The organism is Pseudomonas citronellolis (assembly GCF_001586155.1).
Lineage (GTDB): Bacteria > Pseudomonadota > Gammaproteobacteria > Pseudomonadales > Pseudomonadaceae > Pseudomonas > Pseudomonas citronellolis.
Genome location: NZ_CP014158.1, coordinates 5739298 through 5966589 on the forward strand (window position 1 = coordinate 5739298; position 227292 = coordinate 5966589).

Annotated in this window: 208 protein-coding genes, 2 tRNA genes, 3 rRNA genes, 4 pseudogenes and 1 riboswitch (1 of these 218 only partly in view); of the genes and pseudogenes, 95 read left to right on the plus strand and 122 right to left on the minus strand. The window is 65.9% G+C overall.

Going from position 1 to position 227292, the window contains the following annotated elements; all coding sequences use genetic code 11:
* The first annotated feature begins 111 nt into the window (after window positions 1-111).
* Window positions 112-1299, plus strand: coding sequence for a 2-methylaconitate cis-trans isomerase PrpF (gene prpF / locus PcP3B5_RS25130; RefSeq protein ID WP_061562698.1), 1188 nt, complete (start codon window positions 112-114; stop codon window positions 1297-1299).
* Window positions 1300-1625: 326 nt separating this feature from the next.
* Window positions 1626-3110 (plus strand): 2-methylcitrate dehydratase, encoded by a 1485-nt coding sequence (prpD, locus tag PcP3B5_RS25135; protein ID WP_043273206.1) that lies wholly within the window; start codon window positions 1626-1628, stop codon window positions 3108-3110.
* Window positions 3111-3351: 241 nt separating this feature from the next.
* Here the strand turns inward: prpD and PcP3B5_RS25140 are convergent, their stop codons facing one another.
* From PcP3B5_RS25140 to PcP3B5_RS25150, 3 genes are read right to left on the minus strand one after another with little or no spacing between them, the layout of a single operon-like run.
* Complete coding sequence (locus PcP3B5_RS25140; protein ID WP_043273207.1) at window positions 3352-3942, minus strand: LON peptidase substrate-binding domain-containing protein; 591 nt, start codon at window positions 3940-3942, stop codon at window positions 3352-3354.
* A 15-nt stretch (window positions 3943-3957) separates the two neighbouring features.
* Entirely contained in the window at window positions 3958-4671 is a 714-nt protein-coding gene (locus tag PcP3B5_RS25145) for an LrgB family protein (protein WP_061562699.1), read from the minus strand.
* Window positions 4664-5032, minus strand: a complete 369-nt coding sequence (locus PcP3B5_RS25150) for a CidA/LrgA family protein (RefSeq protein WP_009615981.1) — start codon at window positions 5030-5032, stop codon at window positions 4664-4666. Before PcP3B5_RS25150 ends, PcP3B5_RS25145 begins: the two co-directional genes overlap by 8 nt.
* Window positions 5033-5184: 152 nt before the next feature.
* Here PcP3B5_RS25150 and PcP3B5_RS25155 point away from each other — a divergent pair, with 152 nt between their 5' ends.
* The 3 genes from PcP3B5_RS25155 (at window position 5185) to PcP3B5_RS25165 (ending at window position 7928) form a co-directional block, all read left to right on the plus strand.
* Window positions 5185-5640, plus strand: coding sequence for a MaoC family dehydratase (locus PcP3B5_RS25155; protein WP_009615980.1), 456 nt, complete (start codon window positions 5185-5187; stop codon window positions 5638-5640).
* Between the two features lie 89 nt (window positions 5641-5729).
* Entirely contained in the window at window positions 5730-7244 is a 1515-nt protein-coding gene (locus tag PcP3B5_RS25160) for a C13 family peptidase (protein WP_061562700.1), read from the plus strand.
* A 42-nt stretch (window positions 7245-7286) separates the two neighbouring features.
* Complete coding sequence (locus PcP3B5_RS25165) at window positions 7287-7928, plus strand: oxidoreductase (protein ID WP_009615978.1); 642 nt, start codon at window positions 7287-7289, stop codon at window positions 7926-7928.
* 924 nt (window positions 7929-8852) lie between these two features.
* On the opposite strand, the gene PcP3B5_RS25170 is transcribed toward PcP3B5_RS25165, so the two are convergent.
* From PcP3B5_RS25170 to PcP3B5_RS25185, 4 genes are all read right to left on the minus strand, one after another.
* A complete protein-coding gene (locus PcP3B5_RS25170) occupies window positions 8853-9113 on the minus strand; it encodes a YceK/YidQ family lipoprotein (protein ID WP_009615977.1) in 261 nt (86 codons plus the stop codon).
* Window positions 9114-9129: 16 nt separating this feature from the next.
* Window positions 9130-9759 (minus strand): flavin prenyltransferase UbiX, encoded by a 630-nt coding sequence (ubiX, locus tag PcP3B5_RS25175; RefSeq protein ID WP_009615976.1) that lies wholly within the window; start codon window positions 9757-9759, stop codon window positions 9130-9132.
* A 1-nt stretch (window position 9760) separates the two neighbouring features.
* Window positions 9761-11113 carry a UDP-N-acetylmuramate:L-alanyl-gamma-D-glutamyl-meso-diaminopimelate ligase gene (gene mpl / locus PcP3B5_RS25180; protein ID WP_061562701.1) on the minus strand — a complete coding sequence of 451 codons (1353 nt, stop codon included), beginning with the start codon at window positions 11111-11113 and terminating at the stop codon, window positions 9761-9763.
* A 310-nt stretch (window positions 11114-11423) separates the two neighbouring features.
* Entirely contained in the window at window positions 11424-13334 is a 1911-nt protein-coding gene (locus PcP3B5_RS25185; RefSeq protein ID WP_061562702.1) for a sigma-54-dependent Fis family transcriptional regulator, read from the minus strand.
* Between the two features lie 304 nt (window positions 13335-13638).
* On the opposite strand from PcP3B5_RS25185, the gene exaC reads away from it, so the two are divergent.
* Complete coding sequence (gene exaC / locus PcP3B5_RS25190; RefSeq protein WP_043314043.1) at window positions 13639-15159, plus strand: acetaldehyde dehydrogenase ExaC; 1521 nt, start codon at window positions 13639-13641, stop codon at window positions 15157-15159.
* Window positions 15160-15435: 276 nt separating this feature from the next.
* Here exaC and qhpR read toward each other — a convergent pair whose 3' ends face one another.
* The gene (gene qhpR / locus PcP3B5_RS25195) at window positions 15436-16485 is read right to left on the minus strand and encodes an AraC-like transcriptional regulator QhpR (protein ID WP_009615970.1); all 1050 of its coding nucleotides are present in this window, start codon (window positions 16483-16485) and stop codon (window positions 15436-15438) included.
* A gap of 296 nt (window positions 16486-16781) precedes the next feature.
* Here qhpR and eat point away from each other — a divergent pair, with 296 nt between their 5' ends.
* From eat to ppa, 8 genes are all read left to right on the plus strand, one after another.
* On the plus strand, window positions 16782-18146 hold the full coding sequence (gene eat / locus PcP3B5_RS25200; RefSeq protein WP_043273217.1) for an ethanolamine permease: 1365 nt from the start codon (window positions 16782-16784) through the stop codon (window positions 18144-18146).
* Window positions 18147-18198: 52 nt separating this feature from the next.
* Window positions 18199-19593, plus strand: a complete 1395-nt coding sequence (locus tag PcP3B5_RS25205; protein WP_061562703.1) for an ethanolamine ammonia-lyase subunit EutB — start codon at window positions 18199-18201, stop codon at window positions 19591-19593.
* 10 nt (window positions 19594-19603) lie between these two features.
* Entirely contained in the window at window positions 19604-20416 is an 813-nt protein-coding gene (gene eutC / locus PcP3B5_RS25210; protein WP_061562704.1) for an ethanolamine ammonia-lyase subunit EutC, read from the plus strand.
* A 270-nt stretch (window positions 20417-20686) separates the two neighbouring features.
* Window positions 20687-21151, plus strand: coding sequence for a GNAT family N-acetyltransferase (locus PcP3B5_RS25215; protein WP_009615966.1), 465 nt, complete (start codon window positions 20687-20689; stop codon window positions 21149-21151).
* Between the two features lie 92 nt (window positions 21152-21243).
* Complete coding sequence (locus tag PcP3B5_RS25220) at window positions 21244-22134, plus strand: substrate-binding periplasmic protein (RefSeq protein WP_061562705.1); 891 nt, start codon at window positions 21244-21246, stop codon at window positions 22132-22134.
* A 247-nt stretch (window positions 22135-22381) separates the two neighbouring features.
* Window positions 22382-23041 (plus strand): DedA family protein, encoded by a 660-nt coding sequence (locus PcP3B5_RS25225; protein WP_009615964.1) that lies wholly within the window; start codon window positions 22382-22384, stop codon window positions 23039-23041.
* Window positions 23042-23048: 7 nt separating this feature from the next.
* Window positions 23049-23867, plus strand: coding sequence for a M90 family metallopeptidase (locus PcP3B5_RS25230; protein WP_061562706.1), 819 nt, complete (start codon window positions 23049-23051; stop codon window positions 23865-23867).
* 82 nt (window positions 23868-23949) lie between these two features.
* Window positions 23950-24480, plus strand: coding sequence for an inorganic diphosphatase (ppa, locus tag PcP3B5_RS25235; RefSeq protein ID WP_009615962.1), 531 nt, complete (start codon window positions 23950-23952; stop codon window positions 24478-24480).
* A 618-nt stretch (window positions 24481-25098) separates the two neighbouring features.
* Here ppa and PcP3B5_RS32670 read toward each other — a convergent pair.
* The 13 genes and pseudogenes from PcP3B5_RS32670 to PcP3B5_RS25285 all read right to left on the minus strand — a co-directional run bounded on the left by PcP3B5_RS32670 (window position 25099) and on the right by PcP3B5_RS25285 (window position 40482).
* Window positions 25099-25380, minus strand: a complete 282-nt coding sequence (locus PcP3B5_RS32670) for a DUF6966 domain-containing protein (protein WP_418323297.1) — start codon at window positions 25378-25380, stop codon at window positions 25099-25101.
* 222 nt (window positions 25381-25602) lie between these two features.
* Window positions 25603-25866, minus strand: coding sequence for a hypothetical protein (locus PcP3B5_RS25240; RefSeq protein WP_061562707.1), 264 nt, complete (start codon window positions 25864-25866; stop codon window positions 25603-25605).
* Between the two features lie 506 nt (window positions 25867-26372).
* Window positions 26373-26743, minus strand: a pseudogene (locus PcP3B5_RS32395) (RHS repeat-associated core domain-containing protein); the annotation flags it as partial.
* A 413-nt stretch (window positions 26744-27156) separates the two neighbouring features.
* Window positions 27157-27468 carry a hypothetical protein gene (locus PcP3B5_RS31655; protein WP_145923946.1) on the minus strand — a complete coding sequence of 104 codons (312 nt, stop codon included), beginning with the start codon at window positions 27466-27468 and terminating at the stop codon, window positions 27157-27159.
* 401 nt (window positions 27469-27869) lie between these two features.
* Window positions 27870-28199: a hypothetical protein gene (locus PcP3B5_RS25250; RefSeq protein WP_061562708.1), complete on the minus strand. Its 330-nt coding sequence runs from the start codon at window positions 28197-28199 to the stop codon at window positions 27870-27872.
* Window positions 28200-28592: 393 nt separating this feature from the next.
* On the minus strand, window positions 28593-29030 hold the full coding sequence (locus PcP3B5_RS30420) for an SMI1/KNR4 family protein (RefSeq protein WP_070065514.1): 438 nt from the start codon (window positions 29028-29030) through the stop codon (window positions 28593-28595).
* Between the two features lie 421 nt (window positions 29031-29451).
* Window positions 29452-29815 (minus strand): annotated as a pseudogene (locus tag PcP3B5_RS32270) (RHS repeat-associated core domain-containing protein); the annotation flags it as partial.
* Window positions 29816-30839: 1024 nt separating this feature from the next.
* Window positions 30840-31727: pseudogene (locus PcP3B5_RS31165) on the minus strand (polymorphic toxin type 46 domain-containing protein); the annotation flags it as partial.
* Between the two features lie 321 nt (window positions 31728-32048).
* Window positions 32049-32270, minus strand: coding sequence for a hypothetical protein (locus PcP3B5_RS25265; protein WP_061562711.1), 222 nt, complete (start codon window positions 32268-32270; stop codon window positions 32049-32051).
* Between the two features lie 2 nt (window positions 32271-32272).
* Window positions 32273-37078, minus strand: coding sequence for an RHS repeat-associated core domain-containing protein (locus PcP3B5_RS31170; protein ID WP_082816416.1), 4806 nt, complete (start codon window positions 37076-37078; stop codon window positions 32273-32275).
* Window positions 37078-37815, minus strand: coding sequence for a DUF4123 domain-containing protein (locus PcP3B5_RS25275; protein WP_043273225.1), 738 nt, complete (start codon window positions 37813-37815; stop codon window positions 37078-37080). The genes PcP3B5_RS31170 and PcP3B5_RS25275 overlap by 1 nt, the downstream gene beginning before the upstream one ends.
* Window positions 37805-39847: a type VI secretion system Vgr family protein gene (locus PcP3B5_RS25280; RefSeq protein WP_061562712.1), complete on the minus strand. Its 2043-nt coding sequence runs from the start codon at window positions 39845-39847 to the stop codon at window positions 37805-37807. Before PcP3B5_RS25280 ends, PcP3B5_RS25275 begins: the two co-directional genes overlap by 11 nt.
* A 116-nt stretch (window positions 39848-39963) precedes the next feature.
* Complete coding sequence (locus tag PcP3B5_RS25285) at window positions 39964-40482, minus strand: Hcp family type VI secretion system effector (RefSeq protein ID WP_043269424.1); 519 nt, start codon at window positions 40480-40482, stop codon at window positions 39964-39966.
* 694 nt (window positions 40483-41176) lie between these two features.
* On the opposite strand from PcP3B5_RS25285, the gene tssA reads away from it, so the two are divergent.
* The 29 genes from tssA (at window position 41177) to PcP3B5_RS25395 (ending at window position 75940) form a co-directional block, all read left to right on the plus strand.
* On the plus strand, window positions 41177-42733 hold the full coding sequence (gene tssA / locus PcP3B5_RS25290) for a type VI secretion system protein TssA (protein ID WP_043273228.1): 1557 nt from the start codon (window positions 41177-41179) through the stop codon (window positions 42731-42733).
* A gap of 32 nt (window positions 42734-42765) precedes the next feature.
* Window positions 42766-43269, plus strand: coding sequence for a type VI secretion system contractile sheath small subunit (gene tssB, locus PcP3B5_RS25295; protein WP_043273230.1), 504 nt, complete (start codon window positions 42766-42768; stop codon window positions 43267-43269).
* A gap of 27 nt (window positions 43270-43296) precedes the next feature.
* On the plus strand, window positions 43297-44772 hold the full coding sequence (gene tssC / locus PcP3B5_RS25300) for a type VI secretion system contractile sheath large subunit (RefSeq protein ID WP_043273232.1): 1476 nt from the start codon (window positions 43297-43299) through the stop codon (window positions 44770-44772).
* Between the two features lie 14 nt (window positions 44773-44786).
* Window positions 44787-45194 carry a type VI secretion system baseplate subunit TssE gene (tssE, locus tag PcP3B5_RS25305; protein WP_043273235.1) on the plus strand — a complete coding sequence of 136 codons (408 nt, stop codon included), beginning with the start codon at window positions 44787-44789 and terminating at the stop codon, window positions 45192-45194.
* Window positions 45195-45204: 10 nt separating this feature from the next.
* Entirely contained in the window at window positions 45205-45729 is a 525-nt protein-coding gene (locus PcP3B5_RS31175) for a PAAR domain-containing protein (protein WP_081884740.1), read from the plus strand.
* Between the two features lie 11 nt (window positions 45730-45740).
* Window positions 45741-46712, plus strand: a complete 972-nt coding sequence (locus PcP3B5_RS31660) for a DUF6402 family protein (protein ID WP_070065515.1) — start codon at window positions 45741-45743, stop codon at window positions 46710-46712.
* Window positions 46713-46715: 3 nt separating this feature from the next.
* On the plus strand, window positions 46716-47102 hold the full coding sequence (locus tag PcP3B5_RS31185; protein ID WP_081884741.1) for a hypothetical protein: 387 nt from the start codon (window positions 46716-46718) through the stop codon (window positions 47100-47102).
* Between the two features lie 478 nt (window positions 47103-47580).
* A complete protein-coding gene (locus PcP3B5_RS31665) occupies window positions 47581-48141 on the plus strand; it encodes a hypothetical protein (RefSeq protein ID WP_134163373.1) in 561 nt (186 codons plus the stop codon).
* A 215-nt stretch (window positions 48142-48356) separates the two neighbouring features.
* Window positions 48357-50135, plus strand: a complete 1779-nt coding sequence (gene tssF, locus PcP3B5_RS25315) for a type VI secretion system baseplate subunit TssF (protein ID WP_061562713.1) — start codon at window positions 48357-48359, stop codon at window positions 50133-50135.
* On the plus strand, window positions 50099-51115 hold the full coding sequence (gene tssG, locus PcP3B5_RS25320) for a type VI secretion system baseplate subunit TssG (RefSeq protein ID WP_058487482.1): 1017 nt from the start codon (window positions 50099-50101) through the stop codon (window positions 51113-51115). Before tssF ends, tssG begins: the two co-directional genes overlap by 37 nt.
* A 13-nt stretch (window positions 51116-51128) precedes the next feature.
* Window positions 51129-53705 (plus strand): type VI secretion system ATPase TssH, encoded by a 2577-nt coding sequence (gene tssH / locus PcP3B5_RS25325; protein WP_061562714.1) that lies wholly within the window; start codon window positions 51129-51131, stop codon window positions 53703-53705.
* A 10-nt stretch (window positions 53706-53715) separates the two neighbouring features.
* A complete protein-coding gene (locus PcP3B5_RS25330) occupies window positions 53716-55230 on the plus strand; it encodes a sigma-54 interaction domain-containing protein (protein WP_058072777.1) in 1515 nt (504 codons plus the stop codon).
* Between the two features lie 54 nt (window positions 55231-55284).
* Entirely contained in the window at window positions 55285-55425 is a 141-nt protein-coding gene (locus PcP3B5_RS25335; RefSeq protein WP_043273242.1) for a hypothetical protein, read from the plus strand.
* A gap of 19 nt (window positions 55426-55444) precedes the next feature.
* Entirely contained in the window at window positions 55445-56644 is a 1200-nt protein-coding gene (gene tagH / locus PcP3B5_RS25340) for a type VI secretion system-associated FHA domain protein TagH (RefSeq protein ID WP_043273243.1), read from the plus strand.
* Between the two features lie 5 nt (window positions 56645-56649).
* Complete coding sequence (gene tssJ / locus PcP3B5_RS25345) at window positions 56650-57135, plus strand: type VI secretion system lipoprotein TssJ (RefSeq protein ID WP_043273244.1); 486 nt, start codon at window positions 56650-56652, stop codon at window positions 57133-57135.
* A gap of 2 nt (window positions 57136-57137) precedes the next feature.
* Window positions 57138-58469 (plus strand): type VI secretion system baseplate subunit TssK, encoded by a 1332-nt coding sequence (gene tssK / locus PcP3B5_RS25350; RefSeq protein WP_043273245.1) that lies wholly within the window; start codon window positions 57138-57140, stop codon window positions 58467-58469.
* A 4-nt stretch (window positions 58470-58473) separates the two neighbouring features.
* Window positions 58474-59343 (plus strand): type IVB secretion system protein IcmH/DotU, encoded by an 870-nt coding sequence (icmH, locus tag PcP3B5_RS25355; RefSeq protein WP_043273246.1) that lies wholly within the window; start codon window positions 58474-58476, stop codon window positions 59341-59343.
* A gap of 16 nt (window positions 59344-59359) precedes the next feature.
* Window positions 59360-62896: a type VI secretion system membrane subunit TssM gene (gene tssM, locus PcP3B5_RS25360; RefSeq protein ID WP_043273247.1), complete on the plus strand. Its 3537-nt coding sequence runs from the start codon at window positions 59360-59362 to the stop codon at window positions 62894-62896.
* On the plus strand, window positions 62896-63624 hold the full coding sequence (locus PcP3B5_RS25365; protein WP_043273249.1) for a PP2C family protein-serine/threonine phosphatase: 729 nt from the start codon (window positions 62896-62898) through the stop codon (window positions 63622-63624). Before tssM ends, PcP3B5_RS25365 begins: the two co-directional genes overlap by 1 nt.
* Window positions 63621-64640 carry a serine/threonine-protein kinase gene (locus PcP3B5_RS25370; protein WP_232245033.1) on the plus strand — a complete coding sequence of 340 codons (1020 nt, stop codon included), beginning with the start codon at window positions 63621-63623 and terminating at the stop codon, window positions 64638-64640. Before PcP3B5_RS25365 ends, PcP3B5_RS25370 begins: the two co-directional genes overlap by 4 nt.
* A gap of 22 nt (window positions 64641-64662) precedes the next feature.
* Window positions 64663-66705, plus strand: coding sequence for a type VI secretion system Vgr family protein (locus tag PcP3B5_RS25375; protein WP_061562715.1), 2043 nt, complete (start codon window positions 64663-64665; stop codon window positions 66703-66705).
* A gap of 61 nt (window positions 66706-66766) precedes the next feature.
* On the plus strand, window positions 66767-69391 hold the full coding sequence (locus PcP3B5_RS25380; RefSeq protein WP_051879286.1) for a lysozyme family protein: 2625 nt from the start codon (window positions 66767-66769) through the stop codon (window positions 69389-69391).
* A gap of 1 nt (window position 69392) precedes the next feature.
* Window positions 69393-69905, plus strand: a complete 513-nt coding sequence (locus PcP3B5_RS31670) for a hypothetical protein (protein WP_141766295.1) — start codon at window positions 69393-69395, stop codon at window positions 69903-69905.
* Between the two features lie 67 nt (window positions 69906-69972).
* Complete coding sequence (locus PcP3B5_RS31675; RefSeq protein WP_160336946.1) at window positions 69973-71016, plus strand: tetratricopeptide repeat protein; 1044 nt, start codon at window positions 69973-69975, stop codon at window positions 71014-71016.
* A gap of 81 nt (window positions 71017-71097) precedes the next feature.
* Window positions 71098-71808, plus strand: a complete 711-nt coding sequence (locus PcP3B5_RS31680; RefSeq protein ID WP_141766293.1) for a hypothetical protein — start codon at window positions 71098-71100, stop codon at window positions 71806-71808.
* Window positions 71809-72066: 258 nt separating this feature from the next.
* Window positions 72067-72840 carry a tetratricopeptide repeat protein gene (locus PcP3B5_RS31685; protein ID WP_141766292.1) on the plus strand — a complete coding sequence of 258 codons (774 nt, stop codon included), beginning with the start codon at window positions 72067-72069 and terminating at the stop codon, window positions 72838-72840.
* A gap of 470 nt (window positions 72841-73310) precedes the next feature.
* On the plus strand, window positions 73311-73622 hold the full coding sequence (locus PcP3B5_RS25385) for an ArsR/SmtB family transcription factor (protein WP_043273253.1): 312 nt from the start codon (window positions 73311-73313) through the stop codon (window positions 73620-73622).
* Between the two features lie 47 nt (window positions 73623-73669).
* Window positions 73670-74833 (plus strand): MFS transporter, encoded by a 1164-nt coding sequence (locus PcP3B5_RS25390; RefSeq protein ID WP_043273254.1) that lies wholly within the window; start codon window positions 73670-73672, stop codon window positions 74831-74833.
* Window positions 74834-74890: 57 nt separating this feature from the next.
* The gene (locus PcP3B5_RS25395; RefSeq protein ID WP_043273255.1) at window positions 74891-75940 is read left to right on the plus strand and encodes an alkene reductase; all 1050 of its coding nucleotides are present in this window, start codon (window positions 74891-74893) and stop codon (window positions 75938-75940) included.
* Between the two features lie 430 nt (window positions 75941-76370).
* Here PcP3B5_RS25395 and PcP3B5_RS25400 read toward each other — a convergent pair whose 3' ends face one another.
* The 3 genes from PcP3B5_RS25400 to PcP3B5_RS25410 all read right to left on the minus strand — a co-directional run bounded on the left by PcP3B5_RS25400 (window position 76371) and on the right by PcP3B5_RS25410 (window position 78200).
* Window positions 76371-76616 (minus strand): hypothetical protein, encoded by a 246-nt coding sequence (locus PcP3B5_RS25400; RefSeq protein ID WP_009615887.1) that lies wholly within the window; start codon window positions 76614-76616, stop codon window positions 76371-76373.
* A complete protein-coding gene (locus PcP3B5_RS25405) occupies window positions 76613-77098 on the minus strand; it encodes a hypothetical protein (protein WP_043273256.1) in 486 nt (161 codons plus the stop codon). Before PcP3B5_RS25405 ends, PcP3B5_RS25400 begins: the two co-directional genes overlap by 4 nt.
* Before the next feature lie 262 nt (window positions 77099-77360).
* The gene (locus tag PcP3B5_RS25410; RefSeq protein WP_043273258.1) at window positions 77361-78200 is read right to left on the minus strand and encodes a kinetochore Spc7 family protein; all 840 of its coding nucleotides are present in this window, start codon (window positions 78198-78200) and stop codon (window positions 77361-77363) included.
* 263 nt (window positions 78201-78463) lie between these two features.
* On the opposite strand from PcP3B5_RS25410, the gene PcP3B5_RS25415 reads away from it, so the two are divergent.
* Window positions 78464-78733, plus strand: coding sequence for a hypothetical protein (locus PcP3B5_RS25415; RefSeq protein WP_024128440.1), 270 nt, complete (start codon window positions 78464-78466; stop codon window positions 78731-78733).
* A gap of 81 nt (window positions 78734-78814) precedes the next feature.
* Here the strand turns inward: PcP3B5_RS25415 and PcP3B5_RS25420 are convergent, their stop codons facing one another.
* The gene (locus tag PcP3B5_RS25420; RefSeq protein WP_043273260.1) at window positions 78815-79804 is read right to left on the minus strand and encodes an NAD-dependent epimerase/dehydratase family protein; all 990 of its coding nucleotides are present in this window, start codon (window positions 79802-79804) and stop codon (window positions 78815-78817) included.
* A gap of 178 nt (window positions 79805-79982) precedes the next feature.
* Between PcP3B5_RS25420 and PcP3B5_RS25425 the strand changes: the two genes are divergently transcribed.
* Complete coding sequence (locus tag PcP3B5_RS25425) at window positions 79983-81035, plus strand: saccharopine dehydrogenase family protein (protein ID WP_043273261.1); 1053 nt, start codon at window positions 79983-79985, stop codon at window positions 81033-81035.
* Here the strand turns inward: PcP3B5_RS25425 and PcP3B5_RS25430 are convergent.
* The gene (locus PcP3B5_RS25430; protein WP_009615882.1) at window positions 81022-81921 is read right to left on the minus strand and encodes a LysR family transcriptional regulator ArgP; all 900 of its coding nucleotides are present in this window, start codon (window positions 81919-81921) and stop codon (window positions 81022-81024) included. The two genes, PcP3B5_RS25425 and PcP3B5_RS25430, sit on opposite strands and share 14 nt — an antisense overlap.
* A 175-nt stretch (window positions 81922-82096) precedes the next feature.
* On the opposite strand from PcP3B5_RS25430, the gene PcP3B5_RS25435 reads away from it, so the two are divergent.
* From PcP3B5_RS25435 to PcP3B5_RS25475, 9 genes are all read left to right on the plus strand, one after another.
* Window positions 82097-82699, plus strand: a complete 603-nt coding sequence (locus PcP3B5_RS25435; RefSeq protein WP_009615881.1) for a LysE/ArgO family amino acid transporter — start codon at window positions 82097-82099, stop codon at window positions 82697-82699.
* 309 nt (window positions 82700-83008) lie between these two features.
* Window positions 83009-83590 (plus strand): superoxide dismutase [Fe], encoded by a 582-nt coding sequence (sodB, locus tag PcP3B5_RS25440; RefSeq protein ID WP_009615879.1) that lies wholly within the window; start codon window positions 83009-83011, stop codon window positions 83588-83590.
* 192 nt (window positions 83591-83782) lie between these two features.
* Window positions 83783-85855 (plus strand): putative bifunctional diguanylate cyclase/phosphodiesterase, encoded by a 2073-nt coding sequence (locus PcP3B5_RS25445; RefSeq protein WP_043273262.1) that lies wholly within the window; start codon window positions 83783-83785, stop codon window positions 85853-85855.
* A 128-nt stretch (window positions 85856-85983) separates the two neighbouring features.
* Window positions 85984-87330, plus strand: a complete 1347-nt coding sequence (locus PcP3B5_RS25450; protein ID WP_043273263.1) for an imelysin family protein — start codon at window positions 85984-85986, stop codon at window positions 87328-87330.
* A gap of 174 nt (window positions 87331-87504) precedes the next feature.
* Window positions 87505-88923, plus strand: a complete 1419-nt coding sequence (locus PcP3B5_RS25455) for a di-heme oxidoreductase family protein (protein ID WP_043273265.1) — start codon at window positions 87505-87507, stop codon at window positions 88921-88923.
* 10 nt (window positions 88924-88933) lie between these two features.
* A complete protein-coding gene (locus PcP3B5_RS25460) occupies window positions 88934-89995 on the plus strand; it encodes an imelysin family protein (RefSeq protein ID WP_009615871.1) in 1062 nt (353 codons plus the stop codon).
* A gap of 139 nt (window positions 89996-90134) precedes the next feature.
* Window positions 90135-91232 (plus strand): DUF1513 domain-containing protein, encoded by a 1098-nt coding sequence (locus PcP3B5_RS25465; RefSeq protein WP_061562717.1) that lies wholly within the window; start codon window positions 90135-90137, stop codon window positions 91230-91232.
* 223 nt (window positions 91233-91455) lie between these two features.
* Window positions 91456-92568 (plus strand): efflux RND transporter periplasmic adaptor subunit, encoded by a 1113-nt coding sequence (locus PcP3B5_RS25470; RefSeq protein WP_043273267.1) that lies wholly within the window; start codon window positions 91456-91458, stop codon window positions 92566-92568.
* An 88-nt stretch (window positions 92569-92656) separates the two neighbouring features.
* On the plus strand, window positions 92657-95710 hold the full coding sequence (locus PcP3B5_RS25475; RefSeq protein WP_043273268.1) for a multidrug efflux RND transporter permease subunit: 3054 nt from the start codon (window positions 92657-92659) through the stop codon (window positions 95708-95710).
* Between the two features lie 277 nt (window positions 95711-95987).
* Here the strand turns inward: PcP3B5_RS25475 and PcP3B5_RS25480 are convergent, their stop codons facing one another.
* The 4 genes from PcP3B5_RS25480 to PcP3B5_RS25495 form a co-directional block, all read right to left on the minus strand.
* Window positions 95988-97358 carry a spinster family MFS transporter gene (locus tag PcP3B5_RS25480; RefSeq protein WP_043273269.1) on the minus strand — a complete coding sequence of 457 codons (1371 nt, stop codon included), beginning with the start codon at window positions 97356-97358 and terminating at the stop codon, window positions 95988-95990.
* A gap of 456 nt (window positions 97359-97814) precedes the next feature.
* Window positions 97815-98432, minus strand: coding sequence for an SOS response-associated peptidase (locus tag PcP3B5_RS25485; RefSeq protein ID WP_061562718.1), 618 nt, complete (start codon window positions 98430-98432; stop codon window positions 97815-97817).
* An 18-nt stretch (window positions 98433-98450) separates the two neighbouring features.
* Window positions 98451-98717, minus strand: a complete 267-nt coding sequence (locus PcP3B5_RS25490; protein ID WP_058487500.1) for a putative signal transducing protein — start codon at window positions 98715-98717, stop codon at window positions 98451-98453.
* The gene (locus PcP3B5_RS25495) at window positions 98717-98899 is read right to left on the minus strand and encodes a CPXCG motif-containing cysteine-rich protein (protein WP_009615856.1); all 183 of its coding nucleotides are present in this window, start codon (window positions 98897-98899) and stop codon (window positions 98717-98719) included. Before PcP3B5_RS25495 ends, PcP3B5_RS25490 begins: the two co-directional genes overlap by 1 nt.
* 136 nt (window positions 98900-99035) lie before the next feature.
* On the opposite strand from PcP3B5_RS25495, the gene PcP3B5_RS25500 reads away from it, so the two are divergent.
* Complete coding sequence (locus PcP3B5_RS25500; protein ID WP_061562719.1) at window positions 99036-100193, plus strand: 1-acyl-sn-glycerol-3-phosphate acyltransferase; 1158 nt, start codon at window positions 99036-99038, stop codon at window positions 100191-100193.
* Between the two features lie 60 nt (window positions 100194-100253).
* On the opposite strand, the gene PcP3B5_RS25505 is transcribed toward PcP3B5_RS25500, so the two are convergent.
* Window positions 100254-100541 carry a hypothetical protein gene (locus tag PcP3B5_RS25505; protein WP_061562720.1) on the minus strand — a complete coding sequence of 96 codons (288 nt, stop codon included), beginning with the start codon at window positions 100539-100541 and terminating at the stop codon, window positions 100254-100256.
* 271 nt (window positions 100542-100812) lie between these two features.
* On the opposite strand from PcP3B5_RS25505, the gene PcP3B5_RS25510 reads away from it, so the two are divergent.
* Window positions 100813-101022, plus strand: a complete 210-nt coding sequence (locus tag PcP3B5_RS25510) for a hypothetical protein (protein ID WP_009615850.1) — start codon at window positions 100813-100815, stop codon at window positions 101020-101022.
* A 64-nt stretch (window positions 101023-101086) separates the two neighbouring features.
* Here the strand turns inward: PcP3B5_RS25510 and PcP3B5_RS25515 are convergent, their stop codons facing one another.
* Window positions 101087-101674 (minus strand): YajG family lipoprotein, encoded by a 588-nt coding sequence (locus tag PcP3B5_RS25515; RefSeq protein ID WP_009615848.1) that lies wholly within the window; start codon window positions 101672-101674, stop codon window positions 101087-101089.
* Between the two features lie 513 nt (window positions 101675-102187).
* On the opposite strand from PcP3B5_RS25515, the gene mqo reads away from it, so the two are divergent.
* Window positions 102188-103672 (plus strand): malate dehydrogenase (quinone), encoded by a 1485-nt coding sequence (mqo, locus tag PcP3B5_RS25520; RefSeq protein WP_061562721.1) that lies wholly within the window; start codon window positions 102188-102190, stop codon window positions 103670-103672.
* A gap of 61 nt (window positions 103673-103733) precedes the next feature.
* Here mqo and PcP3B5_RS25525 read toward each other — a convergent pair whose 3' ends face one another.
* The 3 genes from PcP3B5_RS25525 to PcP3B5_RS25535 form a co-directional block, all read right to left on the minus strand.
* Window positions 103734-104135 carry a VOC family protein gene (locus PcP3B5_RS25525; protein ID WP_009615843.1) on the minus strand — a complete coding sequence of 134 codons (402 nt, stop codon included), beginning with the start codon at window positions 104133-104135 and terminating at the stop codon, window positions 103734-103736.
* Between the two features lie 209 nt (window positions 104136-104344).
* On the minus strand, window positions 104345-104632 hold the full coding sequence (locus PcP3B5_RS25530; protein WP_009615841.1) for a PA4642 family protein: 288 nt from the start codon (window positions 104630-104632) through the stop codon (window positions 104345-104347).
* 81 nt (window positions 104633-104713) lie between these two features.
* On the minus strand, window positions 104714-105199 hold the full coding sequence (locus PcP3B5_RS25535) for a hypothetical protein (protein WP_009615837.1): 486 nt from the start codon (window positions 105197-105199) through the stop codon (window positions 104714-104716).
* Between the two features lie 143 nt (window positions 105200-105342).
* On the opposite strand from PcP3B5_RS25535, the gene PcP3B5_RS31885 reads away from it, so the two are divergent.
* Window positions 105343-105507 (plus strand): hypothetical protein, encoded by a 165-nt coding sequence (locus PcP3B5_RS31885; protein ID WP_160336947.1) that lies wholly within the window; start codon window positions 105343-105345, stop codon window positions 105505-105507.
* Window positions 105508-105726: 219 nt separating this feature from the next.
* On the opposite strand, the gene PcP3B5_RS31890 is transcribed toward PcP3B5_RS31885, so the two are convergent.
* From PcP3B5_RS31890 to PcP3B5_RS25545, 3 genes are read right to left on the minus strand one after another with little or no spacing between them, the layout of a single operon-like run.
* Window positions 105727-105864, minus strand: a complete 138-nt coding sequence (locus tag PcP3B5_RS31890) for a hypothetical protein (protein WP_160336948.1) — start codon at window positions 105862-105864, stop codon at window positions 105727-105729.
* Window positions 105865-106341 (minus strand): WbuC family cupin fold metalloprotein, encoded by a 477-nt coding sequence (locus tag PcP3B5_RS25540; protein WP_061562722.1) that lies wholly within the window; start codon window positions 106339-106341, stop codon window positions 105865-105867. It lies immediately after the preceding gene.
* 3 nt (window positions 106342-106344) lie between these two features.
* Window positions 106345-106902 carry a hypoxanthine-guanine phosphoribosyltransferase gene (locus PcP3B5_RS25545; protein ID WP_061562723.1) on the minus strand — a complete coding sequence of 186 codons (558 nt, stop codon included), beginning with the start codon at window positions 106900-106902 and terminating at the stop codon, window positions 106345-106347.
* A 215-nt stretch (window positions 106903-107117) separates the two neighbouring features.
* On the opposite strand from PcP3B5_RS25545, the gene upp reads away from it, so the two are divergent.
* The 3 genes from upp (at window position 107118) to PcP3B5_RS25560 (ending at window position 110261) form a co-directional block, all read left to right on the plus strand.
* Window positions 107118-107756, plus strand: a complete 639-nt coding sequence (gene upp, locus PcP3B5_RS25550; RefSeq protein WP_009615833.1) for a uracil phosphoribosyltransferase — start codon at window positions 107118-107120, stop codon at window positions 107754-107756.
* Between the two features lie 3 nt (window positions 107757-107759).
* Window positions 107760-109049, plus strand: a complete 1290-nt coding sequence (locus PcP3B5_RS25555; RefSeq protein ID WP_061562724.1) for a uracil-xanthine permease family protein — start codon at window positions 107760-107762, stop codon at window positions 109047-109049.
* Between the two features lie 210 nt (window positions 109050-109259).
* Window positions 109260-110261: a glucosaminyl phosphatidylglycerol flippase gene (locus tag PcP3B5_RS25560; RefSeq protein ID WP_043273284.1), complete on the plus strand. Its 1002-nt coding sequence runs from the start codon at window positions 109260-109262 to the stop codon at window positions 110259-110261.
* 291 nt (window positions 110262-110552) lie between these two features.
* On the opposite strand, the gene PcP3B5_RS25565 is transcribed toward PcP3B5_RS25560, so the two are convergent.
* From PcP3B5_RS25565 to purU, 3 genes are all read right to left on the minus strand, one after another.
* Window positions 110553-111536, minus strand: a complete 984-nt coding sequence (locus tag PcP3B5_RS25565; protein WP_061562725.1) for a zinc-dependent alcohol dehydrogenase family protein — start codon at window positions 111534-111536, stop codon at window positions 110553-110555.
* 26 nt (window positions 111537-111562) lie between these two features.
* A complete protein-coding gene (locus PcP3B5_RS25570; protein WP_061562726.1) occupies window positions 111563-111748 on the minus strand; it encodes a hypothetical protein in 186 nt (61 codons plus the stop codon).
* Window positions 111749-111933: 185 nt separating this feature from the next.
* Entirely contained in the window at window positions 111934-112785 is an 852-nt protein-coding gene (purU, locus tag PcP3B5_RS25575) for a formyltetrahydrofolate deformylase (RefSeq protein WP_009615828.1), read from the minus strand.
* A gap of 251 nt (window positions 112786-113036) precedes the next feature.
* On the opposite strand from purU, the gene mvaT reads away from it, so the two are divergent.
* Window positions 113037-113411 carry a histone-like nucleoid-structuring protein MvaT gene (mvaT, locus tag PcP3B5_RS25580; RefSeq protein ID WP_009615827.1) on the plus strand — a complete coding sequence of 125 codons (375 nt, stop codon included), beginning with the start codon at window positions 113037-113039 and terminating at the stop codon, window positions 113409-113411.
* An 83-nt stretch (window positions 113412-113494) separates the two neighbouring features.
* Here mvaT and sbcB read toward each other — a convergent pair whose 3' ends face one another.
* The gene (sbcB, locus tag PcP3B5_RS25585) at window positions 113495-114928 is read right to left on the minus strand and encodes an exodeoxyribonuclease I (protein ID WP_061562727.1); all 1434 of its coding nucleotides are present in this window, start codon (window positions 114926-114928) and stop codon (window positions 113495-113497) included.
* Between the two features lie 116 nt (window positions 114929-115044).
* Between sbcB and PcP3B5_RS25590 the strand changes: the two genes are divergently transcribed.
* From PcP3B5_RS25590 to PcP3B5_RS25635, 11 genes and pseudogenes are all read left to right on the plus strand, one after another.
* On the plus strand, window positions 115045-115800 hold the full coding sequence (locus PcP3B5_RS25590; RefSeq protein WP_061562728.1) for a hypothetical protein: 756 nt from the start codon (window positions 115045-115047) through the stop codon (window positions 115798-115800).
* Between the two features lie 90 nt (window positions 115801-115890).
* The gene (locus tag PcP3B5_RS25595; protein ID WP_043273289.1) at window positions 115891-116616 is read left to right on the plus strand and encodes an RDD family protein; all 726 of its coding nucleotides are present in this window, start codon (window positions 115891-115893) and stop codon (window positions 116614-116616) included.
* A complete protein-coding gene (locus PcP3B5_RS25600; RefSeq protein WP_009615817.1) occupies window positions 116613-117596 on the plus strand; it encodes a stage II sporulation protein M in 984 nt (327 codons plus the stop codon). Before PcP3B5_RS25595 ends, PcP3B5_RS25600 begins: the two co-directional genes overlap by 4 nt.
* Window positions 117583-119154, plus strand: a complete 1572-nt coding sequence (locus tag PcP3B5_RS25605) for a DUF4129 domain-containing protein (protein ID WP_061562729.1) — start codon at window positions 117583-117585, stop codon at window positions 119152-119154. The genes PcP3B5_RS25600 and PcP3B5_RS25605 overlap by 14 nt, the downstream gene beginning before the upstream one ends.
* A complete protein-coding gene (locus PcP3B5_RS25610) occupies window positions 119151-120425 on the plus strand; it encodes a DUF4350 domain-containing protein (RefSeq protein WP_061562730.1) in 1275 nt (424 codons plus the stop codon). Before PcP3B5_RS25605 ends, PcP3B5_RS25610 begins: the two co-directional genes overlap by 4 nt.
* A gap of 64 nt (window positions 120426-120489) precedes the next feature.
* Window positions 120490-120861, plus strand: coding sequence for a site-specific integrase (locus tag PcP3B5_RS25615; RefSeq protein ID WP_061562731.1), 372 nt, complete (start codon window positions 120490-120492; stop codon window positions 120859-120861).
* 51 nt (window positions 120862-120912) lie between these two features.
* The gene (locus PcP3B5_RS25620) at window positions 120913-122085 is read left to right on the plus strand and encodes an IS4 family transposase (RefSeq protein ID WP_061560270.1); all 1173 of its coding nucleotides are present in this window, start codon (window positions 120913-120915) and stop codon (window positions 122083-122085) included.
* Between the two features lie 28 nt (window positions 122086-122113).
* Window positions 122114-122506, plus strand: a pseudogene (locus PcP3B5_RS31190) (site-specific integrase); the annotation flags it as partial.
* A 37-nt stretch (window positions 122507-122543) separates the two neighbouring features.
* Window positions 122544-122939, plus strand: a complete 396-nt coding sequence (locus tag PcP3B5_RS25625; protein ID WP_061562732.1) for a TetR/AcrR family transcriptional regulator — start codon at window positions 122544-122546, stop codon at window positions 122937-122939.
* Window positions 122926-123189: a hypothetical protein gene (locus tag PcP3B5_RS25630; protein ID WP_061562733.1), complete on the plus strand. Its 264-nt coding sequence runs from the start codon at window positions 122926-122928 to the stop codon at window positions 123187-123189. Before PcP3B5_RS25625 ends, PcP3B5_RS25630 begins: the two co-directional genes overlap by 14 nt.
* Before the next feature lie 268 nt (window positions 123190-123457).
* A complete protein-coding gene (locus PcP3B5_RS25635) occupies window positions 123458-125224 on the plus strand; it encodes a hypothetical protein (protein WP_061562734.1) in 1767 nt (588 codons plus the stop codon).
* A 264-nt stretch (window positions 125225-125488) separates the two neighbouring features.
* On the opposite strand, the gene PcP3B5_RS31195 is transcribed toward PcP3B5_RS25635, so the two are convergent.
* The 5 genes from PcP3B5_RS31195 to PcP3B5_RS25655 all read right to left on the minus strand — a co-directional run bounded on the left by PcP3B5_RS31195 (window position 125489) and on the right by PcP3B5_RS25655 (window position 129276).
* Complete coding sequence (locus tag PcP3B5_RS31195; protein ID WP_082816417.1) at window positions 125489-126139, minus strand: HhH-GDP family DNA glycosylase; 651 nt, start codon at window positions 126137-126139, stop codon at window positions 125489-125491.
* Window positions 126136-126756 carry a 7-cyano-7-deazaguanine synthase gene (locus PcP3B5_RS25645; RefSeq protein ID WP_061562736.1) on the minus strand — a complete coding sequence of 207 codons (621 nt, stop codon included), beginning with the start codon at window positions 126754-126756 and terminating at the stop codon, window positions 126136-126138. Before PcP3B5_RS25645 ends, PcP3B5_RS31195 begins: the two co-directional genes overlap by 4 nt.
* A complete protein-coding gene (locus tag PcP3B5_RS25650) occupies window positions 126753-128084 on the minus strand; it encodes a nucleoside 2-deoxyribosyltransferase (RefSeq protein ID WP_061562737.1) in 1332 nt (443 codons plus the stop codon). Before PcP3B5_RS25650 ends, PcP3B5_RS25645 begins: the two co-directional genes overlap by 4 nt.
* A 2-nt stretch (window positions 128085-128086) precedes the next feature.
* Entirely contained in the window at window positions 128087-128473 is a 387-nt protein-coding gene (locus PcP3B5_RS31200) for a hypothetical protein (protein ID WP_203228529.1), read from the minus strand.
* A 242-nt stretch (window positions 128474-128715) separates the two neighbouring features.
* Window positions 128716-129276 carry a toll/interleukin-1 receptor domain-containing protein gene (locus tag PcP3B5_RS25655; RefSeq protein ID WP_237143063.1) on the minus strand — a complete coding sequence of 187 codons (561 nt, stop codon included), beginning with the start codon at window positions 129274-129276 and terminating at the stop codon, window positions 128716-128718.
* Between the two features lie 726 nt (window positions 129277-130002).
* On the opposite strand from PcP3B5_RS25655, the gene PcP3B5_RS25660 reads away from it, so the two are divergent.
* Entirely contained in the window at window positions 130003-131013 is a 1011-nt protein-coding gene (locus PcP3B5_RS25660; RefSeq protein WP_009615810.1) for an AAA family ATPase, read from the plus strand.
* Window positions 131010-132341, plus strand: a complete 1332-nt coding sequence (locus PcP3B5_RS25665; protein ID WP_061562739.1) for a DUF58 domain-containing protein — start codon at window positions 131010-131012, stop codon at window positions 132339-132341. Before PcP3B5_RS25660 ends, PcP3B5_RS25665 begins: the two co-directional genes overlap by 4 nt.
* 558 nt (window positions 132342-132899) lie before the next feature.
* Here PcP3B5_RS25665 and PcP3B5_RS25670 read toward each other — a convergent pair.
* The 4 genes from PcP3B5_RS25670 to PcP3B5_RS25685 all read right to left on the minus strand — a co-directional run bounded on the left by PcP3B5_RS25670 (window position 132900) and on the right by PcP3B5_RS25685 (window position 135453).
* Window positions 132900-134003, minus strand: coding sequence for an IS110 family RNA-guided transposase (locus PcP3B5_RS25670; protein ID WP_061562740.1), 1104 nt, complete (start codon window positions 134001-134003; stop codon window positions 132900-132902).
* A gap of 157 nt (window positions 134004-134160) precedes the next feature.
* Complete coding sequence (locus tag PcP3B5_RS25675; RefSeq protein ID WP_009615807.1) at window positions 134161-134520, minus strand: PilZ domain-containing protein; 360 nt, start codon at window positions 134518-134520, stop codon at window positions 134161-134163.
* 59 nt (window positions 134521-134579) lie between these two features.
* Window positions 134580-135005 carry a DUF4124 domain-containing protein gene (locus PcP3B5_RS25680; protein ID WP_009615806.1) on the minus strand — a complete coding sequence of 142 codons (426 nt, stop codon included), beginning with the start codon at window positions 135003-135005 and terminating at the stop codon, window positions 134580-134582.
* A gap of 76 nt (window positions 135006-135081) precedes the next feature.
* The gene (locus PcP3B5_RS25685) at window positions 135082-135453 is read right to left on the minus strand and encodes a tol-pal system YbgF family protein (protein ID WP_061562741.1); all 372 of its coding nucleotides are present in this window, start codon (window positions 135451-135453) and stop codon (window positions 135082-135084) included.
* A 101-nt stretch (window positions 135454-135554) separates the two neighbouring features.
* On the opposite strand from PcP3B5_RS25685, the gene PcP3B5_RS25690 reads away from it, so the two are divergent.
* From PcP3B5_RS25690 to pyk, 3 genes are all read left to right on the plus strand, one after another.
* Window positions 135555-136361, plus strand: a complete 807-nt coding sequence (locus tag PcP3B5_RS25690) for a tetratricopeptide repeat protein (RefSeq protein WP_043273300.1) — start codon at window positions 135555-135557, stop codon at window positions 136359-136361.
* A 64-nt stretch (window positions 136362-136425) separates the two neighbouring features.
* Complete coding sequence (locus PcP3B5_RS25695; RefSeq protein ID WP_061562742.1) at window positions 136426-137355, plus strand: universal stress protein; 930 nt, start codon at window positions 136426-136428, stop codon at window positions 137353-137355.
* Between the two features lie 65 nt (window positions 137356-137420).
* Complete coding sequence (gene pyk / locus PcP3B5_RS25700) at window positions 137421-138872, plus strand: pyruvate kinase (RefSeq protein WP_043273302.1); 1452 nt, start codon at window positions 137421-137423, stop codon at window positions 138870-138872.
* Between the two features lie 868 nt (window positions 138873-139740).
* Here the strand turns inward: pyk and PcP3B5_RS25710 are convergent.
* Genes PcP3B5_RS25710 through PcP3B5_RS25720 form a run of 3 tightly spaced genes read right to left on the minus strand, consistent with a single transcriptional unit; the run spans window position 139741 to window position 142618 of the window.
* Window positions 139741-140514, minus strand: coding sequence for an enoyl-CoA hydratase (locus PcP3B5_RS25710; protein WP_061562744.1), 774 nt, complete (start codon window positions 140512-140514; stop codon window positions 139741-139743).
* 48 nt (window positions 140515-140562) lie between these two features.
* Window positions 140563-141498 (minus strand): iron-sulfur-binding ferredoxin reductase, encoded by a 936-nt coding sequence (locus PcP3B5_RS25715; protein WP_061562745.1) that lies wholly within the window; start codon window positions 141496-141498, stop codon window positions 140563-140565.
* Window positions 141491-142618, minus strand: a complete 1128-nt coding sequence (locus PcP3B5_RS25720) for a GGDEF domain-containing protein (RefSeq protein WP_009615788.1) — start codon at window positions 142616-142618, stop codon at window positions 141491-141493. The genes PcP3B5_RS25715 and PcP3B5_RS25720 overlap by 8 nt, the downstream gene beginning before the upstream one ends.
* Window positions 142619-142872: 254 nt before the next feature.
* Here PcP3B5_RS25720 and PcP3B5_RS25725 point away from each other — a divergent pair, with 254 nt between their 5' ends.
* Window positions 142873-144396: a fumarate hydratase gene (locus PcP3B5_RS25725; RefSeq protein ID WP_043273308.1), complete on the plus strand. Its 1524-nt coding sequence runs from the start codon at window positions 142873-142875 to the stop codon at window positions 144394-144396.
* Window positions 144397-144539: 143 nt separating this feature from the next.
* Here the strand turns inward: PcP3B5_RS25725 and PcP3B5_RS25730 are convergent, their stop codons facing one another.
* The 10 genes from PcP3B5_RS25730 to PcP3B5_RS25770 all read right to left on the minus strand — a co-directional run bounded on the left by PcP3B5_RS25730 (window position 144540) and on the right by PcP3B5_RS25770 (window position 154843).
* Window positions 144540-145136, minus strand: coding sequence for a putative adenosine monophosphate-protein transferase Fic (locus PcP3B5_RS25730; protein WP_058070320.1), 597 nt, complete (start codon window positions 145134-145136; stop codon window positions 144540-144542).
* Window positions 145137-145138: 2 nt separating this feature from the next.
* Window positions 145139-145306: a YhfG family protein gene (locus PcP3B5_RS31690; protein ID WP_145923947.1), complete on the minus strand. Its 168-nt coding sequence runs from the start codon at window positions 145304-145306 to the stop codon at window positions 145139-145141.
* Between the two features lie 222 nt (window positions 145307-145528).
* Complete coding sequence (locus PcP3B5_RS25735) at window positions 145529-145831, minus strand: ribbon-helix-helix domain-containing protein (protein WP_009615780.1); 303 nt, start codon at window positions 145829-145831, stop codon at window positions 145529-145531.
* Between the two features lie 33 nt (window positions 145832-145864).
* Complete coding sequence (locus PcP3B5_RS25740; protein ID WP_061562746.1) at window positions 145865-146446, minus strand: DJ-1/PfpI family protein; 582 nt, start codon at window positions 146444-146446, stop codon at window positions 145865-145867.
* Window positions 146447-146539: 93 nt separating this feature from the next.
* Window positions 146540-148189, minus strand: coding sequence for a GMC family oxidoreductase (locus PcP3B5_RS25745; RefSeq protein ID WP_061562747.1), 1650 nt, complete (start codon window positions 148187-148189; stop codon window positions 146540-146542).
* A gap of 53 nt (window positions 148190-148242) precedes the next feature.
* On the minus strand, window positions 148243-149460 hold the full coding sequence (locus PcP3B5_RS25750; protein ID WP_061562748.1) for a mandelate racemase/muconate lactonizing enzyme family protein: 1218 nt from the start codon (window positions 149458-149460) through the stop codon (window positions 148243-148245).
* Window positions 149457-150755: an MFS transporter gene (locus PcP3B5_RS25755; protein ID WP_420820147.1), complete on the minus strand. Its 1299-nt coding sequence runs from the start codon at window positions 150753-150755 to the stop codon at window positions 149457-149459. Before PcP3B5_RS25755 ends, PcP3B5_RS25750 begins: the two co-directional genes overlap by 4 nt.
* Before the next feature lie 88 nt (window positions 150756-150843).
* The gene (gene aldA, locus PcP3B5_RS25760) at window positions 150844-152268 is read right to left on the minus strand and encodes an aldehyde dehydrogenase (RefSeq protein WP_061562750.1); all 1425 of its coding nucleotides are present in this window, start codon (window positions 152266-152268) and stop codon (window positions 150844-150846) included.
* Between the two features lie 212 nt (window positions 152269-152480).
* Complete coding sequence (locus tag PcP3B5_RS25765) at window positions 152481-153425, minus strand: LysR substrate-binding domain-containing protein (RefSeq protein ID WP_043273317.1); 945 nt, start codon at window positions 153423-153425, stop codon at window positions 152481-152483.
* A 236-nt stretch (window positions 153426-153661) separates the two neighbouring features.
* On the minus strand, window positions 153662-154843 hold the full coding sequence (locus PcP3B5_RS25770; protein WP_061562751.1) for a porin: 1182 nt from the start codon (window positions 154841-154843) through the stop codon (window positions 153662-153664).
* Window positions 154844-155076: 233 nt separating this feature from the next.
* Here PcP3B5_RS25770 and PcP3B5_RS25775 point away from each other — a divergent pair, with 233 nt between their 5' ends.
* Window positions 155077-155952, plus strand: a complete 876-nt coding sequence (locus tag PcP3B5_RS25775) for a LysR substrate-binding domain-containing protein (RefSeq protein ID WP_009615764.1) — start codon at window positions 155077-155079, stop codon at window positions 155950-155952.
* 174 nt (window positions 155953-156126) lie between these two features.
* The gene (locus tag PcP3B5_RS25780) at window positions 156127-156387 is read left to right on the plus strand and encodes a hypothetical protein (RefSeq protein WP_009615762.1); all 261 of its coding nucleotides are present in this window, start codon (window positions 156127-156129) and stop codon (window positions 156385-156387) included.
* Window positions 156388-156560: 173 nt separating this feature from the next.
* Here PcP3B5_RS25780 and PcP3B5_RS25785 read toward each other — a convergent pair whose 3' ends face one another.
* The 14 genes from PcP3B5_RS25785 to PcP3B5_RS25850 all read right to left on the minus strand — a co-directional run bounded on the left by PcP3B5_RS25785 (window position 156561) and on the right by PcP3B5_RS25850 (window position 169751).
* Window positions 156561-157103, minus strand: a complete 543-nt coding sequence (locus PcP3B5_RS25785; RefSeq protein WP_024128431.1) for a GNAT family N-acetyltransferase — start codon at window positions 157101-157103, stop codon at window positions 156561-156563.
* Window positions 157104-157125: 22 nt separating this feature from the next.
* Window positions 157126-157578, minus strand: coding sequence for a hypothetical protein (locus tag PcP3B5_RS25790; protein WP_009615760.1), 453 nt, complete (start codon window positions 157576-157578; stop codon window positions 157126-157128).
* A gap of 158 nt (window positions 157579-157736) precedes the next feature.
* Window positions 157737-159098, minus strand: coding sequence for an MFS transporter (locus PcP3B5_RS25795; protein ID WP_061562752.1), 1362 nt, complete (start codon window positions 159096-159098; stop codon window positions 157737-157739).
* Between the two features lie 118 nt (window positions 159099-159216).
* The gene (locus PcP3B5_RS25800; protein WP_061562753.1) at window positions 159217-160656 is read right to left on the minus strand and encodes an NAD-dependent succinate-semialdehyde dehydrogenase; all 1440 of its coding nucleotides are present in this window, start codon (window positions 160654-160656) and stop codon (window positions 159217-159219) included.
* Window positions 160653-161687 carry an aldo/keto reductase gene (locus tag PcP3B5_RS25805; protein ID WP_009615753.1) on the minus strand — a complete coding sequence of 345 codons (1035 nt, stop codon included), beginning with the start codon at window positions 161685-161687 and terminating at the stop codon, window positions 160653-160655. The genes PcP3B5_RS25800 and PcP3B5_RS25805 overlap by 4 nt, the downstream gene beginning before the upstream one ends.
* Before the next feature lie 10 nt (window positions 161688-161697).
* Window positions 161698-162210, minus strand: a complete 513-nt coding sequence (gene fae, locus PcP3B5_RS25810; protein WP_009615752.1) for a formaldehyde-activating enzyme — start codon at window positions 162208-162210, stop codon at window positions 161698-161700.
* A gap of 275 nt (window positions 162211-162485) precedes the next feature.
* The gene (locus PcP3B5_RS25815; protein WP_058070332.1) at window positions 162486-163085 is read right to left on the minus strand and encodes a DUF2846 domain-containing protein; all 600 of its coding nucleotides are present in this window, start codon (window positions 163083-163085) and stop codon (window positions 162486-162488) included.
* An 85-nt stretch (window positions 163086-163170) separates the two neighbouring features.
* Window positions 163171-164448 (minus strand): acyltransferase family protein, encoded by a 1278-nt coding sequence (locus PcP3B5_RS25820; RefSeq protein ID WP_061562754.1) that lies wholly within the window; start codon window positions 164446-164448, stop codon window positions 163171-163173.
* Window positions 164449-164493: 45 nt separating this feature from the next.
* Window positions 164494-165573 carry a phospholipase D-like domain-containing protein gene (locus tag PcP3B5_RS25825; protein WP_099049138.1) on the minus strand — a complete coding sequence of 360 codons (1080 nt, stop codon included), beginning with the start codon at window positions 165571-165573 and terminating at the stop codon, window positions 164494-164496.
* A gap of 74 nt (window positions 165574-165647) precedes the next feature.
* A complete protein-coding gene (locus PcP3B5_RS25830) occupies window positions 165648-166223 on the minus strand; it encodes a YceI family protein (RefSeq protein WP_043314099.1) in 576 nt (191 codons plus the stop codon).
* A gap of 239 nt (window positions 166224-166462) precedes the next feature.
* The gene (locus PcP3B5_RS25835) at window positions 166463-166783 is read right to left on the minus strand and encodes a hypothetical protein (protein WP_061562755.1); all 321 of its coding nucleotides are present in this window, start codon (window positions 166781-166783) and stop codon (window positions 166463-166465) included.
* Entirely contained in the window at window positions 166780-167907 is a 1128-nt protein-coding gene (locus tag PcP3B5_RS25840) for a serine hydrolase domain-containing protein (RefSeq protein ID WP_061562756.1), read from the minus strand. The genes PcP3B5_RS25835 and PcP3B5_RS25840 overlap by 4 nt, the downstream gene beginning before the upstream one ends.
* Before the next feature lie 90 nt (window positions 167908-167997).
* Window positions 167998-168783, minus strand: coding sequence for an oxygen-binding di-iron domain-containing protein (locus PcP3B5_RS25845; protein ID WP_061562757.1), 786 nt, complete (start codon window positions 168781-168783; stop codon window positions 167998-168000).
* Window positions 168784-168854: 71 nt separating this feature from the next.
* The gene (locus PcP3B5_RS25850; protein ID WP_061562758.1) at window positions 168855-169751 is read right to left on the minus strand and encodes an acyl-CoA dehydrogenase middle domain-containing protein; all 897 of its coding nucleotides are present in this window, start codon (window positions 169749-169751) and stop codon (window positions 168855-168857) included.
* A 143-nt stretch (window positions 169752-169894) separates the two neighbouring features.
* Here PcP3B5_RS25850 and olsB point away from each other — a divergent pair, with 143 nt between their 5' ends.
* Window positions 169895-170653: an L-ornithine N(alpha)-acyltransferase gene (gene olsB / locus PcP3B5_RS25855; RefSeq protein ID WP_058487564.1), complete on the plus strand. Its 759-nt coding sequence runs from the start codon at window positions 169895-169897 to the stop codon at window positions 170651-170653.
* Complete coding sequence (locus PcP3B5_RS25860; RefSeq protein ID WP_061562759.1) at window positions 170653-171417, plus strand: lysophospholipid acyltransferase family protein; 765 nt, start codon at window positions 170653-170655, stop codon at window positions 171415-171417. Before olsB ends, PcP3B5_RS25860 begins: the two co-directional genes overlap by 1 nt.
* Before the next feature lie 156 nt (window positions 171418-171573).
* Here PcP3B5_RS25860 and PcP3B5_RS25865 read toward each other — a convergent pair whose 3' ends face one another.
* Together PcP3B5_RS25865 and PcP3B5_RS25870 are read right to left on the minus strand one after the other, a co-directional pair.
* Window positions 171574-172440 carry a universal stress protein gene (locus PcP3B5_RS25865; RefSeq protein WP_009615728.1) on the minus strand — a complete coding sequence of 289 codons (867 nt, stop codon included), beginning with the start codon at window positions 172438-172440 and terminating at the stop codon, window positions 171574-171576.
* A gap of 67 nt (window positions 172441-172507) precedes the next feature.
* On the minus strand, window positions 172508-173107 hold the full coding sequence (locus PcP3B5_RS25870; protein ID WP_043316628.1) for an acyl carrier protein phosphodiesterase: 600 nt from the start codon (window positions 173105-173107) through the stop codon (window positions 172508-172510).
* A gap of 119 nt (window positions 173108-173226) precedes the next feature.
* Between PcP3B5_RS25870 and PcP3B5_RS25875 the strand changes: the two genes are divergently transcribed.
* The 3 genes from PcP3B5_RS25875 (at window position 173227) to dxs (ending at window position 176847) form a co-directional block, all read left to right on the plus strand.
* Window positions 173227-173469, plus strand: coding sequence for an exodeoxyribonuclease VII small subunit (locus tag PcP3B5_RS25875; protein WP_009615726.1), 243 nt, complete (start codon window positions 173227-173229; stop codon window positions 173467-173469).
* Window positions 173466-174353: a (2E,6E)-farnesyl diphosphate synthase gene (gene ispA, locus PcP3B5_RS25880; RefSeq protein WP_061562760.1), complete on the plus strand. Its 888-nt coding sequence runs from the start codon at window positions 173466-173468 to the stop codon at window positions 174351-174353. The genes PcP3B5_RS25875 and ispA overlap by 4 nt, the downstream gene beginning before the upstream one ends.
* Before the next feature lie 583 nt (window positions 174354-174936).
* Window positions 174937-176847: a 1-deoxy-D-xylulose-5-phosphate synthase gene (gene dxs, locus PcP3B5_RS25885; RefSeq protein ID WP_061562761.1), complete on the plus strand. Its 1911-nt coding sequence runs from the start codon at window positions 174937-174939 to the stop codon at window positions 176845-176847.
* A 16-nt stretch (window positions 176848-176863) separates the two neighbouring features.
* On the opposite strand, the gene PcP3B5_RS25890 is transcribed toward dxs, so the two are convergent.
* From PcP3B5_RS25890 to eutS, 20 genes are all read right to left on the minus strand, one after another.
* Window positions 176864-178048: an acetate/propionate family kinase gene (locus PcP3B5_RS25890; RefSeq protein WP_061562762.1), complete on the minus strand. Its 1185-nt coding sequence runs from the start codon at window positions 178046-178048 to the stop codon at window positions 176864-176866.
* Window positions 178049-178146: 98 nt separating this feature from the next.
* Entirely contained in the window at window positions 178147-179205 is a 1059-nt protein-coding gene (gene eutR / locus PcP3B5_RS25895; protein ID WP_064987577.1) for an HTH-type transcriptional regulator EutR, read from the minus strand.
* A gap of 108 nt (window positions 179206-179313) precedes the next feature.
* Window positions 179314-179862, minus strand: coding sequence for a BMC domain-containing protein (locus PcP3B5_RS32675; protein WP_009615720.1), 549 nt, complete (start codon window positions 179860-179862; stop codon window positions 179314-179316).
* Window positions 179862-181217, minus strand: a complete 1356-nt coding sequence (locus PcP3B5_RS25905) for a 4Fe-4S dicluster domain-containing protein (RefSeq protein ID WP_061562763.1) — start codon at window positions 181215-181217, stop codon at window positions 179862-179864. The genes PcP3B5_RS32675 and PcP3B5_RS25905 overlap by 1 nt, the downstream gene beginning before the upstream one ends.
* On the minus strand, window positions 181214-181702 hold the full coding sequence (locus PcP3B5_RS25910; RefSeq protein WP_061562764.1) for a BMC domain-containing protein: 489 nt from the start codon (window positions 181700-181702) through the stop codon (window positions 181214-181216). Before PcP3B5_RS25910 ends, PcP3B5_RS25905 begins: the two co-directional genes overlap by 4 nt.
* Before the next feature lie 13 nt (window positions 181703-181715).
* The gene (gene eutL / locus PcP3B5_RS25915; protein WP_061562765.1) at window positions 181716-182375 is read right to left on the minus strand and encodes an ethanolamine utilization microcompartment protein EutL; all 660 of its coding nucleotides are present in this window, start codon (window positions 182373-182375) and stop codon (window positions 181716-181718) included.
* Window positions 182376-182400: 25 nt separating this feature from the next.
* Window positions 182401-183282, minus strand: a complete 882-nt coding sequence (eutC, locus tag PcP3B5_RS25920; protein ID WP_061562766.1) for an ethanolamine ammonia-lyase subunit EutC — start codon at window positions 183280-183282, stop codon at window positions 182401-182403.
* A 10-nt stretch (window positions 183283-183292) separates the two neighbouring features.
* On the minus strand, window positions 183293-184654 hold the full coding sequence (locus PcP3B5_RS25925; protein WP_009615710.1) for an ethanolamine ammonia-lyase subunit EutB: 1362 nt from the start codon (window positions 184652-184654) through the stop codon (window positions 183293-183295).
* Window positions 184655-184663: 9 nt separating this feature from the next.
* Entirely contained in the window at window positions 184664-186082 is a 1419-nt protein-coding gene (locus tag PcP3B5_RS25930; protein WP_061562767.1) for an ethanolamine ammonia-lyase reactivating factor EutA, read from the minus strand.
* A gap of 9 nt (window positions 186083-186091) precedes the next feature.
* Window positions 186092-187348, minus strand: coding sequence for an ethanolamine utilization protein EutH (gene eutH / locus PcP3B5_RS25935; protein WP_058487577.1), 1257 nt, complete (start codon window positions 187346-187348; stop codon window positions 186092-186094).
* Window positions 187345-188592 carry an iron-containing alcohol dehydrogenase family protein gene (locus tag PcP3B5_RS25940; RefSeq protein ID WP_061562768.1) on the minus strand — a complete coding sequence of 416 codons (1248 nt, stop codon included), beginning with the start codon at window positions 188590-188592 and terminating at the stop codon, window positions 187345-187347. Before PcP3B5_RS25940 ends, eutH begins: the two co-directional genes overlap by 4 nt.
* 1 nt (window position 188593) lies before the next feature.
* A complete protein-coding gene (gene eutJ / locus PcP3B5_RS25945) occupies window positions 188594-189430 on the minus strand; it encodes an ethanolamine utilization protein EutJ (protein WP_009615705.1) in 837 nt (278 codons plus the stop codon).
* Between the two features lie 7 nt (window positions 189431-189437).
* Complete coding sequence (locus PcP3B5_RS25950) at window positions 189438-190859, minus strand: aldehyde dehydrogenase family protein (RefSeq protein ID WP_009615704.1); 1422 nt, start codon at window positions 190857-190859, stop codon at window positions 189438-189440.
* Between the two features lie 94 nt (window positions 190860-190953).
* The gene (gene eutN, locus PcP3B5_RS25955; RefSeq protein WP_009615703.1) at window positions 190954-191241 is read right to left on the minus strand and encodes an ethanolamine utilization microcompartment protein EutN; all 288 of its coding nucleotides are present in this window, start codon (window positions 191239-191241) and stop codon (window positions 190954-190956) included.
* Window positions 191242-191356: 115 nt separating this feature from the next.
* A complete protein-coding gene (gene eutM, locus PcP3B5_RS25960) occupies window positions 191357-191650 on the minus strand; it encodes an ethanolamine utilization microcompartment protein EutM (protein ID WP_009615702.1) in 294 nt (97 codons plus the stop codon).
* 96 nt (window positions 191651-191746) lie between these two features.
* A complete protein-coding gene (locus PcP3B5_RS25965) occupies window positions 191747-192748 on the minus strand; it encodes a phosphate acetyltransferase (RefSeq protein WP_058487579.1) in 1002 nt (333 codons plus the stop codon).
* Complete coding sequence (gene eutT, locus PcP3B5_RS25970) at window positions 192745-193587, minus strand: ethanolamine utilization cob(I)yrinic acid a,c-diamide adenosyltransferase EutT (protein WP_061562769.1); 843 nt, start codon at window positions 193585-193587, stop codon at window positions 192745-192747. The genes PcP3B5_RS25965 and eutT overlap by 4 nt, the downstream gene beginning before the upstream one ends.
* Window positions 193588-193594: 7 nt before the next feature.
* Window positions 193595-194290 (minus strand): ethanolamine utilization acetate kinase EutQ, encoded by a 696-nt coding sequence (gene eutQ, locus PcP3B5_RS25975; protein ID WP_061562770.1) that lies wholly within the window; start codon window positions 194288-194290, stop codon window positions 193595-193597.
* A complete protein-coding gene (locus PcP3B5_RS25980; RefSeq protein WP_058487580.1) occupies window positions 194287-194754 on the minus strand; it encodes a EutP/PduV family microcompartment system protein in 468 nt (155 codons plus the stop codon). Before PcP3B5_RS25980 ends, eutQ begins: the two co-directional genes overlap by 4 nt.
* 2 nt (window positions 194755-194756) lie before the next feature.
* Complete coding sequence (gene eutS / locus PcP3B5_RS25985) at window positions 194757-195092, minus strand: ethanolamine utilization microcompartment protein EutS (RefSeq protein ID WP_009615694.1); 336 nt, start codon at window positions 195090-195092, stop codon at window positions 194757-194759.
* 310 nt (window positions 195093-195402) lie between these two features.
* Window positions 195403-195602: riboswitch (cobalamin riboswitch) on the plus strand.
* An 86-nt stretch (window positions 195603-195688) separates the two neighbouring features.
* Between eutS and PcP3B5_RS25990 the strand changes: the two genes are divergently transcribed.
* Window positions 195689-197554 carry a TonB-dependent receptor domain-containing protein gene (locus tag PcP3B5_RS25990; RefSeq protein WP_061562771.1) on the plus strand — a complete coding sequence of 622 codons (1866 nt, stop codon included), beginning with the start codon at window positions 195689-195691 and terminating at the stop codon, window positions 197552-197554.
* Window positions 197555-198322: 768 nt separating this feature from the next.
* On the opposite strand, the gene PcP3B5_RS25995 is transcribed toward PcP3B5_RS25990, so the two are convergent.
* Genes PcP3B5_RS25995 through PcP3B5_RS26010 form a run of 4 tightly spaced genes read right to left on the minus strand, consistent with a single transcriptional unit; the run spans window position 198323 to window position 201961 of the window.
* A complete protein-coding gene (locus PcP3B5_RS25995) occupies window positions 198323-198922 on the minus strand; it encodes an HAD family hydrolase (RefSeq protein WP_061562772.1) in 600 nt (199 codons plus the stop codon).
* The gene (gene tesB / locus PcP3B5_RS26000; RefSeq protein WP_009615691.1) at window positions 198919-199788 is read right to left on the minus strand and encodes an acyl-CoA thioesterase II; all 870 of its coding nucleotides are present in this window, start codon (window positions 199786-199788) and stop codon (window positions 198919-198921) included. The genes PcP3B5_RS25995 and tesB overlap by 4 nt, the downstream gene beginning before the upstream one ends.
* The gene (locus tag PcP3B5_RS26005) at window positions 199785-201401 is read right to left on the minus strand and encodes a nitroreductase family protein (RefSeq protein WP_061562773.1); all 1617 of its coding nucleotides are present in this window, start codon (window positions 201399-201401) and stop codon (window positions 199785-199787) included. Before PcP3B5_RS26005 ends, tesB begins: the two co-directional genes overlap by 4 nt.
* Window positions 201398-201961: a GNAT family N-acetyltransferase gene (locus PcP3B5_RS26010; RefSeq protein ID WP_061562774.1), complete on the minus strand. Its 564-nt coding sequence runs from the start codon at window positions 201959-201961 to the stop codon at window positions 201398-201400. The genes PcP3B5_RS26005 and PcP3B5_RS26010 overlap by 4 nt, the downstream gene beginning before the upstream one ends.
* 110 nt (window positions 201962-202071) lie before the next feature.
* On the opposite strand from PcP3B5_RS26010, the gene PcP3B5_RS26015 reads away from it, so the two are divergent.
* From PcP3B5_RS26015 to PcP3B5_RS26030, 4 genes are all read left to right on the plus strand, one after another.
* Window positions 202072-202992: a histone deacetylase family protein gene (locus PcP3B5_RS26015; RefSeq protein WP_061562775.1), complete on the plus strand. Its 921-nt coding sequence runs from the start codon at window positions 202072-202074 to the stop codon at window positions 202990-202992.
* A 545-nt stretch (window positions 202993-203537) separates the two neighbouring features.
* Window positions 203538-204713, plus strand: a complete 1176-nt coding sequence (locus PcP3B5_RS26020) for a TIGR03862 family flavoprotein (protein ID WP_061563338.1) — start codon at window positions 203538-203540, stop codon at window positions 204711-204713.
* Between the two features lie 37 nt (window positions 204714-204750).
* A complete protein-coding gene (locus PcP3B5_RS26025; RefSeq protein ID WP_061562776.1) occupies window positions 204751-205356 on the plus strand; it encodes a GNAT family N-acetyltransferase in 606 nt (201 codons plus the stop codon).
* A gap of 61 nt (window positions 205357-205417) precedes the next feature.
* Window positions 205418-205789, plus strand: coding sequence for a VOC family protein (locus tag PcP3B5_RS26030; protein WP_061562777.1), 372 nt, complete (start codon window positions 205418-205420; stop codon window positions 205787-205789).
* 34 nt (window positions 205790-205823) lie between these two features.
* Here the strand turns inward: PcP3B5_RS26030 and PcP3B5_RS26035 are convergent, their stop codons facing one another.
* From PcP3B5_RS26035 to PcP3B5_RS26045, 3 genes are all read right to left on the minus strand, one after another.
* Window positions 205824-207155 (minus strand): RNA helicase RhlE1, encoded by a 1332-nt coding sequence (locus tag PcP3B5_RS26035; protein WP_061562778.1) that lies wholly within the window; start codon window positions 207153-207155, stop codon window positions 205824-205826.
* 45 nt (window positions 207156-207200) lie between these two features.
* Entirely contained in the window at window positions 207201-207677 is a 477-nt protein-coding gene (locus PcP3B5_RS26040) for a LabA-like NYN domain-containing protein (RefSeq protein ID WP_043273362.1), read from the minus strand.
* 87 nt (window positions 207678-207764) lie between these two features.
* Window positions 207765-208499: a DUF2076 domain-containing protein gene (locus PcP3B5_RS26045; RefSeq protein ID WP_061562779.1), complete on the minus strand. Its 735-nt coding sequence runs from the start codon at window positions 208497-208499 to the stop codon at window positions 207765-207767.
* Between the two features lie 172 nt (window positions 208500-208671).
* Between PcP3B5_RS26045 and PcP3B5_RS26050 the strand changes: the two genes are divergently transcribed.
* Entirely contained in the window at window positions 208672-209325 is a 654-nt protein-coding gene (locus PcP3B5_RS26050) for a YciC family protein (RefSeq protein ID WP_043273363.1), read from the plus strand.
* Between the two features lie 27 nt (window positions 209326-209352).
* Here the strand turns inward: PcP3B5_RS26050 and PcP3B5_RS26055 are convergent, their stop codons facing one another.
* Window positions 209353-210192, minus strand: coding sequence for an SDR family oxidoreductase (locus PcP3B5_RS26055; protein ID WP_009615679.1), 840 nt, complete (start codon window positions 210190-210192; stop codon window positions 209353-209355).
* Window positions 210193-210400: 208 nt separating this feature from the next.
* On the opposite strand from PcP3B5_RS26055, the gene PcP3B5_RS26060 reads away from it, so the two are divergent.
* A complete protein-coding gene (locus PcP3B5_RS26060; RefSeq protein ID WP_061562780.1) occupies window positions 210401-211150 on the plus strand; it encodes a substrate-binding periplasmic protein in 750 nt (249 codons plus the stop codon).
* A gap of 293 nt (window positions 211151-211443) precedes the next feature.
* On the opposite strand, the gene rrf is transcribed toward PcP3B5_RS26060, so the two are convergent.
* From rrf to PcP3B5_RS26085, 5 genes are all read right to left on the minus strand, one after another.
* Window positions 211444-211559: ribosomal RNA gene (gene rrf, locus PcP3B5_RS26065) — 5S ribosomal RNA — on the minus strand.
* A gap of 134 nt (window positions 211560-211693) precedes the next feature.
* Window positions 211694-214583, minus strand: a 23S ribosomal RNA gene (locus PcP3B5_RS26070).
* Window positions 214584-214817: 234 nt separating this feature from the next.
* Window positions 214818-214893, minus strand: a tRNA-Ala gene (locus tag PcP3B5_RS26075).
* A 15-nt stretch (window positions 214894-214908) separates the two neighbouring features.
* A tRNA-Ile gene (locus tag PcP3B5_RS26080) sits at window positions 214909-214985 on the minus strand.
* A gap of 80 nt (window positions 214986-215065) precedes the next feature.
* Window positions 215066-216602: ribosomal RNA gene (locus PcP3B5_RS26085) — 16S ribosomal RNA — on the minus strand.
* Together the 16S, 23S and 5S rRNA genes with 2 tRNA genes alongside form the textbook arrangement of a ribosomal RNA operon.
* Before the next feature lie 136 nt (window positions 216603-216738).
* On the opposite strand from PcP3B5_RS26085, the gene PcP3B5_RS31700 reads away from it, so the two are divergent.
* Window positions 216739-217011 carry a hypothetical protein gene (locus tag PcP3B5_RS31700; protein WP_145923948.1) on the plus strand — a complete coding sequence of 91 codons (273 nt, stop codon included), beginning with the start codon at window positions 216739-216741 and terminating at the stop codon, window positions 217009-217011.
* A gap of 126 nt (window positions 217012-217137) precedes the next feature.
* Here PcP3B5_RS31700 and msrQ read toward each other — a convergent pair whose 3' ends face one another.
* From msrQ to PcP3B5_RS26115, 6 genes are all read right to left on the minus strand, one after another.
* On the minus strand, window positions 217138-217746 hold the full coding sequence (gene msrQ / locus PcP3B5_RS26090) for a protein-methionine-sulfoxide reductase heme-binding subunit MsrQ (RefSeq protein WP_024128092.1): 609 nt from the start codon (window positions 217744-217746) through the stop codon (window positions 217138-217140).
* A 5-nt stretch (window positions 217747-217751) separates the two neighbouring features.
* Entirely contained in the window at window positions 217752-218765 is a 1014-nt protein-coding gene (gene msrP / locus PcP3B5_RS26095; protein WP_061562781.1) for a protein-methionine-sulfoxide reductase catalytic subunit MsrP, read from the minus strand.
* Between the two features lie 62 nt (window positions 218766-218827).
* A complete protein-coding gene (pssA, locus tag PcP3B5_RS26100; protein WP_009612935.1) occupies window positions 218828-219646 on the minus strand; it encodes a CDP-diacylglycerol--serine O-phosphatidyltransferase in 819 nt (272 codons plus the stop codon).
* A 140-nt stretch (window positions 219647-219786) separates the two neighbouring features.
* Window positions 219787-220803: a ketol-acid reductoisomerase gene (gene ilvC, locus PcP3B5_RS26105; protein ID WP_009612937.1), complete on the minus strand. Its 1017-nt coding sequence runs from the start codon at window positions 220801-220803 to the stop codon at window positions 219787-219789.
* Between the two features lie 46 nt (window positions 220804-220849).
* The gene (ilvN, locus tag PcP3B5_RS26110) at window positions 220850-221341 is read right to left on the minus strand and encodes an acetolactate synthase small subunit (protein WP_009612939.1); all 492 of its coding nucleotides are present in this window, start codon (window positions 221339-221341) and stop codon (window positions 220850-220852) included.
* Between the two features lie 2 nt (window positions 221342-221343).
* Window positions 221344-223074 carry an acetolactate synthase 3 large subunit gene (locus tag PcP3B5_RS26115; protein WP_043269074.1) on the minus strand — a complete coding sequence of 577 codons (1731 nt, stop codon included), beginning with the start codon at window positions 223072-223074 and terminating at the stop codon, window positions 221344-221346.
* Window positions 223075-223476: 402 nt separating this feature from the next.
* On the opposite strand from PcP3B5_RS26115, the gene PcP3B5_RS26120 reads away from it, so the two are divergent.
* Window positions 223477-223923, plus strand: coding sequence for a DUF4124 domain-containing protein (locus PcP3B5_RS26120; RefSeq protein WP_009612942.1), 447 nt, complete (start codon window positions 223477-223479; stop codon window positions 223921-223923).
* A gap of 10 nt (window positions 223924-223933) precedes the next feature.
* Here PcP3B5_RS26120 and PcP3B5_RS26125 read toward each other — a convergent pair whose 3' ends face one another.
* The 3 genes in view from PcP3B5_RS26125 to mrcB are tightly spaced (at most 16 nt apart) and all read right to left on the minus strand, a layout consistent with a single transcriptional unit that may run on beyond the window.
* Complete coding sequence (locus PcP3B5_RS26125) at window positions 223934-224263, minus strand: YqcC family protein (RefSeq protein WP_009612949.1); 330 nt, start codon at window positions 224261-224263, stop codon at window positions 223934-223936.
* Window positions 224263-225093, minus strand: a complete 831-nt coding sequence (locus tag PcP3B5_RS26130) for a hypothetical protein (protein ID WP_061562782.1) — start codon at window positions 225091-225093, stop codon at window positions 224263-224265. Before PcP3B5_RS26130 ends, PcP3B5_RS26125 begins: the two co-directional genes overlap by 1 nt.
* A gap of 16 nt (window positions 225094-225109) precedes the next feature.
* Window positions 225110-227292: the 3' portion of a penicillin-binding protein 1B gene (gene mrcB / locus PcP3B5_RS26135; protein ID WP_009612951.1), read on the minus strand. Its footprint extends 139 nt past the window's final position; the window shows 2183 of its 2322 coding nt (coding positions 140-2322); the start codon falls outside the window, past its right edge; it ends in the stop codon at window positions 225110-225112.

Sequence of the window (227292 nt, forward strand, 5' to 3'; positions counted from 1 at the left end):
GTTCGAGAAAAGCGCTGGAGGCTGGAGGCTGAAAGCTGAACGAGAAGCCGCTCCCTCGTTCAGCCTCCAGCGCCTTTTTCGGTTTTTCATCCCCTCAGCCAGGACGAAATCATGGCTCAGCAACCCCAGATCAAGATTCCTGCCACCTACATCCGCGGCGGCACCAGCAAGGGCGTGTTCTTCCGCCTGCAGGACCTGCCCGAGCGCTGCCAGGTGCCGGGCGCGGCGCGCGACAAGCTGTTCATGCGCGTGATCGGCAGCCCCGATCCGTACAGCGCGCACATCGACGGCATGGGCGGCGCCACCTCCAGCACCAGCAAGTGCGTGATCCTGTCGAAAAGCAGCCAGCCCGGCCACGACGTCGACTACCTCTACGGGCAGATTTCCATCGACAAGGCCTTCGTCGACTGGAGCGGCAACTGCGGCAACCTCTCCACCGCCGCCGGCGCCTTCGCCATCCACGCCGGCCTGGTCGACCCCGAGCGCATCCCGGACAACGGCACCTGCGTGGTGCGCATCTGGCAGGCCAACATCAACAAGACCATCATCGCCCACGTGCCGGTGACCAACGGCCAGGTCCAGGAAACCGGCGACTTCGAACTGGACGGGGTGACCTTCCCCGCCGCCGAGATCGTGCTGGAGTTCCTCGACCCGTCCGACGACGGCGAGGAAGGCGGCTCCATGTTCCCCACCGGCAACCTGGTGGACGACCTGGAAGTGCCCGGCGTCGGCACCTTCAAGGCGACCATGATCAGCGCCGGCATCCCCACGGTGTTCGTCAACGCCGCGGACATCGGCTACCAGGGCACCGAGTTGCGCGAAGACATCAACTCCGACCCCGAGCAACTGGCGCGCTTCGAAAAGATCCGCATCGCCGGCGCCCTGCGCATGGGCCTGATCAAGACTCCCGAAGAAGCGGCCACCCGCCAGCACACGCCGAAGATCGCCTTCGTCTCGCCGCCCAAGGACTACCGCACCTCCAGCGGCAAGCAGGTGCAGGCCGGCGACGTCGACCTGCTGGTGCGCGCGCTGTCCATGGGCAAGCTGCACCACGCCATGATGGGCACCGCCGCCGTGGCCATCGGCACCGCCGCGGCCGTGCCGGGCACCCTGGTCAACCTCGCGGCCGGTGGCGGCGAACGCAGCGCCGTGCGCTTCGGCCACCCCTCCGGCACCCTGCGCGTGGGCGCCGAGGCCAGGCAGGTGGACGGCGAATGGACCGTGACCAAGGCCATCATGAGCCGCAGCGCGCGCATCCTCATGGAAGGCTGGGTGCGGGTGCCAGGCGACGCCTTCTGAGCGCCGCCGCGTAGGAGCGGATTCCGTCCGCGATGGCCCTGGCCGGCGCAATCGCGGATGAATCCTACGGTTCCAGGAAGCACGGCTTTTCGTAGGATGGCGTTGAGCGAAGCGATACCCATCAGCGCAACCGCATGGGTTTCGCAAGCTCAACCCATCCTACGAAGAGCACCTCGGCGCAAGACAGTTCCTACGTTGCAGGCGAGCACCTCGGCAGCTGCTCGCCGTAGGATGGGTCGAGCGAAGCGATACCCATCGCCATCGTTCGCGAAAGCTTTGCGCCCCCAGCGTCTAGACTCTCCCGGATTACCGCGCAGGAGCACGCCATGAGCACCAACGCCGATCCGAACACCCGCCCCGACTACGACGGCGTCCTGCAGCAGATCGCCGACTACGTCCTGACCTACCGCGTCGACTCCGCCGAGGCCCGCGACACCGCGCGCCTGTGCCTGATGGACAGCCTGGCCTGCGCCCTGCTGGCCCTGCGCTTCCCCGAATGCACCAAGCTACTCGGCCCGCAGGTGGAAGGCACCGTGGTGCCCCACGGCTCGCGGGTGCCGGGCACGCGCTTCTGCCTCGATCCGGTCAAGGCCGCCTGGGACATTGGCGCGCTGGTGCGCTGGCTGGACTACAACGACACCTGGCTGGCCGCCGAATGGGGCCACCCGTCGGATAACCTCGGCGCCATCCTCGGCCTCGCCGACCACCTGGCGCAACGCGCCCAGGCCAACGGCGAGCCGCCGCTGAGCATGGGCGACGTGCTGGAATCCATGGTCCTGGCCCACGAGATCCAGGGCGTGTTCGCCCTGGAGAACGCCTTCAACCGCGTCGGCCTGGACCACGTGTTCCTGGTCAAGCTCGCCTCCACGGCCGTGAGCGCACGGCTGCTCGGCGCCGACCGCGAGCAGTTGCTCTCCGCCCTCTCCCACGCCTGCGTCGACGGCCAGGCGCTGCGCACCTACCGCCACGCGCCCAACGCCGGCTCGCGCAAGTCCTGGGCCGCCGGCGACGCCAGCAGCCGCGGCCTGCGCCTGGCGGACATCGCCCGGCGCGGCGAGATGGGCATCCCCGGCGTGCTGAGCGCGCCGCAATGGGGCTTCTACGACGTATTGTTCAGCCACACCAACAAGGACCTGGCGCTCAAGCCCGACGACCAGCGCCGCTTCCGCCTGCCGCAGCCCTTCGCCAGCTACGTGATGGAGAACGTGCTGTTCAAGATCAGCTTCCCCGCCGAGTTCCACGCGCAGACCGCCGTGGAAGCCGCGGTGCAGCTGCACCCGCTGGTGCGCAACCGCATCAGCGAGATCACCCGCATCGTCATCGACACCCAGGAATCGGCGATCCGCATCATCTCCAAGACCGGCCCCCTGGCCAACGCCGCCGACCGCGACCACTGCATCCAGTACATGGTCGCCGTGCCGCTGATCTACGGCACCCTGGAAGCCGAGCACTACGAAGACGCCTTCCACGCCGCGCACCCGCTGATCGACCGCCTGCGCGACAAGATGGAAGTGGTGGAGGACCCGCGCTACAGCCGCGAATACCTGGAGCCGGGCAAGCGCAGCATCGCCAACGCCGTGCAGGTGTTCTTCAGCGACGGCAGCAGCACGCCGAAGATCGAGGTGGAATACCCGGTGGGCCATCGCCGCCGCCGCGCCGAGGGCATCCCGCTGCTGGAGGCGAAGTTCCGCAACGCCCTGGCCACCCGCTTCGCCCCGCAGCGCTGCGCGCAGATAACCGCGCTGTGCGACGACCCCGCGCAGCTGGAAGCCACGCCGGTGCACCGCTTCATGGATTTGCTGGTGATCTGAAGCGCTTTTGCAGGATGGGTTGAGCCCTGGCGAAACCCATGCGGTCATGGCGATGGGTATCGCTGCGCTACGCCATTCCCTTGTAGGAGCGCGCCCTGCGCGCGAATCGCGGGCAGGGCCCGCTCCTACAGGTTGCCGTGAGGCATGGCATTCTCTCCCCGTAGGAGCGGACCTTGTCCGCGATAGCCGGAACCAACGGCGCGATTCGCGGATGAGATCCGCTACAGGGCGGCCACAACGCTCAGGCCAACAGATCCCCCTGCAACTGCTCCAGCAGCACCTGGATGCGCGCCAGGCGCACCGTGGGGTCGTCCATCTCCAGCAGCACCTGCTTCTGCTCCGGCTCGAAGGGCAGCAGGTAGGCCAGTTGGCAGGCCAGCTCCTGCTGGCCGTGGACCTCGCCGCCCATCTCCAGGGTGGCGACCATCGGGTGCAGCGACAGCGCGCCGAGCAGCGCCGCCAGGTCGTCGTGTTCCTCGGTCAGCGGCTGGTCGGGCTGTTCCTCCAGCCAGGCCACGTCGGCTTCCAGCAGTTGGTCCGGCTGCACCTGCGTATCCAGTACGCGGAAACGCCGGCCGCCCTCGACGCGGATGCCCAGCAGGCCGTTGGGCAACTGCTGCCAGTCGCGGATCAGCGCCTCGCAGCCGACCTGGCTGAACGCCTGCGGCGCCTCGCCCACTTCGCGGCCTTCGACGATGGACACCACGCCGAAGCCGCCGCCCTGCTTCATGCAGCGGCCGATCATGTCCAGGTAGCGCGCCTCGAAGATCTGCAGGTCCAGGCGGCAACCGGGGAACAGCACGGTGTTGAGGGGGAAGAGCGGCAACTTCATGTGAATCTTCCTGCTTCAGGCGATCAACGCTACCGCCAACGGTAGCAGCACTGCGGTGGCCACGCCCATCAGGCTCATCGCCAGGGCGGCGAAGGCGCCGCATTCCTCGCCCTCCTGCAGGGCTCGGGAGGTGCCCACGGCGTGGGCGGTCATGCCCAGCGCCATGCCCTGGGCAGCCGGGTGGCGCACGCCGATGCGGCGCAGCAGCTCCGGGCCGAGGATGGCGCCGAGCACCCCGGTGATCAGCACGAACACCGCCGCCAGCGCCGCCACGCCGCCGATCTGGCTGGCCACCAGCATGGCGATGGGCGAGGTCACCGACTTCGGCGCCAGGCTCATCAGCAGCTCGCCGCGCAGGCCGAACAGCCAACCCAGGCCGATGCCGGCCACGGTGGCCAGCACGCCGGCCACCAGCAGGGTGACCAGGGTCGGCCAGAACAGCTGGCGGATGCGCTTGAGGTTGAGGAACAGCGGCACCGCCAGAGCCACGGTGGCCGGGCCGAGCAGCACGGTCAGCACGCTGACCCCGGCGCTGTAGGCCTGGTAATCGATACCGGTGCCCAGCAGCACCAGGATCACCATGGCCATGGACACCAGCACCGGCTGCAGGAACACCCAGCGCGTGCGCTCGTACGCCGCCAGGGCCAGCTGGTAGGTCGCCAGGGTGATGCCGATGCAGAACAGCGGGTGATGGGTGACCGCCTGCCAGGCGCCGTGCCAGTCAAGCATCGCGGGCCTCCTTGCGGCCGCGCTGGCGGTCGATCAGCTTCTGCATCAGCCAGCCGGCGAACAGGAAGGAGCCCAGCAGCGACAGCGCCAGGGCCCCGGCCAGCGGCCAGAAGTCCGCCAGCAGCTGGCGGCCGTAGACCATCACCCCCACCGCCGGCGGCACCAGCAGCAGCGGCAGGTAGCGCAGCAGCGAGGAGGCCGCGAGCGTGATCGGCTCGCCCACTTCCCCGCGCGCCAGCAGGAACGCCAGCAGCAGCACCAGCCCAATGATGGGGCCGGGGATCATCGGCAGGATGAGAACATTCAGACCGGTGCCCAGCAGTTGGAACAGCACCAGCCAGGTCAGGCCGCGGAGCAGCATGGCAACCTCCTGTGAAAAAGCCCGACATTATGCCCAAGTACGCCCGGCCTATGGCATGGCATTCGCTTCAAGCATAGGTGCGCAGCCGTCATCGACCTGTGCCATGCTGCATCGCACGCAAAAAACAACAACACGCGTTCGCGGAGGAAAACATGCCGTTCGTTCCCGTCAGCACCCTCAAGGACTACATTGGCAAGGACCTGGGCCATTCCGAATGGCTCACCATCGACCAGAACCGCATCAACCAGTTCGCCGAGTGCACCGAGGACCACCAGTTCATCCACGTAGACCCGGAGAAGGCGAAGAAGACCCCGTTCGGCGGCACCATCGCCCACGGTTTCCTCTCCCTGTCGCTGATTCCCAAGCTCTGCGAAGGCCTGCTGGTGCTTCCGGAGAACCCGAAGATGGTGGTCAACTACGGCCTCGACAGCGTGCGCTTCATCCAGCCGGTGCCGGTGGATTCGCGGGTGCGCCTGCAGGTGACCATCCTCGACGTCAGCGAGAAGAACCCCGGCCAGTGGCTGATCAAGGCGCGCTGCACCCTGGAGATCGAGGGCCTGCCCAAGCCGGCCTACATCGCCGAATCGCTGAGCCTGGCCTTCGTCTGACGCCGGCGCCCGGCCCCCTGCAAAAAAGCCCGCGCCCGCGGGCTTTTTTGCGTCACACTGGTGCAAAACCGCCGTGACCGACCTGCCGCATGCGCCTGCACCTTCCCCTCCTCGCCCTGATCCTGGCCCTGGCGGCCTGCGACGAGGGCCCCGCCCAGCCCTCGGCCGACCTGGTGCTGCCCGACGGCGCGCGCTACCACGGCGCCCTCGTCGATGGCCGCCTGCATGGCGAGGGGCGCCTGGAGCACGGCAACGGCGCCTGGTACCGGGGCCGCTTCGCCAAGGGCCTGTTCGACGGCCCGGGCGAATGGCACGGCGCCGACGGCAGCCACTACCAGGGCGGCTTCCGCGCCGGCCTCTACCACGGCCAGGGCCAATTGGACGACGGCCAGGGCAACGAATACGCCGGCACCTTCGAGAACGGCCAGCTACGCGGCAAGGGCAGCTTCAGCGACGCCGACGGCGACCGCTACGAGGGCGGCTTCGAGAACACCGAATTCAGCGGCCAGGGGCGCTTCGTCAACGCCGACGGCGACGTGTGGAGCGGCCAGTTCAGCCAGGGCGCGCTGAACGGCCAGGGCAAGTACGAAGGCCGCGACGGCAGCCGCTACGAAGGCGGCTTCAAGGACTGGCGCTTCGCCGGCGAAGGCGTGCTGACCCAGGCCGACGGCCAGGTCTACCGTGGCCAGTTCGCCGACGGCAAGTTCGCCGGCAAGGGCAGCCTGCGCGGCGCCGACGGGCGCCTGCAGGCCGGCACCTGGAGCAACGGCCTGCTGCGCCGCGACGAACAGGGCCGGCGCCTGCCCAACCCGGTGGAGGTCGGCCTGCTGGAACAGGGCCGCCTGCTCGACCGCGCCCTGGCCGCGCTGCCGCCTTCCACGCCGCAGGTGGAGCTGTACGCCCTGAGCGTGGGCGGCGACGGCAAGCAGAGCGTGTTCCTGCGCGAGGCCGACTACGTCGCCCGCCTGCTCGGCCAGCGCTTCGGCGCGCGCGGCGTGGTCACCCTGGTGAACAACCGCAACCATGCCGACGACCGCCCCATGGCCACCCGCGAGAGCCTGGCGCGGGCGATCCGCGCCCTGGCGCGCAGCAGCGGCCCGGAAGACCTGGTGTTCATCTACCTGACCAGCCACGGCAGCCACGACCACCAGCTGATCCTCGACATGCCCGGCATCCGCCTGGACAACCTGCCCGCCGCCGACCTGGCCGAACTCCTCGCGCCGCTGAAGGAGCGCTACAAGGTGCTGGTGATCTCGGCCTGCTACAGCGGCGGCTTCATCGAACCTCTGAAGGACGACAGGACTCTGATCATGACCGCGGCGCGCAGCGACCGGGTGTCCTTCGGCTGTTCCGAGGAAGCCGACTTCACCTACTTCGGCCAGGCCCTGTTCGCCAACGCCCTGAACGCCACCGACGACCTGCAGCAGGCCTTCCAGCTGGCCAGCAGCGAGGTCGCCCGGCGCGAGGCGGCGGACGGCTTCGACGCTTCCGAGCCGCAGCTGTGGGCGCCAGCGGCCGTGCTGCAGCGCTGGAACACCTTGCGTGCGGGCCAGGCCAGCCGGGCCCTGAGCGCCGATGCGGGGCACGTGCAGGAAAAACGATAGCCCGGCAACTACGCTTGTAACTGTGTCAGCGGAGAAACCAGGATGTATTCAACACCGACGCATGTCATTCTCGCCGGCGCCACCGGCCTCACCGGCGAACACCTGCTCGACCGCATGCTCAGCGAGCCGACGGTCAAGCGCGTGCTGGCGCCTACGCGCCGGCCACTGGCCGCCCACCCGCGCCTGGAGAACCCCATCGGCCCGCTGGCCGAACTCATCCCCAACCTGGCCGGGCCGGTGGACACGGTATTCTGCTGCCTGGGCACCACGCTCAAGGAGGCCGGCTCGGAGGCGGCCTTCAAGGCGGTGGACTACGACCTGCCGCTGGCCCTGGGCGAGCACGCGCTCAAGCTCGGCGCGCGGCACTACGTGGTGGTCAGCGCGCTGGGCGCGGACAGCAAGTCCTCGCTGTTCTACAACCGCGTCAAGGGCGAGCTGGAAGAGGCCCTGCAGAAACAGGGCTGGGCGCAACTGACCATCGCCCGCCCGTCCCTGCTGCTGGGCCAGCGCGAGGAAATCCGCCTGGCCGAACTGCTCGCCGCGCCCTTCGCCCGCATCCTCCCCGGCAAGTTGCACGGCATCGAAGCCTGCGCCCTGGCCCGCGCCCTCTGGCGCCTGGCCCTGGAGACGGGCAAGGGTGTGCGGTTCGTGGAGTCGGATGAGCTGCGCAGGCTGGGGAAATAGTCCCGACAGCGCCAAGGCGCTCTTCGTAGGATGGGTTGAGCCTTGGCGAAACCCATGCGGCCGTGGCGATGGGTATCGCTTCGCTCAACACCATCCTACGACGGTGTTTCCTGTTGCGCCCTGCGCGCGATTTCGCGGGCAGGGCCCGCTCCTACAGTTCGGCATGAGGCATGGCATTCCCCTGTAGCGGACCTTGTCCGCGATAGCCGGGGGTTCCGGCGCAGTTCGCGGATGAGATCCGCTCCTACGCGACGCCCACCTGTAGGAACGCGCCCTGCGCGCGATTTCGCGGGCAGGGCCCGCTCCTACAGTTCGGCATGAGGCATGGCATTTCCCCTGTAGGAGCGGACCTTGTCCGCGATAGCCGGAGGCTCCGGCGCGGTTCGCGGATAGAATCCGCTCCTACGCGACGCCCACCTGCAGGAACGCGCCCTGCGCGCGATTTCGCGGGCAGGGCCCGCTCCTACAGTTCGGCATGAGGCATGGCACTCCCCTGTAGCGGACCTTGTCCGCGATAGCCGGAGGTTCCGGCGCGGTTCGCGGATAGGATCCGCTCCTACGCGACGCCCACCTGCAGGAACGCGCCCTGCGCGCGATTTCGCGGGCAGGGCCCGCTTACAGTTCGGCATGAGGCATGGCATTCCCCTGTAGGAGCGGACCTTGTCCGCGATAGCCGGAGGTTCCGGCGCAGTTCGCGGATAAGATCCGCTCTACGCGACACCCACCTGTAGGAGCGCGCCCTGCGCGCGATTTCGCGGGCAGGGCCCGCTCCTACAGTTCGGCATGAGGTATGGTATTCCCCTGTAGGACCTTGTCCGCGATAGCCGGGGGCTCCGGCGCGGTTCGCGGATAGGATCCGCTCCTACGCAACGCCCACCTGTAGGAGCGCGCCCTGCGCGCGAATCGCGGGCAAGGCCCGCGGCGTCAATTCCCGCCCCACACCTGCAGGCCGATGCCCAACTCCGCGGCAATCGACAGCGGCAGCAGCACAGTGTCCAGCAACGCACTCCCCGGCAGGTCCAGCCGCGGGTATTTCGGCGCCTCGGTGCCGTAATGATCCTGCGGGCAACAACCGCCGTTGATGGAATACCAGTCCAGCCGCGTGCCGGCGTAGATCAGCGGGGCGCCGGGCTTGTTGGCGTTGAGGGTCTTCACGGTGGCGCAGCCGCCCAGTTGCAGCAGCATCAGGGCGGCGAGGAGCTTATTCGTCACTGACAAGGTGGTGTTCGCCCCAGCGCGGCAGCATGTCCTGGGGGATGCCCAGTTGGTTGAGGATGCGCGCGACCACGAAGTCGATCAGGTCGTCGATGGTCTGCGGCTGATGGTAGAAACCCGGCGCCGCCGGCAGGATCACCGCGCCCAGGTTGGACAGCTTGAGCATGTTCTCCAGGTGGATGCTGGAGAGCGGCGCCTCGCGCGGCACCAGGATCAGCTGGCGGCGCTCCTTCAGGGCGACGTCGGCGGCGCGCTCGATCAGGTTGTTGCAGGCGCCGCTGGCGATCGCCGACAGCGTGCCGGTGGAGCAAGGCACCACCACCATGGCGCCGGGCGCGCCGGAGCCGGAGGCCACCGGGGCCATCCAGTCTTCCTTGCCATACACGCGGATCTGCCCCGGCGCGGCGCCGGTGTATTCGCTGAGGAAGGCCTGCATCGCCTGGGGCTTGCCCGGTAGGGTCACGTCGGTCTCGGTGGCCACCACCAGTTGCGCGGCCTTGGAGATCAGGAAGTGCACCTCGCGGTCTTCCTGCACCAGGCAGTCGAGCAGGCGCAGGCCGTACTGCGCGCCGGAGGCGCCGGTCATCGCCAGGGTGACGCGTTCGGCTCCCGCCATCTCAGTCCTCCAGGGCCTTGGCCAGCTTGCCGTGCAGGCCGCCGAAGCCGCCGTTGCTCATGATCACCACCTGGGTGCCCGGCGTGGCCACGGCCTTCACGCCCTCGATGATGGCTTCCAGGGAGTCGCACACCTGGGTCGGCACGGTCGAGCCGGCCACAGTGGCGGCCAGGTCCCAGCCCAGGTTCGGCGGCGCGTACCAGAACACCCGGTCGGCCTGGGTGACACTGTCCGCCAGGCCGTCGCGGTGGGCGCCCAGCTTCATGGAGTTGGAGCGCGGCTCGACCACGGCGATCACCGGGGCGTCGCCGACGCGCTTGCGCAGGCCGTCGAGGGTGGTGGCGATGGCGGTCGGATGGTGGGCGAAGTCGTCGTAGAGGGTCACGCCCTTCACTTCGGCGACCTTCTCCATGCGCCGCTTGACGCTCTTGAACGCCGACAGCGCGGCGCAGCCCAGCTCCGGCACCACGCCGACGTGGCGCGCCGCGGCCAGGCAGGCCAGGGCGTTGGCGACGTTGTGCTGGCCGGTCAGTTCCCATTCCACCGTGCCCTGGGCGGCGCCGTCGAACAGCACCTCGAAGCGCGAGCCGTCGGCGCTGAGCAGGCGCGCCTGCCACTGGCCGCCCTCGCCGGTGGTCTGCACCGGCGTCCAGCAGCCCATGCCGATCACGCGCTTGAGCGCGCTTTCGTTTTCAGGATGGATGATCAGGCCTTCCCCGGGGATGGTCCGCACCAGGTGGTGGAACTGCCGCTCGATGGCCGCCAGGTCCGGGAAGATGTCCGCGTGATCGAATTCCAGGTTGTTCAGGATGGCGGTGCGCGGGCGGTAGTGGACGAACTTCGAGCGCTTGTCGAAGAAGGCGCTGTCGTACTCGTCGGCCTCCACCACGAAGAACGGCGTGCCGCCCAGGCGCGCGGAGACGCCGAAGTTCTGCGGCACGCCGCCGATCAGGAAGCCCGGGCTCATGCCGGCGTGCTCCAGAACCCAGGCCAGCATGCTGCTGGTGGTGGTCTTGCCGTGGGTGCCGGCGGCGGCCAGCACCCAGCGGCCCTGCAGCACGTGGTCGGCCAGCCACTGCGGGCCGGAAACGTAGGGCAGGCCCTTGTTCAGCACATACTCTACCGCCGGGTTGCCGCGCGACAGGGCGTTGCCGATCACCACCAGGTCCGGCGCCGGCTCCAGGTGGGCGGGCTCGTAGCCCTGCATCAGCTCGATGCCCTGGGCCTGCAGCTGGGTGCTCATGGGCGGGTAGACGTTGGCGTCGGAACCGGTGACGCGGTGCCCCAGTTCCTTGGCCAGCACGGCCAGCGAGCCCATGAAGGTGCCGCAGATGCCGAGGATGTGGATATGCATGCAGACTCCTGCAATCAAGCCTGGGAAGGCGCTTCGAATGGGCGGCAGATTAGCACAGCGCCGGGTGCCGGCGGGGTGGCTGGATGTATCAGACGGCGCCATTGGGCGGGGGTTCCACGCAAGCCATTGGTGGGCCTGGCGTAGGGCGTATAACCGTTCGCGGTTATACGCCGATACACCCAATCTTCACCCAAAGCCAAGGTCGAACCTGAAGCCGTCCATCTACACAGCCGCCCCCACCGCCAAGGTCGAACCCGGAGCCGCCTGGGGCCTGGGTCAAACGGCGTACAACCGCGAACGGTTGTACGCCCTACGGTACGGAGCGGCTCAAACCGTGGCGGCGCAGCTTGCGGTAGAGGGTGTTGCGGCTGATGCCCAGCTGCTGCGCGGTGCGGCTCATGTGCCAGCGCTGCGCCTCCAGCACCGCCAGCAGCGCGCCGCGCTCGGCGTCGAGCAGGCAGTCGGCGGGCGCCTCCGCTTCGGGCGCGGGCTTGGGTTGCGCGGCGCGGCGGATGTCCACCGGCAGGTCGGCCAGGTGCACGCGGCCGCCCTCGCTCAGCGCCACCAGGGTACGCAGCACATTGCGCAGCTGGCGCACGTTGCCCGGCCAGGGATGGTCGAGCAGGACCTGGCGCACGTCCTCGTCGAGCACGATGGACCGGCCCCGGGATTCCTCGGCGAGCAGTTGCGCCAGCAGCTGCGGCCGGTCCTCGCGCTCGCGCAGGGCCGGCAGTTGCAGCACCAGGCCGTTGAGGCGGTAGTAGAGGTCTTCGCGGAAGGTGCCGGCGGCCACCAGCTCTTCCAGGTTGCGGTGGGTGGCGCTGATCAGGCGCAGGTCCACCGGCTGCGCCACGCCGTCGCCCAGGGGCACCACCTGGCGCTCTTCCAGCACCCGTAGCAGGCGCGTCTGCAGGGCCAGGGGCATGTCGCCGATCTCGTCGAGGAACAGGGTGCCGCCGTCGGCCTGCAGCAGCTTGCCGCGCATGCCTTCCTTGCGCGCGCCGGTGAAGCTGCCGCCGCGGTAGCCGAACAGCTCGCTCTCGATCAGGCTTTCCGGAATGGCCGCGCAGTTCAGCGCGACGAAAGCCTTGCCGGCGCGCTCGCCGGACTGGTGCACGGCCTTGGCGAAGGCTTCCTTGCCCGAGCCGGTCTCGCCGTGCAGCAGCAGCGGCACGTCGTGGGCATAGACCTTGAGGGCGCGGCGGAAGTCCGCGGCCAGGTGTTCGTCGCCCAGGCACAGCCCCGGGGCGACAGGCGCCGGCCGCGCCACGGGCACCACCAGCGGCCGCGGCTCGCCCCGCAGCTGGGCGTGGAACTGGCGCCCGGCATGGCTGCGCAGCGGCCAGCTGAGGCTGGCCTGGGTGCTGGCGCGGCCGAGCAGCTCGTCCAGGCGGATGTCGAAGCAGTCTTCCACGCTGCGGCCGAGCAGGCCGTCGCGCGGGCGGTCGAGCAGGTTCAGCGCGCCCTGGTTGGCGGCGAGGATGCGCCCGGCGCCGTCGAAGGCCACCAGGCCCTCGCTGAACAGCCCGACGTACTCGGCCTGCAGATGGAAGCGCAGCAGCCACTGGCCTTCGAAGCGGCGCAGGAAGTAACAGCTCTCGATCATCTTCGCCGAGAGGTTGACCAGGGCCATGGTGTGGAACTGGCTCTGCCGCGACAGGTCGCGGCGCGCCGAGGACACGTCGAGCACCGCCAGCAGTTCGCCGTGGGGGTCGAACACCGGGCTCGCCGAGCAGGTCAGGCCGGTATGCAGGCTGCGGAAATGTTCGTCGCGGTGGATGGTCAGCGCCTGGCGCTCGATGAGGCAGGTGCCGATGCCGTTGGTGCCCTCGCGGGCCTCGCTCCAGTCGGCGCCCAGCCACAGCCCGGCGTGCTCGAAGGTGGCGCGCTCGGCCTCGTCGCAAACGCGGTTGAGGATCACCCCGCGGGCGTCGGTGAGCAGCACCGCGTGGCCGGCGCCGGCGAGCTGCTGGCGCAGGCTGGTCATCTCGCCGCTGGCGATCTCCAGCACCTGCTGCAGGCCTTCGCGGCGCTCCAGCATGCGCCGGTGCTCCAGCACCGTGGGCGGCAGCGTCTGCGCCGGGTCGAGGTGGTATTCCTCCAGGCAGCGCAGCCAGGAACGGGCGATCGACGGATCGGCGGCGGGGCCGCTGGCCGGTTGCTGCCCGCGGGCCACCGTCATGACCTGGCGGGCGTGGCGACTCATGGCGTTCGCACTCATTGTTATGGTTCTCCACGGAAGGGACGGCAGGCAGTCCCGGGGCGACCGTTCCCGCAGCATCGTCCAGCGCGCCGCGCAATGCAATGCCCGCGTGACCTGGCGGTCAGCCGCTGTACCGGATGCGGGACAAACTGTCACCCCGGCCTGTGCCAGCGCTGCCACACCGCCCGTCGGCGCGCGCCCGCCAGCCGACCGCCGGCCCAGCAACCACGCGGTTCGCGCTGGCATGGCCCGGCCCTTGCTCTACGCTTGTCAGACCGCAAACGCGTCCTCCCCAACAAGCACAAGAGCCAGGAGATCCACCATGCGTTACGCCCAACCCGGTAGCCAAGGTGCTGTCGTTTCCTTCAAGTCCCGCTACGGCAACTACATCGGTGGCGAGTTCGTACCGCCGGTCAACGGCCAGTACTTCGTCAACACCTCGCCGGTGAACGGCCAGCCCATCGCCGAGTTCCCCCGCTCCGACGCCGCCGACATCGACAAGGCCCTGGACGCCGCCCATGCCGCGGCCGACGCCTGGGGTCGTACTTCGGTGCAGGAGCGCTCGCTGGTCCTGCTGAAGATCGCCGACCGCATCGAACAGAACCTGGAAGTGCTCGCCGTCACCGAGACCTGGGACAACGGCAAGCCGGTGCGCGAAACCCTCAACGCCGACATCCCGCTGGCCGCCGACCACTTCCGCTACTTCGCCGGCTGCATCCGCGCCCAGGAAGGCTCGGCCGCGGAGATCAACGACACTACCGTGGCCTACCACATCCACGAGCCGCTGGGCGTGGTGGGGCAGATCATCCCGTGGAACTTCCCGCTGCTGATGGCCGCCTGGAAACTCGCCCCGGCCCTGGCCGCCGGCAACTGCGTGGTGCTCAAGCCGGCCGAGCAGACGCCGCTGGGCATCTGCGTGCTGATGGAGATCATCGGCGACCTGCTGCCGCCGGGCGTGCTCAACGTCGTCCAAGGCTTCGGCAAGGAAGCCGGCGAGGCGCTGGCCACCAGCAAGCGCATCGCCAAGATCGCCTTCACCGGCTCCACCCCGGTGGGCTCGCACATCCTCGAATGCGCGGCGAAGAACATCATCCCCAGCACCGTGGAACTGGGCGGCAAGAGCCCGAACATCTACTTCGAAGACATCATGCAGGCCGAGCCGACCTTCATCGAGAAGGCCGCCGAGGGCCTGGTGCTGGCCTTCTTCAACCAGGGCGAGGTGTGCACCTGCCCGTCCCGCGCCCTCGTGCAGGAATCCATCTACCCGCAGTTCATGGAAGTGGTGATGAAGAAGGTCAAGGCGATCAAGCGCGGCGACCCGCTGGACACCGACACCATGGTTGGCGCCCAGGCCTCGCAGCAGCAGTTCGACAAGATCCTCTCCTACCTCGACATCGCCCAGCAGGAAGGCGCCGAGGTGCTGGTCGGCGGCCAGGTCGAGAAGCTCGAAGGCAGCTTGGCCACCGGTTACTACATCCAGCCGACGCTGCTCAAGGGCAGCAACAAGATGCGCGTGTTCCAGGAAGAAATCTTCGGCCCGGTGGTGGGCGTCACCACCTTCAAGGACGAAGCCGAGGCCCTGGCTATCGCCAACGACACCGAATACGGCCTGGGCGCCGGCGTCTGGACCCGCGACATCAACCGCGCCTACCGCATGGGCCGCGGCATCAAGGCCGGCCGCGTGTGGACCAACTGCTACCACCTGTACCCGGCGCACGCCGCGTTCGGCGGCTACAAGAAATCCGGCGTGGGCCGCGAGACCCACAAGATGATGCTCGACCACTACCAGCAGACCAAGAACCTGCTGGTCAGCTACGACATCAACCCGCTGGGCTTCTTCTGATCCGACCGAGCTTCCGACTCTCTTCCTGCGCGGCCTTCGGGCCGCGCTTTTTTTCGTCTCGAAGAAGTAAGCATTCGCGGTTATCCGCCGTTATCTCCCGGCATGGATGGGAAATTCGCAGTCAACCTGTAGGAGCGGGCCCTGCCCGCGATTCGCGCGCAGGGCGCGCTCCTACATGGGGATGACGCGGGTGGCGCAGCATAATCCGCGCCGGAATCTCCGGTTATCGCGGTCAAGATCCTACGTTGCAGGCGTGCGCCGGCGCGGCCGGGAAGATCAGGCTTCGTCGCTGCGCCATTGCCGCGGGCTCACGCCGAACCAGCGGCGGAAGGCGCGGGAGAAGGCGCTGGTCTCGGAGTAGCCCAACAGCGGCGCCAGTTCGGAGATCGGCCGCTGGCGCTGGCGCAGGTAGTGCACCGCCAGTTCGCGGCGGGTGTTTTCCACCAGTTGGCTGAAGCTCAGCCCGGCCTCGCGCAGGCGCCGTTGCAGGCCGGCGGTGGTCAGCTCCAGGCGCTCGGCGATCAGTTCCAGCACCGGTTCGCCCTCGCTCAGGGCCAGGCGGATCTGGGTGCCGGCGTCTTCCAGCAGGTCCGGCCCGCGGCCCTGCTCGCCCAGGCGGCGGATCACGTCCTGCACCAGGAACAGCAGGTTGGCGTCGCGCTCGGGCATCAGCCGGCCCTTGATGTCGGCCTTGGGCACCAGCAGCGAATTGCAGCCGCGCTGGAAATGCACCGGCGCGCCGAACACCCGCGCGTGCTCCTGCCAGTCCTCCGGACGGGCATGCTCGAAGCCCACCGCGCGCGGCGACCAGTCCTGGCCGAGGGCGTGGCGCAGCAGGTTCAGCGCCATGCCCATGGTCAGTTCGGCATCCTGGCGGCGGTCGAGGATGGCGCCGTGCTGCACCTGGTAGTCGAAGCGGAAGCACTCGCCGCAATCCACCAGGCGGATCAGGGTGCTGTGCTGGTGGAAGGGAAAGGCCGCGGCGAAGTTGCGCAGGGCGTCTTCCAGGGTTTCCGAACAGAGCCCCACGTAGCCCAGCAGGCCGAGGGCGCGGGGCTGGAACTGCTGGCCGTAGCGCAGGCCGAAGTTGTCGCAGCCGGACTGCCGCGCCGCCTCCTCCAGCACCTGGCAGTAGTTGGTCAGGGCCAGGCTCAGGGTGGGGTGGCGCAGGCGCTCGGGGTCGATGCCGGCGCGGCCGAAGACGCGGTCGATATCGCCGCCCTGGGCGGTGATGAAGCCATCCAGGCCGCTGGCGGCGGCGGACAGCACGCCCAGGTTGCTCGCCGAGGGCGTGGCGACGGCACAGGAAAACAGGGACGGGTTCATGGGCACGCTCGTTGTTATTGATCGCTTATCCGACAAAACTACTTAGCAATTACCGTTAGCAATTACCGTGCCTCGCCCCGGAACCCCGAAATACCCCATGACAGCCGCCGCATCGGCCCCTGGACGCGACATTCCCGTGCAGGCCGCGCGCCATCCTGGGGCGATGGGTAACACCTCGTTGCAACTTGACCGCAGAGGCCGCACGGCGGGCTCCAGGGTCAAGTCCTGGGCCCCCGCCGTCGCTACCATCGAAGCCAGGCAACCCGTCCACGCCCCGAGGGGCAGAGGAGTCCGCAATGAGCGCATCACAACTAAAACCGACGCTGGGAACCTTGCACCTCTGGGGCCTGGCCGTGGGCCTGGTGATTTCCGGCGAGTACTTCGGCTGGAGCTACGGCTGGGGCACCGCCGGCACCCTGGGCTTCCTGGTCACCACCCTGATGGTGGCCCTGATGTACACCTGCTTCATCTTCAGCTACACCGAGCTGACCACCGCCATCCCCCACGCCGGCGGCCCCTTTGCCTACAGCCTGCGGGCCTTCGGCAAGACCGGCGCGACCATCGCCGGCATCGCCACCCTGATCGAGTTCGTCTTCGCCCCGCCGGCCATCGCCATGGCCATCGGCGCCTACCTCAACGTGCAGTTCCCGGCGCTGGACCCGAAATGGGCGGCCACCGGCGCCTACGCCATCTTCATGACACTGAACATCCTCGGCGTGAGCATCGCCGCCACCTTCGAGCTGGTGGTCACCGTGCTCGCGGTGGCCGAGCTGCTGGTGTTCATGGGCGTGGTGGCGCCGGGCTTCAGCTTCAGCAACTTCGTGCTCAACGGCTGGGCCGGCTCCAGCACCTTCAGCAGCGCGGCCATCGGCGGCATCTTCGCGGCCATTCCCTTCGCCATCTGGTTCTTCCTCGCCATCGAGGGCGCGGCCATGGCCGCCGAGGAAGCCAAGGACCCGAAACGCACCATCCCGCGCGCCTACATCGCCGGCATCCTCACCCTGGTGACCCTGGCCATCGGCGTGATGATCTTCGCCGGCGGCGTCGGCGACTGGCGCGAGCTGTCGAACATCAACGACCCGCTGCCGCAGGCCATGAAAGCGGTGGTCGGCAACAACTCCACCTGGATGCACATGCTGGTGTGGATCGGCCTGTTCGGCCTGGTGGCCAGCTTCCACGGCATCATCCTCGGCTACTCGCGGCAGTTCTTCGCCCTGGCCCGCGCCGGCTTCCTGCCCGCAAGCCTTGCGAAGCTGTCGCGCTTCCAGACCCCGCACCGGGCCATCCTCGCCGGCGGCGTGGTGGGCATCGCGGCGATCTTCAGCGACAACCTGATCAGCCTGCAGGGCATGACCCTGACCGCCGCGATGATCACCATGAGCGTGTTCGGCGCCATCGTCATGTACATCATGAGCATGCTCAGCCTGTTCAAGCTGCGCCGCAGCGAGCCGCACCTGGAGCGCACCTTCCGCGCGCCCGGCTACCCGATCGTGCCGGGCATCGCCCTGGCCCTGGCGCTGGTCTGCCTGGCGGCCATGCTGTGGTACAACCAGGTGATCGCCCTGGTGTTCCTGGCACTGATGCTCGCCGGCTTCATCTGCTGCAACCTGGTGATCGCCGCGCGCCGTGGCGTACCGGCCAGCTTCGCCAGCGAAGGTTGATCCACCCGCGCCGGGCCGCGAGGCCTGGCGCCGTTGAGCACAAGGAGTTCCCATGCCCGGATACGCCCACAGCGTCGGTGGCCAGACCTGGCGCTTCGACAGCCTCAGGCAACTGATGGCCAAGGCCAGCCCGGCGCGCTCCGGCGACTGCCTGGCCGACGTCGCCGCCAGCAGCGACGCCGAGCGCGTGGCCGCGCAGATGGCCCTGGCCGAGGTGCCGCTCAAGCGCTTCCTCGACGAGGCGCTGATCCCCTACGAAGCCGACGAAGTCACCCGCCTGATCATCGACGGCCACGACCGCGCCGCCTTCGCCCCGGTCAGCCACCTGACGGTGGGCGACTTCCGCGACTGGCTGCTCGGCGACGCCGCCGACGAGGCCAGCCTGCGCGCCCTGGCGCCGGGGCTGACGCCGGAGATGGCGGCCGCGGTATCGAAGATCATGCGCGTGCAGGACCTGGTGCTGGTGGCGCAGAAAATCCGCGTGGTCACCCGCTTCCGTAATACCCAGGGGCTGCGCGGCCGGCTGTCCACCCGGCTGCAGCCCAACCACCCCACCGACGATCCGGCCGGCATCGCCGCCAGCGTCCTCGATGGCCTGCTCTACGGCAACGGCGACGCCATGCTGGGGATCAACCCGGCCACCGACAGCCTGCAATCCATCTGCACCCTGCTGGAAATGCTCGACGCCATCATCCAGCGCTACGAAATCCCCACCCAGTCCTGCGTGCTCACCCACGTCACCAGCTCCATCGAGGCGATCAACCGCGGCGCGCCGCTGGACCTGGTGTTCCAGTCCATCGCCGGCACCGAGGCGGCCAACGCCAGCTTCGGCGTGAGCCTGGCGGTGCTGCAGGAAGGCTACGAGGCCGGCCTGTCGCTCAAGCGCGGGACACTGGGCGACAACCTCATGTACTTCGAGACCGGCCAGGGCAGCGCGCTCTCGGCCAACGCCCACCACGGCGTCGACCAGCAGACCTGCGAGGCCCGCGCCTACGCCGTGGCGCGGCACTTCAAGCCGTTCCTGGTGAACACCGTGGTCGGCTTCATCGGCCCGGAATACCTGTACAACGGCAAGCAGATCATCCGCGCCGGCCTGGAAGACCACTTCTGCGGCAAGCTGCTGGGCGTGCCCATGGGCTGCGACATCTGCTACACCAACCATGCCGAGGCCGACCAGGACGACATGGACATGCTGCTGACCCTGCTGGGCGTGGCCGGCATCAACTTCATCATGGGCATCCCCGGCTCCGACGACGTGATGCTCAATTACCAGACCACCTCCTTCCATGACGCCCTCTACGCCCGCCAGAGCCTGGGCCTGCGCCCGGCGCCGGAGTTCGAGGAGTGGCTGGAACGCATGCACATCCTGCAGCAGCGCGAAGGCAAGGTGCGCCTGGCCGAGCAACTGCCGCCGGCGTTCCGCCCGGCCCTGGCGCAACTGAACTGAGGACGCGCGGATGAGCGAAAAGAAGTCCACCGCCACCCCCAACCCCTGGCAGGAACTGCGCCGCCTGACCCCCGCGCGCATCGCCCTGGGCCGCGCCGGCACCAGCCTGCCGACCAGGGCGCAACTGGACTTCCAGTTCGCCCATGCCCAGGCCCGCGACGCCGTGCACCTGAGCTTCGACCATGCCGGCCTGAGCGCCGCCCTGGCCGAACGCGGGCGCGCCAGCCTGCTGCTGCACAGCGCCGCCGCCGACCGCCACACCTACCTGCAGCGCCCCGACCTGGGCCGCCGCCTGAATGAAGACTCGGCGGCGCTGCTGCGCCAGCACGGCGAGGCCAACCCCGCGGGCTACGACCTGGCCGTGGTGGTGGCCGACGGTCTCTCTGCGCTGGCCGTGCAGCGTCATGCCCTGCCCTTCCTGGAACGCCTGGAGGACATGGCCGCGGCCGAGAACTGGAGCCTGTCGCCGGTGGCCCTGGTGCAACAGGGGCGCGTGGCGGTGGCGGACGAGGTGGGCGAACTGCTGCGGGCGAAGATGGTGGTCATCCTCATCGGCGAACGCCCCGGCCTCAGCTCGCCGGACAGCCTCGGCCTGTACTTCACCTGGGCGCCGAAGGTCGGCCTGAACGACGCCTACCGCAACTGCATCTCCAACGTGCGCCTGGAAGGCCTGAGCTACGGCATGGCCGCCCACCGCCTGCTGTACCTGATGCGCGAAGCCTGCCGCCGCCAGCTCTCGGGGGTGAACCTGAAGGACGAGGCGGAACTGCCGACACTGGAAGGCCAGGGGCCGGGGGCCAACTTCCTGCTGGCCGGGCGCTAGGGCACGCTCCTGCTTCGTAGGATGGGTTGAGCAAAGCGATACCCATCACCCTGACCGCACGGGTTTCGCAGGCTCAACCCATCCTACGAAAAGCGCCTCGGCGCAGCCGGCAAGACAATTGCCCTGCGTCCGGCCGAAACACCACTGTCGATCAAACGCTCGCTTGGATTGCGCTTTCAACGATTTCTGGTGCAGCATCCGGGCAGTGCTGTGCTGGCACAGCACCTGCATCGTGACAGCAGCCCATTCACCGAACGCAGAGATCCGCCCATGCGCATCGTGCAAGCCACCCTCGATCACCTCGACCTGCTCGCCCCGCTGTTCGTCAAGTACCGTGAGTTCTACGGGATGCTGCCCTACCCCGAATCCTCGCGGAAATTCCTCGAGAAGCGCCTCAAGCGCAAGGAGTCGGTGATCTACCTGGCGCTGCCGGACGACAGCGACGACAAGCTGCTGGGCTTTTGCCAGCTCTACCCGAGCTTCTCCTCGCTGTCGCTCAAGCGCGTGTGGATACTCAACGACATCTACGTCGCCGAGGACGCCCGCCGCCAGCTGGTGGCCGACCACCTGCTGCAGCACGCCCGGCAGATGGCGCGGGAAACCAACGCCGTGCGCATGCGCGTGTCCACCAGCACCAACAACGAGGTGGCGCAGAAGGTCTACGAGTCCATCGGCTTCCGCGAGGACACCGAGTTCAAGAACTACATCCTGCCCATCAGTGACGATCTCGTCTAAGCCGAGGGCGCATTACGCTGGCAATGGCTTAACGCCAGCATTACAGTGAAGCATCGCACGTGCCGCCCGGCGTTCGGCGGCTAAGGGGCTCCATGGGCATTCCCCAGCGTCTACTGCGTCACTTCTCCCTGCTCCTGCTGTTAGGCCTGGGCACCGTCCAGGCCGATACCCTGCGCGTGGCCACCCTCGACTGGGAGCCCTACGTCGGCGCCGACCTGCCCGGCCAGGGCCTGGCCAGCCGTATCCTCGACGAGGCCCTGGCGCTCAACGGCGACCGCGCCGAGCGGGTGTTCCTGCCCTGGCAGCGGGCCCTCAACGAAACCCGCGAAGGCCACTACGACGCCCTGATGCCGGCCTACCTGTCGGCCGACCGCAGCCGCGACTTCTACACCTCGATGCCGCTGCTGGACTCGCAACTGGGCTTCTTCCACCGCCGCGACCGCGCCATCGCCTACCGCGCCGGCGACCTCGACAGCCTGCGCCCCTACCGCATCGGCGTGGTGCGCGGCTACGTCAACCAGGCGGACTTCGACAAGGCCGACTTCCTCACCAAGGAAGTGGTCAACAACGACTGGCAGAACCTGGAAAAACTCTTGCGCGGGCGCCTCGACCTGGCAGTGGTGGACCGCTACACCGGCTACCACCTGCTGGCGCGCAACGCCCCGGCGCTGCGCGAGCAGCTGGAATTCATCGAGCCGCCGCTGGAGGTCAAGCCCCTCTACGTGCTGATTCCCAAGACCCGCACCGGCGGCGAGGCGCTGGCCGCCAACCTCGACCGCGGCCTGCGCACGCTGCGCCAGAGCGGGCGCCTGCAACAGCTGATCGCCGACGCCCACCTGGAAACCGCCCAGGGCATCCGCGCCGTGGCCGAACACCCGCTAGCCGAGCAGGTACCAGGCGCCGCCGGCAACGACCGCGCCCGCGAAGGCGCCGACAACCGCCCAGCGGCGCCAACCCTGGACTGGCAGGCGAGCCTGCGCTAGCCCGGCCCCGCTTCGACAGCCGCACCGGCGCCAAAAGCGCCCCCGGACAGGGACATCGGGCGAGGTTCTGACAGAGATTTCCACTGCGGAACTGCAGCCTTCATGCCGACAGTCTTTTCACTCGCGCGCTGTAATATCCTGCAACCTGTCGTGGGCAGACGCCTGCGACAAAGCGCGCCCCACGGCAACGCGGGGGTGCCTATAATGCCGGGCTCGGCAGTTCACCACGCGGTTTTCAAGGCGCCTCATGGATTTCAACCCGATCGACCTCGTTCTGCATCTCGACACCTATCTCTCGCTGCTGGTCAACAACTACGGGGCCTGGATCTACGCCATCCTGTTCCTGGTGATCTTCTGCGAAACCGGCCTGGTGGTAACCCCCTTCCTTCCCGGCGACTCCCTGCTGTTCATCGCCGGCGCCATCTGCGCCACCGGCGGCATGGACCCGTGGGTGCTGGGCAGCCTGCTGCTGTTCGCGGCCATCAGCGGCGACAGCACCAACTACGTGATCGGCCGAACCCTGGGCAAGCGCCTGTTCAGCAACCCGGACTCCAAGGTGTTCCGCCGCGACTACCTGGACCAGACCCACGCCTTCTACGAGCGCCACGGCGGCAAGACCGTGACCCTCGCGCGCTTCCTGCCCATCGTGCGCACCTTCGCCCCCTTCGTCGCCGGCATGGCCTACATGCCCTACCTGCGCTTCCTGTTCTTCAGCGTCGCCGGCAGCATCGCCTGGGTCGGCGGCCTGGTCACCCTGGGCTACTTCTTCGGCAACGTGCCCTTCATCAAGCAGAACCTGTCGGTGATGATCATCGCCATCATCGCCTTCTCCCTGGTGCCCATGCTGATCGGCGTGGTCCGCCACAAGCTGGCGCGCAACGGCAAGCCGCAGGCCTCGGAGCGCTGATACCGCGATGTGGTCGTTCAGCGCCTGGCGCCGCCGGCGCTTCCTCGCCCGCCACCCGCTGGACGCCCAGCTGTGGGCCGAGGTGCTGCGCCACCTGCCGATCCTCGACGGCCTGAGCGAAGAGGAACTGCGCCTGCTCGGCGAGCGGGCGCTGCTGTTCCTGCGCGACAAGCGCCTCACCGCCCTGCCCGGCGTCGAGCTGGACGACTTCCGCTGCCTGCTGCTGGCGGCCCAGGCCCAGTTGCCGCTGCTGCACCTGCCGGAGCTGAACTGGTACGGCGGCTTCCACGAGCTGGTGCTCTACCCGGACGACTTCCTCAGCCCGCAGAAGCACCGCGATCCGGCCGGGGTGATCCACGAGTTCGACGACGAGCGCAGCGGCGAAACCTCGCTGCAGGGCCCGGTGGTGCTGGCCTGGCCCGGAGTGGAAAGCGGCGGCGGCTGGGACGCCTACAACCTGGTGATCCACGAGCTGGCGCACAAGCTGGACATGCTCGACGGCGACGCCAACGGCCTGCCGCCGCTGCACCGCGACATGCGCATCGGCGACTGGTCGGCGGCCATGAAATCGGCCTACGACGAGATGAACCGCAAGCTCGATCGCCATCCCGAGGCGCACACCGCCATCGATCCCTATGCGGCGGAAAACCCGGCGGAATTCTTCGCCGTCACCAGCGAATACTTCTTCACCGCCCCGGACCTGCTGCACCAGGCCTATCCGAAGGTCTACGAGCAACTGGGGCTGTTCTACCGGCAAGATCCGCTTGCGCGCCTGCAGCGACTGCAGCGCGAGCACCCCGACTATCAGGAAACTCCGGCGCACTGAGCGATGTCTGTGGCTTGGCCACGGCAATCTGCCTATAATCCGCCGCACTTTTTCGGCCCGACCAACCCCCTTGGAGTCGTCCATGAGCTACAGCAGCATCCCGGCTGGCAAAGACCTGCCGAACGACATCTACGTCGCCATCGAGATCCCGGCCAACCACGCGCCGATCAAGTACGAGATCGACAAGGACACCGACTGCCTGTTCGTCGACCGTTTCATGGCCACCCCGATGTTCTACCCGGCCAACTACGGCTTCATCCCCAACACCCTGGCCGACGACGGCGACCCCCTGGACGTGCTGGTCGTGACCCCCTACCCGGTGGCCCCGGGTTCGGTGATCCGCGCCCGTCCGGTCGGCGTGCTGAACATGAGCGACGAAGCCGGCGGCGACGCCAAGCTGATCGCCGTACCGCACGACAAGCTGAGCGTGCTGTACCACGACGTGAAGGAATACACCGACCTGCCGGCCCTGCTGCTGGAGCAGATCAAGCACTTCTTCGAGAACTACAAGGACCTCGAAAAGGGCAAGTGGGTCAAGGTCGAAGGTTGGGGCAACGCCGAAGAAGCGCGCTCCTACATCACCAAAGCCGTCGCCGCCTTCCAGGCCAAGTAATGGTCGCGGGGTGACCCGCCACGAAGAAGCCCCGCCCCGCGCGGGGCTTTTTTCTGCGCGCGACGGGCACGCTCGTCGCAACGACGGCGCCTGGCGGAAAAGCCATTAGGCAAGCCCGGCCGAATTTGCTAAAGTGCGCGCCCAAGACGCCGGTCCCAGAGCCGCGTCCACAGCATTCAAAGGCGGTCGCTGCTTACCAGAAGTAAGGACGGGCCACCCCCTGAAGAGCCGGCCACAAGCCGGCTTTTTTAATGCCCGCGGGAAACGCCGGCCTTGCGCCAATTCAACTCTGGCCGCCCTGCCACCTCGGCCCAAGGTTACCGAACGCACCGGTGACGGCGTTCACTCGTCCCTGAAGACTGCGCTCCATCCCTCCCTCCACCTCACTCAGCCTCAACATAGGCCACCAAAGTAGCCATATGGATGACGAGAATCCTGATGCATGGCGACAGTGGATGCGGCGAATAGCGCCAGGAACGAGCAGACCTCAGGTAGAGAGCGATCAGTGACGGAAGGATAGTCGCACGACTCAGTAGTGGCTGGTCTCTTTCCTACCACAGCATGAACAGCACGTATTTAAATTTGAAAACAAATTAATCAACGCCCCAAGAGCAATGCTCATAGGCACAGCTGATACAGTCTTTCTCGCAGATCATCCAAGTTATCATTCTCTTTCTTTAAAATCTTTCCATCCTTAGACAAAACAACATCGTTAAGGGAGCCCATCCCTGAATACATAGACAAAATGTTACTCGCAACCGACTCTGGGTCAGAGTCAAGATTACGAACCTGAAGCACTAAGGTTCTCCCCCATTCACCCGCCCCTCCGTCAATCAAAAGTATAATCATCTGAGACGCTACATCTCTGATTGCCCGGGAATTTTCCACATCAAACGTCATTGTTTAATTATCTCTACGCCTATAGCCACGGCCTTAAATTAATTACCTGTGGAGTGCCGCCTACGTAGAGTCCACCTTGTCACCCAACCTGACCGACATATACCTCACTTCCTGCTGGGCTTGTGCCTCTTCACTCTGAGCGACAGACTTACCCGAAGCTCTGGTGTAATGCTCTCGGGCTTGTATGTTACGGTGCCTACACAGTGCTTTCTATATTAAAGCCTAGGTTGCAACTCCACGATCTCTCCCAGGTTGAATAACTAATAAATTATCTACCTCTCTATTTCTGCAGCGTATGACAAATGGTAAAGCTAAACCGGGGTTTTTTATATAACTTTCAAAAGTATTCTTGTCAATCTCAAAATACTCCTCATAATCAACCATTCCATTGCTTACTGGTATTGAGATATAAAACTTTCCTGAGCTTTCTTCTATTCCTATAGAAAATCGCTCATCCTTGTTGAAATAAGAATCATTAAACCTCATGCGTGTCTAACCTATAAGTCGACTGGAGAAATTTTTAACTTCGGCATGTGGGTTCCCCCAACATCAATTATTGCCTCGCTATTCCCAGTTGGCAGTTTTCCACCCGGAATCCAGAATTCATTAGCCCCTGCCTAATTCCCTGATGGAATTCTAAGATTAAGTTCTTGAGGGTTAGAAATATCAACACGGACCATCTTGTTACTTTCTAGGAAACCTGATGGCAGCCCAAGAGCAGTTTCTAATGCGGGCGCATTTCCTTGGGTAGACTCTAGTAGTTTATCGGCCTCTGTCTTAGGCATGACGAAAGATGTTCCATCACGCTGACCAATGCCATATTTATCCAGATTTTTCTGGGTCATAAATCTAGATGCACCGTTATCAAACTGACTCAGATGATTTTTTATGTATTCTGATGAAAGATACTCACTTGGATCTGGTCGAGCTCCTTTAGGAATTGTCGTAATTTCTTCAATTTTCGCCGTTGTCAACGGAGGAGAGGCGTTAAGACAGTCTCCATGTGTACTAGCCAACCCCAACGGATCCACCCACCCCGTCGGGTTAGGCACGTACTGGTAGTGGTTCAACCCACCTGCCAGCTTGATCGGGTCCGGGGTCAGGAAACGGCCGGTGTTGGGATTGTAGTAACGATGCCGGTTGTAGTGCAGGCCGGTTTCCGCGTCGTAGTACTGCCCCTGGAAGCGTAGCGGGTTGTCGATTTCCGCTACTTCCAGGCGGGCGACGTTGCCGTAGGCGCGGTAGCGGGCCGACCAGAGGATTTCGCCGCCGTAGCTGGTCAGTTCCTGCGGCGTACCCAGGTGGTCGAGTGGTAGTAGAAGGGCTCGGCCTTCAGTGGTCTTTCGCCGTCCAGCATGACCAACGACCCGACTCGTTGCCTCTTCACTCTGAAACAAGCTCACCCGAGGTTTTGTGCAATAGCCTCTCCGGCTTGTACGTCACGCTATCTACAACTGTGTTTTCCATATAAATCCCAGGTTGCAACTCCGCGATCCCTCCCAGGCTGAACCATTAACAAATCATTTACTTCTCGATTGCGACAACGCCTGACAAATGGCAAAGCCAAACTTTGGTTGCTCATATATAAACCAAAAGCAGCCTTATCTGCCTCAAAACACTCCTCATAATCAACCATACCATTACTTATTGGCATTGAAATATAGACCTTCCTGAGCCTTCTTCTCCCCCTATAGAAAATCGCTCATACTTACAAAAAAATCATTAAACCTCATACATTTCAACCCCACACCCACCAAACAATAAGAGCCCATAAAGCTAATAATTAATAACTTCCAACCTACCAAGCTTTTCTTCTAGCGCTCTCAACAGCTCCTCAGAATCAAGACCATCATTATCCTTCAAAAAACTCAGTATCCACTCAGCCCTCAGCTCTTTAAATATAACCCTCCACTTGTCTTGACCAGCAGTTTCTTCGCGGAGCACTCCTCCCATAAGACTGTGCCCAGAGCCTTCCAGAAATAAAAAACGTCTCAAAAAGGGAGAATAGGCAATTATTTTTGGCCATTCAGGATCATTCCCTCTTCTACCTGGAACATCCTTACTTATCAGCACGAAATACTTTTCCATCAGTTTCCCGGGAGAACATCGACCTTACCGAACTCTAGCACGCCGCCATACAGATACACTTTCACAACATCACCGCCCCATACTAACGATACACCTCAACGAGCAACTCAAGCTTTTCTTCTTCAGCACTGAATACTGACCTATAAAACTCCGAACCTGTACAACTTTTGATCATTAAACTACATGCCAATTAGTAGCTCAACCTACTCGCCAGCTTGATTTGGTCTGGAACCAAGAAAAAGCTGTTGCTGGGTTACAGTAACAATGCTGGCTTCCGGGCTATAGTACTGTCTTGGAAGTACAAAGGATTCTAGGCGGGAAATATTTCCGACATGTACAGCTTACCTCCACTACACTTTTATGCTAGAGCACTCTGCCTCGATCGCCATAGGAGCAATCGACTATTTAAACCTATGCACCTCAAGCTCGCTCTCAAGCTGATAACCAATAACATACTCAGAAAGCCCGGAATTTATAATATCTTCCCAGGCAGCAGGAACCATTCCAACTGCCTCACTATAAGGAACCCAGTTCACTTTGGAATATTTCTCGTCAGCCTCATCAAAATTTCCGCCGATCGACACAGAAGCCATTGCTATATCAGCAGTACAGTCTTCAAATTCACATGAAACACCGAAGAGCACCCCAGAAGGGGACTTAACAATTACAAGATATGCACCCTGCTGATAAGAACTAGCGTAAGCATCGGTAACGTAAAATATCTTTTCCATACAATTTTAAGTTTCGCAAGGACCTGACTCTAGTTAAGCTTCCCACAACTCGAACAGAATAAAGGCCTGGCCTCCCAGACTTCTAAATATAGAAATTTACTCCATTACTATTACTAATCGCTCAGACACACTCTGCAGCCAAGCTTGGATTGACTGAAAACACACTATGAGCCATAAAATCAAGTGGGTTAATCTCTGTGTAATTGCATATGGCTTACTCAATTTTACCGCCACTTCAACCTTAATCATCATCGAGAAAATTTAGAGTTAACGATGAGCTTTACCTGATACCACCCAGCCCACTAGCCAAAGTCCAAAAAATCCATCTACACATCGAATAAATGGTCTTCTTTATATTTAGCAAGAGCCTCGAAAACCTAGCCAAACTACAACTCAATTTGAAAGTGCAAACCTCGCCAAGAAATCAAATAAATTTCCACTACCAGCACTTCCCCAGGAAGCATCTTCGTGATCATAGAAGAACACTTCAGAACGACATTCCCCAGAGACAACAGGAAAACCATAATAGTCACCAGCCCCATTCTCGGAAAAGATCAGATACCCTGACCTCAAGACTGACTCACATGTATTCTTATTAAGAACATAAAACTCACTCTCACAATCTAACGAGAAAACTACCCCCAAAGCAAAATACCCCCCCCCATAGCTCTTCAGGAACTCCACATACTCTACAGGAAACTTCACACACAGTTGTTTCTCGGCAGCATTCACTGCATCAGAGTTCGCTAGCTTATCGGAGGGCAGCCCAAACCAAACAGGGTATTCACGAACCCGCTCAACGACCAGAGATTTGAAATCATTAAAATCCATTAATTCCCACCTCTATTATCATATATCCATTCTGGAAGCCTTTGATCAGCTCCTTGTTCTCTAGCTCTATACCACCAGTGGAGCTTCCGATCACTATCTCGCATCTCAAGAGTAACACCCTGATTATATCTATTGGGATGCAAAAGCTTATTCCCTCGATGCTCCGCTGGGATTATTTCATGTATAGCAGAACCAGGCATTTGATCCGCATGATGTAAATCCGGGCTGCCAAGCCCTCTCGGAGGATGTCCTAATAGTGCTTGTTTAAGATCACTTTCTGACCAATCTCCTTGAATTCGGACTGGCGGGTCATTAGGGCCATATCCAATTGATGCAGGTGTGGCTGGCTCCCCTAAATCTACCTTTACTCCTGCTGTGGAATCTCCAATCTTGCCAAGATCCTGCGCCTCCCTGCCCAGACAAGTATTCAACCCCAACGGATCCACCCACCCCGTCGGGTTAGGCACGTACTGGTAGTGGTTCAACCCTCCCGCCAGCTTGATCGGGTCCGGGGTAAGGAAACGGCCGGTGTTGGGATTGTAGTAACGATGCCGGTTGTAGTGCAGGCCGGTTTCCGCGTCGTGGTACTGCCCCTGGAAGCGCAGCGGGTTGTCGATTTCCGCCACTTCCAGGCGGGCGACGTTGCCGTAGGCGCGGGAGCGGGCCGACCAGAGGATTTCGCCGCCGTAGCTGGTCAGTTCCTGCGGAGTGCCCAGGTGGTCGAGCTGGTAGTAGAAGGGCTCGGCCTTCAGCGGGCCTTCGCCGTCCAGCATGATCAGCGGACGAAGCTGCCAAACTTACAAGGTGGCAGTGATATAAGCCGTCACTAATTTCGATCAGTTTGTTGCTTTCTAGAAAAGCTAATGGTAGCTCAAGAGAGGCATCTAATATGAGCGTATTTCCCTGTCCGGGCTTCAGTAACTTATCAATCTCTGCCTTAAACATGACGAAAAATTACCCATCACGCCAATCAAACCATACTTAGTCTTTCTTCATGAACTCAGCCAAATTTCTTCTTTACAAAACCAAAGAGAGAATTCGCAACACCACAGACAGGTAGAAAAACTCAAATTTATATTTATTCTTTCAAGAGCATCAAACATAAGCTCCTCCGAATCGCCCCTTGTTCTCCAACAGCACTGATATCCTCTACATAGAAGTTATCGTATTCAACAAGACTTAGCCGTGACAAATCCTCCCCTTAAATCTTTTCAAAAACGCATACGTAGTCGAACCATATTCAACTGATGAAATCGCATATATGGCTACCCATCGTCTTCTCTCAGGAGTCTCAGCAGGAGGCTCTTGGGCTATCTCAGCATACGCCCCCAATCAGCCCCATATATCTTGCGCCATATTATTCTTCAGTTCAGCCTCCAATCTCTCCGAACCAATACAGCCTAATGATTTAGATCTTTTTAGAGTGCATTAAAAAATGAGGACGAGTGGCGTGAAGATCATGGAAACATGGTTTGTAATTTATAATTCATTTAGAATCCAAATATGAGAAAAATAATAAACCTTATGACAAACCTGACAACCATGCCTCACACTGGCATAGAATCTCTGACTCACTTAAAGATTGCGAGATCAGCCGCTCTTTCTCCTGGAGCCTCCCCTCCCCTAACTCTATATAAAAAAACATCCAACCATCCCGCCCATCATTCTCAATCAGATAATTCTTCCCATTTTTTAAGACTCTAATTGACCAAGATGAAAAAAAATCCGGGTGATCCGAAAATAAAATCACCTTTGCACCACATTTTCTCACAACTTCATATAGAGCTTTTTGATCCATAACGGCTCCAGCTAATCAATTTTCTCAAAGTTTTCTTTCATCCCTGTAAACACCTGAGTACCGCCACCGCTAGATGGTTGGGAGATACCTCTAACAGACCATGTATCGTCGATTTCCTTCGCGGTCGACTTCAAGACTTTTGTTTTTTCATTCGTCAGATAAACCCCTTTTAATTTAAGTTCTACTGTACGAGCAGCACGATTTTCACCCAACGCACCTATCCCCAACTCCGATGGAGTTGTACTAGAACTTATTGAGTAATAGTTTCCCTGAGGCGCCCCCGGAGACTGGTATTGATAAACTCGTTTACCTCTATTTAAAGTCTCTACGTTTACCGACTGGGTAAAATCGATACCATTCAAGTGGCCCGGGATACTAGCCTCATCAAATCCTTGAGATAGATAAAACTCAGTTGCAACCTCACGTCTACCACGCTGAGTAATATCAGCTTGAAGATCGCCTGTCCGCTCATATTTTTCATTTAGTTCTACCCGTCTCTGTAGAGGGCAGTCGTTGGAAACTTGAGCCAACCCCAACGGATCCACCCACCCCGTCGGGTTAGGCACGTACTGGTAGTGGTTCAACCCACCCGCCAGCTTGATCGGGTCCGGGGTCAGGAAACGGCCGGTGTTGGGATTGTAGTAACGATGCCGGTTGTAGTGCAGGCCGGTTTCCGCGTCGTAGTACTGCCCCTGGAAGCGCAGCGGGTTGTCGATTTCCGCTACTTCCAGGCGGGCGACGTTGCCGTAGGCGCGGTAGCGGGCCGACCAGAGGATTTCGCCGCCGTAGCTGGTCAGTTCCTGCGAAGTGCCCAGGTGGTCGAGCTGGTAGTAGAAGGGCTCGGCCTTCAGCGGGCCTTCGCCGTCCAGCATGGCCAGCGGGCGGAAGCTGCCGGGCTGACAAGATAGTGGCAATATCAGTTGCCATTAATTTCGAAGAGATAATCCTAATTACCTCCTACCTCTCTCCTCCATAACCCCCACATTTATAGTAATTAATTTTACTCTACCACACTCAAAACATAATAATAGACCATTTTATAAAACCGGTCTCGAACCACGGAGCCAACTAAAAAGCAAGCCACCATATTCCGTCGCATTCAAGCAGTCAATTAAAAACCTACCTCCACTTAAAAGACAACCGATTTACCACACAAAAAAAGCTCCAGAAACCACACAGACATCCAGCTATAAAACTATAAAATCCCGCTCCAAAGCCCCTCATCCATACATATAAATAAGCTCCTCTATAACGCTCAATTCATCCTTTGTGAAGTTACCATCCCCTTCACTTCCAATGTATTCCAAGACACCTCTAATAGGAACCTGCCTGCTGGAGTCCTCGATAATTTCAACCAAAGACTCAAAGCTTGGCTTTGACTTATCAACATGGTCAGCGAGCAGCTTCTTTAGAGCCGCCCTAGACTGAGAGTCTGACATCATAACTATTTCTCCGGAAGAATATCCACACGATCAGCCTTAATATCTATAATCTCATCCGACTTGGGTATTAGTTGTCGAGCACCACCTTTCCCATACTTAGGATACGCCTCAGTAAACGGCTCCAACTCGCGCCCCTCGCCGCCATGACTATAAGGAACAGATACTTTTGGCTCACCCCTCTCATATAATTGAAGAGTATTAAATTCCAATCTTACTCTACCATCACTCCACGCTGGAAGGGGGTCAATTTCCGTTACGTGCTTAGGTGCTCTAATCTGGAAGGCATCCGTTACCGCATCTCCACTTTCAAATTTCTCAAAGCCGAAGTAGGAAAGACGAGCAGTTCCTGTATCTAGAGCTTGTTGAGCATACTTATTTACTGATCCATCAGCGTTTTGGTATCCCATATAACGATATCCTGTTGCAGGAAGAGTCGAGTCAGGACCAGAAGGACCAACGTAGAAGTCTGGACGAGGACTCGATGGAACTCCTTCGCTCCCCCCAATCTTAACCGTCGGGCTATCTACTTTTCCAAGCTTACTAGCATCGCTGCCCGAACAAATACTCAACCCTAAAGGATCCACCCACCCCGTCGGGTTAGGCACGTACTGGTAGTGGTTCAACCCACCCGCCAGCTTGATCGGGTCCGGGGTCAGGAAACGGCCGGTGTTGGGATTGTAGTAACGATGCCGGTTGTAGTGCAGGCCGGTTTCCGCGTCGTAGTACTGCCCCTGGAAGCGTAGCGGGTTGTCGATTTCCGCTACTTCCAGGCGGGCGACGTTGCCGTAGGCGCGGTAGCGGGCCGACCAGAGGATTTCGCCGCCGTAGCTGGTCAGTTCCTGCGGAGTGCCCAGGTGGTCGAGCTGGTAGTAGAAGGGCTCGGCCTTCAGCGGGCCTTCGCCGTCCAGCATGGCCAGCGGGCGGAAGCTGCCGGGTTCGTAGACGTAGCTGCGGTAGCGGCCTGCGCCGCTTTCGGCGACCAGGCGGTCGCCCTGCCAGATGAATTCGGTGGTCTTGCCGTCCACTTCCTTGGCGATGCGCCGGCCGAAGGCGTCGTATCGGTAGCTGACCTGGCGGCCATCGGGCAGTTGCACGCCCACCAGGCGGTGCTGGCTGTCGTAGCGGTACTGGGTGACCAGCTTCTGCCCGGCGCCGCGGCGTTCGCGGAGCAGGTTGCCGTAGGCGTCGTAGTCGTAGTGGCAGTCCCCCTGCATCAGCAGGCGGTTGCCCTGTACGTTGACCTGTCGTGGGTCGCCCTGCTGGGCATTCTGGGTCAGCAGGTTGCCCGCCGGGTCGTGGGCGAAGCTTTCCGGCAGGTCGCCGCGCACGGCGACCAGGCGGTCCAGCGGGTCGTAGTGGTAGCTGCGCGCGCCCTTGCGGCTGTCTTCGACGCTGGCGAGGTTGCCGCCGGCATCGTAGCTGTAGCGCCGCTGGTACAGCGCGCGCTCGCGCTGGCTGACCTGGTGGGCGAGAAGCCGGCCCTGTTCGTCGTACTGGTACTGGCTGAGCAGTTGGCCTTGCTGGCGCTGTCGTTCCCGGCCGAAGCTGAACTGGTGGCTGGTCAGGCGCTGGCCGTTCAGGTCGATGGCGCTGAGTTCGCCGCCCGCCCGGTGGCGGTAGTCGAGGGTGCTGCCATCCGGGAGCCGGCAATGGCTCAGCCGCCCCAGGGCGTCATAGCCGTATTGCAGGGTCGCCCAGCCCTGGTGTTCGCGGGTCAGGCGGTTCTGCAGGTCGTACTCGTAGGCCAGCGGCCATTCGCCGTCGTCCACGCCCACCAGGCGGCCCAGGGCATCGTAGCTGTAGTGGACCTCGCTGCCGTCGGGCTGCGTTCTGACCAGCAGGCGGCCCGAGGCGTCGCGCTGGTAGCGGGTGACGAGTTCGCTGCCGTCCTCGCCATACTCGGTCTTCTCCAGCAGGTGCCCGTTGAGGTCGTAGGCATAGGCGCAAGTGCGCCCGTCGAAACCGGTTTCCCGGCTGATAAGGCCACTGGGGTGGTAGTCGAGGCGGTACAGCTCGCCACGCTCGTTCTCGATCTCGCTGAGCAGCAGCCGGGCGTTGTCATAGCGGTAGCGCAGCTGGCTGCCGTCGGGGTTGATGCGCCGGGTGACGAGGTGCAGGCCACCGTCGTATTCGTAACGGGTCACCCGGCCGAGCTCATCGCGCTCCGCCGTCACCTTGCCGTAGGCGTTGTATTCGTAGGCGCGGCTGGCGCCCCCCGGCAGGGTGACCTGGCGCAGGCGGCCCAGGGCATCCCACTCGAACTGGGTGACGGCGCCCTGTTCGTCCTGGCGGGTGATCTGGCGGCCGAATACGTCATAGCGATAGCGGCGCACGCCGCCATCCGGCAGGCGTTCCTCGATCAGTTGGCCCAGGCCGTTCCATAGCAGTTGATGGCTGCTGCCGTCGGGATGCTGGATTTGCAGCAGGCGGCCGCGTTCGTCGTAGCGGAAGAAGGTGGAATGGCCGTCCGGATCGGTTTGCTGGATGACGTCGCCCTGGGCATTGCGGCGGTAGCGCCAGCTCGCCTTGCCGCGCTCCACGGCGCTGACGAAGCCGTCGCGGTACTCGAAGCTGGTGGGCTCTTCCTCCGGCGGCACCAGGGCCACCAGGTGGCCGGCCTCGTCGTAGTGGTACTCGGTCACGGCTCCAAGGGGGTCGCGCTCGGCCACCAGTTGCCCCTGCGGGTTGTAGGCTTTCTCGTGTACCGCGCCGTCGGGATCGACCTGGCGTACCAGGCGTGCGTTGCCGTCGTGGACGAAGACCTGGCGGCCGCCATCGCTCTGGAGCAGGGTCGCGGTACCCGCTTCGTCGTCCCATTCGAACTGGAAGTCCAGGGGCTCGATGCTCGACCACTGACGCACGCAGCGAGCCTGCTTGCCGGCGCCCTCCCAGGCCCAGTAGAAGCTGGCGCCGCCGGCCAGGTGGCGTTCGAGGATCACATGCTGTTCGTCGTAGCGGTAGCGCTCGATTTCGCCAAGCGCATTGTGCGCCTCCAGCAGTTGGCCTGCGGTGTTGTAGACGTAGCTGGCCAGTGTCTGCACGCTGCGCCAGGAGGCCTCCTCGGTGTCCGCCGGGACCTGCTGCTGATATTCCACGGCCTGGATGCGGCCTTGCTCATAGCGGAACGCCAGGGCCCGACCGGCGCCGTTGCTCAGGCGGCTGATGCGGCCGGCGAGGTCGCGGCCGACGTGAAGGCGGTTGCCGTAGGCATCGCTGATGGCGATCAGGTCGCCGCCCTTGCCGTCGTGGCGGAAGTGGTAGAAGCGCGGCTTGTCGCCCGCCTGGGCCAGGACGAGTTCGGCTGGGTCGGCGCCGATGAAGATGGCGGCCTTCGACAGTCGGTTGTTGATGGCGGGCCGCTGCCGGTCCGGCAGCGGGAAGCTGGTGCGGCGGTTTTCATGATCGATCCAGGTCACCTGCCCGTCTTCGATCAGCAGGCGATGAGCCAGTCCGTGGCTCCAGCCGTACCCCAGGCCGTGGTCGACCTCCACCGCGCTGGTGCGGTACAGGCGACTCCAGACGAAAGGCAGCAGGCCATCGAGGCTGGCATCGTCGAGCGTCAGCAGTTCCTCGCCGGTGACCATGGAGACCGGTTCGCCACCGGTGCAGGTTTCCTTGCACGCCAGGGCCGGCCGCTCGTTGGGCGTCGTGGCCTGGCGGTCGACGTTGGGCCGGGCATCGACTTCGCGCAGCGTGCTGTTCTTGCGCGCATCCCAGATCAGTTCCGCCTTGCCACGCTGGACACCGCTGGCGATGCCGCGGGCGGCCACCACACGGTATTTCTCGATGTAGTCGAGCACGCCTTCGAGGATGCCGAACACCGATTTGACGAAACCGATGACGGCATCGACCAGACGCTTGCCGTACTTGGCCAGGCGCACCGCCAGGTAGGCAATCCCCGTCCCCTCGACCGCGACGGTCAGGACGATGGCGATGAGGATGTCGATCAGCACGGAGACCAGGATGCGGGAAATTTCCTTGGCAGCCGTACCGGCTATCTGGCTCGGCGGCAATGCGGAAAGCCAGAGGGTCGCACTGCGCAGCAGCAGGTAGAGCACCGCCTCGTCGCTGGCCAGGAGCATCACCCGGGCCATCTTCTGCGGCGCGCTCTTGGCCAGGGCGGCCAGTTCGCTGGCCTTGTCGCCCAGCATGTGGGCGTACTTCATCGGGTCCTGGAGGATCTCGAAGATCAGCTTGATGCCTTCCCAGACATCCTTCACCGCCTGCCAGCTGCCTTCGAGGATGCCGGTGCCGGCGGCCGACAGCACCGACGATGCGCCATGGGCCTGCCATTGCGGCCTGAAACCGGCCCACTGCCCACGCAGCCAGGTCTCCAGTTGGTTCGCCAGGCCATCGTAGCGGCTGAACAGTTCGTCGACCTGTTGCGCACTGACCGCGGAGTTCACCTGGATGGAGTACCACTTGCCGGGCTGCCCCTTGAAGCTGGCCTTGCCGTCGTCGCCCAGGGTCAGGGTCTGCTGCAGGCTATTGTCGTCCCGGGAGCGGACGTCTACCTGTATGCGCCCCAGCGGCACCTCGTAGGCCGACTCGAACTTGCTCTCGATTTCCAGGATGCCGCTGAGCGGGCACTGCGCGACCAGACCGAAGTCGCTATCGCCCAGGCTCACCGACTTGCTGCTGGAACCCGCCCGGATGCTGCGCTCCATACCCAGCAGGGATGGCAGGTCCGTCGCGCGGCTACCGGCATCGGCCGTCCGGGCGTACCAGCTCTCGGTCATCTCGCGGTACCGGGTCAGGCTGTTCCTGAAGTCATTCAACTCCTGTTCGATTACGGCAATCTGGTCCATCAGTTGAGCTCCAGCGCCAGCTGTTCCAGCAGGGCGTTCTTGAGAGTGGCGACGTCACTGCCGCGACGGGCGAGATGGGCGATCTTCAACCGCAGGTTCGCTTCGGGCAGGCAGTCACAGAGGTCGGGATGTTCTTCCTGCAGCCATTGCAGGAGGTTGGCGGACAAGGTGCTGTTGTCCTCGCGCGCCAGGCTGTCCAGCAGCGCCTGTGGCGGCGTCCACCAGGGGAAGGGCCGCTCGGGCGGCAGCACCGCCTCGGCTGCCTGAAGGGCGCGGCCGTTTATCAGGTAGCGATCGAACATCGGCAGCAGGGTCGCGGCATCGGTACCGAGGAAAGTCAGGATCGGCAGGAGATGCCGTCCATCCCAGAAGCGGAAGAACACTTCGTTGCCTTCCGGCATCCGTACCTGGGTCAGGCTGCGCAGGTGCCCGAAGATGCGCTCGGGGTCGCCGCTGGAAACGGCCAGCCACCCCCAATCCTCGGCGTCGGTCTCGCCGACCCAATCGAGGAAACTGCCGTCGATTTCTGGTTCGACGAGATAGGGCATCACCTCGTGCCAATCGGCGTAGGGCGTTCCCTGCCAGAGCGGCTGCAGCGCCCGATGCATGCCTTGGCGGTTCCAGGCGCTCAGCGGGACGGCCGCGCTGACGCTGCTGAACACGCCGTACAGCCGCTCGCCTTCGGCCAGCGGCTTCGCGGCCAGCCATTCACGTGGGGTGAGGCGTTCAGAAGACACAATGGCCCTCCTTGCACTTCTCGCATTCCTCGCAGAAGGGCGCGCTGCGCTTGAAGGTATTGATCTGCGCCGGGGTCAGGAGGAACCCGGGCCGGTCGGCGTCAGCCTGTTGGAGCAGGCCCGGCAGCAAAGGAGCCGCCACGGTGCCCGTGCCGGGGCTGCCTCCACTGTTGAGCTTGACGTCGGCGCCGCTGAGGGTGACGCCAGCACCGTCCAGCTTGACGAAGCTGCCGCCGGCCTTGAGGGTCAGTTCGCTGCCGGCTTCCAGCACCACCTTGAGCCCGGCGGAGAGGTGGATTTCCTGACCGGCCTCGATGAACTGGCCACTGCCGAGCTTCAGGTGCTGGTCGTTGCCCACCGTCAGGTGGTCGTCGGCGCGTACCTCGACCTTGCGGTCGCCATGGGTGGTGCGGTGTTCCTCGGCTTTGAGCTCGCTGTAGGCGTTGGCCTCCACCGTGTCGTGGCGTTCGTGGCCGACGCGGATCTTCTGGTCGTGCTCGATGTTCTCGTCCCAGTCGCGCTGGGCATGCAGGTAGATCTGTTCCTGGCCCTTGCGGTCCTCGATGCGCAGTTCGTTGTAGCCACCGCCGCCGGGGCTGGAGAGCGTCTTGAACAGGCTGCGGGTCTTGTTCGCCGGCAGCTCGTAGGCCGGCAGGTGCTCGGCGTGGTACAGGCAGCCGCTGATCAGCGGCTGGTCCGGGTCGCCTTCGAGGAAGGTCACCAGCACTTCCATGCCGATGCGCGGGATGGCGATGGCGCCGTACTGCTTGCCGGCCCAGCTGGAGGCCACGCGCAGCCAGCAGCTGGTCTTGTCGTCGGCCTGGCCCTCGCGGTCCCAGTGGAACTGCACCTTGACCCTGCCGTAGCGGTCGCAGTGGATTTCCTCGCCCTTTGGCCCCGTCACCACGGCGGTCTGGCTGCCCAGCACGCGCGGCTTGGGATGCGCCAGCGGCGGGCGGTAGGGCACGTCCCAGGGTGTGGCGAGGAAGCGGTTGCGGTAGCCCTGCTGGAAGTCGTCCTTGCCGTCGCGGGCGTCGCTGGTGACCGACTCTTCCAGCACCTGCGGCTGCTTGCCTTCGTGCCGCACTTCGGTGAGCAGCCAGAGGTCGTTCCACTCGCCGCGCGGGTGCTCGCGCAGGGGCAGGAAATGGCCGCTGCGCAGGCTCGGCTGGTCGCTGCGGCCTTCGGCCTGGCGGTAGTCGGCGCGGTGCCTTTCCAGGCTGCGCTGGCTCAGCAGCTTGCCGCGCTCGCGGTCGGTGAAGCGGCCGGGGTAATCGTAGTCCTCGAGGTCCGGGCGACTGTCGCTGCGCGCCGTGCTTTCCAGTTGCAGCCTGGGCTTCTCGAAGTCGTAGTCGCGGCGGCTGACGCGGGCGGTACGGGTATCCAGACGCTGACCGAAGCGCTTGATCACCGGCAGGTCGGCGACCAGGCCGGAGTCCTGCTGGTAGGCCACCGGCGCCAGCTTGGGAAAGGCCGTCTGATCGTCGCCGAACACCAGCAGGTGCCCGTCGGGGCTGTGCTCGAAGTGGTAGTGGAGACCTTCCTCTTCGCACAGGCGCTGGACGAAGTGCAGGTCGCTCTCGTCGTACTGGGTGCAGTAGTCGCGCGGCGGGTAGACGGTGGGGCCGAGCTGGAAGCGGTAGGCGTCGGCGAGGATGCCGTGCTCCTCCAGTACCCGGGTGATGATCTGCGGCACCGTCAGCTGCTGGAAAATGCGCTGGTTATGCCGATGCGCGAGGTAGGCCAGGCGCGGCACCAGGCTCACCTGGTAGCGGGTCAGGCGCTTGCCGGATTCGCCCTGGGCCACCCGGTGCAACTGGCCATGGATGCCGTGGCCCTGCCCCAGGTCCAGGTAGGCGCCCTTGTGCAGCAGGCTTTCCAGGTCCAGGTCGGGACGTTCGCTGACCAGTTCGATGTCGAAGCGGTAGGGCTGGTTCAGGGCTTCGCGGCCATGGAATTCGAGCACCTGCAGGTCGCTGTCGAGGCCGTCGATATTCAGGCTGAAATGGGGCTGGTTGGCCGGGGCGAACATCCTATGTTCCTCTGCGCGGAGGGCCTGCCCGGCAGTTGCCGCAGCGCCGGCTCAGGCCTGGAAAAGACACATCGGCCGGAAACCCGGCCGATGTGAACAGCACGTGTCGCGACCGATCAGGAAGCGATCGGGGTGCGCCAGTCGTCGGAGCCGGAGGTGCCGGAAACCTCATGGGTCCAGACGATCTTGCGGTAGGTGAAGTAGACGTCTTCCAGGTGGGTGAAATGCGCCATGTTCGGGTCCTGGCAGTTCGGCATGCGCGACTGCACGTCGACGATCACCGCGTCTTCCAGTTCGATGGTGAAGTAGTGCTCCTGGGTGCCGGTGGAGGAGGTGCGGTACCACTCCAGGCGGCACTTGTTCAGGCGCTCGCCGGAGGTCAGGGCGTTGAAGATCAGCGGCGAGGACTTGTCGAAGACCTTGGTGATCATCAGCGGCTTGTGCACGCGCTGGCCGGTCGGCTGGCCGGACTGCGGGTCGCGCGGGATGATGACCTGGTGGTTGAACGCCTGGACCAGGACCTGGTCTTCGTGGCCTTCCTGGAAGATGTTGCCGACCGAGTCCTCGGTGAAGGTGCCGGCGGTGATCAGGCCCTGTTTGGTGCCTTCGAGGGACAGGTATGCGGGTGTTGGCATGAAAGCTCTCCTTGCCGTGTGAGTTGATGGCCCCGGGGTTCAAAACCCTGTGGGTGGCCGGGCTATAACAATTTGCGTGCCAATCACTTCTCAGCGCCCGGAATACAAGGCTTTCGATAAAACATCCATTGTTCTTGAACAACTCATGCCGCGATTACTGCGCAACTTCTTGCACACCACTGCGCAACTTCTTTCACACCAGGCATCCATCCCTACTCCCATCTGTTCGGAAGCAGCTCAACCCTTGCTTTCTCGATGAAAATCTCGGCAAGAATTTGCACACCTGGAATATCGCACCCCAACACACCAAGGCTGTAAAAAGTTCCCGGGAAAATGATATCAAACCGATATCAATCGACACGAATCGGAGATTAAGAAATTTCTTAGCAATGCCATAAGAGTGCGACAAAGCGCCTGGAAAACCGCTGAAAACCATCGTTCTAGAGCCATCCACGAGGAATGAAGATTGTGTGCGCCAACTCACACGACCTCATTTGGGCTTGAAAATCCTACAAATAAAATAGCCAATGTCCTACAAGACATCCCTGGCCAATACATGCACTATTGCCCGCCACTTGAGTGGCAGTTTTTTGCCACCCAGGAACGTCCCGTCGCTTGCCCGGGTATCTCATACCGGAACTTTTAGTACGGCGTCATATAGATAGTTCAGCCTAATCACGGAACGATTGCAGGGATGAGCCACACCAGAAAACTTGCATCGCATTATCTCGAACTGGCCGATACGCCTGCCTCGCGGGAGAGCTACGCCGGTGAGGATGTCCGTTATTCGGTGGAATTCGAAGCGCTGGAAACCGAGCTGGGCAAGGCCACTTCCCTGCATGGCAGCGGCCCGATCGACTGGCAGAAGATCCTGGAGGGCAGCGAGCGCCTGCTGCGGGAGCAATCCAAGGATCTACGCGTCGCTGCCTGGCTGACCTGGGCCCTGCAGCAACGCGAATCCTTTTCCGGCCTGCTGGCCGGCCTGGGGATGCTCCTGCGGCTCTGCGAGCAGCACTGGGATGATCTCCACCCGCGCAAGCCGCGGACTCGCGCGGCAGCCCTGGAATGGCTGGCGACACGTCTGGAGCCCCTGTTCGCCGACGACGTTGCGGTAAAGGAGCAACTGCCGCTGTTCCGCCAGTTGGCCGACACCCTCAAGAAGCTGGAAGAGTTCCTCCACGAGAAGCTGGGCGATGATGTCCCCAGGTTGCTTCCGCCGCAGAGGGCCCTGGAGGCGATGGTCGAGCGGGCCTCCCAGGCGCAGCCCGAACAGGGGCCGGTCGGCGCGGTCATGGCCCAGATGAAGCAGGCCGCCACTCAGTTGCTGGCGCCTGTCAGCAGCATCGAGAACGAGAAGGATGCCCACAAGGCCCTGCGCGCCCAGCAGGATGGGGCCCGCCCGCTCTGCGCCTGGTGGCTGAAGCAGAAGGCCACCGACCTGCGCGCACTACGCCTGAACCGCACCCTGCTGTGGCTGCCGATCGACAACCTGCCAGAGCGCAATGCCGAACAGCTCACGGCGCTGCGCGGCCTGCCCCAGGACAAGCTGAACAACTACCGCGAGCGTTTCGAGAAAGGCCACTACGCCGACCTGCTGGTCGACCTGGAAGGCAGCCTCGCGCGTTCGCCCTTCTGGTTCGACGGCCAGCGCCTGGCCTGGGAGTGCCTGCAGGCGCTGGACGCCGAACACGCCATGCGTGAAGTGGAAATCCAGCTGGCGCTGTTCCTGCAGCGGCTGCCCGGGGTGGTCGAGTTGCGCTTCCACGATGGTAGCCCTTTCGCCGACCCAGCCACTCGCGCCTGGATCAGCGCCTATGTCCTGCCCCATCTGCAGGCGCCGGCCAGCGTCCGCGAAGTGCCGGTGAGCCAGGAACTCCCGGCCTGGGAACAGGCCCTGCAGGAAGCCTTGCCGGTGTTGCGCAAGGACGGCCTGAAACCCGCGGTACAGCAGCTCAAGCAGGGGCTGCAGAGCGCCTATGGCGGCCGCCAGCGCTTCTTCTGGCAACTGAGCATGGCGCGCCTGTGCTACCAGGCCAAGAAATACGAACTGGCTCGCACCCAACTGGAATCCCTCGACCAGGAACTGCAGGACACCGGCCTGCACGACTGGGAACCCGACCTCGCCCTGGAGGTGCTGCACCTGTTGCACAGCTGCTGCGAACTGCTACCGCAGAACCATGCCGTGCGCGAGCGCAAGGACGAGGTCTATCGCAGGCTGTGCCATCTCGACCTCGAGATGGTGCTCGACTAGGCCTTCGGGCCCTAACGCAAAGGAGACATGCCATGGCCAAAGAAGGCTCGGTAGCCCCCAAGGAACGCATCAACATCACTTTCAAGCCGGCTACCGGCGGCGCTCAGGAAGAAATCGAGCTGCCGCTGAAGGTACTGGTACTCGGTGACTTCACCCAGCGCGCGGACGAACGCAAGGTCGAGGATCGCAAGCCGATCGGCATCGACAAGAACAACTTCGACGAAGTGCTCGCCAAGCAGGAACTGGGCCTCACCCTGAGCGTGCCGAACCGACTGCAGGACGAAGGCGGCAGCGACGAGTTGGCCATCGCCCTGAAGATCAATTCGATGAAGGACTTCAACCCCGCCAACCTGGTCGACCAGGTACCGGAGCTGAAGAAACTGATGGAGCTGCGCGAAGCCCTGGTCGCCCTGAAGGGCCCGCTGGGCAATGCCCCGGCCTTCCGCAAGGCCATCGAAGGCGTGCTCGCCGACGAGGAATCGCGTGGCCGCGTACTCAACGAGCTCGGCCTCGACGGCAACGAGCAGGACGCCTGAGCCAAGGACTGAAAAGGAAGCCAACACATGAGCACCAGCGCAGTACAGCAAAACGGCGGCGCCAGCGCCGAATACGGCATTCTCGACCGCATCATCGCCGAAACCCGCCTGAGCCCGGACGACGACGCCTACGGCATCGCCAAACGCGGCGTGTCGGCCTTCATCGAGGAGCTGCTGAAGCCGCAGAACCAGGGCGAACCGGTGAAGAAGGCCCTGGTCGACCGGATGATCGCCGAGATCGACGCCAAGCTCAGCCAGCAGATGGACGAAATCCTCCACCACGCCGAGTTCCAGGCGCTGGAGTCGTCCTGGCGCGGCCTGAAGCTGCTGATCGACCGCACCAACTTCCGCGAGAACATCAAGGTCGAGCTGCTCAACGTCTCCAAGCAGGACCTGCTGGATGATTTCGAGGACTCCCCGGAAGTGGTCCAGTCCGGCCTCTACAAGCACATCTACACCGCCGAGTACGGCCAGTTCGGCGGCCAGCCGGTGGGCGCCATCGTCGCCAACTACTACTTCGACCCGAGCGCGCCCGACGTCAAGACCATGCAGTACGTGGCCAGCGTCGCCAGCATGTCCCACGCACCCTTCATCGCCGCCGCCGGCCCGAAGTTCTTCGGCCTGGAAAGCTTCACCGGGCTGCCGGACCTGAAGGACCTGCGCGATCACTTCGAAGGCCCGCAGTTCACCAAGTGGCAGAGTTTCCGTGAGCAGGAGGACGCGCGCTACGTCGGCCTGACCGTCCCGCGCTTCCTGCTGCGCAACCCGTACGACCCGGAAGACAACCCGGTGAAGACCTTCGTCTACAAGGAAAACGTCGCCAACAACCACGAGCACTACCTGTGGGGCAACACGGCCTATACCTTCGCCAGCCGGCTGACCGACAGCTTCGCCAAGTTCCGCTGGTGCCCGAACATCATCGGCCCGCAGAGCGGCGGCGCGGTGGAGGACCTGCCGCTGCACCACTTCGAGAGCATGGGCGAGATCGAGACCAAGATCCCCACCGAGGTGCTGGTATCCGACCGCCGCGAGTACGAGCTGGCCGAGGAAGGCTTCATCGCCCTGACCATGCGCAAAGGCAGCGACAACGCGGCGTTCTTCTCCGCCAACTCGGTGCAGAAGGCCAAGAACTTCGGCATCAGCGAGGAAGGCAAGATCGCCGAGCTCAACTACAAGCTCGGCACCCAGCTGCCCTACCTGTTCATCGTCAACCGCCTGGCGCATTACCTGAAGGTGCTGCAACGCGAGCAGATCGGCGCCTGGAAGGAGCGCACCGACCTGGAGCTGGAGCTCAACAAGTGGATTCGCCAGTACGTCGCCGACCAGGAGAACCCCAGCGCCGAAGTCCGTAGCCGCCGTCCGCTGCGCGCCGCGCAGGTGGTGGTCAGCGATGTCGACGGCGAGCCGGGCTGGTACCGCGTCAGCCTGAGCGTGCGTCCGCACTTCAAGTACATGGGGGCGGACTTCACCCTGTCGCTGGTCGGCAAGCTCGACAAGGAATGAGCAGGAGCTGAGCGATGAGCGGATACGGCAGCCTTTTCGAACGCCTCGGCGGCGAAGCCGGCCAACGCGCCGGCTGGAGCCGGGAGGTCGCCGCCATGGCGTCGGTGGCTGCCCATCTGGCCAAGATGCTCAGCACCCGTGCGGGCAGCGTGCAAACGCTGCCCGACTACGGGCTGCCCGACCTCAACGACATGCGCCTGAGCCTGCACGACGCCCTGAACCAGGCCCGCAATGCCATCGAGCGCTTCATCGAAGCCTATGAGCCGCGCCTGTCGAATGTCCGTGTGAGCCCCCTGCCCCGCGAACGCGACCCGCTGCACCTCGCCTTCTCCATCGAAGGCGTGCTCGAGGTCGACGGCCTCAAGCGTCCGGTCAGCTTCGCCGCGAGCCTGAATGGCAGCGGCCAGGTCCAGGTCAGCTAAGGAGAACCCCATGTCCGGAAAACCCGCCGCCCGCGTCACCGACCCGACCGCCTGCCCCGTCCCGGGCCACGGCGTGAACCCGATCGCCGCCGGCTCCCCCGACGTGCTTTTCGACGGCCTGCCCGCCGCCCGACAAGGCGACCCGTCCGCTTGCGGCGGCGCCATGGTCGACAATGTGATCCCGAACGTGCTGATCAACGGCAAGCCGGCCGTCGTGGTCGGCAGCGTGGGTAGCCATGGCAATGTGGTAGTTGGTGGGTCGGGGACGGTGGTGATTGGAACCAGTCATTCGGCAGCCGCCTTTATACCACCGACTCCGCTCGCTCTTTCTGGTCAATTCGATGAGTACTTCATCCTCAGTCACTCTGTGACAGGCGAACCTTTAGCAGAGCATCCCTATCGTATTGAAACCGAATCGGGGAAGGTGCTTACAGGCGTCACCGATGCGAATGGCAAGACTCAAAGAGTTACGTCTTCAAAGGCTGAAAGTGTATCGCTGAGACTCATGCCTCAAACTTCGCTCGTCATTGGTTGAGGAAATAACCGATGCCTACCGATTTCATCCTCTCCAAGACGACACCTAGCAATCAGACAGCCGGCAAAAGCGCCGTGGTGGACGTATTCAAAATTACCGAAATCCCCACATCCATGGATCGATTGGGGTGGACGCAAGGTGCTCGCTTGATGCGCAAGTGGTTCGACAATCCAGCCTACGAACTACCAATGGATGTGAAAACCGGTAAAGCATCGGCCTCCATGCTGAGTCCACAGCAATTGCTGACGGACCTTCCATTCGAGTGGCTGTTTAGCACATCGACACGTGTAAAAGCCCCCATCGACGAACTAATAAATAATCTTCGAAATGTAGAAGAATTCAACGAATTCATCGGCCGATTGAGAAATCCACTGACTCAACTCTCCACAGGACTTCTTGTGTTCCTGATGCGGCTCAAGCGTATCGGGCACATCGATACAACTAATGGCTTACTTCAAAACGCTGATGAAGATTTCAGCGGACTTTCGGCTATGCAACTTGAGGAGACCTCGCAGTTCAATTTTATCCGTATCGGAGCGAGCCTCTGGGAGAAAGCAACAGACGATTTAGATGACGTTTACGGAGCCTTGGGTAGCTTCGCCATAAAAGTGGCTGCAACCAGGTTCCGTACTCGGACCAACGATAATGGCTGGCCTGCAATATTCATCGATGAGATCGGCCTATACATTCGTGACAGCTATGATTTCCTAAATGTCGGAGACGACCAACTACTCGGCTATTGGAATCGAGAGAAAGTCATTCGGCCCGGCCCGATCGACTACTTCGTGGAGCCCGATTACCTCGAAAAAGGTGGCTCTCGCCACTTCAAAGTCTCCAACGAATCCTTCAACCAGTATCGCAATAAGAAGAAAAAAGGGGGTGACTTTATGGTTTTTTCTACAGTGAAGCACTACCCGGTATCGATCCGCTTACATCTGAGTAATGTAGACTTTCAGGAGTTTGCGGATCGGAGTGCGGACTGAAAAATGTTAAAGACCAACTCCATTCTTTCCGTGGCATTCATTCTCATCCTAGTGGCAACGCCAGGTATCTGTTGGCTCTATGTGAAACTCAGTCTAGCCAAGGAGACAGAGCCGTTCATGACGTACTGGAACGACTCTCGCAGTTGCTATATCAACGCCTATGTCCCTCGATTCTCCTCTTATGGGGTCGCAGGGAAACTCGTGAAGCTTTTCAGCAGCGATGCATTTTTTCGCGTGTATAGCAAAGATGGCGCTCTTCTCAAAAGCTCCGAGTGGCGACTCTGGCAACGTGAGTTTGCCGAGTCCGAAAAGGCCATCTGGGTCGGCAATCGCGCTGTCTATCCAACAAACAATGGGTATGAAGGATGGGCACTTGATGAGTGTCATTAAGTCTTACCCAACGAAGGAGGAGCAGTCTCTTCCGGGAAGAAGTTACCCGAGACTGCTATTGACTGCCTGCCTGTGCCACCTGACTCCATGCGTTGCTTTCGTGATGGTTAACGACGTCGGCCTAAGCATTCATCAGAACCTCCTGACAGATACCGGCTCACGCGGAATCGCCCCCGGAGCAGTAACACGGCTCGCACTACTGCAGTTCGTCATCAGCGGTGCCCTCATTGCACTTGTCCCAGCACACAGACTCAAGCTGGCCGTGATTGCGGTGGCCATGGCGGTACTCGCTTGGTGCCTGCTCCCGCTGTATCCGATAAGAACGATCTTCTATTGCACCTTGAGCGGCGTACTTACCGCAGCAGCAGTCATGGCCACACGCTGGAGTGCGCAAAGGCTGGACGCTTATTGGCCCGCGAGATAGGCGACCAGCGAAACCCTGGGCGTCGACGAAGTTTAGCGAATCGGTGAACTATAGATGAAAGCAATGAATTCTCCGTTAGAAAAAGTCCGCCAACAGTGGCCTAGCTCCCATTTCCCTTATCTGCCAGAAAATCCAGAGATCACCAAGGGTAGTGAGAAATTTCATACCTACCCACCCAAGTGGTTCCTGGGGAGCCAAGGTAATTACGCGTACTATGTGGAAATGGCTCTCGAAAATGAAGAGCTGCCCATACTGCTAGCTCTCATCAAATCCCACTTCCCAACCACCGAACCAATAAACCAATCGATGTTCAGTAATGAAAATCAGGAATCGCTAGCCCTTTCCTATCGAGATGAATTCGGCGGAATACTCGTGGAGGCAACAACCAACTCCATATCATTATTACAGTCATTTGATGAGCGATTCAGGTGTCCGCCAGCACCATGGATCGCTTTCCCGGACATGGCCCCCATAGAAGCAAGCCTCCCCAAACAAGGTAGCCTTGAGTACTGGTGGGATCACATCTGGACGCCATTCTGGACGAGTCAATCTGCGAGCGAGAAAGAACAGTATCTACACAACGCTACCGAAGAATGGCGGGAGGTTCTCTCTTGAGCGCCTTTCTCAAAAAACCCTGCATCTATTGGATCAATTTCGACAAAGAGAAATAAGGCATTAGAGATGGGTGAGCCGGACCGGCAAAACATCGGATTAAGCATCTTCATCAGCAATACGCCATACCGGAGCAATGAGAACTGACGCCTCGGCGTCAACAAGTGCATCGCAGGGCGGGACGCCCGGCAGACAGAGAAATCCTCAGGGACTGCAGCATGTCATTCAACCACTACTACCAAAGCGAACTGAGCGCCCTGCGCCAGCTGGGCCGGCGTTTCGCCGAGCGCAGCCCGGCGTTGGCGCCGTTCCTTGCGCAGAGCGGGCGCGACCCGGACGTCGAGCGCCTGCTGGAGGGTTTCGCCTTCCTCACCGGGCGCCTGCGGCAGAAGCTCGACGATGAACTGCCGGAGCTGACCCATTCGCTGATGCACCTGCTGTGGCCGAACTACATGCGGCCACTGCCGGCGTTCAGCATCCTGCAGTTCGATCCGCTGCCGCATCCCGGCCCGGCGCTGCTGGTTCCGCGCGATACGCCCGTGGAAAGCCAGCCCATCGCCGACGTGCGCTGCCGCTTCCGTACCTGCTACCCGACCGAGGTCGTGGCGCTGCGTACCAGCGGCCTGAACTACTCGGTGAAGGGCGATGGCGCGCTGCTCAGCCTGCGCCTGGAAATGACCTGCGACGGCCACCTCGGCGAACTGCAGCTGAACCGTCTGCGCTTCTACCTGGCCGGCGAGCGCTACATCAGCCAGATGCTCTACCTGGGGCTGGTGCACGACCTCGACAACGTCGAGCTGGTACCGCTGGACGGCGACCACAAGCCCCTCGTCGAAGGCGAGCAGCCGATGCGCCTGCCGGGCGACCGGGTGCAGCCGGTCGGCTTCGCCGAAGACGAGGCGCTGATCCCCTACCCGCTCAATACCTTCCGCGGCTATCGCTTCCTGCAGGAATACTTCGCCTTCCAGGACAAGTTCCTGTTCGTCGACCTGCTGGGCCTGGACCGCCTGCGCACCCTCCCCGAGGACAAGCTCAAGCAGGTACGCGGCCTGGAGCTGCGTTTCGACATCCGCCGCAGCGGCATCCAGCGCCTGCGGCCAACCCTGGACAACCTCAAGCTGCACTGCACGCCAATCGCCAATCTGTTCAGCCACGACGCACTGCCGATCCGCCTGGATGGCAAGCAGGACGAATACCTGCTGCTGCCCGCCGAGTACGACGTGCAGAACTGCGGCGTCTTCGCCGTGGAGAACGTCACCGGCTGGCGTCCCGGCGGCCTGGGCCACCAGGAGTACGTGCTGTTCGAGTCCTTCGAGCACGACGCCAGTTTCGACGTGCCCAGCAGCCGCCCGCACTACAGCGTGCGCCAGCGTTCCTCGCTGCTGCACGACGGCCTGGACACCTACCTGAGCTTCGGCGTGCGCGACTACGAAGAGCACGAGACCCTGTCCATCGAGCTGACCTGCACCAACCAGAACCTGCCGCGCCGCCTGAAGCTGGGCGACATCAACCTGGCCAGCGAGAAAACCCCGGAGTTCCTCAGTTTCCGCAATATCACCCCGGTGACGTCCAGCTACGCGCCGCCGCTGAATCGCGACTTCCTCTGGAAGCTCATCAGCAACATGTCGCTGAACTACCTGTCGCTGGCCAACATCGAGGCGCTCAAGGTGATCCTCGAGACCTACGACCTGCCGCGCTACTACGACCAGCAGGCCGAGAAGGTCAGCAAGAACCTGCTCAACGGCCTGCGCTCGGTCCGTCACGAACCGGTCGACCGCCTGCACCGCGGCCTGCCGGTACGCGGCCTGCGCACCGAACTGACGATCGACCCGCAAGGCTACATCGGCGAAGGCGACATGTTCGTCTTCGCTTCCGTGCTCAATGAATTCTTCGCGCTCTACGCCAGCCTCAACTCGTACCACGAGCTGCAGGTGAAAAGCACACAGGGAGAGGTGTACCAATGGACACCGCGCATGGGACAGCAGCCCCTGCTCTGAGCCGGCTCAGCCGGGACATTCGCGAGTACTCGCTGTTCCAGGCCGTGCTCCTGGTCATCGAGCGCCTGCGCCAGGCGACCCCGGAAGGCCTGCCGTGCAGCGACGAAGCGCTCTACGAGCGCCTGGAGTTCCAGGCCAACCCGAGCCTGGGTTTTCCCGGCAGCGATATCCACAGCGTGCAGTTCTTCGAGGAGAACGGCGAGCCGCGCGCGCGCCTGCGCCTGAACCTGGTCGGCCTGTGCGGCTCCGGCTCACCGCTGCCGGCCTTCTATGGCGAGCAGGCGCTGGGCGACAGCGAGGACGGCAACCCGACCCGCGATTTCCTCGACCTCTTCCATCACCGCCTGCACCGGTTATTGCTGCCGATCTGGCGCAAGTACCGCTATTACGCCCGCTTCGAAACGGGCGCGCTGGACGCCTTTTCCGAGCGCCTGTTCGCCCTCATCGGCCTGGGCGGCGAGCAGTTGCGCCGCGCCGAGGAGCTGAACTGGAAGCGCCTGCTGCCGTACCTGGGCCTGCTCAGCCTGCGAGCCCATTCCGCAGCGCTGATCGAGGCGGTGCTGCGTTACTACTTCAAGCACGCCGCGCTTTTCATCGAGCAGTGCATCGAGCGCAGCGTGTGCATCCAGGCGGACCAGCGCAACCGCCTCGGCCTGGCCAACAGCCGCCTGGGCGAGGACCTGGTGCTGGGGGAACAGGTACGCGACCGCAGCGGCAAGTTCCGCATCCACATCCGCGAACTCGACTGGGAGCGCTTCCACGACTTCCTGCCGATCGGCAACGGCTATCAACCGCTCTGCGCCCTGGTGCGCTTCACCCTGCGCGACCCGCTGGACTACGACCTGCGCCTGGAACTGCACCACGAGGCCATCCGCGAGCTACGCATAGGCGCCGACAACCCTTGCCGCCTGGGCTGGACCAGTTGGCTGGGACGGGAGCATGCCGACGGCATCGTCACCCTGGGCAGCCGCATTCATTAAGGACCGATGACCCATGATCAACCTCGACCTGCAACAACTCGTCCAGGCCCTGGACACCGAGACTCGCCGCGACCTGGAAGGCGCCGCCGAGCGCTGCGTGGCCCGCAACGGCAGCAAGATCCTCGTCGAGGATCTGCTGCTGGCGCTGCTGGAACGCCCCCAGGGCCTGTTGCAACGCGCCCTGCAGGATGCCGGGGTGGACGCCGGCGAGCTGGCGGCGGCGCTGCAGCCGCGCGCCGAGAACAGCGCCTCGCGCAACCCGGTGTTCGCCGTGGAGCTGATGCAGTGGCTGCAGGACGCCCTGCTGGTGGCCAACCTGGAACTGCGCCAGAGCCTGATCGACCAGGCCGCGCTGATCCTCGCCCTGCTGCGCAATCCCCTGCGCTATGCCGGCAGCCACTACCAGGAGCTGCTGGCCAGACTGAACGCGGAGCGCCTGCGCGAATACGCCCTGGCCCAGCAGGAGCGGCAGCCCGCCACTGGCGGCGCCAATTCCGGCGAGTCGATGCTCGAGCGCTTCACCCACAACCTCACCCGCCAGGCCCGCGAAGGCCGGCTGGACCCGGTGCTGTGCCGCGACGACGCGATCCGCCAGATGATCGACATCCTCGCGCGGCGGCGGAAGAACAACCCCATCGTGGTCGGCGAGGCCGGGGTGGGCAAGACCGCCGTGGTCGAGGGGCTGGCCGCGCGCATCGTCGCCGGCGAGGTGCCCGAGGCGTTGCAGGGCGTCGAACTGCTGTCCCTGGACATGGGCCTGCTGCAGGCCGGCGCCAGCGTCAAGGGCGAGTTCGAGCGCCGCCTGAAGGGTGTCATCGAAGAAGTGAAGGGCGCGGCCCAGCCGACCATCCTGTTCATCGACGAAGCCCATACCCTGATCGGCGCCGGCGGCCAGGCGGGCGGCTCGGACGCGGCCAACCTGCTCAAGCCGGCCCTGGCGCGCGGCGAGCTGCGCACCATAGCCGCGACCACCTGGGCCGAATACAAGAAGTACTTCGAGAAGGACCCGGCGCTGGCGCGGCGCTTCCAACCGGTGCAACTGCACGAACCCAGCGTGGCCGAGGCGGTGACCATCCTGCGTGGCCTGGCCAAGGTCTACGAGGCCAGCCACGGCATCTACCTGCGCGACGACGCCGTGGTCGCCGCGGCCGAGCTCTCGGCGCGCTACCTGGCCGGCCGCCAGTTGCCGGACAAGGCCGTGGACGTGCTCGACACCGCCTGCGCCCGTGTGCGCATCAGCCTGGCCGCCGCTCCGGAAAGCCTGGAGCGGCTGCGCGGCGAACTGGCCGAAGGCGAGCGCCAGCGCCAGGCCCTGCGCCGCGACCGCGAGGCCGGCCTGGCGGTCGACGAGCAGGCCCTGGAGGCATTGCAGCAACGCCTGGAACAGGCCGCTGTGGAACAAACCGAGCTGGAACAGCGCTGGCAACGTCAGCGTGAGCTGGCCAACGAACTGCTCGACCTGCGCCAGCGCCTGGCCAAGGCCCGCGAGGACGCGGAAGAAGATTCGGAAGGCCTGGAAGAACGCCTGCACCAGACCCACGCTGCCCTGCGCGACGCCCAGCAGGACGAGCGCCTGGTCAGCTTCGAGGTCTGCCCGCGGCTGGTCGCCGAGGTCATCAGCCACTGGACCGGCGTGCCCCTGTCGCAACTGGCCCGCGAGCACAACGCCAAGGTCGCCAGCTTCGCCGCCGACCTGCGCCAGCGCGTGCGCGGCCAGGAACAGGCGGTGCAGGCGCTGGACCGGGCCATGCGCGCCACCGCCGCCGGCCTGAACAAACCCGATGCGCCGGTAGGTGTGTTCCTGCTGGTCGGCCCCAGCGGCGTCGGCAAGACCGAGACCGCCCTGGCCCTGGCCGACCTGCTGTATGGCGGCGAGCGCTTCCTCACCACCATCAACATGTCCGAGTTCCAGGAGAAGCACACCGTGTCCCGGCTGATCGGCGCGCCCCCCGGCTACGTCGGCTACGGCGAAGGCGGCATGCTCACCGAGGCCGTGCGCCAGAAGCCCTACTCGGTGGTGCTGCTGGACGAGGTGGAGAAGGCCGACCCGGACGTGCTCAACCTGTTCTACCAGATCTTCGACAAAGGCATCGCCAACGACGGCGAAGGCCGCGAGATCGATTTCCGCAACACGCTGATCCTGATGACCTCGAACCTCGCCAGCGAGCGCATCGCCGCACTCTGCGCCGATGGCCAGCGGCCCACCGCCCAGGCGCTCGAGGAAGCCATCCGCCCGGCGCTCAGCCGTCACTTCAAGCCAGCCCTGCTGGCCCGCATGCGCGTGGTGCCCTACTACCCGGTGGAGGGTGAAGTGCTGCATGAGCTGGTGCGCCTCAAGCTGGCCCGCCTGGGCGATCGCCTGCAGCGCCGCCAGCTGCAGTTCAGCCATTGCGATGCCCTGGTCGAACATCTCGCCGCTCGCTGCACCCAGGGCGACAGCGGCGCCCGCCTGATCGACCAGTTGCTCGACCAGCACCTGCTACCACAGATCGCCGACCGCCTGCTGCAGGCTATGGCCATGGGCGAAACGCTGAACCGCGTGCACGCCACCCTCGAGGGTGGCGTGGCCGTTACCTGCGAGTTCGCCTGAGGTGCCGGTCATGTTCAAGCGCATCTCCCAGCCGCTGCGCTATGCCGAAAGCCTGCTCGGCCACTACAACGAGCTGGCCCGGGCAGCGGACGCCCAGGGCCTGCTGGGCGGGTTCGTCCGCGCGGCCGGAGCGCTCAGCGGCTGCGAACTGGTCCAGCTGTACCTGCTGGATGCCACCCACACCAGCCTGGGGCTGCATGCGGAGTGCCTGGAGGGGCGCCTGCAACCGCGGGAGGCAACCAGCCTGCCGGCCGACTACAAGGACCAGCAACTGCTGCAATACAGCCTCTGCCAGAACCGTGTGCTGAGCCTCGCCGAGCTCAACCCCAGCCTGCACGAAACCGCCTTCCTGCCGAACGGCGGGCAACCGTGGCGTGCCCTGCTCTGCGTACCCCTGCGGAATGGCCAACAGGCGGTGCAGGGCCTGCTGCTGTGCGTCGGCCGCCAGGCCCATGAACTGGGGGGCTTCGCCGCCTCGCTGGAACAACTGGGCACTTTCGCCCTCTCGCAGTTGCAACTGCTGCAACGCCTGCGCCTGCGCCGGGGCGAAGCCACTCCGCCATCCACCCCGGCGAGCCCTTGCGCCAGCGGCTACGGCCTGATCGGCGACAGCCCGGCCATGCGCCAGACATACCAGATGATCGGCAAGGTGCTGCACAGCCCCTACACCATCCTGCTGCAGGGCGAGACCGGCACCGGCAAGGAACTGGTGGCACGCGCCATCCACGACTGCGGTCCGCGCCGCAGCAATGCCTTCATCGTGCAGAACTGCTCGGCGCTGCCGGAGCATCTGCTGGAAAGCGAGCTGTTCGGCTACCGCAAGGGGGCGTTCACCGGCGCCGACCGCGACCACCGGGGCCTGTTCGACGCCGCTGACGGCGGCACCCTGTTCCTCGACGAGATCGGCGACATGCCCCTGCCGCTGCAAGCCAAGCTGCTGCGGGTGCTGCAGGAGGGCGAAGTGCGGCCGCTGGGCAGTACCCGCACCCACCGCATCGACGTGCGGATCATCGCCGCAACCCACCGCGACCTGAATGCGATGGTCGCCACCGGGGAATTCCGCGAAGACCTCTACTACCGGCTGGCGCAGTTCCCCATCGAATTGCCGCCGCTGCGCCAGCGCGGCGAAGACATCCCGCGCCTGGCCCGGCACTTCGCCGACAAGGCCTGCGCCTTTCTCCAGCGCGACCTCTGCCACTGGTCCGACGCCGCGCTGGACTGCCTGTCCGCCTATGCCTTCCCCGGCAACGTGCGCGAGCTCAAGGGCATGGTCGAACGCGCCGTGCTGCTTTGCGAAAGCGGCGAACTGCAACCCTCGCACTTCGTCCTGCGCGAAGAGCCAGTGGACCCCGACCGCAGCCTCAACCTGCGCGAACGCCTGGAACAGGTGGAACGCGCCCTGCTGCTCGACTGCCTGCGCAAGAACGGCGGCAACCGCACCCTGGCCGCCCGCGAGCTGGGCCTGCCCCGACGCACCCTGCTGTATCGCCTGGGGCGCCTGAACATCCATTCGACGGAGGCCTGAGCCGCCATGTCGAGCCCATCCACCACCGCTCTGCCATCAACCGGAGGTCGTCCGATGTCCCCTCTTTCCTGGCGCGCCGCGCTGCTCACCCTGGCCGTTCTGCTCGGCCTGGCCGGATGCAGCGGCAACTACAAGTTCAACGACAAGGACTACCGCCCGCTGGGCGACCCGCAGACGCTCAACCGCGGCAACTGACCGCAAGGAGTCCATGACCATGGAACTGGTTTTCGAAATGGTGAGCGCCCAGCAATTCGTGCCCGGGCTACTGACCAACAAGACCTTCAAGCAGGCCGGCGGAGTGATCGGCCGTGCCGAGGACTGCGATTGGGTGATTCCCGATCGCCGCCGGCACCTGTCCGGCCACCACGCCGAAATCAGCTACCGCGATGGCGCCTTCTACCTGACCGACACCAGCAGCAACGGCATCCAGCTCAAGGAGAGCGGGGCCCGCCTGCGCAAGGGCGAGGCCCTGCGCATCGAGCACGGCTGCGTGTACTGCCTGGGCGACTTCGAGATCCGCGCGCGTCTGGTCCAGGACCCGGCGCAGTTCCTCGACCAGGTCGGCCGCCCGAGCGCGGCCGGCAGCATCATCCCGGACGACGCCTTCCTCGACCTCGACCCGCTGACCGCCCTCAACCAACAGGAGCGGGCCTACGTGCAGAGCGACGATTTCGGCCTGCTCGGCGCCCACCAACAGACGGCGCGCCAGCAGGCCGACTATGCGCGCATCGACATGGAAAGCCTGCCCCTGCCGGAACTGGTGCCCGCCCCGCAGCCGGCGCCGGCCGCCGAACCGCCTGCCGAGCCGCAACGTCAGCCGGACGGCTTCTGGCAGCGCTTCGCCGGCGCGCTGGGGGTAACCCTCGACGACCTCGACCAGGATGCCCGCGAAGCCCTGGCAGTGGACGCCGCGCGCCTGCTGCGCCAGTGCGTGGGCGGCCTGCAACAGAGCCTGCGCACACGCACCGAGCTGAAGAACGAATTGCGCCTGGCCCTGACCACCGTGCAAGGCGCTGGCAACAACCCGCTCAAGCACAGCGCCGACAGCCACGATGCGCTCAACGCCCTGCTGCGCCCCGGCAAGCCCGGCCAACTGCCCGCCGAACAGGCCGTGGCCCGCGCCTTCCGCGACCTGCAGGCGCACCAGGTGGCGTTGCTCAGCGCCAGCCGCGCCGCCGTGCGCGAGGCCCTCGAACACTTCGCCCCGGAACAGCTGGCGCTGCGCTTCGAACGCGACGGCCAGGTCTCGCGCTTCGCCGGCGCCGCCGGCCGCTGGCGCGCCTATGGCCGCTACCACCAGAGCCTGCGCCAGGACGACGAGTGGAGCGAACGCCTGCTCGCCCGCGATTTCGCCCAGACCTACGAAGAACAGGTCCGGCTGATCGCCACCCTCAACAGCGACTCCCAAGGATGATCTCCATGCCCCGCATGAAACCCTTCGCCGTGCTGGCCCTGCTGCTCCTGTGCAGCGCCTGCTCGAGCCTTTCGCCCTATTCCCGGCTGACCAAGCTCGACCTCGAGCTCAGCGCCAGCGAGCAGCTCAACCCCGATCTCAACGGCCGTCCCTCGCCGATCGTGGTGCGCCTGTTCGAACTCAAGCATCCCGTGGCTTTCGAGAACGCCGACTTCTTCAGCCTCTACGAGCGCGCCAAGGAATCCCTCGCCCCCGACCTGGTGGCGAGCGAGGAACTGGAACTGCGCCCCGGCGACAAGCGCGAACTGAAGCTCAGCGTCAACGACGGCAGCCGCTACGTCGGCGTGCTCGCTGCCTACCGCGACCTGCCGGAAAGCCAGTGGCGCTACGTGGTGCAACTCGCCCCGACACGGCAGACCCGTGCCCAGCTGCGCCTGGAACAGGACGGCATCCACGATCTGGGCGCCAGCCTGGCGAAGAAGGGTGACTGAGCATGACGGCACACAAGGTCATCTGGCGCGAAGGCATGCTCCTGCGCCCGCAGCACTTCCAGCAGAACGATCGCTACTACGATCACCAGCTCAAGGCCCGCACACGCCTGTTGAACCGCTACAGCTGGGGCTTCTTCGAACAGGAAGTGGACACCCAGGGCCTGGCCATCGGCAAGCTGGTGCTCAACCGCGCCTCCGGCGTACTGCCCGACGGCACCCTGTTCGACCTGGGCAAGCTCGCCCAACCGCTTGCGGTGGACGTTCCGTCGAACACCAGCAACACCCCGGTGTACCTGGCTCTGCCGCTGGTCACCGGCAACCACATCGAGGCCCGGCGCCCGGAACAGCTGGACTTCCTCGCGCGCTATACCTGCCGCGAGCAGGAAGTGGCCGACTCCAACGCCGGTGACGACAGCAGCAGCCAGGTCACCTGCGCCCACCCCGACTTCCAGCTGCTGCTGGGCGAGCAGCGCAACGACCAGGCCTACGTGCGTCTGAAACTCTGCGACATCCTCGACACCTCGCTGGAAGGCGGCATCACCCTCGACCCCGAGTTCATTCCCACGCACCTGCACTTCCACGCCAGCGGCTACCTGCTGTCGTGCCTGAAGGAAGTGGTCAGCATGCTCGGCCACCGCGGCGAAACCCTGGCCGAACGCATCCGCTCCACCGGCACCGTGGGCGGCGCCGAGGTCGGCGACTTCCTCATGCTGCAACTCATCAACCGCACCGAACTGGTCCTGCGGCATTGCATGGACCTGGAGCAGGTGCACCCCGAGGAGGTCTACCGCACCCTGCTGGCGATGCTCGGCGAACTGGCCACCTTCGCCAGCGACAGCAAGCGCCCGCGCCTGGATGGGCGCTACCAGCACAGCGACCAGGGCGCCAGCTTCCGCAAGCTGATGGAAGCGATCCGCCAGGTGCTGTCGATGGTGCTGGAACAGCACGCCATCGAGCTGGTCCTGCAACAGCGCCAGTACGGCATCCTGGTCTCGCCGCTGCATGACCACAAACTGCTCGGCAGCGCCTCCTTCGTCCTCGCCGCCAGCGCCCAGTGCGACGCCGAGACACTGCGCCAGCGCCTGCCAGCGCACCTCAAGGCCGGCCCGGTGGAGCGCATCCGCCAACTGGTCAACCTGCACCTGCCGGGTGTCCGCATCAAGCCGCTGCCAGTGGCTCCGCGGCAGATCCCGTTCCACGCCAACAAGACCTACTTCGTTCTCGAACTCAGCCCGGAAGAACAGGCGCAACTGGAACGCTCCGGCGGCTTCGCCTTCCACGTCACCGACGAATTCCCGGGACTCGAGCTGAAGTTCTGGGCCATCAGGAACTGAGCGCATGATCAAGGAAATGGACTATTCGCAGGACGACAAGACCGTCCTGCTCGACCGTCGCACCGAGGAGCCGGCCCGCGGCCCGCTGACCGACCTCGAGGAGCCGCCACGCTTCGAGCACCTGGAGCAGCGGATGATCTACGCCGCGCGCCTGCGCCCGGCGGAAGCCATCAACATCGGCCTCAATCCGCTGGTCAGCGCCGCCGCCGAACTGCTGTCGGAAGTGGTGCGGCTGAAGCACAGCCCGGCCGGCGAGGAGTTGCAGGGCCTCAACCAGCACCTGTCCGATGGCGTTCGCCAGTTCGAGCTGCTCGCCCTGCAGGACGGCGCCGACAACGGCCAGGTCATGGCTGCCCGCTACGTGCTCTGCACCGTGCTCGACGAGGCGGTGGTCACCACGGCCTGGGGCAACGAGAGCGAGTGGGCGCAGATGAGCCTGCTGAGCAACTTCCACAACGAGACCTTCGGCGGCGAGAAGTTCTTCCAGCTGCTCGAACAGGTCACCCGCAACCCGGTCAAGCACCTGCACATGCTCGAACTGATGTACCTGTGCCTGGCGCTGGGCTTCGAGGGCAAATACCGGGTGCTGCCACGCGGCCTGCTCGAACTGGAGGCGATCCGCGACAGCCTCTACCGGCAGATCCGCCAACTGCGCGGCGACGTGCCGCGCGAACTGTCCCCCCACTGGGAAGGTCTGCGCGACCAGCGCCGCGGCCTGGTGCGCATCGTGCCCTGGTGGCTGGTGGCGCTGTTCACCCTGGTCTGCCTCGGAGTGATCTATTCAGGCTTCGCCTGGGTCCTCGGCGAACAGCGCGAAAGCGTCCTGCAACCCTATCAGCAGCTCGACCCGGCGACGGTCGAGCCCACGTCGTAACACAGGGATTGGTGCAATGAAGAACTTCCTCAAGAAGACCGGCGCCTTCCTGCGCCGGACCTGGGTCTGGAGCCTGCTGCTGGTGCTCCTGCTGGCCCTGCTGGTGTGGTTCGCCGGCCCGCTGCTGGCGGTGGACGACCACAAGTTCTGGGCCGGCGCCAGCGCGCGGCTGCTGAGCATCGCCGTGCTCTTCCTGGCCTGGGGCCTGTTCATGGTCTTCGTCAGTTGGCGCAGCACGCGCCGGCGCAAGCAGGAACAGGAGAGCGAAGATGGCCAGCAGCGCCTGCGCCGCGAAGAGATGATGGACGAGGAGCAGCGCGAGCTGCGCAGCCGTTTCAAGGACGCCCTGCACACCCTCAAGGTCTCCAGCCTCTACCGCGGCCGCAGCGAGCGCTGGCGCCAGGAACTGCCCTGGTACCTGCTGCTCGGCCCGCAGGGCAGCGGCAAGACCAGCCTGCTGGACTTCTCCGGCCTGGAGTTCCCGATCAACCGTATCGACCGCAAGCTGACCCGCGACACCAGCGGCACCCGCTACTGCGACTGGTACTTCGCCGAGCACGGCGTGCTGATCGACAGCGCCGGGCGCTACCTCACGCAGCCGGCCAGCGAGGTCGACAGCAGCGCCTGGCACACTCTCCTCGACCTGCTGCGCAAGCGTCGTCGCGCACGCCCGCTCAACGGCGTGCTGGTGAACCTGCCGGTGGACCTGCTGCAGCGCGGCAACGAGGAGGAACTGACCCTCCTGGCGCACCAGGTGCGCGCGCGCCTGCTGGAAATCCACCAGCGCCTGCACGTCGAGGTACCGGTGTACGTGGTGCTGAGCAAGGCCGACAAACTGGCCGGCTTCGAGGAATTCTTCGACCAGCTGTCCCGCGAGGAAAGCGACCAGGTGCTCGGCACCAGCTTCCGCAAGGAACAGAACGGCACCGATATCACTGTGTTGCGCCAGGAGTTCGAGGAACTGCTGCGCCGCCTGCACAGCCAGATCATCATGCGCATGCACCAGGAGCGCGATACCCAGCGCCGCGGCCGCATCCTCGACTTCCCGCACCAGCTCGGGCAGATCGGCGAGCTGTTGTGCCTGTTCGTCGACACCGCCTTCACCGGCAACCGCTACCAGCGCGCCACCCAGTTGCGCGGCTTCTACCTGACCAGCGCGCCGCACCTGACCGCCAAGGTGGACAACAGCACCGCCCAGGTCGGCGCCAACGCCGGGCTCGCCAGCAAGGCCCTGCCGACCTTGCGCAATGGCCGCTCGCGCTTCATCCAGCACCTGTTCAGCCGGGTGATCTTCCCCGAAGCCGACCTCGCCGGGCTCGACCACAAGGAGCGGCGTCGCATCAACTGGGGACAACGTGCGGTCTACGCCACCGCCCTGGTCGTCCTCGGCCTGTTCGGCCTGCTCTGGGCCAACAGCTTCTCCAGCAACCACGGGCGCCTGGAGCAGGTGCGCGACATCGACCGCCAACTGCAGGAGCAGCACGCCGCGCTGGCCCCGCAGGACGACGCCCGGGCCGCGCTCAAGGCGCTGGACAGCGCCTATGCCGCCAGCCAGGTATTCCCGCCCAAGGGCGATGTCTCGCTGCTCGAACGCAGCGGCCTGTACCAGGGCGAGAAAAGCACCCCGGTACTGCAGGCGGCCTACCAGCGCGAACTGCAAAGCCAGCTGCTGCCGCGCGTCGCCCGCACCCTCGAAGGGCAGATCCGCGCCAACCTCGGCGACCGCGAGCGCCTGCTCGGCAGCCTGCGCGCCTACCTGATGCTCAACCTGCCGGAACGCCGCGACCCGGCCTTCCTCAAGGATTGGCTGGCGGCCGACTGGTCGCTGCGCTACAGCGGCGACGCCGTGGTGCAGAACGGCCTGGGCAGCCACTTCGCACGCCTGCTCGAACTGCCCTTCGTCCACCCGCTAAACGACCAGTTGGTGGCCCAGGCACGCCAGGTGCTGCGCGCCGAATCCCTGGCCAGCGTGGTCTACCGCGTGCTCCGCGAACAGGCCCGCGACCTGCCGCAGTACCGCCTCAGCCAGCATCTGGGTCCGCAGGGCGCGCTGTTCTCCGGCACCGACTACGTGATTCCCGGTCTGTACACCCGCAACGGCTACCAGCAGTACTTCATCGCCCAGGGCACGCCCATGGTCCGCGAGATCCTCCGCGACAACTGGGTGCTCGGCGAAGGCAGCAGCCTCAGCGGCCAGGACCTCAGCCGCCTGATGGTCGAACTGCAGCAGCTGTACTTCCGCGACTACGCCAACCACTGGAGCGAAGCGGTCAACCAGGTGCGCCTGCAACCGGTGGTCGACGCCGGCCGCGGCGCCGACGAAGTGGCCGGGCTCACCGCGGCCAACTCGCCGCTGCTGCAACTGCTCCAGGAAGTGCGCGACAACACCCGTATCCCGGGCCTGGCGGACAACGCTGGGGACGTCGCCGCGGCGGCCGGCGCGGCCAGCGATGCCGGCGGCAAGCTGGGCAAGGTCGGCAAGATGGCGGCGGCCGCCGCCGAACAGGCCCAGGACGCCCTCGCCAAGAACCTGCCGGATACCGCGCGGCAAGCCATGCAGCGGCGCTTCGAGCCACTGCACCGCCTGCTCGACGACAACGGCGGCCCCACCGCCGACCTGGCGCCGGTGATGCAGGCGCTCAACGACCTGCAACTGCAACTGGCCGCCCTGGCCCGCGCCAGCCAACCACAGCAGGCCGCCTTCGAACTGGCGCGCAACCGCATGGGCGGTCAGCTCGACGCCCTGGCCAACCTGCGCAACGCCGCCACGCGCCTGCCGCAGCCGGTCAGCGGCTGGCTGGCCCTGCTCGCCGAGGACAGCTGGACGCTGGTGCTGGGCGACGCCTACATCTACCTCAACCAGCGCTACCAGAGCGAGCTGTACAGCTTCTACTTCAAGGCCATCAACAAGCGCTATCCGTTCAACCCGCAGAGCAGCAGCGACGTGGCCATCGCCGACTTCCGCGAGTTCTTCAAGGCCCAGGGCGTCGCCGACCGCTTCTTCGAAAGCTACCTGCAGCCCTTCGTCAGCGGCGATCCGGGCAACTACCGGCTGCGCAGCGTCGACGGCCACAGCCTGCCGATGTCGCGCGCCTTCCTCGAGCAGATGGGCTACGCCCAGGCGATCCGCCGCAGCTTCTTCGCCGACAACCCGGCCGAGCCCCAGGTGCAGTTCAAGCTGGAGCCCTACTCCATCGACTCCAGCCTGAGCCGCGCCGACTTCCGCTTCGGCGACCAACAGCTGGAATACCGCCACGGCCCCATCGTGCCGGTGGCCTTCAAATGGCCCACCGACGCCGACGACGGCCGCACCAGCCTGGTTCTCGAGGAACTCGGCGGGCGCCGCGTGAGCCTGGAGAAGAACACCGGCCCCTGGTCGCTGTTCCGCCTCTTCGACCAGATGCGCACCGAGTACCACAGCGGGCGCGACGTGCTGATGCTCAAGGCCGACCTGAGTGGCCTGCGCGCCAACTACCTGGTGCTGGCGCAGCGCTCGCCGAACCCGTTCGACCTCGGCACCCTGCGCAGCTTCCGCCTGCCGGTGTCGCTCTGATGCCGTCTGCCAGGCCCTGGCGCAGCGCCGCGCGCACCGACCCCGGCAAGGTCCGTGCGCGCAACGAGGACGCCTTCCTCGACTGCCCGGAGCGCGGCCTCTGGGTGGTCGCCGACGGCATGGGCGGCCACCATGGCGGCGACCGCGCCAGCCGGCTGATCGTCGAAAGCATCGCCGCGCTGCCGGGCGATTGCGGTTTCGAGGCTCGCCTGCAGCAGTTGCGCCAGTGCCTGCACTGGCTCAACCGCCGCTTCGGCCAGGAACTCACGGTCACCGCCGACCAGCCCTCGCGCATCATGGGCAGCACCGTCGCCGCCCTGCTGCTCGACGGCCAGCGCGCCGCCTGCGTCTGGGCCGGCGACAGCCGCTGCTACCTATGGCGCGGCGGGCGCCTGTACCAACTGACCCGCGACCACTCGCTGCAACAGCAACTGATCGACGAACAGGGCCTGAGCCCGGAGGACGCCCGCCAGCACCCTTCGGCCCACGCCCTGACCCGCGCCATTGGCGCCAGCGACGACCTGACGCTCGATATTCTCGAGCTACAGGTCTACCCCGACGACGCCTTCCTGCTGTGCAGCGACGGCCTCTACCAGTACGTCAGCCAGGAAGCCCTGGGCTACGCCCTCAGCCTGGCCTCGCCCACTGCCGCGCTGGAACGCCTGTTCGACCACGCGCTGCTGGGCATGGCCCGCGACAACCTCACCGCCGTGGTGGTTCGCCGATGAGCAAGCAGAGCATGGCCACGGACCAGGCCGAAGCCGGCAACCTCACCTACTTCGCCTTCATCGACCCGGAGCGCGCCGTGCCGCTGGCCGGCAGCGAACCGCCGCCGGCCCCGGCCACGCCGACCTTCAGCCCCCAGGCGCTCCCCGAAGTGCTGGGCGGCCGCTACCGCCTGGAACGCCTGCTGGGCGTCGGTGGCATGGGCGCCGTGTACCGCGCCCGCGACCTGCTGCGCGAGCAGTTCGGCGATCCCGATCCCTACGTGGCGCTCAAGGTGCTGAGCGAAGAGTTCGCCGAATACCCCGACGCCAGCGCCCTGCTCTACAGCGAATACGCCCTGACCATGCGCCTGCGCCACCCGCACGTGGTGCGCCTGCACAGCTTCGAAGTGGACACCGCCTGCCAGCGCGCCTTCATCACCCTGGAACTGATGCGTGGCCTGACCCTCGACCAGCTGCTCAGCGAGCGCCCGCAAGGGCTGCCCTGGGACGAGTTCCGGGAAGTGGCCGGCGCGCTGCTCGACGCCCTGGCCTATTCCCACGAACGCGGCGTGCTGCACGGCGACCTCAAGCCCAGCAACGTGATGCTCGGCGAAGACGGGCTGCGCCTGTTCGACTATGGCCTGGGCCAGGCCCGCGATGGCCTGCTCGACGGCCTGCCGAAACTCTGCCGCGCCCGCATCGCCGCCTGGACGCCACGCTATGCAGCCCTCGAACTGCTCGAAGGCGCGCCACTGTCACCGGCCAGCGACCTCTACGCGGTGGCCTGCGTGCTCTACGAACTGCTGTGCGGCACCCACCCGTACCGGCGCCTGAACGCCAAGCAGGCCAAGGCCATGCAACTGGAGCAACAGCTGGCGCCTCCCGCGCAGCTGCCGCGCCCGGCCTGGCAGGCCCTGCGCTGTGCACTCGCACTGAATGAAGCGGACCGCCAGATCAGCGTCGCGCAGCTGCGCGATGCGTTCCACACACTGCCACCCCAGGGGCTGCGCCGCTGGTTCCGGTGGCGCAACGGATGACTTTCGAACAGGGAGCCCGAGCATGTTCAACCCGGCCAACCAGACCCACTTCAGCCTGACCCTCGACGGCCTGGAGCACGACTTCCAGGTCCTGCGCTTCCACGGTCGCGAAGCCATCAGCCAGCCCTACCGCTTCGAGCTGGAACTGGTCAGCGAACGCCCCAGCCTCGACCTGGAAGCCCTGCTGCACAAGCCCGCGTTCCTCGCCTTCAGCCCCGCCGGGCCGGGCGTCCACGGGCTGATCCAGCAGGCTGGGCAAGGCGACGCCGGCCAGCGCCTGACCCGCTACCGGGTGGTCCTGGCGCCGCAGCTGGCCTACCTCGCGCTGCGCAGCAACCAGCGCATCTTCCAGCAGCTGACGGTGCCGCAGATCATCGCCCGGGTGCTGGAGGAGCACGGCATCCTCGCCGATGCCTACCGCTTCCAGCTCGGCCCCACCGTCTACCCGCCGCGCGACTACTGCACCCAGTACGACGAGAGCGACCTGCACTTCGTCCAGCGCCTGTGCGAAGAGGAAGGCCTCCATTACCACTTCGAGCACAGCCCCGACGGGCACCTGCTGGTGTTCGGCGACGACCAGACCGCCTTCCCGCGCCTGGGCCAGCCCACGCCCTACATCGCCGACACCGGCCTAGTGGCCGACGAGCCGGTGATCAAGGGCTTCGTCCTGCGCCTGGAAGGCCGCACCAGCCGCGTGACCCGCCGCGACTACGACTTCCAGAAGCCGCGCCTGCGCATGGAAGCGGCCTACCGGCCGCAGCAGAAACAGGACCAGCCGGACCTGGAAGACTACGACTACCCCGGCCGCTTCACCGACCGCGAGCGCGGCAAGCTGCTGAGCCAGCGCAGCCTGGAAAGGCACCGCGCCGACTACCGCCAGGCCGAGGGCCGCAGCGACCAGCCGAACCTGTGCAGCGGCCACTTCCTGGAAATGTCCGAGCACCCGCGCGGCGAATGGAACGACCTCTGGCTGCTCACCGAGGTGCGGCACGAAGGCAGGCAGCCGCAGGTGCTGGAAGAGTCCATCACCAGCGACACCGCCGACAGCCAGGACGACTTCCACCAGGGCTACCGCAACCGCTTCCTCGCCACCCCCTGGGACGTGCACTACCGCCCGCCACTGGCCCACCCCAAGCCGCGGGTGCTGGGTACCCAGACCGCCGTGGTGACCGGCCCGGCGGGCGAGGAAATCCACTGCGACAAGTACGGGCGGGTCAAGGTGCAGTTCCACTGGGACCGCGAGGGCCAGGCCGACGACAAGACCAGTTGCTGGCTGCGCGTGGCCGGCGGCTGGGCCGGCAACGCCCTGGGCGCCGTGGCCATCCCGCGCGTCGGCATGGAAGTGCTGGTGGACTTCCTCGAAGGCGACCCGGACCAGCCACTGGTCAGCGGTTGCCTGTACCACGCCGAGCACCTGCCGCCCTACGAATTGCCGGCCCACAAGACCCGCACCCTGTTCAAGAGCAACAGCTCGCCGGGCGGCAGCGGCTACAACGAACTGCGCATCGAGGACCGCAAGGGCCAGGAACAGATCTTCATCCATGCCCAGCGCGACTGGGACGAAAACATCGAGCACGACCAGAAGATCCGCGTCGGCCACGAACGCCACGACACCGTGGAAGCCAACGCCTACGGCGAGTTCAAGGCCGAGGAGCACCAGACCATCCACCTCGACCGCAAGGTGGAGGCCAGGCTCGACGACCACCTGGCGGTGGCCAACAACCAGCACATCCGCCTGGGCAATGCCCAGCTGACCCGCGCCGGCCGGGAAATCCACCTCAAGGCCGGGCAGAAACTGGTGATCGAGGCCGGCCAGGAACTGACCCTCAAGGCCGGCGGCAGCTTCATCAAGCTCGACGCCAGCGGCGTCACCGTGTTCGGTCCGCTGGCGAAGATCAACGCCGGCGGCTCGCCGGGCAGCGGTTCGGGCATCGCCCTCAAGTCCCCCCTGCAACCGGGCGCCGCGGATGCGGACAAGGCCGGCGGGCCGATGGACGAGGCGCTGGCCAATCAACCGCTGGAGCGGACGATCGACAGGCCCCGAATGGTCAATTTCTCCTTCTGAACACCAGGCAAGGTCGCGCGCTGGTGCGCCGTCCCAACGGAACTGAAAACGGAACATCACCATGGAAAAGCAGAAGAAAGTCGAGCGCTGGTCCTACCCCTTCAAGGCCAAGGGCAGTAACGGCGGCGCAAGCAGCGAAATCACCGATCCGCAGGTCTACTACGACGCGCTGGCGAAGGCCGGAAGCGGCTTCTACCCGGTCTCCAGCAACGGCCTGTGGCACGGTGGCGTGCACTTCGACCAGAACACCGGCGCACAGCTGGACCAATCGTCCGTCCGCTGCATCGCCGACGGTGAAGTGGTCGCCTATCGCATCGACGGGAAGTACAAGACGCTCACCTATGGCGAAGGCGCGAGCGCTCACGAGACGATCTACTCCACCGGCTTCGTGCTGGTGAGGCATCGACTGGAATTGCCACCGGCTCCCGCCCCGGCCACTCCAGCTGCCGGCGGCACCCAGCCCGCCGCGACGCCCCCGGCCGTGGAACCGGACCTGACGTTCTACAGCCTGTACATGCACCTGATGGACTGGCAGGGCTACCAGGACAAGCCCGAGCTGGAACGGCCGGCCTTCTGGGCAGGCGACACCCGTACCGTCAAGCAGAGCGCTCCCGACAAGCTCCAGGGCCTGCGGGTCCGCGCAACGCCGAACGGCACCGTACTGGGTGTGCTGCCCCGCGGCACCCTGGTCGAGGCGGAAGCCGCCGGGCCGGGCATCAACCCGAACTGGTTGAAGTTCATCCGCGCCACCCCCGCCGTGGCGGGGCTCGCGGAAAACACCGGATACCTGCACAAGGGCCCTGCCGACGGTTCGGTGCTGAAAGCACTGGGTGAAGGCCGCTATATCGTCAACCACAAGGCCAAGGACCCCATCGAGCCCGCTCAGAAAGGCGCGAACATCCGCTTGGCCGCCAACGGGAACTCTCCCATCCTTGGCCTTCTCCCTGCGGGAACCCAGGTACGCGTCTCCCCCACCGCCACCACCAAGAGCTACCACAAGCTCCTCGCGATCACCCAAGGCAGCGCCACGCCCGCGGTGAGCGCCGAGCAACTGGCAAGCGAAGGCTACGTGTGGGTGAAGGACCTGGAAGCAGTCAAGGAACCACAAGCGCGCGACAGCGTGTTCCTCGTCGAGCCGCCCGTCCCCATCCAGGCCGGCGCGCTGATCGGCCACCTCGGCAAGTACCAGGCCGCGACGCAAGGCGCCCCGCAGGATCTCCTGCATCTGGAAGTCTTCACCTGCGACGACATGGAGTCCTTCGTTACCCAGAGCCGCGCCAGGGCGAAGCAACTCAAGCCGGAACAGAAGACCCTGCTGAAGATCCCCTCCGAAACCAAGCTCATCACCCGGGAAGACGCCACCCAAGAGAACCCGCCGCAGGTCTCCGACCCCGGCCAGCCCACCGCCTACGACATGATCCTGCCCCTGGCCGTACTCGAAGCCCTGCCAGCGGAAAGGAAAATCACCCTCACCACGACCACGGGCGGCACCACCACCACCGAACGATGGTGGAAGCTGGAAAACATGCCCGGCAAGGATGGCCAACCGATCGGAGGCTGGGTGAAGGAAGACGAACTCATCACCCCCCGCCTGCATCCCTGGGACTGGGAAGGCTTCGACTTCATCAAGGAAACCAGCACCCTGAGCGACCAGTACGCGTGCAAGCTCAGCAGCGATGGCGTACTGGACGATGGCGAGAAGACCAACTACCAGGCCCAGATCAACCAAGGCGACAGCGGCCCCATCAAGGAACGGCTGTACGACATCATCGACACCAACCACGATGAAAAACTCACCCCCGAGGAGATCAGGAACGCCCTCGGCAAACCCTGGCACGCACAGTCGATCAGCCGGCTGATTGTTCAATATGAGAGTGAGTGGTATGCCGACCCTGGTTTAAGTAAGTGGGAGGCGTTGAATTGCTATATGACCAAGGAAGGTGAGAAGGATTGGGCAAAGGAAAAAGAAAGAATAAAGTCACTTATCTGGTGGACCGGTTCGATGGTTAGCAACGAGCAATCTGATACAGGAATAGCATCCCACCTCCATCCTTTAGGTTTATTATCGCACTTTTCCAAAGTAGCGAAGCGAAGTGACTTGCTTGTTCGGAGAGGCCAGGTGACCTTTGATGCAGAAGGCAATGACATTCCCGGAAATCTTTACTTCAGCCGACGACTCCATTGGCCTGGTGGTGCTTCAGGCGTAACTTTAGGGCGAGGCTATGACATGAAGCAACGTACACCTACCACAGTTTATGCAGATTTAATTGCTGCAGGTGTTGAACCCAGTGCTGCTCAAAATTTTTCACAAGGAGCTCAACTCTCGGGCCATGCGGCCAGAGATTTTGTCAATAATAATAGAGAGACATACGGAGTAATATCCAGGAAAGCTCAACGCATACTTTTCGAAGACATAACCTATCCAAGATACGAGACAGCTGCAAAGACTAGATATACAAATGGGACAGCTGGAGAAACAGATGCAACACCATGGGAGAGCCTAAACGACCGGATAAGAGATATTGCTGTTGACCTAACCTATCAACAGGGGAGCATATGGGACAGACAGCTCCCACATATATCATCTAATGACCCAGAAGCACTTGCTGAATACATTCGCAATACACCAGAACTGTCTCAATATGAAGGCGGCCGACAAAGGGCCAGATACTTAACTGGAAACTAAGATGAACAAAGCAATCCTAGCGATAACTTTACTACTAACCACCAGCTCATGCTTTTCCACTGAGGATCAAAAAAATAACCATGATAACAAAGTAGACACTGCTTCAATGCATAAAATATCTTGGACTGGATGCTATAAGCAAAAAAGCTATCTCTGCACATCACCACAAGATGGCAGCAACTGTGAAGACAAATTCAATGACACACTAAAAATAACTTACACCCCCCCTAGGTATGCCGTTCAACTAAATAGTACGCAAGCCAATCAAAATATTTGCTCCTTCAACTTTGAGATGACAGAAAGCAACGGCCAATTAGTACATGAAACAGAGTTTGGTCGAATTCTAATTTTCCTCAAAGGAAATACCATAGAGATATCATCAAAAGGTATCGACCCAACCGCTCTCGGTTTGGGAGTTTGCGGTAATCATGCAGACATAAATGAATTGACATACAGTCTCGCAAACAAATCTGATAATGACTCAGATTGCGCCAAAATGGAGAGCGACCAATAAGAACGTGAATAAACCAAACCTCGTAGAGAAAAATTACAATCCTATTTAAAGCATGCATAAACATAAAATGAGACTTCTTTATGCCATACCAACTTTACTCATGGCATCATCGGCCACATTTGCAAGCTCTCCAACCGAAAAGCTATCTAATCCTTCTGGTGCCACGCAGAAATACATAATATCAATTCATGCTCCAGAGGCCGATGGCACACAACGCTTAGTTATTCGCACATCGGATAGTGATCATGTACTCATTGACTCCACCACTATACTCTCCCTAATTCCAAGCAAGAGTCCATTTGGCGGCCATGATGGCTTCATGCTCAGAACAAGCAGTAATCAGAAGGGTTCCTTGTTTTTAATAGACAACCAGTCAGAAACTCTCGAAATACCTCAGGCTACCAAAGACCCAATCGACAGAATCGTCCTAATTACTGAGGAGGAGGAGAACACTCAAAATAATTTCAACTTAGTTTATGACTACAAGGATGACACAAAGGACTTCGTGCTCAATGCGTTATATTCTGTACAGAATAACAGCCAGTGTGATCAGTCCGCCACAGCCATTTACAAGATAGCAAGCCCTTCAATAGAGAAAACTCTCAGTAAATTTGACGGAACTGAGACCTTCGGGCGCTTAAAAGCCATCAGAAAACAGTTGAACTCAAATGAGTCCTATGGAGAAAAGATCCTAACCAACCAAACATTATCGATCTATGAAAACGCCATAAAAGAATACAAATTGCGAAACAAAGGCAAACTAAAAGAAATAATTACCTCCCTGATTGAATCAGGCGGCGACTCCGAAACATGCCCACCAGAAAGCTATATCATCTCAAAATATTACCTTCCACAAGATCTTACTTTCAGCAACAACCTAGGGTTCCTCTTTGAGCAGACCGGCCACTATGCTGAAGCAATTACGCTACTACGAAAGGTAATCCAGGATAACCCACAGCGAACAGTTGCATACCTCAACCTTGCTGACAGTTATTGGGGAGCAGGGAATCACGCTTCAGCCAAGGAGAATTATCTTCACTATGTGAAACTAATGAGATCTGCAGACAAAGGTGGAAAAATTCCATCACGAATTTTGGAGCGCACACAGTAATACTGACACAGGCCAACTTAATATAATGAAAATACAGAAGCATAGTATTTCCATAGACTTTGAAGGAAAAGTCGAATGTGCATGAGATATAAGGACCTATATCTATACATAGGAGCGTTACTATCTGCATTTTCAAGCATGGTAAACGCCAGCACTAATGCCGAGTGCCCTAAAGAAGCTGGCTACGTAAAATATAGCGAAGTAAGATTTGAAAACTCAGTAGCTTGCATAACAAGCAACAACAGGTTAGCAAAATTAATAATAAAAAATGCGAATCCCGCCCAAACAGCAACGGAAAACACCACATTAATAGAACCATCTGACATACAAGAGAGAACAGTTCACCTTGAGAAAATCAATAACCAGGCAAACCTATACTTTGAATACCCAAACAATATATATCTTATAGCTATAAATACGAACAATACAAAATTAATTTATGCCACTCATTCAATAAAGGTCCCAGCATCAAGCGAAAATCTAGCCAACTCAGAGCTCACTCTAAAAACAAAAAATCAATTCTTAGAGTCAGCCAATATAAAAAGTATCACAAAAGATTTCCTGTTCAACAGCAGCAAGTTAGAGCTTTCATCTGAAACAAGATTAAAAATCACATCCAAAAAAGCTCTGCTTTGGGACTCACCGACTGCTGAAACCCCGACAAAAATGTATTTGATAAAAGGAGATATAGTCAGAACCACAGAATATAAGGATGGAAAACTAAAAATAAAATACATAACAGCCAAAGGAAAAGAAATCGAGAAGTGGATAAAAATCTCCGCCATCCTGTAATACAAGGCACCGTATTTCATGGCTAAAAAATAATACATATAAAACTAATTCCTTATCCAAGCACACCGTCCGCCAACTCAGATCAGAAGCAATTCTTCTTTATCTGTCTAGTAGAGTGATGTGACACGGTTGAGAACAATGATTAACATGTCAAAACCTATAGTTACGTCTATCACCTTAGTTCTCTCGGTTTACACTTGTGAATCCAAGGGAATGACAGGCGCACCGGAGTTACTCAAAGGAGTGGATACCCAAGTCATGCTGGATAACTGGAGCGATCATGCAAAAGCATGGCAAAAGATAACATTTAAAGACCAACAAAAGCAGTTCCAGATATACCAGAAAGAGCAACCCGCAGGACATAGCAGTATAGATAATACAAAAGAGTTCTTCTCTATATTTGGCGAATCACTCTCTCCAAGTAAAAAATTCCTTATTCTCCAGCGCGGAGAAACTGGGACACTTTATCTTGAAGATGGATCAACGAAAGAAACTGAATTATCGCATTGCGAAGTTATCAACATGAGCAATGGCTGCGTAATGCAGTCAAGATCTGCAGCGTACTGTACTGGACAATGGACATCCGATGATGAATGGATAAACCAAATCTCAGGAGGTGGTCAACAACCTCCAGTACTGGAGACTCCATCCCCTGTACAGCTAAAAGAAAAGATAGCAAAATTTTCTAGCCTAGATGAAAAAGCGTCAATAATCCAAGACCAGATGTACATGGGCTCCGCATCCTATCTGGCTTGTTTTCCTCCGTCTAAAAGGAACATTACCGATCTAAATGATATCGCTTACTTCTTAGCTGAGTCAGGAAAAAACCAGGAAGCATTAGAAATATACAAAGCACTAGAGATTGCTATCCCATCTAGGATGGTACTGAAACTGAATATGGCAGACTCTCTTTGGGCTGAAAACCAAAAACCAGAGGCCAAATCATACTACTCCGACTATAAGGAGTTAATGACAAAGTCCGGATTGACAAAAAAGATTCCTGCCAGGGTTTTTGAGCGAATATCAGATTAAGCAAAAGAAGTTCATGCGAATGAAGGCGTACCTCACCATCATACTTGCCACGCAAGTACCTTTGCTTGTCTCGGCCAATGCAGCTGAAATAACAAAAGAACAAGACGGAAGCATAATCTTAGAACATTCTTAAGACATGTAGAACAACATTCAGAAAATATGAGTAAATGGATTTTTATGCAACCGCCTCATTTCTGAGAGATTTACAGTTTTCGCATAGCGGGAGAAGATTTATTCTCTCTCCCTTACTAACCAGACCGAACCAACACAGTAAAAGTACATCATCCCCTTCTGCCCACGATCTCCCCTGCCCCTTGGCCGGCCCCACGCCAATCGGCCTAGTGACATCCCCTCTCTCCCACCACCCGCCTACTATCAACCCCATCGATCATCATCATCAGCTCAAACGAATTCATATCGCTTTTCACCGATATATAGTTCGTTCCCAAGCGATACACACAAAGGCAGCGATGAGCGAAGCACTGAACCTCGACGAGATCTTCAAGGCCCTGGCCCACCCCGTGCGGCGCGACATGCTGCGCTGGCTGAAGGAGCCGGAGCGCTATTTCGACGAGCAGGAGCACCAGCCTTTCGCCATCGGCGTCTGCGCCGGGAAGTTCGACCAGCGCACCGGGTTGTCGCAATCCACCGTGTCGGCACATCTGGCCACCCTCCAGCGCGCCGGATTGGTGACCAGTCGGAAAATCGGTCAGTGGCACTTCTTCAAACGCAATGAAGACACCATCGCGGCTTTTGTTCGCCACTTGAGCGAAGCGCTGTAGTCGCAGCGATCTGCCTAGAACGTCCCACTTTTTTCAGGAGCAGGCGCATGCCCCTTCCGCTTCTCGTCCTCGCTTTGTCCGCGTTCGCCATCGGCACCACGGAATTCGTCATCATGGGGCTGCTGCCGGACGTGGCCGGCGACCTCGCGGTGTCCATCCCCAGCGCCGGCTGGCTGGTCAGCGGCTATGCCTTCGGCGTGGCCATCGGCGCGCCCATCATGGCGATGCTCACGGCGAAACTGCCGCGCAAGCGCGCGCTGCTGATGCTCATGGGCATCTTCATCCTCGGCAACTTCCTCTGCGCGGTGGCTGCCAGCTACGGCATGCTGATGCTGGCGCGGATCGTCACCGCGCTCTGCCATGGCGCCTTCTTCGGCATCGGTTCGGTGGTCGCCGCCGGCCTGGTGCCGGCCAATCGCCGGGCTTCCGCCGTGGCGCTGATGTTCACCGGACTGACCCTAGCCAACGTGCTCGGCGTGCCCCTGGGCACCGCGCTGGGCCAGGTCGCCGGCTGGCGCTCGACCTTCTGGGTGGTGACGGTGATCGGCGTGTTCGCGCTCATCGGCCTGTGGCGCATCCTGCCCGCCGGGCACGACGAAGAGGCCGTGGACCTGCGCCAGGAAGCCGCGGCCCTGCGCAGCGGCCAACTGTGGCTGGCGCTGGCCACCACCGTGCTGTTCTCCGCCGCGGTGTTCGCCCTGTTCACCTACGTCGCGCCGCTGCTCGGCGAAGTCACCCAGGTGTCGCCGCGCGGCGTGACCTGGACACTGGTGCTGATCGGCCTGGGCCTGACCTTCGGCAACATCCTCGGCGGCCGCCTCGCCGACTGGCGCCTGGGCACCACCCTGGCCGGGGTGTTCGCCACCATGGCCGTGGTTTCCGCGGCGCTGAGCTGGACCAGCCACGCGCTGCTGCCGGCCGAGATCACTCTGTTCGTCTGGGCCGCGGCCGCCTTCGCCGCCGTGCCGGCCCTGCAGGTCAACGTGGTGCGCGTCGGCCAGGCCGCGCCGAATCTCGTCGCCACCCTGAACATCGGCGCCTTCAACGTCGGCAACGCCATCGGCGCCTGGGTCGGCGGCAGCGTCATCGACCACGGCCTGGGGCTGACTCGCGTGCCCCTGGCCGGCGCCCTGCTCGCAGTATTGGCGCTGATCGCGGTGATGATCGCCTTCAGCGGTAAGCCCAACCAGGCCCAACCCGTCCTGGACTGAACCCACCGTGCATCTACCGAACATCCACCGAACATCCCGTAACGGAGCACCGCAGCAATGACCACGCTCTTCGACCCGATCACCCTCGGCGACCTGCAACTGCCGAACCGCATCATCATGGCCCCGCTGACCCGCTGCCGCGCCGACGAGGGCCGCGTGCCCAACGCGCTGATGGCCGAGTACTACACCCAGCGCGCCGGCGCCGGCCTGATCCTCAGCGAAGCCACCTCGGTGACGCCCATGGGCGTCGGCTACCCCGACACCCCCGGCATCTGGTCCGACGACCAGGTGCGCGGCTGGAGCAACGTGACCAAGGCCGTGCACGCCAACGGCGGGCGCATCATGCTGCAGCTGTGGCACGTCGGCCGCATCTCCGACCCGCTGTACCTGAACGGTGAAACGCCGGTGGCGCCCAGCGCCATCAAGCCGGCCGGGCACGTCAGCCTGGTGCGTCCGATCAAGGAGTTCGTCACCCCGCGCGCGCTGGAGACCGAGGAAATCGCCGACATCGTCGAAGCCTACCGCCAGGGCGCCGAGAACGCCAAGGCCGCCGGCTTCGACGGCGTAGAGATCCACGGCGCCAACGGCTACCTGCTCGACCAGTTCCTGCAGAGCAGCACAAACCAGCGCACCGACCAGTACGGCGGCTCCATCGAAAACCGCGCGCGCCTGCTGTTGGAAGTCACCGACGTCGCCATCGAGGTGTGGGGCGCCGGCCGCGTCGGCGTGCACCTGGCGCCGCGCATGGACTCCCACGACATGGGCGACGCCGACCCGCTGGCGACCTTCGGCTACGTGGCCCGCGAACTGGGCAAGCGCGGCATCGCCTTCATCTGCACCCGCGAGAAGGAAGGCCCCGACAGCATCGGCCCGAAACTGAAGGAAATCTTCGGCGGCCCCTACATCGCCAACGAGCGCTTCACCAAGGCCAGCGCCAACGCCTGGCTGGCCAGCGGCAAGGCGGACGCAGTGGCCTTCGGCATCCCCTTCATCGCCAACCCGGACCTGGTGGAGCGCCTGGCCAAGGACGCGCCGCTGAACGAAGCGCATCCGGAAACCTTCTACGCCAAGGGGCCGGTCGGCTATCTGGATTACCCGCGGCTGTAAGGACAGGGCATGAAGAAAAGGGCGCCTCCTGGAGGCGCCCTTTTCGTTTGCGGCGGATATGTTGCCAACTGCGCCGGCGCGCTTTTCGTAGGATGGGTTGAGCCTGCGAAACCCATGCGGTGGTGGGTGATGGGTATCGCTTCGGTTGAGGGTTAAGAGCCTAGAGCCCTCTCCCCAGCCCTCTCCCTGAAGGGAGAGGGGGCTTGTCCGTGCCGAGAGGGGGCCTGGTTTTAACCGGTAATCTCTGTGCTAGCCGGCTGACTCCATCCAAGCGCTCCGAACGATCCCCTCTCCCTTCAGGGAGAGGGAACGGAGCCAACCCAAAGCACGAAAGCCACCGGTGAATACCGTTACAAACCATGTAGGAGCGCGCCCTGCGCGCGAATCGCGGGCAGGGCGCGCTTGCGACAATAAATCTTAGCGAGGTCCCTCACTCGTCTGCCGCCTTGTTGCGTTCGTAAAAGAAGCAGACGCCGATGATGAAACCGAACAATCCCACTGTAGGCAAGTCGATCATCCACAGCCGGAATGGTGGCTGCCAATACATCAACACACCCCCTATCAACACCAGCGCCACCGCCAGCCAAGTCCTGCTGGAACTTTTCCTCACGCAGCGGAACAGCACCAGCATCAGGACAAAGGCGACGAACAGATGGATCAACTCGCTGAGCATCATGTCGGGTGGGCTCGGGTAATCAGAGTCGATTGCAAGGTGGCCTGGGGACCGATACCGCCACCGACACTGGCCGCCACGCTCAATATCCTGTCGCCGGCATGAAAACTCCTCAGCCGAGAAAGTGAGTACTTTCTTACCGCCCCACCTGCGGCAATACCGGCAAACTTGTTGCCGAAGCCTACCAGGCCCCCGGCAATGCCACTCAGGGTGAGCGCGACCTGGAGATTCTGCCTATTTAGAGCATCCGCCACTTGTCGAGTCAGCGGTTCGGACAGGGCGACTTCAAGACTGCATTCCCTGTCTTTGACCTGCATATAGTCGAAGACTTCAATGACGAAGTCGGCGACATCCTGATTCGGCAGCGACGTCGATGAATAGCGCAGCAACCTCAGGCGATTGCGTTCATGGGGCTGCAAATGGATGCTGGTCAGCGCAAAACAGATGCCCCGGCTGCTGCAAATCGATCGTTGTTGCGTCTCCACATACCGAGCCTTTGTCCATAAAAGGCCCTAGCAGAATGGAATCGCTTTGCCCGGCATAGCCCGCGGAGCACAAAGACGAAAGTGCTGACATGCATACAAGAGCCTGGACATTCCAGGTCGTATGAGCGCTATAGGATTTATCCGCGATCCAGCCCCAGTGCAGGCCTGATGCTTATCGCGGATAAGATTCGCCCCGCACATTCCCATGTAGGAGCGCGCCCTGCGCGCGAATCGCGGGCAGGGCCCGCTCCTACACGGGCGCTCAGCGATTGGTCAGCTGCTGCTGGAGGTTCTGCACCTGCGCCTGCAGCGCGTTGATGTTGCGCGTGACCTGGGCGCGGAAGGCGTCGAATTCGGCGGTGCTGCCGCCCTGCTGGCCCTGCTTGCCTTCGACTTCGCTGCGCAGGATCAGCAGGTCGTCCTGGATGCTCTTGATCGACTGGCTCTGGTCGCCGCGCTTCTTCAGCGCCGCGACGTCGGCGCTCAGGTTCTGGATCTGCGCGTTGGCGGTGGCCAGGTCGCCCTGCAGGCTCTTCACCTTGGCCTGTTCGTCGGCCAGCGACTTGATCTTGCCGTCGAGCTGGGCGATCAGCTGCGCGGCGCTGTCCTGCTGGGCCTTGAGTTCGTTGCTCAGTTGGTCGAGGCGCTTGGCCTGCTGGCCATCGATCTGCGACAGCGAGTCCTGCTGCTGGCGCGCCTGGTCGGCGAGCCGGCCCTGCAGCTGCTTGACCTGCAGCTTGAGCTGCTCGCGCTCGCTGGTCACCGAGGACTCGTTCTGGACGAACTTGCCGCGGATGTCGTCGAGGCGGCCGGCGGCTTCCTCGCTGATCTTGGCGAAGCTTTCCTGGGTGGCGATCAACTGGTGCTCCATCAGCGCCAGTTGCTGGTGGCTCCACCAGGCCAGGCCGCCGAGGGCGATGGCCATGGCCGCCACCAGCGCCCACAGCGGCCCGGTGCTGGCGCCGCCCTTGGGCTGGGGCGCCAGGCGCTGGCCACCGGGCTCGTAGACGCGGCGCGGATGGTGGCCGAACTCGTCGCGGTCGGCGGCGTCGGTGGTCAGGCTGGGCACATCGTCGAAGTCGTCGAAACTGTCGTTACGCATGAAGGAAACCTGTGGGGGGAAAGCGGCATGGCGCCTGCGCAGGGCGCAGTATATCCGTTCGCGCCGGCGGCTTGGACAGCGCGCCATCGGGGGGCGCGGCGCACCGCGGCGGCGCGCACGGGCCCTGGCAGAGACCACGCCGGCGCGGCCGGGGTTCCCGCCAGGCCGCGGAAATAGTGGCAAGGCGACAGTATGGCATATGCCTTGCTCCGCCTCCGCACCGGCGCCGCCCTGGCGCCCACTGCGGGGGAGGGAGTTGGGTGATCGAATTCAACAAGGCCATCCTGGACTGCATGCGCGAACTGCGCCGCCGTCTGCGCGAAGAACAGGCGCTGGACATCCGGTTCCAGCAAGCCGACGCCATCGCACTCATGCTGCGCGCCTGCGAGGGCTCCAGCCGGGACGACACCCGCGAACTGGGCCAGCGCCTCAGCGAGCTGAGCGGCGTGCGCCTGCCGCGGGTGGTGCAGGAGCCGAGCTTCCTGCCCAGCGAGTCCGGGCAGCGGCATTACTCGGGGCCGCTGCGCGGATGACGGCGGGGTCGGGTGCAGCATGGGCCCGGGCGATGGGTTTCGCTGCGCTCTACCCATCCTACGAAAGCCGCGAAGGGCTCTTCAGAGCCCGCTGGCCTTCCACCAGTCGCAGAACTCGTCCACCGCGTCCCACAGGCTGGCGCGTGGCTCGTAGCCGAGGAACTGGCGGGCGCGGCCGATATCCAGGCTGAAGTCCTTGGCCAGCACCGCCATTCCCATGCGCGTCAGCACCGGCTCGGGGCGGCCCGGACGCAGATAGCAGAGGCCTTCGTTCAGCGCCGCCACCGACCAGGCCAGGGGATAGGGCATGTGCGCGGTCACCGGTGGCAGGTCGAGGCGGCGCATCACGTAGTTGACCACGTCCCACAGCGGCACCGGTTGGCCGTTGCTGATGTTGTAGGCCTGGCCCAGCGCGGTGCCGGTGACCAGCAAGGCGCTGAACAGGGCGTCGTTGAGGTTCTGGATGCTGGTGAAGTCGACCTTGTTCAGACCCTTGCCGATGATCTTCAGCTTGCCCTTGCGCTGCGCCGCGATCATCCGCGGGAAGATGCTGGTGTCGCCGGCGCCGGTGACGAAACGCGGGCGCAGCGCCAGCACCTCCAGGCCGAACTCGGCGGCGCCCAGGGCGACCTTCTCCGACTGGTACTTGGTGGCGCCGTAGTGGTTGGCGAAGCGCGTCGGCACCTGGTCCTCGTTCAGGCCGACGTGGGCGCGGCCGTCGAAGTAGATCGACGGCGAGGACAGGTGCACCAGGCGCCGCACGCCCTGCTTCAGGCAGGCCTCGACCACGCTCTCGGTCATCACTACGTTGGCCTGGTGGAAGTGTTCGTAGGGGCCCCACACGCCCACCGCGCCGGCGCAGTGCACCACCGCATCGACGCCCTCGCACAGGCGCCGCACCAGGGCCGCGTCCGCCAGGTCGCCCGGCATGAACTCCGCGCCCCGCCGCACCAGCGGCTCCAGGGCCTCGGCGCGGCGGCCGTTGACGCGGACCGCCAGGCCCTGCTCCAGGGCGAAGCGGGCGAAACGCCCGCCGATGAACCCGCTCGCGCCGGTGACCAGAATCTTCATGCACGCACCTCTATAGTTGTTGTCTGCCGACTCTAGCAGGCCACCCGCCCGGCCACGCTGGCCGCGCACGCCAGAACGGCATCCTTGCGAGCCGCCCGACTCGCGGCCGGGTGACAGCCGGCGGCAAGGCCGGTTAGAACCCCGGCGATCCTTCCCCGTTCCCTGTGCGAGGCCCCGAATGAGCAAGCCCTACTGGATGATCTATGGCGCCAACGGTTATACCGGCCGCCTGCTGGCCGAGGAGGCCCGGCGCCAGGGCCTGAGCCCGCTGCTGGGCGGGCGCGATCCCGCCGCCGTGCAGGCGCTGGGTAGCGTGCTGGGCCTGGAGTGCCGGGTATTCGGCGCCGAGGGCGCGGGCGCGGCCCTGGCCGACGTCGCCGTGCTGGCCAACTGCGCCGGGCCCTTCTCCGCCACCGCCGCGCCGCTGCTGGAGGCGTGCCTGGCCAATGCCACGCACTACGTCGACATCACCGGCGAGATCGGCGTCTTCGAACACGCCCACGGCCTGGACGAGCGCGCCCGCGCCGCCGGCTGCGTGGTCTGCCCCGGCGTCGGCTTCGACGTCATCCCCACCGACTGCGTCGCCGCCTGCCTGGCCGAGGCCCTGCCCGACGCCACCCAACTGGCGCTGGGCTTCGACACCGGCAGCGGGCTCTCGCCGGGCACCGCCGCGACCACGGTGGAAGGCCTGAAGCTGGGCGGCAAGGTGCGCCGCGACGGCCGCCTGGTGGAGGTGCCGCTGGGCTACAAGCGCCGCGACATCGACTTCGGCCGCGGCCTCAAGCATGCCGTGAGCATTCCCTGGGGCGACGTCGCCACCGCCTTCTACAGCACCGGCATCCCCAACATCGAGGTGTACCTGCCGGCGCCGCCGCTGGCGGCCATGGGCATGCGCCTGATCGACCCACTACGCCCGCTGCTCGGCCGCGACGGCGTCCAGCACTGGCTCAAGCGCCAGGTGCAGCGGCGCGTGAAGGGCCCCGACGAGCAGGCCCGCAGCCGGTTGCGCACCTGGGTCTGGGGCGAGGTGCGCAACGGCCGCGGCGAGCGGCGCACGGCGCGCCTGGAGACCGCCAACGGCTACGACGTCACCGTACACGGCGTGCTCCTGGCCGTGCGCCACCTGCTCGGCCACGACGGCCCCGGCGGCTACTTCACGCCCTCGCAGCTGTTCGGCCCGCGCTGCGTGGAGGCCCTGCCGGGCAGCGGGCGCATCGTCATCCGCGGCTGATCGGCACCAGGCTGGCGGCGGCCCGGCGCAGCAGGTGGGCGGTCAGCGCGGCGAGCAGCTCGCCGCCGTTGCGCCAGTGGTGCCAGTACAGCGGCACGTCGATGACCTGGCCCGGCAGCAGTTCCACCAGCTCGCCGCGGGCCAGTTCGCCCTGCACCTGCTGCTCCGGCACCAGGCCCCAGCCCAGGCCGCCGCAGGTCATGCGCACGAAGCCCTCGGACGAGGGGCACAGGTGGTAGATGAAGGTGCCGTCCACGCCGAGGTCGGCAAGGTAGCGGTGCTGCAACTGGTCATCCGGGCCGTAGACGATCGCCGGCGCCCGCGCCAGGGCCTCGACGCGCACGCCCTCGGGGAAATGCCGGGCGACGAACGCCGGGCTGGCCAGGCCGCGGTAGCGCATCGCTCCCAGCGGCTCGCTGCGCGCACCCGCCACCGGCCGCGGGCTGGCGCACAGGCAGCCAGCCACCTCGCCGGCGCGCATGCGCTTGAGGCCCACCTCCTGGTCTTCCACCACCAGGTCCAGCAGCACCCGGCGCTCGGCGCAGAAATCACCGATGGCAGCGGCCCACCAGGTCGCCAGACTGTCGGCGTTGAGCGCCAGGCGCAGGCGCTCGGGCGAGCCGCCCTCGTCCAGCGCCGGCACCCACTGCTGCAGGTCGCCCTCCAGCAGGCGCACCTGCTGCACGTGGTTGAGCAGGCGGCGGCCCAGCTCGGTGGGCTGCGGCCGCGCCGCGCGCACCAGCACCGGCTGGCCGACGCGCGCCTCGAGCAGCTTGATGCGCTGCGAGATCGCCGACTGCGACAGGCCCAGGGCCTGGGCGCCGCGTTCGAAGCCGCCCTGCTCCACCACCGCCGCCAGGGCGGCCAGCAACTTGTAGTCGAACATCAGTTTTCCTAATGAGCCATCAACAGGATTCGTTTTCCTTATACAGGCACAAGCCCCAGACTCGCCAGGCATTCCCCCTCGAACCCGCCCACCGGAGCCCGACCATGCCTGGCCTGACCCTCCCCGTTCCCTCGCCGTCCCGCCAGTGCTCCAACTGCCAAGGGAGAGCCTGAACATGTGGCAGAGCTACCTCAACGGCCTGCTGGTGGCCGCCGGCCTGATCATCGCCATCGGCGCGCAGAACGCCTTCGTCCTGGCCCAGAGCCTGCGCCGCGAGCATCACCTGTCGGTGGCCGCGCTCTGCGTGCTGTGCGACGCCGTGCTGGTCAGCGCCGGGGTGTTCGGCCTGGCCAAGGTGCTGGCAGAGAACCCCACGCTGCTGGCCGTGGCCCGCTGGGGCGGGGTGATCTTCCTGACCTGGTACGGCGCCAAGGCGCTGCGCCGCGCCATCGCCCCGCAGGCCATGGCCGACGCCGGGCAGACCGGCCCGCGCTCGCGCCGGGCGGTGCTGATGGCGGCGCTGGCGGTGACCCTGCTCAACCCCCACGTGTACCTGGACACCGTGCTGCTGATCGGCTCCCTCGGCGCCCAGCAGGCCGCGCCCGGCGCCTATGCCATGGGCGCGGCCAGCGCCTCGCTGCTGTGGTTCTTCACCCTGGCCCTGGGCGCCGCCTGGCTCGCGCCCTGGCTGGCGCGCCCGGCCACCTGGCGGCTGGTCGACCTGATGGTGGCGGTGATGATGCTCGGCATGGCCAGCCAACTGGTGTTCGCCGCCTGAGCCCGGCGACGAAACAGATCGAACCCCGGAGCCCCACGGCAGTCGACCCCAGTGCGCGGGAACGCCCCGCACCGGCACTGGCGCGCGGCTTTGCCCCTACAGTTGCTGCGTGGATATGCCGGGGGGCGGGTGCTATGATCCGAGGTTCGCGGCGCCAGCCTGCCAGGCCTGCTGGACGCACCCGACGCGCGCCTCGCTCTGCGGAGCAGGGGCGCTACGTACGGATGCCGCGACAATCACGAACCGGCCCCGTGTACCGGTCGCGCGTTCGCCGCGCTAGCCCTGACCTGAGGAAATAGGAGAAACACCATGGCTTTCGAATTGCCGCCGCTGCCTTACGCCAAGAACGCCCTTGAGCCGCACATTTCCGCGGAAACCCTCGAATACCACCACGACAAGCACCACAACACCTACGTCGTGAACCTGAACAACCTGATCCCGGGCACCGAGTTCGAAGGCAAGAGCCTGGAAGACATCGTCAAGACCTCTTCGGGCGGCATCTTCAACAACGCGGCCCAGGTGTGGAACCACACCTTCTACTGGGAATGCCTGACCCCCAACGGCGGTGGCCAGCCCACCGGCGCCCTGGCCGATGCCATCAACGCCGCCTTCGGTTCCTTCGACAAGTTCAAGGAAGAGTTCACCAAGACCGCCATCGGCACCTTCGGCTCCGGCTGGGCCTGGCTGGTGAAGAAGGCCGACGGCTCCCTGGCCCTGGCCAGCACCATCGGCGCCGGCAACCCGCTGACCAGCGGCGACACCCCGCTGCTGACCTGCGACGTGTGGGAACACGCCTACTACATCGACTACCGCAACCTGCGTCCGAAGTACGTCGAAGCCTTCTGGAACCTGGTCAACTGGGACTACGTGGCGAAGAACTTCGCTGCCTGATACCCTCGGTTGCTCCGCGGAAACCCGGCCTGAAGCCGGGTTTCTGCTTTCTGCGCGCCAGAAGGACAAGGCTCGGCTAACCTGAGAGTCGGATTTGGTCGGAAAAGGGTGATGGCCCTTTGACGTCAAAGCTCCGTTTGCCAATACTCAGACCTGTCTTTCGCCGGATGGCGATGAACAAGGAAAGCACCCTTGAAACTGGACCCCCGGCACAGGCTCTCCCTCAAGCTGCTGCGCGTCGTATTGCTCGCGGCGCTGGTGGTGGGTGTCGTCCTGAGTTGCGCGCAGATCGTCTTCGACGCCCACAAGGCGCGGCAGGCGGTGCACAACGATGCCCAGCGGATCCTCGCTATGGTCCGCGACCCGTCCACCCAGGCGGTCTACAGCCTGGACCGCGACATGGCCATGCAGGTGCTCGAAGGCCTGTTCCAGCATGAAGCAGTGCGCTACGCCGCCATCGGCCACCCCGACGAACCCATGCTGGCGGAGAAATCCCGCCCGCTGCTGGACTCCCCCACCCGCTGGCTCACCGACCCCATCCTCGGCCCCGAGCAGCACTATGCCATCCGCCTGGTCGGCCGCGGCGAGCCCGGCGAATACTACGGCGACCTGAAGATCACCCTGGACACCGCGCCCTACGGCCAGGACTTCGTGGTCACCTCGGTGATCATCTTCCTCTCCGGCATCCTCCGCGCCCTGGCCATGGGCCTGGTGCTGTTCCTGGTCTACCACTGGCTGCTGACCAAGCCGCTGTGGCGCATCATCGACCACCTCACCAGCATCAACCCCGACCGCCCCGGCGAGCACAAGCTGCCGATGCTGGCCGGCCACGAGCACAATGAACTGGGGTTGTGGATCAACACCGCCAACCAGTTGCTGGAATCCATCGAGCGCAACGGCCACCTGCGCCGCGAGGCGGAGAACAGCCTGCTGCGCATCTCCCAGTACGACTTCCTCACCGGCCTGCCGAACCGCAAGCTGCTGCAGCAGCGCCTGGACCAGATACTCGCCGACGCCGGCCGCGAGGAGCGCCGCGTGGCGGTGCTGTGCCTGGGCCTGGACGACTTCAAGGGCATCAACGAACAGCACGGCTACCAGTTCGGCGACCAGTTGCTGATCGCCCTGGCCGACCGCCTGCGCGGCCACAGCGCCCAGCTCGGCGCCCTGGCGCGCCTGGGCGGCGACCAGTTCGCCCTGGTCCAGGCCGACATCGAGCAGCCCTACGAGGCGGCGGAACTGGCCCAGCAGATCCTCGACGACCTGGAGCTGCCCTTCCAGCTCGACGAGCAGCCGGTGCAGCTGCGCGCCACCATCGGCATCACCCTCTACCCCGAGGATGGCGAGAGCACCGAGAAGCTGCTGCAGAAGGCCGAGCAGACCATGACCCTGGCCAAGACCCGCTCGCGCAACCGCTACCAGTTCTACATCGCCAGCGTCGACAGCGAGATGCGCCGCCGCCGCGAGCTGGAGAAGGACCTGCGCGAGGCGTTGTCGCGCAACGAGCTGCACATCGTCTACCAGCCGCAGGTGGACTACCGCGACCACCGCGTGGTCGGCGTCGAGGCCCTGCTGCGCTGGCAGCACCCGACCCAGGGCTGGGTCGCGCCGGACCTGTTCATCCCCCTGGCCGAGCAGAACGGCAGCATCTTCTCCATCGGCGAATGGGTGCTCGACCAGTCCTGCAAGCAACTGCGCGAATGGCACGACCAGGGCTTCGACGACCTGCGCCTGGCGGTCAACCTGTCCACCGTGCAGCTGCGCCACAACGCCCTGCCCAGGGTGGTCAGCAACCTGTTGCAGATCCACCGCCTGCCGCCGCGCTCGCTGGAGCTGGAAGTCACCGAGACCGGCCTGATGGAAGACATCTCCACCGCCGCCCAGCACCTGCTCAGCCTGCGCCGCGCCGGCGCGCTGATCGCCATCGACGACTTCGGCACCGGCTACTCCTCGCTCAGCTACCTGAAGAGCCTGCCGCTGGACAAGATCAAGATCGACAAGAGCTTCGTCCAGGACCTGCTGCAGGACGACGACGACGCCACCATCGTCCGGGCCATCATCCAGCTGGGCAAGAGCCTGGGCATGCAGGTCATCGCCGAGGGCGTGGAGACCCTCGAGCAGGAGGCCTACATCATCGACCAGGGCTGCCACGAGGGGCAGGGCTACCTGTACAGCAAGCCGCTGCCGGCGCGCGAGCTGACCCTCTATCTGAAGCAGGCGCGGCGCCTGGCCGAGGCCGCCGGCAGCTCCAGCATCGAACGCCGCTGATCCCCCCGCTGTGAAGGCTGCTGGCAAATCGCAAGCGCGGCCTTTTCAAAAATGCAAATCTTTCGCATTATGTTGCCGCTTTCGTTGCGCACACCTTTTTGCGCCACCCTCATGCTAAGGAACCCGCCATGACTCGTATGCCCTGGGCCACCGCCAGCCTGCTGGCCATCGCCATCTCCCTCGCCGGCTGCGGCGACGACAAGAAAGAAGCTTCCGCCCCGGCCAGCCAGGCAGCCACCCCGGCCGCCAGCACCCAGAGCGCCGCCCCGGCCGCCGCCAAGGTCGACGAGGCCGCGGTCAAGGCCGTGGTGAAGAACTACGCGGACATGGCGGAGGCCGTCTTCAGCGACTCCCTGACTACCGCCCAGGCCCTGCAGAAGGCCGTCGACGCCTTCCTCGCCAAGCCCAGCGAAGAAACCCTCAAGGCCGCCCGCGAGGCCTGGCTGGCCGCGCGCGTGCCCTACTCGCAGAGCGAAGCCTTCCGCTTCGGCAACAAGGTGGTCGACGACTGGGAAGGCGCGGTCAACGCATGGCCGCTGGACGAAGGCCTGATCGACTACGTCGCCAAGGACTACCAGCACGCCGAGGGCAACCCGGCCGCCAGCGCCAACATCGTCGCCAACACCGAGATCCAGGTCGGCGAAGACAAGATCGACGTCAAGGAAATCACCGGCGAGAAGCTGGCCAGCCTGAACGAAGTGGCCGGTTCCGAAGCCAACGTCGCCACCGGCTACCACGCCATCGAGTTCCTCCTCTGGGGCCAGGACCTCAACGGCACCAAGCCCGGCGCCGGCAACCGCCCCTACACCGACTACGTCCAGGGCAAGGACTGCAGCAACGGTCACTGCGACCGTCGCGCGGCCTACCTGAAGGCCGTCACCGACCTGCTGGTGGCCCAGCTGGAAGAAATGGTCGGCAACTGGAAGGCCGGCGTCGCCGACAACTACCGCGCCAAGCTGGAAGCCGACGGCGCCGACGCCAACCTGCGCAAGATCTTCTTCGGCATGGGCAGCCTGTCCCTGGGCGAGCTGGCCGGCGAGCGCATGAAGGTGGCCCTGGAAGCCAACTCCACCGAAGACGAGCACGACTGCTTCAGCGACAACACCCACCACACCCTGTACTTCAACGCCGAAGGCATCCGCAACATCTACCTGGGCGAGTACAAGCGCGTGGACGGCAGCCTGGTCAAGGGCCCGAGCGTGGCCGACCTGGTGGCCAAGGCCGATGCCCAGGCCAACACCGACCTGAAGGCCGACCTCGACGCCACCCAGGCCAAGATGCAGGCCATCGTCGACCGCGCCGAGAAGGATGGCGTGCACTTCGACCAGATGATCGCCCCGGCCGACGAGGCCGACCACAAGATCATCAGCGACGCCATCGCTTCCCTGGTCAAGCAGACCGGCGCCATCGAGAAGGCCGCCGCCGCCCTGGGCATCCAGGACCTGAAGCCGGACAACGCCGATCACCAGTTCTGATCGACGCCCGCGCTGCGGCAACCAGCCGCAGCGCACTGGCCAAGCCAAGGCCCCGTGAACCGGGGCCTTGGCGTTTCATCCGGGCCACACGGCAATAGCGAATATAAATTTTTCATATTTGCATTTGCCCAACTGCTAAGATGGCCCGCCCGTTTTTCAGCCTGGATCGCCTCGATGTACCGCCGTCCAACCGTCGCCCTCGCCGCCCTGCTCGCTACCCTGGCCCTCGCCGGCTGCGGTCGCGAAGAGCCCAAGGCGGTGGCCGAACCGGGCGAGGCCCTGTCCGGCGGCGGCGCCACCGTCTACCAGGCCGACCGCAACGCCTACTCCATGCCCTCGGGCAACCTCACGCCCAGCCGCCGCCTGGACTTCAGCGTGGGCAACAGCTTCTTCCGCAACCCCTGGGTGATCGCGCCCACCACCACCACCGCGCGCGACGGCCTGGGGCCGCTGTACAACACCAACGCCTGCCAGAACTGCCACATCAAGGACGGCCGCGGCCATCCGCCGGGGCCCAGGGACATCAACGCGGTGTCCATGCTGGTGCGCCTGTCGATTCCCGCCGGCGCCGAGGACGCACGCACCCTCAAGCGCCTGGGCGTGGTGCCCGAGCCGGTCTACGGCGGCCAGTTGCAGGATTCGGCGATTCCCGGCGTGGCCCCCGAGGCGCGGGTGCGCATGGACTACCAGCCGCTGAAGGTGAGCTTCAAGGACGGCACCGAGGTCGAGCTGCGCAAGCCGATCCTGCGCCTCACCGAGCTGGGCTACGGCCCCATGCACCCGGACACCCAGTTCTCCGCCCGCGTCGCCCCGCCGATGATCGGCCTGGGCCTGCTGGAGGCCATCCCCGAAGCGGCGATCCTGGCCAATGCCGACGCCGAGGACCGCAACGGCGACGGCATCCGCGGCCGCGCCAACCGCGTCTGGGACGACGCCCGCCAGCAGACCGTGCTCGGCCGCTTCGGCTGGAAGGCCGGGCAGCCCGACGTGGCGCAGCAGAACGCCCACGCCTTCTCCGGCGACATGGGCCTGACCAGCCCCCTGCTGCCCGGCGACGACTGCACCGAAGCCCAGACCGCCTGCCGCCAGGCCGTCGACGGCGGCAAGCCCGAGGTCAGCCAGCGCATCTTCGACCAGGTCGCCTTCTACGCGCGCAACCTCGCGGTGCCGGCGCGGCGCAAGGTCGACGACCCGCAGGTGCTGGCCGGCAAGGCGCTGTTCCACCAGGCCGGCTGCGCCGGCTGCCACACCCCGAAGTTCACCACCGGGCCCGACGCCGCCGAGCCGGAGCTGGCCAACCAGGTGATCCGCCCCTACAGCGACCTTCTACTACATGACATGGGCGAGGGACTCGCGGACAATCGCCCGGAATTTCTCGCCAGCGGACGCGACTGGCGCACCCCGCCGCTATGGGGCATCGGCCTGACCGAGGTGGTCAACGGCCATACCCAGTTCCTCCACGACGGGCGCGCGCGCAACCTGCTGGAAGCCGTGCTCTGGCACGGCGGCGAGGCCGAGGCGGCCAGGCAGCGGGTACTGGCCTTCGACGCCGCGCAACGCAGCGCCCTGCTGGACTTCCTGAATTCACTCTAAGGAGCCGAACATGTTCCGCCCCCGACTACTGCTCACCAGCCTCGCCATCGCCCTGGGCGCCTGCTCGCCGCAGGACCCGCAGGCGACCACCAGCGCCGCGCTGGCCCAGCAGGTGATCCTGCCGGCCTACAGCCGCTGGGTCGACGCCGACCGCGCCCTGGCCGCCAGCGCCCTGGCCTTCTGCCAGGGCAAGGAAGAGCTGGCCAAGGCTCGCGCCGATTTCGTCGCCGCGCAGAAGGCCTGGGCCGAATTGCAGCCGCTGCTGATCGGCCCGCTGGCCGAGGGCAACCGCGCCTGGCAGGTGCAGTTCTACCCGGACAAGAAGAACCTGGTGGCGCGCCAGGTCGAGCAACTGCTCAACGGCGACGCGCAGATCACCCCCGCCACCCTGGCCAAGTCCAGCGTGGTGGTGCAGGGCCTGACCGCCTACGAATACATCCTCTTCGACGCCAGGATCGACCTGGCCGACGCCGCCACCCGCGCGCGCTACTGCCCGCTGCTGGAAGCCATCGGCGAGCACCAGCAGGCCCTGGCCCAGGACATCCTGACACGCTGGAAGGCCGACAACGGCATGCTCGCGCAGATGAGCAAGTTCCCCAACGAGCGCTACGCCGACGCCCACGAGGCCATCGCCGAGATGATGCGCGTGCAGGTCACCGCCCTGGACATGCTGAAGAAGAAGCTCGGCACCCCGCTGGGCCGCCAGAGCAAGGGCATCCCGCAACCGTTCCAGGCCGAGAACTGGCGCAGCGACATCTCCCTGGCCAGCCTGGAATCCAGCCTCAACGGCGCCGAGGCGCTGTGGAAAGGCACCGACGGCAAGGGCCTGCGCGCCCTGCTGCCGAGCGAGCAGAAGGACCTGGCCGGCAAGATCGACGCCGCCTACGCCGACGTCCACGGCAAGTTCGCCGCGCTCAAACAGCCCCTGGGCGAACTGCTCAAGGACGATGCCGGCGTCAAGCAGCTCAACGAGCTGTACGACAGCCTGAACGTGGTCCACCGCCTGCACGAGGGCGAGCTGGCCAAGGCGCTGAACGTGCAACTGGGCTTCAACGCCAACGACGGCGACTGACCAGTCGAGCGTCGGCCATGCGTCGTTGGACAGACACGTCGAATTCGCAGATGCGAACTCCGCATTCGCCGTGTCTCTCCGCCTAGCCTGGCTCTAGCTCGCCGGATCAGGGGTGAATGAAGTGAAAGAGGTGAACGCCATGCTGCGACGTCACGTGATCGGCCTGGGCAGCCTGCTGCTCGGCGCCCTCTCCTTCGGCGGCTGGACGCTGTCGCGCAAGGGCAAGGAGCCCCTGCTGCTGTCCGCCCGCGACGACGCGGACGGCAAGCACTACGCGGTGGGCTACCGCCTGGACGGCAGCTGCGCGTTCGCCACCGAGGTGGGCCTGCGCTGCCACGCCATCGTCCAGCACCCGACGCTGCCGCTGGCGCTGTTCGTGGCCCGCCGCCCGGGGCGCCAGAGCTACCTGGTGAGCCTGGAGGACGGCCGCCTGCTGCAGACCCTGGACTCGCAGCCGGACCGCCACTTCTACGGCCACGGCGTGTGGCACAAGGACGGCGAGTGGCTCTACGCCACCGAGAACGACACCACCGACCCGGGCCGCGGCCTGCTCGGCATCTACCGCTTCGACGGCGAGAAGCTGGCGCACACCGGTGAAGTACCGACCCATGGCCTGGGCCCCCACGAAGTGGCCTGGCTGCCCGACGGCGAGACCCTGGTGGTGGCCAACGGCGGCATCCGCACCGAAGCCGAAAGCCGGGTGGAAATGAACCTCGACGCCATGGAACCGAGCCTGGTGCTGATGCGCCGCGACGGCTCGCTGGTCTCCAAGGAAACCCTGGCCCAGCAGATGAACAGCGTGCGCCACCTGGCCATCGCCGCCGACGGCACCATCGTCGCCTGCCAGCAGTTCATGGGCGACGCCCACGAGGCCGCCGACCTGCTCGCCATCAAGCGCCCCGGCCAGAGCTTCCAGCCTTTCCCGCTGGGCGAGGAACAGCGCCAGGCCATGGTCCAGTACACCGCCAGCGTGGCGGTGCACGACGAACTGCGCCTGGTGGCCCTGACCGCGCCGCGCGGCAACCGCTTCTTCATCTGGGACCTGGACAGCGGCGCCCTGCGCCTGGACGCGCCGCTGCCCGACTGCGCCGGCGTCGGCGCGGTGAAGGACGGCTTCGTGGTCACCTCCGGCCAGGGCCGCTGCCGCCTCTACGACTGCCGCGGCGAAAAGATCGCCGCCGAGGTGCTGCAACTGCCGCCGGCGTTCTGGGACAACCACCTGCACCTGGCGTCCTGAACCGCGCAGGGCCGCGCTAAATCCCCCGCGAGGGGAAACGTCCTGCAATCAAGGCACTTTGACGCGGCAGCGAACTCCGTCTAATGTGCGCACTTCTGCCCCGCAACGGGGCATTCCCGCCAGGCTCCGGGAACCGATGCAGTCCCGCGAAGGCAGGGCCGGTCATACAGGAACGGGCCCCTCGCAGCGCAGAGCCGCCAGGCACTTACCAAGGAACAGGAACATGTTGCGCCGCATGCTGATCATGCTCGGCGCGGTCGCCGTCATAGTCGCGGTGCTCGCCGGCTCCAAGTACTTCTCCATCCAGAAGCAGATCGCCCAGTTCACCGCGCCGCGCCCGCCGGTCAGCGTCACCGCGGTCAAGGCCGAGGAACTCACCTGGCAGAGCCGCCTGCCGGCCATCGGCACCCTGCGCGCCAACCAGGGCGTGGTGCTCACCGCCGAAGCCTCGGGCACCGTGCGCCAGGTGCTGTTCGCCTCCGGCGAGAAGGTCCGCGTCGACCAGCCCATCGTGCAGCTGGAGAACGACGTCGAGGCCGCCACCCTGCGCACCGCCGAGGCCGACCTCAACCTGGCCCAGGTGGAATTCGAGCGCGGCCGCAGCCTGGTCGGCCGCCAGGCCATCTCCAAGAGCGAGTTCGACCGCCTGGCCGCCCAGCTGCAGCGCTCCAGCGCCACGGTCGCGCAGCTCAAGGCGGCGCTGGCGAAGAAGCGTGTGCTCGCCCCCTTCGGCGGCACCATCGGCATCCGCCAGGTGGACGTCGGCGACTACGTCTCGCCGGGCACGCCCATCGCCACCCTGCAGGACCTTTCCACCCTGCTGGTGGACTTCTTCCTGCCGGAACAGGACTTCCCCCGCCTGCAGGTCGGCCAGCGCGTGCTGGTCACGGTCGCGGCCTACCCGGGCCAGGTGTTCGAGGCGCGCATCCAGGCGCTGAACCCGCGGGTGGACAACGAGACGCGCAACCTGCAGGTGCGCGCGGCCATGGCCAACCCCGACGGCAAGCTGCTGCCGGGGATGTTCGCCAGCCTCGAGGTGCAGCTGCCGGAAACCGCGCAGCGCGTGGTGGTGCCGGAAACCGCCATCGCCTTCACCCTGTACGGCAACTCGGTGTACGTGGTGGGGCCGAAGCAGGACAAGGACGGCAAGCCGCAGAACGATGCCAAGGGCCAGCCGCTGCTGGGCGTGGAGCGCCGCTTCGTCAAGGTCGGCGAGCGCCGCGAAGGCAAGGCGGTGATCCTCGACGGCCTGAAGGTCGGCGAACAGGTGGTGACCAGCGGCCAGCTCAAGCTGGACAGCGGCACCCCGGTGGCCATCGTCGACGACGTGCGCTGAGCCGCAACCCAAGCACCAGGGCCGCCCGCGCGGCCGCCGAACCCCGCCCGGCCACGGCCGCGCGGGCGCAACGACAAAGGACTGAACCATGGCCTTTACCGATCCCTTCATCCGCCGCCCGGTGCTGGCGACGGTGGTCAGCCTGCTGATCGTCCTGCTCGGCATGCAGGCCTTCAGCCGCCTGGTGATCCGCGAATACCCGCAGATGGAGAACGCGCTGATCACCGTCACCACCTTCTACGCCGGGGCCAACGCCGAGACCATCCAGGGCTACATCACCCAGCCGCTGCAGCAGAGCCTGGCCAGCGCCGAGGGCATCGACTACATGACCTCGGTGAGCCGGCAGAACTACTCGGTGATCTCCATCTACGCGCACATCGGCGCCAACACCGACCGCCTGGTGACCGAGCTGCTGTCGAAGATCGGCGAGGTGAAGACGCAGCTGCCGCCCGACGCCGAGGACCCGGTGCTGGACAAGGAAGCCGCCGACGCCTCGGCGCTGATGTACATCAGCTTCTACAGCGAGCACATGGACAACCCGCAGATCACCGACTACCTGTCGCGGGTGATCCAGCCCAAGCTCGCCACCCTGCCGGGCATCGCCGAGGCGGAAATCCTCGGCAACCAGGTGTTCGCCATGCGCCTGTGGCTGGACCCGGTGAAGATGGCCGCCTACGGCATCACCGCCAGCGACATCGACGACGCCGTGCGCAAGTACAACTTCCTCTCCGCCGCCGGCGAGGTGAAGGGCGAACTGGTGGTCACCAGCGTCAACGCCGCCACCGACCTGAAATCGCCGCAGGCCTTCGCCGCCATCCCGCTGAAGACCCTCGGCGATCGCCGCGTGCTGATGAGCGACGTGGCGCGGGTGGAACTGGGCGCGGCCAGCTACGACTCGGTCAGCTCGTTCAACGGCATCCCCTCGGTGTACATCGGCATCAAGGGCACGCCCAGCTCCAACCCGCTGGACGTGATCAAGGAAGTCCGCGCCAAGATGCCCGAGCTGGAGGAACAGCTGCCGCCGGACCTGAAGGTGTCCATCGCCTACGACGCCACGCGCTTCATCCAGGCCTCCATCGACGAGGTGGTGAAGACCCTCGGCGAGGCCATCCTCATCGTCATCGTGGTGGTCTTCCTGTTCCTCGGCGCCTTCCGCTCGGTGCTGATCCCGGTGGTGACCATCCCGCTGTCGATGATCGGCGTGCTGTTCTTCATGCAGCTGATGGGCTACTCCATCAACCTGCTGACGCTGCTGGCCATGGTGCTCGCCATCGGCCTGGTGGTGGACGACGCCATCGTGGTGGTGGAGAACATCCACCGCCACATCGAGGACGGCAAGTCGCCCTTCCAGGGCGCCATCGAAGGCGCCCGGGAAATCGCCGTGCCGGTGGTCACCATGACCATCACCCTGGCCGCGGTGTACGCCCCCATCGGCTTCCTCAGCGGCCTGACCGGCGCGCTGTTCAAGGAGTTCGCCTTCACCCTGGCCGGCGCGGTGATCATCTCCGGGGTAGTGGCGCTGACGCTGTCGCCGATGATGTGCTCGCGCCTGCTGCGCCACGACGAGAACCCCAGCGGCCTGTCGCACCGCCTGGACCTGCTCTTCGAAGGCCTGAAGCGACGCTACCAGCGCAGCCTCCACGCCACCCTGGACAACCGCCCGGTGGTGCTGGTGTTCGGCGCGCTGGTACTGGCGATCATCCCGCTGCTGCTGGTGTTCACCCACAAGGAACTGGCGCCGGAGGAAGACCAGGGCATCGTCTTCCTCATGGCCAACGCGCCGCAGACCGCCAACCTGGACTACCTGAACAAGTACACCGGCGAGTTCGAGCGCATCTTCCGCAGCTTCCCCGAGTACTATTCGGCGTTCCAGATCAACGGCTACAACGGTGTGCAGAGCGGCATCGGCGGCATGTTGCTCAAGCCCTGGGACGAACGCGAGCGCAGCCAGATGGAGCTGCTCCACGCGGTGCAGGCAGAGCTGGACAAGATCCCCGGCCTGCAGATATTCGGCTTCAACCTGCCGTCGCTGCCAGGCACCGGCGAGGGCCTGCCGTTCCAGTTCGTGATCAACACCGCCAGCGACTACGAGTCGCTGCTGCAGGTGGCCGAGCGGGTGAAGAAGCGCGCCGAGGAATCCGGCAAGTTCGCCTTCCTCGACCTCGACCTGGCCTTCGACAAGCCGGAGCTGGTGGTCGACATCGACCGCGCCAAGGCGGCGCAGATGGGCGTGTCCATGCAGGACCTGGGCATCACCCTGGCCAGCCTGCTGGGCGAGGGCGAGATCAACCGCTTCACCATCGACGGGCGCAGCTACAAGGTGATCGCCCAGGTCGAGCGGCGCTTCCGCGAGAACCCCGAATGGCTGGGCAGCTACTACGTGAAGAACGGCCGCGGCGAGCTGCTGCCGCTGTCCACCGTGGTGACCCTGCACGAGCGCGCGCGGCCGCGCCAGCTCAACCAGTTCCAGCAGCTGAACTCGGCGATCGTCTCCGGCGTGCCGCTGGTGAGCATGGGCGACGCCATCGACACCGTGAAGCAGATCGCCGAGCAGGAGTCGCCGCGCGGCTTCGCCTTCGACTACGCCGGCGCCTCGCGGCAGTTCGTCCAGGAAGGCAACGCCCTGCTGCTGACCTTCGGCCTGGCCCTGGCGGTGATCTTCCTGGTGCTGGCCGCGCAGTTCGAGAGCTTCCGCGACCCGCTGGTGATCATGGTCACGGTGCCGCTGTCGATCTGCGGCGCGCTGGTGCCGCTGTTCCTCGGCCTGTCGAGCCTGAACATCTACACCCAGGTGGGCCTGGTGACGCTGATCGGGCTGATCAGCAAGCACGGCATCCTCATCGTCGAGTTCGCCAACCAGCTGCGCCACGAACGCGGCCTGGGCGTGCGCGAGGCGGTGGAAGAAGCCGCGGCCATCCGCCTGCGCCCGGTGCTGATGACCACCGCGGCCATGGTCCTGGGGGTAATCCCGCTGCTGCTGGCCACCGGCGCCGGCGCGGTGAGCCGCTTCGACATCGGCGTGGTGATCGCCACCGGGATGACCGTGGGCACGCTCTTCACCCTGTTCGTGCTGCCGTGCGTGTACACGCTGGTGGCGAAGAAGGACCTGACGCCAGAGGGCGATCCAAGCCCGGCGCACTGAACACGGACAGAGTCCTACCCCTCCCCCGTAGGATGGGTGGAGCGAAGCGACACCCATCACCGTGACTGCATGGGTTTCGCAAGCTCAACCCATCCTACGAAAGGCACCTCGGCGCAACGTAGGGCGGATAACGTTCGACGTTATCCGCCGTTTGACCTCGGCCCCGGACCGCTGCGGATTCGAACCCGCAGCGCCTGTCCGGAGCGCTCCGATCATGACCGCGAAGCCGGGCATGGGTTTGGGTGTGGCGGCGTATAACCGCGAACGGTTATACGCCCTACGCCGGCTGCCGCTGCATCCTGCCCTTGTCCTGCCCGGGTTCGCGCTGCAGGCTCCAGTTCTGCAGGTGCTCGCGGCTCTGGCGGTAGGGCTTCAGGCCCATGCCCAGCAGCACCACGCCGCCCAGCAGCGCCAGGCTGGTGACGATCAGCAGCGAGTAGCGCAGCGCCATGTCGTCGTGGAACACGAAGTCGGTGACCAGCGCCACCGCGGTGGGGCCCACGCCCAGGCCGAACAGGGTGACCACGAACAGGTAGATGGCCGAGGCCTGGCCGCGCATGGAGTTGGGCATGATCTCCTGGATCGCCGCCGGCGCCACGCCGAAGGGCATGCTCAGGCAGAACACCGTCGGCGCCATCAGCAGGGCCACCAGGTTGGCGTCGTCCAGCAGCGGGAAGGTCACCGACAGCGGCAGCGCCAGGCAGGCCGCCAGCAGGCCCACGCGCATGTTGGCGTCGGTCCTGCCGCGCTTGGCCCAGCGGTCGGCCAGGCGCCCGCCGAAGACGATGCCCAGGCAGCCGAACACCGCCACTATGCTGCCGTACACCACGCCGACGTGGCCGGCGTCCCAGCCGTAGGTGCGGACGAAGAAGGTCGGCACCCAGGCGCCGCTGCCGTAGCTGGCGAAGGAGATGCAGGCAAAGCCGAAGTTGTGGCAGATCACCGTCCTGCGGTTGGCCCGCAGGTAGGCGCCGACCTCGCGCATCGGCACCTCGACGCCGGCGCCCACGCCGTGGCGCTGCGGCTCCTTCACCGCCAGCATCAGCAGGGTGAAGAGCACACCGGCGGCGCCGAGAATGAGGAAGATCAGCTGCCAGGGGCGCACTTCGCCGAGCAGCGGCAGGTGCACGTCGCCCTGGGCCGAGGCGAACTTGATCACCAGCCCGCCGAGCAGGAAGGCCAGCCCGGAGCCTAGGTAGATGCCCATGGAATAGACGCTGATGGCGGTGGCCCGGCGCTGCGCCGGGAAGCTGTCGGCGATCAGCGAATAGGCCGCCGGCGACAGCGCCGCCTCGCCCACGCCGACGCCGACGCGGAACAGCAGGAACTGCCAGTACTGCCGGGCCAGGCCGCAGGCCGCGGTCATGGCACTCCAGATCAGTACGCCGACGGTGATCAGCCCGCGCCGGCTGCGGCTGTCGGCCATGCGCCCGAGGGGGATGCCGCAAAGGGTGTAGAAGAGCGCGAAGGACAACCCCATGAGCAGGCTCATCTGGGTGTCGCTGATGGCCAGGTCGCGGCGGATCGGCCCGACCAGCAGGTTGAGGATCTGCCGGTCGATGAACGACAGGACGTAGGCGACCATGAGGATCGCCACCGTGGACCAGGCCACGGCACTGGAGGGGTAGCCGTTGTTGTTATTGTGCATGCCGAACTCCTGTTCGCCGCCAACGCGGCCAGAGCGAAGGGGTGGAGTGCAGCTTAGGCAAGCGCAGGGGAAACTGGCGCGCACTATCAGGCTGCTGAATGCGAGTGGGGGCCTCTGGATGATAAGGCGGAGGCTTTTCGTAGGAGCGAGCTTGCTCGCGAAGGGGGGTGCGTGGGTGCCTACCCTGAAGAGCGCCCTCTCCCTAACCCTCTCCCTGAAGGGAGAGGGGACCGTTCGGCGTGCATGGGTATTCCTGCGTCAGCCGGCAAGCGCGGTGGTTTCCGGCTGAAACCATGCCTGTTCTCGGCACGGTCTAGCCCCCTCTCCCTTCAGGGCGGGGCGCGCAGCCGAGGGCTGGGGAGAGGGAGCGGAGTCAATCTGTCGCACCTCGACAATCGGGAGGCGCCATTCGCGAGCAAGCTCGCTCCTACGAAAAGCCCCTTCAGCGCTCCCGCATCAAGCCGGCGTCAAACACTCCGGCCCATCGCAAGCCGGATCGTTGACTATGCTCGCCAGCGCCTGCTCCCGCAGCCGCACCTGCGGTCGGGCCAGCAGGCTCAACAGCTTGGGCAGCGGCGTCTCGTCACCCAGCCAGAGCGCCCTGTCCTCCTCGCTCTCCAGCAGCAACGGGCGGCGCAGCGGACCGGCCGCCTGGGTCACCAGGGCCAGGCTCAGCCAGGTGTGGCCGCCCACCGGGTAAGCCTCCCAGACCGCGGCGAAATAACTCAGGCCACTGGCGCCGGCCACCCAGTAGGGCCGCTTGCGCACCCCGCGCCATTCGTAGAAACCGTTGGCCGGCACCAGGCAGCGGCGGCGGGCGAAGGCTTCGCGGAACATCGGCTGCTCGTGCAGCGTCTCGGCGCGGGCGTGGGCCGGGGTGCGCGACAGGTCGGTGAGCCAGGCCGGAGTCAGACCCCAGCGCGCCAGGTCGGCGCGGCGCACGCCGGCCTCCTCGCGCAGCATCAGCAGCTGCGCGCCGGGGGCGAGGTTCCAGTGCGGCGGGTGGTCCTTGGGAAAGCCCGGCAGCTTGGCGAGCTCGCGGGTCCAGCGGAACAGGGCAAAGCGGGCGGTCATCGGCGCTCCAGCGCGGCCTCAACAGAGCAGCACGCCGCTGGCCGGGCCGAACTCGTCGGCCGGGCCGGGCAACGGCTGCGCGGCATTGTACGCCTGGATCAGCTCCCGCGCCTGTTGCGCCGCGTCGTCGTCGACCCACAGGTGCAGCAGCCCGTGCAGCGGCAGTTCGCCGATGCCGCCGAGCAGGTGGCGACCACCGAGGTGGCAGTCGATGCCCTCGCTGGCCAGCATGCCGGCCAGCAACTCGGCCTCGGCCAGGTCGGCCGGTTCGTAGACTCGCTGCATCAGTCGTCCTCCCGGTGAACCTCCAGCGACCACTGGGCGCCGTCGGTGTACAGCTGGAACAGGATGGGCCGGCAACACACCGGACAATCTTCATAATAGCTCTGGTCGCCGCCGGAGAGGTCTAGCACGGCCTCGACCGCTTCCCCGCAATAGGGGCAGTGGTAAGCCTGGGTCTCGAGCATCTGAAGGTCCCCTGTGACTTCCGTTATACTCCCGCGGTCTTTTTATCCGGCCAGGCCCGCGGGCATGGCCGTTTTTCCGGGGGAGAGGCCCGCGCCAGACGCGTGCCGTGCCAGTTACACCCATGAACAAGAGAGCATGATGGGCGAGTTCGAAGCCATCCGACCGTACAACGACGCCGAAGTCCCGGCCGTTCTCCAGCGCCTGCTGAGCGACGACGCCTTCCTGGGTATTCTGGCGCGTTATCGTTATCCGCGCCTGTCGCGCCCCTTCGGCTGGCTGCTGCGCCCGCTGATCGCCCACCGCCTGGCCCGCGAGGTCACCGGCATCCGCAGCGTGGTGGAACTGCAGGACAAGTGCGAGCCCTACGTCGACCGCACCATCGAGCACGCCACCGACGGCGTCACCTACTCCGGGCTGGACAACCTCAAGAGCGGCCGCGCCTACCTGTTCATCGCCAACCACCGCGACATCGTGATGGACCCGGCGTTCTGCAACTACGCCATCTACCACGCCAAGCTGCCGACGCCGCGCATCGCCATCGGCGACAACCTGCTGCAGCGGCCCTTCGTCAGCGACCTGATGCGCCTGAACAAGAGCTTCATCGTGCACCGCTCGATCAGCGGCCGGCGCGAGAAGCTGGCGGCCTACACCACCCTTTCGGCCTACATCAACCACTCGATCCGCCACGACGGCGAGTCGGTGTGGATCGCCCAGGCCGAGGGCCGCGCCAAGGACGGTGACGACCGCACCGACTCGGCGATCCTCAAGATGTTCCACATGAGCCGCAAGGACGAGCCCTTCGCCGAGGTGGTCCGCGAGCTGCACCTGATCCCGGTGTCGATCAGCTACGAATACGACCCCTGCGACGCCGCCAAGGCCCGCGAGCTGTACACCCGCGCCACTACCGGCGAGTACCGCAAGGCGCCGGGCGAGGACGACGCCAGCATCGCCCAGGGCATCACCGGCTACAAAGGCCGCGTGCAGATCAACTTCGGCGCCGAGATGGACGGCGACTACGCCGACGCCAAGCAGCTGGCCGCCGCCCTGGACCGGCAGATCCTCGGCAACTACCGGCTGTTCCCGGTGCACTACCTGGCCTACGAGATGTCCGAGCTGCGCGACCCGGCCCTGGCCGTGCCCGGCGCCGAGAGCCTGTTCGGCGCCGATGAACTGCGCCGGGCCCGCGAGCAGTGGCAGCAGCGCCTGCAGGCCTGCCCGCCGGAGCACCGCCCCTACCTGGTCCTGCAGTACGCCAACCCGGTGCTGAACCAGTACCGGCTCAAGCAGGCCTGAGCCACCGCATGAACGAAAAGGGCGCCCATGGGCGCCCTTTTGCATCGCGACGGTGCGTTTTCAGCCCGGCAGATGCGTGCTGTACTGGCTCAGCGCGACGGCCAGGGCCAGGCAGGCGAAGCCGAAGAGGTAGAAGAAGCGGTTGATCTTCGCCGTCGAGGGCTCGGCCTCGGCCAGCGGCGCGGCCACGCCATCGCCACCGGCGACCAGGCGTTGCAGGGCCTGGCGCTCGCGCCGGCGGGTGGCCAGCAGCAGCCAGGCGCCGGCCAGGGCGAAGAACAATGCCAGGTCGTTGAGAACCCGGGCGGGATGGGCCTGGAACAGATTCCAGAGCGCCTGCAGCGACATCACGACCTCCACACTTCAGGACTGCACGCCCGGAAGCCAGAAAGCGCCAAGGCCGAGTTCTGTACGAAGCGACGAACCGCAGCGGGTGCGTCACAGGACTGAAAGAAAGACGCCCGATTGTATCTGTCAGGAGGAAGGCACAGCCAGTTCGGTCGTCTTATTCACGACGAACGTCAGCCTTATCGAGAAGGGTTCTAAGCCTTTTCCGACACCTGGCACGTGACTGGCTAGTCACCTTTCGCCATCCGGTATCCCGCCTAGGAGATTCGCCATGCTCGAAATCGTACCCCACGAAAGCGCCTACCTGATCGAACACCTGGATGAAATCGAAGCCGTGGTCACCGACCTCTCCTTCAACGTCCAAGACGACCACTGGCTGGTGTACTGCCAGGCCTGCGGCCACGAACACCTGGACCTGCCGGAAGCCGACGAGCGCCAGCCGGCCTACGAGACCGACCCGTTCCGCCAGGCCGCCGCCTGAACTCCCGCGACCATGAACGAAAAAGCCCGGCGAGTGCCGGGCTTTTTCATTCGCGCCAGGACGATCAGCGCTGGTTCAGCGTCTGCCCGATGGTCGGGTCCTTGAACACGCGGTCCAGGGCGTCGCTGAGCACGTCGCTGACCAGCTTGGTGTTGGTCTGCTGGTTCGGCGCCATGCCGAAGCGCTGGTTCAGGCTGGAGCCGTAGCGGCCGTTGTAGCGGCGCCCGCCGGCCTGCACGTCGACGCGGAAGGTCGCGCCTATGGTGGCCTCGGTGACGTAGATGCCGTCCTTGGGCGACTGGTACTTCAGCTCGGCCAGGGTGAGGGTCAGGGTCGGGGCGTTATAGGCGTTCGGCGAGGGAGTGAAGCCGAGCAGGCGCACCGCCGCCTCGGTCTGCGCCTGCAGCTTGGGAATCACGTCCTGGCTGCGCACGGTGACCGCGCTGGTCTCCGAGTAGAGGCCGCCACGGGTGCCCAGCTCGGTGCTCTGGCGGCCGTCGACCACCTTCACCACCACCGGCTGGCCCTGGCCGACGGCGACCGGCTGGCCCTTGAATACCGGGTCCGGGTTCAGTTGTTGCGGGCTGAGGGCACAGCCGGACAAGGCCAGGGTGCCGGCGGCGATCAGACTGAGCAACAGACGCTGCAACATGTTCGTGTCTCCATGGGTTGGGCTCGGAACGGCGGGCAGTATACCGGCCGTCGGAGCGCCCTGATAGCGCTCTGCAGCTTGGACGCTGGCACTTTGTTACAGGTTCCTTGGCGGCGACATGCGCAAGGGCATGTCGCACCATATTGGTGCAAAAATAGGAAATTCGGTGACTGGAACTCGGAAAAAAGTCTAAGTACGAGGGCTTTTTTTGCTTTTCGTCGTTATAATCGCGCCCCGATTATAAGGACGCCTCCTGATCGGGTCCCACAGCACGACAGCCTTGCGCCCGTCGGCCTGTCACACCCTCCTAGAGAGTCGCCAATTGCGCCGTGGCCACCGGTCCCGCGCTTTGTACCGATCGTTGCGACGACACTTTCAGGCAAGGATTGCCGCGAGTCCCCTCCGTACCGAGTCCGGACCCGCCCGCAGCGACGACCCCCTTTGAGCTTCACGTCTCCATAAGAGCGTGATTTGAAGGTTTTTCACTACTTCACGAGAGTGTGGCGAGCGAGAATGGCGAACGAACACGAAGCGTTGGATGTGCTGCTGGTTGGCGCCGGCATCATGAGCGCAACCCTGGCGACCCTGTTGAAGGAAGTCGAACCCGGCACCCGCCTGGAGATCGTCGAACTGCAGGAGTCCGGAGCCATCGAGAGCTCCAACCCCTGGAACAACGCCGGCACCGGCCACGCCGGCCTCTGCGAGCTGAACTACACGCCGCAGGCCGCCGATGGCTCCATCGACATCAAGAAAGCGGTGCAGATCAACGCCCAGTTCGAGGTGTCCAAGCAGTTCTGGGCGCACCTGGTGGACAAGGAAGGCTTCGGCAATCCGCGCAACTTCATCAACCCGGTGCCGCACCTGAGCTTCGTCCGTGGCAAGGACGTGCCCTTCCTGAAGAAGCGCTTCGAGACGCTGAGCCAGCACCACGCCTTCGAGTCCATGGTCTACACCGAGGACCGCGAGCAGCTGGGCCAGTGGGCGCCGCTGACCATCCCCGGCCGCCCGGCCGACGAGCAGGTCGCCGCCACCCGCGTCGAGCACGGCACCGACGTCAACTTCGGCGCCCTGACCAACCAACTGCTGGCCCGTCTGGGCAAGCAGGACGGCGCGAAAGTCAGCTACTTCCAGAAGGTCGTGGGCCTTGAGCGCGACGGCCAGGACTGGATCGTCGACATCAAGAACACCCAGAACGGCCAGTCGCGCAAGATCCGCGCGAAGTTCGTCTTCCTCGGCGCCGGCGGCGGCGCGCTGCCGCTGCTGCAGATGTCCGGCATCCCGGAAAGCAAGGGCTTCGGCGGCTTCCCGGTGAGCGGCCAGTGGCTGCGCTGCGACAACCCCGAGGTGGTCAGGCAGCACCAGGCCAAGGTCTACAGCCAGGCCGAGGTCGGCGCCCCGCCGATGTCCGTGCCGCACCTGGACACCCGCGTGGTCGACGGTAGGAAGTCCCTGCTGTTCGGGCCCTACGCCGGCTTCTCCACCAAGTTCCTGCGCCACGGCTCCTTCCTCGACCTGCCGCTGTCGGTGCGCGGCAGCAACCTGATGCCGATGCTGGCAGTCGCCCGCGACAACATGGACCTGACCCGCTACCTGGTGCGCGAAGTCATGCAGTCCATGGACCAGCGCCTGGAAAGCCTGCGCAAGTTCTACCCGCTGGCCAACCCGGCCGACTGGCGCCTGGAAACCGCCGGCCAGCGCGTGCAGATCATCAAGAAGGACGCCAAGAAAGGCGGCATCCTGCAGTTCGGCACCGAGCTGGTGGCCTCCGAGGACGGCACCATCGCCGCCCTGCTGGGCGCCTCCCCGGGCGCGTCGGTCACCGTATCGATCATGCTCGGCCTGCTGGAGCGCTGCTTCCCGCAGCAGTACAAGTCCGAAGCCTGGGGCGCCAAGCTCAAGGAAATCTTCCCGGCCCGCGAGAAGCAGCTGGAGACCGATGCCTCGGCCTACCGCGAGATCAACGCCTACACCTGGCAGAAGCTGCAGCTGGATCAGTGATCCAGCGCCAGCGCAAAAGGCCCGCCATCCGGCGGGCCTTTTCGTTTGTGCAGCCTTCGTTTCAGCGAGCGCTGATCATCCAGCCGACGCCGAAGCGGTCGTGGAGCATGCCGAAGCGCTGCGCCCAGAAGGTCTTCTCCAGCGGCATGTCCACCTGCCCCTCCTCGGCCAGCGCGGCGAAGGCCTTCTCGGCGGCGGCCACGCTGTGCAGGGCCAGGTGCAGCGAAAAGCCATTGAACGGCGCCTCGTGCTCGCCGCGGCCGTCGGACATCAGCACCTCGGTCTGGCCGATCTGCAGGCTGGCATGCATGACCTTCTCGCACCAGCCGTCGGGCACCTGCAGCGGCCCCGGCGCCTCCTCGTAGCGCATCAGCGCATTGAGCTGCGCGCCGAGGGCCTGCTGGTAGAAGGCGATGGCTTCGTCGCACTGGCCGTGGAAGAACAGATAGGGCTGTACATGCATGTCGGCGTCCTCACCTTGTCGTTGTTCTACCTGCAAGTCTAGGCGGGGGGCGGGGGATCTGCGCCGATGCGCTCTTCGTAGGATGGGTTGAGCTTGCGAAACCCATGCGGCCATGGCGATGGGTATCGCTTCGCTCCACCCATCCTACGGGGCCAGGCATCAGGCACGAAAAAGCCCGCACACGGCGGGCTTCATCACGGCGAGGTCGATCAGCCGCGGGCGGCTTCGATCACCTCGATGTAGGGCTCGGCCTGGCGCTGGTCGCGGATCAGTGCGACGAAGTCCTCGCCCTTGGCGTTCTTCGCACCGAGGTCGTAACCGGCCTCGACGAAGAACTTCACGAAGCGCTCGAAATCGTCGATGCGCAGGCCGCGGTAGGCCTTGATCAGCTTGTGCAGCGACGGCGGGGTGTCGTCGGCCGGTTCGACCTCGAGGAACAGCTTGATCGACTCGTCGCCGATCTCTTCGCCAATCACCTGCTTCTTGTCTTTACGCATCGCTCGCTTCTCTCTACGGCACCAGTCGACGGCCCGGCCGTCATCAAAGGCGGGCAGTGTAACCCCGCGGCGGGCGCCGGCTCAACGCAGGCGCACGGCGCCGCTGTGCAGGTCGGCCCAGACGTGGCCGTTGGGATAGCTGAGGAACTGGCAGAACACCGGGCCATGGCGCAGCAGGTCGAGCAGCTGGGTATAGGACGCTGCCGGGTAGGACAGGCTCAGGGTGCGACTGGCGGCGTCGTAGCTGGGCTTCTTCAGGCTCTTGCCCTCGCTGTCGAAGCTGATCAGCACCTGGGTCACGGCGCCGCCCTTGTTCAGCGGCTTGCCCTTCAGGCGCAGCAGCGCCGGGGTGGTGATCGGGATCGGCTGCTGGTTTGACTGGCGCTGGTTGCCCAGCACCACGCTGTATTCGGTGACCTGCAGCAGTTGCTGCTGCTCCGGCGCCTCGCCGCGCAGGTTGTTGTCGTCCGGCGGCAGGAACTGGGCATGGGCCACCGGCGCAGCGGCGGCGAACAGCGGCCCGGAGAAGGCCAGGAAGGCAAGGCAGAACAGGTGGCGCAACGTCATCGTGAACCCCGCGGGAAAACTCGTCCGGCACTCTAGCACGGGCCCGGCGGCACTCGTACAGGTACGTGGTGGGGGCTTTCACGCATCGATAAGATTCGATGCATTCGCTCGCTCACATGCCGCCAGACGGATGCAGAGGCCCCATGCTGCACAACGTTTCCGACCTCGACCTGCGCCCGCTGCTCGCCGAACGGCTCGGCTACGGCATCGAGCACAGCCTGCTCCTGCGCGACGATGCGGGCCACAACCAGGCCCTGCAGGCGCTGGTGGAGGACCTTTGCGCCGTGCATGGCGTGTCCCTGCCCTAGCCTGTGAACACGCTCAGGAATCCGGCTATCGCGGACAAAGTCCGCTCGTTGCAGGCGAGCTCGGCGCTGCCTGCAAGACGGGCGTAGGCGCTATGCGCCCTACATTGCTATGCCCTCCGGCAAACACAGAACCCCCGTAGGATGGTGTTGAGCGAAGCGATACCCATCCTACGAAGAGCATCTCGGCGCAGCCTGCAAGACCGTGCTTCCTACGATGTGTCAGCGCGGCGCGGTGATGTGCTTGATGCCGAGGAACGCCAACAGCCCCCTGGGCCCCAGCTCGCGCCCCATGCCGCTGGCCTTGCCGCCGCCCCAGGAGGTCTGCGGGAACACCACCTGCGGCGAAAAGCCTCGCACTCAGGCGGGAAACTGCGCCCGCATCCAGGCCAGGTATTCAGCCGCGCCGGGCTCGCCCTCGCGCGGGGCCCAGGCGCCGCGTTCGTCGTCGGCCAGGGCCTGGTAGGGGCCGGCCTTGCATTCGAAGATCAGGCTGTCCGGCGCCAGCGCCACCAGGGCGTGGAAGGTGCCCGGCGGCAGGTCCACGCCGGGGCAGTCGCCTTCGGGCGACAGCTCACGGGTGGCGAGCAGTTCGCCGGCCTCGGAGAAGATCAGCAGGCCCAGGCGCCCCCTGAGCACGATGATGCTCTCGGCCTTGTCGGGGCTGCGGTGGCAGTGCGGCTGCACGTAGGTGTCCGGCTGCAGCGCATTGAGCAGGCGATGGCAGGGCTCTTCCATCGCGTGCAGGTTGTGGTGCTGGCGGCGGCGCGGGTTGGCGGCCGCCTGCCCGGCCAGCCCGGCGAACAGGGCCTGGTCGAGGAAACGCGGCCCGGCCACGGCTCAGAGGCCCTTGACGGCGAAGATGCCCGGGGCGTTGCGCCAGTAGCCCTTGTAGTCCATGCCGTAGCCGAAGATGTAGCGGTCCACGCAGGACAGGCCGACGTAGTTGGCCTTCAGGTCCGGGCGCGCCTTGCGGTCGTGGTCCTTGTCGATCAGCACCGCGGTGTGCACTTCGCGGGCGCCGGCATGGCGGCAGAAGTCGATGATCGCCGAGAGGGTGTGCCCTTCGTCGAGAATGTCGTCGACGATCAGCACGTCGCGGTCGATGAAGGAGATTTCCGGCTTGGCCTTCCAGAACAGCTCGCCGCCGGTGGTCTCGTTGCGGTAGCGGGTGGCGTGCAGGTAGGACAGCTCCAGGGGGAAGTCCAGCTTCGGCAGCAGCTTGCCGGAGAAGATCAGCCCGCCGTTCATCACGCAGAACACCACCGGGTTGCGCTCGGCCAGGTCCGCGTTGATCGCCTGGGCGATGCGGCCGATGGCGGCGTCCACTTCGGCGTCGTTGTACAGGCAATCGGCTTCGGCCATGACTTGGCGGATGTGCGCGAGATCGACGGACATTGGCGGGCTCTCCCGGAAAAAGTGCGCAAAGGTACCCATCCCTCTGCCCTGGAGCAAGTACCGGCGGACGAAAGTCGCCGACAATCCCGCGCCAGGCCAGGCGGGTTCCGGCAGTAGGCGGCCGGCGGCTATTTGTCGCGCACCGACTGCCAACTGCCCCTAAGATGCTTTACGCTACCGCAATTTTTTGCCAGCCCCCTCCCGGAGACCCGTCCATGCCCGTGCACGAGATTCGCCATCCCCTGATCCGCCACAAGATCGGACTGATGCGCCGCCACGATATCAGCACCAAGAATTTCCGCGAGCTGGCCCAGGAAGTGGGCGCCCTGCTGACCTACGAGGCGACCGCCGACCTGCCGCTGGAGAACTACGAGATCCCCGGCTGGGCCGGCTCGGTGCAGGTGGAGAAGATCGCCGGCAAGAAGATCACCGTGGTGCCCATCCTGCGCGCCGGCATCGGCATGCTCGACGGCGTGCTCAGCCTGATCCCCGGGGCCAAGGTCAGCGCCGTGGGCGTGGCGCGCAACGAAGAGACGCTGCAGGCGCACACCTACCTGGAGAAGCTGGCGCCGGACATCGCCGAGCGCCGCTCGCTGATCATCGACCCGATGCTGGCCACCGGCGGCTCCATGGTCGCCACCATCGACCTGCTGAAGAAGGCCGGCTGCAGGGAAATCCGCGCCATGGTGCTGGTGGCCGCGCCCGAGGGCATCAAGGCGGTGGCCGAGGCGCACCCGGACGTCATCATCTATACCGCCTCGATCGACCAGGGGCTGAACGAAAACGGCTACATCATCCCCGGCCTGGGCGATGCCGGCGACAAGATCTTCGGCACCAAGCAGAAGGAAAACTGATCCATGGCCGACGAATTCCATGACCCGCTGTGGCGCCAGGTCATCGCCGGCGCGCAGATGCTCTTCGTCGCCTTCGGCGCCCTGGTGCTGATGCCGCTGATCACCGGCCTGGACCCGAACGTGGCGCTGTTCACCGCCGGCTTCGGCACCCTCATGTTCCAGCTGGTGACCGGGCGCCAGGTGCCGGTGTTCCTGGCCTCCAGCTTCGCCTTCATCACCCCGATCATCCTCGCCAAGGGCCAGTTCGGCCTAGCCGCGACCATGGGCGGGGTGGTCGCCGCCGGCTTCGTCTACACCTTCCTGGGCCTGGCGGTGAAGATCAAGGGCACCGGCTTCATCGACCGCCTGCTGCCGCCGGTGGTGATCGGCCCGGTGATCATCTCCATCGGCCTGGCCATGGCCCCCATCGCCGCCAACATGGCCATGGGCAAGGCCGGCGACGGCGCCGAGCTGATCCCCTACCGCACCGCCATGCTGATCTCCATGCCGGCGCTGGTCACCACCCTGATAGTCGCGGTGTTCGGCAAGGGCATGCTGCGCCTGGTGCCGATCATCAGCGGCGTGCTGGTGGGCTACGCGCTGTCGTTCATGTTCGGTGTGGTCGACGTGGCCAAGATCGTCGCCGCGCCCTGGCTGGAGCTGCCGAAGTTCACCGCGCCGGAATTCAACTGGCAGGCCATCCTGTTCATCGTCCCGGTGGCCCTGGCCCCGGCCATCGAGCACATCGGCGGGGTGATCGCCGTGGGCGGGGTGACCGGCAAGAACTACCTGAAGACCCCGGGCCTGCACCGCACCCTGCTGGGCGACGGCATCGCCACCTCCGCCGCCGGCCTGTTCGGCGGCCCGCCGAACACCACCTACGCCGAAGTCACCGGCGCGGTGATGCTGACCAAGAACTACAACCCGAAGATCATGACCTGGGCGGCGGCGTTCGCCATCGGCCTGGCCTTCGTCGGCAAGTTCGGCGCCATCCTGCAGAGCATCCCGGTGCCGGTGATGGGCGGCATCCTCTGCCTGCTGTTCGGCACCATCGCCTCGGTGGGCATGAACACCCTGATCCGCCACAAGGTCGACCTGTCCCAGGCGCGCAACCTGTGCATCGTCTCGGTGACCCTGGTGTTCGGCATCGGCGGCGTGCTGATCGGCTCGGGCACCGGCCCGGACGACTTCGGCCTGAAGGGCATCGCCCTGTGCGCCATCGTCGCCATCGTCCTGAACCTGATCCTGCCCGGCGAGGAAGGCTGGCAGAACAAGGCGCTGGAGGAAGGCGCCAAGGAAACCGAACACCCGTGAGCCCCGGATGCCCCGGACCGACGAAAGGACCGGGGCGCCACTGCCGAGGCTGCCGTAGACTCCCCTCAGCGACTGCGAACGCCTGCCCGAAGCGGTAGTCCACAGAAGAGGGAAGCGCACAGTCCCGGAGGTAACCGTCATTTTCGTCTGCCGTAACGCCCCGCGCCCCGAGCTGAACGGAGCGCACCCCACCCGCCGCGAGGTCCGGCCGTGAGCCGCGCCTGGTGGCTGCTGATCGCCCTGCTCGGCGCCTCGCTGGTGCCGCTGGTGTTGGGCGGCCGGCCGATGCTCGAGCAACTGGCGAGCTTCCCGCTGGACAACCTGCTGCTGTTGCTCGGCATGATCCTGCTGTGCTGGCTGATCAACGCCCAGAAGCTGCGCGTGCTGCTGGCCGGCCGCGCCGGGCCGCTGAGCCAGCGGCAGTCGATCGGCATCATCATGGCCTCGGAATTCGCCTTCTACGCCACCCCCGGCGGCAGCGGCGCGCCGCTGACGCTGATGGCCCTGCTGGCCCGCCGCGGCCTGCGCCCGGCGCAGAGCAGCGCGATCTTCGCCGTCGACCAGTTGAGCGACCTGCTGTTCTTCCTCAGCGCCCTGCTGGTGGTGCTGTGCTACACGCTGTCCCACAGCCTGAGCCCGAACCTGGAATCCTCGCTGCTGGTCAGCGCCGTGCTGCTGGGCGGCATCCTGTTCGGCGTGGTGCTGCTGGCGCGCTTCCAGCGCCGGGTGATCCGCGCCAACGGCCGCCTGCTGGCGCGCCTGGGCGTCAAGCCGCGGCGGCGCCTGCACTGGGCGCGCAAGCTGCTGCACTTCCGCGACAGCATCGCCACCAGCCTCAAGCAGCCGCGCCGGCGCCTGGCGCTGGTGTTCCTGCTCACCAGCAGCCACTGGCTGCTGCGCTTCTCGGTGCTCTATCTGATCCTCCAGGCCATGGGCGTGGAGCTGCATTGGGCCTGGACCTTCCTGATCCAGCTGCTGTCCCTGGCCGCCGGCCTGGCCACCCTGCTGCCGGGCGGCGCCGGCGGCACCGAGCTGACCTCGCTGGCGATGCTCAGCCCGCTGGTGGGCAAGCCGACCGCGGCCGCGGCCATCCTGGTCTGGCGGGTGGTGACCTACTACTTCTACCTGGTGGCGGGCGCGCCGGTGTTCGCCATCATGGCCGGACGCCCGCTGCTGCGCCGCCTGATCGGCCTGCGCAACCGCGACGCCTAGCGCCGGCCCTGCCGGCGATTTCGCGCGCAGGGCGCGCTCCTACAGGGGAATGGCGCGGATGGGGAGGTGTAGGAGCGGACCTTGTCCGCGATAGCCGGAACCACCGGCGCGTTTCGCGGATAAGATCCGCTCCTACACCGTCCGGCAAACCCATCGCCATGGTCCGATGGGTATCGCAAGCTCAACCCATCCTACGAAAAGCACCTCGGCGCAGTCGGCAAGACAGTTGCGCCTACCGCACAGGCAGGCACGGCTCGTTCCCACGAAAAGCCGGGGTATCCCGCTGCCCCCTTACGGCACCAACACCGCCGCGCCCTGAAAACGCCCGTGGCGCAGGTCGTCCAGGGCCTGGTTGGCCTGCTCTAGCGGGTAGCGCTGCACCTCGGTACGCACCCCGGCCCGGGCGGCGACGGGGAAGAACTCCAGGCCGTCGCGGCGGGTCAGGTTGGCCACCGAAACCAGCTCGCGCTCGCCCCACAGGATCGAATAGGGGAAGCTCGGGATGTCGCTCATGTGGATGCCGGCGCACACCACCCGGCCGCCCTTGCGCACGGCGCGCAGCGCGGCGGGCACCAGTTCGCCAGCCGGGGCGTAGATGATCGCCGCGTCCAGCGGCTGCGGCGGCACCTGGTCGGATGGGCCGGCCCAGACGGCGCCCAATGAGCGGGCGAAAGCCTCGGCGGCGTGGTCGCCGGGGCGGCTGAAGGCATAGACCTCGCGCCCCTGCCAGCGCGCCACCTGCAACACGATATGCGCCGCTGCGCCGAAGCCGTAGAGGCCCAGGCGCCGGCCGTCGCCGGCCTTGACCAGCGAGCGCCAGCCGATCAGCCCGGCGCAGAGCAACGGCGCCAGCTCGGCGTCGTCGCCCGCCTCGCCCAGGGCGAAGGTGAAGCGCGCATCGGCCACCACGTACTCGGCATAGCCTCCCGGCCGGGTGTAGCCGGTGAACTGCGGCGCGTCGCAGAGGTTTTCCTGGTCGCGGGTACAGGGCGGACAGTGACCGCAGGTATGCCCCAGCCAGGGCACGCCGACCCGCTGGCCCAGGGTGAAACCCTCGACGCCTGCGCCCAGGGCATCGACGTAACCGACGATCTCGTGCCCGGGGATCACCGGCAGGGGCACCGCCGGCAGCTCGCCGTCGACCACGTGCAGGTCGGTACGGCACACCCCGCAGGCCGCCACGCGCACGCGCAGCTCACCTGGGCCGGGTTGCGGCACGGGCAGCTCGCGCAGTCGCAGCGGCTGGCCCACCTGTTCGAGCAGCATGGCGCGCATGGGTCACCTCCACACGGGCGAATCGGCTAGGGTTTCTTCGGCGGCGCCTCGGGGCGCCCCCCTTCGTCCAGCAGTTCGCGCCAGAGTTCGGCGGCGCCGGGGAACTCGGTGCCGTCCTCCTCGCTCAGCGCATCGATGTCGTAGCGGCTGGTACAGCCCTCGCCCAGGGTGGGCGGCAGGGTGGCTGTGCCGGGGGCTTTCTCGTCGGACATGGCCGGGCTCTCCTGCAATGCGGGTTCGCCCGGCCGACGCGGCTCAGGGCCTGTTTACGATCTCGCGGGCTAGAGCAGAACAAGGCAGAAACAGGCGAGAGAGCGCAGTTTAGTCCGCTAAATGAGCATCGCTCGCCTGTTTTTAACGCCGTTATGCCGACGCGCAGCAGATCGTGGACAGGTCCTCAGTCGAACACCACGGTCTTGTTATCGTGCACCAGCACGCGGTCTTCCAGGTGATAGCGCAAACCGCGCGCCAGCACCATCTTTTCCACGTCCTTGCCCAGGCGCACCATTTCCTCGACGTTGTCGCGGTGGCTCACGCGCACCACGTCCTGCTCGATGATCGGGCCGGCGTCCAGTTCCTCGGTGACGTAGTGGCAGGTCGCGCCGATCAGCTTCACGCCGCGCAGCGACGCCTGGTGATAGGGCTTGGCGCCGATGAACGAGGGCAGGAAGCTGTGGTGGATGTTGATCACCTGGTGGCGGTACTTCTGGCACAGGTCCGGCGGCAGGATCTGCATGTAGCGCGCCAGCACCACGTTGTCGGCCTGGTGCTCGTCGATCAGCCGCGACACCTCGTCGAAGGCCGGCTGCTTGTTCTTCGCATCCACCGGTACGTGGAAGTAGGGGATGCCGTGCCACTCGACCATGCTGCGCAGGTCGTCGTGGTTGGCGATCACGCAGGGGATCTCGCAGTCCAGCTCGCCGCTGTGCCAGCGGTGCAGCAGGTCGGCCAGGCAGTGCGACTCGCGGCTGGCCATCAGCACCACGCGCTTCTTCACCGCCGAGTCGGTGATGCGCCAGACCATGTTGAACTCGCGGGCGATGGGGGCGAAGGCCTGGCGGAACCCGTCGAGGTCGAACGGCAGGGAGTCGGCGCGAATCTCGTGCCGCATGAAGAACCAGCCGTTGTCGTTGTCGGAGTGATGACTGGCCTCGGTGATCCAGCCGTTGTAAGTGGCCAGGAAATTACTCACCTTGGCGACGATGCCGACCCCGTCGGGACAGGCGATCACCAGTCGGAAAGTGCGCATGGGTGTGGCTCCAGATACTTCGCGAAGGCCGCCATTCTAGCGGCTGCCCGGGAAAACCGCGACCGCCGCCAAGGGACATTCGGACAGGTCCTGATTTAAGTGCGCGGACAATACGTCTATCGAAGCAACTTAAATATTACGTTAAGTAGCCAGAAAACTTTATCCAATGGTTTACTCGAACAAATCGGCTGACTATTATTGGGAGTACTAATATTCCAGCAACGCTTGACCTCAAGACAAGGTACGCCGACATGTCACTGATCAATGAGTACCGCGCCACCGAAGAAGCCATCAAGGAACTTCAAGAGCGCCTCAAGTCCCTGGAAAAGGACGACAAGCTGAAGAAGGAACTGGAGTTCGAAGAGAAACTCCGCACGCTCATGGGCAGCTATGGCAAGTCCCTGCGCGACATCCTCGCGCTGCTCGATCCGGATGCCAAACTGAGCAAGGCCCCGCGTGCCGCCAAGGCCACCGGCAGCAAGCGCGCGCGCAAGGTCAAGCAATACAAGAACCCGCATAACGGCGAAGTCATCGAAACCAAGGGCGGCAACCACAAGACGCTCAAGGAATGGAAGGCCAAGTGGGGCGCCGACACCGTCGAGAGCTGGGCCACCCTGCTGGGCTGAGCCCGCCCCGCCGCGTCACGCGCATTGCGAAAACGCCAGCTTCGGCTGGCGTTTTTTATTGCCCGCGAAGAACTCGCGGAACACTAAAGGCAATAACGCTGACGCAAGACTGCCGCATATGCCTGCCACTCCTGCAGCAATGCCCTGCCCTGCAGCCCAGTATTTTCGAGCTGTTCGGCCAGAGCCACTTCGAAGTTCGCCAGGGTATTGGGCGCGCCGTACTCGTCGAGCATCAGCCGGCAACGGCAGAACTCCCGCCATTGTTCCTGCTCGGCCGTAGACAAAGTTTCCGGAAAATTCCGCGCGCGATAACGGAACAGAAGTTCCACCAGGCGCGGATCGTCGAATGGCCATTGTTCTCGCCCCAGGCGCACGGGGTCCGCCTGGCGTACCTGTTCGCAGAGCCGCCGGTCACGGTCGCCGATAAACCCGTCATATAGCTGCTGTTCCGGATCGGCGACGCCGGGGAAGTTCTCTTGTTCATATATCGCGGCCAGCTTGTCCTGCCACTGCGGCTTGCCTTCGACCAGCACCTGCGCGCGCGCCTGCCAGGCCGCCAGGTCGATGCCCAGGCGCGCCTGGTCCTGCTCGCGCAACACAGCCAGCGGCGCGAGCACCGGGCAGCGGTTGACGTGCACCAGCTTCAGCGGCACCGGCAGCTCGCCCTCGCCCAGTTCCTCGCGGCGGGTGTACAGGCGCTGGCGCAGGGTCTCGGCGTCCAGTTCCAGCAACGGCGCCGGGTCCAGCCCCAGGTCGCAGACGATCAGGGCGTTGCGGTTGCGCGGATGCCACGCCAGCGGCAGCACCAGCGACAGGAAGCTGCGCGCCGCCGAGAAACGCCCGGACACATGCACCAGCGGCTTGAGCAACTGCACTTGGTCGAGCACCGCGTGCTTGCCGCGCAGGCGGTAGAGGAAGTCGTAGAGCTTGGGCTGGCGCTGGCGGAGCAGCCGGGCCATGGCGATGGTCGCGCGCACGTCGGACAGCGCGTCGTGGGCCTGGCCGTGCTCCAGGCCGTTGGCCTCGGTCAGGCGCTCCAGCTTCAGGGTGACCACGCCTTCGTCGTTCAGCGGCCACTGGATGCCTTCCGGGCGCAGCGCGTAGGCGGTGCGCACCAGGTCGATGAGGTCCCAGCGGCTGTTGCCGCCTTGCCATTCGCGGGCGTAGGGGTCGAAGAAGTTGCGGTAGAGGCTGTAGCGGGTGACTTCGTCGTCGAAGCGCAGGGTGTTGTAGCCGGCCACGCAGGTGCCCGGGCGCGACAGCTCGGCGTGCAGGCGGGTCATGAACTCGGCTTCGCCCAGGCCCTGCTCTTCCAGGCGCTGCGGGGTGATGCCGGTGATCAGACAGGCTGCCGGATGCGGCAGGATGTCGTCGCTGGGGCGGCAATAGAAATTCAGCGGCGCCTCGATCTCGTTGAGCGCCTCGTCGGTGCGGATGCCGGCGACCTGCAACGGGCGGTCGCGGCGCGGGTCGATGCCGGTGGTCTCGTAGTCGTACCAGAAGATGCTGGCGGTCATGACGCTCTCCCTTGGCCTGGCCGGGCAGTCTACCATCCCCCCGCGGGCTGCCCGGAACCTCGGTATGGGTTATGGTGTAGGCGCGGTTTCTTTCACATCACCAGGGATTGGCTCATATGAACCAGGAATTCGAACAGAACCCCTACGCGACACCGGCCAGCCAGCTGCAGCAGAACCCCACGGGCGCGGGCGCGCCCAGCATCGAGGAAGCCCTCGCCCGCGGCTACGACTTCCGCATCGGCGACGTGCTGGGCGAAGCCTGGCACAAGGTCAAGGGCATGAAGGGCACGCTGGTGGTCGCGGCGATCATCTACGGCGTGGCGGTCAACCTGCTGAGCTTCGTCATCGCCTTCGTCCTCGGCCTGCTGGGCCTGATCCACGACTCCGAACCCGGCGCGCTGCAAATCATCGTCAGCGTCCTCGCCAGCGCGCTCTGCTACCCGCTGCTGGCCGGGCTGAACATGATCGGCATCCGCCGCGCCGCCGATCAGCCGGCGACCATCAACGAGCTGTTCGCCTACTTCGGCCTGTTCGTCCCGCTGCTCATCACCGGCCTTGCGATCACCGTGCTGACCTACCTGGGCCTGTTCCTGCTGGTGCTGCCGGGCATCTACCTGGGCGTCTCCTATGCCCTGGCCATCCCGCTGGTGGTGGAGCGCGGTCTGTCGCCCTGGCAGGCCATGGAGGCCTCGCGCAAAGCCATCGGCCAGCACTGGTTCAAGGTCTTCGGCCTGTTCCTGGCGCTCGGCCTGATCATGCTGCTCAGCGCCATCCCGCTGCTGATCGGCCTGGTCTGGACGCTGCCGCTGGCCTTCATCGCCATCGGCGTGCTCTACCGCACCATCTTCGGCGTCTTGCCGCCGGCCAACTGAGAAACAGCCCGGAATTGCCCGCCGCCCTGGTTGCCTAGCAGGGCGGCGCTGGCTAGCATCGGACTTTCCCTCTAGCGACTGCCAACGCCCTTGATCGCCGCCGCGCCACCACGCCCCGCCAGCCCGCCGCTGGACACCCGCTACCAGGTGGAAACCCCGGAAGGCATCGACCTGCTCCTGCGCCCGGCCGGGCCGGTGGCCCGCGCCCTGGCCTACCTGATCGACCTGGGCATCCGCGTGCTGCTGATGCTGGTGATGTACATCCTGCTGGCCTTCCTCGGTCAACTGGGCACCGGCCTGGGGCTGCTGCTCACCTTCCTCGTCACCTGGTGGTACATGGTCCTGTTCGAAGTGCTCAACCAGGGGCGCTCGCCCGGCAAGCAGGTCATGGGCCTGCGCGTGGTCCACGACGACGGCACGCCGGTCGGCTGGCCCGCCTCGCTGCTGCGCAACCTGCTGCGCTTCGCCGACATCCTGCCCTTCGGCTACACCCTGGGCCTGCTGGCCTGCCTGTCCAACCCGGCGTTCAAGCGCCTGGGCGACCTGGCCGCCGGCACCCTGGTGATCTATCGCGACCCGCCGCCGAGCCGGCCGCCGGTTCCCCAGGTGCCGCCGCAACTGCCGCCGTGCCCGCTGAGCCTGGCCGAGCAGCGCGCCGTCACCGGCTTCAGCGAACGTGCCGCGGGCCTGTCGGCGGCGCGCCGCGAGGAGCTGGCGGGGATTCTCGCCGAGCCCCTGGGCGTGCCCGCGGAACAGGCCGAGGCGCGCCTGGCCGGCATCGCCAGCGGCCTGCTCGGCGGAGGCCTGGCGCCATGAAGCAGAGCCTGTTCGAGCAGCGCCACCGCAACGACTGGAAGCGCTTCGCCAAGCGCCTGGAGCAGTTGGAGAGCGGCAAGCGCGAGGAATCCACCCGCGACGGCGACTTCGCCAGCGACTACCGCAGCCTCTGCCAGCAACTGGCCCTGGCCCAGGACCGCGGCTACAGCAGCCACCTGATCGACCACCTGCAGCAATTGGCCATGCGCGGCCACCAGCAGTTCTACCGCCACCGCAGCCACCTCGGCTCGCGGCTGATCGGCTTCCTGCTGGCCGGCTTCCCGCGCCTGGTGCGCGAAGAGTGGCGCGCCATCGCCGTCGCCAGCCTGCTGTTCTACGGCACCCTGCTGCTCATGGGCGTGCTGGTGTACTGCTTCCCCGACCTGGTCTACAGCGTGCTCAGCGCCGAACGGGTGGCGGAGATGGAAAGCATGTACGCCCCCGACGCCGCGCGCCTGGGCCCGCTGGGCGAGCGCGGCGCCGGGGACAACTGGCAGATGTTCGCCTTCTACGTGATGAACAACATCGGCATCGCCTTCCAGACCTTCGCCAGCGGCCTGCTGTTCGGCCTGGGCAGCCTGTTCTTCCTGTTCTTCAACGGCCTGATGATAGGCGCGGTGGCCGGCCACCTGACGCAGATCGGCTACGTGCAGACCTTCTGGTCCTTCGTCATCGGCCACGGCGCCTTCGAGCTGACCGCCGTCACCTTCGCCGGCGCCGCCGGGCTCAAGCTCGGCTGGGCGCTGCTCGCCCCGGGGCGCCTGAGCCGCGGCGAGGCACTGCGCCAGGCCGCGGCCAAGGCCATCCAGCTGGTCGCCGGGGTGATCCTGCTGCTGCTCGTCGCCGCCTTCGTCGAGGGCTACTGGTCCTCGCTCACGCGCTTCCCGGCCACGGTCAAGTACGGCGTCGGCGCCGCGCTCTGGCTGCTGGTCGGCAGCTACTTCCTGTTCGCCGGACGCCAACGCCATGCGCCTGACTGACGCCAGCGTGGCGATCCGCCCGCGCAGCGCCTGGGAAGCGCTGGACCTCGGCGTGCTCCTGGCGCGGCGGCATGCCGGGCTGCTGATGGCCAGCTGGGCGCTGGTCACGCTGCCGGTGTTCGCCGTGCTCAGCCTGCTGCTGTGGGACTACTCCAGCCTGGCCATCCTGATCTTCTGGTGGCTGAAGCCGGCCTTCGAGCGCCTGCCGCTGTACATCCTCTCCCGCGCCCTGTTCGCCGACACCCCGACGCTGCGCGAAGCCCTGCGCGCTTTCCCCGGCCTGCTGCGGCGCCAGCTGCTGCCCAGCCTGCTGTGGCGGCGCTTCAGCCCGACGCGCAGCTTCGACCTGCCGGTGCTGCAACTGGAAGGCCTGGCCGGTGCGGCGCGCAGCCAGCGCCTGGTGGTGCTGGGCCAGCGCAACGCCGGCGGCGCCACCTGGCTGACGGTGGTCGGCATGCACTTCGAGCTGGCCCTGTACCTGGGGCTGATGGCGCTGCTCTACCTGATGCTGCCGCAGCAATGGCTGTCGGACTGGAAATGGCAGGCCCTGCTGGATGCCCTGCAAGGCGACTGGCAATGGCTGGAGCACCTGTCCAACCTGCTCTACGCGCTGGTCCTGGTGGTCTGGGAGCCGGTCTACGTGGCCTGCGGATTCACCCTCTACCTCAACCGCCGCACCGAGCTGGAGGCCTGGGACATCGAACTGGTGTTCCGCCGCCTGCGCCAGCGCCTGGTGGGCAGCGCCTACGCCCTGCTGCTGGTGTGCGCCGGCGCCCTGGCGATGCTGCCCGGCAGCGCGCCCTGGGCCGCGGAAAGCGCCACCAGCTGCCCGCTGCCCAACCAGGACCCGAACGGCCCCGAAGCCGCGCGCCTGCTGCACCAGAAGCTGACCAGCGAGCAGTCGCGCCAGGCCGTCGACGCCCTGCTCGACGCCCCGCCCTTCCGCAACAGCGAGACGGTCACCCGCTGGCGCCTGGGCGAGCCGCCCAGGGAGAAGGCCGGCAAGGGCAACGAGGACGACCTCAAGGCCTTCTTCGAGGCCCTGGCCCACTGGCGGCCGCTGGGCCTGATCCTGCAATCGCTGCAGACGCTGCTGTGGGCCGCGCTGATCGCCGCCGTGGTCCTGCTGCTGTGGCGCTACCGCGAATGGCTGCGCCTGTTCGCCAGCCGCCTGGGCCTGCCGCAGAAGGCCCCGCGCGAGGCGCCGGCGGTGCTGTTCGGCCTGGAACTGGCGCCGGAAAGCCTGCCCGAGGACGTCGCCAGCGCCGCCGAGCGGCTCTGGGACGAGCAGCCCCGCGCGGCGCTGGGCCTGCTCTACCGCGCCCTGCTCAGCCGCCTGCTGCACGACTACCGGGTGCCGCTGCGCGACTCCAGCACCGAAGGCGAAGTGCTGGGCCAGGTTGAAGGCCTGCAGCAACCCGAGCTGGACAGCTACGCGCGGGAACTGACCGGCCACTGGCAGGCCCTCGCCTATGGCCACCGCCTGCCGCCCGGCGAACTGCGCCAGGCGCTGTGCGACGGCTGGCGCCGGCTGTTCGGCCCGGGAGCGCCGGCATGAGCCGTTCCACCCGCTGGCTGCTCGGCGTGCTGGTGCTGCTGGTCGGCGCCGCCGTGGCCTGGTACCTGTACCTGAACCTGCGGCCCTACCCGGAGAAGATCGAACACGGCCCCTCCCCCGAGGTGCGGGCCAACCCCTACCTGGCCGCCGAGCGCTTCCTCCGCGGCCGCGGCCTGCGGGTCGACAGCGCCAAGGGCCTGGAGGTGCTCGACAACCTCCCCAGCCAGGGCCACACCCTGATCCTGCTGGGCGGCCGCGAGAACGTCACCCCCGCGCAGAACCGCGCCCTGCTCGACTGGGCGCGCCGCGGCGGCCACCTGATCGTCACTGCCGAACGCCTGTGGGACGAGAAGGACGGCAAGAGCGGCGACCTGCTGCTCGACCCGCTGGGCATCCAGCAATACCTGACCGAGGACCTGGACAAGGGCGCCAGCGCCGACAAGCCCGAAGCCGATGGCGAGGCCGCGGCGCCGGCCAAGGTGCCGCCGCCCAAGGGCGTCGAGCAGCCAGCGTCCCCCGCGGCGGACCCGGCCAAGGCCGGGGAAGAAGAGGACGCGGACGCCTACCCGGACCTGACCAAGCTCTACCTGGAAAACGAGCAGGCCCCGGCCTACATCGGCTTCGACACCGAGTACCACCTCTACGACTCGAAGAACCTCGCCTACGCCTGGGCCAACAGCCACGACGCCACCCACCTGCTGCAACTGCAGCTGGGCGACGGCCTGGTCACGGTGCTGACCGACAACTGGATCTGGCAGACCGCCAACCTCGACGCCTACGACAACGCCTGGCTGCTCTGGTACCTGACCCAGGACAGCGCCGTGACCCTGGTCTACCGCGCCGAGGGCGACAGCCTGCTCAACCTGCTGCTGCGCAACTACCCGCAGGCGCTGGTCGCCCTCGCCCTGCTGCTGGCGCTGCTGCTGTGGCGCGCCGGCCAGCGCCAGGGCCCGCTGCAACCGGTGCCCAGCCGCGCCCGCCGGCAACTGGTGGAACACCTGCGCGCCGGCGCCGACTTCCTGCTCCGCCAGCGCGGCCACGTGGCCCTGGTGCAAGGCCTGCAGCGCGACGTGCTGCGCCGCGCGCGGCAGCGCCAGCCGGGCTTCGAACGCCTGCCGATCGCCGAACAGTGGCAACTGCTCGGGCGCATGACGCGCCTGCCGGTCAGCGCCATCAGCCAGGCCATGCGGCCCTACCCGGCGCCACGCATGAGCGCCGCCGAATTCACCCGCCAGGTCGACCACCTGCAAAGCCTCAGGAATGCCCTATGATCCGGCACCTTGTAAAGGTTAGATCGCCGAGGCGCAGAAGCACCGCCATGCGCTCTTCCTCGGCTTGGCTCTGGGGGAAAAGCAAGCACGCACGCTTTCGAGTGGCGCTTGGGGCATCTATCTTAAGGCATTCGCCAAGGACTGCGGTCTGAGCTGGAACCTCACCAGCCACCAATTCCGCCGCAAATTCGCTAACTACGTCGCGCATAGCCGCTTTGGCGACTTGCGCTATCTCAAGCAGCACTTCGCACACTGGTCGATGGACATGACTTTGGGCTACGCCATGGACGGCAGTTGGGGGCAACACCTGGACCTTGAGCTGCATGACAAGATTCAGGCGGAGCTGGAAGACATCAAGCTCGGCGTTGTTGGTAGCTGGATGCACTACTGTCCGGAATATTTTCGAGGGGGCGTCTGGAGGGCTTGCGGGGGCTGAAGGCACGGGTTAAACCGTTGAGCGCCAACTCAACCTCACAGCCCCCGCAAGATGTTCAGGATAAGCCGTTTTCACGATGTACTAAAAGCGCTGCCTCGCGGCGTCTTCGATCGACTGGTCGCCGAACACGGCGCCGACAAGCACAGCAAGCGCTTTGGCAGCTGGGATCACCTGGTCGCCATGGTGTATGCCCAACTGGCCGGCGTGAGCAGCCTGCGGGCGCTTGAAACCAGCTTCAACAGCCATCCCCATCAGCACTATCACCTGGGGACGGGCCCGATCCGGCGTTCCACCCTGGCCGATGCCAACGAACGCCGTAATACCGAGGTCTTCGCCCAGGTTGCGCACTACCTGATGGCGGGCGTCTGCCGGCAGTTACGCCGTGACGGGAAGGAACTGCTGTACCTGCTGGACTCCACCACGATCACCCTCAAGGGCCCTGGCTTCGACGAATGGACGCTGTCCAATCGAACCCGCTCCCAGGGGCTGAAAGTCCATGTGCTGTATGCCGAGCAGGCGGCAGCACCGGTGCATTGCAGCTTCAGCGCAGCCAACGTCAACGACATCGACGAAGGCCGGACGCTGGGTATCGAGCCACAGGCCACCTACGTATTCGACAAGGGCTATTACGACTTCAACTGGTGGGCGAGCCTGGATGCCCAGAAGGCCCGCTTCGTCACACGATTCAAGTCCAATGTGCGGCTCAAGGTCCTGGCCCAGCGCGAGGTTCCCCAGCAAGACCGGGAAACGATCCTGCGAGACGAAGAGGTGAGCTTCTCCAACCGCAACCCAGGTGGCCGACGGCGTAATCACTACACCCAGCCCCTGCGGCGGATCCTGGTGAACCGCCCAGGCGATGAGCCGCCTCTGAGCCTGGCGACCAACGACCTGAGCAGCCCGGCGGCAGAAATCGCCGAGCGCTATCGGGATCGCTGGCGGATCGAGCTGTTTTTCAAATGGATCAAGCAACACCTGAAGGTCAGGCGTTTCCTGGGCCGTAGCGAGAATGCCGTGCGCATCCAGATTCTCTGTGCGCTGATCAGCTACTTGCTGCTGAACCTTTACCAACGCAGGACGGGAACGCGGCAAAGCCTGTGGATGCTGATGGTGGAGGTACAGGCAACGCTGTTTCAGCGCCCAGGCCTGGAGGCCGAACGTTACCGACGACGGCAGGAGCGAATACGCGAGATCAACCTGCGTCAGGGGCAGCTGTTAATAGCATGAGGCGTGCCGGACAGCAGTGTAGCTGGATGGGGACGTCTCCCTGGCCGGCGGCTACGGTCGCGCACTGAAACAGTGGCAGCGAGAGCCGCAGAACCTGCTGATCTTCAAGGACCACGCATCCATGCTGAAGTCCATTGCCAAGAGCACTGCAATTCGCAGTAACGGCCATGCCTGGTGTACCGTAGACAATGACGGCTGTATTGGTAATACCCTTGAGCGCACTCGCTGCAGCAACTGCACCAATGCCGTGATCGGGCGCCGCCACATGCCCATTTACCAGCGACTCTACGATGACCTGAAAGGGCTGCTGCACTGCTCGGACATTGGCGAGGGCGGCCGCCAACGCGTTGAGCGCGACCTAAATCGCTGTCGTGACGTATTGGCCCAGTTAGGCATCGCGTCGGAGACACTGATCGCATGAGGCCAAAGGAAAAGGCAGTCAAAAAAGCAAGCCAGCCGTGGACCGTGAAAAGGACTTGAAGCTCGCCCTCTATCGAATCCAGAAGGGCCGCGCTCACACCGGGGAAACCAAAGTCACCATCGCTGCAGTAGCCCGAGAAGCGAAAGTATCGACGGCACTGATCCACAACTACTACCCAGACATTGCCGAGGCTATCCGCGAGGCTCAGGGACGAACCAGTCGTGCCATGCGCGATGCAAAACACCAAGACTTGATCGCCGAGCGCAAGAAGTCCGCAGACTACCGTCAGGAGATTGAGGGATTGCGAGCCAAGGTCGCCCTCCTCGCGTCGATCAACGAGGTTCTGCTGAACGAAAATGAGGTCCTAAAATCCAAGCTGAAAGACCGAAAGGTGGTCGATCTGGACTCGAGGAAGCCACATGACTACTGCTGAAAACTGGAAGGCATTTGACTTGGCAGAATGGTGTCTGGACTTGATGATCAGCCACTATGCGCGGCAGATCCACGCTGAGCGACAGCGACCTGAGCCTGATTATGCATTGATCGCCTCCTGGCAGTTGGAACAGGGCCGCCTAGACGATGAACGCGATGCCCTGCGCATCGAGGATCAGGCGAACAACGAGCGGGTATTAAGGGCCTATGGCCCGCTTGCGCGCACCCCCTATAAGCCCCGGCCAGCATAGCGTGAGAGTTCTTCATCACCAGACTATGAGTTGTTCATCATCAAGTGAACTTCTCCCGCTCCGGTAGACATCTCCGTCCTATGCTCGGGTCACAATCTCAAAGTGGCACTTGTCCATAACTGCTTTCGGGCATTCGCTCCCTAGCCCGACTTTTTCCCATGCAGCATTGGCTTCCCTCGCATACGTCCAGCGAACAGCCCCCACATGATTCCGGGGCGCGCTGTTGGATTAAAGTAGCGGCTGCTGACATCACTTAGGGAACCGAATTATGACCGAAGCCTGGATTCTTCAAACCTCTGAAATTCGGCGTCCGTTCTCGCGGGCGACCTGGATCCCCCTTCGTGCGTCGTTGAATGACGAGAAAGGCAACGTGAAGGAAGTGGGGTATGTCGCGGACGTATTCGCCTGCGGCTCCGTCGCCTTTCCAAAGCAGCATCACGGGCTCGCCGAGCGCTTGAGTTGGAGTGACATCGGCACCGGGCATACCGTGGCGCCGTTTGCCTACTCGGATGGCCATTACTCGCCGATCGATGTGTATCAATACAACGACAAAGAGCCCATCGGGATCAACCTCGTTTTCGAGCATCCGCAGCCCGTCATCGGAGGCCGGCAGTGGATTCTGAATCCAGACTTGGTGGTCGCGCTTGGCCTGATTAAGGAGGGCCCGAACTGGGTTAGGCCGGAAGAGGACTTTGTCGTGGTCGCAAGGGAGACAATGGACAGCGACGGCAGCCATCGCCTGATCGAGATCAAGCGGGAATTCCTGATGGATTACCTGGCCGCTCGCGGCCTGTCCCTCCGCCTCTCCTATTACCGTCAGCGCGTCGAGAACGTCGCCAGCCTCAAGGACAGTCTTTATGCAGGCTTGAACGAGATCCAAGAGCAGCGTGAAGGCGGAAGATATGAATTGCGAATCAAGGAGCTGGACGCCGTTTTCGGCGGCAGTTGGGCGTTAATGCGAGTGTGGCGCACCGATGTCGACGAAGAGGAAGACGCCCCAATCATGGGGCCCGAGACGAACCGCAACACCGCATCGGAGAGCGCCAAAGGCCATCGAAGCGGATATCCGGGGGTGCGCGTCGAAGGCGAGTTCTGGCGAGACGAGTGGATTGAGCACCAGGGCAAGAGCACCCGAGTGCGCAGGGATCAAGATCAGAACCTTCCGCACTTCATCGTTGATACCGACGGCTCGCGAGAGTTCTCAGCCAAACTCAATGACGAAGACATTGGACGATGGCTCTGGTTCCGCCCATCCGTGGTCACCGACCTTCTGACCCATCGCGGCTTCTCCTTGAAATGGTACACGGCTGAAACCGGCGCGATAAATTCCACATCGGGGTACTCGACCCATTTCGGGATCAACGCCTCGGAGCTCATCACCGTCTACGCTTACGACATCGCCAGGCTACCAGCTTGGGAACAATTCCTCTGGGCCGCGAGTAACGTCGCGCCGGAGGGCAAGGTCAGCGCCGAACTCCTAGCCTCTCAGGTCAAAGCCCAGCCAGCAGATACCAATGCCGTGGAGGAGATGCTATTCGGATGCATGCGGCTGCTGGAAGCCGAATTCCGCCAAGCATTCGGCGTGTCGCTGTTCTCGCACGAGATTGACGACGCAGCGTCGATGCAACACATCTCACGCTTTTCAAGCAAAGATCAGGCTTCGCTCTTACGGCTGGCCAAAGAACTCGTTCGCGTCTTCTCAGATCGACTCGATGTTCGCTCTCTTCGGAAGCTGTCCGAGCACCCTGACAAGGAGAAACTGGGGTCCAACAAGTTGCTGCAAAGTATCCTGGCCCAGAAGGCCGGACAGGAGCGTGCGAGAGAGGTCTTCGCAGCTATCGCCGGCGCCTACGACATGCGCCTTGGCGATGCGCACCCGACGAGCTCGAAGATCGGCGAAGCCCTCAAGCTCGCAGGCATCGACACCACGGCGTCGTATCTGCGGCAGGGCGAGCAGTTGATCCGTAACTTCGGCTACGCCGTTTGGCGCACAGGGAGTCTGCTCTTCGGAGGCAACGAAAAGAGCGAAGGATGAGCCATTCACTGTCGGACTATTCAATGGTGGCCGGTCGGCGCATCGGCGATGAGCGGCGCCAACACGAATCTGGCCGCCCCGTTGCCCCAATGTTCAAGGTATGGCTAAAGCCACGACCTGACTTGTGCTATGCGGAGTGAGGAAGCACAAATTTCGCGAATGTAATAGGGTTGGAGAAAATCACCACTAGCCGTGAATAATCATCGCCAGATAGCGAACTGGCGCCACGACTTTTGCTATGAGCCGCTACTTCACCAAGTGTATCTAGACTGCGAGGGGCAATTGCACCTGAGTCGGAGCTGTAGCCCGGCGCCAGAGCCAGGCGTCGAACTCTCGGCGTGGGAGTGAAAGAAGATCAGCCGCACAGCAAAACGATTTGCGCAGAAAGTGGTAGTCATCATTCTCGACACCAGCCGCTTTCGCGAACGTTCGAACATGGCGGTCAACGGCGATTGAGTCAATGCCGACAAGACAGGCCATGTAATCGACGGTCTTCGGCCCAATACCGTTGACGGTTTGAATTGCATTGCAAAATTCGTCGGATGCTAGACTCGAGCGCAAATCCCGTACGTCTTCGATCCCCCGCCCCTGCAGAAAAACCACCAGAGCTTCGAAACGACGCACCTTCTCATGGTGGCGCCAGTTCAAGAATGCAGCCGTATCTCCGTCCTGAATCAGCGAAATCAGTGAGGAAATCGTATGTCGATTCGGATGTGCCCGAAGGATGGAAAGCACCCGCGGACGCACCACAGTGGTGTAATTGAGCCCTGCCTGGAGCACCGAATCAGCGAGAACGGCCCCCAAGTGCGCGCAAGTAGCACGCAGGGGCTTCTCATCAATCAGCGCACCTTCATCCTTGGCATAATTGGCGATGCGGCGCGCTACGATCAACACCTCGATTAGGGAGCTGCTCATACCAGCTTCGCCTCTTTCAAAGCGTTCAGACGCTCGACGCAGTTCGGACAAGCGCCGCACGGAAACTGTGCGGACGCCTGGCACGAATAGGTTCGTCCGATAGGCACGCCGAGCTCGGCCGCTGTCTTGGCAACATCAGCCTTGGACGAATAGCGGAACGGCGAATGAAAGCGAACCGGGCCAATGCTCGACGTGAGTCCGTCAAGGCTATTCATAAACGCGGCAGTACAGTCAATTTCTTTGGCGTGGTTGCTGTTGATGAAGCCGGTATAGACATCCAGGATACCAATAGTCTGTGCGCGCGCCGCGGCGGCGGCGAAGAACAGCATTGTCCGGTACGGGATGTATAGATCGTCGTCCTTGACCTCTTCAGTCCAAAGGTCGGCTTCGCAAATCAGCCGCGACTGCGAACCTCGGAAGATGTCCGATATGTCAAAGCGCTGTGGCCGCTGCATATCGGACGGCAGGACTTCATTTACACGACTCCACTCTAGGTCTACACAATGCTGCCCGTAGTCAAAAAAAATTGGCACGACGTCAAGGCCCGCTGCTGCGAGCTGATATCCAACAGTCGTTGAGTCCAGGCCGCCAGAGGCCAGAAGGAGCGCTTTACTCACCGTGATTCGGCCCTCAATTCAGCAAGTGCGTTGAAGGTGCCGTTGAGACACGCATCAAGGGCCGCGGAGTATACAGAACTTCCGACGACCACCATCGTGTTCTCATTTTCACGCCGAGGATCGTAAGTGATGACCGGCTTGCCCATCTCGATTGCCATACCGATTTCGACGAGCGTTCCAGGGTCACGGCCAAGAGGAATCGCGAAGACTGCATCGCATTCCTTCAGCAGTTGACAATCCATGTGGTACGTGCGGCGCAGGTCTTCTTCACTTGCGGGGGACGTCAGCTCTCCATTCTCCAAGATGGGGCGTCGCACCCTGAAATTGTGATATGTGAGGCTATCCACTGCACGATCGAGCTCCTGCTTTTCGATGTACGTGAAGTCCGGGCCGGCGAGGTAGATCGAGTAGCTTTTCCGGTCGTGCCATGGGAGAACCGTCCCGCCAAGCGCTTCCAGCACCGCTAGCGAGAGTCGGAAACCACGTTGTACATCGCGCTTGATGTCGTCGGGAAATGTCGACTGCGAATAAACCGTGGCGGCCTGGCAGCCGCGCCACGCTGCTTCAGTCCATCCCTTGTGAGAGAGGCCCACCATGACACTGGAATAGACATCCCCAACGCCGACCGAGTTGGCGGTATGGCCCAGAGTTGCTGGTATCTCTATGACGTTGTCGTCACGCAAGTCAAAAAGGCGGCTCCCGCCACGATTCTCTTTGAGTAGGAAAACCTCTGGCAGAAGGGTCTTCACCGAATCTAGCAGACCATCGATATCATCCTTTCCAAGCTTCATGAACAGCGAGGACGATGTTGAGATTATGAGGGCCTGCACACGCCCCCTGAACGCATCGAGCGACGATAGGTCCTCAAGGTCGTACGCGATATCGAACGAGAATCGTGCATCCGCAGCGAACGCGCTGGTGAGTGCGTTGATATCAAACCTACCGGGGAAAATCACAACCTTCTGGTAAGCATCAAGGCGAGGTAATGGATCATGGAACCTCACAACCTTGGTATCACGCATCAAGTCTTCGTAGCCTTGGTGCGAAACCTCTGTCACGTCACCAATAAGGACAACGTTCGGTGCACCGACTACATCACCAAGCCAGATGAAATCTTTGCATCCGAACTCTGAGAGATAGCTCTTTGCTTCGTCAACGAGGTATTGCGGGCAGAAAGCTGCTACTGAGTATTCCAGCTCTGCGGCCCATAACCCTCTCGCAGCGTGCGCGACGCCACCTAAGCGGAGTTTGCACATTGCACCATGCTGGGCAAGCGTGTAGTCGACGACAAGCTCCCCAACAACTAGGACAGTATCTGTATGGCGCATGATTATTGCGGAACGAAGTCAGCAGCTACGGTGGGGACGGGTGTTACTGCGGAGGAGCTCACCAATCCGACATAAGTGACGCCGTCTTCCAGACAGGCCACGAGATAGTTAAATGATGTGGGAAGCGCTCCAACCTTTACTCCATTCACATCGACTGCGAAGACACGCCTTTTGTCGAAGAGAATGCCGAGTTGGTCGCCGACAACTGGGACCCTCTTGAACTGCGAATAGAGGTCGCTGTTTCCAACATCATCGAGCAGTACGTGAAATGCTTGCTTGCATTTGTCGACGCCGCTAGTGCCACCCGCCACGCCTGTTCCATTTCCAGCGACCTCCTTGGCCTTTGTCCCTGGATAGTCCGAAAAATTACCCGAACCTGAGCTGCCCATAGCACTCTCCCTGTGTGGTTGATAGGACCTTCTTGCGGTGCGTATGTTTTTATTCTCTTTAGAGGGATAAATCAATCCGACCTTTCGACTGCAATACGTGCTAGCGAACGTCGCCTTGTGGTCGGTAGCTGCCTTAGGCGAGAAGCAGCTACCGGCTCAGAGCAGAGACAACTGACTGAGCTACGTTGCATCGCGAAGCAGCGGCGGGTTGAATGGCTTACTCAAGAACATTTTCTCTAGAGCTATAGCGCGACCAGCTCAGCAATTTTTTGCGCGACCACTGCCATTGAGTCCTCCGCGGTATCTAGACCGCTTCGGGAGGCGAGCATAGGGCTGACATTGCGAAGAGCTTCATACGTCGTGGTGTGCACGATGGGAATGAGCCGGTTTCCTGCCAGAAGCGTGGAAAGCTCCTTATCAGCGACGCTTTCTTTGGGGAGGCGGGCCAGAAGCGCGGGAGTGACCAGCACAAGCCCGATTCGTGAATTCGCCAAGCCCTTGTCGATGGCCCGCATCATCGGAACGCCTAGTCCAAGGTCCTTTTCGCTGAACCACACTTTGACACCAGCGGCTACGAGCAGCTCATGCAGCTCCTTAGCCGCACCTTGGCGGTCGTCCCAAGCGTGGCAGAGAAATACATCACGCAGGTCAGGCTGCTCCGCTGCTCGGGCCTCAACTGCTTGACGAACTGGTGTAAGTGACACCACTTGCGCCGAAGTATACGAAATGGAAGAACCAGCTTTCGACCAGCGCGGCTTGGAACCGCCCCCCGATCGCCCACCGCCGCTACCATAGCTGCTCACGCTGCTGCCTGACGAGGAAGAGCTTGAAGAGTACGACGAGGAGTAACCGCCAGAGCGGTAACTGGTACGATATCGGCATGCAGGGCAGGCCGCTGCGGCCGCCGCTGAGCTATGTCCCCGAACTGGCGCTGTGCATCTAGCCATGTTGTAACTATCCCTTCTGTATTTGCTCTAAGGGCGAGGTTCAAGCAACTAATGCGTACTACCGTTGGTGGTAGCCGCTATGCCATTGCATGCCCATCTCGACCGACCTGTCAGCCGGCATTCACATCATGTCGGCCTCTGCGCCCTAACCACACTTATCGATCATAGTGGCCAGGTACTGGCAATGTAGCGGGGAGATACAGGATTTCAAGGGGACTATGGATAATGATCAGCCCGATAGTCGCTTACGGCTAAGGTGACCGCTTCCTGCCGAAAGCAGACGTTATCGAGCAACCGTGATCGGTCGCTGCGTTAGCCGAAAGGTCGTTCGAAAAAATCTACTAATTCGGGCCGGCCGCATTCACTAGGTGGTAGATTCCACGTCATCGCGATAACCACTGAATGCGGATGGACGGCTTGATCTTGGTTAAGGCCGGGCGACAGGTGCCAAGATTGAAGTGCATTAGTAGAGGTTGGCAGCCCCCTTTCTCGCATCCAAAAATTCCAAAAAAATTAATTTAGGTAAATGATTGATTTATGGAAGAAAAATCACAAGTAACAATTAACAAAGCTCCAGATCGCATGAGCGAACAGACGCCCGAACCCAGCGCCACCCCGTCCGCCAACCCGGCGGCCCAGCGCCAGCGCGCCAGCCAGCTGGCCCAGGCCCTGCGCCACGAACTGCAGAAGGCCCTGATCGGCCAGGTCGGGGTGATCGACGACGTGCTCACCGCCCTGCTCGCCGGCGGCCACATCCTGGTCGAAGGCGTGCCGGGGCTGGGCAAGACCCTCTTGGTGCGCGCCCTGGCCCGTTGCTTCGACGGCGCCTTCGCGCGCATCCAGTTCACCCCCGACCTGATGCCCAGCGACGTCACCGGCCACGCCGTGTACGACCTGGCCAGCGAGCAGTTCAAGCTGCGCAAGGGCCCGGCCTTCACCAACCTGCTGCTGGCCGACGAGATCAACCGCGCCCCGGCCAAGACCCAGGCGGCGCTGCTGGAAGTGATGCAGGAACGCCAGGTCACTCTGGAAGGCCGCGCCCTGCCGGTGCCGCAGCCGTTCATGGTGCTGGCCACGCAGAACCCCATCGAGCAGGAAGGCACCTACCCGCTGCCCGAGGCCGAGCTGGACCGCTTCATGCTCAAGCTGCGCATGGACTACCCGCAGGAGGCCGAGGAACAGACCCTGGTGCGCCAGGTGACGCGCTCGGCGCGCAGCGACATGCTCGACGTGGCGCCGCTGCGCCCGCTGCTCAAGGACAAGGACGTGCTGGCGCTGCAGAAGATCGCCGCCGACCTGGCCATCGACGACCAGGTGCTCGACTACGCCGTGCGCATCGCCCGCACCACTCGCAGCTGGCCGGGCCTGGCCCTGGGCGCGGGGCCCCGCGCCTCCATCGCCCTGGTGCGCTGCGCCCGCGCCCGCGCGCTGCTGCGCGGCGGCGACTTCGTGATTCCGGACGACGTGAAAGGCTGCGCCCTGGCCGTGCTGCGCCACCGCGTGCGGCTGTCGCCGGAGCTGGACATCGAAGGCCTGTCGGTGGACCAGGTGCTGCAACAGCTGCTCGACCAGGTACCGGCGCCGCGCCTATGAAGCCATCGCGCGTCCTGCTCGCGCTGCTCGCCGCGCTGGCCCTGGCCGCCATCGGCCTGGGCAGCGCCACGGCCCTGGGCAGCCCGGCGCCGGCCTGGCTGCAACAGCTGTGGTGGGTCCTGCTGCTGGCCCTGCTCGGCCTGGCCCTGGGCGACGCCCTGTGGCTGCGCCGCCTGCCCAGCCCGCGCCTGCAACGCCAACTGGCCGGCAACCTGCCACTGGGGCGCTGGAGCGAGGTACGCCTGCAACTGCAGCATGGCTTCGGCCAGCGCCTGCGGGTGACGCTGTTCGACCACCTGCCCTCGGGCATGGACTTCGAGCATCTGCCCCTGGCCGCGGAACTGCACCCGGGCGAGACCACCCAGCTCGGCTACCGCGTGCGGCCGCTGCAGCGCGGCCACTTCGTCTTCCCCCGCTGCGAGCTGGAACTGCCCAGCCCGCTGCGCCTGTGGTGCGGCCGGCGCTTCCTCGAGGTGCGCGACGAAACCCGCGTCTACCCCGACTTCGCGCGCATCTACGGCGCCGAGCTGATGGCCGTGGACCACTGGCTCAGCCGCATCGGCGTGCGCCCCGGCCAGCGCCGCGGCCTGGGCCTGGAATTCCACCAGCTGCGCGAATTCCGCGACGGCGACACCCTGCGCCAGATCGACTGGAAGGCCACCGCGCGCAAACGCACGCCCATCGCCCGCGAGTACCAGGACGAACGCGACCAGCAGATCCTCTTCCTGCTCGACTGCGGCCGCCACATGCGCAGCAAGGACGGCGACCTCTCGCACTTCGACCACGCCCTCAACGCCAGCCTGCTGCTGGCCTACGTGGCCCTGCGCCAGGGCGACGCCGTGGGCCTGCAGACCTTCGCCGGCGAGCGGCCGCGCCACCTGCCACCGGCCAAGGGCAATGCCCAGCTGGGCGCGCTGCTCAACGCCGTCTACGACCTGGACAGCAGCCAGCGCCCGGCGGACTACGCGGCCGCCGTGCAGGCCCTGCTCACGCGCCAGCGCCGCCGCGCCCTGGTGGTGCTGGTGACCAACCTGCGCGACGAGGACGACGAGGAACTGCTGGGCGCGGTGCGCCGCCTCGGGCGCCAGCACCGCGTGCTGGTCGCCAGCCTGCGCGAGGAAGTGCTCGACCAGTTGCGGCAGACACCGGTGCAGGGCTACGAGGAAGCGCTGACCTATTGCGGCGCCCTGGACTACCTGAACGCCCGCGCCGGCCTGCACGAGAAACTGCTGGCCAACGGCGTGCCGGTGCTGGACGCCAGGCCCAGCCAGCTGGGCCCGGAACTGGTCAGCCGCTACCTGGGCTGGAAGCGCGCCGGGACGCTGTGACCGGCGCCTGCATTGCGCGTAGGTTCCAGGGAAGCACGGATGTAGGAGCGGACTCCGTCCGCGATTGGATTCACCGGCCCCGCCGGACGTCCCGGTGGCACGGCCGACGGTGGCGATGGGTATCGCTTCGCTCAACACCATCCTACGACGGCGTTTCTCCCGCACTCGTAGGAGCGGACCTTGTCCGCGATAGCCTGGCGTATCGGCGCGATTCGCGGATGAGATCCGCTCCTACGGGTCGCCCCACACGCCACGCCCATGTAGGAGCGCGCCCTGCGCGCGAATCGCGGGCAGGGCCCGCTCCTATGTATGGACTCACCCCCACCGTCAACCCGCTTTTGAACATGAAAACCCGACTGCATCTATGTATTAGGCCTGTTCGAGGAAGCCACGTCGGGCTTCTGGCCAACATTGGGTAAGCCCGCGGAATGCCGATTACAAAGAGGCCTCGAAGGCCGGTAGGAGCGTAGGCATCGATCCGCGACGGTCTGACCAGGGGTCAATGTTCTTCAGCAAGGGTTGGAGCGACTTGGCGCCCCGTTGGCGGGAACTCGTTGATCAGTGGCTCATTTCCATCTCCCGGCAAGCATTCGGCTTGCGCTGGTAGGTTTGTTCGCTGCACAGCAGCACCCAGGCGATACGCAGGTTGCGGTTGGCCAGTCGCACTGCCGCGCCCTTGCGCCCCAGACGTTGTAGCCAGCGCTGCAGGCGCCGATCGTCCGGGTGTTCGGAATCGGGCCGCAGTTGCTTCAACACCGCATGCGAGCCCACGACCATCAGGCTGCGCACATAGGCGTCGCCACGTTTGGTCATCTTGCCCAGCCGTACCTTCTGCCCGCTGCTGTGCTGGTCGGGCACGATGCCGAAGTAGGCAGCGAACTGACGCGCATTGGCGAAACGTTCCGGCTCGACCTGTTTGGCCAGCAAGGCCGTGGCCGTGATCGGACCGATACCACGTACCGTCATCAGCCGTTTCGCTGTCGGGTCGGCGGCGGCACAGGCTTCCAGACGCCCGGTCAGCGCGGCGATACGCTCGCCCAGCCGTTGCCATTCCTTCAGCATCTCGTCGATCAGCTCGCGCAGCAGCGCCGGCAACGGCTGGCTGGCGTCTTCCAGCACCCGGGTGACACCTTGCTTCAAGCCCACATCCCCCTGCGCCAGGGCGATGCCCTGCTCCAGCAGCAGCCCGCGGATCTGATTGCCCATGGCGGTGCGCCGCTGCACATAGCCCCGCCGGACACGGTGCCAGGCCTGCATCGCCAGCGCCGCGACGCTCTTCACCGGCACCGACGCGATACTGCTATCCCGGCCCGCCCGCAGAATGGCGTGGGCATCATTGCGATCATTCTTCGCTCCGCTCCGGTGCTCGGCCACCCGCTGGGCCGGCAGGATACGCACCGGGTTGCCCTGCGCCTGCAGCAGCCGGGCCCAGGCTTGTGCTCCAGGGCCGGTCTCCATCAGCACCGTCACGCCCTCCGGCAGCTTCTGCAGAAACACCTGAAACGCTTCACGCGACTTGATTCGCTGTTCGTACGCCAGTTGACCCTGGGCGTCTTCCCCCGCCACCTGGAAGACCTTTTTCGCCAGATCCACGGCGACTGTCGTGCACACCGATACATCGGTTGCAGACACCGGCTTATTCATCGTCGTATGCTTTTTCATGGACTCACCCTCACTGTCGGTGGCTTCTTAGACCGCCACCGTGGCGCCTCGACGCCTCGGTGAGGGTGAGTCCATCCAATTACACGTATCATTCGCGTACTGCCGATGTTTCCCTTTCCTTCACTACCGCCCAGGTCGGTTCAGCGCATCCCGCGGCTCAGACCGACTCCACCTGGCGGCGAAAACTGAAATAACGGCGCAACGCTTCGACCAGCTCGACGTATTCCGCCGGCGGCGCCACCAGGCTGAAGCCGGAGTCGAAGCTGCCCGGGGTGACGTCTTCGTGGCACCACTGGCAGGTGCCGCTGAAGTCGATGTGCTGGAGCTTGCCGTCCTGCCCGGGAATCTTCAGGCGCATGTCGAATCGCCCGCCCACCAGCATCGGCAGCTGGCTGATCAGCAGCATGCCGTCCAGCGATACGTTGCCCAGGTAACCCATGGGCTTGTCGGTGATGCTATTGAACACCTTCAGGTAGTACGGCAGCTGATGGCGCTCTATGTGTCGTTGATGACGCATAATGGCTATTCGCTATGAGTTTTACCCAGTATGACGGCGCGACCGCCCTGCGGCCAGCACTAACGGCAACCTTCGGCCACCCGCTCGGCCAGCGAGCGACGAGCGGCATCGATCTGCTCGTCGCTATAGTAGAGGCGTTCACCCTTGGTATCTGTGGAGTAGTAGCGACCTCCGCGCTGCAAGGTCGCCAACTGGTCGCGCAGGCGGTCGCACTCGGCGCCCGCCTTGGCCTGCTGCTCGGCGGCACGGCTGCGCGCCGCGGCCTGCTCCTCGCTGCGCGCCTGGTAGAACTGGCGGGTACGCTCCTCGCGCTCGCGCGTGGCGGCATCGCGCTCGACCACCTGCGGCCGGACCTCGACGCGCTGCGCGCCGGGCGGCGGGGTTTCGCTGAAATGCACCTTGCCCTGGGCATCGGTCCAGCGATAGATGTCGGCCGCTGCCAGCAAGGGAGCCAGGGCCATGCACAGGCACAGCAACGCACGCATCGCAACCTCCTCCTTGAAGGCAGCCTCTTGAGCTTAGCGAGCACCCGGGCCCGCTCAAGGCGGCAACGACCGGCGGTCAGGGACGCACCGGCAACGGTTGGGCGGCCTCGCCCGTCAGGCGCCCATTCTGGCGCAGCGTCTCCAGGCGCGCCTTGGCGCGGTAGGCATATTCGCTGCTCGGGTAGCGGGCGATGATGAAATCGTAGGTCTGCGCCGCGTCGACGTAGTACTTCTGGCGCTCCAGGCACAGGCCGCGGAGCATCGAGATCTCCGGCTGCAGCCAGGGCCGCGCGCGGCTCTTGCGCTCGGTGCGCGACAGGTCGAGCATCACCTGCTCGCAATCGCCGCGCGCGTAGGCGCGGTAGGCGTCGTCCAGGTTCTTGTTGGTCGACCAGCTGTTGCAGCCGGTAACACTCGCCGCCAGGGCCAGGATGCACAGGGTTCGCATGGGGCATATCCTCCGTTGGGAACTGTATCGGCGCGCCTTGGCCGCGCTGAAGGGCATCACTAGACTGCGCAGGGAACCCGCCCCGGCGCCAAGGAGATGCCATGCGCTTGCACCCCGCCCTGCCCCTCGCCGTCCTGCTGGGCCTGCTGGCCGCCTGCTCGCCGACCACCCCGCTGTTCGTCGCCCAGGTCACCACCGGCGAAGTCGCCGAGTACAAGAAGCTCAAGAGCGACCGCATGACCGCCGCGGTGGAGGAAGAAGGCGACCTGCTCACCTACAGCGCCCAGGCCATCCGCGACAACCAGAGCGCCGAGGCCGAGCGGCTCTACCTCAGCGGCTACGACAATAGCCGCTACAGCCCGGACGTGCGCGCCATCGCCCTGTACCAGATCGGCCTGATCTACATGAGCCGCTACAACGACCAGCGCGACGACGCCAAGGCCCTGGACTACTTCCAGCGCATCGACCGCGAGTTCCCCGGCACCGCCGCGGCCAGCCACGCCGACGCGCGCATCCTGATGATCCGCCAGCGGGCGAAGGAGCCGGTGCAGAAGAACGCCCGCGAGCTGCTGGCCACCTGGAAGCCGCAGCAGAACCTCGACCTGAACAAGACCAGCCTGGACCCGGACATGACCCTGCTGTCGCGCCGCGCGGTGCTCAAGGACCGCGTCGCCGAGGCCGAGCAGCTGTATCTGCTGGCGGTCAACGACCCGGCCATCCCCGCCGACATCAAGCAGAAGGCGCTGTACCAGCTGGGCCTGATGTACATGGCACCCGACAACCCGCACCCCAGCCGCGCCAAGGCCATCGGCTACCTGCGCCACCTGCTGGTGGACTACCCCGACGGCGAGCTGGCGAACAAGGCCGCGCGCCACCTGGACCAGGCGCTGAACCAGGGCGGCGACTGACGCAGGTCAAGCCGGGCCGGCTACGCTTGCACTGCAATGGCAGCAGCCAAGCGAGGAGCCGACCATGAAACTGCAGCACCTGCTGGTGGTCATCGACCCCACCCGCGACGACCAGCCAGCCCTGACCCGCGCCCAGTGGATCGCCGAGCGCAGCGGCGCCAGCGTGGCGCTGCTGGTGTGCGACTACAACCCGGCGCTGGACAACGGCCTGCTGATCCCGCAGCACGAACTGGAACGGGTGCGCATCCTGCAGCAGACCGAGCGCCTGGACTGGCTCGACAAGCTGGCCGCGCCGCTGCGCCAGGCCGGCCTGGACGTGCGCTGCCACACCCGCTGGGGCAAGCCGCTGTACCGCGAGATACTCGCCGCGGTGGCCGAACACCAGCCCGACCTGGTGCTCAAGTCCAGCAGCCGCCACGGCCTGCTCAAGCGCCTGTTCCTGACCAACACCGACTGGCAGCTGATCCGCCATTGCGAGGTGCCGCTGTGGCTGGTCCACCACGGCACCTGGGAAGGGCGCAAGCTATGCGCCGCCCTCGACCCGCTGCACGAGGGCGACAAGCCGGCGAAGCTGGACCGCCGGCTGATCGCCGCGGCGCTGGAGCTGAACCGCCGCCTGGGCCTGCACGCGAGCTACCTGCACGCCTACGTGGCGTTGCCGCAGACCCTGGCCTTCGACGCCCAACTGCTGGGCAGCTACGACGAACACCTGAAGGCCACCGAAGCACACCACCGCCAGGCCCTGCACATGCTGATGGCCGCCCACCCGGCCATGGCCGCCGGCGACACCCACCTGCTGCAGGGCTTCCCCGAGGAGGTGATCCCCGAGTTCGTCCGCAACCAGGGCATCGACCTGCTGCTGATGGGCGCGGTGGCCCGTGGCCAGCTGGAGAGCGCGCTGATCGGGCATACCGCCGAGCGCGTGTTGGAAGAAGTCGAGTGCGACCTGCTGGTGCTCAAGCCGGCAGGCGAACCGTCATCGGAAAAGGGGTAAGATGGCCGCCGGGCCGGCCCGGCTCCCGCCGCCGGCCCGCACGCTCGTCTTCCAAGGAGTCCCGCATGTCCGTCCGCCGCACCAAGATAGTCGCCACCCTCGGCCCAGCCAGCCAGTCCCCCGAAGTCCTCGAGCAACTGATCCTCGCCGGGATCGACGTCGCCCGCCTGAACTTCTCCCACGGCACCCCCGACGAGCACCGTGCCCGCGCCCAACTGGTGCGCGACCTGGCCGCCAAGCATGGCCGCTTCGTCGCCCTGCTCGGCGACCTGCAAGGGCCGAAGATCCGCATCGCCAAGTTCGCCAACAAGCGCATCGAACTGGCCGTGGGCGACAGCTTCCGCTTCTCCACCAGCCACCCGCGCGACGCCGGCACCCAGGAAGTCGTGGGCATCGACTACCCGGACCTGGTCAAGGACTGCGGCGTGGGCGACGAGCTGCTGCTGGACGACGGCCGCGTGGTCATGGTGGTGAAGCAGGTGAAGGCCGACGAGCTGGTCTGCGAAGTACTGATCGGCGGCCCGCTGTCCGACCACAAGGGCATCAACCGCCGCGGCGGCGGCCTGACCGCGCCGGCCCTGACCGAAAAGGACAAGGCCGACATCAAGCTGGCCGCGAGCATGGACCTGGACTACGTCGCCGTGTCCTTCCCGCGTGACGCCAAGGACATGGAATACGCCCGCAGCCTGCTCACCGAAGCTGGCGGCAAGGCCTGGCTGGTGGCCAAGATCGAACGCGCCGAAGCCGTGGCCGACGACGAGGCGCTGGACGGCCTGATCCGCGCCAGCGACGCGGTGATGGTGGCCCGCGGCGACCTCGGCGTGGAAATCGGCGACGCCGAGCTGGTCGGCATCCAGAAGAAAATCATCCTGCACGCCCGCCGCTACAACAAGGCGGTGATCACCGCGACGCAGATGATGGAGTCGATGATCCACAACCCGATGCCGACCCGCGCGGAAGTCTCGGACGTGGCCAACGCCGTGCTCGACTACACCGACGCCGTGATGCTCTCGGCCGAGAGCGCCGCCGGCGAGTACCCGGTGGAAGCGGTCCAGGCCATGGCGCGCATCTGCCAGGGCGCGGAAAAGCACCCGACCACCAAGAAATCCAGCCATCGCCTGGGCCAGACCTTCGAGCGCTGCGACGAGAGCATCGCCCTGGCGGCTATGTACACCGCCAACCACTTCCCGGGCATCAAGGCGATCATCTGCCTCACCGAGAGCGGCTACACCCCGCTGATCATGTCGCGCATCCGCTCCTCGGTGCCGATCTTCGCCTATTCCCCGCACCGCGAGACCCAGGCCCGCGTGGCGCTGTTCCGCGGCGTCGAGACCATCCCCTTCGACCCGGCCGCGCTGCCGCCGGAGCGCGTCAGCCAGGAAGCCGTGGACGCGCTGCTGCAACGCGGCGTGGTGACCAAGGGCGACTGGGTGATCCTGACCAAGGGCGACAGCTACACCACCCAGGGCGGCACCAACACCATGAAGGTGCTGCACGTGGGGGACCTGTTGGTCTGAGTGGGATGGTGGGTGACGGAGGCCGCCTTTGGGCGGCCTTTGTTTTTTTGGGGAGGGAGTCACCTGTGGTTCATTACTTTCGCCCAGCCCCGCACCCTCTCCCCAGCCCTCTCCCTGAAGGGAGAGGGGGCTTGTCCGTGCCGGCGGAGGCTATGGCGTTCGCCGGCTATTTCCTCAATCACCGGCTGACTCCAGAACATCAGCACCTGCCCAACAGTCCCCTCTCCCTTCAGGGAGAGGGTTAGGGAGAGGGCCGCGGCCAAGCCACCATCCAAAACCAACCAGCGTGCGCCCCCCATCGCCACGGCCGCATGGGTTTCGCAAACTCAACCCATCCTACGAAAGCACCTTGGCGCAGTCGGCAAGACCGTCCGCCTCCTACATTGCAAGCGAGCCCAGCTTTTCGTAGGAGCGAGCTTGCTCGCGAACAGGCACCGCTGCAGGGCTCATTCGCGAGCAAGCTCGCTCCTACGAAGAGCACCTCGGCGCAGCCTTATAGTTTTCTGGGTTCCCGCGAACGCGGGAACCCAATAGAACAACTGCTCCTACGCACTGGTCAAAACCCCGCCAGCGCCACCCAACCCCAGCAACCACGCGCCCCCGACACATCCGCCCCAAGCTTATCCACAGGCCTTCCCACAGTTATTGTGGGCAAGCCCGGTGCGCTGATCGCACAACCCTCTCCACCGGCCAGCTGTAGGACAATCCCAGCAAATCAGGCACTTACGCAGACCCCGGCCAACAGCAAAACGAACGATGGATCAAATACCGCACAACATCGCCCAACCCAGGCCCGGCGGGCGCCCGGGCAGTTGGCCCCAAGGTTGTCCACAACTCTGCCCACAGTTTCTGTGGGCAGTTGGCCAGCTCAGGCGAGGCGCGAGAAGTCCGGCTGGCGGCGCTGGGTGAAGGCGCTCAGGGCTTCCAGGGCTTCCGGCGAACCGAGGCGCTGGACGAACAGTTCGCCCTCTTCCGCCACCACCTTGCGCAGCTCGTCCATGTACGGCGCCTTGAGCAGACGCTTGCTCAGCGCCAGGGCCGCCGGCGGCAGGGCCTGCAGGCTCTGGGCCACGTCGCGGGCGCGTTCGAGGGCGGCGGCGCCGTCGGCCAGTGCCTCGTTGGCGATGCCGAAGGCCACCGCCTGTTCACCGCTGAAGCCGTCGCCACGCATCAGCAGGCTGGCGGCGCGGACGTGGCCGAGCAGGCGCGGCACCAGGAAGCTGGAGCCGAACTCCGGGCACAGGCCGAGGTTGACGAAGGGCATCTTCAGCTTGGCGCCGCGGGCGACGAAAACCTGGTCGCAGTGCAGCAGCAGGGTGGTGCCGATGCCCACCGCCGGGCCGGCCACCGCCGCCAGCACCGGCTTGCTGAACTCCATCAGCGCGCGCATGAAGCGGAACACCGGGCTGTCCTGGCCGCTGGGCGGGTGCTGGAGGAAATCGTGGATGTCGTTGCCGGCGGTGAAGCACTCGGCGTTGCCGGCGATCAGCACCACGCGCACGCCGCGATCGTGCTCGGCGGCCTCCAGGGCGTCGGCCAGGGCCGCGTACATTTCCCGGGTCAGCGCGTTCATCTTGTCCGCGCGGTTCAGACGCAGGGTCAGCAGGCCCTGCTCGCGCTCGACGAGAATCTGTTGGCTCATGGCAACTCCTTGGCAGCAGGCTGTGGCGGCCGGGCTCTGCGGCCCGGCTCAGGCGTGGGAGAGGAACAGGTCGGCCAGGGTCTGGCCGCGCGGCACCCCGGCCAGGTACAGGTGGCGGGCGAAGCGCTCGACGCTGGCGGGCTGGCCGCAGAGTAAGGCGATGCTTCGCCGCGAGACAAGGCGGAATTGCGCCAGATGCGCGTCCAGATCGGCCGGCAGCGCCAGCGCCACCTGCAGGTCGGGATGGGCCACAGCCAGCGCCGCCAGTTCCGCCGCCAGGTAGTGCTCGGCCGGCGTGCGCGCCAGGTGCAGCAGGCGGATCGGCCCCTGGTGCCCTTCGGCCAGGGCCTGGCGCAGGATGCCCCACAGCGGTGCCAGGCCGGTGCCGCTGGCCATCAGCAGCAGCGGGCGCTCCTGCCATTCGGCGTCGTAGTGCAGCGCGCCACCGCGCAGCTCGCCCAGGCGCAGTTCGTCGCCCACCCGCAGCTGGCGCGCCGCGTCGCAGAAGGCGCCGGGGGCCTGGCAGGCGATGTGGAATTCCAGCCAGGGCTCGGCGCCCGGCAAGCTGGCCAGGGAATAAGGACGCGCCACCTCGCCCAGCCACAGCACCAGGTGCTGGCCGGCTCGATAGCGCAAGGGCCGTTGCGGCTGTAGGCGCAGGCGCAGGATGTCCGCCGCCGGCCAGTGCAGTTCGGCGACCGTCGCCGGCAGGCCGTCACGTTGGGGGTCGAAGACCTCGACGACGCAGTCCGCTACCACCCGGCACTGGCAGGCCAGGCGCCAGCCCTCGGCGCGGCGCGCGGCGTCCAGCGCCTCGGGGCGATCGTCGAGCAGCTCGCCGCCGCTGCAGCGCACCAGGCAGGCATGGCAACTGCCCGCGCGGCAGCTGTAGGGAATGGCGATCCCCTCGGCGCGCAGGGCATCCAGCAGGTTGCTTCCGGTGGCCACTTCCCAGTGTCGGCCGCCGGCACGCAGTTCAGGCATCGCTCTCCTCCCATGCCGCCTCGCAGCGATTGCGTCCGCTGCGTTTGGCACGGTAGAGCGCCTGGTCGGCCCGCTGCAAGGCCTCGTCGAGATCGTCGCCGCTGTGCAGCAGCGTCATGCCGGCGGAAAGGCTCAGCACCGGCACTTCCACGCCCATCGGCTCGGCCGCCGCATAGGCCTGGCGCAGGCGCTCGCAGCAGGCGGCGAGGCGGTCGCTGTCGGCCTCGGGCAGCAGCAGCACGAACTCCTCGCCGCCGTAGCGCGCCAGCACGTCGCCCTCGCGCAGGCAGGCCCGCGCCACCGCGGCGAAGGTCTGCAGCACGCGGTCGCCGGCGGAATGGCCGTGGACGTCGTTGATGCGCTTGAAGTGGTCCAGGTCGATCAGCGCCAGGCCATGGCGCTGCCCCTCGTCCAGGTCGTCCAGCGCGCGCCCGGCCAGGCGCAGGAAGTGGCGGCGGTTGAACAACCCGGTGAGTTCGTCGGTGGCCACCAGGTCTTCCAGCTGGCGCATCATCCCGCGCAGGGTGTCCTGGTGCGCCTGCAGCGCGTAGCGGCGTTGGCGCATGCGCTGGCGCAGGGCCTGCACGTAGCCGGCGAACAGCGTCAGCCAGACCAGCACGATGAACAGCACCAGCAGTTGCAGCACGGCCTGCCCGGGCAATTGCAGGCGCTGGCGGAAGGCCTCCCAGAGATTGAGGCCGGCGAAGGCGATGAAGGCCAGGCCCGCGCAACGGGCGAACACCCGCGGCTGCAACTGGAACACGCCGAACAGCAGGATCAGCACGTAGAGCACCATCAGGGTGCCGCGCACGCTGTCCACGTGGGCCAGGAAGAAGGTGGTCCAGACCAGCGCCACCAGCACCTGCGGCTCGGTCAGGCTGGCGTCGACGAAGCGCTGGTTGCGGCCGCTGGCGAACAGCCAGAAGAACACCGCCTGGCTGGCCACGGCGCACAGGGTGGCGGCCAGCGCCAACGCCGGGGAGCCATGGTAGAAGTCGCCGATCACGGTCAGCCAGAGCAGCAGCAGGGCCATCGCGTAGGTGCCGAGGGCCATGCCGAACCGCCTGAACAATAGTTTTTGGAGGGCGCGCTGCTTCAGCGGGGAACTCGGTGTGCTCATGGGGGCTCCATCCCGTAATGGCACTTGGCCCTCACTCTACTATCAAAGCCACAGCATGCCTAGCCGACCGGAAAGTGGGCGCTTGCCGCCCCTGCCGACCAAGGTCGGATCGCCGGCGCGTGCGCCCGGCCCTGGCACGGCGCTATACTACGGCGCCCTTTTTGCGCCGGTGCCTGACCGGACGCGTTCGGTGTACGTGGCTTAGCCGCCTGAGATTCCCGCCTGACATACCCGCCTGAAGAGGACCGTGCTCCATGGCCGTGATCAAGCAAGACGACCTCATCCAGAGCGTCGCCGATGCCCTGCAGTTCATCTCCTACTACCACCCGGTCGATTTCATCCAGGCCATGCATGAGGCGTACCTGCGCGAAGAATCGCCGGCCGCCCGCGATTCCATGGCGCAGATCCTCATCAACTCGCGCATGTGCGCCACCGGCCACCGTCCGATCTGCCAGGACACCGGTATCGTCACCGTGTTCGTCCGCGTCGGCATGGACGTGCGCTGGGACGGCGCCACCATGAGCGTCGACGACATGATCAACGAAGGCGTGCGCCGCGCCTACAACCTGCCGGAGAACGTCCTGCGCGCCTCCATCCTGGCCGACCCGGCCGGTGCGCGTAAGAACACCAAGGACAACACCCCGGCGGTGATCCACTACTCCATCGTCCCGGGCAACACCGTGGAAGTGGACGTCGCGGCCAAGGGCGGCGGCTCGGAGAACAAGTCGAAGATGGCCATGCTCAACCCGTCCGACTCCATCGTCGACTGGGTGCTCAAGACCGTCCCGACCATGGGCGCCGGCTGGTGCCCGCCGGGCATGCTCGGCATCGGCATCGGCGGTACCGCCGAGAAGGCCGCGGTGATGGCGAAGGAAGTCCTGATGGACCCGATCGACATCCACGAGCTGAAGGCTCGCGGCCCGCAGAACCGCATCGAGGAACTGCGCCTGGAGCTGTTCGACAAGGTCAACCAGCTGGGCATCGGCGCCCAGGGCCTGGGCGGCCTGACCACCGTGCTCGACGTGAAGATCATGGACTACCCGACCCACGCCGCCTCGCTGCCGGTGTGCATGATCCCCAACTGCGCCGCCACCCGTCACGCCCACTTCGTGCTCGACGGCTCCGGCCCGGCCGAACTGGAAGCGCCGCCGCTGGACGCCTACCCGGAAATCGTCTGGGAAGCCGGCCCCTCCGCGCGCCGCGTCGACCTGGACAAGATCACCCCGGAAGAAGTGCAGAGCTGGAAGCCGGGCGAGACCCTGCTGCTCAACGGCAAGATGCTCACCGGCCGCGACGCCGCGCACAAGCGCATGGTCGACATGCTGAACAAGGGCGAAGAACTGCCGGTGGACCTGAAGGGCCGCTTCATCTACTACGTCGGCCCGGTCGACCCGGTAGGCGACGAAGTGGTCGGCCCGGCCGGCCCGACCACCGCCACCCGCATGGACAAGTTCACCCGCCAGATCCTGGAAAGCACAGGCCTGTTGGGCATGATCGGCAAGTCCGAGCGCGGCCCGATCGCCATCGAGGCGATCAAGGACAACAAGGCCGTGTACCTGATGGCCGTCGGCGGCGCCGCCTACCTGGTGGCCCAGGCGATCAAGAAGTCCAGGGTCCTGGCCTTCGCCGAACTGGGCATGGAAGCGATCTACGAGTTCGACGTGAAGGACATGCCGGTGACCGTGGCGGTCGACACCAACGGCGAGTCGGTGCACATCACCGGCCCGGCGATCTGGAAAGACAAGATCGCCCACAGCCTGGCGGTGGAAGTGAAGTAAGCCTTCGCTTCAGCGCCAGGAAAAAGCCCGGCCATGCGCCGGGCTTTTTCATATCTGCGGAAACCGTAGGGCGCATAACGCCCCAGGCGTTATCCGCCACCGCGCCAACGCCAACGGCGGATAACCGCGAACGGTCATCCGCCCTACGATCCGATGGGTTGGCCGATGCAGCGCGCGAAGATGCGTTCCAGCGCCCTGTAGTCGCAGAGCACTGCGTCGATATTGGCGCCAATCCACTCGTTCTCTTCCACCGCCCACCAACTGACCTCGAAGCCGACGTTGACGATCAGGTGCTCGAACAGGATGCGCTGGGCCCTGCCATTGCCCTCGCGGAACGGGTGGATCATGTTGAGGTCGCCGTAATGCTCGGCCACGGCCACTATCAGTCGCTCACGCTCATGGCCCTCGAACCAGTTGGCTCGCGCCATGGCCCGGAAGATCTTGTCGGCCTCCGGTTCGATGCGATTGACGTTGCAGAAATGGGTATCGCGCTTGGAGATATCCACGCTACGAATCTGCCCGGCCCAGTCGTAGAGGTCCTGGAACAGGGCATGGTGGATGCGTTTCAGGTATGCCAGGTCGTAAGGCGGCGGTTCGAAGTCGAGATGGCTGGCAGCGATTTCGGAAAGGTCGCGCTCGGCGCGGGACAGCAGGTCATCGCTGTGAAGATCGAGGCGATTGCGCAGGACGCTCGTACCCGGATAGCAGTACGGGTCCTGGCCGGCACCGTACTTATCCAGGCTCAGGCCTGCTTGCGGTAGGCGCGCAGGACCGCTTCGCGGCTGGGCAATTCGCGGGCGGCGTCGCTCTCAGTAACTTCGTAGCCTTCCAGACGCAGGCTGGCCGCGTAGTTGGAACGACGGGTCTTGGCGCAGTAGGCTTTCTTGACTTCCAGGCTGGGGGTTTTCACCAGTCGATGCCTCGCTTCAGGGGCTGAAACTCCATTATACGTGAGCTGGCGCGACTTGGCCGCGTATTCCCCGGCGCGGATTCCTCCGCGATTGCGCCAAGGCGCTCTTCGTAGGATGGGTTGAGCTTGCGAAACCCATGCGGTTGCGCTGATGGGTATCGCTTCGCTCAACGCCATCCTACGAAAAGCGCCACCTGCGGCATTCCCATGTAGGAGCGGGGATCAGGCGCTGCGCGGCACCCGGCTCAGCTCCACGATGTTGTCGCGGCGCTGGGCCAGGTAGCGGGTGCAGCTCACGCGCAGGAAGGAGGCGAAGTTGACCACTTCGCCGCGGTAGTCCATCACCTCGTCGTAGAGCTTGGCGATCAGCTGGTTGGTGGTCATGCCGTCCACTTCGGCGATCTCCCGCAGGATGTCCCAGAACTGGTTCTCCAGGCGCAGGGTGGTGACCACGCCGCGGATGCGCAGGGACCGGGAGCGCGACTCGTAGAGGATCGGATCGGCCTTCACGTAGAGTTCGCACATGCTCTGCCTCCTTCTTTAGGCGCGCTCGCCAGTCTACAGGCTGATCTTCGTGCCGAGCACTTCGAGGAACTTCGCCAGCCACGCCGGATGCGCCGGCCAGGCCGGGGCGCTGACCAGGTTGCCGTCGATGTGGGCGGCGTCCACCGGGATGTCCACGTATTCGCCGCCGGCCAGCTTCACTTCCGGGCCGCAGGCCGGGTAGGCGCTGCAGGAGCGGCCTTTCAGCACGCCGGCCGCGGCCAGCAGCTGGGCGCCGTGGCAGACGGCGGCGATGGGTTTCTTCGCGGCGTCGAAGGCCTTCACCAGTTCGATCACCTTGGCGTTCAGGCGCAGGTATTCCGGGGCGCGGCCGCCGGGGATCAGCAGCGCGTCGTAGTCTTCAGCGCGAACCGTGGCGAAGTCGGCGTTGAGGGCGAAGTTGTGCCCCGGCTTCTCGCTGTAGGTCTGGTCGCCCTCGAAGTCGTGGATGGCGGTGCGCACGCTCTGCCCGGCCTTCTTGTCCGGGCACACCGCGTGGACGACGTGGCCGACCATCTGCAGCGCCTGGAAGGGCACCATGGTTTCGTAGTCCTCGGCGTAGTCGCCGACCAGCATCAGGATCTTCTTCGCGGCCATCGCAGCATTCCTCCGGGCAGGGGCCCGGCCATGGGCGGCCGGGCATGCCAGACAGGTTAGCCACTCCCCGCCACGGCGGGTAATAGGCCGCTACTACACCGCCAGGCGCTGCGGCGCTTCGGCCCGGACCAGGCGGGCATCCTCCAGGATCAGCTCGGCGCCCTTCTCCGCCACCATCATCACCGCCGCGTTGGTGTTGCCGGAGGTGACGTTGGGGAAGATCGACGCATCCACCACGCGCAGGCCCTCGATGCCGTGCACCCGCAGGCGCTTGTCGACCACGCTGGACTGCGGGTCGGCACCCATGGCGCAGCTGCCGCACAGGTGGTAGATGGAGCCGCAGTTCTCGCGGAAGTACTGCAGCATGGCCTCGTCGGACTGCACCGCCGCACCCGGCAGCACTTCCTCCACGGTCACCGCCTTGAGCGCCGGTGCGTTCATGATCCTGCGGATCAGCCGGCTGCCCTGGATGGCCTCGTCTATGTCCTTCTGCGTGCTCAGGTAGTTGGGGTCGATCAGCGCCGCGTCGGCCGGGTTCTTCGAGGCGATGCGCACTTCGCCGCGGCTGGTCGGGCGGCACGGGTTGAAGCACAGCAGGAAGCCCGAGTACGGCTCCGGCTTGAGGCTGGCCTTGCTGCTCTTGGGAATCTGGTAGGACAGCGGGTTGAAGTACAGCTGCAGGTTCGGGTGCGCCTGCTCGTCGTCGCTACGGAAGAAACCGCCGCTCTGGTTAACGCTCATCGACAGCGGGCCCTTGCGGGTGAACAGGTACTCCAGGCCCAGCCTGGCCTGGCCCAGCAGCGAGCCGAAGTCGTCGTTGAGGGTGCGCACGTTGGCCTTGTAGTAGTAGCTGACGCACAGGTGGTCCTGGAGGTTCTTGCCCACCGCCGGCAGGTGCAGCACTTCCGGGATGTGGTGCTGGCGCAGCAACTCGCGGTCGGCCACGCCGGAGAGCTGCAGCAGCTTCGGCGAATCCACCGCGCCGGCCGCCAGGATGACTTCGCGGCGCGCGCGGAATTCTCGCTGCACGCCATGCTGGCTGAGGCTCACGCCGACGGCGCGCCTGTTCTCGTCGAACAGCACGCGTTCCACCTGGGCGTGGCGCTCGATGTTCAGGTTCGGCCGGTCCAGCGCCGGGTGCAGGTAGGCGAAGCTGCTGGAGCAGCGCTGGCCGTCGCGGGTGTTGACGTCGTAGATGCCGGCGCCTTCGAAGTGCGCGCCGTTGAAGTCCTCGCTGCGCGGGTAGCCGAGTTCCTCGCAGCCCTCGAGGAAGGCATCGCAGATCGGGTGGGTGTGGCCCTTCATCGGGCTGATGCGGATCGGCCCGCTGCCGCCGTGGTACTCGCTGTCGCCCAGCGGGTGCGATTCCAGCTTGCGGAAGTACGGCAGCACCTCCTTGAACGACCAGCCGTCGTTGCCGTTGGCCGCCCAGTCGTCGAAGTCGTGGGCCTGGCCGCGCACGTAGATCATCGCGTTGATCGAGCCGGAGCCGCCCTGCACCTTGCCGCGCGGCGCATACAGCTGGCGGCCGGCGAGCTGCTGCTGCGGCTGGCTGTAGTACATCCAGTTGAAGGTCGGGTTGTAGTAGAGCTTGGCGAAGCCCACCGGCACCTTGAACCAGGGCGAGGAATCCTTGCCGCCGGCCTCCAGCAGCAGGACGTTGTACTCGCCGGACTCGCTCAGGCGGCTGGCCAGGATGCAGCCGGCCGAGCCGGCGCCGACGATGATGTAGTCGTAAGTCATGAATCTCGTACCGCAAGTAAGGGGGCCCGCGCCGGCCGGCGCGGGCGCGGGTGTCAGCCCTTGGCCGGGGCGTTGTCCTTGACGTCGACCGGGTCCGGGCCCATCTGCAGGTGCAGGCGCTCGCCGGTGTAGGGGGAATGCCGGCGCACCACGTCCATGTCCAGTTCCACGCCCAGGCCGGGCTCGCTGGAGGGGATGATGTAGCCGTCTTCCCAGTGCAGCGGCTTCTTGAGGATTTCCGCGTGGAAGCCGTCCCAGGTGCCGATGCTTTCCTGGATCAGGAAGTTCGGCGTGCAGGTCGCCAACTGGAAGCTGGCCGCCGCGCCAATGGGGCCGTTGTACAGGTGCGGGGCGATCTGCGCGTAGAAGGCCTCGGCCATGGAGGCGATCTTCTTGCCTTCGAGCAGGCCGCCGCAGCGCCCCACGTTCATCTGCAGGATGGACGCGCCGCCGGCCTGCAGTAGGCGGAAGAACTCGTACTTGGTGGTCAGCCGCTCGCCGGTAGCGATGGGGATGCTGGTCTTGGCCGCGACCTGGCCCATGGCCTCTTCCTGGCCCGGCGGAATGGGCTCCTCGAACCACAGCGGGTCGTACTTCTCCAGGCGCCTGGCCAGGCGGATGGCCGAGGACGGCACCATCTGCCCGTGGGTGCCGAACAGCAGGTCGCACTGGTTGCCCACCGCTTCGCGGATCTTGCGGCAGAAGGTCTCGCAGCGCTCCAGCACCTCCAGCGACAGCTGGTGGCCGGAGAACGCCGTGTAGGGACCGGCCGGGTCGAACTTCAGCGCAGTGAAGCCTAGGTTCATGTTGTGCACCGCGCATTCGGCGGCCAGGTCCGGGTCGGAATAGTCGTACTCGCCCTGGGCATTCTTCGGGTACAGGTAGGTGTAGGAACGCAGGCGCTCGTGGACCTTGCCGCCGAGCAGCTCGTACACCGGCTTGTTCGCCGCCTTGCCGACGATGTCCCAGCAGGCCATCTCCAGGCCGCTGACCACGCCCATCATGGTCAGGTCCGGGCGCTGGGTGAAGCCGCTGGAGTAGGCGCGGCGGAAGAAGCGCTCGATGTGGTGCGGGTCCTGGTCCAGCAGGTAGCGCTGGAACACGTCCTCGATCACCGGGACCATCGCCCTGGGGTGGAAGGTGGCGGCGTAGATCTCGCCGACGCCCTCGATGCCGCAGTCGGTCTTGAGGGTCACGAACAGCCAGTACATGCCGCCGATGTGCGGCGGCGGGACGGCGACCACGTGGGTCTGCAGGGAGACGACTTTCATGCTTGGCGCGCTCTCTTGTCGATGCGTTTCTTCAGGATCAGGGTGGCGACCACGCCCAGCAGGCCCACCGCCACGACGTAGGAGAAGTAGATCTGGTAGCCGACGAAGCCGGGGAAGCGGTCGGTGATCCAGCCGTTGAGCAGCGGCAGGAACACGTCCGGCGAGTAGCCGACCAGGGAAATGATGCCGATGGCCAGGCCGGTGACGCGCAGCGGAATGTGGCAGTCGTCGAGGATGGCCCAGTACAGGCCGCGGATGGCGTAGGTCATCAGGCCGATGAAGATCACCAGGAACACCAGCACCGCGAGCACGTGCAGGCTCGGCAGCAGCACCAGGCCGAGCATGCCCAGGGCCGAGAGCAGCATGGCCCAGGTCAGCACCCCGGTCTTGGAGAAGCGGTCGCCCAGCCAGCCGCCGCCGATGCCGCCAACCGGGCGCATCCACAGCTTGATGGTGGTGATCAGCCCGGCCATGGTCGCGCTGAGGCCGAAGCCGCCTTCCTGCAGGTAGGCCGAGAAGCTGTAGGTGGCCCAGAAGAAGTGGTAGCCACAGAAGACGATGGCGGTCACCAGCCACAGCTCGGGGATGCGCGCCAGGGTGCGCAGGTCTTCCAGCAGGTTGCCCTTGCCCGAAGCGGCGCGCTCGCCGCGCACGCCCCGGGGGTCGCGCAGCATCATCAGCACCACGCCGAGGACGATGCAGCAGGCGGCGTAGAGGTGGATGACCAGTTGCAGGCCCTCGGCGTTGCGCTCGCCGCGGGTCTCGGTGACATAGGCGAACAGCGCGATGGCCACGGTGGCCAGCAGCGCCTCCACCAGCCCGCGGCCGCCGTCGAGCACGCCGAAGAAGCGGCCCTGCTCGGCCTCGCCGGCGAGCATGTTCACCCGCTTGATCAGCGAGGCCCAGAAGGTCAGCCCGGTGGTGATGCCGAAGCCGCAGAAGATCGCCAGCAGCGCCTGGAAGCCGGGCAGCTGCGCGTACCACAGGCCCAGCACGCCGGTGCCCAGCAGCGAGAAGCTGATCAGGTAGCGCGGCGAGATGCGGTCGGCCAGCCAGCCGCTGGGCAGGTAGCTGACCAGGAAGGCGCTGCCGAGGATGGAATACAGGTAGCCCAGCTCGCTGTTGCTGATGGCCAGGGCCTCGAGCATGGTGCTCTGGTACACCTGGCGCAGGTAGAGCATGGGGTAGATGGCGCCGGCGGCGAGCACCAGCAACGCCAGTTGCAGGTAGCGCGACAGGTTGGCGCTGGACGGAACGGCCATGGGCATGGCCTCTGCACTTATTGTTTTTTTCATCATGCGTCTCGTGGCCGGCGCTGGCACCGGCGGGTTGTCGGAAAAGCGCGGCGCGCGCCGGGCGCAGGCAGGCGCCCGGCGCGGCTCGTCAGTACTTCAGGACCACCAGGCGGGTCTGGGTGAACTCCAGCATCCCGTGCTTGCCGTCGTCGCCGCCCAGGCCCGAGCGCTTCCAGCCGGCGTGGAAGCCCTGGTAGGGATCGGCGGGGGTGCGGTTGACGTACAGCTCGCCGGCCTCGATGGCGTTGGCCACCTTCATCGCCGTGCGGTAGTTCTCGCTGTAGAGCACCGAGGACAGGCCGAACTGGTGGTCGTTGGCCATGGCCAGGGCTTCGTCGAGGCTCTCGTAGCGCAGCACCGGCAGCACCGGGCCGAAGATTTCCTCCTGGACGATCTCCATGTCCTGGCGGCAATTGCTCAGCAGGGTGGCCGGGTAGAAGTGGCCCGGCCCTTCCGGCAGCACGCCGCCGCACTCGAGCACCGCGCCTTCGGCCAGGGCGCGTTGCACCTTGGCATGGATTTCCTGGCGCGAACGTTCGTTGACCAGCGGGCCCATGCGGCTCGGGTCCTCGCTGCGGTCGCCGCTGCGCACCGCGGCGAGCTTGTCGCGCAGCAGGGCGAGGAAGCGGTCGTGCACGCTGGCCTGCACGTACACGCGCTCGATGGCGGTGCACAACTGGCCGCAGTGGGTGGTCTTGGAGGCGGCGATGGCGCTGGCCGCCTGCTCCAGGTCGGCGTCGGCCTCGATGATCGCCGGGGTCTTGCCGCCCAGTTCCAGCGACGGTTTGGCGATGTTGGCCTTGCAGTAGTCGAGCACGGTGCGCCCGGCGCCGACGCTGCCGGTCAGGGTGATCATGCCCACCGCCGGGTGCTGGCAGAGCGTGGCGGCGACCTCGTGGACCATGGTCAGCACGTTGAACACGCCAGCCGGCAGCTCGGCCTCGGCGGCGGCGCGGGCGATCTCGAAGGCCGAGGTCGGGGTGTTGTTGCTCGGCCGCACCACCACCGTGTTGCCGGTGATCAGCGCCGGGGCGACCTTGCGCAGCAGGGTGTAGACCGGGTAGTTGAAGGGGATCAGGCAGGCCACCACGCCGATCGGCTCGCGTTGCAGCAGGATGGTTTCGTCGCGGGAGTCGCTGGGGATCACCTCGCCCTCGATGCGCCGCGCCCATTCGGCGTGGTAGCGGGTGATCTGCGCGGCGTAGACGGCCTCGTTGGTGGCGTCCTGCAGGCTCTTGCCGGACTCGCGGGCCAGCGCCTCGCCGATGCGTGCGGCATTGCGCTCGATGGCCTCGGCGAAGCGCCGCAGGTATTCGCCGCGCTCGATGGCCGGCAGCTTCGCCCAGTCGCGCTGGGCGCGTTGCGCGGCTTCCACGGCCTGGCGCACCTCGGCCTCGCTGGCGGCCGGCACCTCGGCGATGCAGGCCCCGGTGGCCGGGTCGGACACGGCGATGCGGGCGGCCACGGAGCAGTCGCGGAAACGGCCGTCGATGAAGTTCTGGTCAGTACGCATGGGTATTCCTGTGGTTCAAGCAGCGCGGTGGCGGAGGAACGACAGGAGCGACGCGGGGCGGGCGCTAGGCCGCGCCGGCAGGCGGGTGCGGGCAGGCATGGGAAACACTCTTGTCGTTCTTGGATGGCCAAGTTTCGACAGGCGCGGCAGGCCGGACAAACGATTAATAATGCCGGGCAACCTGCGTTTTCCGCATGTTACCCGGCGGCATTTCAGCGCGGGCTGACGATGTGCGCGGCGTTGTCCAGGCTGCGCTCGGCCAGGCGCACCTCTTCCAGCAGCCAGTCGCGGAAGCGCTCCACGTGCTCCGGCAGTTCCTGCCCCGGGCGGCTCACCCACCAGTAGGACTGGTGGCCGTCCACCTGTACGTCGAGCAGCTGCACCAACTGCCCGGCCACCAGCTCGCGGGCCACCATCTGGCGGTCGGCCATGGTCACGCCCAGGCCGTCAATGGCGGCGCGGATGGCCATGTCCAGCAGGTCGAACTCGTAGCCGCCCTGCAGGTCGACGCCCTGGATCTTCGCCGCGTCCAGCCAGTGGCGCCAGGTCAGGTAGCGCTGGTCATCGCGGGCCAGCACGTGCAGCAGGGTCATGCCGTTCAGCGGCATCCCCTGCTCCGGTTCCTCACGCTGCGCCAGCAGGCCCGGCGCGCATACGGCGATGTGCTTCTCGTGCATCAGCAGCGAACTGTCCAGGCCCTCCCACTCGCCGTTGCCGAAGCGGATGGCGCAGTCCAGGGTGCCGGTCTCGGCCAGGCTGTCCTGCAAGTGCGTGGTGAGGGTCACCTCCAGCCCCGGATGGGCCTCGCGCAGGCGCCCCAGGCGCGGCAGCAGCCAGCGGCTGGCGAAGGTCGGCGGGGCGTTCAGGCGCAGGCGGTTGAGGTGCTGGCGCTGCTGGATGCCGCGCACCGTCAGCTCGATACGGTCGAACGACTGCTGCAACGCGCGCAGCAGCATGCGCCCGGCGTCGGTCAGTTGCAGGTGGTGGTGGCGGCGTTGCAGCAGCGGCTCGCCGAGCTGCTCCTCCAACTGGCGCACCTGGCGGCTGACCGCGCTCTGGGTGACGTTGAGCAGTTCGGCGGCGCGGGTGAAGCTGCCGGTGCTGCCGGCCACCTCGAACGCCTTGAGTGCATTGAGCGCCGGGATCTTGCGCTTCATCGCTGGCCCTCCCCTCGCGCCCCCGTTGGACGCGGCATGCGCATTGGAGTATGGCAGCGGCCGCGGAGTCACCGCGGCCGCAAGGGCTCCTCACTCAAAACCTGTTTACGACCTCGCGAGCTAGAGCAGAACAAGGCGAAGACAGGCGAGGAAGCGGAGTTTAGGCCGCTAAATGAGCATTCCTCGCCTGTCTTCAACGCAGTTATGCCGACGCGCAGCAGGTCGTAGACAGGTTTTCAGAAGTAATAACCGACGTTGGCGTACAGCTGGTTCTCCCAGTGGTCGGTGCCACCCTGGGCCAGGCTGTCGGTGTAGCTGCTGCCGCCGATGTAGGGGTCGTTGCGGCCGTTGAGCCATTCCACGGCGATGTAGAAGGAACGCACCGAGAACGAGGTGCCGAGGATGAAGCGCTCGGAGGCGTCGAAGCCGCTGGCCGACTTGTCGAAGCGGCTGTAGTTGCCGTACACCTTCATGCCGCTCACCCAGCCGCCGACGAAGGTGCCGGGGAAGCTGTAGCTGAGGTCGCCGACGTAGAGGTTGCCGCGGCTGGCGACGTTGAAGGTGCCGTCGTAGCCGCCGAAGCTGACCACCTCGTCGCTGCCCGGGTTGCGCGGCGACATCTGCTGGCGCCCGGCCTGCAGCTGCACGCCCCAGGGGCCGTTCTGCCCCAGGTAGTGCAGGGCGTAGGCGTTGCGCCGGCCGGCGTCGTGGGTGTCCTTGTTCTCCAGGCGCGAAGTCAGGGCCGACACGCCCACCTCGGACTTCCAGTCGCCCAGCTGCAGCGAGCGCGCCAGGCGCGCGACCACGATCTGCCGTTCCTGGTTGCGGGTGCCCCCGGGCACGTAGTCGTCGGCCGAGGTCACCACCGTGGAGTAGGTGCTGCCGTTGCTGGTGCCGCGCCCCGGCCAGGCCGGGCGGCCGTACAGGCCCGCCTGCAGGTTCCAGTCGCCCTGCTGCTGGATGTACTTGGCGCCCACCGCCGAGACGTCCTCCAGGCCCACCACGTTGCCGAGGGTCTCGTAGAAGGTGCTGCCGAAGAACGGCTGCAGGCCGAAGGGAATCTGGTTGAGGCCGACCTGCACCTGGCGCTCGGCGTCGAAGCGGTAGCCGACCCAGGCGTACTCGGCGAAGGCGACGTCGCCGATGTGGTCGGTGTACTGGTAGGGATACTGCTTGCCGTAGAAGCGGTAGCGCGCCGCGCCTATCCAGCTATCGGAGGTATAGGTGGCGCGCAGCATCAGGGTGTCGAAGCCGGCCTTGTCGATGTCGCGGTCCGGGTCGTGGTCGAAGCGCGCGCGGATGGCGCCGCCGACGTCGAGTTCGTCCGTTACCGGCACCGCCAGGGCGGCGGCGCTGCAAGTCAGCAGAACGGGAAACAGCAGGTGCGCACAGCGGCGCGGCAGGGGAAATCTGGCCACAATGGAAAGCCTCGGCGAAGTTCTTGTCGTTATTCGGCGCACCGGCGCGGACACTCCCCCCACACCTTGTGCGCGGCCGAAACTAGCCCCTGGCGCAAGCCGCGCACAAACGACTAAATCGCCGGGCGAACCGGAGAAAAACGCATGTTTGCAGAACCGGCCCCGGCGCTAGAATCGGCGCACCACGACCAGCCCGCGCGCGCCACCCCGCGCGCCCTTTCGGAAGCCGCCCCATGCGCAGCCTGCCGCCCCTGAACATGCTCCGGGTCTTCGAGGAAGTCGCCCACCACCGCAGCTTCAACCGCGCCGCCGAGGCGCTCAACGTCACTCAGGGCGCGGTCAGCCGGCAGATCAAGCAACTGGAGGACTACCTGGGCGTCAGCCTGTTCGTGCGCACGCCGCGCGGCCTGACCCTCACCGAGACCGGCAGCGCCCTGGCGCCGCACCTGGGCGAGGCCTTCGACCGCATCGAGCGCGCCCTGCAGGCGGTGCGAGTGCCCAACCTGCGCCAGCGCCTGCGCATCCTCGCGCCGCCGACCTGGGGCACGCGCTGGCTGTCGCCGCGGCTGCGCAGCTTCCTGCAGCGCTACCCGGACATCAGCCTGAGCGTGACCAACGCCCAGGACGCGGACAACCCCGGCGAGCTGGACTGCCGCATCCGCTTCGGCCTGGAGGCCGCCGCCCACTGCCACAGCCAGTTGCTGGTGATGGAACGGCACATCGCCGTGGCCAGCCCGGAACTGTTCGACGGCGAACGCCCGCCGGAGCTGCACGCCCACCCGCTGCTGCACATCCTCCACGAGGGCAAACGCCTGAAGGTCTGGGAGAACTGGCTGGAAGCCGTCGGCCGCAACGACGTCGACGCCGGCAGCGGCATCGAGTTCAGCACCCTCGACCAGGTCATCCACACTGCCCTGGCCGGCGGCGGCCTGGCGGTGATCGACCGGCAGATGATCGAACGCGAACTGGCCGCCGGCAGCCTGCTGCCGATCACCCCGGTGGAAGTGCTCGGCCCCTACGGCTACTGGCTGGACATCCCCGCCGACAAGCGCGGCCTGTCCAAGGTGCAGCGCTTCCAGGACTGGCTGGAACTGATGAGCAATCCCTAGCCGTTTTGAGGATTTGCCGACAGCTTCGCCCCTCGCGTGGAAATCTCCCCCGTCCGACTCGGAGGAATTGCACAGGCCTTCGCGCTCCTCCCAAAGGCATGGCGGTCCAAGATCATGCGCTGGAGTCCGCCCCCGCTCACGGACGCCGGAAATCGCCACCGCAAGGACCCGATCATGTCTATCAAGCACACACTGAACCTGCTGGACGAGCGACTGCTGAAGGAGTTGCTCGACGCAGCCCAGGAAGCCCTGAACGACACCGCCACCGCCAAGCGCGTCGCCCACGTGCTGGGCGTGGAACCCGCGCGGGTCCACGCCCTGGCCAACGTCGCCCTGGGCCTGTCGCAGGCGGACGACGAACGCGCCCACGACGTCGGCACCCTGCGCCAGCTGGACGACCTCACCCGGCGCATCCGCGGGCTGATGAGCCCCTAAGGCCACGCGGCCGTCTCCCGGCGCCTGGCAGCCCTGGAGGGCACCCTCGGCGTGGCCCTCTTCGACCAGGCGCCTGGAGCAGGACATCCCCCGACCGTAGGGCGCATAACGCGAAGCGTTATCCGCCGTTGCCGGATGGCACCTCCAGAACAGCCTGAGGTGCCTAGCGGTATCTACTTACGGATGCCGGTAGCTGGGGGCCGCCCGCTCGAATCCTGATGGGCTAGCTCTTCAAAAAGAGGCGCTGTCGGATACACCAGGCGTAACCGGTCCATATCGGAAGATTCGAAACCCAGCGACTTGTAGTACCTTGCCGCCGCCTCATCCTTGGCGTCGACTGCCAGGAAAGCGATACCGGCATGCTTCGACATTGCATAGAGGCGGCGAAATACATCAGCGAGTAGTCGTTGCCCCAACCCCTGCCGTTGGCACGACCTATCCACTGCCAGACGACTCAGCAGCACTGCCGGAAGCGGATAGCGCGGGAGCCGTTTCCGCTCCTGCTCGGCCACGTCCTCGAGGCGAACCGACGTACTCGCCAGCGTGTAGTACCCGAGGAGCGTTCGCTCCCTTCCCAGCGCCAGGAATGTCCTGGACAGATGGCGCTTCTGATCCTGGGAGGCGTATTTGACGATGTAGTCGTTGAGGTCTGGAGAGACGCAGTCAAACGTCCTGCGGTTCACCGACTTGTCGAAGTCGACAGTGATGAAATCCATTCATTCTTCTTAGCGCCAGCAGTCAGCGCAGCGAGAGGATCTTCTTCAAGGCCTTGTTAGCCTTCGGTGGGTTCTCCAGCATGTCCAGTGCCCGTCGGACATTCAGAACCGTCTCACCACAAGCTGCGAATCGATCGGTATCCCGTGACGCATCCCTCGCCTGGAGCGACGCCACGTGCATCGGCTCATGACCTCTCACCGCTTCGGACAAGGCGCTCGCAATCCGACTGCTGCTGTATTGGAAACTCCGCATGGCATGATTGTATGGCTCGATATGTTCCGCCACGATTTCCGGGCTTTTCATGTCCGCGGCACGAATGATGGCGGCATAGAGATTCTTCTGCTCTTCCTCGTCGTCCAGATGGACATGCAGGTAGCGTCCGGTCTCTTCAGGATCGGTAACAGGCACTTCAATGGGAACAGCTCCGGGCTGGATAGCCTTTCTTTCCTTCCCTGTCTTCGCTTTTGCAGTCATGAGCACCTCGTGCAGTGCTCAATTATTGCACAAGCTCATACAGCGCATGCATCCCCGCTCCATGTCCGAAACGTCCCGATCGGGAATGGGAGAAAAGCCATTTCGCCTCCCAACCTGAACAGGGAGCCCCTTCACCGCAGGCTCCCTGACACGGCCGGCTAGAGCACCGCCATCACCTTCGCCGCCGGCTGCGCCGGCCCCGCCTCGCCTTCGCCCTTGCCGGCATCGGTCAGCGTCAGGTACTTGGTCTCCGGCGCCCAGGCCATGGAGATCAGCGCGCCGAACAGGAGGATGCCGGCGAGGATGGCCATGGTCGGGTTGAGGCCGATGCCGGCCACGCTGACCGGCAGCAGGAAGGTGCTCAGCGCCGAGCCCAGGCGGCTGGCGGCGGTGGCCAGGCCGATGCCGCCGGCGCGCACTTCGGTGGGGAAGCTTTCCGCCGGGTAGACGCCGACCAGGTTGCTCACCGCCGAGAGCACCAGGGTGAACAGGCCGAAGGTCGCCACCATCAGCCAGGCCAGGCTGCCGGGCAGCAGCACCAGCAGGAAGAGCGCGGCGGAGAGGATCAGGAAGGCGCCGATGAGGAAGCCGCGGCGGGTGAATTTCACCGTGCACCAGATGCCCAGCAGGGCGCCCACCACCAGCAGCGCGTTGAGCAGCATCTCGGTGCCGAAGCCCTCGGCCAGGCCCATCTTCTGCAGGATCGACGGCAGGAAGGTGTAGATGGCGAAGTACGGCATGACGATGCAGATGAAGAACAGGCAGTTGAACGCGGTGCGCTTGCGGTACTGCGCGCTGAACAGCTGGCGGAAGCCGCCCTTGTGCTCCTCGGCGATCTCGTCGTCGAGCACCACGTGCGCGCCCAGGTGCTTGCGCACTATGGCCCGCGCTTCTTCCACACGGCCCTTGTGCACCAGCCAGCGCGGCGATTCCGGGGTGCCGATGCGGGCGATCAGGATCATGGCCGCGGGGATCGCCGAGGACGCCAGCATCCAGCGCCAGGCGTCGTCGCCCAGGCCGAGCATGGCGGTGCCGACGAAGGTGGCGGCGACGTAGCCGAAGGTCCAGATCACGCTGAAGGAGCCCAGCAGCACGCCGCGGTGCTTCTTCGGCGAGAACTCGGCGAGCATGGCGTGGCCGACGCTGAAGTCGCCGCCCAGGCCGATGCCGATCAGCACCCGGCAGAGGAACAGTTGCAGCGCCGTCTCGGCGAAGAACTGCAGCAGCGAGGCCAGGGTGATCAGCACGAAGCTGATGAGGAAGATTTTCTGCCGCCCCAGGTGGTCGGAAATCCAGCCGAAGAACAGGCTGCCGAAGAACAGGCCGAGCAGCGCCGAGCTGCCGATCAGGCCCTGCCAGAAGGGGTCGAGGTTAAGTTGCGGGTTGATCAGGGTGAAGGCGATGCCGATCAGCCCGAGGATGTAGCCGTCGGTGAAGTGGGCGCCGAAGGTGAGGCCGGCGATCTTGATGTGGAACCTGCCGATGGGCAGGTCATCGATTCTGACTGTGTTACCCGACATGATCGTCTCCGAGTTTTTTCTTGTTGTCTGAACGGAAGGATGACCGCCGCACCGGTCGGGGCGGCGGCGGTTGGCGGAACTCCTTAGCGGCGTGGCCGCGGCTGTATGCGGGGCGGCGTCAGTCGGACAGGCCACCGAGCAGCAGGTACTTGATCTCCAGGTAGTCGTCGAGGCCGTACTTGGAGCCCTCGCGGCCCAGGCCGGACTCCTTGATGCCGCCGAAGGGTGCCACCTCGGTGGAGATGATCCCTTCGTTGATGCCGACCATGCCGGCCTCCAGGCCCTCGGCCATGCGCCAGACGCGGCCGATGTCGCGGCTGTAGAAGTAGGCGGACAGGCCGTAGGGCGTGTCGTTGGCCAGGCGCAGCGCCTCGGCCTCGTCGCGGAAGCGGAAGCAGGCGGCCACCGGGCCAAAGGTTTCCTCGCCGGCGATCAGCATCCCGGCGTTCGCCTCGGCCAGCACCGTAGGCTCGTAGAAGGTGCCGCCCAGGGCATGGCGCTGGCCGCCGCAGAGCAGCCGGGCGCCCTTCTCCAGGGCGTCGCCGACGTGCTGCTCGACCTTGGCCAGGGCCGCTTCGTTGATCAACGGGCCCTGCTCGGTCTCGCCCTCCAGGGCGTTGCCCACGCGCAGCGCGCGCACCGCTTCGGCGAGCTTGGCGGTGAAGGCTTCGTACACCTCGTCCTGCACGTAGAAGCGGTTGACGCACACGCAGGTCTGCCCGGTGTTGCGGAACTTCGAGGCCATGGCGCCGCGCACCGCGGCGTCCAGGTCGGCATCGGCGAAGACGATGAAGGGCGCGTTGCCGCCCAGTTCCAGGGAGACCTTCTTCAGGGTGTCCGCGGCCTGGCGCATCAGCAGCTTGCCGGTGCGGGTGGAGCCGGTGAACGACAGCTTGCGCACCACGCCCGAGGCCTGCAGCGCGCCGCCGATGGCCGGGGCGTCGCCGGAGACGATGTTGAATACGCCGGCCGGGATGCCCGCCTGTTCGGCCAGCACGGCCAGGGCGAAGGCCGACAGCGGCGTCTCTTCCGAGGGCTTGAGGATCAGCGTGCAGCCCGCCGCCAGAGCCGGGCCGACCTTGCGGGTGACCATGGCCAGGGGGAAGTTCCACGGGGTGATGGCGGCCACCACGCCGATCGGCTGCTTGGTGACGACGATGCGCGCGTCGGCCTTGGGCGAAGGGATCACGTCGCCGTATACGCGCTTGGCTTCCTCGGCGAACCATTCGAGGAAGCTGGCAGCGTAGGCCACCTCGCCTTTCGCCTCGGCCAGCGGCTTGCCCTGCTCACGGCTGAGCAGGCGCGCCAGTTCGTCCTGGCTGGCCAGCATCAGTTCGGCCCAGCGGCGCAGGCGCGCCGCGCGCTCCTTGGCCAGCAGAGCGCGCCAGGCCGGCAGGGCGCGCTCGGCGGCGGCGATGGCGGCGTTGGTTTCCTCGGCGCCGCCGCGCGGCACCTCAATGATCACCTCGCCGGTGGCCGGGTTGCGGACCGCGTAGGTCGGGCCGCCGCTGTGCCACTGTCCGTCGATGTAGTGGCCGGCTTTCAGCAGTGCGCTCATGCCACGGCCTCCGTCAGCGAAAAGGTCTCGCGCATCGGCCGGGCCACGCGGAGGATGCGCTTGCCGGCGGTGTAGTCGTTGATCAGGTCGCAGGGCGTGTAGTTGCGCTCCAGCTCGTAGAGTTCTTCCTCGTCCAGGCGCGTCTCCAGGGCGGCCAGGGCGCTGTCGAACTGCGCCGTGGTGTCGGCGCCGACCAGCATGCAGTCCACGCCGGGGTGGTTGAGCACCCAGGCCTGGGCGACCTGCGCGTTGCTCACGCCGCGGCGCTGGGCCACGCGCTGCACCGAGCGGGCGATCTCGAAGGAGGCCTCGTCGGCGTACATCTGCTGGGTGAAGAAGTCGGTCTGGTTGCGCGTGGATTGCGCATCGCCGGTCAGCAGGCCGCGGGCCAGCGGGCTGAACACCGAGACGCCGAGGCCCTGGTCGCGGCAGAAGGGGATCATCTCGCGCTCTTCCTCGCGGTAGGCGCAGTTGAGCTGCAGCTGCATGTTGATCGGCTTGACCCAGCCGTTGCGCTCGCAGGCCATGAGGATTTTCGCCAGTTGCCCGGTGAGCATGGTGGATACGCCTATGTAGCGGGCCTTGCCGGCGCGGACGATGTCGTTCAGCGCGCCCATCGCCTCTTCCACGGGGGTGTTCAGGTCATAGAAATGCAGCATGTAGATGTCGACGTAGTCCATGCCCAGGCGCGCCAGGGAGGCGTCGATGCTGTCCATGATGTGCTTGCGCGAATGGCCGCTGGCGTTGATGCCCTGGCGGGTGCCGTAGCCGACCTTGGTGGTGACCACGATGTCCTCGCGGCGCACCAGGCGCTTGAGGATGCGCCCCACCACTTCCTCGCCGACGCCGGCGGAGTAGAAGTCGGCCAGGTCGATGAAGTTGACCCCGGCGTCCAGTGCGTGCTTCACGATCGGTTCGCTGCGCTGTTCGTCGAAGATCCACGGCTTCCAGTCCGGGGTACCCATGTTCATGGTGCCCAGGCACAGCTTGGAGACCTGCAGGCCGGAGTTGCCGAGACGGATGTATTGCATGGCGGCGACCTCAGGCTTTGGGGGTGTAGAAGGGGTTGGCGATCTGCCCGACCACGTCGGCCAGCTGCGCGCGCTCGGGCTTGCAGGCCAGCGCCGCGCGGATGGCGGTGCGGCAGGCGTTGTAGTTGTTCAGGTAGACGGCATCCAGGTCGTCGCAGGCCGGGTTGACCCAGTTGGCGGTGACGATGGCCCACTCGTCCTCGGCTTCGGCCGGCAGGGTGCCGTCCAGCAGGGCCTCGGTGACGGCCTTGGCGATGCCGGCCTGGGACGCGCCCCAGGTGGCGTTGGCGTGCAGGTCGCCGCCGATCGGGGCCTTGTTCACGTAGAGGGTCATCGGCTTGACCGGGAGGTTCGGCTGGGCGATCACCATGAACGGGCAGTGGCCCTGGCTGGGCGAGGCCAGGCTGCCGGCGAAGGCCTGGCCGGCGGGGCCGTTACGCGGGCCGAGCAGGATGTTGATGTGCGCGGCGTTGACGCCGGGGCCTTCGAAGCCTTCACCGATGTAGAGATCGAGCTGTTTCATGGGTACCTCGTGGGATCGTCAGGGCGAGCGGGGGCGCGGGCCGCGAAGGTCCGTGCGCAGGGCTGCGGGGCAGCCGGGTTCAGTAGGCGGTTCGCGACGGAATTGGAGGAGGAACGAGCGGGAAGCGGGAAAGCAGCGGGAGGAATGAAGGCATGGCGCAGTCGCTCGTTGTTGTTGTCGGGAGCCGTTGCGCGATTTTTTAGCACCGGCCCGTTGCGGGCCGGTAAGCATAAAAACTCAAGGAGCTATGAGTTCAGCTCATAACCTGGAGGGGTTCAGATGCCGACCTTGTCCAGGGCCTTGCCGACGCCTTCCCAGAAGCGCCGTTGGCGCCGCACCTCGTAGCCGCTGGCGGCGATCTGCGCCGGTTCCTGGACCAGGCGGGTGCTGGCGATCTCGGGCTCGGCCAGACGCGCCTCGATCAGTTGCAGCGGGCCGTCGCCCTCGCTGTGGCTGCGCTTGGCGGGCACGCGGTCCTCGTCGTAGCGCAGGTAGTAGACGCCGCCGGCCTTGGCTTCGAGCATGAAGCTGGAAATACGGGTGAAATCCAGCGGGCCGTCGGCGAAGAAGGTCCAGAAGCTGCCGAACAGCGGCCGGCGCATTTCCAGCTTGAAGCTGCCCGGTTCGAACTCCAGGGCCAGGTAGCCGTTGCTCGGCAGGCTGCCGATCAGCTCGTTGTTGAGGAACAGGCCGGGGGCTTCCAGTTCCTCGTCGGCCCACTGGTTCTGCGGGCGGTAGAGGTAGACCAGGGCGTGCTGCGCGTCGCCGGGTCGCAGCGGCGCGAAGGCCTGGCCGTCGGTGGCGCCGAAGAAGGCGCCGGGGGAACTGCAACCGGCCAGCAGCAGGAGAACCAGGCCCAGCAGCGATCGCAACATGCGTCAGTCCCTTCTTGTGGTCATGCCGCGAGCATAACCAGCGCCGGCCGCCTAGCCACCCGCCGAAAGTCCGGGTGGCGGCGCCTCAGGGCAGCGTGGCCGGGCGCCTCTGCGCCGCCTGCGGTAACAGGTGACGCACCAGCCACTTGCGCGTGGGTACCACCAAGCGCTCCTGGAACAGCACGCAGCTGACCACCATGAACAGCAGGAACAGCGGGTACAGCCACAGCGACAGCTGCTGCTCGGTGGCCGCGGTGATGCAGTAGGCCCAGTCGGCCAGACAGTCGCCCGGCGCGCGGATCAGCTTCTCGGCGCGGGAGAACAGGGTGAACAGCGGCACGTGCAGGGCGAACAGCGACAGCGAGGCCGCCCCCAGGCGCGGCGACCAGTGGCGGATCGCCGGGCTGTGCGGGTCGCGCGGCAAGGCGCTGATGTACACCAGCGCCAGTTGCGCCGGCAGCAGCAGGCCGTTGTGCAGCAGGAAGTACCAGTGTCGCGCGCCCTGGGTGTAGAGGTAGTCGGCGGCGAGGAAGTTGGCCACCACGAAGGCGCCCAGCGCCAGCACCGCGCCGGTGCCGGGCAGGCGGCCGCTGTCCTTGTGCTCGCGGAACAGGCCGTAGGCGAGGATGCCGCCGAGGAATTCCGGCAGGCGCAGGATGGGGTTGCGGTGCAGCAGGCCGGTCCAGGGCATGCCGTACTGCTGGTGCAGCGCCAGCAGCAGCGGCGGCACCAGGTACAGCAGCCAGAGCGCCAGCAGCGCCCGCCGCTTGTTGCCGATGCGCATCAGCCGCGGCGCCAGCGCCGGGAAGCAGAGGTAGAAGAAGAACAGCGTGGACAGCGACCAGAGCGGCGCGTTGAAGGTCAGGTACAGCGGGTTCCAGGCCTGCAGCATGGTCAGTTGGAGGATACTGTTGAGCAGCAGCTCGCGGTCGCTCATCCAGTGGCGGAACAGCTCCGGGTGGCTCTGGCCGAGGCGCTCGTGGGTGTCGTAGACCACGAAGCGCGGGGTGGCCTGGTCCAGGTCCGGGCCGATGCCCAACTGGCTGATCAGCAGCAGCACACCGATGGTCAGCAGGATCGAGAAGATGTGGATCGGGTAGAGGTTGGAGAAGCGCTTGGTGAGGAAGCTGCGCGGGCTCTCGCGCAACTGGCCGTCGGTGACGTAGACATGGGCCAGGAGGAAGCCGGAGAGCACGAAGAAGGTGCTGGTGGCGAAGAAGCCCAGGCTGGTCAGCTCGTCCAGCCCGCGGAACTTCTGCTCCGCCGGGTAGGCATGGAGGGTGTGGTAGACCACCACGTATATCCCGAGCAGGAAGCGCAACCACTCCAGCCCGATGAACCTTTCCTTGCCGATCTTGTTCACGACCCTGCTCCCGTTCTCCCCGGGGTGCCTGCCCCAGCGGACTGCTCAACGGCGACGATCGAGGAAGTTCACCACCACCCGGTCGAGCCAGCCCCACAACCGCTGGTGCAGGCGCATCCACAGGGAGCGGCCGTGCCACAGCGTGAAATCGATCTCCCGGCTGGCGGCGAAGTCGGCGATCAGGCAATCGGCCACCGCCGCCGTGAAGTCGGCGTCCAGTATCTCGATATTGGCATCCAGATTGAACCGCAAGTTCCAATGATCGAAGTTGCACGAACCGACGCTCGTCCAATCGTCCACCAGCACCACCTTCATGTGCAGGAAGCGCGGCTGGTATTCGAAGATGCGGATGCCGGCGCGCAGCAGGCGCGGGTAATAGCGCTGCCCAGCATAGCGCACGGGGGCGTGGTCGGTGAGCCGGCCGGTCAGCAGCAGGCGCACCTCCACCCCGCGCCGCGCGGCCTTGCGCAGGGCCCGGCGGACCTTCCAGGTGGGCAGGAAATACGGCGTGGCCAGCCAGATGCGCTGCTGCGCGCCGTTCAGGCTGCGCACCAGCGACTGCAGGATGTCGCGGTGCTGGCGGGCGTCGGCGTAGGCCACCCGGCCCAGGCCGCTGCCGCCCACGGGCGTGGGCGGCAGGCGCGCCGGCGGCAGCATCTGCTGCGGGCGCCAGGCCTTGGCCTGCAGGCAGGCATGCCACTGGCGCTCGAACAGCACCAGCCAGTCGGCCAGCACCGGGCCCTGCATTTCCACCATCACCTCGTGCCAGGCGCTGGCGTTCTCCGGCACCGACCAGAACTCGTCGGTGGCGCCGGCGCCGCCGACGTAGCCAACATCCTGGTCCACCAGCAGCAGCTTGCGGTGGTCGCGGAACAGGTTGCGCCAGCCGCCGCGCCAGCGCAGCGGGTTGTACAGGCGCAGCTCGCCGCCGGCCTCGCGCAGCCGGCGGCCCCAGGCGCTGCCCAGGCGCAGGGCGCCGAAGCCGTCGAACAGGCAGCGCACGGCCACGCCGCGGCGCAGGGCGTCGATCAGGGTTTCCAGCAGCAGCTCGGAACAGGTGCCGCCCTCCACCAGGTACAGCTCCAGGTCGACCTGGCGCTGCGCCCGGGCGATGGCCGTGAGCATGCTCGGGAAGAAGTCCTCCCCGTCCACCAGCAGGGCGAAGCGGTTGCCGCTGCGCCAGGGGAAGACCGGCCCGCTCACCGCTGGGCGAAGATCAGCACGGCGCCCACCGGCACCGCCAGGTTGATGGTCTGCAGGCCGGCGAGCTTGCGCAGTTTCTCCACCCCCGGCGCCAGGCCGAAGTCGGCGGCGTCGAGGATCAGCGGCGACAGCGTCACCACCTGGAAGCGCCGTTCGTCCAGGCGCGTCACCAGCACCTCGGCGCGGTAGGCGCGGCTGGCGCCGTGCAGGTCCAGGCGCAGCGGCAGCGGCATCTCCAGCTGCGCGCCGTTGGCCAGGCCGAGGATCGGCCCCAGGTCCAGTTGCGCGTCCACGCTGGCCTCGGGGTAGCGTTCGGTCTCGAACAGCAGCTCGCGGATGCGCTCGTCGCGCAGCGGCACGCCGCTGAGCACCGAGTCCAGCTCGATGCGCAGGCTGGCCTTGCCGTGGTCGTCGACGCTGCCGTGCATGACCAGGAAGCGGTTGTTGTCGGCGCCGGCGGCGCCGCGGCCGGTGACGAAGTTCAGCCGCGAGGACTCGTAGTCGAGGTACCAGGCCGCCTGGGCGGAGGCGGCGAAGCAGGCCGCGAAGAGGAAGGCGAACAGCGAGCGCATGAAATCCCTTACATGGAAAACGGCTGGATCAACGGCCAACGATAGCCGCCCGCCGTCGGCTTGCAAACCAGCCGGCGAGCCCGTTGGGCAGGCGGCAGCGCCATTGGTTCAGACGTAGGGCGAATAACCGTTCGCGGTTATCCGCCGATACACCGAGACCGCAGCCAATGCCCAGGTCAACCCAGGCGCCGCCGGGAACCAAGGCCAAGCGGCGGATAACGCCGTAGGCGTTATCCGCCCTACGGCTGCGGCAGCAGCCGGCAGCCCTCGCGCGGGCCGAGCCAGGCGGCGGTCTGGGTGCTGCCCAGGCCGCGGGCGGTCACGCGCTTGTGCTCGGCGTCGTCGAGGAAGGCGCTGGTGGGCACGTACTGCTTGGTGTAGCCCTGGCAGTACTCGGCGCTGTTGCCCATGACGTAGCGGCAGGAGCAGTACTCCTTGGCCGTGTAGGCGCCGATGATCGGCGGGAAGGATTCCAGGTGCACGCGGTTGGCCCAGGCCCAGCCGGCCAGGGCGACCAGCGCCAGGAGCAGCAGGCTGAGCAGCGGGTGGCGGCGGATCATGGCTTGGCCTCCGGCTGGGCGAAGGCCGCGAGGGCCCGCTTGAGGAAGTCGTCGTGGCGGTAGCTGCCGTCGCGGTCGTCGGCGTAGCGCACTATCACCAGCTTCTGGTCGGGCAGCACGTAGAGCGCCTGGCCCCAGTGGCCGAGGGCGGCGAAGGTGGTTTCCGGGGCGTTCGGCCAGGGCAGGCCGGCGCCGGCCGGGGCGCGGTTGAGCCACCACTGGCCGCCGGGCACGCCGTCGCTGGCGTCTTCCGCGCTCGGGCGGTAGTTGGCGAACGGCGTGAGGGCGAACTGCATCCAGGCCTGGGGCAGCAGCTGGCGCTCCTTCCAGCGTCCGCCGCGCTGCATCAGCAGGCCGATGCGCGCCAGGTCGCGGGCGCTCATGTAGGCGTAGGAGGAGCCGACGAAAGTGCCGCTGGCGTCGCGCTCCCACACCGCAGAGCGGATGCCCAGGGGCTCGAACAGCGCGGTCCAGGGGTAGTCCGCGTAGGCGTCGCCGACCATCTGCTTGAGGCTGGCGGCGAGCACGTTGCTGTCGCCGCTGGAGTAGCGGAAGCGCTGCCCCGGCTCGGCGTCGGCGGGGAAGCCGGCGACGAAGCCGGCCATGTCGTCGCGGCCGCGGGTGTAGAGCATGGCCACCACCGAGGATTTCAGCGGGGCGTATTCGTAGTCTTCTTCCCAGGCCAGGCCCGAGGCCCAGTTGAGCAGGTGGCGCATCTTCACCTGCGGGTGCGCGGCGAAGGGCGCGAAGTGCTGCGCCACCGCGTCGTCCAGCTGGAAGCGGCCCTCGCCATAGGCCACGCCGAGCACGCAGGCCATGATGCTCTTGCTCATCGACCAGGCCAGGTGCGGGGTCTGCGCCCGGGTCGGCCCGGCATAGCGTTCGTAGACCAGTTGGCCGTCGCGGATCACCACCACGGCGTCGCTGCGCACACCCTGGCGGGTGGCGTCGTCGCGCGCCGGGAAGGCATAGGCTTCGAAGGCCTGCAACGCCGGGCCACTGGGCGCGGGGCCGGGCTGCCAGTCGGCGTCCGGCCAGGTTTCCGCATGGGCCGGCGCCAGCAGGCACAGGCCGGCGGCCAGGGTGAGGCCACGCAGCAGCGGGCGCAGGGAGGGCATGGGCATCGGCGGGCCTCTTGTCGTCAGCTCCGGCGGAACCCTAGCACGCTGCCATGACGGCTATAAGCGCCGATCACGCCGTAATGGCGGACGGATTCAGCGCGGCACCTGGTAGTCGGCCGGGCCGAGCAGGTCCATGCCGCATTCCAGGACGCTTATCCAGTCCAGGAAGGCGTCGATCATCGGCCGCCCGACGAAGGGCCGGCCGTGCTGCGGCACCATCATCTGCACGTCCAGGCCGCGCACCATGTCCGCCCACAGCCGGCACACCTTGTTGCTGGCCATGTAGCGGCGGTGGAAGCCGAGCATGTGCGGCAGGTGCTCGGCGAAGTCCTGCACCGGGCTGGCGTCGTCCACCAGGGAGGCGCCCATGTCGCCGGAGAAGAGGATGCGGCTGACCGGGTCGTAGATCTGGAAGTTGCCCACCGAGTGCAGGAAGTGCGCCGGCAGCACCTTCAGCTGGCAGCGCCCGAGGTTCAGCGACTGGCCGCGGTCGGGCACGGCGATGACGCGGTCGTAGGTGGAGATGCCGTGGCTGACCGCCAGGTAGCTGGCCGTCAGGTGCGGCAGGAAGCGCGCCCAGAGCTTGGAGCAGACGACCTTGGCGCGGGTGTGCAGCAGCCACTTGTCCAGCGCGGCGATGATGTCCGGGTCCTGGTGCGAGGCGAAGATGTAGTCCAGCTCCTGCAACGGCATCAGCTTCGACAGTTCCAGCGACAGCGGCGTGTAGGTCAGGTCGCCGCCCGGGTCGAGCAGCAGGTACTGGCCGTGGTCGACGATGAGGAACTGGTTGGACTGCACCCCGTCGCCACTGACGAGGTCGTCGAAGCACAGGCATTGGTGGGTGCCGTTGTCGAACAGCACTATGGGTTCGCGACGCATGGAGCTTCCTGCGGGTCATGCCGGTGGGGCGGCGGAATGTCGCGCAGGGTACCCAGGCGCGCGCGCCGGCCTCACTGACCTGGGTCAAGCCCCAGTGCCGCCCAGGCCTTGTCCAGGCGCCTGGCGCGGGCGCTGCCGCCCAGGGCGAGCACCGCGCGGTCGCGCTTCCACAGCTGCGCCCAATGCTCCGGGCCCTGGGCGATGGCGGCGTCCAGCGCCGGGGCCAGGGCGTCGAACTGGGCGAACAGGCCGCCCAGCAGCAGGTGCGTCGCCGTGTCGCCCACCGGGTGCCGCGCCACTTCGGCGCAGCCGGCCAGCAGCCCGGCCAGGCGCAGGGGCAATTCCCGCGGCCAGCGGCTGGCCAGGCCCACGCCGTACAGCCAGGCCAGCAGCGCGGCCATCACGTGCAGGTCTTCCAGGCCGCGGAACGGCTTGCTGTAGGCGTCCCAGCCGTCGCCCGGCAGGCGCTCGCAGTGGGCGCCCTCGAGGATCAGCCGGGCGTGGGGGATGTCGGGAATCAGCGGCATGGCCGGCATCGGCTCCAGGCGCGCGCCGGGGGCGCCGGCCAGCACCACGGTCATGGCCAGGCGCGGGGCCTCGCCGTCCGGCTCGTCGCGCGCCGCCACCAGGTACCAGGCGGCGCTGTCGGCGGCGGTGGCGAAGTCCTTGCGGCCGTGCAGGGTCAGGCCATCCAGGCGGGTGGCCAGGTCCGCCGGGCGCAGGCTCTTGCCCTCGCTGACGCAGAGCGCGCCCAGCCCGGCCGGGGCCGCCGGCCACAGGGCGCGCAGGGCCGCCTGGTAGCCGCCGAGGAAGGCCAGGCCGGGGGTGGCCGCCAGGCGCCCGGCGAGCACCGCCAGCTCCAGCGGCCCGGCGCCTGCGGCGCAGGCCAGCAGTTCGGCGTACCAGTCCTCCAGCGCCAGGCCGGCGGGCAGTGGCTCCAGCGGGCCGAGCAGGCGGTTCCAGGGCATGGGGCGATCCTCATCGGGGGGTGGTGTTGTCATACAAGCATCACGCCAGGGTCACAAGCGTGACACCGCCGCTTCCTAGCCTGAGCTTGCACAACAAAGGCGACCGGCCGCAACCCGCCTGGCCGGCCCATGGAGGCCTCCGCATGAGTCAGACCGCCCACGCCTGCGACACCCCGCGCGAAGAACGCCGCCTGAAGGCCGTGCGCCTGCGCGGCGCCCGCGCCCTGCGCGAAGCCCAGGCCCTGCGCTTCCGCGTCTTCAGCAGCGAATTCGAGGCGCGCCTAAAAGGCGCCGAGCTCGGCCTGGACCTGGACGACTACGACAGCCACTGCCAGCACATCGGCGTGCGCGACCTGGCCAGCGGCGCCCTGGTGGCCACCACCCGCCTGCTCGACCACCGCGCCGCCGAGCGCCTGGGGCGCTTCTACAGCGAAGAGGAATTCCACCTCGACGGCCTGGCCGAGCTGCAGGGCCCGGTGCTGGAGATCGGCCGCACCTGCGTCGACCCGGCCTACCGCAACGGCGCCACCATCGCCGTGCTCTGGGGCGAGCTGGCCGAAGTGCTCAACGAGGGCGGCTACCGCTACCTGATGGGCTGCGCCAGCATCCCCATGCGCGACGGCGGCATCCAGGCCCTGGCGGTGATGCAGCGCCTGCGCGAGCGCTACCTGTGCCGCGAGAACCTGCGCGCCGAGCCGAAGACGCCGCTGCCGGCGCAGGAACTGCCGGACAACCTCACCGCCGAGCTGCCGCCGTTGCTCAAGGCCTACATGCGCCTGGGCGCGAAGATCTGCGGCGAGCCCTGCTGGGACCCGGACTTCCAGGTCGCCGACGTGTTCATCCTGCTCAAGCGCGACGAGCTGTGCCCGCGCTACGCCCGCCACTTCAAGGCGGCCGTGTGATGCGCGGCGCCTGGCGAAGCGCCCGCCTGCTGGCGGTGGTCGGCCTGGGCCTGGCGCTGGCCGCCGGGGTGGCGCTGCTCGAACGCCTGCCCGGCTACGACTGGACCGCGCTGCGCCAACGCCTGACGCGCTGGTGGCTGGCGCGCCTGAGCCGCGCCCTGCCGCTGCGGGTGAAGGTCTATGGCGAGCTGCCCCGGGAGCCGGCGCTGTGGGTCAGCAACCACGTGTCCTGGCTCGACATCCCGCTGCTCGGCGCCCTGGCCCCGCTGACCTTCCTGTCCAAGGCCGAGGTGCGCCAGTGGCCGCTGGCCGGCTGGCTGGCGGAAAAGGCCGGCACCCTGTTCATCCGCCGCGGCTCGGGCGACGGCAGCCGCCTCGGCGAGCAGATCGCCGGGGCCCTGCAGCTGGGCCGCTCGACGCTGATCTTCCCGGAAGGCACCACCACCGACGGCCGCGGCCTGCGCAACTTCCACGGGCGCCTGCTGGCCGGCGCCATCCAGGCCGGGGTGCCGCTGCAGCCGGTGGCACTGCGCTACCTGCGCGACGGCGAGCCGGACCACCTGGCGCCCTTCATCGGCGACGACGACCTGCTCAGCCACCTGCTGCGGCTGCTGCGCAACGACCGCGGCTGCGTGGAGATCCACCTGCTCGCGCCGCTGCCCAGCCAGGGCCGCGACCGCGCCCAGCTGGCGCAGCAGGCCCACGCCGCCATCGGCACGGTGATCTACGGGGAAGTCGCTCGGGACCAGGCGCTGGCCGCCTGAAAGAGCCTGAAAGAGAAAGTCGAACCTGCCGGGCGCCACGGCTGGCAGGTTCCGCCCCGGACGGCGGCGCAGGCTTGGGCGCCAGCCGGAAAGACCGGCGCCCGCCATTGGCGGGCGCCGTCGTTCCCTTGGCGCGCGGGCCTGCGCCGCGCCGTCCTACACGCCGGTTTCCGGCGGCACGACCAGGATGTCGCAATCCAGTTCGCGCAGGGCGTAGTCGGCGACACTGCCGATCAGGGCACGCTTGATCCCTCCCATGCCCCGGGTACCCATCACCAGCAGGTCCGGCCGGTGCTTTTCGGACATGCGCTCCAGCACGTTGCCCGGCAGGCCGACGGCGACCAGCTGCTCGTCGATCCAGGGTTCCAGTTGCTGGTCGCGCAGGAACGCCTTGAACTCGTCCACCGCCTGGCGCGTCTCGGTGCCGACGAACTCGTCGATGCGCTCCTCGCTGACCCCCGAGTACTGCATCATGCCCTTGGCCAGCGGGCTGAAGGCATAGATGGCGCGGCGCACCGCGCCCTGCAGCAGGCCCAGGCGCTCGGCGACGCGCACCGCGTTGGCCGAGGCCGGCGAGGTGTCCAGCGCCAGCAGCAGGTCGCGGTATTCGCCGACCGCCGGCTGGTTGACCATCAGCACCGGCAGCTTGCCGGCGCGCACCACGCGTTCCACCGTGGTGCCGACGAAGATGTCGCGCAGCACGCTCTTGCGGTGCGAGCCCATCACCAGCAGGTCGACGTCCTCCTCCAGCGCGCAGCTGACGATCTTCTGGTTCGGGTCACCGACCTCGACGCGGATGCGCGGGCAACCGCCGCCCAGGGCGGTGAGTTCGACAAGGCGCGCCTCCAGCAGCAGCCGGACCTGCGTCGCCTCCTGTTCGACCAGCGCCACCGGCTGGTCCTCGTCCACCACGCAGAGCACCGTCCACGGGCAACCGAAGCGCTTGGCCAGGGCGCCGGCGCGTTGCAGGGCCTTCTCCGAGCGCGAAGACAAGTCCGTGGCGATCATCAATGATTTGAGCATGCTGCACCTCCCTCTCCGTCGTGGGTTCTATTGCATCCTTTCATGGCTTTCCTACGTTTGATGCATATCAAGCCGGGGGGCGATCCCCAGGCAGATTGTCGCGCCGCCCGGCCAGCGCCAGCAGTTGCGGGTAGAACGCGCGGAAGTCGTCGCTCAGCGGCTGGTAGCGCTCGGCCAGTTCCTCCCAGGCGCCGTCCAGCAGGCCCGGGCGCGACAGCCGGCGGGCCATGCCGGCGAGCACGTCCTGCAGCACCGTGAACTCGCGGTAGCTGCCCAGCCAGTCCTGCGCCGCCATGCGCGGGGCGATGCGCGCCAGGCGCTCGGGCAACTGCGGGGTGGTGTTCAGTACACCATAGACGCGGCGGGTGAATTCGCTGAGCGGCTCGTTGCTGAATGTGTCCCAGTCCCGCGCCAGGCAATGGTCGAAGAACACGTCCAGCAGCACGCCCGCCAGGCGCCGCCGCTCGGCGGGAAAGCGCAGCTTCGCCGCATGCACCAGCGGATGGCTGTCGGTGAAGGCATCGATGCGCCGGTGCAGGCGGATGGCCGCCTCGATGTCCGCCGGCCAGCGTCCGGCCAGCGGCCCCTTGACGAAATCGCCGTAGAGGCTGCCGAGCAACTGCGCCGGCTGCGAACCGCCGAGGTGGAGATGGGCGAGGTAGTTCATGGCCCAAGCTTAGCGCGAAACCCGCGTCGCCGGGATGCCGGGCAAGGCCCGCGGATTTGCCCGCAAGGCCCGTCTCTGCTAGTGTCGCCGGGTTCCGAATACCCCGCCGAGATGTCCCCATGGCCCGCAAGAAAGCCGTCGATTTCGAACAGTCCCTCGCCGAACTGCAAACCCTGGTGGAACGCCTGGAGAGCGGTGAACTGTCCCTGGAGGACTCGCTCGGCGCCTTCGAGCAGGGCATCCGCCTGACCCGCGAATGCCAGGCGGCGCTGAGCCAGGCCGAGCAGAAGGTGCAGGTGCTGCTGGAGCGCGACGGCGAGCTGAGCGAGGCGCCGTTCGACAGCGAAGGCGAAGACGCATGATCGCCGCCTACCAGGCGCGCTGCCAGGCGCGCGTAGACGCCGCCCTGGAAACCCTGTTCACCCCGCCCCGCGAAGACCTCCAGCGCCTCTACCGGGCCATGCGCTACAGCGTGGTCAACGGCGGCAAGCGCGTGCGCCCGCTGCTGGCCTACGCCGCCTGCGAAGCCCTCGGCGGCGACCCCGCCCGGGCCGACGGCGCGGCCTGCGCGGTGGAGCTGATCCACGCCTACTCGCTGGTCCACGACGACCTGCCGGCGATGGACGACGACGACCTGCGCCGCGGCCAGCCGACCACCCACATCGCCTTCGACGAGGCCTGCGCCATCCTCGCCGGCGACGGCCTGCAGGCGCTGGCCTTCGAAGTGCTGGCCGAGGCCCGGCTGAACCCGCAGGACGCCGAGACGCGCCTGGCCATGGTCACCGCCCTGGCCCGCGCCGCCGGTTCCGCCGGCATGGTCGGCGGCCAGGCCATCGACCTCGAGGCGGTGGGCCGCAGGATCGACCAGACGGCCCTGGAAACCATGCACCGGCACAAGACCGGCGCGCTGATCGAAGCCAGCGTGCGCCTCGGCGCCCTGGCCAGCGGCCAGGCCGACGCCGAGCGCCTGGAAGCCCTGGCCCGCTACGCCGGGGCCATCGGCCTGGCGTTCCAGGTGCAGGACGACATCCTCGACGTGGAAAGCGACACCGCCACCCTGGGCAAGACCCAGGGCAAGGACCAGGCCCACGACAAACCCACCTACCCCGCCCTGCTCGGCCTGGAAGCCGCCAAGGCCTACGCCCTGGCCCTGCGCGACCAGGCCCTGGCGGCCCTGGAAGGCTTTGGCGAGGGCGCCGAGCCGCTGCGGGAGCTGGCTCGCTATATCGTCGAGCGGCGTAGCTGAGGGGGCGGCGGTACGGGCCAGGCGGCGAGGTGTCGGCGAAGTCCGCAACCCTCACCCCAGCCCTCTCCCAGAGGGAGAAGGGGCCGTCCTGAGTGGGTGGATAACACAGCGTCAGCCGTCAGGTTCCGCGGTTATGCGCCGTAGGCCAAATGCACCGGGACGCCCGGTGTGGCCGGTGAGTCCGCTCCTACGGTTCCAGGAAGCACGGCTTTTCGTAGGATGGCGTTGAGCGAAGCGATACCCATCACCACGGCAGCATGGGTTTCGCAAGCTCAACCCATCCTACGAAGAGCACCTCGGCGCAAGACAGTTGCTCCCAGGGTTCAGGGAAGCACGGACGCAGGAGCGGACTCCGTCCGCGATTCGGCACATAACGCCGCACGGATTTCCAGAGAAACATCCGCGTGCATAGAAGGCCAAGCGCTCTGGCCCAAGGCCCACAGGCAAAACCAGCCCCGCCCCACAGGAACGACCGCAAGAAAACCACCCCCTCCCCCAACCAAACAGCACCCCCACCTTGCTTGGGCCTGTCAGAAGCATCAGGTAAACTGCCGCATCTTTGCCTCTCATAACGATCAGCCTGATGCCCACGACGTTCCACGAGATCCCCCGCGAGCGCCCCGCCACCCCCCTGCTCGACCGCGCCAACACGCCGGTCGAGCTGCGCCGGCTGGGCGAGGCGGAGCTCGTCAGCCTCGCCGACGAACTGCGCCAGTACCTGCTCTACAGCGTCGGCCAGACCGGCGGCCACTTCGGCGCCGGCCTGGGGGTGATCGAGCTGACCATCGCCCTGCACTACGTCTTCGACACCCCGGACGACCGCCTGGTGTGGGACGTCGGCCACCAGGCCTACCCGCACAAGATCCTCACCGGCCGCCGCGAGCGCATGGGCACCCTGCGCCAGAAGGACGGTCTGGCCGCCTTCCCGCGGCGCTCGGAGAGCGAGTACGACACCTTCGGCGTCGGCCACTCCAGCACCTCCATCAGCGCCGCCCTGGGTATGGCCATCGCCGCGCGCATGCAGGGCTCGGGGCGCAAGTCGGTGGCGGTGATCGGCGACGGCGCGCTGACCGCCGGCATGGCCTTCGAAGCGCTGAACCACGCCTCCGACGTGCAGGCCGACATGCTGGTGATCCTCAACGACAACGACATGTCGATCTCGCACAACGTCGGCGGCCTGTCCAACTACCTGGCCAAGATCCTCTCCAGCCGCACCTACAGCAGCATGCGCGAAGGCAGCAAGAAGGTGCTCTCGCGCCTGCCCGGCGCCTGGGAGATCGCCCGCCGCACCGAGGAATACGCCAAGGGCATGCTGGTGCCCGGCACCCTGTTCGAGGAACTGGGCTGGAACTACATCGGCCCGATCGACGGCCACGACCTGCCCACGCTGATCGCCACCCTGCGCAACATGCGCGACCTCAAGGGCCCGCAGTTCCTCCACGTGGTGACCAAGAAGGGCAAGGGCTTCGCCCCGGCCGAGGCCGACCCCATCGGCTACCACGCCATCACCAAGCTGGAACCGGCCGGCGCTGCGCCGAAGAAGGCCGGCGGGCCAAAGTACTCCAACGTCTTCGGCCAGTGGCTGTGCGACATGGCGTCGCAGGACCCGCGCCTGGTCGGCATCACCCCGGCGATGAAGGAAGGCTCCGATCTGGTGGCCTTCGCCGAGCGCTTCCCGGAGCGCTACTTCGACGTCGCCATCGCCGAGCAGCACGCCGTGACCCTCGCCGCCGGCATGGCCTGCGACGGCATCAAGCCGGTGGTGGCGATCTACTCCACCTTCCTGCAACGCGGCTACGACCAGCTGATCCACGATGTCGCGGTGCAGAACCTCGACGTGCTCTTCGCCATCGACCGCGCCGGCCTGGTCGGCGAGGACGGCCCGACCCACGCCGGCAGCTTCGACCTTTCCTACCTGCGCTGCATCCCCGGCATGCTGGTGATGACCCCCAGCGACGAAGACGAACTGCGCAAGTTGCTGACCACCGGCTACCTGTTCCAGGGCCCGGCGGCGGTGCGCTATCCGCGCGGCAGCGGGCCGAACACCCCGATCGACCCGACGCTTGCACCGGTGGAGATCGGCAAGGGCGTGCTGCGCCGCCAGGGCAAGGCCGGCAAGGTCGCCATCCTGGCCTTCGGCGTGCAGCTGGCCGAGGCCCTGCAGGTGGCCGAGCGCTTCGACGCCACGGTGGCCGACATGCGCTTCGTCAAGCCGCTGGACGAGGCCCTGGTGCGTGAGCTGGCCGACAGCCACGAGCTGCTGGTGACAATCGAAGAAAACGCCGTGATGGGCGGCGCCGGCGCTGCGGTCGGCGAGTTCCTCGCCCGCGAGAACCGCCAGCAGCCGCTGCTGCACCTGGGCCTGCCGGACTACTACGTGGAGCACGCCAAGCCGGCGCAGATGCTCGCCGAATGCGGCCTGGACGCCGCCGGCATCGAGCGCGCCATCGCCGAACGCCTGGCCCTGCTGGCCAAGCCCGCGCCCGAGGCCTGAGCCCCGGCGCGCGGCGTCAGCCCAGCAGCGCCAGCGTGTCCAGGGCGATCATCCCTTCCTCGGCGGTGGGCACCACCAGCACCCGCGGCGAGCCGGGCCGGTGGATTTCCCGGCAGCGGCCGCCCACGCAGGCCGCGTTGGCCGCCTCGTCGACGGCGAAGCCGAGGAACCCCAGGTGGGCCAGGGTCCTGGCGCGCACCAGCACCGAGTTCTCGCCGATCCCGCCGGTGAACACCAGGCCGTCGATGCGCGGCATGGCGCAGCCCATCGCCGCCAGGGACTTGGCCAGGCGGTAGCAGAACACCTCGATGGCCAGGGCCGCGCCCGCGTGGCCCCGGGCGCGCGCCTGTTCCAGGGTGCGCATGTCGTTGGACAAGCCCGACAGGCCGAGCAGGCCGCTGTCTTCGTTGAGCATCCTGTCGACCTCCTCGATGGTCCAGCCCAGGCTGCGGATCAGGTGGCCGTGCAGGTTGGGGTCGACGTCGCCGCTGCGCGTGCCCATCACCAGGCCCTCCAGCGGCGTCATGCCCATGCTGGTGTCGCGGCTGCGGCCGTTGACGATGGCGCAGGTGGAGCAGCCGTTGCCCAGGTGCGCCGACAGCCAGCAGCTGTCCTCCGGCGGCAGGCCGCACAGGGTGGCGGCGCACTGGCTGACGTAGCGGTGGCTGGTGCCGTGGAAGCCGTAGCGGCGCACGCCGAAATGCCGGTACAGCCTTTCCGGCAGGGCGTAGCGGTAGGCGTGCTCGGGCAGGCTCTGGTGGAAGGCGGTGTCGAACACCGCCACCTGCGGCAGCTGCGGGTACAGCGCCAGGGCCGCCTCGATGCCGGCCAGGGCGCCGGGGTTGTGCAGCGGCGCCAGGGCGACGGTGTCGCGGATGTTCTGCATGACCTGCGGGTCGATGCGGCAGGCCTGGCTGAAGTGCTCGCCGCCATGCACCACGCGGTGGCCGATGCCTTGCAGGCGCCCTTCGGCGGCTACCTGCACCAGCGGCAGCAGGCGCGCCAGGGCCTGGCGGTGGTCGGCGTTCGGCAGGGCGAGGTCGACGCGGCCGCCGGCGTCGACGATGCGCAGGCTGGCCTGGGGCGTGCCCAGGCATTCGACGATGCCGCTGGCGCGGAACTCGGGGGCGCTTTCGTCGACCAGGGCGAACTTGATCGACGAACTGCCGCAGTTGATGACGAGGATGCTTCGGTCGGACATGGAAGGGTTTCCTGCAAAACAAGGGAGAGCCCGGCGCGCCACGCCGCCCCGGACCGCGAAGGGCCGGGCGCGGGCGCGCCGGGGAGAAGAGGTGCGGCCTACCAGGCCGCGCTCAGGCGTTCGCGGTTGGCCAGGGTGGCCGAGGGCCGCTCGCCGAAGAGCCGCTGGTAGTCGCGCCCGAACTGCCCCATGTGCCAGAAGCCCCAGGCCATGGCGGCGTCCTGCACGGTCGCGTAGGGCGAGTGGGGGCTGCCCAGCTCGCGGTGCACGGCGTTCAGGCGCACGGCCTTGAGGTAGTGGATGGGGCTGCGCCCGAGCACGTCCAGGAAGCAGTTGCGCAGCGTGCGCTGGCTGACGTGCAGGAGCCGGCAGAGCTCCAGCGCGCTCACCGGCCGGCTGGGGTTGTCCAGCACGTATTCGCGCGCCCGGGCGACCACCCAGTGCTTGCGCAGCAGGGTGCGGGAGCACGCATGGCGGGCGGGTTCTGCGCCCTGCAGCAGGTCCAGCAGGCAGAGCAGCAGGTCGTGGTTCAGCTGCCGCGCCACCGCGGGCTCGCGCAGGCTCAGTGGCTCGACCTGGGCCAGCGCCAGCGCGGCGCGCATGAAGTCGCACAGGCGCCGCCGGGCGCCGGGCTCGACCTGCAGCAGGCGCGACTCATCCAGCAGCAGGCCGAGGTGGCGCAGTTCCTCCAGTTCCAGGTGCTCCAGCAACGCCTCGCGCTCCACCACCAGGCCGAGGATGTTGTAGTCGTCCGGGGTGCTCAGCTCGAACTCGCGGCCGCCCGGGCGCACGGCGATGGCCTGGGCGTCGATGCAGTCGCGGCCGATGTAGCCGACGTCCTTGTCGCCGTAGGGGATGCCGAACCAGAAGGCGCCGGGCCAGACCATGCAGGACTGGTGCAGCGCGTGGCTGGTGTATTCGCGGAAGAACTGCAGGCCGTCGAGCCAGACCTCGGTCAGCTCGCCGCGGAAGGGCCCGGGGTCGAGCTGGTCGTAGAGTTGCTGCCAGGCGGTGATGTTGCAGGCGTGGGCGTAGACGTCGCGGGTCTGCCGCCGGCGCACGCCGTCGCAGTGGCCCAGGGGTTCGTCCAGCCTGCCCGGCGTGTCGTCGCACGCCCAGAGGTGATGCAGATCGATTGCGCTTTTCTTGTCCGACATGACGTCTTGCCCGATAACTTCAGGGACCCGCGCGAGCGGGTCGGGTTTCGTCATGCAAGGCACGGTCAAGTGGGTGCTCTATGGCTACCTCACACTGTGGAGAATTGCTCAGAGCAGGTGTTGCCACAGGTCAAGGTGCGGCCTGGGCACGGTCATGCCGTGGACCAGCAGCCCCTTTTCCCCGGCGCTGGCGCAGGCCACCCGCACCGCCGCCTCCACGTCGGCGACCTCGCCGGTCAGCACCAGGTAGCACTTGCCGCCGATGCCGAAGGCCATGTGCACGCGCACCAGGGTGACGTTGGCCGCCTTCACCGCGGCGTCGGCGGCCTCGATGCAGGCCGCCACGCTGAAGGTTTCCACCACCCCCAGCGCGCGCGGCCGCTCCACCGGGTTGACGCCGCTGATGGCCGGCAGCACCGACTCGTGGATGTTCGCCAGGACGAACTGGTCCACCAGCATCTGCCCACCCTCGGCTGCGCCGGCCTGCACCGCCTGGCGCACCGCGGCGACCTCGCCGCCGACCATGGCGATGTACTTGCCGGGGCAGATGGTCTTGGCCGCCAGCAACTGCACGTCGGCGCTCTTCAGCATCAGGTCGGCGAGCTGCACGCCGCGGGCGATGCTGGTCAGTTCGATCAAACCTATGGCGTGGTGCATCAGGCTTCTCCTGGCGGGTTGGCGACGAGGCGGATGTGGCTGTCGCCGACCTCCGCCACGCGGCCGGCGATGCTGGCGTGCAGCGGCACGCCGAGTTGTCCTTCGGGCGCTTCGGCGATGCACTCGCCCAGCGCCACCTGCTGGCCCACCACGACGCAGGGCCGGGCGGCCACGCCGATGTGCTGGCGCAGCGCCAGGCGCACTTCGGCGGGGTGATGTTCCTGCGCCAGCAACGGCGCCTTGTGGTTGTAGGCCTGCAACTCCAGGCGCGAGACCAGGCGGCTGACCGGCAGCAGGCGGTATTCGGCCATGGGGTCGGCGCCGCGCAGTTCGCCCTGGTAGCGGGCGCCCTCTTCGCGCAGGCGGGCCTTGAGCGCCTGGTTCAGGCGCATCGGCGAGATTTCCACCGGACAGGCGTAGGCCTCGCAGATGCCGCATTCGGAGCAGGTCAGCGCCGACAGCAGCACGCTGGGCTGGGCGACGTGCTGGTAGTTGGTGGCGCGCACGATCAGGTGCGGCGGCAGCTCGTGGCCGATCATGTGCCGCGGGCACAGCTCGGTGCACAGCGTGCACTGCTCGCACACCGAGCGGGCCATGGCCAGCACCGAGTCCATGCTCTGCCGGCGGCGGCGCACCAGCAGGTGATCCTGCGGCAGCACCAGCAGGCCGCCGGTGGTCTTGCTGACCGGTTCGTCGAGGTCGTCCAGCAGGCGCCCCATCATCGGCCCGCCGTTGATGAAGGCTGGGCGCTCCAGGGTGCTGCCGCCGGCCAGGGCCAGGGCCTCGCGCAGCGGCGTGCCCAGCGGCAGGCTGAGGGTCAGCGGCTGGCGCACCGCGCCGTTCACGGTCAGGGTGCGGTGGGTCACCGGCAGTTGCAGCTCCACCGCGCGGCCGACGTTGATCAGCGTCTGCACGTTACTCACCACCACGCCGATGGCCAGCGGCAACGCCGCCGGCGGCACGCGCCGGCCGGTGGCCAGCCAGATGGTGATGACCTCGTCGCCGGCCGGGTAGACGTCCGGCAGTATGTGCAGGCGCACGCGCTCGGGCAGCAGCGACTGCAGGCGCTCGATGGCCGCGCGGTACTTGGCCTTGAGGGCGATGATGCCTTGCTTCGCGCCGGTGGCGGCCATGCCGTGGAGCAGGCCCTTGAGCAGCCATTCGGCCTGCTCCACGGCGAGCTGCTGGTCGACCTTGAGCAGGGGCTCGCACTCGGCGCCGTTGACCAGGTAGATCTCCGCCTCGGCCTTAAGCTTGACGTGGGTCGGGAAGCCCGCGCCGCCCGCCCCCACCACGCCGGCGGCGAACACCCGGCGGCGGATTTCCCCGGCGTCCAGGGCCTCGACGGCGATCATCGCGGCACCCCTCCCGGCAGGCGGTAACGGCTACTGCGGCGGCGCAGCCGACCCTGGGCGAAGAGGCCTTCCAGCCAGGCCCGGGCCTGCGCCACCGGGATGTCGAAGGCCGCCGCCACCTCGCTGGCGCTGTAGCCGTGCTTGCGCCGGGCGAGCAGGCCGAGCAGCGCCTCCTGCGGGGCCGCCGCCGGGGCCGGGCCTTGCCCGGCGTCCAGCAGGCTGCCCAGCAGGTAGGCGGTGTCGTCTTCCGGGCGGCCGATCTCCTTGCGGCTGACCAGGCAGCCGCGCCGGGTGGCCAGCGCCGCGCCGGCGTCCAGCGCGGCGCGGCAGGCGGCCAGGTCGCCCTCCACCACCAGGGTGACCAGCGCCGGGTTGGTCACGGCCTGGCGCAGCAGGCGCACCGACGCCGCCTTGAGCATGGCGTCGGCGGCCTCTATGCCGCAGGCCAGGCCCCTGACTTCCAGCAGGCCCAGGGCATCGATCATGGCGCTCACCTCCTCAGGCCCGCTGGATGGGGTTGCGGGCGATCTCCAGTACCGCCTCGGAGAAGGCGTTGCAGGCGGCGCGGCAGGCCGCCTGGCTGCCGGCGAGGAAGGCCGCCGAGTAGTTGGTTTCCGAGGGCGGCGGCACGTAGGTCACCAGTTGCACGTCGGCGGCCTTGAGCGCGGCGTCGATGCCGTAGGTGGCCTCCAGCGGCGGCGCCACCAGGTAGGCGATGGGGTCGCCCAGGGCGATGCCGGCGCCGGCCGACAGGTAGCTGCCGGTACGCGATACCACGTGGGCGAGGAAGGCCACGCTGTGGGCGTCGTCGGCCCAGCGGAAGCTCGGGCCGGCCTCGATCACCTCGCTCATGGCGTCGAGCCCGGCGCGCACCTCGGCGGGGTTGGGGCCGCCGAGCATGATCAGCACCTCGCCGGCGGTGGACGAAGGCCCGTTGGCCGCCCCGGCGTACAGCGAGCGGCCGTACACCACTTCCACCTGGGCCTGCTTGGTGGCCTCGTCGGCGGCGATGTAGGCGACGTCGTCGGAGTCGACGCTGATCAGCCCGAGGCTGCGGATGTGCTCGCCCACCTTCAGCTCGCGGCGGAAGTCTTCCTGCAACGAGGCGATCAGGCGCATGGCCGTGACGCTCGGTTTGATCGGATCGAGAATGCTCATGTCGGGTTGCTCCTCAGCAATGGGCTCAGCGGTTCAGGGCGATGCCGGAGGCCTGCTTTTCCAGCATCCGCCGGGCCAGGTCGACGATCACCGCCGCCGCTTCCACCGGCGGCGTGCCGCCGCGGTGGATGTTCGAGATACAGGTGCGGTCGGCTTCCACTGTGCCGGCCAGGGTCGGCTTGTACACCGCGTAGCAGGACAGGCTCTCGGACTGGCCCAGGCCGGGGCGCTCGCCCACCAGCAGGATCACCACCTGGGCGCCGAGCAGTTCGCCGATCTGGTCCTCGACCTTGACCCGCCCGTAGCGCACGAAGAACGGCGTGCCGACGTCCAGCCCGGCGTTCTTCAGGCCCTCCAGCAGCGGCGGGAGGATTTCCTGGAAGTTCACCGTCACCGCGTCGGTGGACAGGCCGTCGGAGATCACCACCTGTACCTGCGGGTTCTTCCTGCACTCGGCGAGCAGGGTCGCCACCGCCTTCTCGCTGAGGCGGCGGCCCATGTCCGGGCGGGTCAGGTACTGGTCCTTGGTGTCGATTTCCGACTGCACTTCCAGCAGGCCCTGCTGGGCCACCCACTCGGCGGGCACCTCCTTGAGCACGGTGTCCTTGGAGCGCGAGTGGTCGGCGAGGAAGCGCAGCAACGCCTGGGTGCGCGGGCGTACGCCGGCGCGCCCCAGGCACACCCGCGCGGCGGTGGCCTTGCGGAATTCCTCCAGCACCTCGGGGCGCTGCGGGGCCTGGACGCCGATCCACTGGCGGGCCTGTTCCGAGCCCAGGTCCCAGGCGCACAGGCCCTCTTCCACGGCGCTCGGCGCCGCTGCCGCAACGTCAGGCGCCGCCGGCGCGGGGCGCGCCTGGAGTTCATTCAATACCGAACGGACGATGTCCTCGATCTGCTGCTGATGCATGTCGCTTCCCTCAGAAGAAAATGGATGGATCGCCGGCGCGGGCGGTCAGCCGGCCGTCGCTCATCAGGCCCATGCGTTCGAGCCAGCGCTCGAACTCCGGCGCCGGGCGCAGGCCCAGCAGCTGGCGGATGGTGGCGGTGTCGTGGAAGGCGTTGGTCTGGTAATTGAGCATGATGTCGTCGCCCATCGGCATGCCGATGATGAAGTTGCAGCCGGCGGTGGCGAGCAGGATCATCAGGTTCTCGTTGGAGTTCTGGTCGGCGTCGGCGTGGTTGGTGTAGCAGCAGTCGCAGCCCATGGAGATGCCGCTGAGCTTGCCCATGAAATGGTCTTCCAGGCCGGCGCGGATGATCTGGCGGTCGTTGTACAGGTACTCCGGGCCGATGAAGCCGACCACGGTGTTGACCATGAAGGGGTCGAAGTGGCGGGCCAGGCCGTAGTTGCGCGCTTCCATGGTCAGCTGGTCGGCGCCGTAGTGGGCGCCGGCGGACAGCGCCGAGCCCTGGCCGGTCTCGAAGTACAGGCAGTTGGGCCCGGCGATGCGGTTGTACTCGGCGCCCACCGCGCGCGCCTCCTCGAGCATCTCCAGCTCCACGCCGAACTCGCGCAGGCCCTTCTCGCTGCCGCAGATGCTCTGGAAGATCAGCCCGCCCGGCGCGCCGCGGCGGATCGCCTCCATCTGCGTGGTGACGTGGGCCAGCACGCAGCCCTGGGTGGGGATGGCGAACTTGTCGATGGCCTCGTACACGGTGTGCAGCACGCGGGTGAGGTTCTCGACGTTGTCGGTCACCGGGTTGACGCCGATCACCGCGTCGCCGATGCCGTAGGACAGGCCCTCGTACATCTGCGCGGCGATGCTCTGCACGTCGTCGCGGGTGTCGTTGGGCTGCAGCCGCGCGCTGAAGCGCCCGGGCAGGCCCATGGTGTTGTTGGCCTTCTTCACCACCGGCATGCGCTTGGCGGCGTAGATCAGGTCGGCGTTGGAGCAGATCTTCGCCACCGCCGCCACCACCTCGGAACTCAGGCCCTTGCGCAGGAAGGCGATGTCGTCGGCGCCGGTGTCGTCGGCGAGGATGTATTCGCGCAGCTCGCCGATGCGCCACTGGGCGATGCGCCCGTAGGCGCTCTCGTTGATGCCGTCCTGGATCAGCCGGGTGACGCTGTCCTCCTCGTAGGGGATCACCGGGTTCATGCGCACGTCGGCCACCGTCAGCTCCGACAGCACCTGCTTGGCCGCCACCCGTTCCTGGGCGGTGCCCGCCGCCACGCCGGCGAGCACGTCGCCCGAGCGCGGCTCGTTGGCCTTGGCCAGGACCTCCTTGACGTCCTTGAACTGATAGGTCTTGCCGAACAACTGGGTCTTGAGTTTCATCACACCACCTCAGGAAGGGAAAGCCAGTGACTTGACGGTGACCGGAAGGATCTCGCCGTCGAACAACGGGCTGCCGATATCGATGTAGTCGCCATCGCTGGTCGCCACCTCGTCGATGACCGCCAGGGCGCGGCCGGCCAGGCGCGGCTGCAGGAGCATGCCGAGGACCTTGCCGAGGTCCTGGGCGGCCACCACCAGCAACGGATGGGCTTGGGATTCATGGCGCTGGAAGCCGGCGAGTTCTTCCACGCAGCGCTGGATGGCCCGGTAGGCCACCGGCAGGTCCGCCGGCAGGGCCAGGGCGTAGAGGTCTTCGTCGGCGCGCAGGTCCATGCGCAGCAGGTTCTGCCGCCAGCCGTCGGCGAGGCCCGCGCCCTGGCCGGCGGCCCAATCGGTTGCGCAGGGCACCACCGGCACGTTGCGCATCGGCAGCTGCATTTCGCGCAGCCAGATGGTGCTGCCGGACAGCGACAGGCTGTGGGCGCCGGCGCCGATCACCGTGGCGCGCACGGTCTGCTTCGGCTCGGCCAGCGGCAGGCGCCGGAAGCCGGGGTCCTCGTGCAGCGCCGCGGCCAGCAGCGGGCCGATGTCGCCGAAGCGGAACGGTGCCTGCTCCGCGCCGTGGTAGAAGCATTCGCCGACGCCGCCGGAGAGGGTCAGCGTCTGCAGTTGGCCCACCGCGGGCAGCGGCTCGGTCATCAGCAGTTCCCGGGCCAGCGGCGAAAGCGCGCCGTCGATCACCTCATGGAGCAGCGCCGCCATGCGCCGCGCAATCGTGCGCAGTTGCTCGATGGACAGCGCCTGCGGCTCGCCACCGAACAGCTCGCGGCAGATCGCCCGCGCCGGCCCGTGCAGGCGCAGCAGCGCGCCGCGGCTGTCGGTTTCCACCAGGCGCCCGCCGACGTTCAGGCAGGCCGAGCCGATCACCCGGCCGGCCTCGAACAGCACGTAGTTGGCGGTGCCGCCGCCGATGTCGATGTTCAGCACCCGCCCGGCGCAGGCGGCGGACAGCTCCGCCGCGCCGGCGCCGCGCCCGGCGATCACCGATTCCAGGTGCGGCCCGGCGCTGGCGACCACGAAGTCGCCCAGCCGCTCGGCCAGGCGCAGCACCGCCGGGCGGGCGTTGCGCGCCTTGGAGGTCTCGCCGGTGATGATGATGGCGCCGGACTCCACCTGCGCGGGCTCCAGGCCCGCGGCGCGGTACTGTTCGAGGATGAAGGCGAGCAGCTCGTCCTCGCGCAGGTGGCCCTCGAAGTCGATCGGGGTGAAGGCCACCGGGCTGACGTAGGTGACCTCCCGCGCGGCGAACTCGTAGTGCGGCACCTGGGACAGCGAGGCACGGTTGACCAGCACCAGGCGCGAGAAGATCACCTGGGTGGTGGTGGTGCCGACGTCGATGCCGACGCTGCGCAGCTCGCGCCTGCTCATGGCCGCGCCCTACTCGGCCCGCTGCAGGTCGGCGTCGGGCAACGCCACCGGCTCGGGCTGGGCTTCGGACCTGGGCGCGATGAGCATGGCCACGGCCACCGCGGTGATGCCGCCGAACAGCTTGCCCACCAGCATCGGGAAGATCATCGCGGACATGTTCGCCGCGGTGAAGCCGAGGTGGTCGCCCAGGGCGAAGCCGGCGGACACGGCGAAGGCGCAGTTGATGATCTTGCCGCGCGCATCCATCTTGCCGAACATGCCGAACATCGGGATCACGTTGGCCAGGGTCGCCACCATGCCGGCGGCGGCGTCCTTGTTCATGCCCAGCAGGCCGCCGACTTTCATCAGCGGGGTGCCGAACCAGCGCGTCAGCAGCAGCACCATGGGGTAGGCGCCGAGCAGCACGCAGGCGATCGAGCCGATCACTTCCATGGCGCGCATCACCGCGCCGGGCTCGTCGCCTTCGCTCATGAATATCGGGTCCAGCCCCGGGATCAGCGTCCAGCCCACGGTGAACTCCACCACCGCGGCGGCCAGGCCGAGGGTGATCAGCCCCACCAGCAGTTTGGCGAACACCTCGAAGCCGGCGATGATCTTCTCCGGGCAGAACTTCAGGCCCAGGGCGATCAGCGCCGCGACCACCAGCACCGGGATCATGTTGATGAGGATCATCGCCAGCGAGAAGCTCACCGGCTCGCCGTTGACCTCGATGCCCGAGTACATCGCCACCAGCCCGCCGGCGATGCAGCCCAGGGGCACGGTGACGATCCCGGCCAGGGTGCCCAGGGCCAGGTAGCGGCGGTCGGCGGGGTCGATGATGCCCAGCGCCACCGGGATGATGAACACCAGGGTCGGGCCCATCATGGCGCCGAGGATCAGCCCCGAGTACAGCCAGGCGGCGGTGTCGCCGCCGGCCAGCTCCTTGGCCAGGGAAAAGGCGCCCATGTCGTTGGCCAGCAGGGTGCCGGCGAACATCGCCGGGCTCGCCCCGACGCTCTCGTACAGGGGGATCACCAGCGGCCCCAGCAGGTTGGCCAGCACCGGCGCCAGGGCGGTGATGCCGACCATGGCCAGGCCCAGCGCGCCCATGGCCATGAAGCCTTCCTCGAACTGCCCGCCGGAGCCGCCGATGCCGCGCCCGAGCCAGCCCAGGCCGAGATGGCCGAGGACCTTCTCGGAGCCGCCGAACTGGCTGAATACCCGGTCCACCGCCCCGATCAGCAGGAAGACCATCATCACGTACAGGATGATTTCGTTGATGCTCATGACAACTGCTCCTGAACAGAATTGTTTCCTTGCTGGCAGGCGCCTCGGCGCTGCCAAGCGTCCTGGTAGATCGCGACGATCTGTTGCGCGCAGGCGCTGCGCGGGTTGCCGGCCAGGCAGATGTCCTGCAGGGCCGCCTCGGCCAGCGCGGCGAAGTCCTCGCGGCGCACGCCGTGGGTCTGCAGGTCGCGGCCGGCGGCGCCGACTTCGTCGATCAGGCGCTGCACCGCGGCGATGCTGCGTTCGGCATCCAGGCTTTCGCGGCTGAGGGCATGGCCGATGTCGGCGTAGGCGCGCTTGCACACCAGCTGGTTGAAGCGCATCACCGCCGGCAGCATCAGGGCGTTGGCCTGGCCGTGGGGGATGCCGTAGCGCGCGCCAAGGGGGTGCGCGGTGGCGTGGCACAGGCCCAGGCCGGAATTGGAAAAGGCCATGCCGGCCATGTACGAGGCGAGCATCATCGACTCGCGGGCGCCGACGTTGCCGCCCTGCCCCACCGCCAGCGGCAGGGCCTCGCCGATCAGCGCCACGGCGCGCAGGGCCAGGCCCTGGGTCAGCGGCGTGGCGTTCGGCGCGACGTAGGCTTCTATGGCGTGGGTCAGCGCGTCGATGCCGGTGGCGGCGGTCACCGCCGGCGGCACGCCGAGGGTCAGGCAGGCGTCGATGATCGCCAGGTCGGGAATCAGGTCGGTGTGCACCAGCACCTGCTTCAGGTGCCGCTGGCTATCGGTGATCACCGCCACGTTGGTGGCCTCGGAGCCGGTGCCGGCGGTGGTCGGCACGGCGATCAGCGGCATGCGCCGGCGCAGCGCCGGGCCGTCGCCAAGCTCGCTCACCCGGCGCTCCGGGTTGGCCGCCAGCAGCGCGGTGGCCTTGGCCGCGTCGAGCACCGAGCCGCCGCCGAAGGCCAGCACGCCGTCGCAGTCGGCGGCCAGCAGTTGCCGGCCGGCGGCTTCCACCACTTCGCTGTGCGGCTCGCCGCCGGCGTAGACCAGGCACTCGCAGCCCAGCCCGGCGTCGTCCAGCGAGCGCAGCAGGCCCTGGTCCAGCGCCTGCTCGTGCAGGCGGCCGTCGACCATCACGAACAGCCGGCGGATGCCCAGCGCCGCGCAGGCCTCGCCGGCGCGCACGGTGGCGCCGGGGCCGATGTAGGTGCTGGGCGGCACGCGGAATTCGCGCACCGCGCGGGCATTGAGCATGTCCAGGGCGCGATAGATCACCCGGCCGACGTCCTGCTCGTGCATGTCAGCGTTCCTCCTCGGCTTGCAGGCCGCAGGCGGCGATGGCCAGCGGCGTGGTGAACAGCGGCGGCGCGGGCAGGATCACCCGCTGCGCGGGGAAGGCCGCGGCGAACAGCGGCTGTACGCCGGGCAGGGTGCAGGAGCCGCCGGACAGGTAGATGGCGTCCACGTCCTGGCCTTGCAGGTGCGTGTGGACGATGTCGGCCATCTTTTCGAACACCGGGCGCACCAGCGGCCACAGGATCTGGCCCTCCTCGCGCTTGCGCCGTTCGGCCATCTCCAGCGACACGCCGAGGTGGCCGGCCAGCACCAGGCTGACGTGATGCCCGCCGGTGGGTTCGTCGGCGGAATAGGTCACTTCGCCGTCGTGCACCACGGCGACGCCGGTGGTGCCGCCACCGATGTCCACCACCGCGGCGCGGTCCAGGCGCAGCATCCGCGCCACCGCCGAGGGCTCGTCGATCACGTGGGAAACCTCCAGGTCGACGGCCTCCAGCACGTGAGTGGAAATGCCCGGTTCGGTGCCCGGCGGGTACGAGGTCGCGGCGCGCTGGAAGCACACGCCCAGTTGCCGCTCCAGGCTTTCCACCTGGCTGCGCACCAGCTTCACCGCGCCGAAGAAGTCCCAGACCACGCCGTCGCGCACCACGTCGGCCCAGTCCAGGCGCACCGCCACCGGCAGCGCCTGGGCGTCGAGCACCACCGAGACCACGGCGCTGGTGCCCAGGTCGATGCCCAGGCTCAGCGGCCCGCGGTCGCCCGGTTGCGCGACGGGGTGCGCCAGGCAGTAGGCGGCGCGTTCCAGGCGTGGCAACAGCCAGTTTTCGAGATCGCGTTGCATGGCCGCCTCAGACGATCCGCAGGTGGTCGACCATGACGCAGCGGCGCAGGCGCACGAAGGTGCGCGCCGAGGTCACGCCCTCGCCGGTCGGCGTGGTGATGGTCATGGTGGTCCAGCCCTCGCCGCCGAAGCCCAGGCCGGCCAGGCACGGCCCGTTCTTGACGAAGATGCTGGTGTCCATGGCGTTGGCCATGCGGTCCAGGTGGTCGAGGTTGCGCGAGTGCATGGCCGCCGTGTGGTGGCAGCCGCCCTCCAGCTTCACGGCCAGGGCGATGGCCTGGTCGACGTTGGCCACGCGCACCATCGGCAGCACCGGCATCATCATTTCGGTGATGGCGAAGGGGTGGTCGGCGGCGGTTTCCAGCAGCAGCAGGCGCGTCTGCTCCGGCACCTGCAGGCCGATGGCGGCGGCGATCTTCGCCGCGTCGCGGCCGACCCAGTCGCGCGAGACGCTGCCGCGCCCCTGCTCGTCGACCTTCGGCAAAAGCAAGGGCAGCAGTTGCTGGCCCTGGGCGGCGCTCAGCTCCACGGCCTGGTGCTTGAGCATCTCGGCCTTGAGGGCGTCGGCGACGCTGTCGACCACGATCAGCACCTTCTCGTCGGCGCAGATGATGTTGTTGTCGAACGAGGCGCCGAACACGATGTCGCGCGCGGCGCGGGCCAGGTCGGCGGTCTCGTCCACCACCACCGGCGGGTTGCCGGCGCCGGCGGCGATCAGGCGCTTGTCGGTGTGCTTGCGCGCGGCTTCCACCACCGCCTCGCCGCCGGTCACCACCAGCAGGCCGATGCCCGGGTAGCGGAACAGCCGCTGGGCGGTCTCGATGTCCGGGCGCTGCACGGTGGTGATCAGGTTGGCCGGCGCACCGGCTTCGACCATGGCCTCGTTGAGCAGGCTGACGGTGCGCTGCGACACCCGCTTGGCCGCCGGGTGCGGGGCGAACACCACGCTGTTGCCGGCGGCGATCATGCTGATGGCGTTGTTGATCACGGTGGCCGCCGGGTTGGTCGAGGGCGTCACCGAGGCGATCACGCCCCAGGCCGCGTTCTCGATCAGCGTCAGCCCGCGGTCGCCGCTGAGCACCTGCGCCTGCAGGCATTCGCTGCCGGGGGTGTGGCGGGCCTGGGCGATGTTCTTGGCGGTCTTGTCGGCCACCCGGCCCATGCCGGTTTCCTCCACCGCCAGCTCCGCCAGCTCCTGGGCGTGGCGCTCGCCGGCGGCGCGGATGGCGGCGATGGCCCGGTCGCGCATGGCCACCGAGCGCAATGCCTTCTGCGCCTGCGCGGCGGCGGCCACGGCGGCGTCCAGTTCGACGAACACGCCGGGGGCGCAGGTCGCGCCCGGCGATGCGACAGCAGCCGTGGAGGTCGCCCCTATCGAGGCGAGCACCGCCTTGACCACCTGTTCGATTTCCTTCGGGTTGATGTCCACGTCGTGCCTCACAGAATTCAGGGATGAGCCGGGCCACTCCACCTGGCGCGGGCCGGTGGAGGACGCTTGTCGTGAATGACCGCCGGGGGCGGGCCTATTTGCGGTAGAGCAGGCTGCCGTCGAGCACCGCTTCGTCGACGATGCCGACCACGCACAGGTCGATCGGCGCGCGCACCTCGGCCAGGGCCTGGCGCGCGGCGCTGCCGCCGGCCAGCATCACCCACTCGCCGTTGCCGGCGCCGAGGCTGTCGCTGGCCACGTGCCGTTCACCGTCGGGGCGGCCGGCGCGGTCGAGCATCTCGACCAGCAGCAGCCGGTCCAGGCCCACGCCCGGATGCTTCACGGTGCACACCACCTGCCCCACGACAATCGCCAGTTTCATCGCCTGTTACCTCGTCGGGCCGCGTCCCTCGCGGCATACGCATGGATCCTCAATGGCGGCGCCCGGAACGCGCAGGGCGGGCTCGGGCGCCGCTCGGACGGTCGCGGCGAGCCGCTCAATCCACCGGGCGATCCGCCGCCAGCTTGATCGGAAAGACCTCTTCCAGGTCCGAATGCGGACGCGGGATCACCTGCACCGAGACCACTTCGCCGACGCGCTGCGCGGCGGCCGCGCCGGCATCGGTGGCCGCCTTGCAGGCCGCGACGTCGCCGCGGACCATCGCAGTGACCAGGCCACCGCCGATCTGCTTGACGCCCACCAGCTTCACCCGGGCGGCCTTGACCATGGCGTCGGAGGCCTCGATCAGCGCCACCAGGCCCTTGGTTTCGATCATGCCTAATGCTTCCATCTCACTCTCCTCGAACAATCGATCGCCCTTCGCAGGGCCTCTTCGGAGTGGCTAGCCACTCGCGTTACCCCCGGACGGCGGGGGCCGCCGTCCGGCTCAGGCGACTCGCCCGACAGCCTCGGCGCCGCCGGCCATCTTGTTGGCCAGCAGCACCGTCTGGATCATTTCCTCGCTCGTGCAGCCGCGCGACAGGTCGTGCAGCGGCGCGTTCATGCCCTGCAGCATCGGGCCGATGGCGTTCATGCCGCCGAGCCGCTGGGCGATCTTGTAGCCGATGTTCCCGGCCTCGAGACTGGGGAACACGAACACGTTGGCCGCCCCGCCCAGCGGGCTGCCGGGCACCTTCGCCGCGGCCACCTCGGGAACGAAGGCGGCGTCGAACTGGATCTCGCCGTCGACGCACAGCTCCGGCCGGCGCTCGCGCACAAGCTCGCAGGCCTGGCGCACCGCCTCGGCGTCGGCGTGCCTGGCGCTGCCGTGGCTGGAGAACGAGAGCATCGCCACCCGCGCCGGCTCGCCGGTCACCTGCTCGAAGCTGGCCGCCGAGGCCAGGGCGATGTCCGCCAGTTGCTCCACCGTCGGCCGCGGCACCACGCCGCAATCGGCGAAGGCCAAGGGGGCGCCGCCGTCCGCTGGCAGCATGAAGAACACCGAGGACAGCGTGCGGTTGCCCGGCGCCAGGCCGACCACCCGCAGGCCGGCGCGCAGCACGTCGGCGGTGGCACTGAGGTTGCCGGCGATGCACAGGTCGACCTGGCCGGCCGCCAGCAGCGCCGCGCCGAACCACAGCGGGTCGTGCAGTTGTTCCAGGGCCTGCTCGGGGCTGAGCTTGTCCTGGCGCCGGGCCAGGTCCTGGGCGAAGCCGTGCAGCCAGGGCGAGCGCGCGGGATCGATCAGCCCGAGGTCGCCCAGGCGGATGTGCCGCTCCAGGCAGTAGCCGCGCAGGGCGAAGGGGTTGCCCAGCAGCAGCGGCTCGGCCAGGCCCTCGGCCTTGAGGAACTGCGCCGCCTCGATGGCGCGGCGGTCCAGGGCGTCGGGGAAGACCACCCGCGGCGGGTTCTGCCGGGCGGCCCGGCGGCAGTCGTCGAACAGTTTCATGGGGCCTCTCCCTGCACGCGCCGGCTCAGTTCCGCGGCGCTCGGCCAGGGTTGCCCGCGCAGGTGCAGCAGGCTCAGCAGCATGGCCACGTAGAGCGCGCTGGACAGCCGGTTGAGGGCGTGCAGCAGGTCCGCGCGGCGCAGCTTGAAGCCGGTCTCCATGAACACCTGGGCGGCGCAGATTTCCACCTCGCGGACCTTGGCCCGCAGCAGGTTGAGCAGCGCCGGCGCGCGGCCGTGGCCGCACTCGGGCACCAGGTGGTCGTGGCCCAGGTATTTCAGCGGCGCGTGGGACAGGCGGTGCAGCACGGCCTCGTCGAGCCCGCCGACGGCGAACCCGGCCAGCTCCTCGTCCAGCACGTCGGCGCGCATCAGTTGGCCGAGCAGCGAACGGATGTCGGCCAGCCAGGCGGCCAGCTCGGCCGGCTCCGGCAGCTCCACCTGCAGCCACACCGCCAGGGCGATGGCCGCGTCCAGCTGGGCGCGGAACTGCAGGCGCGGGTCGTTCTTAGCCACCAGTTCGTGGGCGTTCAGATGGGTCATGCCGGCGGGCTTGTCGGCCGGCGCCGAGCCGCACAGCTGGCAGGTCGCGGCGACGCGCCGGGCGCTGCCGGTCAGCCCGTGCACCGCCTGCAGGCACGGCGCGCCGTCCGCGTCCGGCTCTTCGGTCGCCCGGTACAGGCGGCCCTGTTCGTCATGGAACTTCAGCGACAGGTGGCGCTCGTCGATCAGCGCGCGGGCGGCGGGGGTCAACCGCGCGTCGGCGGGCAGCCGCAGCTCGGTGCCTTCGCTCAGGCCGTGGCGCTCGCGCAGCCAGCTTTCGGTGATGAAAGTGCTCATGGCCGCCTCACTGTTCCTGCCAGTTGGCCGGCCAGGCCACGTAGAGGAAGCGCACCCGGCTGGGGGTGCCGAACTCGATGGCGCTGCCCTTGGGAATGAACAGCAGGTCGCCGGGCTGGCCCACCAGGGTCTCGCCGTTCTGGCGGATGTGCAGCTCGCCCTCCAGCACCAGGTCCACTTCGTCGTAGTTCAGCGTCCAGGGGAAGAAGGCGTTTTCCCACTGCATGAAGCCGGCGCCCATGCTGCTGCCGTCCTCGGCGCCGACCACGTCGGTGATGCCGATCTGGTATTCGCCCGGCACGCCTTCCAGGCGGCCGAAGCGCACGCTGCCGCCCTTCACCAGCTTGATCCCGCCGGCGCCGGTGCGCGCCTCGAAGGCCGCCCGGGCCACGCTGGCGCCGCCCTGTTGCGCGGCCTTGCGCACCAGTTGGTCGACCAGTTGCGCATCCACTTCGGCGGGCAGCCGCGCCAGCACCTCGGCGCGAATCCGCGTCAACTCGTCCTCGCTCGGCCCGGCCGCGGCCGGTTCACTCGCGGCCGCCGCCGGCTCGCCGGCCACCCGCTCGACCAGCGCCAGGCCAGCCTGCTCGGCGACCGTACGCGCCTCGGGGGTGACGATGCAGCGCGGCAGCTCCACGGCCAGGGAACTCTGCCCGGCGGCGATGGCTTCACGGATGTCGTTGGCGGTAATCAGCTTCTTCATCTCAACAGGTCCTCGATCGGATTCCGTGCGTTCAACAGCGCGCGCAGGCGCTCGATGCTGGCGGGGTCGTCGCTGGCGGTGTGGACGATCGCGCCGTCGATGCCGTGGGCGCGCAGCAGGCGCTCGATGGCGGGCAGGTCGACGCCGGGCAGGTCGCACTTGCTGATCACCCCGATCAGCCGCTTGCCGGCGTGGATGTCCAGCAGCCCGGGCGGCAGCCGGCACTCCGTCGCATCGGCGGGGTGCACGTAGACCAGGGTGTCGACGTCGTCGGTGCTGGTGATCAGCGCGCGGTACAGGCGCGGGTGGCTGACGAACTCGCCGGGGGTGTCCAGCGCGCCGCCGGGGCCGTAGTCCAGCGCCTGGGTCTTGCGCGCCGCTTCGGGGTTGCCGCACAGGGCATTGAACAGGGTGGTCTTGCCGGCTCCAACGCCACCGATCAGGGCATAACGCGGCGCGTCCATGGTCAGCTCCTGGTCACCGGGCAGACGCTGTAGTCCAGCAGCCGGCCGAGGGCGGCGCAGGTCTGCGCCAGCGCCTCCTCCACCGCGCCGACGCTGCCGTGCAGCACCAGCGCGCCGCTGAAGCGGTCGAGGAAGCCGATGCGCACGTCGGCGGCCTTGGTGGCGAAGTCGCCGGCAATCATCGCGGTCTCGCCCGGGGTGAGGGTCATGATGCCGATGGCCTGCGCCCCAGGGACGCCGATCTTGCTCGACAGCTCCTCCTGGGGATGCGCGATCAGGTGCGCCAGGGTCACCTGCTTGCCCGGGACGAATTCCTGGATGATGCGCTCTTTGGACACGTGCTCCCCTCCTCTACTGCTTAGGAAGCTAACAAGTGCCCGGACGGCGGCCCTATCAAAATCCGGCAAAGTTTTCCGCCGCCCCGAAAGACCAGAAAACTCCTACAAAAACCGGCTGGAACGCCCGCGCGGCGCCGCATTGGCGGCTGCTGGCCGGAGCTTTCCGGCCGCGGTTCGCAGCGTGCTGAGTGACTTTGTCGCAGCCGCCGGGAAGCGCCCGGGCGCAGGCGGGGCGCCGCCATGGACGTGACGGACCGCAGAGGAAAGGGACGTCTGACGGACAGGTTCCGCATCGGCCCGACTTGCCCGGCCGCCGCGTTGTTCGTAAGGTGCGCACGTTTTCGTTCGAGGTAACGGGAAGCAGGTGAAAGGCCTGCGCTGCCCCCGCAACGGTAACCGACCGCAGGCCCCGTGCCTGCCGCGCTCCAATCCGCCACTGTGCGCCACGCATGGGAAGGCCGGGAGCGTGCGAGTCGGCAGCCCGGAGACCGCCCTCGACACGCATGACAGGTGTTGCGGAGGGCCGCACCTTCAAGCGCGGCCACTCCCGCCCTTGCCAGCCCTCCTCGAAAGTCCACTTTTGAGGAACCCCAGCGATGAAACTTTCCCGTCTTGCCCTGGCCGTCGCCGTGCTGCCCGCGGCGGCCTTCGCCGGCGACGATGCCGAACAGGCTTACCAACTGCCGTCGATGGTCATCACCTCGGCGCGCCAGGCCGAACCCCGCGGCCAGGCCACCGCGGCCAACACCGTCTTCACCCACGACGATATCGAGCGCCTGCAGGCGCGCAGCGTGCCCGAGCTGCTGCAGCGCGTGCCCGGCGTGCAGCTGAGCAACGCCGGCGGCCTGACCAGCTACTTCCTGCGCGGCACCAACCCCGGCCAGACCCTGGTGCTGGTGGACGGCCAGCGCATCGCCTCGGCCAGCAGCGGCATCGCCCGCCTGGACTACCTGAGCATCGACAACATCGAGCGCGTGGAAGTGACCCGCGGCCCGCGCTCGGCGCTGTACGGCGCCGACGCCATCGGCGGGGTGATCCAGATCTTCACCCGCCGCGGCGAAGCCGGCCTGCACCCGCAAGTGCGCCTGGCCGCCGGCAGCAACGGCACCTTCCAGCGCAGCGCCTCGCTCGCCGGCGGCGACGAGCGCACCCGCTTCGACCTCGGCGCCAGCCTCGACGAGAGCCGCGGCTACGACTACACCCGCGACAACGTCGGCGCCGACAGCGACCACGACGGCCAGCGCAACAAGGCCGTGCACCTGAACCTGGACCACCGCCTGAACGACGACTGGAAGGCCGGCTTCAGCCTCAACGACCAGCGCGGCGACAGCGAATACGACGACGCCTACAGCTACGCCCCCGCCGAGCCCCACGACGAGTTCCGCGTCAGCAGCTACAGCGGCTACCTCGAAGGCCAACTGACCTCGATGTGGAACAGCCGCGTGGAGCTGGGCCGCAGCTTCGACCGCAACAAGGCCGTCGGCGCCGCCGAGGTATGGAACAACGGCACCCTGGAAACCACCCGGCATTCGGCCAGCTGGCTCAACCGCCTGCAGCTGGATACCCGCAACCAACTAGCCCTGGGCGCGGACTGGTACGAGGACAAGGTCGAGGGCAGCACCGCCTTCGCCGAGGACAGCCGCACCAACCACGCCTTCTTCGCCCAGCACAGCTTCAAGGGCGAGGCCTTCTCCACCGAGCTGGGCCTGCGCCACGACGACAACGAGCGCTACGGCTCGCAGAACAGCTGGAACGCCGCCTTCACCCTGCCGGTGGGCGCCAGCCAGAGCTGGGTCGCCAGCTACGGCGAGGGCTTCCGCGCGCCGACCTTCAGCGACCTCTACTACCCCGGCGCCAGCAACCCGGACCTGAAGGCCGAGACCTCGAAGACCTACGAGCTGCAATGGCGCGGCGACTTCGCCGGCACGCACCTGGAGGCCGCGCTGTACCGTACCGAGGTGGACGACCTGATCGCCTGGGACAGCGCCAGCAACATGCCGCAGAACATCGCCAAGGCGCGCATCGACGGCTTCGAGGCCAGCCTGGCCCGTGAGGTCCTCGGCTGGCAGGCCAACCTCGGCCTGAGCATCCTCGACCCGCGCGACCGCGACACCGGCCACACCCTGCCGCGCCGCGCCCGGCGCACCCTGAGCCTGGACCTGGACCGCCAGTTCGGCGCCTTCGGCGTCGGCGGCACCTGGCGCGCGCTGAGCAACAGCTACGCCGACGCGGCCAACCAGGACCGCCTGGGCGGCTACGGCGTGCTCGATGTGCGCGGCAGTTGGCAGTTCAGCGAAACCCTGCGCTGGGACCTGAAGCTGCAGAACCTGCTGGACCGCGACTACGCCCGCGCCAGCTACCAGCGCCCGACCGATCCCATGGGCTTCCCCAGCGAAACCCTGCACTACAAGGAAGCCGGCCGCACCGCGCTGCTGGCGCTGACCTGGACGCCGGAGTTGTAGCCATCGCGGGCAGGGCCCGCTCCTACGAAGAGCACCTCGTCACGGCCCAGTAGGGGCAACTGTCTTGCTGACCGCGCCGAGGCGCTCTTCGTAGGATGGGTTGAGCCTGCGAAACCCATGCTGCCGTGGTGATGGGTATCGCTTCGCTCAACCCATCCTACGACGGCGTTTCTCCGCACTTCGAACGGACCTGGTCCACGATAGCCGGAACCACCGGCGCGTTTCGCGGATGAATCCTACGCAACCCCACCCACGCCATTCCAATGTAGGAGCGCGCCCTGCGCGCGATTTCGCGGGCAGGGCCCGCTCCTACAGGTTGCCGTGAGGCATGGCATTCTCACCCGTAGGAGCGGATTCATCCGCGATTCCGCCGGCAGGGCGGAGGCGCCCAGGCCAACCTTGGCGCCGCCGGGGATCGCCGTTAAACGGCGGATAACGCGGAGCGTTATTCGCCCTACGCATTCGCCATGCTGCACGGCATGTCCCCGTTGGGACAACTTGCGCCGAGGCGCGCTTCGTAGGATGGGTTGAGCCTGCGAAACCCATGCTGCCGTGGTGATGGGTATCGCTTCGCTCGACCCATCCTACGACGGCGTTTCTCCGCACTTCGAGCGGACCTTGTCCGCGATAGCCGGAACCACCGGCGCCATTCCAATGTAGGAGCGGATTCATCCGCGATTCCGCCGGCAAGGCGGACGGCGCCCAGGCCAACCTCGGCGCCGCCGGGGATCGCCGTTAAACGGCGGATAACGCGGAGCGTTATTCGCCCTACGCCAACACCCCGGCCAGGCGTCCCAGGGCTGCGCAATCCACGGCGTGCCAGTCGCTCAGTTCCGGCCAGGGGTTTTCCGCCAGGTTGACCAGCGCCGTGTAGCTGCCCGCCGCGCGGCCGCATTCCAGATCGAAGCGGTAGTCGCCGACCATCAGCATCTCCCTGGGCTGCACGCCCCAGCGCTCGGCCAGGTGCAGCAGGCCGTCGGGGTTGGGCTTGGGCCGGGCTTCGCCGCGGCCGAGGATGTCGCCAGTGGCGAAGCAGTCGCCCAGGCCGATGGCCTGCAGGGTCACCAGCGCCAGCTCGTGGGCGTTGCGGGTGAGGATGCCGAGGCGGTAGCCGGCCTCGTGCAGCGCGCGCACCAGGTCCACCGCGCCGGGCGCGGCGGTGGAGGCCAGCGCCAGCTCGCGTTCGTGCTCCAGCAGCCAGGCGTGCTTGGCCGCCGCCTCGGCCGCGGGCAGCGCCGCCAGGTGGGTGAGGATGTCGTCTTCCTGGGGAATGCCCAGGGCCCGCTTGATCGCCGGGAAGTCGTGCACCGCCAGGGTCAGGGTGCCGTCCATGTCGAACACCCAGTGACGGATCAGGCCCGGTTTCATGCCCAGTCCTCGCGGCGGCGGATCAGGCCTTCCTGGGTCGACGAGGCCACCAGTTGGCCGTCGCGGTTGAAGATGCTGCCGCGCACGAAGCCACGGCCGTTGCCGGCCCAGGGGCTGTCGATGGCGTACAGCAGCCACTCGTCCGCGCGCAGGTCGCGGTGGAACCACACGGAGTGGTCGATGGTGGCCACTTGCATGTCCTTCTGCCACACCGAGCGGCCGTGGGGCAGCAGCGAGGTGGTGAGGAAGCCGAAGTCCGAGGCGTAGGCGAGAATGTACTTGTGCAGCGCCGGCACGTCCGGCAGCTTGCCGTCGGCGCGCAGCCAGAGGTACTTGATCGGCTCGCCGACCTGCGGGTCGTAGGGGTCGTTCTGGGTGACCGGGCGGATCTCGATGGGCTTGGGGTACAGCAGCTTGTCGCGGATGCGCTCGGGGAACTGGGCGATGCTGCGCTGCTTGAGCTCCAGGTCCGTCGGCAGGTTCTCCGGGCCGACCACGTCGGGCATCGGGATCTGGTGCTGGAAGCCCTCCTCGTCGTACTGGAAGGAGGTGCTCAGGGCGAAGATCGGCTGGCCCTTCTGGATCGCCGTGACGCGGCGGGTGCTGAAGGTGCCGCCGTCGCGCACGCGGTCGACCTGGTAGACCACCGGCATGCTGGCGTCGCCCGGGCGCAGGAAGTAGCCGTGCATGGAGTGCACGTGGCGCGCCGGCTCCACCGTCTGGCTGGCCGCCGACAGCGCCTGGCCGAGCACCTGGCCGCCGTACAGCTGGCGGAAGCCGAGGTCCTGGCTGATGCCCCGGAACAGGTTTTCCTCGATGGGTTCCAGGCTCAGCAAAGCCACCAGGTTGTCCAGGATCTGGGTCATGACGTTTCCTCGGAATCGGTACTGCGAATGGGATGCGGGCGGCGCGGCTGGGGGTACGCGGGCGAACTGCTCAGGCGAGTGTCCCATACCGCGCGGCCGATGGTGAAATGATAGAGGCTGACCGGGCGGTCCGGGCCTTCGCCGAGCAATTCCCGCAGCGCCTCGTCGAAGTAGCAGCCGATACCGGTGCCCGAGAGCCCGGCGGCCTCGGCCTCCAGGTAGAGCAGCTGGCCGATCTGCCCGGCCTCCCAGTACAGTCGCGGGTAGGTCCAGGGGCCTTCGGCCAGGGCGGCGTCCAGGTCGGCGAGCATGGCGAAGGCCACGCAGCCGTCGCTGGCGATGTCCTGGCCGCAGGAGAGGAAGGCCGAGAGCTGGCGGGCGTCGCCTTCCAGCAACAGGTACAGCGGCAGCTCGGCGTCCGCCCGGCGCCACTGGAAGTCCCCGCGCAATCCGCCCGGCGCGCGGCCGCTGCGGCCCAGCCAGTAGAGCCCCGGGGCAAGGCCCTGGACGCGGTGGACGAACAGCAGCAGGTCGATGCGCGGCGGCTCGCCCGAGCAGGCGAAGGGCACCGGCGAGTTATCCGGCAGCAGGCGGCGCAGCCAGGCCAGCAGCAGTTCGGCGTGGATGCCGCTGCGGCCGTCCAGGCTCTGTGCGCTGCGCCGGCGGTGGAGGATCGGGCGCAATGGCAGGCCGGGGTTTTCCGCAGTCGCCTCGGCGCACGGCAGGCGCCAATCGGCGGGAGCCAGCGCCGGCGCGCGGCACAGCGCGTGGACGCGCTCCAGCTCCGGCCAGTGCCGGTAGCTGCGCGAGAGGCGATTCGGAGCGCCCTGAAACTCCAGCGCCGCCAGCCCCCGCAGCAGCGCCTCGGGCACACGGGGCTCGCCGTCCTGGGGCGGACCTATCCACAGCAACGCATCCACCGCTTCGCGCTCGTGGAAACCTTCGCGGTCGAGGCCGAACGCGGCATCCAGACTGCGCTCGTCCAGCGCGCGCAGCAGCCGCACTTCCCAGCCCTGGATGGCCGCGGCGATGGCCAGGGCCGCCAGCGCGTGGCCGAAGTCGTGCTGGCAGTAGCGGTAGGCGCGCTCGCCGTACTTCCAGGCTTCGCGCCAGGGAATGCTGGCCAGCGCCAGCAGCAGACCGGTGTCGGGCAGTTGCTGCGCCACGGCGGGTGGCAGCTCGGCGCGCACTTCCAGCAGGTGTTCGTCGGCGGTGTAGTGGGCCAGCACGGCGGACTTGTCCACAGCCCCGGCCGGCAGCAGCAGGTAGGCCTCGGTGGGGTGCAGGTTGCCGCTGGAGGGGTTGACGCGCAGCGCCCAGCGGCTGCCGCCGGCTTGCTTCCAGGCGGAGATCGCCAGGCTGTCGTAGAGCAGTTGCGAGACGCTTTCCAGGCCCAGCGGCGCGGGCTCGCCGAGGGGGCCGGCGAACACGCCGTCGTAGCCCGGCGATTCCTCCTGCGGGCGGTGCAGCAATTCGATCGGCCGCGCCCCGGCGTAGCGGCGGAAGGGCGCCGGCTGGGTCGCCCAGTTCAGTTGGCCGGGCCCAGGGGCGAAGCGCTCCGGGGCATGGCAGCTCAGCGCGTGGTAGGCGCGCACATCGTCGGCGGCGCTCATGTCTGCGCCTCCAGCCATTGCTCGCGGCTGATGCGGAACAGCACGTGCGGGCGCAGCGCGTGGCCCTGGGGCAGGCGCGGGTGCTCGAAGTCGGCAGCCGCATCACGCCGCATGCCCAGGCGCCGCATCAGGCCCTGGGACGGCAGGTTGGCCGGCACGGTGAAGGCCACCACCTCGGTAAGGCGCAGGTGCGCGAAGGCGTACTCCAGCACCGCCCGCGCCGCCTCCAGCGCATAGCCCTGGCGCCAGAACGCCCGGTTCAGCCGCCAGCCGATCTCCACCGCCGGGGTGAAGGTGGCCTCGAAGCCCACGTGCTGTACGCCCAGCACGCCGAGGAAGGCGCCGTCGTCGCGGCGCTCGACTATCCACTGGCCGAAGCCGTGCTCGGCGAAGTGCGCGTGGATGCGCGCGGCCAGGGCGTCGCTGTCCTCGCGGCCCATGCAGGCGGGGAAGTGGAGCATCACCTCGGGGTCGGCGTTGAGGGCGGCGAAGGCCTCCAGGTCGCCGTCGCGCCAGGGGCGCAGCAGCAGGCGCGGAGTGCTCAGGCTGGGCAGGTGCATGGTTCGCCTCGGCAAGGTTCGTCAGCTGCCTATTGTGCCCCATGCGCGGCCCTGGCGCCCGGCCGCGGGGCCGGCTTACCCTTGCCGCTGAACAGCCCGAGCCCCGCCCCATGCCGTTGCCCCTGGTCTACCACGACGACTACAGCCCGCCCTTCCCCGCCGGCCACCGCTTCCCCATGGAGAAGTTCCGCCTGCTCAAGGAACACCTGGTGGACAGCGGCCTGACCAGCGACGCGGCGCTGCTGCGCCCCGAGCCCTGCCCGGCGGACATCCTCGCCCTGGCCCACGACCGCGGCTACATCGAGCGCTATTGCAGCGGCGACATGAGCCGCGAGGAACTGCGCCGCCTCGGCCTGCCCTGGAGCGAGGCCCTGGCCCGGCGCACGGTGCGCGCGGTGGGCGGCTCGCTGCTGGGCGCGGAGCTGGCGCTAAGGCACGGCCTGGCCTGCCACCTGGCCGGCGGCACCCACCACGCGCACCACGACCACGCCTCGGGCTTCTGCATCTTCAACGACCTGGCGGTGATCGCCCTGCACCTGCTGGCAAGCGGCCGAGCCGGGCGCGTGCTGATCTTCGACTGCGACGTGCACCAGGGCGACGGCACCGCGCGCATCCTGGAACAGGTGCCGGACGCCATCACCGTCTCGCTGCACTGCGAGAAGAACTTCCCCGCGCGCAAGGCGCACAGCGACTGGGACATCCCCCTGCCGCTGCACATGGGCGACGCCGACTACCTGCGGGTGGTGGACGAGGCGCTGGACTACCTGCTGCCGCTGTACCAGCCGGACCTGGTGCTCTACGACGCCGGGGTGGACGTGCACAAGGACGACGCCCTGGGCTACCTGAACCTCACCGACGCCGGCCTGGCCGCCCGCGACGAGCGCGTGATCGAACGCTGCCTGGCCCGCGACATCCCGGTGCTGGGGGTGATCGGCGGCGGCTACGACAAGGACCGCGCGGCCCTGGCCCGGCGCCACGGCATTCTCCACCACAGCGCGCAGCGCGTCTGGCAGCGCCTGGGCCTGGGCTGAGTTGTCCACGGCAACTGTGGAGCAACCTGTGGAAAACCTGCGGGGAGTCTGCCCTGGCCCACGCCGGGCCTGGGCCGCAGCCGGATGTACGAAAGATGACCAGACAGCGTTCGGAGGAAAAGGTGCGACTTTTCCACGGATGCTGTGGAACCTCCTGTGGAAAAACTGCGGGGCATTCGCTGCAGCCCAGTATTCACGGGCCATCCAGCCCAACGAACAAAATATGACCAGCACACCCGTAGGATGGGTTGAGCTTGCGAAACCCATGCTGCATTCGATGGGTATCGCTACGCTCCACCCATCCTACGTGGGGCAACGTTGTCCCCGAAAGCTGTGGAGCCGCCTGTGGATATCCTGGGTACAAACCTGTGACTTGCTTACGCGCCGGGGCCCCCGCGCAGGCGCCGGCGAATTGACCAGCCCCGGCCGCCAGCGGCTAGGCTAGAATGCGCGCCCTTTCCACCGACCATGCCCAGCCCATGACCGAGCACAGCTCCCTGCCCTCCCCCAGCGCCATCGTCATCGGCGGCGGCCCCGCCGGCCTGATGGCCGCCGAAGTGCTGGCCGGCGCCGGCGTGCGCGTGGCGCTGTACGACGCCATGCCCTCGGTGGGGCGCAAGTTCCTGCTGGCCGGCGTCGGCGGCATGAACATCACCCACTCCGAAGACCAGGCAGCCTTCGTCGGCCGCTACGGCGAGCGCCGCGCGGAAATCGGCGCGCTGCTCGCGGATTTCGACAGCCAGGCCCTGCGCGAGTGGATCCATGGCCTGGGGATAAATACCTTCGTCGGCACGTCCGGCCGCGTCTTCCCCACCGACATGAAGGCTGCGCCGCTACTGCGCGCCTGGCTCAAGCGCCTGCGCGACAGCGGCGTGGTTATCCACACCCGCAGCCGCTGGCAGGGCTGGGACGAGCAGGGCCGCCTGCTGGTCGACGGCCCCGAAGGGCGCCAGGCCCTGCAGGCCGACGTGACCGTGCTGGCCCTGGGCGGCGGCAGCTGGCAACGCCTGGGCTCCGACGGCGCCTGGGTGCCGATGCTGCAGGCGCGCGGCGTGGCGGTCGCGCCCCTGCGGCCGTCGAACTGCGGCTTCGAAGTCGCAGGTTGGAGCGAGTTCTTCCGCGACAAGTTCGCCGGCGCGCCGGTCAAGCCGGTGGCCATGGGCCTGGAAGGCGAGGCGCCGCGCCAGGGCGAATTCGTGGTCACCGCCGGCGGCATCGAGGGCAGCCTGGTCTATGCGCTGTCCGCCGGCATCCGCGAGCGCATCGCCCGCGACGGCTCGGCCAGCGTATTGCTCGACCTGCTGCCCAACCGCAGCATCGAGCAGGTGGCGAAAGCCCTGGCCCAGCCGCGCGGCTCCAAGTCCATGGCCAACCACCTGCGCGGCCGCCTGGGCCTGGACGGCGTGCGCGCCGGCCTGCTGCGCGAGTTGTCCACAGCCGCCGACTACGCCGAGCCGCAGCGCCTGGTCGCGCTGATCAAGGCCCTGCCGCTGACGGTAGTGCGCCCGCGCCCGCTGGACGAAGCCATCAGCAGCGCCGGCGGCGTCACCTTCGAGGCTGTGGATAAGCAGCTGATGCTCAGCGCCCTGCCCGGCGTGTTCTGCGCCGGCGAGATGCTCGACTGGGAGGCGCCCACCGGCGGCTACCTGCTCACCGCCTGCTTCGCCAGCGGCCGCGCCGCCGGCCTGGGCGCCTTGCGCTGGCTGAAGATGGAACCATAGTGCTAGATTTCGGATTCTCCCCAGCAGAGTCCGCGCCATGCCCCTGAGCTTCCGCCCGGCCCGCCCCGAGGACGTCGACGCCGCCGTCCCGCTAATCTACAGCTCTGGCCCCGATGCCTTCGACTACGCCTTCGCCCGCCCGGGGCGCAACAGCGCCCAGGACTTCCTGCGCCACGCCTTCGTCCAGGGCGGCGGCCAGTTCGGCTGGCGCCAGCACACGGTAGGCGAACTGGACGGGCGGGTGGTGGCGGTGGGCACCGTGTTCGGCGGCGAGGCCAACCTCGGCTACCTGCTCGCCGCCAGCCGGCAGATATTCGGCTTCTTCGGCCTGGGCGCGGCGGCGGTGATCCGCCGTGGCCTGCAACTGGAGCGGATCATCTGCCCGCCGCCGAAGCGGACGCTGTACCTCGCCCATCTCGGCGTGGCCCCGGAGTTGCGCGGCGAAGGCCTGGGCAGCCAGTTGATCGACCACTTCCTCGACCACGGCCGCCGCGCCGGCCTGCCCATGGCCGCCCTCGACGTGTCGGTGGCCAACCCGCGCGCCCAGGCGTTGTACGAGCGCCTGGGCTTCACGGTGCAGGCCGAGCGCCACTCCAACCTGCCGGGCGTGGCCAGCCACCGCTACATGCAGCACGCCCTCTGAGCCTGAGCTAGACTGCGCGCCAGCCGCCCGGCAGAGGCCAGTGCCACGACAAGGAAGCGCCATGAGCAAGCTGAACAGCATCGAGCTGAAAGTCTTCGTCCCGGCCCGCGACTACGCCCAGTCCCAGGCCTTCTACCGCGACCTGGGCTTCGCCAGCCCGTGGAGCTCGGAGGAGCTGAGCTACTTCCATCACGGCGACCACTGCGCCTTCCTGCTGCAGAACTACTACGTGAAGGAATTCGCCGAGAACCTGATGCTGCACCTGCTGGTGGAAGACGCCGACGCCTGGTGGCAGCGCCTGCGCGAGATCGATATCGCCGGGCGCCATGGGGTGCAGTTGGGGGAGCCGGAGGACCGGGCTTGGCGGATGCGGGACTTCACGCTGCATGATCCGAGCGGGGTGTTGTGGCGTATCGGCCACAACCTCGATTGAGCGGGGGCACGGCTTTTCGTACCACCTCGCGCCCTCAGCGGCCCTTCGGCTTGCCCTTGCCGGCCGGCGCCTTGGCGAAGCCCGGCGCCTTGCGCACCGCCTTCACCTGGGGCTTGTCGGCCAGCAGCTCGCCCAGGTGGATATTGCCCGGCTTGGCCGGCACCTTGGGCTGCTTGGGTTTCTTCGGCTTCTTCAGCACCTGGCCGCCCAGGGTCGTCTGCGGCACCCTGTGCTCGGCCTCGAAGCCGTCTTCTTCGGAGCGCGGCAGCAGTTGCCCGATCAGCGTCTCGATGGCCGCCAGCTGCTGCACCTCGTCGGCGCACACCAGCGACAGGGCCTGACCACTGGCGCCGGCGCGGCCGGTGCGGCCGATGCGGTGCACGTAGTCCTCGGCGACGATGGGCAGGTCGAAGTTGACTACCAGCGGCATCTGGTCGATATCCAGGCCGCGGGCGGCGACGTCGGTGGCCACCAGGAAGTCCACCTCGCCGTCCTTGAACCGCTGCAGTGCGCGCAGGCGCGCCGGCTGCGGCTTGTCGCCGTGGATGGAGTCGGCGGCGATGCCTTCGGCCTGGAGCACGCCGACCAGTTCGTCGACGCCCTTGCGCGTCTTGGCGAACACCAGGGCCTGGCGCCAGCGGCGAGCCTGCAGCAGGTGCAGGAACAGCTCGGCCTTGCGCTTCTTGTCCACGGTGATCAGTTGCTGCTTCACCGTCTTCGCCGCGGTGTTGCGCGGCGCCACCTCGATGGACAGCGGGTCGCGCAGCAGGCCGCCGGCCATCTGGCGGATCGCCTCGGAGAAGGTGGCGGAGAACAGCAACGTCTGGCGCCGCTTCGGCAGCGCGGCGAACACTTCTTCCAGCTCGCGGGCGAAGCCCAGGTCGAGCATGCGGTCGGCCTCGTCCAGCACCAGCACCTGCAGCTGGGTGAATTTCAGGGCGTTCTGCCGGTACAGGTCGAGCAGCCGCCCGGGGGTGGCCACCAGCACGTCGACGCCCTTGCGCAGCTTCATCATCTGCGGGTTGATGCTCACCCCGCCGTAGGCCACCGCCGTGCGCAGCGGCACGTGCTGGCCATAGGCGCGGAAGCTGTCGTGCACCTGCTCGGCCAGTTCGCGGGTGGGCACCAGCACCAGGGCGCGCACCGAGTTGGCGGCCACCTGCGGGCCTTCCTGCAGCAGCTTCTGCAGCAGCGGCAGGGCGAAGCCGGCGGTCTTGCCGGTGCCGGTCTGCGCCGCGGCCAGCAGGTCGCGGCCCTTGAGCACGGCGGGGATGGCCTGGGCCTGCACCGGGGTCGGGTTCTGGTAGCCGAGGCCGTCGAGGGCGCGCAGCAGGGGTTCGATCAGGCCGAGGGCGGCGAAGGTCATGGAGCACTCACGCAACGGAAGGTGGAATGGGCGGCATTGTAGCCGCTAGTGGCGCAGCAGCAGCTCGCCCTCGATGGGCACATAGCGCGTCGCCGAGCGGATCAGCGCCTGCGCGGTCAGGCCCGGTACGCCATAGGCGGCGGCCGTCTTGCCCTGGGCGCGGACGCGTTGCAGCAGCAGGTCGAAGTCGCCGTCGCCGGAACACAGCACTATTTCGTCCACCCGCGCCACGGCGTCGAGCACGTCGATGGTGATGCCCACGTCCCAGTCGCCCTTGGCCGAGCCGTCGCTGCGCTGGATGTAGGGTTTGAGCTTCACCTCGAAGCCGAGGTTGCGGAGGATCTGCTGGAACTGCTGCTGGCGCGGGTCGCCACGCTCGATGGCGTAGGCATAGGCTTCGACTATGCGGCCTTCGCGGCTCAACTCGCTCCACAGGGCAGCGTAGTTGAAATGGCAGCCGTAGGCCTGGCGAACCGTGTAGTAGAGGTTCTGCACATCGGCGAACAGGGCGAGGGTTTTCAACGGCGGCTCCGGATCAGGCGGTGGGCACGCATTATCGCAGCCCACCGCCGCGCCGCCAGCCCCGCGTCGTCGGCGCGGGGCCATCGATCAGCTGAACATGTCGCCGTCGTCGTCGAAGAAGCTGGAGTCGTCGGCGAAGCCGCCATCGTCGTAACCGGTGTCGGTGAAGCCGTTGTCGGCGTAGCGATCACCGTCGAGGGAGGACTGGCTGGAGTCGTCCAGCCCGGAGGATTGCGGGTCGAAATGCTCGGCGGGGACCTCTTCCTGGATCACCTCGACGATTTCCTGCGGCTGCGAGTGGTGGAACATGTTGGTCAGCAGGTCCGCCACCATCATGCCGCCGGCCACGCCCGCGGCGGTCTGCAAGGCGCCACGCAGGAAGCCGCCGCCCTGGGCCGGCGCGGCCTGGGGCGCGGCGGGGCGGAAGTCGTTGGGGTTGCTGGCGTAGCTGGCATTGGCGCCGGGCTGGGAGAAGCGCGTCTGGCCCCAGCCGTCCGGGCGCTGTTGCGCTTGCTGGGGTTGCGCCGCTGCTTCGCGCTGGCCGCCGCCGAACAGGCCGGCGAGGAAGCCGCCGCTGCTGGGGCGGTTCTGCTGCAGGCTGGCGACCTGGGCTTCGAGTTCCTTGACGCGCTGGTCCAGGCGCTTGATCGCCGCCTCCTGGATCAGCATCGCCTGCGCCATGTAGTAGGGCGCGGCCGGCTGGCGCACGAGGTGCTGGTTGATCTGCGCCTCGGCCTGGGCGTCGCGCGGCGCGGTTTGCCGCTCGGCTTCCTGCAGGCGGGTGAACAGGCCATCGATCAGGGTTTGCTCTTCGGAATTCATCTGGGGCCTCGAGTGAGCACCGGGGGAGGGAACGCATCACTAGATTGGATCGGCCGGCGAAAAAACAAGTTCCGGTCGATGAAAACTTCTTCATCCACGCTGGCGGGGACTCTGGTCTGCGCCGCCGGGCATGGGTTAGAGTCGATTGCCAACTGGTCCCCTAGACGAGCCGATGAATCCCATCTCCATCCTGCGCGATACCTGGTACTTCTTCAGCCGCCACATCGGCACGCTGCTGCCGCTCTGCCTGCCCTGGATCGTCCTGGAGACGCTCACCCAGCAACAGCTGAGCATGGCCGCCAATTCCCAGCAGTTCGCGCCCTGGGGCATGGCCGCCGGGTTGATCTTCTACCCCATCTACACCGCCAGCCTGCTGCTTTACCTGGTCGACTTCGGCGAGGGCCGCCAGCGCGGCGTCGGCGAGCTGTGGCGCGCGGCGCTGCGCCTGTGGCCGGCCTTCGCGCTGCTCTCGGCGCTGAGCTCGCTGCTGATCGTCATCGGCCTGTCGCTGATGGTGCTGCCGGGCATCTACGTGATGATCAAGCTGGCCTTCGCCGAGGTGCTGCTGGTCAAGCGTGGCCTGCGCCCGATCGATGCCATGCGCGAGAGCTTCCGCCTCACCGGCGGGCACTTCTTCCTGCTGCTCAGCACCGTGCTGGTGATCCTCGCCCCCACCTGGGCCCTGCAGGGCTGGATCGAGCAGCTGAGCGAGAACGCCCTCGGCTACAGCCTGGCGCTCAGCGCCCTCAGCGGCTTCTTCCAGTTGCTGCTGACCGTCGCCGCCTACCGCATCTACATCCTCGGCCCGGAGCGCGAGGAAGCCTGAGGTCTGCTCCGCGCAGCGCAGGAGCGCTCAGCGCCGGCTCGGCTTCAGCCCGGACATGCGCGGCACCAGCAGGCGCTCGAACAGCCAGGGGCAGTAACGGGCCAGGATGCGCGCGCGCCAGTTGACGTTGGACAGCACCAGCAGGCGCTTGCGCTGCAGGGCGCCCTGGTAGATCGCTTCGGCCACGTCGCGCGGGGAAGCCACTTCGCTGCCCAGCACCACGGCCGGCTGGCGGATAACCGAGCCGTCGCCGACCAGGGCGTTCTTGCGCAGATCGGTGGCGGTGAAGCCGGGGCAGGCGAGGGTCACCGAGACGCCGGTGCCGTCCAGTTCCATGCGCAGGGTGTCGAACAGGCCATGCAGGGCATGCTTGCTGGCGTTGTAGGCGCTGCGATAGAGCAAGGGGGCGAAGCCGGTCAGCGAACTGAGCACGACTATCTGCCCCTGGCGGGCGATCAGGCTGGGCAAGGCCGCCCGGGTGCAATGCAGGGCGCCGTAGAAGTTCACCGCCATCACCCGCTGGAACACCTTCAGGTCGGTCTCGGCGAACAGGCTGCGGTGGGTGATGCCGGCGTTGTTGATCAGCACGTCGATGCCGCCGAAGCGTTCGATGGCGACGGCCACGGCCTGCTCCACCGCGGCGGGTTCGGTGATGTCGCAGCGCAGCCCCAGGGCCTCGACGTTGAGGTGCTGCTGCAGGTGCTGCACCAGGCTGTCGAGCGCGGCCTGGTCCAGGTCGAGGATCACCGGCCTGGCGCCCGCCTGGGCGAAGCGCAAGACCAGCGCACGGCCGATGCCCGAGCAGCCGCCGGTCACCAGGACCGTCTTGTGCAGGTAGACCTTGCTGGAGAAGACCTTGCGTGGCATGTGCGGAGCCCTCGGCCAGGCCCGGGTGCGGCCGGCAGCCCCTCAAGCATAGCCCCGTGGCGGTCGCGCTCCGGCCGCCCCTTGTGCCGCTGGTCGCAGCCCTTGAATGTCGCCGCCGCTTTGCCGGCCGCGGACTGGACAAGCCCCGGTTGGCGACTCATGCTCAATGCAGACACCAACACAAGAACGATAAAGGTGCGGCGCAGCAATGCTCAAGAAACTCCTGTTCCCATTGGCCTCGTCGCTGCTTCCGGCGTCGCTGGCCCATGCCCTGCCAGGCCCGGCCGGTGGCCCCCAGTCGCTGGCGGTCGGCTATTACGAGTTCCCGCCGTACATCTATACCGACGATGACGGCAGCACCCAGGGCGAAGGTGCCGAACTGATCCGCAAGCTGCTGCGCCAGGCCGGCTACCGCGCCGAACTCCGGGCCCTGCCCAGTGCCCGCCTCTACCAGGGCCTGCGCGACGGCAGCGTGCAACTGTGGGCCGGGGCCCCCGGCAAGCCCGAGCTGGCCGAAAGTACCCTGGAGTGCGAGCACGTGCTCGGCCAGGTCACCCTCAACCTCTATCGCCTGGCGTCCCATCCCGCCCCGCGCCTGCCCCAGGGCCTGGCCGGCAGCCGGGTGATTCTGATCAGCGGCTACAGCTACTGGCGGCCCGCTACCCAGTTGCTGGACGACCCCCGGCTCAACCTGGAAGTCCACCGCACCAGTACCCACAGCGCGGCGCTGCAGATGCTTCTGCGCGAACGAGGCGACTACCTGCTGGACTACCAGGCCCCGGTGGAAGAAGCCCGCAACGCCGCCGGCCTGCCGCCGCTGGCCTACGACACCCTCTACCGTCTGCCGCTCAAGCTCATCGTCTCCCGTCGCACGCCCGATGCCGAACAACTCCGCCAGCGCCTGGACCAGGCTTTCGAGCAGTTGAATGCGAAAGGGGAGAAGGTGGAGCTGAACTGAGGCCACCGGCCTGCCGGCCGGATCGCGGATGAATCCGCTCCTACGGGATGCAGCCCCGTAGGATGGCGTTGAGCGAAGCGATACCCATCACGCCATGGCTTTCACGCAGGGCGCGCGCCTACAGGGGAGCGCCACGGGTGGGGCGGCGTAGGAGCGGATCTTATCCGCGAAGTGCGCCGGGACCTCCGGTGATCGCGGACAAGGTCCGCTCCTACAGGGAGATGCGCCGGCTTTTCCGCGCGCCAAAGCAAAACCCCCGACCAGCCAGGCTGATCAGGGGTTTTGGGATAGGTGCTTGACGATGACCTACTCTCACATGGGGAAACCCCACACTACCATCGGCGATGCGTCGTTTCACTGCTGAGTTCGGGATGGGATCAGGTGGTTCCAACGCTCTATGGTCGTCAAGCAATTCTTTCGGATGCTCGTGGCTTGCGCTCACGCTCACCCAGATTCGGGTATGTGACAGGTCTTCTTTGCGGTTCACACGAACTTTCGGTTCGTCGACTTCACCGTCTAACACACAAATTGTTTGGGTGTTATATGGTCAAGCCTCACGGGCAATTAGTATCGGTTAGCTCAACGCCTCACAGCGCTTACACACCCGACCTATCAACGTCGTAGTCTTCGACGGCCCTTCAGGGGAATCAAGTTCCCAGTGAGATCTCATCTTGAGGCTAGTTTCCCGCTTAGATGCTTTCAGCGGTTATCTATTCCGAACATAGCTACCCGGCAGTGCCACTGGCGTGACAACCGGAACACCAGAGGTTCGTCCACTCCGGTCCTCTCGTACTAGGAGCAGCCCCTCTCAAATCTCAAACGTCCACGGCAGATAGGGACCGAACTGTCTCACGACGTTCTAAACCCAGCTCGCGTACCACTTTAAATGGCGAACAGCCATACCCTTGGGACCGGCTTCAGCCCCAGGATGTGATGAGCCGACATCGAGGTGCCAAACACCGCCGTCGATATGAACTCTTGGGCGGTATCAGCCTGTTATCCCCGGAGTACCTTTTATCCGTTGAGCGATGGCCCTTCCATACAGAACCACCGGATCACTAAGACCTACTTTCGTACCTGCTCGACGTGTCTGTCTCGCAGTCAAGCGCGCTTTTGCCTTTATACTCTGCGACCGATTTCCGACCGGTCTGAGCGCACCTTCGTACTCCTCCGTTACTCTTTAGGAGGAGACCGCCCCAGTCAAACTGCCCACCATACACTGTCCTCGATCCGGATCACGGACCAGAGTTAGAACCTCAAGCATGCCAGGGTGGTATTTCAAGATTGGCTCCACGCGAACTGGCGTCCACGCTTCAAAGCCTCCCACCTATCCTACACAAGCAGGCTCAAAGTCCAGTGCAAAGCTACAGTAAAGGTTCACGGGGTCTTTCCGTCTAGCCGCGGATACACTGCATCTTCACAGCGATTTCAATTTCACTGAGTCTCGGGTGGAGACAGCGCCGCCATCGTTACGCCATTCGTGCAGGTCGGAACTTACCCGACAAGGAATTTCGCTACCTTAGGACCGTTATAGTTACGGCCGCCGTTTACCGGGGCTTCGATCAAGAGCTTCGCTTTCGCTAACCCCATCAATTAACCTTCCGGCACCGGGCAGGCGTCACACCCTATACGTCCACTTTCGTGTTTGCAGAGTGCTGTGTTTTTAATAAACAGTCGCAGCGGCCTGGTATCTTCGACCGGCGTGGGCTTACGCAGTAAATACTTCACCCTCACCGGCGCACCTTCTCCCGAAGTTACGGTGCCATTTTGCCTAGTTCCTTCACCCGAGTTCTCTCAAGCGCCTTGGTATTCTCTACCCGACCACCTGTGTCGGTTTCGGGTACGGTTCCTAGTTACCTGAAGCTTAGAAGCTTTTCCTGGAAGCATGGCATCAACCACTTCGCTCTCTAAAAGAAAGCTCGTCATCAGCTCTCGGCCTTGAACACCCGGATTTGCCTAAGTGCCCAGCCTACAACCTTAAACTTGGACAACCAACGCCAAGCTGGCCTAGCCTTCTCCGTCCCTCCATCGCAGTAACTAGAAGTACAGGAATATTAACCTGTTTCCCATCGACTACGCATTTCTGCCTCGCCTTAGGGGCCGACTAACCCTGCGTCGATTAACGTTGCGCAGGAACCCTTGGTCTTTCGGCGTGGGAGTTTTTCACTCCCATTGTCGTTACTCATGTCAGCATTCGCACTTCTGATACCTCCAGCAAGCTTCTCAACTCACCTTCACAGGCTTACAGAACGCTCCTCTACCGCGCATCTTGCGATGCACCCGTAGCTTCGGTGTGTGGTTTGAGCCCCGTTACATCTTCCGCGCAGGCCGACTCGACTAGTGAGCTATTACGCTTTCTTTAAAGGGTGGCTGCTTCTAAGCCAACCTCCTAGCTGTCTAAGCCTTCCCACATCGTTTACCACTTAACCACAACTTTGGGACCTTAGCTGACGGTCTGGGTTGTTTCCCTTTTCACGACGGACGTTAGCACCCGCCGTGTGTCTCCCACGCTGACACTTCCAGGTATTCGGAGTTTGCATCGGTTTGGTAAGTCGGGATGACCCCCTAGCCGAAACAGTGCTCTACCCCCTGGAGTGATACGTGAGGCGCTACCTAAATAGCTTTCGAGGAGAACCAGCTATCTCCGAGCTTGATTAGCCTTTCACTCCGATCCACAAGTCATCCCCTACCTTTTCAACGGGAGTGGGTTCGGTCCTCCAGTCAGTGTTACCTAACCTTCAACCTGCTCATGGATAGATCGCCCGGTTTCGGGTCTATACCCAGCGACTAAACGCCCTATTAAGACTCGCTTTCGCTACGCCTCCCCTATTCGGTTAAGCTCGCCACTGAATATAAGTCGCTGACCCATTATACAAAAGGTACGCAGTCACCCAACAAGTGGGCTCCCACTGCTTGTACGCATACGGTTTCAGGTTCTATTTCACTCCCCTCTCCGGGGTTCTTTTCGCCTTTCCCTCACGGTACTGGTTCACTATCGGTCAGTCAGTAGTATTTAGCCTTGGAGGATGGTCCCCCCATGTTCAGACAACGTTTCACGTGCGCCGTCCTACTCGATTTCACTTCCAAGAACCTTTCACATACGGGGCTATCACCCACTATGGCCGCACTTTCCAGAGCGTTCTGTTAGATTCTAAGAAGCTTAAGGGCTAGTCCCCGTTCGCTCGCCACTACTAAGGGAATCTCGGTTGATTTCTGTTCCTCAGGGTACTTAGATGTTTCAGTTCCCCTGGTTCGCCTCACACACCTATGGATTCAGTGTGTGATAACCAGCTTGTGCTGGCTGGGTTTCCCCATTCAGAGATCTCCGGATCAAAGTCTGTTTGCCGACTCCCCGAAGCTTATCGCAGGCTACCACGTCTTTCATCGCCTCTGACTGCCAAGGCATCCACCGTATGCGCTTCTTCACTTGACCATATAACCCCAAGCAATCTGGTCATACGTCTCGAACGTGAAGACGACATTCGCCGAAAATTCGCGCTTGAACTCGCAAATTTTACCTTGACTTGAACAATCCCCAGTGAAAGAGATCATTCAGTCTACTTCTATCACATACCCAAATTTTTAAAGAACGGTTCCGGTACAAAGACCAGACAGCAAGGTTCGTTTCTTCGAACATTCCTGTCTGAGCTTTACGACGATTTGGAGATGGTGGAGCCAAGGAGGATCGAACTCCTGACCTCCTGCGTGCAAAGCAGGCGCTCTCCCAGCTGAGCTATGGCCCCCTAATTTCCAACGATTGGTGGGTCTGGGCAGATTCGAACTGCCGACCTCACCCTTATCAGGGGTGCGCTCTAACCGACTGAGCTACAGACCCATATAGGGTTGCCTAACCGTCGCTTACCAGTGAATCAAGCAATTCGTGTGGGAGCTTATGAGAAAGCCGGGATCTTCGATTAAGGAGGTGATCCAGCCGCAGGTTCCCCTACGGCTACCTTGTTACGACTTCACCCCAGTCATGAATCACTCCGTGGTAACCGTCCCCCTTGCGGTTAGACTAGCTACTTCTGGAGCAACCCACTCCCATGGTGTGACGGGCGGTGTGTACAAGGCCCGGGAACGTATTCACCGTGACATTCTGATTCACGATTACTAGCGATTCCGACTTCACGCAGTCGAGTTGCAGACTGCGATCCGGACTACGATCGGTTTTCTGGGATTAGCTCCACCTCGCGGCTTGGCAACCCTCTGTACCGACCATTGTAGCACGTGTGTAGCCCTGGCCGTAAGGGCCATGATGACTTGACGTCATCCCCACCTTCCTCCGGTTTGTCACCGGCAGTCTCCTTAGAGTGCCCACCATAACGTGCTGGTAACTAAGGACAAGGGTTGCGCTCGTTACGGGACTTAACCCAACATCTCACGACACGAGCTGACGACAGCCATGCAGCACCTGTGTTCCGATTCCCGAAGGCACTCCCGCATCTCTGCAGGATTCCGGACATGTCAAGGCCAGGTAAGGTTCTTCGCGTTGCTTCGAATTAAACCACATGCTCCACCGCTTGTGCGGGCCCCCGTCAATTCATTTGAGTTTTAACCTTGCGGCCGTACTCCCCAGGCGGTCGACTTATCGCGTTAGCTGCGCCACTAAGATCTCAAGGATCCCAACGGCTAGTCGACATCGTTTACGGCGTGGACTACCAGGGTATCTAATCCTGTTTGCTCCCCACGCTTTCGCACCTCAGTGTCAGTATCAGTCCAGGTGGTCGCCTTCGCCACTGGTGTTCCTTCCTATATCTACGCATTTCACCGCTACACAGGAAATTCCACCACCCTCTACCGTACTCTAGTCAGGCAGTTATGGATGCAGTTCCCAGGTTGAGCCCGGGGATTTCACATCCATCTTACCAAACCACCTACGCGCGCTTTACGCCCAGTAATTCCGATTAACGCTTGCACCCTTCGTATTACCGCGGCTGCTGGCACGAAGTTAGCCGGTGCTTATTCTGTTGGTAACGTCAAAACAGCAAGGTATTAACTTACTGCCCTTCCTCCCAACTTAAAGTGCTTTACAATCCGAAGACCTTCTTCACACACGCGGCATGGCTGGATCAGGCTTTCGCCCATTGTCCAATATTCCCCACTGCTGCCTCCCGTAGGAGTCTGGACCGTGTCTCAGTTCCAGTGTGACTGATCATCCTCTCAGACCAGTTACGGATCGTCGCCTAGGTGAGCCATTACCCCACCTACTAGCTAATCCGACCTAGGCTCATCTGATAGCGTGAGGTCCGAAGATCCCCCACTTTCTCCCGTAGGACGTATGCGGTATTAGCGCTCCTTTCGGAACGTTGTCCCCCACTACCAGGCAGATTCCTAGGCATTACTCACCCGTCCGCCGCTGAATCCGGGAGCAAGCTCCCTTCATCCGCTCGACTTGCATGTGTTAGGCCTGCCGCCAGCGTTCAATCTGAGCCATGATCAAACTCTTCAGTTCAATACTGATCGGGTTTTGAGAAAACCCTAAACTTGGCTCAGCAATCGCAAAAAACTCTCGAATTCACGAGTGTTACTTGTGATGCTGATAATCTTGCGATCACCAGTCTTAACTCACAAGCACCCACACGAATTGCTTGATTCAACTTGTTAAAGAGCAGTTGGTTGACTCTTTCGTCTCAACCGAGGCCGCGCATTCTACGCCAACCTCTTATTTCGTCAAGCGTTATTTTCAGAATTTTTCGTTCCTACTCAACCGCTTGCGCTTTCGATCGACCGGAGCTTCTCGTCAGCGGGAGGCGAATTCTACAGCGATCAAACTCGCTGTCAAGCACCTCGGCGATCTTCCTTTTGGCTCGCTGCCGGAGCAGCTGTCGAACCCAAAGGCGGCGAGTGAATCACCGGCCTGATCACCACTCTCAACTTCTAACCCGCTTAAGTGCTTGATTTTCAAGCTCTTTCAGCGCTTCGTCGCTGGGAGTGGTGCGCATTATAGGGAGTTAAAACCCCCCGTCAACACTTTTCTGAAAGAATCTTCAGCGGGATGCGAAACGGGCCCGCAGCGCCGGCAATTGCCGCGCCACCGGCGGCAGGCGCAGCAACAGCAGGAATACGCCTATGGCGGCATATAGCGACCAGCGCTCGATGTCCGAACGCACCACCCACAGCATATGCAGGAGCCCCAGAGCGAGGATGACATAGACCAGCCGGTGCAGCTTCTTCCAGCCGCTGCCCAGTTTGCGCATGCTGTATTTGTTCGAGGTCAGGGCCAGCGGCAACAGGCCCAGGAAACCCAGGGTCCCGACGATTATGTAGGGCCGCTTGCGTAATTCGACGCCCAGTTGCGTCCAGTCCAGACCGAGGATGAACACCAGGTAGGCGCACAGGTGCAGGCATATATAGGTGAAACACCACAGGCCGAGCTGCCGGCGCACCAGGATCCAGCCGTTCCAGCGCGTCAGCCTCTGCAGCGGGGTCATGGCCAGAGTCAGCAGCAACAGGACCAGGCCGCCCTGCCCCAGGTTGTCGACCAGCGCCTTGCCCGGGTCGGGCCCCAGGGCGAAGATCCAGGCCAGGTACAGCCAGTAGAGCGGCGGTATCAGCGCCAGCAGGAATACGCTGGCGCGCCAGATGGGATTGCGCATCTGCATCAATAGTTCTTCCTCAGGTCCATCCCCGCGTACAGCGAGGCCACTTCGTCGGCGTAGCCATTGAACATGAGGGTGGGACGAACATTGGGGCTGAATAGTCCGCTGGGCAGGCGCCGCTCGCGAGCCTGGCTCCAGCGCGGGTGGTCCACCGTCGGGTTGACGTTGGCGTAGAAGCCGTACTCGTCGGGCGCCAGGCTTTCCCAGGTGGTCTTCGGCTGTTCGGCGACGAAGCTGATGCGGATGATCGACTTGGCGCCCTTGAAGCCGTACTTCCACGGCACGATCAGGCGCAGCGGCGCGCCGTTCTGGTTGGCCAGGATGCGGCCGTACATGCCCACGACGAGAATCGCCAGCGGGTGCATGGCCTCGTCCATCCGCAGGCCCTCCACGTAGGGCCAGTCGATCAGGGCGAAATTGGATTGCACGCCGGGCATGCGTTCGCGGTCGACCAGGGTTTCGAAGCGCAGGTACTTGGCGTTGCCCGTCGGCTCGACACGCTTGATCAGCTCCGACAGCGGGAAGCCGATCCAGGGGATGACCATCGACCAGGCCTCCACGCAGCGCAGGCGGTAGATGCGCTCTTCCAGCTGGTAGGGCTTGATGAAGTCCTCGAGGGCGTACTTGCCGGGCTTCGCCACCTCGCCATCGATCACCACCGACCAGGGCTCGGTCCTCAGCGCGCCGGCGTTGGCGGCCGGGTCGCCCTTGTCCGGGCCGAACTCGTAGAAGTTGTTGTAGGTGGTCGCATCCTTGAAGGGGGTGATGCTCTCCCCTTGCACGGTGACGGCATCCCATTTGATCGAGGGGAGCTTTTCGCTGAACCAGCCCGGCGTGCTGGCCGCGGCCTCGACATCGGCATAGCGGGAAGGATCGGCCAACCCCATGGCCGGCAGGCCGGCAAGGGCGGCGCCTGCCGCGCTGGCGGCGAGGAAACGGCGGCGGGAGAGGTAGAGGGCTTCGGGGGTGACTTCCGACTCGTGGCAAGCGGAAGGTCGGGCAATACGGATCAGCATGGCGGGCTCCGCAACGACTGGCTGTGTGCGCCAATAGACTGCGGAGCCCGGGGGAAATTACATCAGCTCGGACGGCGGCGGCGGCGCAATTGCAACAAGTATTGCACCGGACCGGACGCGGCATAAGCGAGGAACAGCAGCAGCAGGATGCGCGGCGGGTCGGTGAAGACCACGGCGAAGGCCAGCACCACCACCAGGATCGCCACGAAAGGCACGCGGCCACGCAGGTCGAGATCCTTGAAGCTGTGGTACTTGATGTTGCTGACCATCAGCATGCCGGCGGCGGCGACCATCAGCGCGACCAGCAGGGAGACCTTGGCGCCCTGGATGTCGAAGTCGGCGAAGGCCCACACGGTGCCGGCCACCAGGGCCGCGGCGGCCGGGCTGGCCAGGCCGATGAAGTAGCGCTTGTCGGCCTTGCCCACCTGGGTGTTGAAGCGCGCCAGGCGCAGCGCGGCGCCGGCCACATAGATGAAGGCGACCATCCAGCCGACCTTGCCCAGGCTGCTCAGCGCCCACTCGAAAGCGACCAGCGCCGGGGCCACGCCGAAGGCGACCATGTCCGACAGCGAGTCGTACTCGGCGCCGAAGGCGCTCTGGGTGTTGGTCAGGCGCGCAACGCGACCGTCCAGGCCATCCAGGACCATGGCGACGAAGATGGCGATGGCGGCGTTGGAGAAGTCGCCGCTCATGGCGTTGATGATGGCGTACAGGCCGGTGAACAGCGCCGCGGTGGTGAACAGGTTGGGCAGCAGGTAGATGCCGCGGTGGCGCACCTTGCGGCCGTCGGCGTCGTGCCCTTCCTCGACGTGCTCGTCGATGGGCAGCAGGCTTTCGGTTTCTTCGGAGGCCTTGTTCGGCTCCTCGGGACCTTCACTCATGGAGACTTCCTTAGGGAACTCAGCGGAAAAAGATCGAGCGCGGGGCACGGACGCCCTGGCGCACAGGCTTTATACCAGAACCCCGGGCAAGAACGAAAAAACGCGGCCGGGGCCGCGTTTCTTCGAGTGTCGCTAAGCCCTTAGTTCTTGGACTTGTCGACGATCTTGTTGGCGGCGATCCAGGGCATCATGGCGCGCAGCTGCTCGCCGATGACTTCGATGCCATGGGCCGCGTTGTTGCGGCGGTAGGCGGTCATCGACGGGTAGTTGGTGGCGCCTTCGCTGATGAACATCTTGGCGTATTCGCCGTTCTGGATGCGCTTGAGGGCATTGCGCATGGCAGCACGGGATTCGGCGTTGATGACTTCCGGGCCGGTCACGTACTCGCCGTACTCGGCGTTGTTGGAGATCGAGTAGTTCATGTTGGCGATGCCGCCTTCGTACATGAGGTCGACGATCAGCTTCAGTTCGTGCAGGCACTCGAAGTAGGCCATTTCCGGCGCATAGCCGGCTTCGACCAGGGTTTCGAAACCGGCTTTCACCAACTCGACGCAACCGCCGCAGAGAACGGCCTGCTCGCCGAACAGGTCGGTTTCGGTCTCGTCCTTGAAGGTGGTTTCGATGATGCCGGTACGGCCGCCGCCGACGCCGCAGGCGTAGGACAGGGCGACGTTCTTGGCATTGCCCGAAGCGTCCTGGTAGATGGCGATCAGGTCGGGGATGCCGCCGCCCTTGACGAACTCGGAACGCACGGTGTGGCCCGGAGCCTTCGGCGCGATCATGATCACGTCGAGGTCGGCGCGCGGTACGACCTGGTTGTAGTGGATGGAGAAGCCATGGGCGAAGGCCAGGGTAGCGCCCTTCTTCAGGTTCGGCTCGATCTCGTCCTTGTACAGGCGGCCCTGGAACTCGTCCGGGGTCAGGATCATCACCAGGTCGGCGGCGGCGACGGCGCTAGCCACGTCGGCCACTTTCAGGCCATGGTTCTGCGCCTTGACGGCGGACGGCGAGCCCGAACGCAGGCCGACGGTGACGTCGACGCCGGAGTCCTTCAGGTTGCAGGCATGGGCGTGGCCCTGGGAACCGTAACCGATGATGGCAACTTTCTTGCCCTGGATGATGGAGAGGTCACAGTCTTTATCGTAGAAAACGCGCATTTGGGTAATCCCCTGGTCTAGTGGCCTCGTGGGCCGTCTTTCAAATTCAGATGCTGAGAGTCTTGTCGCCGCGGGCGATGCCGGTCACGCCGGTGCGCACCGTCTCGATGATCGCAGCGGTACCGATGGCCTGGATGAAGCTGTCGAGCTTGTCGCTGGTGCCGGCCAACTGCACGGTGTAGACGCTGCTGGTGACGTCGACGATCTGCCCGCGGAAGATGTCGGTGGTGCGCTTGACCTCGGCGCGCTGGGCGCCGGTGGCCTTGATCTTCACCAGCATCAGCTCGCGCTCGATGTGGGCGCTTTCCGACAGGTTCACCAGCTTCACCACCTCGATCAGCTTGTTGAGGTTCTTGGTGATCTGCTCGATGACTTCGTCATGACCGGCCGTGGTCAGGGTGAGGCGCGACAGGGTCGGGTCCTCGGTCGGCGCCACGGTCAGGGTCTCGATGTTGTAGTTGCGCTGGGAGAACAGGCCGACCACGCGGGACAGCGCGCCGGGTTCGTTTTCCAGCAGCAGGGAAATGATGTGTCGCATGATCAGGTACGCTCCGTCTTGCTCAGCCACATGTCGCGCATCGCACCGCCGCGGATCTGCATCGGATAGACGTGCTCGCTGGTGTCGACCTGGATGTCGAGGAAGACCAGGCGGTTCTTCATGGCGAACGCCTCTTCCATCTTCGGCTTCAGGTCCTTGAGGTCGGTGATGCGCATACCGACGTGGCCATAGGCCTCGGCCAGCTTGACGAAGTCAGGCAGGGATTCCATGTAGGAGTGCGAGTAGCGGCTGTTGTACTGCATGTCCTGCCATTGGCGGACCATGCCCAGCGCACCGTTGTTCAGGTTGACGATCTTCACCGGCAGGTCGTACTGCAGGCAGGTCGACAGCTCCTGGATGTTCATCTGGATGCTGCCTTCGCCGGTCACGCAGGCCACGTCGGCCTCCGGGAAGTTCAGCTTCACGCCCATGGCCGCGGGGAAACCGAAGCCCATGGTGCCCAGGCCGCCGGAGTTGATCCAGCGATTGGGCTTGTTGAAGCGGTAGTACTGGGCGGCGAACATCTGGTGCTGGCCCACGTCGGAGGCCACGAAGGCGTCGCCGCCGGTGACTTCCCAGAGGGTCTCGATGACGCTCTGCGGCTTGATGATGCTGCCGTCGCCCTTGTCGTAGGGGAACAGGCCGCGGTTGCCGCGCCACTCGTCGATCTGCTTCCACCAAGCAGCCAGGGCTTCCTTGTTCGGAGTCTCGCCGATTTCCTTGAGGATGGTGGCCATCTCGGCCAGCACGCTGTCCACCGGGCCGACGATCGGGATGTCGGCCTTGACGGTCTTGGAGATCGAGGCCGGGTCGATGTCGACGTGGATGATCTTGGCGTTCGGGCAGAACTTGGCCGCGGTCTCGCCGTTGATGACGCGGTCATCGAAGCGCGCGCCGACGGCGAAGATCACGTCCGCGTGGTGCATCGCCAGGTTGGCGGTGTAGCTGCCGTGCATGCCGAGCATGCCGACGAACTGGCGGTCGTTGCCGGGGAAGCCGCCCAGGCCCATCAGGGTGTTGGTCACCGGGACGTTGAGCAGGCGCGCCACTTCGGTCAGCGGCTCGGAGGCATTGCCCATGATGACGCCGCCACCGGAATAGATGATCGGGCGCTTGGCCGACAGCAGCAGCTCGGCGGCCTTGCGGATCTGGCCGGAGTGGCCGCGGACCGCTGGGCTGTAGGAGCGCAGCTTGACCTTCTTCGGATAGGCGTACTCGAACTTCTGCGTCGGGTCGCCCATGTCCTTCGGAATGTCGATCACCACCGGGCCGGGACGGCCGGACTGGGCGATGTAGAAGGCCTTCTTGATGACCTCGGGGATTTCCGAAGGGTGCTTGATGATGAAGCTGTGCTTCACGATCGGCCGGGAAATGCCGACCATGTCGGTTTCCTGGAAGGCGTCGGTGCCGACCATGTTGCTCGACACCTGGCCGGAGATCACCACCATCGGGATGGAGTCCATGTAGGCGGTGGCGATGCCGGTGATGGCGTTGGTCGCGCCGGGGCCGGAGGTCACCAGGACCACGCCGGGCTTGCCGGTGGCGCGGGCATAGCCGTCGGCCATGTGGGTAGCGGCCTGCTCGTGACGCACGAGGATGTGGGTCACGTCGTTCTCTTTGAAGAGAGCGTCGTAGATGTGCAGGAGGGCACCGCCCGGGTACCCGTAGATGTACTTAACGCCTTCGTCACGCAACGAGCGGACGACCATTTCAGCGCCGGATAAAAGCTCCACGTTGTCACCTCTAGAACGCTAAACGATCTCCCAGGGGCGGGGGACCGAAACTTGGTTGGCTGCCCGGCAGACAATTGGGCGAATGTAATCGCCGGCTACGTCGACTGCCGAATGAGCAGAACTTGGAGGCGCACCTGGTGTGTTACGGAGGGCCTCCACCCAGCGCGAGGTAACGCGAAGCAGGGTGAAACTTAGCGGCGCGGGTAGCGCCTCTTGTCTGCCGAGTAAAACCAGCTTGCGGCCGGCCCACTGCAGCGAACCTTGGATTCTTCTGATTCGGCCGCGTCAAGTCAAGCCATATATGGATTTGTGTCTAACGCAGGTTGTGATCTTTCTCTGCGGACGCATCGACACTTTTGGTTATAGTTACCCGCAGTTTCCGCATCCAAGGACCGAAATCGCATGCGACGGACGATTGTGATGGGCGCTCTGATGTTCGCCCTGAGTGCTCCGCTGATGGCCGCCCAGGTATACAAGTGGGTCGACGCCCAGGGCGTCACGCATTTTGGCGCGCAGCCGCCGCAGGGCGCCGAAGCCGCCACCGTGGACACCAAGGTCGCCCCGCCGCCCTCGGGCTTCCCGCTGCCGCCCAGGCCGGCTCCCGCGCCGGCGCCTTCGGCCAGCGACAAGCAGAAGGCCGCCGACGAGAAGGTGCGCCAGGAGGTCGCCCAGCAGGAGGCCGAGCGCGCGCGTTACTGCGACACCCTGCGGACCAACCTGGCGCAATTGAAGAACAACCCGCGGGTGCGGGTGGCCGACGACGACGGCGAGATGCGGCGCATCCCGGAAGAAGAGCGGCAGGCCCGCATCACCCAGACCGAGCAGGACCTGCAGAAGAACTGCAACTGACAGGCGCGGCTCAGGGCGCCTCGCCGATCAGCCGGTCGAACTCGCCCAGGGCCTCGAACAGGGCGTGCATGTGCTCGCCCTCGTCCACGTAAACCATTTCGGCGATGGCGCGGATGCCCGAGGCGCGCGGCAGCTGCGCGCCCGTCTCGATGATCAGCTTCATGCGCGGCAGGAAGATCCACTGCAGCCATTCCTCCAACTCCAGCGTATCCACGCAGAACGGCTCCTGGCTGGCCAGCGCCTCCTCCGAGGGCGGCTGTTCCCCCCACAGCGACAGCGCGCGCAGCTCCCGCTCGATCAGCAGGAGCTGGTCGGCCACGGCCGGCAGGCGATCGTCCATCACAGCGTTGCCTTGGCGTTCTGCCGCGCGGTGGCCGCGCCGGCCGCGTCACCCTGGGCTTCGCGGGCCTTGGCGATCACGTCCCACAGGCTGGCCTGCAGCGTCGGCCGGCCATTGGCCAGCGACAGGCCGCGGCGCGCCACCTGTTCGGCCTGGGCGGCATCGCCCTGGGCCAGGCGCACCTGGGCGAGCTTGTAGAGCACCTGCGGCTCGCGTGGGGCGATGCGCTGGGCGCGCTCCAGGCTGGCCGAGGCGCCGTTGAGGTCGCCGCCGCCCTGCTGTTGCTGAGCGGTGGTGAGCAGCGCCAGGACCGGGCCATCGAGCTGCTCGTCGGCGGCCAGCGGCGCGTTGCGCGAGGGAATGCCCGACGGCGCCTGCACCGGCGCGGCCGGGGCCTGCTGCTGGTAGCTGGGCTGTTGCTGCTGGTAGACCGGCTGCTGGTAGGTCTGCTGGCTGAAACCGCCGGTGGCGCTGATGTTGCTCGGCGCGCTGGCGGCGGGGGCCGCGGGGACGCTGCCGGATTGCACGCCCGGGGTGATCGGGCCGGTGGAGATCGGCGCTGCGCCAGTCTGCGCCGGGAAGGTCTGGATCGGTGCCATGCCGGCATCCTGGGGCACCATCACGGTCACGCCGGAATCACCCGCCGGCTGCGATGCCGCGCTCGGCGCGGTGCTGGCATTGGCCGGGCGATTGGCATTGGAATAGCCGACCCGCTCCTGGTTGGACACCGAGGTGCCGGAATCCCGCACCGGGATGGCGCCCTGCTGCGGGGAAGCGCAGCCGGACAGCACGGCCGCGGCGGCAGCCACGGCAAACCACGCGTTTTTCACTTCGAATCCTCTCGCCTCAGTTCAGCCAGCCACGGACCCAGTCCATGACCTCGCCGGCCGGCGTCTGGTTGTTGCCACAGCCGGCGCCGGGCGCCGGCTCGCTTCCGCGAATATAGGGCATCTGCACGGCGCCCGGACAATTGGCGTCGCTGCCCTGGCCGGTACGCGGATCGACCCAGGCCATGCTGACATTATCCGGCATCGGCATGTCCAGCGGCAGGGGGTCGGCCTTGCGCATGAAGCTGGTCCAGATCTGCAACGCGCCGGTGGCGCCGGTGAAGGGCGTCTTGCCGTTGTCGTCGCGGCCCAGCCAGACCACCGCCAGCAGGTCCTGGCCGAAACCGGAGAACCAGCTGTCGCGGGAGTCGTTGGTGGTGCCGGTCTTGCCCGCCAGGGTCAGGTTCGACGGCAGCTGGTTGTAGGCCGAGCGCGCGGTGCCCTCGCGCATCACCCGCTGCATGGCGTTCTGCAGCAGGTAGATGGAGCCCGAGTCGAAGCGCTGCTGGACCTGGAACGGATAGCGCTTGAGCGGCTGGCCGTCGGCGGCGACCACGCTGCGGATGCTGCGCAGCGGGGTGTTGAAGCCGCCGCTGGCGATGGTCTGGTACATGGTCGCCACCTGCATCGGCGTCATGGCGCCGGCGCCCAGCAGCATCGACGGGTAGGCCGGCCAGTCCACCTGCACGCCCAGACGTTCGAGGGTCTTGAGCACGTTGGGCACGCCCAGGTCCAGGCCCAGCTTGGCGGTGGACAGGTTCAGCGAACGCGCCAGCCCCTGGTAGAGGAAGATGGTGCCGTTGGAGCTGCCTTCGTAGTTCTTCGGCGTCCACACCTGGCCGTCCTTGCCCTTGATGGAGAACGGCTGGTCCTGGATCCAGGTGGTCAGGGTGTACTGGCTGGGCCGTTCGAGGGCGGTCAGGTAGACCGCCGGCTTGACCAGCGAGCCGATCGGCCGGGTGGCGTCCACCGCGCGGTTGAAGCCGGCGAAGCGCGAATCGCGGCTGCCGATCAGCGCCTGCACCTCGCCGGTCTCCGGATTGGTCACGACCATCGCGGTTTCCGTCTGGTCCAGGCCCTTGCGCCCGGCGAAGCGCTTGAAGGTCTCGCTGACCGCGGTTTCCGCCTTGTACTGCAGGATGGGGTCGAAGCTGGTGAAGATGCGCAGACCTTCCTCGGTCAGGTCTTCCTCGCGGTAGTCCTGGCGCAGCTGGCGCTTCACCAGGTCGAGGAACGCCGGGTACGAGCTGTTGGCCATGCTGCCCTGGCGCGTCACGCCCAGGGGCGCCTGCTTGGCCGCCGCGGCCTGCTCGGGGGTGATCACGCCCTGCTCGGCGAGCACGTCGAGCACCACGTTGCGCCGCTCCATGGCGCGCTCCGGGTTGCGCCGCGGGTTGTAGTAGGACGGCCCCTTGACCATGCCCACCAGCAGCGCGATCTGCGGCAGCTTGAGCTCGGCCAGCGGCTGGCTGAAGAAGTACTGGCTGGCCAGGCCGAAGCCGTTCACCGAACGCTGGCCGTCCTGGCCGAGGAACACCTCGTTGAGGTAGCCCTCGAGGATCTCGCGCTTGTCGTAGTGCAGCTCCAGCAGCACCGCCATCATGGCTTCGGTGAGCTTGCGGCTGAGGCTGCGCTCGTTGGTCAGGAAGAAGTTCTTCACCAGCTGCTGGGTCAGGGTGCTGCCGCCCTGGCGCAGCTGCCCGGCGCTGGCGTTGACCCAGACGGCGCGGGCGATGGACTTCAGCGAGACGCCGTGGTGGGACCAGAAGTCGCGGTCTTCCACCGCCACCAGGGTGTCGACCAGGTACGGCGGCACCTCGTCCAGCTTGATGAGGATGCGGTCTTCGTTGTGCGAGGGGTACATGCCGCCGATCAGCAGCGGCTCCATGCGCGCCACGTCCAGCTTGGAACCGTCGGCGCGGGACAGGCCGGCCACGTAGTCGCCCGAGAAACGCACGCGGATGCGCTGCGCGGGCTCGGCGCCCTCGTAGAACTGGAAGCCGCGGGTATTGAGGTCGACCGTGCCGCCGGACACGGCCACCATGCCCGGGCCGCTGACCGTGCCGTCGCGGCGGTAGCCCAGGGCGCCGAGTTCCTGGAGGAAGTCGTCCTTGTTCAGCTTCAGGCCGACGAACAGCTCCAGCGGCCGGGCATAGACCTTGGCCGGGATGGTCCAGCGCTTGCCGGAGAACTTCTCCTGCA

Coding starts and splice junctions, on each gene's coding strand:
- eutR (WP_064987577.1), bottom strand. CDS start 179,205: ATGTCGGACAAGAAAAGCGCAATCGATCTGCATCACCTCTGGGCGTGC.
- upp (WP_009615833.1), top strand. CDS start 107,118: ATGCCCGTGCACGAGATTCGCCATCCCCTGATCCGCCACAAGATCGGA.
- eutL (WP_061562765.1), bottom strand. CDS start 182,375: ATGAGCATTCTCGATCCGATCAAACCGAGCGTCACGGCCATGCGCCTG.
- PcP3B5_RS25805 (WP_009615753.1), bottom strand. CDS start 161,687: ATGCAATACATCCGTCTCGGCAACTCCGGCCTGCAGGTCTCCAAGCTG.
- PcP3B5_RS25500 (WP_061562719.1), top strand. CDS start 99,036: ATGATGGGCGAGTTCGAAGCCATCCGACCGTACAACGACGCCGAAGTC.
- tssB (WP_043273230.1), top strand. CDS start 42,766: ATGGCCAAAGAAGGCTCGGTAGCCCCCAAGGAACGCATCAACATCACT.
- PcP3B5_RS25185 (WP_061562702.1), bottom strand. CDS start 13,334: ATGAGTGCGAACGCCATGAGTCGCCACGCCCGCCAGGTCATGACGGTG.
- PcP3B5_RS25685 (WP_061562741.1), bottom strand. CDS start 135,453: ATGCGAACCCTGTGCATCCTGGCCCTGGCGGCGAGTGTTACCGGCTGC.
- PcP3B5_RS25220 (WP_061562705.1), top strand. CDS start 21,244: ATGGGCATTCCCCAGCGTCTACTGCGTCACTTCTCCCTGCTCCTGCTG.
- olsB (WP_058487564.1), top strand. CDS start 169,895: ATGAGTCAGACCGCCCACGCCTGCGACACCCCGCGCGAAGAACGCCGC.
- PcP3B5_RS25265 (WP_061562711.1), bottom strand. CDS start 32,270: ATGATGTCAGACTCTCAGTCTAGGGCGGCTCTAAAGAAGCTGCTCGCT.
- PcP3B5_RS25505 (WP_061562720.1), bottom strand. CDS start 100,541: ATGTCGCTGCAGGCGCTCTGGAATCTGTTCCAGGCCCATCCCGCCCGG.
- PcP3B5_RS25875 (WP_009615726.1), top strand. CDS start 173,227: ATGGCCCGCAAGAAAGCCGTCGATTTCGAACAGTCCCTCGCCGAACTG.
- PcP3B5_RS31655 (WP_145923946.1), bottom strand. CDS start 27,468: ATGGAAAAGTATTTCGTGCTGATAAGTAAGGATGTTCCAGGTAGAAGA.
- PcP3B5_RS25995 (WP_061562772.1), bottom strand. CDS start 198,922: ATGAAACCGGGCCTGATCCGTCACTGGGTGTTCGACATGGACGGCACC.
- PcP3B5_RS25650 (WP_061562737.1), bottom strand. CDS start 128,084: ATGCGCCATACAGATACTGTCCTAGTTGTTGGGGAGCTTGTCGTCGAC.
- PcP3B5_RS25515 (WP_009615848.1), bottom strand. CDS start 101,674: ATGTTGCAGCGTCTGTTGCTCAGTCTGATCGCCGCCGGCACCCTGGCC.
- PcP3B5_RS25530 (WP_009615841.1), bottom strand. CDS start 104,632: ATGCGTAAAGACAAGAAGCAGGTGATTGGCGAAGAGATCGGCGACGAG.
- PcP3B5_RS25930 (WP_061562767.1), bottom strand. CDS start 186,082: ATGAGCAGGCGCGAGCTGCGCAGCGTCGGCATCGACGTCGGCACCACC.
- PcP3B5_RS25570 (WP_061562726.1), bottom strand. CDS start 111,748: ATGTCCGACGAGAAAGCCCCCGGCACAGCCACCCTGCCGCCCACCCTG.
- prpF (WP_061562698.1), top strand. CDS start 112: ATGGCTCAGCAACCCCAGATCAAGATTCCTGCCACCTACATCCGCGGC.
- PcP3B5_RS31200 (WP_203228529.1), bottom strand. CDS start 128,473: ATGGGCAGCTCAGGTTCGGGTAATTTTTCGGACTATCCAGGGACAAAG.
- PcP3B5_RS25620 (WP_061560270.1), top strand. CDS start 120,913: ATGTTCAGGATAAGCCGTTTTCACGATGTACTAAAAGCGCTGCCTCGC.
- PcP3B5_RS26060 (WP_061562780.1), top strand. CDS start 210,401: ATGCTCAAGAAACTCCTGTTCCCATTGGCCTCGTCGCTGCTTCCGGCG.
- PcP3B5_RS25510 (WP_009615850.1), top strand. CDS start 100,813: ATGCTCGAAATCGTACCCCACGAAAGCGCCTACCTGATCGAACACCTG.
- PcP3B5_RS25785 (WP_024128431.1), bottom strand. CDS start 157,103: ATGGATTTCATCACTGTCGACTTCGACAAGTCGGTGAACCGCAGGACG.
- PcP3B5_RS25460 (WP_009615871.1), top strand. CDS start 88,934: ATGTTCCGCCCCCGACTACTGCTCACCAGCCTCGCCATCGCCCTGGGC.
- PcP3B5_RS26125 (WP_009612949.1), bottom strand. CDS start 224,263: ATGGACGATCGCCTGCCGGCCGTGGCCGACCAGCTCCTGCTGATCGAG.
- PcP3B5_RS31170 (WP_082816416.1), bottom strand. CDS start 37,078: ATGGACCAGATTGCCGTAATCGAACAGGAGTTGAATGACTTCAGGAAC.
- tssF (WP_061562713.1), top strand. CDS start 48,357: ATGTCATTCAACCACTACTACCAAAGCGAACTGAGCGCCCTGCGCCAG.
- PcP3B5_RS31685 (WP_141766292.1), top strand. CDS start 72,067: ATGCTGGATAACTGGAGCGATCATGCAAAAGCATGGCAAAAGATAACA.
- PcP3B5_RS25470 (WP_043273267.1), top strand. CDS start 91,456: ATGTTGCGCCGCATGCTGATCATGCTCGGCGCGGTCGCCGTCATAGTC.
- PcP3B5_RS25285 (WP_043269424.1), bottom strand. CDS start 40,482: ATGCCAACACCCGCATACCTGTCCCTCGAAGGCACCAAACAGGGCCTG.
- PcP3B5_RS25840 (WP_061562756.1), bottom strand. CDS start 167,907: ATGCCCATGCCCTCCCTGCGCCCGCTGCTGCGTGGCCTCACCCTGGCC.
- PcP3B5_RS25635 (WP_061562734.1), top strand. CDS start 123,458: ATGACCGAAGCCTGGATTCTTCAAACCTCTGAAATTCGGCGTCCGTTC.
- PcP3B5_RS25230 (WP_061562706.1), top strand. CDS start 23,049: ATGTGGTCGTTCAGCGCCTGGCGCCGCCGGCGCTTCCTCGCCCGCCAC.
- qhpR (WP_009615970.1), bottom strand. CDS start 16,485: ATGAACCCGTCCCTGTTTTCCTGTGCCGTCGCCACGCCCTCGGCGAGC.
- PcP3B5_RS25365 (WP_043273249.1), top strand. CDS start 62,896: ATGCCGTCTGCCAGGCCCTGGCGCAGCGCCGCGCGCACCGACCCCGGC.
- eat (WP_043273217.1), top strand. CDS start 16,782: ATGAGCGCATCACAACTAAAACCGACGCTGGGAACCTTGCACCTCTGG.
- PcP3B5_RS25695 (WP_061562742.1), top strand. CDS start 136,426: ATGAAACTGCAGCACCTGCTGGTGGTCATCGACCCCACCCGCGACGAC.
- PcP3B5_RS25225 (WP_009615964.1), top strand. CDS start 22,382: ATGGATTTCAACCCGATCGACCTCGTTCTGCATCTCGACACCTATCTC.
- tssM (WP_043273247.1), top strand. CDS start 59,360: ATGAAGAACTTCCTCAAGAAGACCGGCGCCTTCCTGCGCCGGACCTGG.
- PcP3B5_RS25680 (WP_009615806.1), bottom strand. CDS start 135,005: ATGCGTGCGTTGCTGTGCCTGTGCATGGCCCTGGCTCCCTTGCTGGCA.
- PcP3B5_RS25330 (WP_058072777.1), top strand. CDS start 53,716: ATGTTCAAGCGCATCTCCCAGCCGCTGCGCTATGCCGAAAGCCTGCTC.
- PcP3B5_RS25795 (WP_061562752.1), bottom strand. CDS start 159,098: ATGTCGGGTAACACAGTCAGAATCGATGACCTGCCCATCGGCAGGTTC.
- PcP3B5_RS25675 (WP_009615807.1), bottom strand. CDS start 134,520: ATGCGTCATCAACGACACATAGAGCGCCATCAGCTGCCGTACTACCTG.
- PcP3B5_RS25525 (WP_009615843.1), bottom strand. CDS start 104,135: ATGCATGTACAGCCCTATCTGTTCTTCCACGGCCAGTGCGACGAAGCC.
- PcP3B5_RS25925 (WP_009615710.1), bottom strand. CDS start 184,654: ATGAAACTCAAGACCCAGTTGTTCGGCAAGACCTATCAGTTCAAGGAC.
- PcP3B5_RS25430 (WP_009615882.1), bottom strand. CDS start 81,921: ATGTTCGACTACAAGTTGCTGGCCGCCCTGGCGGCGGTGGTGGAGCAG.
- msrQ (WP_024128092.1), bottom strand. CDS start 217,746: ATGCGCAATCCCATCTGGCGCGCCAGCGTATTCCTGCTGGCGCTGATA.
- PcP3B5_RS25240 (WP_061562707.1), bottom strand. CDS start 25,866: ATGAGGTTTAATGATTCTTATTTCAACAAGGATGAGCGATTTTCTATA.
- PcP3B5_RS25145 (WP_061562699.1), bottom strand. CDS start 4,671: ATGCTTGACTGGCACGGCGCCTGGCAGGCGGTCACCCATCACCCGCTG.
- mpl (WP_061562701.1), bottom strand. CDS start 11,113: ATGCATATCCACATCCTCGGCATCTGCGGCACCTTCATGGGCTCGCTG.
- mvaT (WP_009615827.1), top strand. CDS start 113,037: ATGTCACTGATCAATGAGTACCGCGCCACCGAAGAAGCCATCAAGGAA.
- tssK (WP_043273245.1), top strand. CDS start 57,138: ATGACGGCACACAAGGTCATCTGGCGCGAAGGCATGCTCCTGCGCCCG.
- PcP3B5_RS25965 (WP_058487579.1), bottom strand. CDS start 192,748: ATGAAACTGTTCGACGACTGCCGCCGGGCCGCCCGGCAGAACCCGCCG.
- PcP3B5_RS25215 (WP_009615966.1), top strand. CDS start 20,687: ATGCGCATCGTGCAAGCCACCCTCGATCACCTCGACCTGCTCGCCCCG.
- PcP3B5_RS25825 (WP_099049138.1), bottom strand. CDS start 165,573: ATGCTCACGGCCATCGCCCGGGCGCAGCGCCAGGTCGACCTGGAGCTG.
- PcP3B5_RS32670 (WP_418323297.1), bottom strand. CDS start 25,380: ATGACGTTTGATGTGGAAAATTCCCGGGCAATCAGAGATGTAGCGTCT.
- PcP3B5_RS25670 (WP_061562740.1), bottom strand. CDS start 134,003: ATGAAAAAGCATACGACGATGAATAAGCCGGTGTCTGCAACCGATGTA.
- PcP3B5_RS25740 (WP_061562746.1), bottom strand. CDS start 146,446: ATGGCCGCGAAGAAGATCCTGATGCTGGTCGGCGACTACGCCGAGGAC.
- PcP3B5_RS25390 (WP_043273254.1), top strand. CDS start 73,670: ATGCCCCTTCCGCTTCTCGTCCTCGCTTTGTCCGCGTTCGCCATCGGC.
- PcP3B5_RS31660 (WP_070065515.1), top strand. CDS start 45,741: ATGCCTACCGATTTCATCCTCTCCAAGACGACACCTAGCAATCAGACA.
- eutC (WP_061562704.1), top strand. CDS start 19,604: ATGAGCGAAAAGAAGTCCACCGCCACCCCCAACCCCTGGCAGGAACTG.
- PcP3B5_RS25865 (WP_009615728.1), bottom strand. CDS start 172,440: ATGCTCAAATCATTGATGATCGCCACGGACTTGTCTTCGCGCTCGGAG.
- PcP3B5_RS25790 (WP_009615760.1), bottom strand. CDS start 157,578: ATGACTGCAAAAGCGAAGACAGGGAAGGAAAGAAAGGCTATCCAGCCC.
- PcP3B5_RS25745 (WP_061562747.1), bottom strand. CDS start 148,189: ATGACTTACGACTACATCATCGTCGGCGCCGGCTCGGCCGGCTGCATC.
- sodB (WP_009615879.1), top strand. CDS start 83,009: ATGGCTTTCGAATTGCCGCCGCTGCCTTACGCCAAGAACGCCCTTGAG.
- PcP3B5_RS25545 (WP_061562723.1), bottom strand. CDS start 106,902: ATGTCCGTCGATCTCGCGCACATCCGCCAAGTCATGGCCGAAGCCGAT.
- PcP3B5_RS25850 (WP_061562758.1), bottom strand. CDS start 169,751: ATGCCCTGGAACCGCCTGCTCGGCCCGCTGGAGCCACTGCCCGCCGGC.
- PcP3B5_RS25465 (WP_061562717.1), top strand. CDS start 90,135: ATGCTGCGACGTCACGTGATCGGCCTGGGCAGCCTGCTGCTCGGCGCC.
- PcP3B5_RS25280 (WP_061562712.1), bottom strand. CDS start 39,847: ATGTTCGCCCCGGCCAACCAGCCCCATTTCAGCCTGAATATCGACGGC.
- PcP3B5_RS32675 (WP_009615720.1), bottom strand. CDS start 179,862: ATGCACCACGCCATAGGTTTGATCGAACTGACCAGCATCGCCCGCGGC.
- PcP3B5_RS25590 (WP_061562728.1), top strand. CDS start 115,045: ATGAACCAGGAATTCGAACAGAACCCCTACGCGACACCGGCCAGCCAG.
- PcP3B5_RS25735 (WP_009615780.1), bottom strand. CDS start 145,831: ATGTGCGAACTCTACGTGAAGGCCGATCCGATCCTCTACGAGTCGCGC.
- PcP3B5_RS25555 (WP_061562724.1), top strand. CDS start 107,760: ATGGCCGACGAATTCCATGACCCGCTGTGGCGCCAGGTCATCGCCGGC.
- PcP3B5_RS25395 (WP_043273255.1), top strand. CDS start 74,891: ATGACCACGCTCTTCGACCCGATCACCCTCGGCGACCTGCAACTGCCG.
- exaC (WP_043314043.1), top strand. CDS start 13,639: ATGCGTTACGCCCAACCCGGTAGCCAAGGTGCTGTCGTTTCCTTCAAG.
- PcP3B5_RS26010 (WP_061562774.1), bottom strand. CDS start 201,961: ATGCACCTGCCCAGCCTGAGCACTCCGCGCCTGCTGCTGCGCCCCTGG.
- PcP3B5_RS25605 (WP_061562729.1), top strand. CDS start 117,583: ATGCGCCTGACTGACGCCAGCGTGGCGATCCGCCCGCGCAGCGCCTGG.
- PcP3B5_RS25940 (WP_061562768.1), bottom strand. CDS start 188,592: ATGCACGAGCAGGACGTCGGCCGGGTGATCTATCGCGCCCTGGACATG.
- PcP3B5_RS26025 (WP_061562776.1), top strand. CDS start 204,751: ATGCCCCTGAGCTTCCGCCCGGCCCGCCCCGAGGACGTCGACGCCGCC.
- PcP3B5_RS25490 (WP_058487500.1), bottom strand. CDS start 98,717: ATGCAGCGAGTCTACGAACCGGCCGACCTGGCCGAGGCCGAGTTGCTG.
- PcP3B5_RS25450 (WP_043273263.1), top strand. CDS start 85,984: ATGACTCGTATGCCCTGGGCCACCGCCAGCCTGCTGGCCATCGCCATC.
- PcP3B5_RS25610 (WP_061562730.1), top strand. CDS start 119,151: ATGAGCCGTTCCACCCGCTGGCTGCTCGGCGTGCTGGTGCTGCTGGTC.
- PcP3B5_RS26120 (WP_009612942.1), top strand. CDS start 223,477: ATGCGACGGACGATTGTGATGGGCGCTCTGATGTTCGCCCTGAGTGCT.
- PcP3B5_RS25565 (WP_061562725.1), bottom strand. CDS start 111,536: ATGCGCGCCATGCTGCTCGAACAGGTGGGCCAGCCGCTGCGACTGCGC.
- prpD (WP_043273206.1), top strand. CDS start 1,626: ATGAGCACCAACGCCGATCCGAACACCCGCCCCGACTACGACGGCGTC.
- eutM (WP_009615702.1), bottom strand. CDS start 191,650: ATGGAAGCATTAGGCATGATCGAAACCAAGGGCCTGGTGGCGCTGATC.
- tssG (WP_058487482.1), top strand. CDS start 50,099: ATGGACACCGCGCATGGGACAGCAGCCCCTGCTCTGAGCCGGCTCAGC.
- PcP3B5_RS25765 (WP_043273317.1), bottom strand. CDS start 153,425: ATGAAGCGCAAGATCCCGGCGCTCAATGCACTCAAGGCGTTCGAGGTG.
- PcP3B5_RS25495 (WP_009615856.1), bottom strand. CDS start 98,899: ATGCTCGAGACCCAGGCTTACCACTGCCCCTATTGCGGGGAAGCGGTC.
- purU (WP_009615828.1), bottom strand. CDS start 112,785: ATGCGCACTTTCCGACTGGTGATCGCCTGTCCCGACGGGGTCGGCATC.
- PcP3B5_RS25905 (WP_061562763.1), bottom strand. CDS start 181,217: ATGATCGCCGTCGAGGCCCTGGACGCCGGGGAAATCCGCCGCCGGGTG.
- PcP3B5_RS25665 (WP_061562739.1), top strand. CDS start 131,010: ATGAAGCCATCGCGCGTCCTGCTCGCGCTGCTCGCCGCGCTGGCCCTG.
- PcP3B5_RS25715 (WP_061562745.1), bottom strand. CDS start 141,498: ATGCCTGAACTGCGTGCCGGCGGCCGACACTGGGAAGTGGCCACCGGA.
- PcP3B5_RS26020 (WP_061563338.1), top strand. CDS start 203,538: ATGGCCGCCGAAGTGCTGGCCGGCGCCGGCGTGCGCGTGGCGCTGTAC.
- tesB (WP_009615691.1), bottom strand. CDS start 199,788: ATGACCCAGATCCTGGACAACCTGGTGGCTTTGCTGAGCCTGGAACCC.
- PcP3B5_RS25150 (WP_009615981.1), bottom strand. CDS start 5,032: ATGCTGCTCCGCGGCCTGACCTGGCTGGTGCTGTTCCAACTGCTGGGC.
- PcP3B5_RS25720 (WP_009615788.1), bottom strand. CDS start 142,618: ATGAGCACACCGAGTTCCCCGCTGAAGCAGCGCGCCCTCCAAAAACTA.
- PcP3B5_RS25870 (WP_043316628.1), bottom strand. CDS start 173,107: ATGAACTACCTCGCCCATCTCCACCTCGGCGGTTCGCAGCCGGCGCAG.
- tssC (WP_043273232.1), top strand. CDS start 43,297: ATGAGCACCAGCGCAGTACAGCAAAACGGCGGCGCCAGCGCCGAATAC.
- PcP3B5_RS25800 (WP_061562753.1), bottom strand. CDS start 160,656: ATGAGCGCACTGCTGAAAGCCGGCCACTACATCGACGGACAGTGGCAC.
- sbcB (WP_061562727.1), bottom strand. CDS start 114,928: ATGACCGCCAGCATCTTCTGGTACGACTACGAGACCACCGGCATCGAC.
- dxs (WP_061562761.1), top strand. CDS start 174,937: ATGCCCACGACGTTCCACGAGATCCCCCGCGAGCGCCCCGCCACCCCC.
- PcP3B5_RS26035 (WP_061562778.1), bottom strand. CDS start 207,155: ATGACCTTCGCCGCCCTCGGCCTGATCGAACCCCTGCTGCGCGCCCTC.
- PcP3B5_RS25830 (WP_043314099.1), bottom strand. CDS start 166,223: ATGCGCTCGCTGTTCGCCTTCCTCTTCGCGGCCTGCTTCGCCGCCTCC.
- PcP3B5_RS25140 (WP_043273207.1), bottom strand. CDS start 3,942: ATGAAGTTGCCGCTCTTCCCCCTCAACACCGTGCTGTTCCCCGGTTGC.
- ilvN (WP_009612939.1), bottom strand. CDS start 221,341: ATGCGACACATCATTTCCCTGCTGCTGGAAAACGAACCCGGCGCGCTG.
- PcP3B5_RS31665 (WP_134163373.1), top strand. CDS start 47,581: ATGAAAGCAATGAATTCTCCGTTAGAAAAAGTCCGCCAACAGTGGCCT.
- PcP3B5_RS25890 (WP_061562762.1), bottom strand. CDS start 178,048: ATGTCCGACCGAAGCATCCTCGTCATCAACTGCGGCAGTTCGTCGATC.
- PcP3B5_RS25535 (WP_009615837.1), bottom strand. CDS start 105,199: ATGACGTTGCGCCACCTGTTCTGCCTTGCCTTCCTGGCCTTCTCCGGG.
- PcP3B5_RS26030 (WP_061562777.1), top strand. CDS start 205,418: ATGAGCAAGCTGAACAGCATCGAGCTGAAAGTCTTCGTCCCGGCCCGC.
- PcP3B5_RS25375 (WP_061562715.1), top strand. CDS start 64,663: ATGTTCAACCCGGCCAACCAGACCCACTTCAGCCTGACCCTCGACGGC.
- PcP3B5_RS25600 (WP_009615817.1), top strand. CDS start 116,613: ATGAAGCAGAGCCTGTTCGAGCAGCGCCACCGCAACGACTGGAAGCGC.
- PcP3B5_RS25475 (WP_043273268.1), top strand. CDS start 92,657: ATGGCCTTTACCGATCCCTTCATCCGCCGCCCGGTGCTGGCGACGGTG.
- PcP3B5_RS25990 (WP_061562771.1), top strand. CDS start 195,689: ATGAAACTTTCCCGTCTTGCCCTGGCCGTCGCCGTGCTGCCCGCGGCG.
- pyk (WP_043273302.1), top strand. CDS start 137,421: ATGTCCGTCCGCCGCACCAAGATAGTCGCCACCCTCGGCCCAGCCAGC.
- PcP3B5_RS31680 (WP_141766293.1), top strand. CDS start 71,098: ATGAGATATAAGGACCTATATCTATACATAGGAGCGTTACTATCTGCA.
- PcP3B5_RS30420 (WP_070065514.1), bottom strand. CDS start 29,030: ATGGATTTTAATGATTTCAAATCTCTGGTCGTTGAGCGGGTTCGTGAA.
- PcP3B5_RS25775 (WP_009615764.1), top strand. CDS start 155,077: ATGCGCAGCCTGCCGCCCCTGAACATGCTCCGGGTCTTCGAGGAAGTC.
- PcP3B5_RS25690 (WP_043273300.1), top strand. CDS start 135,555: ATGCGCTTGCACCCCGCCCTGCCCCTCGCCGTCCTGCTGGGCCTGCTG.
- PcP3B5_RS25155 (WP_009615980.1), top strand. CDS start 5,185: ATGCCGTTCGTTCCCGTCAGCACCCTCAAGGACTACATTGGCAAGGAC.
- PcP3B5_RS25480 (WP_043273269.1), bottom strand. CDS start 97,358: ATGCACAATAACAACAACGGCTACCCCTCCAGTGCCGTGGCCTGGTCC.
- eutJ (WP_009615705.1), bottom strand. CDS start 189,430: ATGCAACGCGATCTCGAAAACTGGCTGTTGCCACGCCTGGAACGCGCC.
- ubiX (WP_009615976.1), bottom strand. CDS start 9,759: ATGGCGGGAGCCGAACGCGTCACCCTGGCGATGACCGGCGCCTCCGGC.
- PcP3B5_RS25370 (WP_232245033.1), top strand. CDS start 63,621: ATGAGCAAGCAGAGCATGGCCACGGACCAGGCCGAAGCCGGCAACCTC.
- eutT (WP_061562769.1), bottom strand. CDS start 193,587: ATGAGCACTTTCATCACCGAAAGCTGGCTGCGCGAGCGCCACGGCCTG.
- PcP3B5_RS25335 (WP_043273242.1), top strand. CDS start 55,285: ATGTCCCCTCTTTCCTGGCGCGCCGCGCTGCTCACCCTGGCCGTTCTG.
- ispA (WP_061562760.1), top strand. CDS start 173,466: ATGATCGCCGCCTACCAGGCGCGCTGCCAGGCGCGCGTAGACGCCGCC.
- ilvC (WP_009612937.1), bottom strand. CDS start 220,803: ATGCGCGTTTTCTACGATAAAGACTGTGACCTCTCCATCATCCAGGGC.
- PcP3B5_RS25250 (WP_061562708.1), bottom strand. CDS start 28,199: ATGGAAAAGATATTTTACGTTACCGATGCTTACGCTAGTTCTTATCAG.
- PcP3B5_RS25400 (WP_009615887.1), bottom strand. CDS start 76,616: ATGATGCTCAGCGAGTTGATCCATCTGTTCGTCGCCTTTGTCCTGATG.
- PcP3B5_RS25780 (WP_009615762.1), top strand. CDS start 156,127: ATGTCTATCAAGCACACACTGAACCTGCTGGACGAGCGACTGCTGAAG.
- PcP3B5_RS25755 (WP_420820147.1), bottom strand. CDS start 150,755: ATGAAAAAAACAATAAGTGCAGAGGCCATGCCCATGGCCGTTCCGTCC.
- PcP3B5_RS25750 (WP_061562748.1), bottom strand. CDS start 149,460: ATGAAAGTCGTCTCCCTGCAGACCCACGTGGTCGCCGTCCCGCCGCCG.
- PcP3B5_RS26050 (WP_043273363.1), top strand. CDS start 208,672: ATGAATCCCATCTCCATCCTGCGCGATACCTGGTACTTCTTCAGCCGC.
- PcP3B5_RS25160 (WP_061562700.1), top strand. CDS start 5,730: ATGCGCCTGCACCTTCCCCTCCTCGCCCTGATCCTGGCCCTGGCGGCC.
- PcP3B5_RS26055 (WP_009615679.1), bottom strand. CDS start 210,192: ATGCCACGCAAGGTCTTCTCCAGCAAGGTCTACCTGCACAAGACGGTC.
- tagH (WP_043273243.1), top strand. CDS start 55,445: ATGGAACTGGTTTTCGAAATGGTGAGCGCCCAGCAATTCGTGCCCGGG.
- tssE (WP_043273235.1), top strand. CDS start 44,787: ATGAGCGGATACGGCAGCCTTTTCGAACGCCTCGGCGGCGAAGCCGGC.
- PcP3B5_RS25630 (WP_061562733.1), top strand. CDS start 122,926: ATGACTACTGCTGAAAACTGGAAGGCATTTGACTTGGCAGAATGGTGT.
- PcP3B5_RS31885 (WP_160336947.1), top strand. CDS start 105,343: ATGCTGCACAACGTTTCCGACCTCGACCTGCGCCCGCTGCTCGCCGAA.
- PcP3B5_RS25165 (WP_009615978.1), top strand. CDS start 7,287: ATGTATTCAACACCGACGCATGTCATTCTCGCCGGCGCCACCGGCCTC.
- PcP3B5_RS26005 (WP_061562773.1), bottom strand. CDS start 201,401: ATGAGCGCCGCCGACGATGTGCGCGCCTACCACGCGCTGAGCTGCCAT.
- pssA (WP_009612935.1), bottom strand. CDS start 219,646: ATGAGTGAAGGTCCCGAGGAGCCGAACAAGGCCTCCGAAGAAACCGAA.
- fae (WP_009615752.1), bottom strand. CDS start 162,210: ATGAAACAGCTCGATCTCTACATCGGTGAAGGCTTCGAAGGCCCCGGC.
- PcP3B5_RS25910 (WP_061562764.1), bottom strand. CDS start 181,702: ATGATCGATGCCCTGGGCCTGCTGGAAGTCAGGGGCCTGGCCTGCGGC.
- PcP3B5_RS25845 (WP_061562757.1), bottom strand. CDS start 168,783: ATGCGTCGCGAACCCATAGTGCTGTTCGACAACGGCACCCACCAATGC.
- PcP3B5_RS25710 (WP_061562744.1), bottom strand. CDS start 140,514: ATGAGCCAACAGATTCTCGTCGAGCGCGAGCAGGGCCTGCTGACCCTG.
- PcP3B5_RS25410 (WP_043273258.1), bottom strand. CDS start 78,200: ATGCGTAACGACAGTTTCGACGACTTCGACGATGTGCCCAGCCTGACC.
- icmH (WP_043273246.1), top strand. CDS start 58,474: ATGATCAAGGAAATGGACTATTCGCAGGACGACAAGACCGTCCTGCTC.
- eutH (WP_058487577.1), bottom strand. CDS start 187,348: ATGAGCATCAACGAAATCATCCTGTACGTGATGATGGTCTTCCTGCTG.
- PcP3B5_RS25455 (WP_043273265.1), top strand. CDS start 87,505: ATGTACCGCCGTCCAACCGTCGCCCTCGCCGCCCTGCTCGCTACCCTG.
- tssH (WP_061562714.1), top strand. CDS start 51,129: ATGATCAACCTCGACCTGCAACAACTCGTCCAGGCCCTGGACACCGAG.
- PcP3B5_RS31670 (WP_141766295.1), top strand. CDS start 69,393: ATGAACAAAGCAATCCTAGCGATAACTTTACTACTAACCACCAGCTCA.
- msrP (WP_061562781.1), bottom strand. CDS start 218,765: ATGCTGATCCGTATTGCCCGACCTTCCGCTTGCCACGAGTCGGAAGTC.
- PcP3B5_RS25860 (WP_061562759.1), top strand. CDS start 170,653: ATGCGCGGCGCCTGGCGAAGCGCCCGCCTGCTGGCGGTGGTCGGCCTG.
- tssA (WP_043273228.1), top strand. CDS start 41,177: ATGAGCCACACCAGAAAACTTGCATCGCATTATCTCGAACTGGCCGAT.
- eutQ (WP_061562770.1), bottom strand. CDS start 194,290: ATGAAGAAGCTGATTACCGCCAACGACATCCGTGAAGCCATCGCCGCC.
- PcP3B5_RS26045 (WP_061562779.1), bottom strand. CDS start 208,499: ATGAATTCCGAAGAGCAAACCCTGATCGATGGCCTGTTCACCCGCCTG.
- PcP3B5_RS25725 (WP_043273308.1), top strand. CDS start 142,873: ATGGCCGTGATCAAGCAAGACGACCTCATCCAGAGCGTCGCCGATGCC.
- PcP3B5_RS25380 (WP_051879286.1), top strand. CDS start 66,767: ATGGAAAAGCAGAAGAAAGTCGAGCGCTGGTCCTACCCCTTCAAGGCC.
- PcP3B5_RS25420 (WP_043273260.1), bottom strand. CDS start 79,804: ATGAAGATTCTGGTCACCGGCGCGAGCGGGTTCATCGGCGGGCGTTTC.
- eutN (WP_009615703.1), bottom strand. CDS start 191,241: ATGAAACTGGCGATTGTCGTGGGGCAGGTGGTGTGCACCGTGAAGCAT.
- PcP3B5_RS26015 (WP_061562775.1), top strand. CDS start 202,072: ATGCCGTTGCCCCTGGTCTACCACGACGACTACAGCCCGCCCTTCCCC.
- eutC (WP_061562766.1), bottom strand. CDS start 183,282: ATGCATCAGCAGCAGATCGAGGACATCGTCCGTTCGGTATTGAATGAA.
- ppa (WP_009615962.1), top strand. CDS start 23,950: ATGAGCTACAGCAGCATCCCGGCTGGCAAAGACCTGCCGAACGACATC.
- PcP3B5_RS25425 (WP_043273261.1), top strand. CDS start 79,983: ATGAGCAAGCCCTACTGGATGATCTATGGCGCCAACGGTTATACCGGC.
- PcP3B5_RS31185 (WP_081884741.1), top strand. CDS start 46,716: ATGTTAAAGACCAACTCCATTCTTTCCGTGGCATTCATTCTCATCCTA.
- mqo (WP_061562721.1), top strand. CDS start 102,188: ATGGCGAACGAACACGAAGCGTTGGATGTGCTGCTGGTTGGCGCCGGC.
- PcP3B5_RS25835 (WP_061562755.1), bottom strand. CDS start 166,783: ATGATCCGCCGCCACCCGCTGCTCAGCCTGCTGCTCCTGGCGCTGGTC.
- PcP3B5_RS25485 (WP_061562718.1), bottom strand. CDS start 98,432: ATGACCGCCCGCTTTGCCCTGTTCCGCTGGACCCGCGAGCTCGCCAAG.
- PcP3B5_RS31175 (WP_081884740.1), top strand. CDS start 45,205: ATGTCCGGAAAACCCGCCGCCCGCGTCACCGACCCGACCGCCTGCCCC.
- PcP3B5_RS25385 (WP_043273253.1), top strand. CDS start 73,311: ATGAGCGAAGCACTGAACCTCGACGAGATCTTCAAGGCCCTGGCCCAC.
- PcP3B5_RS25815 (WP_058070332.1), bottom strand. CDS start 163,085: ATGTTGCGATCGCTGCTGGGCCTGGTTCTCCTGCTGCTGGCCGGTTGC.
- PcP3B5_RS31675 (WP_160336946.1), top strand. CDS start 69,973: ATGAGACTTCTTTATGCCATACCAACTTTACTCATGGCATCATCGGCC.
- aldA (WP_061562750.1), bottom strand. CDS start 152,268: ATGCGTACTGACCAGAACTTCATCGACGGCCGTTTCCGCGACTGCTCC.
- PcP3B5_RS25170 (WP_009615977.1), bottom strand. CDS start 9,113: ATGCTGCTGCAACTGGGCGGCTGCGCCACCGTGAAGACCCTCAACGCC.
- PcP3B5_RS25435 (WP_009615881.1), top strand. CDS start 82,097: ATGTGGCAGAGCTACCTCAACGGCCTGCTGGTGGCCGCCGGCCTGATC.
- PcP3B5_RS25660 (WP_009615810.1), top strand. CDS start 130,003: ATGAGCGAACAGACGCCCGAACCCAGCGCCACCCCGTCCGCCAACCCG.
- PcP3B5_RS31195 (WP_082816417.1), bottom strand. CDS start 126,139: ATGAGCAGCTCCCTAATCGAGGTGTTGATCGTAGCGCGCCGCATCGCC.
- tssJ (WP_043273244.1), top strand. CDS start 56,650: ATGCCCCGCATGAAACCCTTCGCCGTGCTGGCCCTGCTGCTCCTGTGC.
- PcP3B5_RS25980 (WP_058487580.1), bottom strand. CDS start 194,754: ATGGACGCGCCGCGTTATGCCCTGATCGGTGGCGTTGGAGCCGGCAAG.
- PcP3B5_RS25205 (WP_061562703.1), top strand. CDS start 18,199: ATGCCCGGATACGCCCACAGCGTCGGTGGCCAGACCTGGCGCTTCGAC.